125 protein-coding genes and 6 pseudogenes are annotated in these 174,678 nt (G+C 47.5%); 67 read left to right on the forward strand and 64 right to left on the reverse strand.

Features of this window, described 5'->3' with window-relative positions; genetic code table 11:
* Nucleotides 1-420 precede the first annotated feature (420 nt).
* Both QZ331_RS01825 and QZ331_RS01830 read right to left on the reverse strand, forming a co-directional pair.
* Nucleotides 421-1,922, reverse strand: a pseudogene (locus QZ331_RS01825) (DUF5723 family protein).
* A gap of 137 nt (nt 1,923-2,059) precedes the next feature.
* Nucleotides 2,060-2,662, reverse strand: a complete 603-nt coding sequence (locus QZ331_RS01830) for a ribonuclease HII (protein WP_294627522.1) — start codon at nt 2,660-2,662, stop codon at nt 2,060-2,062.
* Between the two features lie 202 nt (nt 2,663-2,864).
* Here QZ331_RS01830 and QZ331_RS01835 point away from each other — a divergent pair, with 202 nt between their 5' ends.
* Nucleotides 2,865-5,054, forward strand: coding sequence for an alpha-galactosidase (locus QZ331_RS01835; protein ID WP_294627524.1), 2,190 nt, complete (start codon nt 2,865-2,867; stop codon nt 5,052-5,054).
* A gap of 73 nt (nt 5,055-5,127) precedes the next feature.
* Here QZ331_RS01835 and QZ331_RS01840 read toward each other — a convergent pair whose 3' ends face one another.
* From QZ331_RS01840 to rimP, 9 genes are all read right to left on the reverse strand, one after another.
* Nucleotides 5,128-5,451: a heavy metal-binding domain-containing protein gene (locus QZ331_RS01840; RefSeq protein ID WP_217937870.1), complete on the reverse strand. Its 324-nt coding sequence runs from the start codon at nt 5,449-5,451 to the stop codon at nt 5,128-5,130.
* A 270-nt stretch (nt 5,452-5,721) separates the two neighbouring features.
* Nucleotides 5,722-6,933 (reverse strand): cysteine desulfurase, encoded by a 1,212-nt coding sequence (locus QZ331_RS01845; protein ID WP_294627527.1) that lies wholly within the window; start codon nt 6,931-6,933, stop codon nt 5,722-5,724.
* Between the two features lie 33 nt (nt 6,934-6,966).
* Nucleotides 6,967-8,310, reverse strand: a complete 1,344-nt coding sequence (gene sufD, locus QZ331_RS01850) for a Fe-S cluster assembly protein SufD (protein ID WP_294627529.1) — start codon at nt 8,308-8,310, stop codon at nt 6,967-6,969.
* Between the two features lie 13 nt (nt 8,311-8,323).
* A complete protein-coding gene (gene sufC / locus QZ331_RS01855) occupies nt 8,324-9,076 on the reverse strand; it encodes a Fe-S cluster assembly ATPase SufC (RefSeq protein ID WP_294627531.1) in 753 nt (250 codons plus the stop codon).
* 17 nt (nt 9,077-9,093) lie between these two features.
* Entirely contained in the window at nt 9,094-10,548 is a 1,455-nt protein-coding gene (gene sufB, locus QZ331_RS01860) for a Fe-S cluster assembly protein SufB (protein WP_294627755.1), read from the reverse strand.
* Nucleotides 10,526-11,056, reverse strand: coding sequence for a CvpA family protein (locus QZ331_RS01865; RefSeq protein WP_294627532.1), 531 nt, complete (start codon nt 11,054-11,056; stop codon nt 10,526-10,528). The genes sufB and QZ331_RS01865 overlap by 23 nt, the downstream gene beginning before the upstream one ends.
* Nucleotides 11,057-11,167: 111 nt before the next feature.
* Nucleotides 11,168-14,251: a translation initiation factor IF-2 gene (gene infB, locus QZ331_RS01870; RefSeq protein ID WP_294627534.1), complete on the reverse strand. Its 3,084-nt coding sequence runs from the start codon at nt 14,249-14,251 to the stop codon at nt 11,168-11,170.
* A 56-nt stretch (nt 14,252-14,307) separates the two neighbouring features.
* Nucleotides 14,308-15,597: a transcription termination factor NusA gene (gene nusA / locus QZ331_RS01875; RefSeq protein ID WP_294627536.1), complete on the reverse strand. Its 1,290-nt coding sequence runs from the start codon at nt 15,595-15,597 to the stop codon at nt 14,308-14,310.
* Between the two features lie 2 nt (nt 15,598-15,599).
* A complete protein-coding gene (gene rimP, locus QZ331_RS01880) occupies nt 15,600-16,067 on the reverse strand; it encodes a ribosome assembly cofactor RimP (RefSeq protein WP_294627538.1) in 468 nt (155 codons plus the stop codon).
* 172 nt (nt 16,068-16,239) lie between these two features.
* On the opposite strand from rimP, the gene QZ331_RS01885 reads away from it, so the two are divergent.
* Nucleotides 16,240-16,635 (forward strand): hypothetical protein, encoded by a 396-nt coding sequence (locus QZ331_RS01885; RefSeq protein WP_294627540.1) that lies wholly within the window; start codon nt 16,240-16,242, stop codon nt 16,633-16,635.
* Nucleotides 16,636-16,676: 41 nt separating this feature from the next.
* On the opposite strand, the gene QZ331_RS01890 is transcribed toward QZ331_RS01885, so the two are convergent.
* Entirely contained in the window at nt 16,677-17,378 is a 702-nt protein-coding gene (locus QZ331_RS01890; protein ID WP_294627542.1) for a SprT family zinc-dependent metalloprotease, read from the reverse strand.
* A gap of 445 nt (nt 17,379-17,823) precedes the next feature.
* Here QZ331_RS01890 and QZ331_RS01895 point away from each other — a divergent pair, with 445 nt between their 5' ends.
* Nucleotides 17,824-18,606, forward strand: a complete 783-nt coding sequence (locus tag QZ331_RS01895) for a head GIN domain-containing protein (RefSeq protein WP_294627544.1) — start codon at nt 17,824-17,826, stop codon at nt 18,604-18,606.
* Nucleotides 18,607-18,779: 173 nt separating this feature from the next.
* Here QZ331_RS01895 and QZ331_RS01900 read toward each other — a convergent pair whose 3' ends face one another.
* The 5 genes from QZ331_RS01900 to QZ331_RS01920 all read right to left on the reverse strand — a co-directional run bounded on the left by QZ331_RS01900 (nt 18,780) and on the right by QZ331_RS01920 (nt 23,268).
* Nucleotides 18,780-19,259, reverse strand: a complete 480-nt coding sequence (locus QZ331_RS01900; RefSeq protein WP_294627546.1) for a hypothetical protein — start codon at nt 19,257-19,259, stop codon at nt 18,780-18,782.
* The gene (locus QZ331_RS01905) at nt 19,249-19,761 is read right to left on the reverse strand and encodes an RNA polymerase sigma factor (protein ID WP_294627548.1); all 513 of its coding nucleotides are present in this window, start codon (nt 19,759-19,761) and stop codon (nt 19,249-19,251) included. Before QZ331_RS01905 ends, QZ331_RS01900 begins: the two co-directional genes overlap by 11 nt.
* Nucleotides 19,762-19,822: 61 nt before the next feature.
* Nucleotides 19,823-20,596 (reverse strand): acetylglutamate kinase, encoded by a 774-nt coding sequence (gene argB / locus QZ331_RS01910; protein ID WP_294627550.1) that lies wholly within the window; start codon nt 20,594-20,596, stop codon nt 19,823-19,825.
* Between the two features lie 105 nt (nt 20,597-20,701).
* A complete protein-coding gene (gene speA, locus QZ331_RS01915) occupies nt 20,702-22,594 on the reverse strand; it encodes a biosynthetic arginine decarboxylase (protein ID WP_294627552.1) in 1,893 nt (630 codons plus the stop codon).
* Nucleotides 22,595-22,740: 146 nt separating this feature from the next.
* Nucleotides 22,741-23,268 (reverse strand): shikimate kinase, encoded by a 528-nt coding sequence (locus QZ331_RS01920; protein WP_294627554.1) that lies wholly within the window; start codon nt 23,266-23,268, stop codon nt 22,741-22,743.
* Nucleotides 23,269-23,438: 170 nt separating this feature from the next.
* Between QZ331_RS01920 and QZ331_RS01925 the strand changes: the two genes are divergently transcribed.
* Both QZ331_RS01925 and QZ331_RS01930 read left to right on the forward strand, forming a co-directional pair.
* On the forward strand, nt 23,439-24,074 hold the full coding sequence (locus tag QZ331_RS01925; RefSeq protein ID WP_294627556.1) for a ribonuclease H family protein: 636 nt from the start codon (nt 23,439-23,441) through the stop codon (nt 24,072-24,074).
* Between the two features lie 83 nt (nt 24,075-24,157).
* On the forward strand, nt 24,158-25,858 hold the full coding sequence (locus QZ331_RS01930; RefSeq protein ID WP_294627557.1) for a glycosyltransferase family 39 protein: 1,701 nt from the start codon (nt 24,158-24,160) through the stop codon (nt 25,856-25,858).
* Between the two features lie 44 nt (nt 25,859-25,902).
* On the opposite strand, the gene QZ331_RS01935 is transcribed toward QZ331_RS01930, so the two are convergent.
* The 4 genes from QZ331_RS01935 to QZ331_RS01950 are packed head-to-tail and all read right to left on the reverse strand — an operon-like array spanning nt 25,903 to nt 31,080.
* Nucleotides 25,903-26,856, reverse strand: coding sequence for a glycosyltransferase family 2 protein (locus QZ331_RS01935; RefSeq protein WP_294627559.1), 954 nt, complete (start codon nt 26,854-26,856; stop codon nt 25,903-25,905).
* Nucleotides 26,853-27,233 (reverse strand): GtrA family protein, encoded by a 381-nt coding sequence (locus QZ331_RS01940; RefSeq protein ID WP_294627560.1) that lies wholly within the window; start codon nt 27,231-27,233, stop codon nt 26,853-26,855. Before QZ331_RS01940 ends, QZ331_RS01935 begins: the two co-directional genes overlap by 4 nt.
* A gap of 9 nt (nt 27,234-27,242) precedes the next feature.
* Nucleotides 27,243-29,228 (reverse strand): alkaline phosphatase family protein, encoded by a 1,986-nt coding sequence (locus tag QZ331_RS01945; RefSeq protein ID WP_294627562.1) that lies wholly within the window; start codon nt 29,226-29,228, stop codon nt 27,243-27,245.
* A 16-nt stretch (nt 29,229-29,244) separates the two neighbouring features.
* Nucleotides 29,245-31,080, reverse strand: coding sequence for an ABC transporter ATP-binding protein (locus QZ331_RS01950; protein WP_294627564.1), 1,836 nt, complete (start codon nt 31,078-31,080; stop codon nt 29,245-29,247).
* A 456-nt stretch (nt 31,081-31,536) separates the two neighbouring features.
* Here QZ331_RS01950 and QZ331_RS01955 point away from each other — a divergent pair, with 456 nt between their 5' ends.
* The 8 genes from QZ331_RS01955 (at nt 31,537) to QZ331_RS01990 (ending at nt 48,733) form a co-directional block, all read left to right on the forward strand.
* Nucleotides 31,537-34,671: a TonB-dependent receptor gene (locus tag QZ331_RS01955; protein WP_294627565.1), complete on the forward strand. Its 3,135-nt coding sequence runs from the start codon at nt 31,537-31,539 to the stop codon at nt 34,669-34,671.
* 18 nt (nt 34,672-34,689) lie between these two features.
* Nucleotides 34,690-36,678 (forward strand): RagB/SusD family nutrient uptake outer membrane protein, encoded by a 1,989-nt coding sequence (locus QZ331_RS01960; RefSeq protein WP_294627567.1) that lies wholly within the window; start codon nt 34,690-34,692, stop codon nt 36,676-36,678.
* A gap of 20 nt (nt 36,679-36,698) precedes the next feature.
* On the forward strand, nt 36,699-37,865 hold the full coding sequence (locus QZ331_RS01965) for a discoidin domain-containing protein (RefSeq protein WP_294627569.1): 1,167 nt from the start codon (nt 36,699-36,701) through the stop codon (nt 37,863-37,865).
* Between the two features lie 338 nt (nt 37,866-38,203).
* Nucleotides 38,204-42,271: a hybrid sensor histidine kinase/response regulator transcription factor gene (locus tag QZ331_RS01970; protein ID WP_294627571.1), complete on the forward strand. Its 4,068-nt coding sequence runs from the start codon at nt 38,204-38,206 to the stop codon at nt 42,269-42,271.
* Nucleotides 42,272-42,327: 56 nt separating this feature from the next.
* The gene (locus QZ331_RS01975; protein WP_294627573.1) at nt 42,328-43,770 is read left to right on the forward strand and encodes an alpha-L-fucosidase; all 1,443 of its coding nucleotides are present in this window, start codon (nt 42,328-42,330) and stop codon (nt 43,768-43,770) included.
* Nucleotides 43,771-43,797: 27 nt separating this feature from the next.
* The gene (locus QZ331_RS01980; RefSeq protein WP_294627575.1) at nt 43,798-44,913 is read left to right on the forward strand and encodes a glycoside hydrolase family 88 protein; all 1,116 of its coding nucleotides are present in this window, start codon (nt 43,798-43,800) and stop codon (nt 44,911-44,913) included.
* Between the two features lie 88 nt (nt 44,914-45,001).
* The gene (locus QZ331_RS01985; RefSeq protein WP_294627757.1) at nt 45,002-47,080 is read left to right on the forward strand and encodes a glycoside hydrolase family 2 TIM barrel-domain containing protein; all 2,079 of its coding nucleotides are present in this window, start codon (nt 45,002-45,004) and stop codon (nt 47,078-47,080) included.
* 522 nt (nt 47,081-47,602) lie between these two features.
* Nucleotides 47,603-48,733: a Fic family protein gene (locus QZ331_RS01990; protein ID WP_294627577.1), complete on the forward strand. Its 1,131-nt coding sequence runs from the start codon at nt 47,603-47,605 to the stop codon at nt 48,731-48,733.
* 166 nt (nt 48,734-48,899) lie between these two features.
* Here the strand turns inward: QZ331_RS01990 and QZ331_RS01995 are convergent.
* From QZ331_RS01995 to QZ331_RS02055, 13 genes and pseudogenes are all read right to left on the reverse strand, one after another.
* Nucleotides 48,900-50,453: pseudogene (locus tag QZ331_RS01995) on the reverse strand (ATP-binding protein).
* A gap of 195 nt (nt 50,454-50,648) precedes the next feature.
* A complete protein-coding gene (locus tag QZ331_RS02000) occupies nt 50,649-51,773 on the reverse strand; it encodes a glycosyltransferase family 4 protein (RefSeq protein ID WP_294627579.1) in 1,125 nt (374 codons plus the stop codon).
* 55 nt (nt 51,774-51,828) lie between these two features.
* Nucleotides 51,829-52,884: a glycosyltransferase family 2 protein gene (locus tag QZ331_RS02005; RefSeq protein WP_294627581.1), complete on the reverse strand. Its 1,056-nt coding sequence runs from the start codon at nt 52,882-52,884 to the stop codon at nt 51,829-51,831.
* Nucleotides 52,885-52,888: 4 nt separating this feature from the next.
* Nucleotides 52,889-53,776, reverse strand: coding sequence for a glycosyltransferase (locus tag QZ331_RS02010; RefSeq protein WP_294627583.1), 888 nt, complete (start codon nt 53,774-53,776; stop codon nt 52,889-52,891).
* 44 nt (nt 53,777-53,820) lie between these two features.
* A complete protein-coding gene (locus QZ331_RS02015) occupies nt 53,821-54,615 on the reverse strand; it encodes a DUF5672 family protein (RefSeq protein WP_294627585.1) in 795 nt (264 codons plus the stop codon).
* A 30-nt stretch (nt 54,616-54,645) separates the two neighbouring features.
* Nucleotides 54,646-55,887, reverse strand: coding sequence for a glycosyltransferase family 4 protein (locus tag QZ331_RS02020; RefSeq protein WP_294627587.1), 1,242 nt, complete (start codon nt 55,885-55,887; stop codon nt 54,646-54,648).
* Between the two features lie 16 nt (nt 55,888-55,903).
* Entirely contained in the window at nt 55,904-56,695 is a 792-nt protein-coding gene (locus QZ331_RS02025; protein ID WP_294627589.1) for a glycosyltransferase family 2 protein, read from the reverse strand.
* A 27-nt stretch (nt 56,696-56,722) separates the two neighbouring features.
* Entirely contained in the window at nt 56,723-57,217 is a 495-nt protein-coding gene (locus QZ331_RS02030) for an adenylyltransferase/cytidyltransferase family protein (RefSeq protein ID WP_294627591.1), read from the reverse strand.
* A 15-nt stretch (nt 57,218-57,232) separates the two neighbouring features.
* Complete coding sequence (locus QZ331_RS02035) at nt 57,233-58,270, reverse strand: aminotransferase class V-fold PLP-dependent enzyme (RefSeq protein ID WP_294627593.1); 1,038 nt, start codon at nt 58,268-58,270, stop codon at nt 57,233-57,235.
* Between the two features lie 16 nt (nt 58,271-58,286).
* Entirely contained in the window at nt 58,287-59,345 is a 1,059-nt protein-coding gene (locus QZ331_RS02040) for a CDP-glycerol glycerophosphotransferase family protein (RefSeq protein WP_294627595.1), read from the reverse strand.
* Nucleotides 59,346-59,349: 4 nt separating this feature from the next.
* Nucleotides 59,350-60,093: a lipopolysaccharide kinase InaA family protein gene (locus tag QZ331_RS02045; RefSeq protein WP_294627596.1), complete on the reverse strand. Its 744-nt coding sequence runs from the start codon at nt 60,091-60,093 to the stop codon at nt 59,350-59,352.
* A 67-nt stretch (nt 60,094-60,160) separates the two neighbouring features.
* Complete coding sequence (locus QZ331_RS02050; protein WP_294627598.1) at nt 60,161-61,192, reverse strand: glycosyltransferase family 9 protein; 1,032 nt, start codon at nt 61,190-61,192, stop codon at nt 60,161-60,163.
* 3 nt (nt 61,193-61,195) lie between these two features.
* A complete protein-coding gene (locus tag QZ331_RS02055) occupies nt 61,196-61,801 on the reverse strand; it encodes a DUF4254 domain-containing protein (protein ID WP_294627600.1) in 606 nt (201 codons plus the stop codon).
* A gap of 117 nt (nt 61,802-61,918) precedes the next feature.
* On the opposite strand from QZ331_RS02055, the gene pdxB reads away from it, so the two are divergent.
* A complete protein-coding gene (gene pdxB, locus QZ331_RS02060; RefSeq protein ID WP_294627602.1) occupies nt 61,919-62,968 on the forward strand; it encodes a 4-phosphoerythronate dehydrogenase PdxB in 1,050 nt (349 codons plus the stop codon).
* Nucleotides 62,969-62,995: 27 nt separating this feature from the next.
* On the opposite strand, the gene purN is transcribed toward pdxB, so the two are convergent.
* On the reverse strand, nt 62,996-63,568 hold the full coding sequence (gene purN, locus QZ331_RS02065) for a phosphoribosylglycinamide formyltransferase (RefSeq protein ID WP_294627604.1): 573 nt from the start codon (nt 63,566-63,568) through the stop codon (nt 62,996-62,998).
* A 149-nt stretch (nt 63,569-63,717) separates the two neighbouring features.
* Between purN and QZ331_RS02070 the strand changes: the two genes are divergently transcribed.
* From QZ331_RS02070 to rnc, 3 genes are read left to right on the forward strand one after another with little or no spacing between them, the layout of a single operon-like run.
* Complete coding sequence (locus tag QZ331_RS02070) at nt 63,718-63,954, forward strand: acyl carrier protein (RefSeq protein ID WP_004291965.1); 237 nt, start codon at nt 63,718-63,720, stop codon at nt 63,952-63,954.
* Between the two features lie 15 nt (nt 63,955-63,969).
* Complete coding sequence (fabF, locus tag QZ331_RS02075; protein WP_294627606.1) at nt 63,970-65,232, forward strand: beta-ketoacyl-ACP synthase II; 1,263 nt, start codon at nt 63,970-63,972, stop codon at nt 65,230-65,232.
* Nucleotides 65,198-66,130 carry a ribonuclease III gene (gene rnc / locus QZ331_RS02080; RefSeq protein ID WP_294627608.1) on the forward strand — a complete coding sequence of 311 codons (933 nt, stop codon included), beginning with the start codon at nt 65,198-65,200 and terminating at the stop codon, nt 66,128-66,130. Before fabF ends, rnc begins: the two co-directional genes overlap by 35 nt.
* On the opposite strand, the gene QZ331_RS02085 is transcribed toward rnc, so the two are convergent.
* Nucleotides 66,072-67,082 carry an ATP-dependent 6-phosphofructokinase gene (locus tag QZ331_RS02085; protein ID WP_294627610.1) on the reverse strand — a complete coding sequence of 337 codons (1,011 nt, stop codon included), beginning with the start codon at nt 67,080-67,082 and terminating at the stop codon, nt 66,072-66,074. The two genes, rnc and QZ331_RS02085, sit on opposite strands and share 59 nt — an antisense overlap.
* A gap of 138 nt (nt 67,083-67,220) precedes the next feature.
* Between QZ331_RS02085 and QZ331_RS02090 the strand changes: the two genes are divergently transcribed.
* On the forward strand, nt 67,221-68,729 hold the full coding sequence (locus QZ331_RS02090) for a GH3 auxin-responsive promoter family protein (RefSeq protein WP_294627612.1): 1,509 nt from the start codon (nt 67,221-67,223) through the stop codon (nt 68,727-68,729).
* A gap of 116 nt (nt 68,730-68,845) precedes the next feature.
* Here QZ331_RS02090 and mnmA read toward each other — a convergent pair whose 3' ends face one another.
* Complete coding sequence (mnmA, locus tag QZ331_RS02095; protein WP_294627614.1) at nt 68,846-69,916, reverse strand: tRNA 2-thiouridine(34) synthase MnmA; 1,071 nt, start codon at nt 69,914-69,916, stop codon at nt 68,846-68,848.
* Between the two features lie 122 nt (nt 69,917-70,038).
* On the opposite strand from mnmA, the gene QZ331_RS02100 reads away from it, so the two are divergent.
* From QZ331_RS02100 to QZ331_RS02115, 4 genes and pseudogenes are all read left to right on the forward strand, one after another.
* On the forward strand, nt 70,039-70,851 hold the full coding sequence (locus QZ331_RS02100; RefSeq protein ID WP_294627616.1) for a Cof-type HAD-IIB family hydrolase: 813 nt from the start codon (nt 70,039-70,041) through the stop codon (nt 70,849-70,851).
* A 59-nt stretch (nt 70,852-70,910) separates the two neighbouring features.
* Complete coding sequence (gene cysS / locus QZ331_RS02105) at nt 70,911-72,392, forward strand: cysteine--tRNA ligase (RefSeq protein ID WP_294627618.1); 1,482 nt, start codon at nt 70,911-70,913, stop codon at nt 72,390-72,392.
* Between the two features lie 242 nt (nt 72,393-72,634).
* Nucleotides 72,635-72,742: pseudogene (locus QZ331_RS02110) on the forward strand (replication initiation protein); the annotation flags it as partial.
* A gap of 238 nt (nt 72,743-72,980) precedes the next feature.
* On the forward strand, nt 72,981-74,030 hold the full coding sequence (locus QZ331_RS02115; protein ID WP_294627620.1) for a BF3164 family lipoprotein: 1,050 nt from the start codon (nt 72,981-72,983) through the stop codon (nt 74,028-74,030).
* Between the two features lie 244 nt (nt 74,031-74,274).
* On the opposite strand, the gene QZ331_RS02120 is transcribed toward QZ331_RS02115, so the two are convergent.
* From QZ331_RS02120 to QZ331_RS02130, 3 genes are read right to left on the reverse strand one after another with little or no spacing between them, the layout of a single operon-like run.
* Nucleotides 74,275-74,682 (reverse strand): hotdog fold thioesterase, encoded by a 408-nt coding sequence (locus QZ331_RS02120; protein ID WP_294627622.1) that lies wholly within the window; start codon nt 74,680-74,682, stop codon nt 74,275-74,277.
* Nucleotides 74,683-74,713: 31 nt separating this feature from the next.
* Nucleotides 74,714-75,586, reverse strand: coding sequence for a DUF3108 domain-containing protein (locus QZ331_RS02125; RefSeq protein WP_294627624.1), 873 nt, complete (start codon nt 75,584-75,586; stop codon nt 74,714-74,716).
* Complete coding sequence (locus tag QZ331_RS02130; protein WP_294627625.1) at nt 75,537-77,450, reverse strand: Ig-like domain-containing protein; 1,914 nt, start codon at nt 77,448-77,450, stop codon at nt 75,537-75,539. Before QZ331_RS02130 ends, QZ331_RS02125 begins: the two co-directional genes overlap by 50 nt.
* Before the next feature lie 319 nt (nt 77,451-77,769).
* On the opposite strand from QZ331_RS02130, the gene QZ331_RS02135 reads away from it, so the two are divergent.
* The 10 genes from QZ331_RS02135 (at nt 77,770) to lpxA (ending at nt 92,638) form a co-directional block, all read left to right on the forward strand.
* A complete protein-coding gene (locus tag QZ331_RS02135) occupies nt 77,770-78,402 on the forward strand; it encodes a DNA-binding protein (protein WP_294627627.1) in 633 nt (210 codons plus the stop codon).
* A 75-nt stretch (nt 78,403-78,477) separates the two neighbouring features.
* Nucleotides 78,478-79,512, forward strand: a complete 1,035-nt coding sequence (locus QZ331_RS02140; protein WP_294627629.1) for an aspartyl protease family protein — start codon at nt 78,478-78,480, stop codon at nt 79,510-79,512.
* Nucleotides 79,509-80,042: a hypothetical protein gene (locus QZ331_RS02145; RefSeq protein ID WP_294627631.1), complete on the forward strand. Its 534-nt coding sequence runs from the start codon at nt 79,509-79,511 to the stop codon at nt 80,040-80,042. Before QZ331_RS02140 ends, QZ331_RS02145 begins: the two co-directional genes overlap by 4 nt.
* 245 nt (nt 80,043-80,287) lie before the next feature.
* Nucleotides 80,288-80,767, forward strand: coding sequence for an HU family DNA-binding protein (locus tag QZ331_RS02150; protein ID WP_294627633.1), 480 nt, complete (start codon nt 80,288-80,290; stop codon nt 80,765-80,767).
* A gap of 209 nt (nt 80,768-80,976) precedes the next feature.
* Nucleotides 80,977-82,389 carry an ATP-binding protein gene (locus tag QZ331_RS02155; RefSeq protein WP_294627635.1) on the forward strand — a complete coding sequence of 471 codons (1,413 nt, stop codon included), beginning with the start codon at nt 80,977-80,979 and terminating at the stop codon, nt 82,387-82,389.
* Nucleotides 82,390-82,530: 141 nt separating this feature from the next.
* Complete coding sequence (locus tag QZ331_RS02160) at nt 82,531-85,638, forward strand: glycoside hydrolase family 2 TIM barrel-domain containing protein (protein ID WP_294627637.1); 3,108 nt, start codon at nt 82,531-82,533, stop codon at nt 85,636-85,638.
* A gap of 187 nt (nt 85,639-85,825) precedes the next feature.
* Entirely contained in the window at nt 85,826-87,001 is a 1,176-nt protein-coding gene (locus tag QZ331_RS02165; RefSeq protein WP_294627639.1) for an efflux RND transporter periplasmic adaptor subunit, read from the forward strand.
* Nucleotides 87,002-87,017: 16 nt separating this feature from the next.
* Nucleotides 87,018-90,446 (forward strand): efflux RND transporter permease subunit, encoded by a 3,429-nt coding sequence (locus tag QZ331_RS02170; RefSeq protein WP_294627640.1) that lies wholly within the window; start codon nt 87,018-87,020, stop codon nt 90,444-90,446.
* Nucleotides 90,447-90,457: 11 nt separating this feature from the next.
* The gene (locus QZ331_RS02175; RefSeq protein WP_294627642.1) at nt 90,458-91,849 is read left to right on the forward strand and encodes a TolC family protein; all 1,392 of its coding nucleotides are present in this window, start codon (nt 90,458-90,460) and stop codon (nt 91,847-91,849) included.
* A gap of 18 nt (nt 91,850-91,867) precedes the next feature.
* Nucleotides 91,868-92,638 carry an acyl-ACP--UDP-N-acetylglucosamine O-acyltransferase gene (gene lpxA, locus QZ331_RS02180; RefSeq protein WP_294627644.1) on the forward strand — a complete coding sequence of 257 codons (771 nt, stop codon included), beginning with the start codon at nt 91,868-91,870 and terminating at the stop codon, nt 92,636-92,638.
* 66 nt (nt 92,639-92,704) lie between these two features.
* On the opposite strand, the gene QZ331_RS02185 is transcribed toward lpxA, so the two are convergent.
* Nucleotides 92,705-93,346, reverse strand: coding sequence for a carbohydrate-binding family 9-like protein (locus tag QZ331_RS02185; protein WP_294627646.1), 642 nt, complete (start codon nt 93,344-93,346; stop codon nt 92,705-92,707).
* A 126-nt stretch (nt 93,347-93,472) separates the two neighbouring features.
* Here QZ331_RS02185 and QZ331_RS02190 point away from each other — a divergent pair, with 126 nt between their 5' ends.
* Together QZ331_RS02190 and QZ331_RS02195 are read left to right on the forward strand one after the other, a co-directional pair.
* On the forward strand, nt 93,473-94,423 hold the full coding sequence (locus QZ331_RS02190; RefSeq protein WP_294627648.1) for a tRNA-dihydrouridine synthase family protein: 951 nt from the start codon (nt 93,473-93,475) through the stop codon (nt 94,421-94,423).
* 49 nt (nt 94,424-94,472) lie between these two features.
* Nucleotides 94,473-95,696 carry a DcaP family trimeric outer membrane transporter gene (locus tag QZ331_RS02195; RefSeq protein ID WP_294627650.1) on the forward strand — a complete coding sequence of 408 codons (1,224 nt, stop codon included), beginning with the start codon at nt 94,473-94,475 and terminating at the stop codon, nt 95,694-95,696.
* A 211-nt stretch (nt 95,697-95,907) separates the two neighbouring features.
* Here the strand turns inward: QZ331_RS02195 and QZ331_RS02200 are convergent, their stop codons facing one another.
* From QZ331_RS02200 to QZ331_RS02245, 10 genes are all read right to left on the reverse strand, one after another.
* Complete coding sequence (locus QZ331_RS02200; protein WP_294627651.1) at nt 95,908-98,550, reverse strand: sugar-binding domain-containing protein; 2,643 nt, start codon at nt 98,548-98,550, stop codon at nt 95,908-95,910.
* A 157-nt stretch (nt 98,551-98,707) separates the two neighbouring features.
* Nucleotides 98,708-101,110 (reverse strand): glycoside hydrolase family 88 protein, encoded by a 2,403-nt coding sequence (locus QZ331_RS02205; RefSeq protein ID WP_294627652.1) that lies wholly within the window; start codon nt 101,108-101,110, stop codon nt 98,708-98,710.
* A gap of 174 nt (nt 101,111-101,284) precedes the next feature.
* On the reverse strand, nt 101,285-103,117 hold the full coding sequence (locus QZ331_RS02210) for a RagB/SusD family nutrient uptake outer membrane protein (protein ID WP_294627654.1): 1,833 nt from the start codon (nt 103,115-103,117) through the stop codon (nt 101,285-101,287).
* A 12-nt stretch (nt 103,118-103,129) separates the two neighbouring features.
* Nucleotides 103,130-106,483: a TonB-dependent receptor gene (locus QZ331_RS02215; RefSeq protein ID WP_294627656.1), complete on the reverse strand. Its 3,354-nt coding sequence runs from the start codon at nt 106,481-106,483 to the stop codon at nt 103,130-103,132.
* A gap of 214 nt (nt 106,484-106,697) precedes the next feature.
* Nucleotides 106,698-107,789, reverse strand: a complete 1,092-nt coding sequence (locus tag QZ331_RS02220) for a FecR domain-containing protein (RefSeq protein ID WP_294627658.1) — start codon at nt 107,787-107,789, stop codon at nt 106,698-106,700.
* A gap of 142 nt (nt 107,790-107,931) precedes the next feature.
* The gene (locus QZ331_RS02225; protein ID WP_294627660.1) at nt 107,932-108,516 is read right to left on the reverse strand and encodes a sigma-70 family RNA polymerase sigma factor; all 585 of its coding nucleotides are present in this window, start codon (nt 108,514-108,516) and stop codon (nt 107,932-107,934) included.
* A 433-nt stretch (nt 108,517-108,949) separates the two neighbouring features.
* Entirely contained in the window at nt 108,950-109,510 is a 561-nt protein-coding gene (locus QZ331_RS02230) for a DUF4348 domain-containing protein (RefSeq protein ID WP_294627662.1), read from the reverse strand.
* A 361-nt stretch (nt 109,511-109,871) separates the two neighbouring features.
* Nucleotides 109,872-112,844, reverse strand: a complete 2,973-nt coding sequence (locus QZ331_RS02235; RefSeq protein ID WP_294627664.1) for a hypothetical protein — start codon at nt 112,842-112,844, stop codon at nt 109,872-109,874.
* Between the two features lie 381 nt (nt 112,845-113,225).
* A complete protein-coding gene (locus tag QZ331_RS02240) occupies nt 113,226-114,155 on the reverse strand; it encodes a site-specific integrase (protein WP_294627666.1) in 930 nt (309 codons plus the stop codon).
* A 167-nt stretch (nt 114,156-114,322) separates the two neighbouring features.
* Entirely contained in the window at nt 114,323-115,612 is a 1,290-nt protein-coding gene (locus QZ331_RS02245) for a DUF2851 family protein (protein WP_294627668.1), read from the reverse strand.
* A gap of 85 nt (nt 115,613-115,697) precedes the next feature.
* Here QZ331_RS02245 and dapB point away from each other — a divergent pair, with 85 nt between their 5' ends.
* The 4 genes from dapB to QZ331_RS02265 are packed head-to-tail and all read left to right on the forward strand — an operon-like array spanning nt 115,698 to nt 119,603.
* Nucleotides 115,698-116,462, forward strand: a complete 765-nt coding sequence (gene dapB, locus QZ331_RS02250; protein WP_294627670.1) for a 4-hydroxy-tetrahydrodipicolinate reductase — start codon at nt 115,698-115,700, stop codon at nt 116,460-116,462.
* 37 nt (nt 116,463-116,499) lie between these two features.
* Complete coding sequence (locus QZ331_RS02255) at nt 116,500-117,984, forward strand: S26 family signal peptidase (RefSeq protein ID WP_294627672.1); 1,485 nt, start codon at nt 116,500-116,502, stop codon at nt 117,982-117,984.
* Nucleotides 117,985-118,009: 25 nt separating this feature from the next.
* Nucleotides 118,010-118,939 (forward strand): signal peptidase I, encoded by a 930-nt coding sequence (gene lepB, locus QZ331_RS02260; RefSeq protein WP_294627673.1) that lies wholly within the window; start codon nt 118,010-118,012, stop codon nt 118,937-118,939.
* Nucleotides 118,940-118,970: 31 nt separating this feature from the next.
* A complete protein-coding gene (locus QZ331_RS02265; RefSeq protein ID WP_294627675.1) occupies nt 118,971-119,603 on the forward strand; it encodes a WbqC family protein in 633 nt (210 codons plus the stop codon).
* Between the two features lie 15 nt (nt 119,604-119,618).
* Here the strand turns inward: QZ331_RS02265 and QZ331_RS02270 are convergent, their stop codons facing one another.
* The 7 genes from QZ331_RS02270 to QZ331_RS02300 form a co-directional block, all read right to left on the reverse strand.
* A complete protein-coding gene (locus tag QZ331_RS02270) occupies nt 119,619-121,784 on the reverse strand; it encodes a redoxin domain-containing protein (protein WP_294627677.1) in 2,166 nt (721 codons plus the stop codon).
* On the reverse strand, nt 121,781-123,160 hold the full coding sequence (locus tag QZ331_RS02275) for a RagB/SusD family nutrient uptake outer membrane protein (protein WP_294627679.1): 1,380 nt from the start codon (nt 123,158-123,160) through the stop codon (nt 121,781-121,783). The genes QZ331_RS02270 and QZ331_RS02275 overlap by 4 nt, the downstream gene beginning before the upstream one ends.
* Before the next feature lie 20 nt (nt 123,161-123,180).
* The gene (locus QZ331_RS02280) at nt 123,181-126,723 is read right to left on the reverse strand and encodes a SusC/RagA family TonB-linked outer membrane protein (RefSeq protein WP_294627681.1); all 3,543 of its coding nucleotides are present in this window, start codon (nt 126,721-126,723) and stop codon (nt 123,181-123,183) included.
* 127 nt (nt 126,724-126,850) lie between these two features.
* Nucleotides 126,851-127,933, reverse strand: coding sequence for a FecR family protein (locus QZ331_RS02285; protein ID WP_294627684.1), 1,083 nt, complete (start codon nt 127,931-127,933; stop codon nt 126,851-126,853).
* Nucleotides 127,934-128,006: 73 nt separating this feature from the next.
* The gene (locus QZ331_RS02290) at nt 128,007-128,582 is read right to left on the reverse strand and encodes an RNA polymerase sigma-70 factor (RefSeq protein ID WP_294627686.1); all 576 of its coding nucleotides are present in this window, start codon (nt 128,580-128,582) and stop codon (nt 128,007-128,009) included.
* Nucleotides 128,583-128,655: 73 nt separating this feature from the next.
* Nucleotides 128,656-129,963, reverse strand: a complete 1,308-nt coding sequence (locus QZ331_RS02295; protein ID WP_294627687.1) for an ATP-binding protein — start codon at nt 129,961-129,963, stop codon at nt 128,656-128,658.
* Nucleotides 129,964-130,365: 402 nt separating this feature from the next.
* Nucleotides 130,366-131,586: a pitrilysin family protein gene (locus QZ331_RS02300; protein ID WP_294627689.1), complete on the reverse strand. Its 1,221-nt coding sequence runs from the start codon at nt 131,584-131,586 to the stop codon at nt 130,366-130,368.
* A gap of 125 nt (nt 131,587-131,711) precedes the next feature.
* Between QZ331_RS02300 and QZ331_RS02305 the strand changes: the two genes are divergently transcribed.
* From QZ331_RS02305 to QZ331_RS02320, 4 genes are all read left to right on the forward strand, one after another.
* Nucleotides 131,712-132,317, forward strand: coding sequence for an SIS domain-containing protein (locus QZ331_RS02305; RefSeq protein ID WP_294627691.1), 606 nt, complete (start codon nt 131,712-131,714; stop codon nt 132,315-132,317).
* Complete coding sequence (locus QZ331_RS02310) at nt 132,305-133,225, forward strand: carbohydrate kinase (protein ID WP_294627693.1); 921 nt, start codon at nt 132,305-132,307, stop codon at nt 133,223-133,225. The genes QZ331_RS02305 and QZ331_RS02310 overlap by 13 nt, the downstream gene beginning before the upstream one ends.
* 12 nt (nt 133,226-133,237) lie before the next feature.
* A complete protein-coding gene (locus QZ331_RS02315) occupies nt 133,238-134,299 on the forward strand; it encodes a tyrosine-protein phosphatase (protein WP_294627695.1) in 1,062 nt (353 codons plus the stop codon).
* A gap of 74 nt (nt 134,300-134,373) precedes the next feature.
* Nucleotides 134,374-136,230, forward strand: a complete 1,857-nt coding sequence (locus tag QZ331_RS02320; protein ID WP_294627697.1) for a DEAD/DEAH box helicase — start codon at nt 134,374-134,376, stop codon at nt 136,228-136,230.
* Between the two features lie 149 nt (nt 136,231-136,379).
* Here QZ331_RS02320 and QZ331_RS02325 read toward each other — a convergent pair whose 3' ends face one another.
* Genes QZ331_RS02325 through ruvB form a run of 4 tightly spaced genes read right to left on the reverse strand, consistent with a single transcriptional unit; the run spans nt 136,380 to nt 142,483 of the window.
* A complete protein-coding gene (locus QZ331_RS02325) occupies nt 136,380-138,521 on the reverse strand; it encodes a S46 family peptidase (protein ID WP_294627699.1) in 2,142 nt (713 codons plus the stop codon).
* Nucleotides 138,522-138,540: 19 nt separating this feature from the next.
* Entirely contained in the window at nt 138,541-139,896 is a 1,356-nt protein-coding gene (locus QZ331_RS02330; RefSeq protein ID WP_294627701.1) for a TIGR00341 family protein, read from the reverse strand.
* Nucleotides 139,897-139,898: 2 nt separating this feature from the next.
* Complete coding sequence (locus tag QZ331_RS02335; protein ID WP_294627703.1) at nt 139,899-141,395, reverse strand: polysaccharide biosynthesis C-terminal domain-containing protein; 1,497 nt, start codon at nt 141,393-141,395, stop codon at nt 139,899-139,901.
* 53 nt (nt 141,396-141,448) lie between these two features.
* Nucleotides 141,449-142,483 carry a Holliday junction branch migration DNA helicase RuvB gene (gene ruvB / locus QZ331_RS02340; protein ID WP_294627705.1) on the reverse strand — a complete coding sequence of 345 codons (1,035 nt, stop codon included), beginning with the start codon at nt 142,481-142,483 and terminating at the stop codon, nt 141,449-141,451.
* Between the two features lie 175 nt (nt 142,484-142,658).
* On the opposite strand from ruvB, the gene QZ331_RS02345 reads away from it, so the two are divergent.
* A complete protein-coding gene (locus QZ331_RS02345) occupies nt 142,659-143,891 on the forward strand; it encodes a nucleoside recognition domain-containing protein (protein ID WP_294627707.1) in 1,233 nt (410 codons plus the stop codon).
* A gap of 20 nt (nt 143,892-143,911) precedes the next feature.
* The gene (gene ybeY, locus QZ331_RS02350) at nt 143,912-144,328 is read left to right on the forward strand and encodes an rRNA maturation RNase YbeY (RefSeq protein WP_294627709.1); all 417 of its coding nucleotides are present in this window, start codon (nt 143,912-143,914) and stop codon (nt 144,326-144,328) included.
* On the opposite strand, the gene QZ331_RS02355 is transcribed toward ybeY, so the two are convergent.
* Nucleotides 144,311-144,688, reverse strand: coding sequence for a DUF4372 domain-containing protein (locus QZ331_RS02355; protein ID WP_294627711.1), 378 nt, complete (start codon nt 144,686-144,688; stop codon nt 144,311-144,313). The genes ybeY and QZ331_RS02355 overlap by 18 nt on opposite strands.
* Nucleotides 144,689-145,247: 559 nt before the next feature.
* Between QZ331_RS02355 and QZ331_RS02360 the strand changes: the two genes are divergently transcribed.
* The 9 genes and pseudogenes from QZ331_RS02360 (at nt 145,248) to deoC (ending at nt 154,611) form a co-directional block, all read left to right on the forward strand.
* Complete coding sequence (locus QZ331_RS02360) at nt 145,248-146,297, forward strand: BF3164 family lipoprotein (RefSeq protein ID WP_294627713.1); 1,050 nt, start codon at nt 145,248-145,250, stop codon at nt 146,295-146,297.
* A 95-nt stretch (nt 146,298-146,392) separates the two neighbouring features.
* Complete coding sequence (locus tag QZ331_RS02365) at nt 146,393-146,845, forward strand: transposase (protein ID WP_294627715.1); 453 nt, start codon at nt 146,393-146,395, stop codon at nt 146,843-146,845.
* A gap of 91 nt (nt 146,846-146,936) precedes the next feature.
* A pseudogene (locus QZ331_RS02370) lies at nt 146,937-147,733 on the forward strand (IS3 family transposase).
* 689 nt (nt 147,734-148,422) lie between these two features.
* Nucleotides 148,423-150,309 (forward strand): tRNA uridine-5-carboxymethylaminomethyl(34) synthesis enzyme MnmG, encoded by a 1,887-nt coding sequence (gene mnmG / locus QZ331_RS02375; RefSeq protein WP_294627719.1) that lies wholly within the window; start codon nt 148,423-148,425, stop codon nt 150,307-150,309.
* 51 nt (nt 150,310-150,360) lie between these two features.
* Nucleotides 150,361-150,891, forward strand: coding sequence for an adenine phosphoribosyltransferase (locus QZ331_RS02380; RefSeq protein ID WP_294627721.1), 531 nt, complete (start codon nt 150,361-150,363; stop codon nt 150,889-150,891).
* Between the two features lie 74 nt (nt 150,892-150,965).
* On the forward strand, nt 150,966-152,828 hold the full coding sequence (gene uvrC, locus QZ331_RS02385) for an excinuclease ABC subunit UvrC (RefSeq protein ID WP_294627723.1): 1,863 nt from the start codon (nt 150,966-150,968) through the stop codon (nt 152,826-152,828).
* Nucleotides 152,829-152,909: 81 nt separating this feature from the next.
* Complete coding sequence (dtd, locus tag QZ331_RS02390) at nt 152,910-153,362, forward strand: D-aminoacyl-tRNA deacylase (RefSeq protein ID WP_294627725.1); 453 nt, start codon at nt 152,910-152,912, stop codon at nt 153,360-153,362.
* A gap of 21 nt (nt 153,363-153,383) precedes the next feature.
* A complete protein-coding gene (locus tag QZ331_RS02395) occupies nt 153,384-153,719 on the forward strand; it encodes a nucleotide pyrophosphohydrolase (RefSeq protein WP_294627727.1) in 336 nt (111 codons plus the stop codon).
* The gene (deoC, locus tag QZ331_RS02400; protein WP_294627729.1) at nt 153,709-154,611 is read left to right on the forward strand and encodes a deoxyribose-phosphate aldolase; all 903 of its coding nucleotides are present in this window, start codon (nt 153,709-153,711) and stop codon (nt 154,609-154,611) included. Before QZ331_RS02395 ends, deoC begins: the two co-directional genes overlap by 11 nt.
* Nucleotides 154,612-154,915: 304 nt before the next feature.
* Here deoC and QZ331_RS02405 read toward each other — a convergent pair whose 3' ends face one another.
* On the reverse strand, nt 154,916-155,890 hold the full coding sequence (locus QZ331_RS02405; protein ID WP_294627731.1) for a polyprenyl synthetase family protein: 975 nt from the start codon (nt 155,888-155,890) through the stop codon (nt 154,916-154,918).
* A gap of 88 nt (nt 155,891-155,978) precedes the next feature.
* Between QZ331_RS02405 and polA the strand changes: the two genes are divergently transcribed.
* The 14 genes and pseudogenes from polA to QZ331_RS02470 all read left to right on the forward strand — a co-directional run bounded on the left by polA (nt 155,979) and on the right by QZ331_RS02470 (nt 174,384).
* Complete coding sequence (gene polA, locus QZ331_RS02410; RefSeq protein WP_294627732.1) at nt 155,979-158,828, forward strand: DNA polymerase I; 2,850 nt, start codon at nt 155,979-155,981, stop codon at nt 158,826-158,828.
* A 245-nt stretch (nt 158,829-159,073) separates the two neighbouring features.
* On the forward strand, nt 159,074-159,979 hold the full coding sequence (locus QZ331_RS02415) for a serine acetyltransferase (protein WP_294627733.1): 906 nt from the start codon (nt 159,074-159,076) through the stop codon (nt 159,977-159,979).
* A 16-nt stretch (nt 159,980-159,995) separates the two neighbouring features.
* Complete coding sequence (locus QZ331_RS02420) at nt 159,996-161,318, forward strand: THUMP domain-containing protein (protein WP_294627735.1); 1,323 nt, start codon at nt 159,996-159,998, stop codon at nt 161,316-161,318.
* A gap of 106 nt (nt 161,319-161,424) precedes the next feature.
* Nucleotides 161,425-163,566, forward strand: a complete 2,142-nt coding sequence (locus QZ331_RS02425) for a DPP IV N-terminal domain-containing protein (RefSeq protein ID WP_294627737.1) — start codon at nt 161,425-161,427, stop codon at nt 163,564-163,566.
* 24 nt (nt 163,567-163,590) lie between these two features.
* Nucleotides 163,591-164,865 carry a phosphoribosylamine--glycine ligase gene (gene purD / locus QZ331_RS02430; RefSeq protein WP_294627739.1) on the forward strand — a complete coding sequence of 425 codons (1,275 nt, stop codon included), beginning with the start codon at nt 163,591-163,593 and terminating at the stop codon, nt 164,863-164,865.
* A 75-nt stretch (nt 164,866-164,940) separates the two neighbouring features.
* Nucleotides 164,941-165,933 carry a hypothetical protein gene (locus QZ331_RS02435; protein ID WP_294627742.1) on the forward strand — a complete coding sequence of 331 codons (993 nt, stop codon included), beginning with the start codon at nt 164,941-164,943 and terminating at the stop codon, nt 165,931-165,933.
* Nucleotides 165,930-166,409 carry a VTT domain-containing protein gene (locus tag QZ331_RS02440; RefSeq protein ID WP_294627744.1) on the forward strand — a complete coding sequence of 160 codons (480 nt, stop codon included), beginning with the start codon at nt 165,930-165,932 and terminating at the stop codon, nt 166,407-166,409. Before QZ331_RS02435 ends, QZ331_RS02440 begins: the two co-directional genes overlap by 4 nt.
* Nucleotides 166,410-166,476: 67 nt before the next feature.
* On the forward strand, nt 166,477-167,184 hold the full coding sequence (gene mnmD / locus QZ331_RS02445; protein ID WP_294627759.1) for a tRNA (5-methylaminomethyl-2-thiouridine)(34)-methyltransferase MnmD: 708 nt from the start codon (nt 166,477-166,479) through the stop codon (nt 167,182-167,184).
* A 54-nt stretch (nt 167,185-167,238) separates the two neighbouring features.
* Complete coding sequence (locus QZ331_RS02450) at nt 167,239-168,165, forward strand: zinc ABC transporter substrate-binding protein (protein WP_294627746.1); 927 nt, start codon at nt 167,239-167,241, stop codon at nt 168,163-168,165.
* Between the two features lie 4 nt (nt 168,166-168,169).
* Nucleotides 168,170-168,832, forward strand: coding sequence for a hypothetical protein (locus QZ331_RS02455; protein ID WP_294627748.1), 663 nt, complete (start codon nt 168,170-168,172; stop codon nt 168,830-168,832).
* Between the two features lie 386 nt (nt 168,833-169,218).
* Nucleotides 169,219-169,971, forward strand: coding sequence for a metal ABC transporter ATP-binding protein (locus QZ331_RS02460; RefSeq protein WP_294627750.1), 753 nt, complete (start codon nt 169,219-169,221; stop codon nt 169,969-169,971).
* A gap of 167 nt (nt 169,972-170,138) precedes the next feature.
* Nucleotides 170,139-172,091, forward strand: a pseudogene (locus tag QZ331_RS14435) (DUF2723 domain-containing protein); the annotation flags it as partial.
* A 192-nt stretch (nt 172,092-172,283) separates the two neighbouring features.
* Nucleotides 172,284-173,699 (forward strand): annotated as a pseudogene (locus tag QZ331_RS14440) (hypothetical protein); the annotation flags it as partial.
* A gap of 70 nt (nt 173,700-173,769) precedes the next feature.
* Nucleotides 173,770-174,384, forward strand: coding sequence for a polysaccharide deacetylase family protein (locus QZ331_RS02470; protein WP_294627753.1), 615 nt, complete (start codon nt 173,770-173,772; stop codon nt 174,382-174,384).
* Nucleotides 174,385-174,678 lie beyond the last annotated feature (294 nt).

Consider the following 174,678-nt stretch of genomic DNA (forward strand, 5'->3'; position numbering starts at 1 on the left):
CTCTTACCAAGAGAAAGACCCAATGTAAAAATACTCTCCAAATATTCTTTTCGGGCAGAATCCGGTAATTTCTGTATTTATAAGGTATTCAATAGAATTTAGATGCTCTTGCTGCGGTTTTTGGATTCGCAAACTAAGGAGATGGGATTTTCGTGCTACTGTTTTTGCGGAACACTATAGTGGAACGCAAGGACAACTATAGTGTTCCGTTCGTTCCACTATAGTGTTCCGCAAAGGAAACTGTAGTGAAACGCAATAAATATCACTACCGAATCATCTTCCGACAGGCAATGGGAAGGAAAGATATACCGGCGGACTCTTATCCTTATAAACAAAAGAGCCGCATCGTCACCCGTTGCGAGTGATGATACGGCTCTTGCCTTATCTTGCGGAGGATATTCCGCCTCCTTTTTTTTCTTGTTATCTTTTACTCAACGGAACCGAAACTCCTACGAATCCGCTCACGGCGTTGGAGTTCTTTCCCAAGAACATATAGTCGGTGCCGAGGAATACGGGGCCCAACCGCAGAGCCAGACCGAAGGACTTACCTGCCGACTGGATAACGGAGTAGCTCAACGCCACGTCGCACCAGTCCTTCGGACGGTAGTTGGCAGAGAATGTCAGTTCGGTAAGGGTATTTGGCTGTACGAAACGGGTGGTAGACAATGCGCCGACGGTCAGCTTGTTGTCGAGGAATCCGTATTCGGCGCCTACCACTACGGTAGCCGCAAGGCTCGATTTGCGGGATTTGTCTGCCTGCTCGGCGGTCATCTGCAACATCTCGAAATCGAGCACATCGCCACCGCCCGCACGGTTCAAGAAGTCTTGCGATTCCGTACCAAAGTCATTCAGTGCTTGTTGTGCTTGGTCCAAAGTGGTGGCAGCTTCGAGTCTTTTCACATAGTCGGCACCCTTCATGGCGATGTTTCTGTTGGTAGTGGCTATCTGAGTGCTGTTCTTCGACCAGGTGAGGAAGCCCAAGTCCAAAACGGAAGCCGATACCGTGAAGTTGTCCATCACTTTGTAGGACGCACCCAAGTCGATGCCGAGTCCCCAGCCTGCCACGCCGAGTTTGCCGGCGTCGAAGTCCATCTCGTCGACGTAGCCGTTTTCGTTTTCAAGCAGTTCCAAGCCTTTGAAAGAGCTTTCCAAAGTGGCGTCTACCTGCAGGTCGGCGTTGTAGCCGTTTATCTCACTTTTCAAAGCGGCAATCTGGCTCTCCCAGTTGCCCCCAACTGTGTATTAGAAATCTCGTTGATGCGTGTTTCGGAAGGGAGCATTGCATTGAGGTAACCCTGGCGAACTTTCAGGTTCATATTGCCTATGCCCAACAAGCCTTTTACTTTGGCACCTACCGACAGACGGTCGGTGAGCCGGCGGGCAAAGCCCACTCCTATTTCCGTATAGGTTTGTACATCTACTTCCTGGCCGCCAATGTTGAAGCGTTGATTCTGCCATTCGGTCATTCCGTCTACTTCGTTGAGGAACTGGAACAGGCTTTTAGAGACAGTGGCGCCGATGTCGGCACGCAGCCCCACATTCACCGACCAGAAGTTCTTGCCTTTGTACCATCCTGCCGACAGAATCTCCGTGCCGAAGTTGACATTCAGTTTATTCTTATCTTTCAAGCGGTTCATGAAATCGGGCTTGGTGTAGAAATCGTCGCCATTGTCGATGATGTCGATGATGTCCTGATAGCCCAGCGAAGTGGAACTGACGGTTGCATTGAGCGAGCCAATCACCGGAATGTTGACGTAACCGCGTTCGGGCGTCAATGCCGGATTCAACTGCTGACGATAGTGCGTGCCTTCCATGAAATAAGAAGTACGCAAAAACTGTGCATTTGCGGAAAAAGCGCAAAATAACATGAGAGAAAATACCCCAACTGATTTTAAGGAGCCTAATAGCTTGTTTGTCACCATGATTTTAAACTTTTTAATTCTTATTACCGGCGGCAAAGATACGCCATTTCGATAACAAAAAGAAAAAAACGATAACACTTTTTTGCTTTAGAGGGGCTATCAGGCTAACAAATGCGAAACAGGCGAGGGCGGCGCGGTCAGAAGTCGAGCGCGAGCTGGCCGTCGCCAAGCAGGTTGAACGTCAGACGGTGATAGGGCGTAGTGCCGTGGCAGGCAATGGCGGCACGGTGTTTTTTGGTGGGGTAGCCTTTGTTGCGGTCCCAGTCGTAAACGGGGAACTCTTGGTGCAGGCGGTTCATGTAGTCGTCTCTGTAAGTCTTTGCCAGGATGGATGCGGCGGCTATCGAGAGGTATTTTCCGTCGCCTTTCACCACGGTGGTATGTGGAGTGTCGGGATAGGGCTGGAAGCGGTTTCCGTCGATGAGCAGATGTTGCGGGCGCACGGAAAGCCGGTCGACGGCACGGTGCATCGCCAGGAAAGAGGCACGCAGGATGTTTATCTCGTCTATCTCTGCGGGCGAAACGATACCCACCGCCCAGGCGGTCGCTTCCTTTTCGATGACCTCGCGCAAGGCGTAGCGTTGTTTTTCGGTCAGTTGCTTCGAGTCGTTCAGCAGGTCGTTCCTGAAGTCTTTCGGGAGAATCACGGCGGCGGCAAATACCGCTCCTGCCAGGCAGCCGCGTCCTGCTTCGTCGCAGCCGGCTTCAATCAGGCTTTCATGGAGATAGGGTAATAACATGGGGCGTTACGATTGGCTTTTTATACGCCCGCAAAGATATGGATTCTCGCCCGAATCCCCAAGAACGGCGGCTTTTTTGGAGGTATCACCCTAAAAATTAGTGGCATTTGGGCAACGAGGCGAGAGATTTCCGGCAAATTATCCGTATCTTTGGGCTTCTTAAAAACCCGTAAATTAAACACCTTTATTTATTGAAACAATTATGAAGAAACTTTTTCTACTGTTAGCGGCTTTGTTGACACTGGTGCAGGCAAACGCCCAGGAAAAGAACGTTATCCGCATCAGCACGGACAACACTGACTTAATTCTACAAGTAGCCCCCAACGGCAGGCTCTACCAGGCCTACTTGGGCGACAGACTGCTGAACGAGCAAGACATCCGGTTCTTTTCGCCCTATGTGAAAGGGGGCAGCGACGGCAGCGTTTCCACACGCGGCTGGGAAGTGTATCCGGGCTCGGGCGCGGAGGATTATTTTGAACCGGCAGTGGCCATCACCCACAGCGACGGCAACCCGTGCACGATTCTGCGCTACGTATCGTCGGAACAGAAAGACGTGGCAGGCGGAACGGAAACGGTCATCAACCTCAAAGACGACAAGTATCCGGTAGAGGTGACGCTGCACTACATCGCTTATCCGAAAGAGAACGTCATCAAGACATGGAGCGAAATCAGGCACAACGAGAAGAAGCCCGTGGCGCTGTGGCGCTATGCTTCGACGATGCTGTATTTCTCCGCTTCCGACTATTTCCTCACCGAATTCAGCAGCGACTGGGCAAAAGAGGCGCAAATGAGCAGTCAGCAGTTGCGGTTCGGCAAGAAAGTGATTGACACGAAGTTGGGCAGCCGCGCCGCCATGCACACGCACCCGTTCTTCGAACTCGGACTGGGACAGCCAGTGCAGGAGACGCAAGGCCGGGTGATGTTGGGCACCGTCGGATGGACGGGCAACTTCCAGTTTACGTTTGAAGTGGACAACGTGGGCAACCTGCGCGTCATCCCTGCCATCAACCCCTATGCATCGACCTACGAACTGAAGGCGGACGAGGTATTCTCTACCCCCGAATTCATGTTCACCTTCAGCAACAACGGCACGGGCGAAGCCAGCCGCAACTTCCACGACTGGGCACGCAACCACCAACTGAAAGACGGACAGGGCGACCGCCTCTCTCTGCTCAACAACTGGGAAAACACGTACTTCAAATTCGACCAGCAACTCCTCGCCCAACTGATGAAGGAGGCCAAAGCCCTCGGCGTGGATATGTTCCTGCTGGACGACGGATGGTTTGGCAACAAGCACCCGCGCAACAGCGACAACGCCGGACTGGGAGACTGGGAAGCTATGAAGTCCAAACTGCCCGGCGGCATCCCTGCCCTTGTCGACGCTGCCAAAGAGGCGGGCGTGAAGTTCGGTATCTGGATTGAACCGGAAATGGTGAACCCGCGAAGCGAACTCTTCGAAAAGCATCCCGACTGGGCCATCACCCTGCCCAACCGCGAAACGTACTACTACCGCAACCAACTAGTGCTCGACCTCAGCAACCCGAAGGTGCAGGATTTCGTTTTCGGCGTGGTGGACAACATTCTGACCGAAAACCCGGAAGTGGCTTACTTCAAATGGGACTGCAACTCGCCCATCACCAATATCTATTCGCCTTACCTGAAAAACAAGCAGGGACAACTGTACATCGACCACGTGCGCGGTATATATAATGTATTGAAACGCGTCAAAGAGAAGTATCCCAACACGCCGATGATGCTCTGCTCCGGCGGCGGCGCACGCTGCGACTACGAAGCGCTGAAATACTTCACCGAATTCTGGTGCAGCGACAACACCGACCCCATCGAACGCCTGTACATCCAATGGGGATTCTCGCAAATATTCCCCGTGAAAGCGATGGCGGCCCACGTGACGAGCTGGAACAAACGGACAAGCGTGAAATTCCGTACCGACGTAGCCAGTATGTGCAAACTCGGCTTCGACCTCGGACTGAAAGAGCTGAACGCCAACGAACTGGCTTACTGCCAAAGTGCGGTTGCCAACTGGACGCGGCTGAAAAAGGTAATCCTCGACGGCGACCAGTACAGGCTGGTTTCTCCCTACGACGGCAATCACATGGCTGTGATGTACGCAGCTCCCGACAAGAACAAGGCGGTACTTTACACGTACGACATCCATCCGCGTTATGCTGAAAACCTGCTGCCGGTAACGCTACAGGGATTGGATGCAAAGAAGATGTATAAAGTAAAAGAAATCAATCTGATGCCGAACAAGAAGTCTGATTTGGACGCCAACGAGAAAACTTATTCCGGCGACTATCTGATGAAGGTAGGCATCCATGCTTTCACTGCCAACCGGACTTTCAGTCGTGTGATTGAGCTGACTGCAGAATAAAAGAAACGAAAACAGAAAAGGGGATTCACCGTTTAACGGCGTTTCCCCTTTCTTTTCACACAATAATAATCAGTTAATCCTCAATCTTTACGGCTGTACCGTTGGCAGTCACCATCAGCATACTGCCACTACCTCCTACTGTCTCGTAGTCCAAATCAACACCTATCACGGCATTAGCTCCCAGTTGGGCTGCCTGTGTCTGCATTTCTTTCAAAGCGGTATCTTTCGCCGTACGCAGCACTTCTTCATAAGAACCGGAACGTCCGCCTACAATGTCACGGATACTTGCAAACAAGTCACGGAATACGTTGGCACCTATGATTGTCTCGCCGGAAACGATTCCATAATACTTCACTATTCGTTTTCCTTCAATAATGGGAGTTGTCGTTACTAACATGGCCTTTTTCTCTTTTTTAATTTATTCGCTTATCTATTAAGACGGGGAACACCCCTAAAAAGTTGCAGCTATACCGTAACTTTTTACGATATAGCTGCCATTAATGTTAAAGAGAGAGAATTTATAATATAAGCATAGTCTCACGACTCTCCGAATATTCCTTTTTCTACTATTAGACGCTTGAAACTTCAAATCACTGCACTTGAAGGCATCTTTTTTAGTTAAAGAAAAAAAAAATCGCCATTCCTCACAGGAGCAGCGATTTATATCTTAAAACATACGGCTGACGCGTTCGATTCCCGACACTAATGCATCAACTTCCGATTTCGTATTATACATGGCAAACGAGGCTCTGACGGTTCCTTCAATGCCCAAACGCTGCATCAGAGGTTGCGCGCAATGATGTCCCGTACGTACGGCAATCCCCAAACGGTCGAGCAGAGTGCCCATGTCGAAGTGATGGATATCACCTACCAGAAAAGAGATAACCGCTCCCCTGTCGGCAGCTTCGCCGAAGATGCGCATACGGGAAATCTCTTTCAGACGTTGCAGCGCATAAGCGGTCAGTTCGTGCTCGTGCTGCGCAATCTGCTCCATACCTATACCGTTCACATAGTCGAGCGCTTTTGCCAGTCCGGTGGTACCTATGTAATCGGGCGTGCCGGCTTCAAACTTGAAGGGCAGTTCGTTGAAGGTGGTCTTCTCGAAAGAGACGTGCTGAATCATCTCTCCGCCACCCTGATAAGGCGGCAGGCGGTCCAGCCACTCTTCCTTTCCGTAAAGCACGCCGACACCGGTGGGGCCGTAGACCTTATGGGCAGAGAATACGAGGAAGTCGGCATCCAAATCCTGCACGTCCACTTTCATGTGAGGAATGGATTGGGCGGCGTCAATCAGGCAAGGAACACCGTGAGCATGGGCGGTGGCAATCATCTCCTTCACAGGATTTACCGTACCCAAGACATTGGAAACCTGTACGATGCTGACAATCTTCGTGCGTTCGGAGAAGAGCTTCTCGTATTCGTCCAGCAGCAGTTCGCCGTTATCGTTCATCGGAATCACCTTGATGGCGATTCCCTTACGGGCTGCCAACAGTTGCCAGGGGACGATGTTGCTGTGGTGCTCCATCACCGAGAGGATGACTTCGTCGCCTTCTTCCATAAACCCGTCGCCGAAACTGGAAACAAGCAGGTTGATGCTTTCCGTCGTGCCACGGGTGAAAACGACTTCATTTGCCGTGCGGGCGTTAATAAACCGACGCACCGTTTCGCGGGAAGCCTCATGCAGTTCCGTGGCCTGCTGGGAGAGGTAATGTACCCCACGGTGCACATTGGCATTGACGGAATAATACTCGTCTACCAGCGCATCGACTACCAGACGTGGTTTCTGCGTCGTCGCACCGTTGTCGAAATAAACCAAAGGCTTGCCGTAAACCGTACGCCCCAGGATGGGAAAGTCTTCACGTATCTTTTGAATATCCACGTTTATCAGTTATTAGTAGTAGTTTAATGACTATCATTTACAAATCGCACATCCCTGGCATCTGTTCAGTTCGCCACGGAAACGTTTCTCTACCAACAGGTGGAGACGGTCTTTCAGCGCATCCATACGAATGGTATCGATGACCTCATTGACAAAGGCGAACATCAGCAGCAGACGGGCTTCTTTCTCTGCGATTCCGCGTGCACGCATATAGAACAGGGCGTTCTCGTCCAACTGTCCCACGGTCGCCCCGTGCGAACATTTCACATCATCGGCATAGATTTCCAACTGGGGTTGTGTGTACATACGTGCTTCGCGTGTGGCGCAAAGATTGCGGTTGGTCTGCTGGGAAGTCGTATGCTGGGCATCGGGACGCACCAATACCAATCCGGCAAACGCACCGACCGCCTGGTCGTCGAGCACGTATTTGAAGAGCTCGTTGCTGGTACAGTTCGGCACGGCGTGGTCGATGCTTGTATGATTGTCGATGTGCTGGTTCTTGTCGGCAATGGCCATACCGCAGAGGTTTATCTCGGCACCTTCGCCCGCCAGCAAAACTTCGGTGGTGTTGCGGGTAGTACCGTTGTGCAACGTCATACCGTTCAGCAGCACGTTGCTACCTGCCGCCTGCTTCACATACAGGTTGCTGATGCGGACGGTGCTTGTATGCGTTTCCTCCAGCTCGTACATATCGAATACGGAGTTCTCTCCGGCAAAGACTTCAATCACCTGCGTGGCAAGAAAGTTTACATTGTCCATCGCATGGTCGCAAATGAGCAGACGTGCCTGCGCACCCTCTTCCAGAATGACCAGCACGCGGCGGTTGACCATAAAGTTGACGTCCGCACGCAGGACATTCACCAACTGCACAGGCTTTTCCACAACTACGTTCTTCGGCACGTAGAAGATAACGCCATCTTGTGCAAAAGCGGTGTTGAAAGCCGTCACGCCATCTTTGGACGTGTCCGCCAATTTGCCGTAATACTTCTTCACCAGTTCGGGATGCTGCACCGCCACCTCTTTCAAGCTACCGAAAATAACGCCTTCGGGCAGATGGGCTTTAGGAAGTGCCTTATTGTAGAATGCATCGTTGACCACGAAATAAAGAGCCGTGCTCATATTCGGGACGTCGCACTTAAACACTTCATAAGGATTGACCGGAATAGCGAGCCGGTTCAGGTTGAGCCCGAAATCGGGTTCGAAATACTTGCTCACATCCGTATATTTGTACTTCTCCGTCTTACGGGTCGGGAATCCGAGTCGCTCAAAATCGGCAAAGGCAGCCGCACGAGGGGCATTCAGCACCTCGGCACTATGCTTGCAAATCATGGCTTCCGTCTGCGAGAAAAGTTCGATATATTGTTGTTCAGCTATCATAGTTTCTGTTTTGTTATTCGCCTACTTCTTTCTTAATCCAATCGTATCCCTTCTCTTCCAATTCCAAAGCAAGCTCCGGACCGGCTGTTTTCACGATGCGGCCTTTATAAAGCACGTGCACGATATCGGGTTTGATATAGTCGAGCAAACGTTGGTAGTGAGTGATGACAATGGTGCTTGTATCGGGCGTTTTCAGTTTGTTCACCCCTTCCGCCACGATGCGGAGTGCGTCGATATCGAGCCCGGAGTCTGTCTCGTCAAGAATGCTCAAACGGGGTTCGAGCATCGCCATCTGAAAAATCTCGTTCCGTTTCTTCTCGCCACCGGAGAAACCTTCATTCACCGAGCGGTTAGCCAGTTTGTTATCCAGTTCGACAACGGCACGTTTCTCACGCATCAGCTTGAGGAATTCGCTGGCGGTCAGTGCGGGCAAGCCTTTGTATTTGCGTTGCTCATTGACAGCAGCACGCATAAAGTTGACCATACTCACGCCCGGAATTTCCACCGGATACTGGAAACTAAGGAAGATTCCTTCGTGACTGCGGTCTTCGGGAGTGAGTTCCAACAGATTCTTTCCATAAAAAGTGACCGAACCTTTCGTTACCTCGAAAGCCGGATTACCTACCAGGACGGAAGAAAGCGTACTCTTGCCGGAACCGTTCGGCCCCATGATTGCGTGTACTTCGCCCGGCTTCACCGTCAGGTTGATACCTTTCAATATCTCTTTGCCATTGATGCTGGCATACAGGTCTTTTATTTCTAACATAATTCTCAATTTTTAATTTATCCTACGCTTCCTTCCAACGAAATAGAGAGTAGCTTCTGCGCTTCCACCGCAAATTCCATCGGAAGTTTATTCAATACTTCTTTCGCATATCCGTTCACAATCAGTCCGATGGCATCCTCTGTGGGAATACCGCGCTGGTTGCAGTAGAATATCTGGTCTTCGCTGATTTTGCTTGTCGTCGCTTCGTGCTCCACTACGGCCGTCTCGTTGTGAATGTCCATATAGGGGAATGTATGCGCGCCACATTTATCCCCCAACAAGAGAGAGTCGCACTGGCTATAGTTGCGGGCGTTGTCCGCTTTCTCGGCCACACGCACCAAGCCGCGATAAGAGTTCTCGCTATGTCCGGCAGAGATACCCTTGCTCACAATGGTGCTGCGGGTGTTCTTGCCCAGATGAATCATCTTCGTACCGGTGTCTGCCTGCTGATAGTTGTTTGTCACAGCTACGGAATAGAACTCTGCTGTGGAATTGTCTCCCGTCAGGATGCAGGAAGGATACTTCCAAGTGATTGCCGAACCGGTTTCCACTTGCGTCCACGACAGTTTGCTGTCCACTCCCTTGCAGTTGCCGCGCTTCGTTACAAAGTTGTACACACCGCCCTTGCCCTCGGCATCTCCCGGATACCAGTTCTGAACGGTACTGTATTTCACTTCGGCACGGTCGTGCACCACGATTTCCACAATAGCGGCGTGCAATTGGTTTTCGTCACGCATCGGTGCCGTACATCCCTCGAGGTAAGAGACATAAGAGTCGTCGTCCGCTACGATGAGCGTACGCTCAAACTGTCCCGTGTTGCGGGCGTTGATACGGAAATAGGTGGAAAGTTCCATCGGGCAGCGCACGCCTTTCGGGATATATACGAAGGAGCCGTCGGAGAACACGGCGGAGTTCAGTGCGGCGAAGAAATTGTCGCGGTAACCCACTACCGAACCCATGTACTTCTTCACCAAATCGGGGTGTTCGCGCACAGCTTCGCTGAACGAACAGAAAATGATTCCCTTCTCCATCAGTGTCTCCTTGAAGGTGGTCTTTACGGAAACGGAGTCCATCACGGCATCCACCGCCATTCCGCTAAGTGCCATCTGCTCTTCCAAAGGAATTCCTAACTTATTGAAGGTTTTTATCAGTTCGGGGTCTACCTCCTCCATGCTCTTGGGTCCCTCTTTCTTCTTTGTCGGGTCGGCATAGTAGGAAATGGCCTGGTAATCAATTTCAGGAATACGGAGATGTGCCCAGGCAGGCATCTCCAGCGTCAGCCAATGGCGGTACGCTTTCAGGCGGAACTCCAACAGCCACTCGGGTTCGTTCTTTTTCGATGAAATCAAACGAATCACATCTTCATTGAGCCCGCGCTCAATGATGTCGGTATGCACCTCCGTGGTGAAGCCGTATTTGTACTTCTCCTGCGTCAGTTCCTTGACATATTTATTGGGTTCTTCTTGTTGCATCTTCATTCTCTAATATATATTGTTGCGTCATATTCTTTGCGACAGGGAAAAATATCCCCGCAAACGTTTCCATCGGATAATATAACAAAGATTCCTCCTTTTTTGTTGCACCGATTAACTTATTATCGCTATCGACAAACTCGATTGCACCAATCACCACACTTGTCAGCAGCAGGTATTTGAGTGCTCCGAGCCCGCTTCCCAGCCAACGGTTCAGCCAGTTGAGCGAGATGGCTTCCATTGCCTTTGTGAGCAGCGAAGCAGCCAGCACGAAAATCAGCGGAACGGCAATCCAAATCATCACAAAAGCCAATATCTGCGCAACGGTCATCGAATCGGTTAGTGTGGGGCAAAGTTTCGTCGCCAAAGAGGCATACAGGGTTTTCGCCGCCACCAGCCCGGCTATCAGTCCCAAGATAGAAGCCAACTGGCGAAGGAAGCCTTTGATGAAACCCGCTATCGCCCCTGCACCTATAACAATAAGGATGATGATGTCGATTGTTGCCATATGATTTTGCTTTATTATACAATTCAGGCACGGATTTCACGTACTCACGGATTTATTAAAGAACCGTGAAATCCGCGTAATCCGTGCCTGATATCGATTCAGCACTGCTTATTACAATGTCTGTTTTACTTCAATCTCTTCGAATGTCTCAATGATATCGCCTATCTTCATGTCGTTGCAGTTCACCAGACTGATACCGCACTCGAAGTTTGTACCTACTTCCTTCACATCGTCCTTGAAGCGTTTCAAAGCATTGATGTTTCCGGTGAAGATAACGATGCCATCGCGGATGAGACGAGCCTTGTCGCTGCGTTTCACCTTTCCAGTCTTCACCATCGCACCGGCGACAAGTCCCACCTTCGTGATGTTGAACACTTCGCGGATTTCGATGGTGGCAGTCACCTGCTCTTTCACTTCCGGCGCCAGCATTCCTTCCATAGCAGACTTCACCTCTTCGATTGCGTCGTAGATGACAGAGTACTTGCGGATATCGACACCTTCCTGTTCGGCCATCTTGGCAGCAGCACCCGAAGGACGTACCTGGAATCCGACGATAATCGCATCCGAAGCGGCAGCCAAAGAGACATCCGATTCGGAGATGGCTCCCACGCCCTTATGGATTACATTTACCTGGATTTGTTCGGTAGAGAGCTTAATCAGCGAGTCGCTCAACGCTTCGACAGAGCCGTCCACATCACCCTTGACGATGACGTTCAATTCCTGGAAGTTGCCCAAAGCGATACGGCGTCCCAGCTCGTCCAAAGTAAGGATTTTCTGCGTACGCAAGCCTTGCTCGCGTGCCAACTGTTCGCGTTTGTTGGTGATTTCGCGGGCTTCCTGGTCTGTTTCCACCACGTGGAATGTATCGCCGGCGGCAGGAGCGCCGTTCAGTCCGAGAATCAAGGCAGGTTCGGCAGGGCCGGCTTCCTTGATGCGCTGGTTGCGTTCGTTGAACATCGCCTTCACACGTCCGTAGCTTGTGCCTGCCAGCACGATGTCGCCCACCTTCAAAGTACCGTTGGATACCAGTACGGTAGCTACATATCCGCGGCCCTTATCCAATGAAGACTCGATGATGGAACCCGTAGCGTTGCGGTTGGGGTTTGCCTTCAGCTCAAGCATTTCGGCTTCGAGCAATACCTTTTCCAGCAAATCTTCTACGCCCATACCTTTCTTGGCCGAAATATCTTGCGACTGGTACTTGCCGCCCCATTCTTCGACGAGGTAATTCATGGCAGCCAGTTCTTCTTTTATCTTATCGGGATTTGCAGTCGGCTTATCCACCTTATTGATGGCAAAGACGATGGGTACGCCTGCCGCCACCGCATGGTTGATAGCCTCCTTCGTCTGCGGCATCACATTGTCGTCGGCAGCAACGATAATGATGGCAATATCGGTTACCTTCGCACCACGGGCACGCATGGCGGTAAACGCTTCGTGACCCGGAGTATCGAGGAACGTGATGCGACGGCCGTCTTCCAGTTTCACATTGTATGCACCGATGTGCTGTGTGATACCACCCGCTTCACCGGCAATCACGTTTGCCTTGCGGATGTAGTCGAGCAACGATGTCTTACCGTGGTCGACGTGACCCATCACCGTTACAATCGGAGCACGCGGCAGCAAGTCTTCCGGCGCGTCTTCTTCCTCAACAATGGCCTGTGCCACTTCCGCACTTACGTATTCGGTCTTGAATCCGAACTCCTCGGCTACCAGATTAATGGTTTCCGCGTCGAGACGCTGGTTGATGGACACCATGATACCGATGCTCATACAAGTGGCGATAACCTGGTTGACAGAGATGTCCATCATCGTAGCCAGCTCGTTGGCGGTTACGAATTCGGTCAGTTTCAATATCTTGCTTTCTGCCATTTCCTGATCTTCCAGTTCCTGCATACGGTTGGATACCATTTCGCGTTTTTCCTTACGGTATTTGGAGGCTTTGTTCTTGCCTTTGGTTGTGAGGCGTGCAAGTGTTTCCTTTACCTGCTTAGCTACGTCTTCCTCGCTCACCTCCTGCTTGATAACCGGCTTCTTGAAGCGGTCTTTGTTGTTGTTTCTGCGATTGTTATTGTTTCCGCCGCCGTTGTTTCCGCCGTTGCCGCCTTTGCCTTGTCCGTTGGGGCGTGCGAAACCGGAAGAGGCCACGTTGTTCACGTCCACCTTCTCCTTGTTGATGCGGTTGCGTTTCTTCTTATTGGCAGCAGCATCGGTGTTCTCTTTCGCTCCGCCTTTCTGCTGTTTGGAGTCATCCCGGCGAATCTCCTTGATGATGGCTTCTTTCATCTGTTTCTTCTGGTCCTGGCGGATTTTCTCCTTCTCCTCGCGTTCGCGGCGTTTCTCTTCCTTCGATTTCTTCTTAGGACGGGTGGACTGGTTCAACGCAGCCAAGTCTATCTGGCCGATTACATTGATTTTCGCCCCCAACTCCGGCTGGCGGATTTTGAATACTTCATCGTTTTTGGAAGCCTCTTTCTCAGCCGGTACTTCCGGTGTGGCTTTCGCAGTACTTTCTTCTCTATTATGTTCTTCCGTCTTCACAGGTGTTACTTCTACCTTCGGCTGTTCTTTCATCACTTCTTCCACTACTTTTTCCACCTCTGCCGGTTGCTTTTCGGCAGCAGGCTCCGGTTGTTTCACGTTCTCAGGCTGTTTTGCCGGCGCGGGTTGCTTGTCAGCTTCGGGCTGCGCCGCAGCCGGTTGGGGCTGAGCGGGTGTTGCCGTCTCTTGCACCTTCACTTCCGGTTCGTTCTTTATTTCGGGTTTCACAACGGGGCGTTCTGCAACCGTTTCTTTCTTCGGCTCCGGTTCGTTTTCGACCTTCTCGGTTTTCCGGCCGTTCAAATTATTTAAGTCAATTTTTCCGACAGGTTTAAACTTCGGACGTACATCCTCGGGGACGACTGTCTTAATCACATCTTCCGACTTCGGTTTTTCGGGCTGCTTCTCGAAGCCTTCGATTGAAACCGATGCCTTATTACGTTCCTTATTCTGACGTTCCTGGATGAAACGCTCCGATTCAAGTCTAAGGTTCTTGTCCGTACTAAACTCTTTTACGAGTATAGCGTACTGCTCCTCGCTAATTTTGGTATTAGGATTAGCCTCAACGGTATACCCTTTCTTTTGCAGGAACTCAACAACCGTTGCGATGCCTACATTCAAATCTCTTGTAACTTTGTTTAACCTTATCGTCATATTTAAAATTTAATGAATAAATGGAGCGAAGAAAAACTCAAGTGCAACCCGTCGGGTTACTCTTGTTCCGGTTGCGGTGCTTGTGCCGGTTCTTCTTCAAACTCCGATTTCAAAATGCGTATTACCTCGTCCACTGTCTCTTCTTCCAGGTCCGTTTTTTCAATCAGCATCTCACGAGGAGCATTCAATACGGACTTCGCCGTATCGATGCCGATGGCTTTGATTGCATCAATCACCCATCCGTCGATTTCGTCTCTGAACTCGTCGAGATAGATGTCTTCATCGCCTACGTTTTCATCCAATTCACGGAACACGTCGATAGTGTACTCAGTCAACATACTGGCGAGTTTGATGTTCAAACCGCCTTTACCGATAGCCAGCGACACTTCTTCCGGTTTGAGGAACACTTCCGCCTTCTTCTCTTCCTCGTTGAGACGGATGGAAGAGACTCTTGCCGGGCTCAGAGCGCGCTGTATAAACAATGAAATGTTCGACGTATAGTTGATTACGTCGATATTTTCATTGCGAAGTTCGCGTACGATGCCATGAATACGGCTTCCCTTCACACCTACGCAGGCTCCTACGGGGTCGATTCTGTCATCGTATGATTCCACTGCAATCTTGGCGCGTTCGCCGGGGATGCGTGCAATCTTCTTGATGGTAATGAGTCCATCGTTGATTTCGGGTACTTCCATCTCAAAGAGACGTTGGAGGAAAACGGGAGAAGTACGCGACAGGATAATCTTCGGATTATTGTTCTTGTTGTCTACGCGGGCAACTACTGCACGTGCCGTTTCGCCTTTGCGGTAGAAATCGCTCGGTATCTGTTCGGTCTTGGGCAGCAGCAGTTCGTTTCCTTCATCGTCGAGAAGCAACATTTCCTTTTTCCAGATTTGATAAACTTCCGCATTGATGATGGTACCTACCTTATCTATATATTTATTATAAATACTGTCTTTTTCAAGTTCGAGAATCTTGGAAGCCAATGTCTGGCGAAGATTCAGGATGGCGCGGCGGCCGAATTTGGCAAAGATAACTTCGTCGGTCACCTCTTCGCCCTCTTCGTAGGAAGCATCGATTTTCTGTGCTTCGCTCAGCGAAATCTGCATATTCGGATTTGTCAAATCCTCATCGGCCACAACTTCGCGGTTACGCCATATTTCGAAGTCGCCCTTGTCGGGGTTCACGATTACGTCGTAATTTTCATCGGTGCCAAACATTTTCGCGATAACGCTACGGAACGACTCTTCGAGTACGCTTACCATCGTCGTTCTATCGATATTCTTCAGTTCCTTAAATTCCGAAAATGTATCAATCAAGCTGATTGTTTCTTCTTTTTTGGCCATAACTATTTAAAGCTAATTAAGTATTTAGTATATTTTATTTGCTCATAAGTGAAGGTTTCGTCCTCTTCTACCAGTTTCGGACGCTTTTCCCCTTCCATTTTTACTTTCTTCTGCACGGACACGGTGAATTTCTCTTCGTCGGCGCTTTTCAGCGTGCCGGCGAGTTTCTGTCCGCCTTTGGTCAGCACTTCCACTTCTTGTCCGATGTGAATGTAATACTGTTGCAGCACTTTAAAGGGTTGCCCGATGCCGGCCGACCCTACTTCCAGTTCATAATCTTCCTCTTCGCGGTTGAGCCTTGATTCTATGTAGCGGCTAAGCTCCACACAATCTTCAATCCAAACCCCTTCTGCATGGTCTATTTCGACCACAATCTTGTCGTCCGGGCTTACGGTCACTTCTACCAAAAAGTAGTCTTTACCTTCGAGCCACTCTTCTACAATCTGACAAACAGTTTTCTTTTCTATCATTTATTAACTATATAAGAACAAAAAAAGGAGCTTAATCGCCCCTCCACCTTTCATCCGTTTCCGCTTGCAAAGATATAAATAATATGTTCGACAACAAAACATTAAAGAAAAAAAGTATGAATTAACAATCATATCTTCGTATCTTTACACCGTAATTAAAAAAACAGGCACTATGGCACATCGTCTCAATACCAACAAGCAGTTTATGTTAGGAAACGGAATCCTGGCTTTTGCGGTCATCTTCGTGGTGGTTATTTTCGTCTATATGAGTATGCGTCTGCAAAGGGAGAAGCAGCAGGAGCGTCACTTTATCGAGACTTATACCATCAGTCTGGTCAAGGGATTTGCCGGCGACTCCATCTCGCTGTTTGTCAACGACAGCCTTGTAGCCAGCAAGGCGATGCAGGAAGAGCCTTATACCGTAGAGGTGGCGCGCTTTGCCGAACAGAGCGCCCTGCTGATTGTAGACAACTGGACGGAACTGGTATCGACTTTCGACCTCAGCGAAAGAGGAGGAACTTACCGGTTTGAGAAAGAGGCGGACGGGATTAAGCAGTTGGCCAAATAACGGACCGAGACACGGGCAGCGGCTACCTTTATCAGATGCCTTTACAGTTCCGTCCGAAACGTCTTCAGTTCCTCGCGCAAGGCAAGCGCTTTTCCTTCCGTCAGCCGGTTGAGCAACGCCCAGAAGCGCTCGCTATGATTCATTTCGCGAGTGTGGCACAATTCGTGCAAAAGCACATAATCAATCAGATGCGCGGGAAGCAACAGGAGATAATAAGACAAATTGATGCTTTTGCGTGCCGAACAGCTTCCCCATCTTCCCTGGCTGGCGTTTATTTTCACCTCCGCATAAGCCAGTCCGCTTTGCTTTGACAAACGCTCCAGGCGGGGCGGCAGGATATGCTTTGCGTTCCACCGCAACGATTCGCCGATGACTTTACGGAGCCAATGCTGCAAATGCTCGTCGGCAAAGTCGGTAGCCGGCGGACAGACGATTTGCATAAAGCCCAGCCGGCTATTTGCCAAGAACTGCCGCTTCTCGCCGGCTATCAGCGACAGTTTGAAAAACTCCGCATCAATCCGATAATCCAAATCTATCAACGGGCGGCTCAAACGGAGGCGGGAAGCCGACAACTTGCCGCGCAACTCCTCAATAGCCTGCCTTACCGCCTTCATCGTCGTGCCGGGCGGAACGGAGACATAAATCGCATCACTCTTGGTACGAAAGACCAAGTTTTTGGCACGCACATTCACACGCACCACCAGTCGCCCCAACTCTGCATCTTCCATCATTACTTCTTTCATCCTAAATAGCTTTACAATGAGCACAAAAGTAATAAAAAAAGCCGGTTCCGTCCGAGAAATCCCGGCCCGCTTTACGACGTCCGTCTGCGGCAAGGGAAGAACTGACGGCGAATTGCCTACGGTTTCGTGCTCCGTTGCCTAAGGACTATCGGTTTTCTTGCTACAATCTATTCGTCTGACTATAGTTGAAGTTGCGTCTGACTATAGTAACCTTTTCGTCTGACTATAGTCAGACGAAAGAAACACTATAGTCAGACGAATAGATTTTAGTAAGAAAACCGGTAGAGCGTCGCATGGCAACCGACAAGCCGTCGCAAGAAAAAGATTAGATGTATAGAGCGCTATGTAGAGCTCATTTAATTGATGTTAAAATTCGCTTCGAAGATGCAACTTTGCAGGAAGCAGGCTCGTCTTATTTGTATAACACCATAGAGACTGAAACATCATGAAAACAAATTTATTCATCTTATTTGCAGCCGGACTGCTCGTGGCACTCACCGCAGGATGCCGCCTGCACAACAAACACATCGTAGGCAACAACAACTATGTTACTAAAAAAGTGGAAGTGGGTCAGTTCAATGCAATCAAACTATCAAGCAGCGCCGATATCACGTATCACCAAAGTTCGCGGAATTACATCGAGATTTACGGTTCCGACAACATCATTCCGTATCTGGAGACTGCTGTGGAAGGCCGCACGCTTGTCGTGAAATACAAAAAGGACGTCAGCGTATGGAAAGGCAAACTGGAAATGAAGGTTTTCTCGCCGGAGCTGAACAAACTGACCATCAACGGTTCGGGAAACGTGCACCTGGCCAACGGCCTGCAAACGTCCGATGATATATCGCTCACGATTAACGGATCCGGCAACATTCAAGGCAAGAAAATCAGTTGCCGGAATTTTTCCGCCGCCATCAACGGTTGTGGAGAGATGGAGCTCCAACAAATAAAAAGCAAGGAGTGTATTGTCAAGATAGCGGGGGTGGGAAACATCGGCCTGAGCGGGCAGACCTCCAATGCGCAATTCAACATTGCAGGCTCGGGAAACATCGGAGCCGACAAACTGAAATCGCAAAGTATATCGGCACGCATCAGTGGTTCGGGCAATATCCGTTGCCATGCCAACAACTCCCTGTCGGCACGTGTGACGGGAAGCGGCGACATAGCCTATCGGGGAAATCCGCAGGAAATAGACGCTCCACGGAAATACGTACGGAAACTACAGTAACCGGTTCCCGCCGGAAACATAAAAGGGCTACTGCATCACGCGGTAGCCCATTTATTTAGTTAGTTTTTATCTAAAAATTTTTTGAGAGAATTGAAAACTTCACAGTTTCGCTTTCGTTGTTGTTTTAATAAAGCACTCTAACTATATGATATATTTAAAGCAAATGAAAATGTCTATTCGTTCATAACCTGTACTTTATGGTCAATCCCTGCCAGGCTGTCGGCAAGAGCCTGGTCGGCTTTCACCTCATTGGAGATTGCCACCGACGGCACCGTCACCTGTTTGCCAATGGTATCTACCGCCAACACGCTCCGGTCGTCGGCGGAGAAAGAGTGTTGCACCACACTGCCCAGAAGAAGGACGACTGCAACAACGGCGGCTGCTTTGAAGAGAGGAACCAAACGTGCGGTCCACGTCAAGCGCTTTGCCTTCACTACCGGAGCTTCCACCTCAGCCAAAATGCGGCGGTCGAACTCCTCGCCTAACCCCACTTCCTGCTGAAGCTGTTGAAAAACAAACAAGTTCTTATAACGACGCAAATGAGCCGGTACTTCTTCCTTCAAGAAGAAGTTGCGCAAAGCGGCTTCCTCTTCAACGGAAGTCTCGCATTGCCAGTATCGCTCCAAGAGCCGTTCCACATCCTTACAATCCATATTCCTCTATTTCTAAATACCTTTGTCTTACTTTCTGCCTGGCTCTGAAAAGATTCACCTTGACCTGGTCCTCCGTCAGATTCAGCAAAGCTGCAATCCTTTTGTAGTTCTCGCCTTCGATGTCGCGCAACTGCATGATAAGCCGTTGTTTCTCGGGAAGTTCGTCGACCAGCCTGTTGATGAGCTTTATTCTTTCATCGTGAACCAACTGTTCGTACGGGCTGTCCGCATCAGGTTCTTCCTCCTCCATTTTGGGGGTGAGTTCCACGTTCTGAGCTTCCCGTTTCTGCCGCCGGTCTATCGCCAAGTTCTTCGCCACTGTGAGGCAATAGGCTTCGACCGATTCAAGCAAAGACCACTCATCGCGCTTATTCCACACTCTTATCATGGTATCTTGAACGACATCCTCAGCTTCGGCCCTGTCGAGGGTGATTCTGAGCGCCAGTCGGTAAAGTTTGTCCTTCAATGGCAAAATATCGTTTCGGAAGCTGATTTCTTGCATCTCTATTATATTGACGGGCCGGGATACGAAAAGTTACAACCACCCGCCACTTTTTTTTGATTTATTGTTTTATTCTTGTTCCCCCGTCGCCGTTGAGCTCTGAAGCTAAGGTAATTATCACTTCGGACACTCCTGCACTGATTGCTTCGAAAGAGTTCTCCAACTTGGGAATCATGCCACCTTGAATAACGCCGTCGGCTACATATTGTTCAAATTCGACACGGGTAATACGGGGAATCACACTGTCGTCGTTGTTCTCGTCGCGCAGCACTCCTTTCTTCTCAAAACAATAGACCAGTGTCACATCAAACAGGGCCGAGAGTGCCTTCGCCGTCTCTCCGGCGATGGTGTCGGCGTTGGTGTTGAGCATATTGCCTTGTCCGTCGTGGGTGAGCGGTGCCATCACGGGGACAACGCCTTTCCGTATCAAATCGGCCAATAAGGTAGCATCCACCTGTTCCACATCTCCGACGAAGCCGTAGTCTACCTCTTTCACCGGACGTTTCACCGAACGGATTACGTTCATATCCGCTCCCGTCAGTCCCAAAGCGTTGACTCCGCGGGCTTGCAGTCCGGCAACGATGTTCTTATTCACCAAACCGCCATATACCATTGTCACTACTTTCAGTGTTTCGGCATCCGTAATGCGGCGGCCATTTACCATCTTACTCTCAATACCCAATTGTGCGGCAATCTTCGTAGCCGAACGGCCGCCGCCGTGCACCAGCACTTTGCGCCCGTCGATGGCTGCAAAGTCGTTCAACAACTGACGAAGGGTGGCGTCCTCTTCTACGATTTTGCCACCCACTTTGATAACTGTTAGTTTTTCTCTCATTGCTTATATCCTTCATACAGATACGGCTTACACGAATTTCGCGGTTTCCGGACACACGAAACGTGGTCAACAAACCGCAAATTGCGTGTAAGCCGTATCTAAGTTCTATTCTAAGTATGTATATCCGTAAAGTCCCGAGCGGTAGTTGGACAGGAATTCCTTGCCTTCTTCCAATGAAATCTTACCCGACTTCACCGATTTCGTCACCCAGGTTTCGAGCGTACGCACCAGTTTCTTCGGATTATACTGCACATAGTCCAATACTTCGGCCACTGTTTCTCCGTCGATAATCTGCTCGATGCTGTATCCTTTCTCGTTCACTGAAACGTGCACGGCATTGGTGTCTCCGAAGAGGTTATGCATATCTCCCAAAATCTCCTGATAAGCTCCCACGAGGAAAACAGCGACATAATAAGGCTCTGTTTTCTTCAGGCTGTGCACGGGCAGGTAATGGGCTACATTGCGTGTGGAAATAAAGTTTGCAATCTTGCCGTCGGAGTCGCACGTAATGTCCTGCATGGTAGCCGAGCGTTCGGGCTTCTCGTCCAGGCGTTGGATAGGCATAATCGGGAAAATCTGGTCAATCGCCCAAGAGTCGGGAAGCGACTGAAAGAGCGAGAAGTTGCAGAAATACTTATCTGCCAGCAATTTGGACAGGCCACGGAACTCATCGGGTGCGTGTTTCAGTCCGTTGGCAATCTGATTGATTTCGCGCGTGATAGACCAGTACAGGCGCTCAATTTGGGCGCGGGTTTTCAAATCCACGATTCCGTGGCTGAACAAGTCCAACGCTTCTTCCCTGATTTGCTGCGCATCGTGCCATGCTTCGAGCATCTTATTCTGATTCAGCGAATCCCATATGTTGTACAATTCCTGCACCAGTTCGTGTGCATCGGCAGTTATCTCCTCTTCATCGTCCCACTCGGGCAAGGTAGCCGTTTCGAGCACTTCAAAGATAAGTACCGAATGGTGGGCTGTCAGAGCACGTCCGCTTTCGGTGATGATGTTCGGGTGCGGGATACCGTTTTTGTCGCTTACGTCTACCAACGTGGAGATGGAGTCGTTCACATACTCCTGGATGGAATAATTGACGCTTCCTTCGCTGTTGGAGGAGCGGGTTCCGTCGTAGTCGACTCCCAATCCACCACCTATATCTACAAACTCGACGTTGAATCCCATCGAATGGAGCTGTACGTAGAACTGTGACGCTTCGCGCAAGGCTGTCTTAATGCGGCGAATCTTCGTCACCTGGCTGCCGATATGGAAATGAATCAGTTTCAGGCAATCTTTCATGCCTTTGCTTTCAAGAAAATCGAGTGCTTCGAGAAGCTCGCTGGAGGTAAGGCCGAACTTGCTGGCGTCGCCGCCCGATTCCTCCCACTTGCCGCTACCGGAAGAAGCCAACTTGATACGAATGCCAATGTTGGGCTGCACGTTGAGTTGCTTCGCCATCTTGGCTATCAGTTTCAACTCATTCATCTTCTCTACCACAAGGAAGATGCGTTTGCCCATCTTTTGGGCAAGCAGGGCCAGTTCGATATAACTTTCGTCCTTATAACCGTTGCAGACAATCAATGAGTCGGAGTCGGTATTGACGGCAATAACCGCATGAAGTTCCGGTTTGGAACCGGCTTCGAGGCCGAGGTTGAACTTCTTTCCGTGGCTGATAATCTCTTCCACCACGGGGCGCATCTGGTTGACCTTAATCGGATAGATGATAAAATTCTGGGCTTTATAACCATACTCTTCCGCCGCCTGCTTGAAACAGGACGACATCTTTTCGATACGGTTGTCCAAAATATCCGGAAAACGCACCAGCATAGGAGAGGCCACATCACGCAGTTGCAGTTCGTCGACCAGCTCTTTCAAGTCGACCGCCACTCCGTTCTTACGCGGTGTAACCACCACATGACCTTTGTCATTAATACCAAAGTACGAGGTTCCCCAACCTGTAATGTTGTAAAGTTCCTCAGAATCTTCAATACGCCACTTTCTCATTTTTCTGTAATTCGGTGTTTTTAGTAATTAATCGGGCGGCAAAAATACAGATTAATTTACATATTGCCAATTAATTAGACATTATTTCTTTCAGACGGTCTGTATATCCGCCATTTGCGTTGTCCGTACCGGACGGGAGCGGTATGTCACAACTCCAGAAGTTGCTGCAAACGCCGGACGGAAGCGTCTATCTGCCGACGGTCTTCCAACTCGTCGGCATTAAAGATGTATTGCGCCCGGGTATAGAAGGGAGCGCGCTTTTCCAACGCCTGCACAATGAACGCCTTTAATTCGTCGTCCTCTTTCCCCTGAAGGATGGGACGTTGCTGCTTGGCCACACGCAAGCGCCTGAACAACACATCGGGATGCACGTCGAGGAAAACCGTTTTTCCCGCCCGGTTCATAAATTCCATGTTATCAAAAAAACAGGGCGCTCCACCTCCCGTAGAGATTACCACATTCTCAAATTCGGCTACTTCATGGAGGATATTTCTCTCCAGTTCCCTGAATCCGGTTTCGCCCCGTTCGGCGAACAGCTCTCCAACGGTCTTGTGAAAACGCTCTTCGATATACCAATCCAAATCAATAAACGCCACATTCAACTTGCGGGCAAAGGCTTTGCCTAACGTCGTTTTTCCGGCCCCCATATAGCCGGTGAGGAAGATACGAACCATAAATAACTTATTTTGTGAGCAAAATTAGTTATTTAATTCATTATTTAAAAACATTCACCCATTCTTCCAACGGCAGGAATTCTTTTATTGCCTCACTTGTCCGGTTAGAGAATATATTCGTACCTTCGCAGCGTCAATTTATCGACTCTACAAATTCATCATCAGAAAAAATGGGCAAACAGAAATTCTATGTAGTATGGGAAGGGGTCACGCCCGGAATCTACACTTCCTGGACGGAGTGTCTGCTTCAAGTGAAAGGATACGAAGCCGCCAAATACAAATCGTTCGATACCCGCGAGGAAGCCGAACGCGCCTTCACAACGTCTCCCTATGCCTATATCGGCAAAAATGCGAAAGCCAAATCGAGCGAAGCAAAAGCAGCTTCCGCCACATTGCCTGCCTGCGTCATCGACAACAGCCTGGCAGTCGATGCTGCCTGTAGCGGCAATCCGGGACCGATGGAGTATCGCGGGGTGCACGTCGCCAGCCAACAGCAGGTATTCCACTTCGGTCCGGTGAAAGGGACGAACAATATCGGTGAGTTTCTCGCCATCGTACACGGATTGGCACTGTTGAAACAGAAAGGATTCGATATGCCTATTTACAGTGACAGCGTAAACGCCATTAGTTGGGTGCACCAAAAGAAGTGTAAAACCAAACTTCCCCGCACCGAAGAGACCGAGGAACTGTTTCGGACGATAGAAAGGGCAGAGAAATGGCTTCGGGAGAATAGCTACACCACCCGCATCCTCAAATGGGAAACGAAGGAATGGGGAGAGATTCCGGCCGATTTCGGCAGAAAATAAGAGAGTCATACCAAATTCGCTCCATTATATTCCTATCTTTGGGCACTGAAAGTTTTTATATCTAAACATACATTTATGAACATATGAAAAATAGACAATTCATTTTGCTGACGATTGTTTGTGTCATCACTCTTTTCCCCTTTTTAGGGTTGACCGATTTCCACACGAAAGGAGAACCGCGCGAAGCCATTGTTTCGTACTCGATGATTGAAACGGGCAATTGGATTCTGCCTGTCAACAATGGGGGTGACATTGCCTACAAGCCGCCATTCTTTCATTGGTGCATCGCCGCCATCTCTTCCATTACGGGCAAAGTGACCGAATATACGTCCCGTATGCCTTCCGCACTGGCACTGATGGCGATGGTATTAGGCGGATTCTTATTCTATGCCAAACGTCGGGGAGCAGGACTCGCCCTGCTCACGGGACTCATCACGCTCAGCAACTTCGAGGTGCACCGCGCCGGAATGAACTGCCGCGTGGATATGGTGCTGACCGCTTTCATCGTCCTCGCGCTATACTGCCTTTACCGATGGTGCGAAAAAGACCGGAAGGGTTTCCCCTGGGCGGCTACGCTACTGATGGGCTGCGCCACACTTACCAAAGGGCCGGTGGGAATCATTCTCCCCTGCCTGGTGACCGGTGTTTATCTGCTTCTGCGGGGCGGTAACTTCTTCAAGACCTTCTTCTCAATGACCATCGTTGCCCTCGTCTCATGCATCCTGCCCGCCATCTGGTACATTGCCGCCTACCATCAAGGAGGAGACAACTTTATCTCACTGGTCATGGAAGAGAACTTCGGACGTTTCACGGGCAAAATGAGTTATGAATCGCACGAGAATCCGGCTTACTATAACATTATCACCGTCGTGTCGGGTTACGCACCTTATACGCTACTGGTACTGCTGTCTCTCTTCGCACTGACTTACGGCAAAGTGACCGCCAAGCCCCGCGAATGGTGGCACAAACTCAAGACTTATATCTGCGAAATGGACAATACGCGCCTTTTCTCTTTGCTGAGCATCGTACTTATCTTCGTTTTCTACTGCATCCCGAAGAGTAAACGCAGCGTTTATCTGTTGCCCATCTATCCGTTCATCGCTTATTTCCTGGCGGAATATATCGTGTATCTGGCAAACAAACACTCGAAAGTAATCAAAGCATATGGCGGTTTCCTCTCTATTGCCGGCCTGCTTCTTCTGACTACCTTTATTGCCATCCGGCTGGGATTAGTGCCCGACAACATCTTCCACGGAAAACATAGCGCAGAAAACATCGCCTTTCTGAATGCATTGAAGAACCTGCCGCTCAACGCCGGACGTGTCTTCATCATAGGTCTGCCTCTGCTCGGAGCCGTCTGCTTCTTCCGCACAATCGGGCAGAAGAGACCGGACATGAGGCCGGTGTACGCCACACTTTTTGTTACATTCTCTATTTTCATGGCTTTAGACGGTGCTTACCAGCCTGCCATACTGAATACCAAATCGGACAAGAGCATCGCTACGGACATACGGAAAATCACTTCCGGCAGCAAAATCTATTCTTATGTAAGCGTGGATATGTTGCGTTTCTATACCATCAACTTCTATCACAACGACCAAGTAGCCTTGTTTAAGAAGGAAATGCCGTCGGAGGGATACTTGCTGGTGGGACGACGTGACTTTGAGGACATCAAATCCGAATATGAATCGCGATACTCTTTCGAGGAAGCCTATCAAAGTGCAAAGAGAGGATGCGATGTACGCGATATAATCTATCTGTACCGCTTCAAAGAGAAAGAATAAAACCATAGTTCACCACAGAATTCTTGAAATTCTGTGGTGAAAACTCAGTTGCAATGCACCGCCTTTTCTATCAGGTAACGCGGACGCCGCTTTACTTCTTTGTATATCTTGCCGATATACTCACCGATAATGCCGATAGCCGTCAGAATAGCCCCGCCGATAAACCACACGGAGATAAGCAACGAAGTCCATCCTCTGATAACATCGCCACTGATAAACTCTACCAGCGCATAAATAATGGCAAAGAAAGAGACCAGCATAAAGACAAGACCTGAAGTTGTAATCAACCGCAACGGCTTGACTGAAAATGAAGTAATGCCATCCAACGCAAAATTCAGCATCTTCCTGAACGGATATTTGGATTCGCCGGCAAAACGCTCTTTACGGTCATAGTAGACAGAGGCAGTGGTATAGCCCAACAGACATACCATCCCACGAAGAAACAGGTTACGTTCGGGGAAAGAGACCAACGCCTCCAAAGCCCGCTTGCTCATCAAACGGAAGTCTGCATGATTGTAAACGATTTCGCCGCCTAAGGTATTCATCAGTTTATAGAACAACTGAGCGGTATGTTTCTTGAAGAAAGTGTCCGTCTTGCGTTCGCGCCGCACACCGAATACCACGTCGACGCCTTGCAGGAAACGGTCGGTCATCTCGACAATCACCTCCACATCGTCTTGCAAGTCGGCATCGATGGAAACGGCCGCATCGTAATCGCTGCCTGCTGCAAATTCCAAGCCCGCCCAAAGTGCCTGTTGGTGACCTACGTTGTGCGCCAACTTCAATCCTGCCACGTAAGGATTGAATTCGGAGAATTGTTCTATCAACGTCCAGGTGAGGTCTTTACTGCCATCGTCCACATACAATATCTTCCCTTGCGCCACTTTGCCTTCCTGTTCCATCTGGACAAGAATGTCGGACAACCGACGGGTGGTTTCTGCCAATACCTCTTGTTCATTATAACAAGGAACCACAATCAAAAGTCTTACGCCATTCATAGCTTTTTATGTTTAAATACGAACCGAACCAATAGGAAATTTACCGGAATTGCTATCGCAAACACCGGAACGGGAGCCAACTCCTCCGAAACGCCCACATACAGGAAAAGATTCAGCAACGCCATATGCAACAGGAAATTGACAAGATGCGCACCGCTCATCCCGATAAGTTTAGCCCACGAGGGAGCTGTACCGAAGGTGAAGTACGAAGTAAGGTAGAAGTTTACAATGAAACTGACGATATAGCCCGCCGCATAAGCGGCATTGATATCGACAAGCGGTTTGAGAAGATAATAAATCGCATAATGCAATGCTGTGGCTATCGCACCCACCACGCCGAAACGTACAAACTCGCTCACTATCTGTCCTGTTCTCATAACATACACCTATTTCATCGTTTTATCAACCGACCTATCGATGGTTTGATGCGCTTTGACCATAAACTCCGTACACTGCAACATAGAGAAACAGTAGTCTTTCAGCAATCCGAATCCTTCGTCATCGGCAGTTGTGTGCAATTTGCCGTTGTCCAACTTATATTTGAACTCCTGCTGGTTGTCCGGAGAGTAAATGAACAAACGGGCGGAATCTTTGGCTCCAATGAGGTCATCTGCCGTAAAGAACATACACGGGCGCTCTTCTTCGAGAAGATTCACACCGAAGTTGTTCTGCAAATAACTCATATTGAGCATTCCCAACAAGGTGGGAGCTACATCTACCTGCCCGCCGAATCCCTCGTGCACAGCCGGACGAATGTCTTTTCCGTAAATCATCAAAGGGACATGGTTATAGGATTGCGGCATCTCGCATTCGGGCGTACCCACCATCTTGCCGTGATCGCCGAGGAATACGAAAATGGTGTTGTCAAACCATGACTGTTTCTCCGCCGCATTCATAAACTGCCGGATAGACCAGTCGGCATATTCTACAATCTGCTCCTCCGGCTTTTCACTACGAGCATGAAAGAAGGGTGGAATGACATATGGCGGATGATTGCTGATGGAGAGCAATACGGTGAAAAACGGTTCGCCTGTCTTTGCCTTGTCGTTTAGTATCGGAAGTGCATATTGGTACATGAAATCATCCTGTACACCAAAACTGTTGACAACCTTCTCTGCCGGATAATTCTCCTGTGCATAGATTTCATCAAATCCGTTGGTGCGAAGGAAAGCATTCATATTATCATATTGGGACTCGTGTGTCATGAAGAACAGGTTGCAATATCCGTTCTCCTTCAATACGGTGGGCAGTCCGGAATAGAGAGGAATCACCGAGCCTTTCATCGCATTCCGCTTCATGATAACAGGAAAGGAGTAAAGCGTGGAATAAATACCGTGATTCGTATGAATACCGGACGAATAGAAATGACTGAAACTCAAGGATTGCTGATAAAGGCTATCTAAAAAAGGAGTCAGTTTCTTGTCGGAGCCGAAACTGCCCATCAAATCGGCGGACATCGATTCCATGAATATAAGAACCACATTTTTCCGGTCGGGAACTCCTTCGGATTTCACTTCCCGGGCAATCGGAGAAATATCCTCCACGCCTTTCCTTTGCAAATATTCCTGCACTCGCTTCAGAGCGTCTTGCTCAGACATGAGATGCAGCATCCGGTTTTCCTTCCGTTTGTCGTCCAATGTGCTTGTAAGCAGATTAAACACCGGGTTCACTCCCAACTGGTTCAAGAAAGGGTCTTCACAGTAATAGGCCTGGCTCACTTTAATCGGGTTGTATCCCATACGCCCGCGAATACCAAACAGGCAAAGTCCCACACAAGCTGCTCCCAACGGCAATATCGCCAACCGGCTTTTCCATGAAATCCGGGATGCGGCAGCCATGCTCCAGCGATAAAAGCAGGAAGAGAGGGAAAATATTCCCCAACCGAATAAGACGATAGACAACAACCCGAGAAAGATAGGGAAATAATAGGAGGATTCGCCAAATACCATACCGGCTGTCGTGCCACCGTATCCAAACCAGTTATAAATGGAGGAATTGATAGTCTTAAAGAAATATTCAAAGTATGGAATATTAGCCGCAGCTATGATAAAAGAAACCGAATAAAGCAAAAAGAAGTAGACGGCCACCGAACGGAACAGCCATTTTGCCGTGTAATTGCACAAGGCTGCTATCCACATCACCACTAAGGGAAGTAACAGGATATAGCAGGCTATCACATTATCAAACCATAATCCACGCACAAAGGCGACCGCTTGCAAAGCAAAATCGCCTTCTATTTCTACCGGGAATTGATAATCAATCGAGCAAAACAGTGTAAACCGGAATACAAAGAAGAACAACAAGGCTACTATATGTATCGACAACACATACCAAAGATAGTATCCAAATTGTTTTAAAGAGAATCTTTTCATCAGGTTTCGCATTTCATTAAAGCTGCTGCATATCATGCAGGCGCTTGTAGTAGCCGTTCAGTTCTATAAGTTCTTCGTGCTTGCCACGTTCTACAATCTCTCCTTCGTACAACACACAAATTTCATCTGCATTCTTAATCGTAGAAAGGCGATGGGCAATGGCAATTGTCGTACGTGTCTTCATCAATCGCTCCAACGCTTCCTGCACCAGACGTTCCGATTCGGTATCCAAAGCCGAAGTGGCCTCATCGAGAATCAAAATCGGCGGATTCTTCAAGATAGCACGGGCAATGCTGATGCGCTGGCGCTGACCGCCGGACAGTTTTCCGCCCCGGTCACCGATGTTCATGTTATAACCTTCCGGTTTCTCCATAATGAAATCGTGCGCATTGGCAATCTTTGCCGCCTCTACTACCTGTTCCATCGTAGCATTCTCCACACCAAAAGCGATATTGTTGAAGAAGGTATCATTGAACAAAATGGCTTCCTGATTTACATTACCAATCAAACTACGCAAATCGGCTATGCGTACATCACGGATACTTATTCCGTCGATAGTGATGTCGCCCTCCTGCACATCGTGGTAACGTGGCAACAAATCGACCAATGTAGATTTGCCGGAACCCGACTGACCGACCAATGCAATCGTCTTTCCTTTGGGAACAGTCAGATTGATATGTTTCAGTACTTCCCGCTTGCCATCATAGCTGAAAGAGATATCTTTAAATTCAATTCTGTCATTCAATCCTTTCAATGGTGCAGGATTCGGGTTCTCCTTAATCTTATTTTCCGCCTTCAGAATCTTATCCACACGTTCCATAGAAGCCAGACCTTTCGGAATGTTGTATCCCGCTTTAGCAAAATCTTTCAATGGATTGATTACACTATATAAAATAACCATATAGAAAATGAAGGTAGGAGCATCGATGGTTGCATTCTGTCCTAAAATCAAAGTCCCGCCAAACCACAACACTGCTACAATGAGAATGGTTCCTAAAAACTCACTCATCGGGTGTGCCAATGCTTGACGGATAGCAACTTTATTGGTAGCATCACGCAGCTCATTGCTACATTTGGTAAACCGATTAATCATTTTATCCTCCGCAATGAAAGCTTTGATAATACGCAAACCTCCTAAGGTTTCTTCCAGTTGCGACATCGTATCACTCCATTTTGACTGAGCTTCCAACGACTGGCGTTTCAGTTTCCTTCCGACCGCTCCCATCAGCCAGCCCATTCCCGGCAAAACAACAATGGTAAAGAGTGTCAATTGCCAACTGGTTACAATCAAAGTAATGAAATAGAGCAAAATCAGAATCGGGCTCTTTATCAACATATCCAACGAACTGGTAATGGAATTTTCCACTTCGCCCACATCACCACTCATACGGGCAATGATATCTCCTTTTCTTTCTTCCGAGAAGAAGGATATCGGCAGACGCATTACTTTGGCATACACCATGACACGAATATCACGTACCACTCCCGTACGCAACGGAATCATTACAGCCGAGGAAGCAAAGTAGCATCCGGTCTTGAACAACGTCATTATCATCAGGAACAATCCCAAAAAGACAAGGGCGATAGTAGGACCGTTATCTATAATCATCTGACTGACATAGTAATAAAAATTATTTTTAGCCACATCTGCCAAATCGCCACTGCCCCATTCCATGAAGTGATATACTTCATTCGCTCCTTCCGTCTTAAATAAAATACTTAGGATAGGAATCAGGAAAGTAAATGAAAAAACATTGAAGATAGCAGAAAAGATATTCAGCAAAATAGCCCAGCCGACATATTTCTTATATGGCGACACAAAACGCCGCATCAGTTGTAGAAATTCCCTCATTATTTACCATTTAAAAAGTTAAGAGTACAAAGATATAATAAAACAAATTAACTGACAGCAATTTCACTTAATTATTAACTCGTTTTATCGAGAAACAGTTTCAAGGAAATAATAAATATATACCAACCGAAAATACGGTCACATCGCCCGATTCAACATACAAATGACCAAACACTACTTATTTCCAAAGCATACAAGTAGCGCAATATTACACTGGTTTACAATCAGTTACAAATAACTATAGAAATTGAGTAAAAGAAAAAACGAAAACAGCAAGATTAGCTATTTAAATACCCACATATTTGCGCCGTTAAATTTAATGTAAACATTATGAAAGATGCAAAAATTCTAATCAGAAGATGGAATAGACATCAGTACTTGATGCTTTTTCTTTGCTTATTTTTTTATTTGTTATTTGCAGGGATGCCTCAGGCGATATATGCTTCAGAAGCAGCAATGGAGCTTGACCAAGAACTGCGGATTACGGGAGTTGTAAAAGATGTCAACGGTGAACCCATGATCGGGGTTACAGTAATGGTAAAAGGTACTGCTATCGGTAGTATCACGGACATTGACGGCAACTACAGTATATCCGTGCCCGGCGACAAGAGCATATTAGCTTACTCTTACGTAGGATATACTACTAAAGAAGTAAAGGTCGGTAATCAGAAAGTCATTAATATTACTTTGACCGAAGATTCTAAAATGATTGACGAAGTGGTAGTAATCGGTTTCCAGTCTCAAAAGAAAGGAAATCTGACTGCCTCTGTAGCTTCGGTAGGAGCAGAGACTTTGGAAGACCGTCCGGTTGCCAACATCGGGCAGGCGTTACAAGGTATCGTTCCCGGTTTGAATGTCAGCATTGCAGGTGGTGATCCTAACAAAGTGCCTTCACTGAATATCCGTGGTGCTACGACTTTCCGCCAAAGAGGAACTTCCAATGACGATAAGAATAAATTCGATGTAGTCTCCGGCGCTCCTTTGATTCTGCTGGACGGTATCGAAATTACTTCGGAAGACTTGAACCAGCTTAACCCGAACGATATTGATAATATGTCGTTTTTGAAAGATGCGTCTGCCGCTGCCATTTATGGTACAAGAGCTACCTTTGGTGTAATATTGGTCACTACCAAAGGAGGAACTTACAAACAAAAAGCGAAAATAGACTATTCTTACAATCTGGCTTTCGACCAGCCTTATGAATTGCCCGACATTTTGGACTCCTATTACATCTATAAAGCAGGAGCGGACAAGAACCTTTGGACAGGTGCCATTACCGAATATTCCCAACATGACAAAGACATGATGGAGCATATGATGGCTTATATACAAGACCCGGTAAACAACAAGCCTTACTTTATGGAAGGTAATGCCATACAATGGGTAGGCAATACGAATCCTTACGAAGAACTGGTAAAAAAATGGACACCGACACAGAAGCACAATCTCTCTATCAGTGGTGGTGGCGACAGAATCAGTTATTACATTTCTTTAGGTATGCAAGACCAAAAAGGTATGTATGAAATCAAAACCGATGAATTGAAGAGATACAATGCGATGCTGAATATTAATGCCAAAGTAACAGACTGGTTTACAGTAGCCGCCAAAGCCTCATACAATGTGTTTGATTATGATGCTCCGACTCAACAGACTGACGGTATGAATCTTTGGAGTTATGCGAAGTCATACTATCCGGAGAACTATATTTATCAACCGGTACTGACCGGTGCGGACGATCCGCTGCCTAACCATGTAACAGAAAACCCGGTAAGTTACCTGTATGCGGGCGGACGCAATGTTACTTCCAGACGCAAGACGATTCTTTCTATCAGTCCGGAGTTTACCATTTTGCCCAAAATACTGAAAATAAAGGCGGATTTATCTTTTACTCCGACTACTTATCAGCAGGAAAAGACGCATCCGAAGCAGTCGCGCGTGAATAACTCATGGACTGCACTCGAAAATCGTTGGGCTACGGAAAATACCGGTTATATTCAACGTAGTACTACAGACCGGTATGCCATCAACGTATATGCCGATTACAATCAGACTTTCAAGGAGAAACACAATGTTTCCGCGCTGTTAGGTATCAACCAAGAGCAGGAAGTATATGCGGGCTCGTCCATTTCATTATCAAAAATGCTTGACCCATACATATTGAATCCTACTTTGGTAGAGGATGTAACAGCCAATACGTCTTCCAACTCTCACTACGAAATTGCACAACGTGCGCTGTTCGGCCGTGTCATGTATAACTACATGAGCAGATATCTGATTGAGTTGGATGCCCGTTACGACGGCAGTTCCAAGTTCCCCAAAGATTCCCGTTTCCAGTTCTTCCCCACAATCTCGTTGGGCTGGAGAATTTCGGAAGAGAGATTCATGGACTGGGCTAAGCAATGGCTGGATAACTTTAAGGTCAGAGCTTCCTGGGGACGGTTGGGTAGCCAGCCCAGTTCCAAATATCCCTACCAGTCGGTATTCGGAACATCGGAAGGTTATTTCCTGTTCGACGGTACGCGTTACCCGACAGGAATCAATACTCCTTCGTTGACTAACCCGAACCTGACTTGGGAGAAGTCGACTACCAAGAATCTCGGTTTCGACTTTACTTTCCTGCAGAACCGTTTGACATTCACAGCTGACATATTCGAAAGAAAAGTAACAGATATTTTAATACCCGGCGGAAAAGACTACCCTGCATTGATTGGCGATGACGACCTGCCTTTTGAAAATGCCGGCGTTTTAAAGACTACCGGTTTCGAACTCCAGGCTAAATGGTCGGACAAACTGCCTAACGGCTTCGGCTACAGCGTAGGCGTTGCACTTTCCGATGACAAAGCCAAAGTAGTGAGCTATCCTTCCAATCCTACCAACAAGATTGGTGACGGTGTGCTGTACAAAGGTTATACGGTAGGCGATATCTGGGGATACGTAACCGGAGGTATTCTTCAGGAAGGCGACTTCGACGGCGTAAATGCCAACGGAAAACCGATATATCATGGCCCCTACTTCAAAGGCGGACAAGCCTATCCGGGTTATATCTGGTACCAAGACCTGGACCATGACGGCGTGATTACTACCGGCTTGAATACGGTGGATGACCCGGGCGACAGAAAAGTAATCGGTAATAACACTCCACGCTACCGGTACAATATCACGGCGAATTTGCAGTACAAAGGTTTCGATTTGGATTTGATGTTCCAGGGTGTAGGCAGACGGGACTACTGGCTGTCGTCCATCTCCAGCTATTGGGGCAATGGAGCAGGTTCGTGGGAAACCTACAACAATTCGTGGACTCCCGAGAGAACGGACGCCAAATTCCCGATGTACGGTTCCGGTCTTGGCAGTTATACTCAAAGCGGCTATCTGCTCGATGCTTCTTACATCAAACTGAAACAGGTGATTTTGGGATATACTTTCCCGAAAACGCTAATCAATAAAATCAAATTGCAGAAACTGAGACTGAATGTGGCAGCTTACAACTTATTCACAATTTCAGATATGCCAAAGTATTATGACACAGACTATCTGTCTGATGCATATCCTCCGAAACGGACATTCAGTGTAGGTATTCAAGTAGGTTTTTAACGTTTTAAGAAAGAGATTATGAAAAAACATTCTATTATAGCTTTACTTGTGACTTTGATTGCATCACTGTCATCCTGTAACGACGATTTCATGCAACGCGACCCGATAGATGATATGGCCGACGGCACATTCTTTACGAAAGAAGCCGACCTGCAACTCTATCTGGACGGTATTTACAGATATTACGTATATGGACACGGTATTGGCGGAACGAACAACACCTCGCACGACAAAGGTTTCTTAGCTGTAAAAGCCGGCAGCCAGATTATTTTCGGAGATGCATTCAGCGACAATGCGGTCTATGCCGGCGGTATCGACAGCAAATTGGGTGGAACGTACGACACTCCCAACTCTGCTTCCAAGAACTTCGATGCTCCCTGGCAATGGGAGAAGCTCCGCAAAGTAAACTACTTCCTCAACCATTATGCGGAAGTGGGCGACCCGGAAACCTTGAAAAAATATGCCGCACAGGCTTATTTCTTCAAAGCGTGGGATTACTACATCAAACTGGTGGCTCTGGGCGAAGTACCCTGGCTGGACAAAGAGTTGGACACAAGTTCGCCGGAGCTTTACGGTACTCGTATGCCGCGTGTGGAATTGGTAGAGAACATTCTGAAATGCTTCGATTTTGCTATCCGCAATCTCGAAGACAACGATAACTCCTGCGGGTATATCAACCAGGACATGGCTTTGTTTCTGAAAGCACGTTTCTGCCTGTTTGAAGGAACGTTCCGCAAATATCATACCGAACTGAACCTGCAATCTACCGCCAACGAATTGTTGAGTCTGAGCCGCGATGCTGCCCTGACGATTATCAAAAAGAACAGATACGAGCTTTTCAAACACGCTACTGCCAAAGACTCCTACTGGCAACTGTTTGTACAGAAAGGTTCTCCCGAGACGGAAGGTAACCGGGAAACCATCCTGGCACGTGTGTACGACGGCGTAAAGCTGGGACACGACAACCCGCGTTATTGGGGTAAAAACAACCATACGCGCTACTGCCTGGGTGCAACCGTAGCCATGCTCGAAGATTATCTGTGCGAGGACGGACGTCCGGTGTATATCGGCGGAACGGAAGGCAATTACGAGAAAAATCCCCTGTTCAAAGGCTACGACGCCATGTGGGAAGAGTTGGACAACCGCGATCCCCGTCTGACGCAGACCGTATGCAAGCCGGGAGAGTACGCTTCCATTTTCGATGCGGACGACAATACATACAGCCTCGAAGAATCCGGAATGATTTATCCGATGATTACGTACGACACTGGCGGCGGTGCTCCGATGAAGCAATACAACTCTACTGTGACCGGATATCGTTTCATCAAACACTGGATGCCCGATTACGCCGAATGGGAGGCAAACTCCAAAGGTGTGCAGACGGCCCATATGTTCCGCTACGGCGAGTTATTGCTGATTTATGCGGAAGCCAGAGCCGAATTGGGTGAAATCACGGACGATGATTTGGATATCACAGTCAATGCCTTGAGAGAGAGAGCCGGATACGACTTCGCCAAATATCCCAATGCCCGGCTGACCTTGTCCAACATCCCCAACGACCCGCGCCTGGACGCTATTTACGCGCAAAAACTCGACTACTCCGTCTCTCCCATCATCCGCGAAATCAGACGCGAGCGGCGTGTGGAAATGATGATGGAAGGTATGCGCTACGAAGACCTGATGAGATGGAAGGCGGGCAAATTGTTTACCGTACCTGCAAGGGGTATGAAAATGACGCCGGAGAAGATTGAACTGTACAGCAAGAACCGCAACGACGAACAGTACAAGGACTATCCGTACAAAGTAACAGTTCCCATCGGCGAAGTGGGCAACAAGGTGATTGTAGACGACGACGGCTTCATCATTCCGTATCCTACCTCCACCACCGTCATCAAAGGCGTATTGCCCTGGGACGACAAGCGTTATTATTACCCGATACCTTTAAATGAAATGCTGATGAACCCGCTCCTGACGCAGAATCCGGGTTGGAAAGACATTAACAGATAACCGATAAATAAGGTGAAATTATGAAAATAGACAGATATATTTTATTGGGAATGCTCTCGTTCGGAGCGTTCCTCACCGGTTGCAATGATGAAGACTTCGGCAAGGCGGTAGCCATCACCGTAGAAAATGCAACAAACCTTGAAAGCGACATTTTCGGCGTGGTTGTGACAGAAGGCCAGCCTTTGCAACTTAAACCGTTCGTCATGCCCGAGAGTGCAAGAGGCAATGCTGTCAGCTATCACTTTGCAGGCGAGCCTACCGGCGCCATCGAGTTGAGCGCCGACGGCCTGATTACTCCCCGGCTGACAACTCCTACGGAGGGCGACATCCCTTCTCCGTTGGGCACGGACACGATTATCGTGCGAGTGGACGACGGTTCGGGTACATACGTCAAATACCCGGTACGGGTGGTCAGCAACATTGTCCTTGTGTCGAGCATCACCATCCAATCGGCGGGACAGAACGTAGAAGCGGAAAATGGAAAGACGTTCAACTTGGCCCAATACGTGACCGTCAATCCCGGCAACGCTACCGACAAGAGCGTCACGTATGCTTCCAAAGACCCGTCGGTGGCAACGGTAGACCAGCATGGTCTGATTACCATAGTAGGAGAAACCGGGCAGTCGACCGAGATTACCGTAACTGCCAACGACAGAGGCAAACAGAGCGCCACGGCGCGGGTGAAAGTGGTTGCCGAAGCTCCCATGTATGCAGGTTTCCCCTTCTCGAGCCAATGGAGTTTCTCTTCAAACATCGGCACCAAAGAGGGTGACATAAAGAACTTGTTCGACGACAAGAATTCAACGTTCTGGTGTCCCGACATCAAGAAACGTCCCATCTACGACCCGGTCTGCTACCTTGACATCAATCTTGGAGAGGTCATCAAGTTCGGTCAGTTGGGTTACAGGCACCGCAACCTGAACTATTCCCATCTGCAATGCCATACTTTCAAGTTGGAAGCCAAGAAGAGCGAGAACGACGCCTGGACGGATTTGGGCGAATTTGTCACAAAGGCTTTAAAGGTAGACGACTATCAGTTGTTCCCCCTCAAACAGCCGCTGGAAGCCCAATACATCCGAATCACCTTCATCAAGGGACATCCGAGAGACGGCCATTCCGATTGGGACTATACTGAAGACGGCAACGTTTCGGTAGGCGACCTCCAGGTGTACGTCTACAACAGGTAAAAATAACCTTGATTATCAGCCACTTGCAGCGCATATATCTCCTGCGTCCAGCATCTATATGTCCTGCGTGTAGCATCTATATGTGCTGCGTGCACCATCTATATGCGCTACGTGCAGCGCATATATCTCCAACAAACAGCACCACAGAGAGTTGTAGACACCGCCTTCAGATGGCGGTCGAAGGTAACTGTTAATCAAGCAAATAATCCCATATACATAGGAAAGGGAATTCCTTTTTCTCAAGAGTTCCCTTCCATTTTCCTTTTTCCATACTGTTTTTTTTTATACTTTAGCTCCTTGTTATGACAGTTATTTTCATTTAATCCGATAAAACTCATATGAAAAACAGGTTCTTGTTGCTCTTTCTGACCCTTTTTTATACGATATCCGTCTGCGTTGCCACCGAAAAATACAAATTCCGAACCATGTCGCCCGACGGCGGCTTCTACTACGACGGCGTCAAATCAATCGAACAAGACCAAAGTGGCTTCATCTGGGTGATGATGGATTATGAACTTTATCGTTTCGATGGCTACCGTTACAAGAAATACTACCCTTACTTTGCTTCGATAGCACCGACCAAGAGATGGATATTCCACAACATGGCCTCCGACTCCTCGGGCCGCCTGTATGTGAATACGAACAACGGGCTATACCGCTACGAACAGACGTCAGACCGGTTCGAGAAAATCTTCGATACGACAACCCACGTCAAAGTAGACAACACCGGCAATGTATGGGTGAGGTATCAGAAACAATGGAGCATACTAAATACAAACACAGGCCGACTCAACACGCCGGAATATGACGGGAAAGCACCCGATTCGGGCAACACGGTATTCTGCCTCCACAACAAAGACCTCTACATACTGGCCGAGCGGAGGATTTACCGCTTCAACCAGGCCGAAAACCAGTTTGTACTCTGCCTGACACTCCCCGACACCGACGCCGGAAACATCCGTTTCGCCCAGGCACGTAGGGGGAAGTTATGGGTCTTTGCCGACAAAGACGGGCTGTACCGAATCGACTTGTCCACTTTCAAAGTGGAAGAGCATTACGAGCCTCTGCCCGAAGCTAAAAACAGTTCGCCACGTACTTTTTATGTCGACAAGAAAGAGAATCTGTGGTTTGGAACCATCGACGGGCTATACGTGCTCAGCTCCTCCGACAAGAAACTCACCCCATACAAACACTCCAACGCCGACCCCTTCAGTCTGCCCCACAACTCTATTTGGGAAATATACGAAGACAGGCAGTCGGACATCTGGATTGGAACCTATTCGGGAGCCTTATGCTATGTCAGCATCAACAGCGACAACACGTTCAAAACCTACCATACCCAAAACAGTGGCTTGAACTACGCTCCGGTCAGCGCGTTTGCCGAAGAGAAAGACTACCTTTGGATAGGCACCGAAGGCGGAGGAGTAAACCGCATGAATAAAGCCACGGGAGAATTCAGTTCCTTCACGGGCAGCAACAGCGTCACCTCCAACAACATCAAATCGCTGCTGATAGACCCTCACGACAACCTGTGGATTTCCACTTACATGGGAGGCATAGACGTCTACAACCCCGCCCGCCATAAAGTGGCGAACTACAGGCAGTGCAAAGAAGATTCCACCTCGCTGCTGGTGAACGATGTCCGGAAAACCATTCACGAAGGAGATTCGGGTATGTGGATAGCCTACCAATATCCCGTACCGAAGGTCTCTTATTTCTCCTACCGCAGCCGGTCGTTTACCCATTACAGCCTCGACAGCACACGAAACTACGCTTACCTGTTCGACATTCTGAGACAGGGCGAAAAAACACTGTGGGCCATCAGCAATGAAGCACTCTACCGCATGGATATCCACACGCAGCGCGTAGAGAAAATCGTTCCAAACGATTCCATTTACCTGGGACTATACACCTTTTGCCTCGACGACTCCGGCAACATCTGGATTGGAACCATCGGCAACGGGCTTATCAGATTCGACATCAACACGTCAAGTTTCATCCCGCAGAAAAACGAACTGCAACCCGACCTCTATTCCATCTACAGCATTTGCTATGACAACGGAAACGTATGGATGGGAACCGACAACGGACTGTATTGCTACAACACCGCCGACAATCATCTGATGAAGTTCGGCAAAGAAGAGAACACGCAAGGACAGGTTTATTATCCGCTGGCGTCCATGAAAGGACTGGACGGCTTGTTGTATTTCGGAGGAACGAACGGACTCACCGTCATCGACCCTAAGAAGATATCCCACAACAAGCATAAGCCGAAAGCCATCATCTCCGATTTCTACATCGACCATAAGGCCGTGCATCCCAACTATGTACTTGACGATTCGCTCACCACCGTCACGCTGAATTACGACCAACCCAATTTCGGTTTCCAATTCTCTTCCGACAACTACCACATTCCTGAGAAAAACCGGTTTAAATACCGCCTCAGAGGATACAACGACGACTGGATTACCACCAATGCGCAGCACCGCATGGTGCTATACTCCAAAGTGCCGGCAGGGACTTACTTCTTTGAAGTGTATGCAGCCAACAACGACGGCCTGTGGAGCGACAAGCCCACGGTGATAAAAATAATACGAAAGACCGCTCCCTGGTTCAGTTGGCCCGCCTATCTTTTTTACCTGCTCACCATCGCCGGGATTATCTACCTGATTTACCGGCACTTTGCAGAGAAGAAAAAACTGAAGATGCTGCTTTACCAAGAAAACATAGAGAGAGACAAAAAAGAGCAAATCCACCAGGCACAGTTGCGCTTCTTCACCAATATATCCCACGACTTCCGGACTCCGCTCTCGCTGATTCTTGCCGCCCTGGACAAACTGAGACGCGAAGGACTGAAAGAATACTATTACCGGATACTGAACGGCAACGCACAACGCCTGCTGAATCTGGTGAACGAACTGATGGACTTCCGCACGGTAGAAAACGGAAAGATGAACCTGAGGTTAGAGATTCTCGACATCAACCGCTTTGTGACAGAGATTGCAAACGATTTCACAGACTATGCAGGACAGAGGAACATTGACTTCCGGATAAAGTGCGACGAAACATTGCCGGCGGAGATATACGCCGACCGGTCTGTGGTCGAGAAGATTGTAATGAACCTGCTGAACAATGCTTTCAAATACACGCGAGACGGAGGAAGGATTCTCCTGGAAGTAAAGCACGGCAAGGAGTTCGCATCGCAGTATAAAGACAGCTATACCGTAGGCGAATGCATCCACGAAGCCTTCTCGATTATCGTCAGCGATACGGGAGTGGGCATATCGGCCGAATCGATAAGCAGTGTTTTCGAGCGTTTCTACAAGGTCAATACCGTCAACACCGATTTGCATTTAGGCACAGGCATCGGGCTGGCACTTGTCAAGAGCCTGGTTCTGCTGCAAAAAGGCACTATATCCATCTATAGTGAAAGAGAAAAAGGCACGGACATGATTGTCAGCCTCCCCCTCGACAAAACCATTTTTAACCAATCGGACTTCGTGAAACCGAAAGAGAAAGAGACTGCGACAGAAGCACCTCTGCCGCCTGCTGCCGAAGCGTCTGCCTCTGTTGAGATAAAAGACATGGAAGATGAATACTTGCCTTTCCTTAAAAAGAAGGTATTAATAACCGAAGACAATGAGGATTTGAGAGTACTCATAGCCGAGTCGCTCTCCGAAGAGTTCCAGGTAATGCAGGCAAGTGACGGTATCGAAGCCTTGAAACTGATAGAAGAGACCGACTTCGACTTGATTATCAGCGACATCATGATGCCTCACAAAGACGGTGTTTCATTATGCCACGACATAAAGAGCCATGTAAATACTTCGCACATCCCCGTCATCCTGCTGACGGCAAAGACCAGCCTCGAAAGTAAAATCGAAGGAGTCGATTCGGGTGCAGACCTCTACTTCGAGAAACCTGTGGACTTGGTTTATCTGAAACTCTCCATTCAGAACATATTCAGAAACCAACAGCAGTTGAAGGAGCATTACGCCAAGAACTATTATGCGGACAGTAGCGAGCTCTCCTCCAACGAGCAAGACAGCAAGTTCCTCAAGCAGCTTATAGCCATCATCGACACCAACATGGACCAGCCGGAAATGAATGTGAACCTGATAGCGGAAGAGTTGTTGATGAGCCGGAGCAAACTTTATACGAAGGTGAAGAGCCTGACGGGAAAATCAGTAGTGGAATTCGTATTGAACTGCCGCCTGCGCAAAGCCGCCAAATTGATTATCGAAGAGAACATGACCATGCGCGAAGTGATGATGCAAATCGGAATAGAAAGTCAGGCGTATTTCACCAACTCGTTCAAGAAAGTGTTCGGCGAAACCCCTACATCCTTCGCAGCCAAGCATAAAAGCAGCCCCAAAGGCGATTTGGATAAAACAAAAAACGAATAAAGCAAGAAGCTGAAACACAAATGGACTTCCTTTGCGGAAACTTTAAAACCAATAGCATGATGAAACGAACCTTACAGATTACAGTTTTGCTTTCTTTGTTGACAACGGGTCTGTTTGCCCAACAACAGCCCAAAGTTTTACCTGCCGACCAGGAGCTTTCCTTAAAATACGGTGCCGACCGCCTGGGCAAGCGCCAGGATGCTGCCATGCAGCAATTCCGCGACAACCGGTTGGGAGCTTTCATACACTGGGGGCTTTATGCCATCCCGGGAGGAGAATGGAACGGCAAAGTATATAACGGAGCTGCCGAATGGCTGAAATCGTGGGCGAAAGTTCCCGCCGACGAATGGTTGAAACTGATGGACCAATGGAATCCCGACAAGTTCAACGCCAGGGCTTGGGCAAAGATGGCCAAGAAGATGGGAGCGAAATACGTAAAAATCACCACCAAGCACCATGAAGGCTTTTGCTTGTGGCCGAGCAAATACAGCAAATATACAGTAGCACAGACACCTTATAAAAAAGATATATTGGGCGAATTGGTAAAAGCCTACAACGATGAAGGTATTGATGTCCACTTCTATTTCTCCGTGATGGACTGGAGCCATCCGGACTACCGCTACGACATCAAGTCGGAAGAAGACGCCGTTGCTTTCGCACGCTTCTTAGAGTTTACGGACAATCAATTGAAAGAACTTGCCACCCGTTATCCTACCGTAAAGGACTTCTGGTTTGACGGAACCTGGGACGCCAGCATTAAAAAGAACGGATGGTGGACAGCCCACGTGGAACGAATGCTGAAAGATATGCTGCCGGGTGTGACAATCAACAGCCGTCTGCGTGCCGACGACTACGGCAAGAGACATTTCGACAGTAACGGTCATTTGATGGGCGACTACGAATCGGGTTACGAACGCCGTCTCCCCGATCCGGTAAAAGACCTGAAAGTGACCCGCTGGGACTGGGAAGCCTGCATGACAATCCCCGAAAACCAGTGGGGATATCACAAAGACTGGTCGCTGAGTTACGTAAAAAACTCTTTGGAAGTATTGGAACGCATCGTACACGCCGTATCTATGGGCGGCAACATGGTAGTGAACTTCGGGCCGCAAGCCGACGGTGATTTCCGCCAAGAGGAGAAAGAACTGGTAGACGCCATCGGAAAATGGATGCAGAAAAACGGTGAATGCATCTATGGCTGCGGCTATGCCGGATGGGACAAACAGGCGTGGGGATATTACACACGCAAAGGAAACGATGTGTATATGGTTGTATTCAATCCTCCCTATTCCAAACACCTGGTAGTGAAGACACCGAAGGGAACCAAGATTTTAAAAGGCACGCTGACAAACGGAAAAGAAGTTTCGGTAAAAGAGACTGCCCGCAACGAATACAACGTGAATATGCCAACAAACGAACCGGGCGAGCCTTTTGTCATCAAACTGCAGATTGAGGAGAACACGAACACGGCCGACAAATACCGGGACGCACTGACATGAGATAAACTTTTTTAATTATATACCCGAATGAAGAAACTTTTCTTTTTTGCTTTTTTCTTCTTGATAACCGCCACACAGGCTGCCGCACAGCCGGACTTCGACAAAGCCGCTATAAAATCCATCATGAAGCGGGTGGCCGACTGGCAGATTGCCAATCCCAACAAAGGCGCCGAACACGACGATTTGGACTGGACTCACGCCGCCCTCTATATGGGTATGCTGGACTGGGCGGAACTTGCCGAACGGGAAGAGGGAAACGATTCGTATTACCAGTGGTTGCTGCGTATAGGAAAGCGCAATCATTTTCAAGTAGGAAAGTGGATGTATCATGCAGACTTCATTGCCGTAGGACAGCCTTTTATCGACCTTTACATTAAATATGGCAATAAAAAGATGATTGCTCCCGTCATGGCACGTGCCAACTGGGTAGTAGAGAATCCTGCAACAACTACTTTGGAATTAGACTACAAGAACCTCGAGACGCTCGATCGCTGGTCGTGGTGTGATGCATTGTTTATGGCTCCCCCAGTATATGCCAAACTCTATGCATTGACCAAAGACGAGAAATACCTGAATTTCCTGAACAGGGAGTACGAGGCTTCTTACAAGTACCTCTACGACCAGGAAGAGAACCTGTTCTACCGCGACCGCCGCTATTTCGCCAAACGCGAAGCCAACGGCCAAAAAGTATTTTGGGGACGCGGCAACGGCTGGGTATTGGGAGGATTGGCCGAAATGCTGCAAGTGCTTCCCCCTGACGAGCCTTCACGCGCCTTTTACCGCGACTTGTTTACAGCGTTGGCAACCCGTGTGGCGGGTCTGCAAAGCGAAGACGGATACTGGCACGCCAGCCTGTTGGACCCGGCGTCTTATCCGTCGCCCGAAACAAGCGCAACGGGCTTTATCGTCTATGCGCTTGCCTATGGAGTGAACGAGGGATTGCTCGACAAAACTGCTTTCAAGCCGGTTATCGAAAAAGGCTGGAAAGCCTTGACCGATGCCGTAGAGCCGAACGGCAAATTGGGTTACGTACAGCCAATCGGCGCCGACCCGCGCAAAGTGACGCGAGAGATGACCGAGGTCTATGGCGTAGGCGCCTTCCTGTTGTCCGGCTGCCAGATTTACAAGATGGCGGACAAATAACCCTCTGCCGGTACAATTACCGTAGATAAAATAAAACAATCAACCGATAATGAAACATAACCTATTGTCTTTATTAACCATCCTGTTGATGTCAGGCTTATGTGCTACGGCCGGTGCGCGCGACGTGTCGTCCTTCAACGACGGATGGGAGTTTAAAAAAGGGCCGTTCTCCAAAGAGGCCATGCAGTCCGTACGCAAATGGAACACCGACTGGCAGGAAGTAACCATTCCCCACACGTGGAACGCGGAGGATATGCAGAAGAAAGTATCTGCCTTTTACGAAGGGGTGGCCTACTACCGGAAGAAATGTACTTTTCCCGAAAGCATGAAAGGCAAGCGTATCTTCTTGCGCTTCGAAGGGGTCGGGTCGTGTGCCGAGGTGTACATCAACGGCTACCTGGCAGGCACACACAAGGGAGCCTACTCCGCTTTCGTCTGCGAGATTGGCACACAGGCGAAATTCGGCGGCGAAGAGAACGAGATTATCGTGAAGGCCGACAATACCGCCCGTCCGGATGTAATCCCCGTCAATCATGTCCTGTTTGGCGTGTATGGAGGAATTTACCGCCCCGTATGGCTGGTGGTGACGGAGCCTTGCAGCATTGTGGTCAACGACTGTGCCTCGTCCGGCGTGTACATCACGCAGAAGAATGTCTCGAAGGCGTCGGCCGAAGTGACGGTAAACGTAAAGGTGGACAACGCGACACTGGCACCCGTGCCGTTGGCATTGGAGAATGCGATATACGACATGAGCGGCAAGTTGGTGAAAAAGCACAGCCGCTCCTTCGAACTGACTCCGCAAGGGGTGCAAAGCTACTCCTCTTCGTTCAAACTGTCCAACCCGCATTTGTGGCAAGGACGCGAAGACCCTTATCTGTACAAAGTCGTATCACGCCTCGTACAGAACGGACGCATACTCGACGAGGTTGTCCAGCCGTTGGGACTCCGCAAATACGAAGCGGTGGCAGGCAAAGGCTTCTTCCTCAACGGAAAGAAGTATCCCATGTACGGCGTAACCCGCCATCAGGACTGGTGGGGACTGGGCAGTGCGCTGACCAACAAAGAGCATGACTTCGACCTGGCGCAGATTATGGATATCGGAGCTACAACGGTACGCTTTGCGCATTATCAGCAGTCCGATTATATTTACTCGCGTTGCGACACACTGGGACTGGTCATCTGGGCAGAGATTCCTTTTGTCAACCAAGTGACCGGACAGGAGTGGGACAATGCACACCAGCAGATGCGCGAACTGATTCGTCAGAGTTTCAATCACCCTTCCATCTATGTGTGGGGTATCCACAACGAAGTATATCATCCGCACGGCTACACGGCAGCCCTTACCCAATCCATCCATGAGCTTTGCAAACGTGAAGACCCCGACCGCTACACGGTGTCGGTCAACGGTTATGGCAATGCTGCCCACCCCGTCAATCAGAATGCGGACATACAAGGTATGAACCGTTATTTCGGCTGGTACGAACGGAAGATACAGGACATCGGCCCGTGGATAGAGAACATGGAGAAAGAGTATCCCTGGCAACGACTGATGTTGACCGAATACGGGGCGGATGCCAACATCGACCATCAGACGGAGATATTGGGCGACGCGCTGAACTGGACAAGTCCTTTCTATCCGGAGACTTTCCAGACCAAGACGCACGAGTATCAATGGAGCGTCATCGCGCAGCATCCCTACATCCTTGCTTCTTATCTGTGGAATATGTTCGACTTTGCCGTGCCCACCTCCAAAAGAGGCAGTGTGGACGCACGCAACATGAAAGGGATGATGACCTTCGACCGCAAGGTAAAGAAGGACTCCTATTACTGGTACAAAGCCAACTGGAGCAAGGAACCGGTTCTTTACCTCACACAGCGCCGGAACGCATTGCGCGAGCGAAGAGAGACATCGGTCACCGTCTACTCCAACATCGGCACTCCGAAGGTATATCTCAACGGGCAAGAATTGTCCGGCGTGCGCAAAGGCCATACCGACGTACATTATATCTTTGACAACGCTCTGCTGGGCAACGGCAAGAACGTGTTGAAGGCCGTCGTCTCCCACCGGGGAAAGACCTACACGGACGAAATAGAATGGACTTACAACGGCGAATGCAACCGCCAAGCCGATTTCTTCGAACATAAGAAAGAGCACGGCAGTTGGTGATGCAACAGCCTAAAGCCGGCAGTTATCCAGCAGGCGGTGTGTCGAAAAACACACCGCCTGCTTTTTTTCACACAGTCTCTATAGCCGTTTCCCGGCAATCGACCGCTTCTTCAAGGCCAGACGATGGATGATAAAGTTGTTTTTCATTATATATAAAGCTGTCCGGAAGCACTGACAAACTTGTTTTTTGCCAATTACAATCTATAAACGCAACTTTCATTTTTATAAACGAAGGCTTCATTTATAAAAACGAAAGTTGCGTTTATATAAATGAAGCCTTCGTTTATAGATTATAATTGATAAAAAAGAACCTTGTCTGGGGTACACAGGAAGTTTGCAACCAATGGAAAAGAAGTTTTCCACCAATACTTTGCAGCACAAGATACGGTCGATAAATGTACATCCACCCGAAACGCTTCGCAGAAGGTACGGACAAAATCATACTGCCATGCGGATAATAAGCCGCAAAATTTGCGGCTTATTATCCGCAAAACCGTATATTTGCAGAAAACAGTGGTATTTATGTATATACATGAACATACGAAATGGCCTTTCTTTTCGTGGAACAAGGAAGTTGTCGGTGAGAAACTGAACAAAGTGCATAAAGCTGTAGGTTATCTGATGGGGCGACTCAGTGTAATCGGCTTCAACGACAAGATGTCTGCCGTAGTCGAATCAATCTCTCACGACATTATCGCATCATCCGAAATTGAAGGAGTGGAACTGAACAACGAGCAGGTACGCTCATCGGTAGCCCGTAAACTTGGAGTACAACTGCCGACCCCAACAGAATCATCGCGTTACATAGACGGTGTGGTGGAAATGGCTCTTGACGCAACCGCCAACTATCGCAGACCGCTCACCAACGAAAGACTGTTCGGCTGGCATAACTGCCTCTTCCCTACCGGATGGAGCGGAGCTACCCAAATTGATGTGGCAAAATACTGCAACGGAGAAATGAAAATCGTATCAGGTATGTTCGGAAGAGAAAAGGTGCATTATGTAGCACCTGCCGCCAAAGAGATAGAGAAAGAGATGAACCAGTTTATAAACTGGTTCAACTCCGACACGCACGACGGTTATGTAAAATCGGCAATTGCCCATTTGTGGTTTGTCTGCATCCATCCTTTTGACGACGGAAACGGACGAATCAGCAGAGCCATAGCCGATATGGCACTTTCGCAGGCCGAAAACTCCCCAATGCGTTTCTTCAGTATATCCCACCAAATCAACAAAGACAAAAAACAATATTACGATATATTGGAAAAGACACAAAAGGGAAATTGTGAGATTACGGAATGGATTATCTGGTATCTCGACTGCCTGCTCCGTTCGGTTGAACAATCCGACGAGACTTTGTCGAGGGTTCTCAACAAAGCTATATTCTGGCAATTCCATGCCGAAGCCGCCATATCCGAGCGACAACGCGAAGTGTTGAACCTGTATCTGGACGGTTATCCGGGAAAACTGACAACCAAGAACTGGGCTAAACGTGCAAAGGTTTCAACCGATACTGCGGCACGCGATATAAAAGACCTTGTGGAGAAAAGGATTCTTATTCCTCAAAAGGGCAGAGTCCGTGATGTTTTCTATGGTATTCAATGCAACGAATCCGTTCTTTTCATCCCTCTACCTGAAGAAGAAACAACGTAATGGTTCGATTTGCCTATCGGACTATTTACTCCTCAAGAATATATTGACCGTTCTTTCTTTGCCCAAAAGATACACACTTTCTACCATCATGCAAAAAAGGATGATAACCGAAACACTCTCCTTACCTACATGGATGCGGTATCGGCGGATAATCAATGACTATACATCAATTTTCCACCAACCACGTCTCTATGTTTCTTGTTTCGGGACTGAAATTCACACCGATTTTAAGAAGTTTGCGGGTATCTTCCACAAAAGGGCGGGCGTAGTGCTTGTCATTGATTTGCCGTAGAGCTTCTTCTGCCGTGCCGTTCAGTTTAAATTCCATCACATACACGAATCTGTCTGTCTGCAACACCATGTCTATGCGTCCGGCACTGGTATGATATTCCGCCTTTACGTAAAAGCCCAGCAGCTTATATACAATGTAAAGTACATTCTGGTAATGCAGTTCCAGGTTGCGGGCAAGTTCGTAGGGAATGTCAGAAAAGAAACTTTGCAGGCGACGGAAAAAAGAATCACAATCGCCCGCTTCTACCTCGCGAACAAATCTCTGTATTTCAAAGGGAGCTTCCACCTTATCCATATTTGTATAGTAAGGAAGCAGGAAACGGACAAATCCTTCCTCCACCTCGCGGTTAGGGAAGCCCAAACGATAAATATCAAAACGTTCATCATATCCTTTGATGGTGAGATAACCGCTTTGATAAATTACCGAGATGGGATTGGTCGACTCGGAATCGATGCTATTAAGAACCTGCGTATCGGTTTCCTCATGTGCCATCCGGTATAAATTGTAATTATGCTTTTTCAGCAGTTCCACCAAATAAGTGGGAGCACCTGTCTCAAACCAGTAACTTCTGAACTCATTCCTGTCAAAAGCCAGAAGCAGGCTGAAAGGATTGTATATTCCTTTGGAATCGTGTGTGAAATGGTAACCGTCGTACATCTCTTTCAAGCGGGCACATACTCCCTCATACGTCATTCCCCGGGCGGCGGCAAACTCATGAAGTTCGGTTTCCAGATTATCGTATAGTTCCTGTTCGCTGATACCACAAATATCGACATACTTATTCCACATCGAAATGTCATTCAGATTATTCAAATCGCTGAACACGCTGACTTTACCAAATTTGGTTACTCCTGTCAGCAAGGCGAACTTAATACAACCATCCTAGCTTTTCAACGCACCATAAAAAGCTTTCAATGTATTGCGGAAACTCTTCTGTAACTCCTCGTTACCGATAGCCTGCCACATGGGTTTGTCGTATTCGTCAACAAGAACCACCACCCGTTGTCCCTCTTGCCGACAAGCACGCTTGATGATGCCGTCGAAACGCATGGCAAGAGATTTTTCCGAAGGTTCCGCCCCATACTGTTTCTCCCACTCTACCAATGCGCCGTTCAGTTTGTTCTCCAGACTTTCGGGAATATCGTATTTCTCTGTATTCAAATCAAGATGCAACACCGGATATTTTATCCAGTCTTTTTCCAATTGCTCCATTGCCAAGCCCTCGAAAAGTTCCCGCTTTCCTTGAAAATAGGCTTCGAGCGTAGAGATAAGCAAACTTTTGCCGAATCGGCGCGGACGGCTGAGGAAATAATATGCCCCACTCTTCACCAACTGATAAATCAACGCTGTCTTATCAATATAGAAATTGCCTTCCTTACGAAGTTTCTCAAAATTCTGCACACCAATAGGATAAATCTTACTGCTCATGGGTCATTGCATTTGGTTTATTCAAATACAAATATAACGAGAAATAGCAGGAATAGCTCAAGTTTATTATGCTTTATTATATATACAAACCGAAATTAAATCTCATTTTTCCCATTTCAAACATACAAAGCGGTAAAATCATCCAATGCTACAAGAAAGCATACGATATATTTTCACATACCAAGTAACATGACATTATAACTCTTTCAAAAAATGAGAAGCGAACTCCACTGTCGAATACCTGTTCAGATTCAGCAGGGTTATATTATCAACAAATAATTTTCTAATTTTGGAATCTCGCAAAGTTTCAATCTTATCCACCAAATCCGATAAGTTTCCTTTCTCATACAAGAATCCATTCACTTTATCCATAATGCGTTCCGGATTAGCTCCTACATTCGAAAGAATGACAGGTAACCCACATTTCTGCGCTTCAACAGCAACGCGTCCAAATGTCTCCAGCGTAGAACAAACCACTAAAATATCTGCCAAATAATAGAATTTCCATATATCAGCTACAAAGGGAACAATCGAGACATACCGTTCAAGCCTATGTAAAGCAACGTATTCTTTACAAGAATCCATAGTGCCCGCATCCGGACCTACCAAGTAACAAAAAATGTCTTTTCCTGCAACTACAATCTCATTTACAGCTTGCAGCAATTCCAAATGTCCTTTATTGGAATCGAATGTTCCTACCAATAAAACAGTATATCGTTGATGAAAAGACGCAGATGGTGAAACGGGTAAATCCAACTCTACCGCTTGCTCTATTACCTTCAACTTCTTTTCCGGAATACGATGCATATAATAAGATTTTGCATAATTGGAAGTAACAAAAATTTTGAAGGATAACATACGGATACACTCCTGAATCGTATTATCCGCAAAAACAAATTTATTGTTACTCCACGTATTAGATGGAATTTCATGAATAAACCAATAATGTTTAATCCTCAAAAGTTTGCAAGCAACTGCCAAATAAGGTACTACAATCGTATTCGTAATAGCATAATCGGGATTTATTTTCAAAAGATATCTCCTAACCTTTGTTATAATACTCCTTGATTCATTCAAAAATTTAATCTTTTGCTTCACTCCTATGTTTTGACTTCCCAGAAATAGCCACCAAAGCATAGGAATGATTTCATATCCGTCTATATACGGCAAACTTTCTTTTATAAAATCGCCTTCATATGGAAAAATCACATATAATTCTATCTCAGGATAAATTTGCCGGATTCCTTTCAACAAATCAAGCAAACATTTCTGAGCCCCTCCATTACAGTTCCCGTCATGAGAAAGAAATATTAACCTCATACAATTTTTAGTATATATTTAAGATTTACAAATTCAATAGAATGAATTACTGCCTCTATAAACTATGACATTTCACTTTCCAAATAGGAATGAATCCGAACAAATAATATTTCCATTTCCCATTCAAAATACTGATTTTTAAAATATCTAATAATCCAAATAGAGAGAATCTATAATTACCTTCCTCATATAACATTTCAATAATCGGTATAAAACCCAACAAATAATATGTTCTCCTCTCGGAAGGTTTTGTCGCAATTGGATTTCGTATTGCAAATTCTCTCTTGATGTAACCACTCCCAAATTCTTTCGGAACCTTATCAATCAGTTTCAATTGTTCTGCATACGGTTGTTCGATTATAAATCTCAATTCCCAAAGCTGGAAACAATCTTCTTTACTAAGATTCATTTGACAGCCTATATGACGAAAAAGAGAAGTTGAATGTTCTATCCGCACTTGCTCATCATGAAGAGAAGAATACCCTCCATATCGATAAGTAACAAAGCAATATGGAACATATACAGCCCGCCACTGTTGGGCGTACAACCGAATCATCATATCTGAATCTGCAGAAACACAATATGACAAATCAAATCCTCCCATATCTCTCAATAACTGGGTTTTAACCAACATCGTTTGGTGACAATAATGTTCTCCAGTAATCAATTTCTCCAAATCCCCTTTCCATAAAAACTTTCTGCTCGAACTCTTTAGAACACAAGCATCAGCATAAGAATAATCGGCTTCATTCTCCTCCAAATATTTAACGCTTATCTCAATACCGGATTTATCATGGAAAAAGTCATCCGAATTTAAAATATTAACATACTTTCCTTTGGCCTTCAAAATACCTTTATTCATTGCATCGTATATTCCACGATCTGGATCTGAAAATAATGTAATCCAACCTAAGTCTACATATTTTTGCAGTAAGGATACAGTACCATCGGTGGATGCTCCGTCAATAACAATATGTTCAATATAAGGATAGCTTTGGTCACGTACGCTTTCTAAACATTGAATAATAAATTTCTCCCTCTTTGCTTTTACCAAATTATAAGTTGCTGTAATAACCGTAACCCAAGGCTTGCTTTCATTATTCTGTTCCATAGCCTTAAGCATATCTTACATATTTTATAATGGCAGAAATACAATTTCTCAGATGCGTCCGAGAGAAAGGACGTCGGAAAAATATTTTAAACGCCGTTTTTTTAAGCGAAACATCACAATTTGAATAAAGTATTTGTTTCAAAAAGTTATATGCTGTCTGTTCTTCACACTTACGACTCTTTTTACCAGAAATAACAAAATCGGAGGCTTTCATTGGAAGTATATCCTTCCATTTTTCATGTAAACGCAAAGTTGTTGAAAACCAATTTATATCATTAAAATTTCCTTGAGAAAAATGCTCTATCAACATTTGTTCGGAACAACATACATAGTTTTTATAATTCGCATATGCTATCTGTAGAGAAAAATCGATATCATAACAATGAAATCCTGTTAATAACTTCTCATCAAAGGGATGTGTCTCCCAAACATCTCTCCTCACAAAAAATCCCAATCCATCTAATGATATTACTTCTTGAAAAGGCTGATCTAAATAAGCATTCTCAACCAAAAACAACGTTCTGCCCTCTTTCATTCTTTGATAGAAATAACTAACCGTACTTGCATCACAAAACTGATGCCAACCGCCACAACATGAAAAGCGTATTTTATCTCCAACAAAACCAACCACTCCACAATCCGGTTCCCTTAACTTGGGAATTATAAAGTTCCCCCACTGAGCAGATAGTAATTTCACATCTTCATGTACAAAAAACAAATACGGGTATTTTGCCTGTTGCGCTCCATAGTTATATGCTTTTGCAATAGGCCAACACTTTTCACGATTATCAATGGCAATAATTTCATATTCAACACCTATCGTTTGTGTTATATTTTGTTCCAAATCTTTTAAAAGTTGAGGAGAAACAGAACAGATTATAATTGATATCATATTTTCAATATATTATTAATTAATGTATATGTGATAAAAAGCTATTAATTCACTTCTATAAAACGGGACCAAAAAGGATAATTATCCGCATGACACCAAGCATGACAACCAAAAGGCAACTGTTGCTTGTTACAATTATAAGCCCATTCTGCCGACACTTCCATTGAAAATTGCAAGGCTTTTGTACAGTCAGGTATTTTCAAACGATATCCTCTCTTCCTTATCTCAACAAACAGCAATACATCTTCTGGATAAAACGGCATCTTATCATCAAGCAAACAATCTATCTTATGCTTATAAGCATGAGTTATCTTTATCATTTTAGATATTCTTCTCAATGAAAATCCACCATTGCCAACCCCATACTTAAAATATTTCCATCTTTTCAATTTAGGACTATCAATAAAACGATAGAACATTCGCTTTAATAAAACGCTCTTCCTATTAACCATTTTTCTTTCCGGATGTTCTGGAAGCCAGGGAGCACCTATATAATCATAATCCTGCTTTGCCCATTCCAATAATTCATCCCGAAAAACATATGCATCCAACTGATAAACAAGCATATATTCATACGAGAGAAATCGTCTATAAAAATCTTCATCCAATACTAATTTGTTATACGCTCTGAGACTATTAAAACAATTTTCCGCAAAGCACTCTTCTTTCAGCATCGGATATTCAACCAATAAACGACTAATATCAAGACTAACAGGCTTAACTACAATAAGAGAATAATCAGACAATACTTTTACACATTGTCTCAAAGACTTTTCTTCAAATGCTGTCAAAGGAAGCCTATAAATAGGAATTACCACAACTATATCTTCTTTTCTCATACTTTCACTCTATCATTTCCACTGCAAAACCTACACAGCCTTGATTGCCCGGGTTAATCTTTCCATTACAATAGTCCAATCATAATTTTCCCGCACATATTTCACTGCCTTCTTTCCCATCTCCAATCTTAAAGACTCCGACACATCCAGTTTATAAAGATTCGATATAAAATCTTCCTTTCCTTTATAATACACTGCAGCTCCACCACTCTTATGGCAATGTTCTTTTAAAACAGCACATTTCCCATTCACCAACATTGCTTTTCCCCGACCCATTCCTTCCAAAAGAATCAAAGACAGACTTTCAAATTTAGAAGGGTTTACCAAAACTTTAGCGTGTTGGATAATGGAATATTTCTCATCATCACTCACAAAACCGGTATAGATAATATCAGGATGCCGGACAGGGGAAACGAAGAAACCTCCAACAAGTACAAACTTCAGAGATGAAGAAGGATATTTTTTCCGGTAACTCAAATAATATTGAATGATATGTTGCAACTTTCCCGCATCAATTCGCCCTACATACAGAAGATACTCATCAGGCAAGTTATATTTTTTCTTCACTACGCCCCAGTCGGCATCCACCGATTCATCTATACCGACACTGATAATACCGTGAGCCGCCATTCGTTGCCGACTAAAAATACGTTCGGCCAATGTTTGTTCGGTAATCGTATTAAAACCGATATAAGATACACGAGTAAAAATATGAGTATAAATAGCTCGAAACGTCGAACTCTCATAATGCATTGTAGGAATCAGAATGGTCTTTTCCGGAACATATAACGATACATAATACGCCAAAGGATACGAAATATTGATAGGAATTATTGCCTTATAATCATGCGAATACTCCCGGACATAAGCTATCAATTTCGGAGAATAAAATACATAGCTTTGCATTACCTTCTCTTCCATTTCTTTCATACAAGTCCAAACTGGACATAGATATGACAGAAAGCGCAACATTCCTAACTGATAAAATAACTTCCTCACTCGGTGTATCCATTTGGATTTCCGAACATAGCAATCGTGCAACTCAGGATGAACAGGCTCAACTTTAAATCGCCTGACTAACACTCCATCCATCCACTCTTCGCCTGCTGAAAACTCATTATCTCCTTTGGAATAATCCTTCACACAGGTAGTCAACACCTCGACATCATAGTCATTCACCAGTCTTTCTGCCAGCATCCGGCAATGCTGCTCAGTACCGCCATTGACCTCTTTCCCATATCCAGTGACAACAAAAGCTATTTTATCCTTCATCTTACAGCCTGTCTCTCTACTTGTCTTTTACAATCCCATTCTCACACCAAACAGTTTTATTCTCAATCACCCGATGCAACACCTGTTCATGATACTCCAAGTTCTCTCTTGATGCAAACTTATGATAAAGATGGAACTGTACTCCTCCCATCTTCAGTTGTTTTTTCTGCACACCGGCATGAATCAACCGATAAGAGATTTCAACATCTTCCTGCCCCCACATTTCCAATGTCTCGTTATATCCGTTTACCCGCATCAAGTCGTTCTTCCAGAAAGCCATATTACATCCTCTTATACTCAACATACTATGTTTCGCATATCTGTTTGCCAAATAATGACGAAGGATATGGGAACGAAAGCCATTCAGCATAAATCTATAATCTTGTTTGAGCGTGGCAGGGTGACTTTCCAACCCACGCAGAAGACGAGCAGTGTACATTCTCCCCAGTAGCACGCGGCTACCACACACAAAATAACCTTTTTCCGCCAACTCCAAATGGTCGGAAATAAAATTCTTATCCAAGATGATGTCACCGTCAATCTGGATAATATAGTCTCCTTTAGCCTGTGCAATAGAACGGTTACGAATGGCGGAAAGGCGAAATCCCTTATCTTCGTGCCACACGTGAACAATAGAAATATCGGTTTTCGCCCGCATCTCCTCTATCAATTGTCTTGTATCGTCACGAGAACCATCGTCCGCAATCAGAATCTCAGCAGGCTTTACCGTTTGTGAAAATACACTATAAAGACAAAGAGACAACGCTTCTTTCCAATTATATGTAGATATCAATAACGAGACTAACATTTCATTAAGATTTAAATTCAAATTCAATTATTTCCTTTCATCTTCCGGCCAGTTGTAGTCCAACTCTGCCTCACGCTGCAATGCAGCAGCAATAATCTCATTGGTGCTTTCTATAATTTTTTTCTTGATACTTGTTGTACTAACGCCCGGAGTATAAGGAAAATAAATCACTTTCTTTCCCGGCTGCTGTTTCATCCACTCCAATCCTTCCAGATATTTGTTTTCCCAATCATCTCCTATCGTCACAATATCAATTTCTTCTCTTTCCAACTGCGCTATTTCTGTCAGTTTCACCTGCTTCACAACTTTTGTCACACATTTGATAGAAGACACAATCCGCAACCGTTGTTCGAAAGGAATAACCGGAGGCATTCCTTTATAATGCTGTATCAATTCGTCAGTACTCACTCCCACAATAAGTTCATCGCCCAATGCAGCCGATCTCTCCAGTATATTGAGATGTCCGATATGGAACAAATCAAAACTACCCGACGTAAATACCCTAACCTTTTTTTCTTTCATATCCTTATCCTTAGATTAACGGTTTTCTATCTCTTTGATGCGTTTAGCCAAATCGTCCAAATCTTCACGCGTTTGTACTCCTAAATGAGATACTCGAAAATAATTCGGAGTTCCCCCAGGCATAATAAAAATATCATTCTTTAAAAGTTCTTTGAAAAGAATTTCTCCATTTCTCCGTACAAAAAAACCTGTGATACAATTTGAAGGTACCTCTGCCGGAATCTCCCAACCATTCTTTCTGCACAAGTTACGGAAATAGATAGCTTTCTCACGAACGGAGGCTATAATATGCTGTACTCCTATTGCCATATCTGCCTGTAAACGTGCGTGAAGTTGAAGAAATAAGGTAGTAGCCGGACTGTAAGGTGTTTGTCCACGCTCCAAGTTCTTCAGGTTCTCCTTGAAATCAAAGTAATAGGATTTATTGGCAAACTGTCTTTGGAGAATTCTTGGAGAAAGGAACAGGAAAGACAATCCTGGAGCAATATTCAACCCTTTTTGGCTACTTGTGATGCAGATGTCAATTCCTAAAGACTGCATATCCAATTCGTCCGAAAGAAACGAACTGATAGCATCCACTACCAAAGAAACATTGTATTTCTTACAAATAGCGGAAATCTTTTCCATGTTATAGAGTTGTCCGGTGGAAGTCTCATGATGCTGGCACAAAAAGACATCGGGTTGGGCAGTACGCACGCTTTCCTCCAGTTGTGCATAATCAATGTCACGAGCAAACGGAACCTCAAAAACCTCATTCGGGCAATTATAATAGTCGCAAAGGTTTTTCCAACGATAACCAAAAGAACCGCCTGCTATGATAAAAGTTTTCCGACAGGTAGAAACATAATTGGTCACAACAGCATCCATCGCCGCCGTACCCGATGCCGTATAAAAGATAACACGTCCATTCGGACAGTTTATCAGTTGCAACAGCATCCGTTCCGAATCTTTAACAAGCATCGAAAACTGCTCTGTACGCATATAAGGAAAAGGTCTGCCTCCAATCTGAAGAATCGAATCTTCAATATTTCCCGGAAAAACATATGACTTCATAGACTACTTAATTAATTTATTCAATACCTTTCTTTATCCTACCAAACCTTTTAATACTGGTGTATCTTCTCCACAAGTTCAACTTTCTTTTCTTGGGCACACCATGCCGACAGATATAATCAGCAGCAGCATCCAACATTCGCCTACAAACTTGCCCATCCAAATGAGGATCGTAGTTGTCTACAATCCAACGTCTCCGCTCTATATCCTTTTCATCGTACAAGGCAGCATCAAACGCCTCAGGCAACTGGTCGCTCTCCATGATATTTGTCCAATAAATATCTTTGGCAATGGTACGATAAGTGATAACCGGACGCCCCAACAGCAAAAATTCATACACCGTAGAAGAGGTGTCACTTATCATCACATCAGACATCAACTGATATTTGGTGACATTAAAATCATCAATCCACACGATATGCTCTTCTTGTTCTGCCAACTGCCGATATTCGTCTATCCACTCCTGTTTGGTCAACGGGTGAAATTTCAATAGCAGGACAATATCCTTTATTTTTACTAAATGCAACAATGCTTCTTTTAATGCAGGAAGTGATGTTAAAGATGGTGAAAAAGTAGGTGCATACAAGACTATTTGTGTCTTACCATGCGCTTTTAACAATTGCTCGCGCTCCCTATCGAAATCATGCCAATGGGACTTAATCCAATCCTGTTTCGGCCATCCGGTTTCAACTACTTCAAAATCACCATATTTAACAGATAATTCTTTAAATTTTTTGGTAAAAAACGGTCCTTGTGTGAAATAGGTATCAAAATATCGGCGAATAACCCAATGGTCTTTTTTCTCAGCAGCGTAGCCATGAAAAACCTGTATCTTCACTCCAGGCAAGTAATAAGGCACAATATTGCCGGGAACAAATATCGCTTCAGGAGAGAAGTCATATACTGCTTGTATAGAACCGGTGTAATTTACCTCCTCCTGCAATGAGAACACAGGAATCTTCGGCAAATGAATATACCATAATATCTGGTTTTCCGCCGTCTTTATTGCTTCTTGATAAATCGGATATAATATATCAATAGCATATTTATTTTCACAAAATAATACAATACGCATATTCCTATAATTCTAAATTATATTTAACCGTATGTTTCTTTGCAAAATAAGTCCAGAACTTCTTCCGATAAGATAATACACGCTCCACGCAATAGGACTCATCGGCCTGACGAACCCGTGCATATTCTTTTGCCAGCAACTCGAAGAAAGCCTTTTGTCCCCATAAACGTGCAAAATTCGCACATCCCATCTCCACACTTATCTTTCCAAATCCCATTCTGTTAATATCAACCAACATAAAATGGTATTCACCATTAATCTTATCAAATAAAATATTACCTGGAGAATAATCGCGGTGTATGATACCAGCCTGATGTAGTTCGGCTGTATAGCGTGCAAAAGCTACAACCACATCTTTGCAACTCTCTACATCTGCATTGCCAAACTCATAAAAATTCCGCTGATAAGGAGACTGTTCACTAACAAAATAAGAATAATTTATCAGTCCGTATTTCTTTTGCTCTATATATGCAATAGGTACTGGTGTCTCAAAACCTTTTTGAAGCAACATTTGAGGATATTCAAAAGCACGTCTCCCCTTAGGTATACGAACAAACGAATAAATGACCCGATTTATAAAAGCCGGAATTCCATAACGTTTCACATTTATTTCCATTCCGTTCACTTCCATCACTTTGATAAGATTTCTTCCGGAATAAATAATCCGTCCCTCCTTGTCAAAAGAACTTGGAATATGTTCTACAAATCTACGCAAATGCTCATATGTAGGATTTACTACTATTTTCATACTTCACTTTATAAATAGTACACGCCGTGCAAATGTAACATAATTTTTCCACCGCCACAACCATATCTCAATCAATAATCCCTTCAATCTTCGCAATCACCTGCTCAGGCTTTATCTCCCTCAAACAAGCATAATCGCCCCGCCAGCAAGGTTTCTGCCCATACACCGAGCAGGGACGGCAAGACAAATCAAGTTGCACAGTATTAACCGGTAACTGTTTCCACCCCATAAACCCTGCATAGGGATGGGTAGCCCCCCATATGGATACTACCGGAATATTCACCAACGAGGCCAGATGCATATTGGCAGAATCCATCGAAAGCATCACGTCAAGGTGGCTCATCAGATTCAACTCCGTACGCATATCCAATTTTCCTATCATGGAAACGACCGAAGGATATTTGGCAGTCCATGCATCAAAGACCTCCTGCTCTTTCCGCCCGCCACCGAAAAGGAACACCTTCACCGACGGATTGGCGGCAAAATGTGCAATCACCTGTTCCTGCAAATCCAACGGGTAAATCTTTCCCTCGTGTTTGGCAAAGGGGGCAACGCCAATCCATTTGCAATCGCCCTTACGCCCAACCATCGGTTCTATCTCGGCAAAGTCACCCCTTCCCTCTCCGTAAACGGAAGAGAAGTTGAGCAGTACCGGAAAGCCAAGTTTCTCAAGCACATCAGCATAACGACGGAAAGAACTCTTCTGGTTCTCCATCACCTTGTCGTGCCGACGAACCAGTTTTTTTTTGCCCACACGCCCTTTGCAGATAGATGCTACCGGAATACCAGCAAGCCGGAAGCGCAGACACAGATACCTTAAACGGAGCACCTGATGCAAGTCCGCCACATAGTCAAAATGCATCGCCTTCAATTCCAAATAAAGACGGTTCAGTCCCCACAAGCCTTTATGTTTACCCGTCAAATCAGCCCCAATAAAGTTAACATTATCAGGAAGTTCCTGAAAGAGAGGTTGCCATACGGTACGACTCAGCACGGTTATCTCATGTTGAGGATACTGTACGGCAAGCGAATGTATGACCGGTATTGTCATAGCCACATCGCCAAGAGCCGAAAATCGGATAATTAGAATACGCGCCATTCGTTATTTCTTTGCATAAAGCACCGGATTGAGCGCCGGGTCGTTATACATCTTCATCTGTTTATACACCTTCATATATTTTCTTCCGGATTCAATATCGGCAAGCAACTGGTCGATAGCAGCGGAAAGGTCTTTTTTCTGTTCCAGCAAGACGTTCAGTTTGGCTTGACACTGCGTGCGGTGCTCTTCGGTAGTATCCGTACGCTTCACCTCCTGCTGCATATGATAAATTTTCAAAGCAAGGATAGAAAGACGGTCTACCGCCCATGCAGGGCTTTCCGTATTGATAGAAGCGTCGGCAAGCGGCGTCACATCTTTGTATTTATCGAGGAAGTAGCTGTCAATCAGTTCCACCAGGTCGGTACGGTCTTGGTTGGATTTGTCAATTCTTCTTTTCAAAGCCAATGCTTCCGCAGGATCAATCTGAGGGTCACGGATAATATCTTCAAAATGCCATTGCACAGCATCAATCCAATTCTTCAGGTACAAATAATACTCTATCGACTTCAACTCGTAAGGATTGTTCATCGATGCGTCTACACTATCTGTTATGTGGTAATCATTGGTTGATTTCCAGAAAATCTCGTTGCAAAGGTTACTAAATGTCATAATCTTAACTAACTAATAGGTATATAATAGGACAAATCTATGTAATATTTTTCAGACAAGCAACCGTTTCTTACTTTTTTATTCATTACTTTTGTAGATACTTAAGATGAATTGTATATGAAAATCATTATAGACGACAAGATTCCCTATATAAAAGAGGCAGCCCGGGAAATAGCCGATGAAGTAATCTATGTACCGGGAAAAGATTTCACGCCGCAACTGGTACGGGATGCAGACGCACTGATTGTCCGCACCCGCACGCATTGCAACCGGGAACTATTAGAGGGAAGTCAAGTGAAGTTTATAGCGACAGCAACCATCGGTTTCGACCACATCGATACAGATTATTGCAAACAGGCCGGTATAAAATGGACAAATGCTCCAGGGTGCAATTCGGCTTCTGTAGCCCAATACATACAATCATCACTTCTTGTTTGGAAGGCGGCCAGAAACAAAAAACCGGATGAGTTGACAATAGGAATCATCGGAGTGGGCAACGTAGGAAAGAAAGTGGCCAAAATCGCACAAGATTTAGGTATGCACATTTTGCTGAACGACCCGCCACGGGAAGAAAAAGAAGGAAACCATTCTTTCACCTCTTTACATAAGATAGCAGAAGAGTGCGACATCATCACCTTCCACGTTCCTTTATATAAGGAAGGAAAGTACAAGACCTTCCACTTAGCAGACGAAAACTTCTTTTATTCGCTAAAGCGGCAACCTCTCATCATCAACACCTCCCGGGGAGAAGTCATCGAGACGAATGCCCTGTCGGATGCTTTGGACAGACAAGCGGTTTCAGATGCCATCATTGATGTATGGGAACATGAACCGGAAATTGACCGCCAACTATTGGAAAAAGTTATTATCGGTACTCCACACATAGCAGGCTATTCTGCCGACGGAAAGGCAAACGCAACACGTATGTCATTGGATGCACTCTGCCAATTCTTTCAGATAACCAGAAAATATGAAATCAAAACTCCGACCCCCGCTTCTCCCGTCATCTATGCAAAAAGCCGGGAAGAGGCTATCCTCCAAATATACAACCCCACCGAAGACAGCAACCGGTTAAAAGACCGACCGGAACGATTCGAAACTTTACGCGGAGATTATCCGTTAAGAAGAGAGGAGAAAGCATATACCATTAAATATAAGGAAGAATAGCTTGGTTACTATGCTTCCTTATTTTCATTATTGCCCATTCAACAGTTTTTCTATAACCAAAGGAAAGTGTTCATACTCCAAAGCGTGCACTTTCGCGGCTACATCATCGGGAGAATCCGTCGGAAGCACAGGACAGGCAGCTTGGAAAATCGTATCTCCTTCATCGTAATGCTCATTAATATAATGTATGGTAATTCCGGTTTCTTTCTCACCGGCAGCCACTACTGCCCGATGAACACGGTCGCCATACATACCCTTCCCACCATATTTAGGCAGAAGAGCCGGATGTATATTTATAATCTTATTGGGATAAGCATACAAAAGCGCATCCGGCACACGCAAAAGAAAGCCCGCCAATACGATAAAATCAATACGGAACTCCCGCAAAACAGCCAGAATTTCATCCCCGTCTGCCCACTCTTCTTTTGTAAATACACTGCAAGCCACTCCCAAACGGGATGCACGTTCCAACACGTAAGCATCACTTTTATTGGAGAGTACCAACGAGACTCGAGCAGAATCATTTTTCAGGAAATACCGGATAATATTCTCAGTATTAGAGCCGGAACCGGAAGCGAAAACTGCGATATTTTTCTTCATAACCCTCGATTTTTATGCACAAAACAGTGAAAAATGTGCAAAACAGTGCATTTATTTAGTCAAATATTTGCGCAAAACGATAAATATTCATTCCTTTGCACCGCAAAATTAAAGAAATAAAACTAATTATTAATTAAAAACTTAAAGTTATGTCTGAAATTGCATCAAGAGTAAAAGCGATTATCGTTGATAAATTAGGCGTAGAAGAATCAGAAGTTACTAACGAAGCAAGCTTCACTAACGACCTGGGAGCAGATTCTCTTGACACTGTAGAACTTATCATGGAATTCGAAAAAGAATTCGGTATCTCTATTCCTGATGACCAAGCAGAAAAGATCGGTACTGTAGGTGATGCTGTATCTTATATCGAAGAACACGCTAAGTAATTCGATTTCATCAATATGGAATTAAAAAGAGTGGTAGTAACAGGTCTTGGCGCCATTACTCCTGTTGGCAACAGCGTTTCCGAATTTTGGGAAAATCTTGTGAACGGGGTTAGTGGAGCAGGACCTATTACTCATTTTGATGCGTCACAATTCAAGACCCAATTCGCGTGTGAAGTAAAAAACTTCGATGCAACTAAATACATCGACCGCAAAGAAGCAAGAAAGATGGACTTATACACTCAGTATGCCATCGCCGTTGCCAAAGAAGCGGTAGAAGACTCCGGTCTTGACACAGAAAAAGAAGACTTGAACAAAATCGGTGTTATTTTTGGCGCCGGTATTGGTGGTATACATACATTTGAAGAGGAAGTAGCCAACTACTATACCCGCAAGGAAATGGGTCCGAAATTCAATCCGTTCTTCATCCCCAAGATGATTTCGGATATTGCAGCCGGCCAGATTTCCATCATGTATGGTTTCCACGGTCCTAACTATGCGACTTGTTCAGCGTGTGCTACTTCGACCAATGCCATTGCAGATGCCTTCAACCTGATTCGTCTCGGTAAAGCAAATGTAATCGTATCCGGTGGTTCGGAAGCAGCTATCTTCCCGGCAGGCGTAGGCGGTTTCAACGCTATGCACGCTCTGTCTACCCGTAATGACGAGCCCTCCAAAGCTTCACGTCCATTCAGCGCAAGCCGCGACGGTTTCATCATGGGCGAAGGCGGCGGCTGTATTATTCTGGAAGAGTTGGAACACGCTAAAGCACGCGGTGCAAAAATCTATGCAGAAGTTGCCGGTGTAGGTATGTCTGCCGATGCACATCACTTGACAGCGTCTCATCCCGAAGGGCTTGGTGCTAAATTAGTGATGAGAAATGCACTGGAAGATGCAGAAATGGACTCGAAAGAAGTAGATTATATCAATGTACACGGTACATCTACTCCGGTAGGTGATATTTCAGAAGCAAAAGCAATCAAGGAAGTATTCGGTGATCATGCGTTCGAATTGAATATCAGTTCAACAAAATCAATGACAGGACATTTGTTGGGTGCTGCCGGTGCGGTAGAGTCCATTGCAAGTATCCTTGCCATCAAGAACGGCATTGTTCCCCCGACTATCAACCACGAAGAAGGTGACAACGACGAAAATATCGACTATAACCTTAATTTCACGTTCAACAAAGCACAAAAACGCGAAGTTAATGTTGCCTTGTCCAACACATTTGGATTCGGTGGTCATAATGCGTGCGTTATCTTCAAGAAATACGCTGAGTAATATCGTGTTACGTAACCAAATAAATAAGATAAGGCTCTTGTTCCGCAAGGACAGAGAGTCTTATCTTTGTTTTTACAGAATACTCGGATTCTATCCGCGCAATATCCGCCTTTACGAGCAGGCGCTTCTACACAAATCAACATCCATCCGTTCGGAAAAAGGACGTCCTTTGAATAACGAACGGCTCGAATTTTTGGGAGATGCCATCCTTGATGCCATCGTAGGAGACATTGTCTACAAGCGTTTTGAGGGGAAACGGGAAGGTTTTCTGACGAATACCCGTTCCAAAATCGTACAACGGGAAACTCTCAACAAATTGGCCGTCGAAATCGGGTTGGACAAACTCATCAAATATTCTGCCCGCTCTTCATCTCATAACAGTTATATGCACGGGAATGCTTTTGAAGCATTTATCGGAGCCATCTATCTGGACCAGGGGTACGAACGTTGCAAGCAGTTTATGGAACAACGGATTATCAACCGCTACATTGATTTGGATAAGATATCCCGTAAGGAGGTCAATTTCAAATCCAAGTTAATCGAATGGAGCCAAAAGAGTAAAATGGAAGTTTCTTTCGAATTGATAGAACAATATCTCGACCAGGACAGCAATCCTGTATTCCAGACAGAAGTACGCGTTGAAGGATTTCCTGCCGGAACCGGTACCGGATACTCCAAAAAAGAATCCCAACAGAATGCCGCACAAATAGCCATCAAGAAAGTAAAAGACCCGGTATTCATCGCAACTATTAACGAGGCCAAGACATCACAAGCAACTGCAACCGAGAAAACCGAAACCGAACCGGAGGCGACACAAATGGCAGAACCGCTCGCCGAATCTACCCAAAACAAATGCCCATACGACGGCCTTGAACCACAAGGTCATGCTCTTCAGTGACAAGTTTCAGCCTTCCGGCAACTTCCTCAAGGGGGATAGATGAAATTTCATCTCCCTTCAGAGCCACCATGCGTCCGAATTCTCCATTGGCAATCAGTTCCGTAGCATGGCCTCCCATACGGGTAGAAAGATTGCGGTCGAAAGGAGTAGGCGAACCGCCCCGTTGAATATACCCCAATACCGTTTCGCGCGTCTCAATACCGGTTTCATACTCTATTTCCTGTGCTATATATTCCGCAGCCCGTTTGCGCCCGTCAGTCTGGATACCTTCGGCAACCACTACAATGGAATAAGGTTTGCCTTTTTTCAATCTTTCCAAAATCGTATTGCCGATATTCCTGATACTATAAGGGATTTCGGGAACAAGAATAACATCTCCCCCACCCGCCATACCGGAATATAAAGCAATCCAACCCGCCTTATGCCCCATCACTTCAATCACCATCACTCTTTTGTGAGAACTGGCAGTGGAGTGCAAACGGTCGATGGCGTCGGTAGCAATACTTACAGCCGAATCAAATCCGAAAGAGATATCCGTCCCCCAAATGTCATTATCAATGGTTTTCGGTACGGACACAATATTAACTCCCATTTCGGCAAGTTTGGCGGCTGTTTTTTGTGTGCCGTTCCCCCCGATACAGACCACACAATCCAGTCCCATCTCGCGGATATTGCGGAGAATCAAGGCAGGTTTGTCAACATCCGAAACCACTCCTCCCTTTTTAAAAGGCTTCTCACGGGAAGTTCCCAACATCGTTCCACCAAGATTCAGCAGTCCTGACAGTGATTTCTCCGTAAAGGATTCAACATCTTTTGTCAGCAATCCTTGAAAACCGCTATGGATGCCTACCACTTCCATACCATAATGATTGATGGCAGTCTTGCACACGCCACGAATGGTAGCATTAATACCGGGGCAGTCACCGCCTGAGGTTAAGATTCCGATTCTCATTGTCACATTTTTTTAGTCTATAACTCGGGGATTCTGGTAAACTCGTCAATTTTAACGATTATTTCCGTCGTAAAGATAGAAAAAAAAGATAAATAAGTTACTTTTGCACGACTAAAGATTATTATGTTTAAAGCAGAAATGAATATTACAAAAATTATCAGTAAGACTTTCGACTCCCGTTTAAAACAAATAGATCTGTATGCAACTCAGGCAAGTGAGATTCAACATCGCGTATTGAATCGCTTGGTACAGCAGGCTGCCCGTACCGAATGGGGGAAAAAATATGATTACGCTTCTATCCGCAGCTACGAAGACTTCCGAACACGCGTTCCCATCCAGACTTATGAGGAAATAAAACCTTACGTAGAGCGTTTACGGGCAGGAGAACAAAATCTGCTTTGGCCGTCGGAGATACGCTGGTTTGCCAAGTCGTCCGGCACAACAAACGATAAAAGTAAATTCCTCCCCGTCAGCAAAGAAGCATTAGAGGACATTCACTACAAGGGTGGCAAGGATGCGGTGGCACTGTATTTCCGCATCAACCCCGAAAGCCGCCTCTTTTCGGGCAAGGGACTCATTTTGGGCGGCAGCCACAGCCCGAACCTTAATTCCAACCGCAGTTTGGTAGGCGATTTGTCAGCCATTTTGATTCAGAATGTAAACCCGCTTGTCAATTTCATTCGCGTGCCACGCAAGGAAATTGCTTTGATGAGCGAATGGGAAACAAAAATAGAAGCAATCGCCGACAATACAATTCCGGCAAATGTGACAAGTTTATCCGGCGTACCCTCCTGGATGCTGGTGCTTATCAAACGTATTCTTGAAAAAACCGGCAAACAGACATTGGAAGAGGTATGGCCCGACTTGGAAGTATTCTTCCACGGCGGAGTGGCTTTCACTCCTTATCGCGAGCAGTACAAGCAGATGATTCATTCACCGAAGATGCATTATGTAGAGACCTACAATGCTTCCGAAGGCTATTTCGGCACACAGAACGATTTGTCCGACCCTGCCATGTTGCTGATGATTGACTACGGAATCTTCTATGAATTTATCCCGTTGGAAGAGGTGGGCAAAGAAAATCCAAGAGCATACTGTCTGGAAGAGGTGGAGCTGAACAAAAACTATGCGATGGTGATTTCCACTTCCTGCGGATTGTGGAGGTACATGATTGGCGATACGGTGAAGTTTACGAGCAAGCATCCTTATAAGTTTGTCATTACGGGAAGAACGAAACATTTCATCAATGCTTTTGGCGAAGAACTCATTGTAGACAATGCGGAAAAGGGATTGGCGAAAGCCTGCGCAGCCACCGGAGCACAAGTCTGCGATTACTCCGCCGCACCGGTCTTTATGGATGCCAATGCGAAATGCCGTCACCAATGGCTGATAGAATTTGCCAAGATGCCGGATTCCGTAGAAAAGTTTGCAGCCATATTAGACGATACATTAAAAGAGGTAAACTCCGACTACGAGGCGAAACGGTGGAAAGACATTGCCTTGCAGCCGTTGGAGGTAATCGTTGCCCGCGAAGGGCTGTTTCATGACTGGCTGGCACAGAAAGGCAAGTTGGGAGGGCAACATAAAGTACCACGGCTGAGCAATACACGGGAGTATATCGAGGCGATGTTGCTTTTGAACCAGTAATCTATCCAACGATTATCCGTTATTCTTCAGCATTCTCCCGATACTTAGCATACAAGCCATATCCTACTCTATATGGAGTGCGATATGGCTTTTTTGTATATCCAATCTTTTTTTTACTACTCAACGATAATTCCGCCGCCTAACAGCAAACCGTCTTTATAGAATGCGGCAGCTTGTCCGGGCGCGATAGCGGTCAGGGGTTCATGCAGTTGCACATGAAGCAGGTTGTCGGGCGTAATGGTAACCGTGCAATGGTTCTCTTGTTTGCGGTATCGTATTTTCACGATTATGTCGGAACATCCCAAGAGGCGTTCGCGGTCTACGATATTCCAGTCTTTCAATCGCATTTCTGTTTTTTCCAGCGCAGAGAGAGAAGACAATACCACTTCATTCTTTTCCGTATTAATCTCTTTTACAAAAATCGGACGGTTGAGATGAATTCCCAATCCGCGTCTTTGCCCAATGGTATAAAAAGGAAATCCTTCGTGCCAGGCTATAAAATCGCCCTTTTCATCGACAAATCTTCCCCGCTTGATAATGTCGTTCCATGTCTGACCATTTCGGACCAACCAATCTTTCAGGAAACTCCGGTAGTCCATCGGGCAGAAGCAGACGCCTATGCTGTCCTTTTTGGTTGCCACTTTCCGGAATCCGCGGTCGGCAGCCCAAGCACGAGCATCGGTTTTAGTGATGTCGCCCATTGGCAAGAGCATTCGGGAAAGTATATCCTGCTTCAACCCCCACAGAAAAAAAGACTGGTCTTTATCCGAGTCAAGAGCAGGCGTAATATAATAGATATCTCCCAACTTTACTTTTCGTACATAATGACCGGTAGCGATGTAAAAAATGCCCATTTCATCGGCTATTTGAGCCAGCAAAGGCCACTTCAGACGATTATTGCACAGCGTACAAGGCACGGGAGTATGTCCCGTCAGATACTCGTGCACAAAATATCCGACAATTTGTTCATTGAAAACTTTACGCACATCGTACGTTATGTGGCGAATCCCCAAACGTTCCGCCAAGCTACGGGCGTCTTCCAGATAGTCGGTTGCTCCGTTGAGTTCATAAAAACGAAAGGTCACTCCGGTCACTTCATAACCGGCTTCTAACAATCGTATGGCTGCCACGGAACTATCTGTGCCGCCACTCATTCCTAACAATACCCGCTTACTCTCTTCCATCATACTGCAAAATTAAGGATTTTCCCACGTCTTCGCAGATAATGGAATTTAAAATGTATGAAAGACAAGAGCATTCTTGCCAAAAGACTTTTTTACCCTATCTTTGCACATAAATATAGTACTTCATGAAATACAAACTTATCGTGCTCGACCTCGACGGCACACTTACCAACTCAAAAAAAGAGATTACTCCGCGCAACAAGGAGATGCTGATACGTGCACAACAACAAGGTATCCGGCTGGTACTGGCCTCAGGCCGCCCCACCTACGGCATCGTCCCGTTGGCAAACGAGCTGCGCATGAACGAATTCGGCGGTTTTATCCTTGCCTACAACGGTGGAGAAATCATCAACTGGGAAACCAAAGAGACGATATACGAAAACGTGCTCCCCAATGATGTCATCCCTACGCTCCACGAAAGCGCACGCACCCATCATCTGAGCATACTGACTTACGACGGAGCAGAGATTGTCACCGAAAAGCGCGACGACCCGTATGTACAGAAAGAGGCTTTCCTGACCAAAATGGCAGTGCGCGAAACCAACGACTTCCTGGCAGACATCACGCTTCCGGTAGCCAAATGTCTCATTGTAGGGGATGCGGAAAAACTTATCCCTTTGGAAGCCGAGCTTTCCCGCCAACTGCAAGGACGCGTCAATGTGTTCCGCTCGGAGCCTTATTTTCTCGAATTAGTTCCGCAAGGAATCGACAAAGCCCAGTCGCTCGGCGTCTTACTGAAGGAGACGGGTATGGCGCGCGAAGAAATCATCGCGATAGGTGACGGCTACAACGACTTGTCGATGATAGAATTCGCCGGACTGGGTATCGCTATGGGCAACGCACAGGAACCGGTGAAAAAAGCGGCGGACTACATCACGCTAAGCAACGACGAAGACGGCGTTGCCGAAGCCCTCGATAAGTTTCTCTGCCGACAATAGAACGCATATCCGGATTTTATACTAACTTTGCGATTCCAATACTACAAATATAAAATGTTATGGAACATCAACTTACCATTTACAACACGTTAGACAGAAAGAAAGAGACCTTCGTGCCGCTCCACGCTCCCCACGTAGGAATGTATGTGTGCGGACCGACTGTTTACGGTGACGCCCACCTGGGGCACGCACGTCCCGCCATCACCTTCGACGTCCTCTTCCGTTATCTCACTCATTTAGGATATAAAGTACGCTATGTACGCAATATTACCGACGTAGGCCATCTGGAACACGATGCCGACGAAGGCGAAGACAAAATTGCCAAGAAGGCCCGCCTGGAAGAGTTGGAGCCGATGGAAGTTGTCCAGTACTACCTGAACCGCTACCACAAGGCAATGGAAGCGCTCAACGTGCTTTCTCCCAGCATCGAACCGCACGCTTCGGGCCATATCATCGAACAAATCGAACTGGTGCAGAAGATTTTAGACGCCGGCTACGCTTACGAGAGCGAAGGCTCCGTCTATTTCAACGTTGCCAAGTACAACAAAGACCACCACTACGGGAAACTCTCCGGACGCAACCTTGACGATGTGCTGAATACCACCCGCGAACTGGACGGACAGAGCGAAAAACACAACCCCGCCGACTTCGCCCTCTGGAAAAAGGCACAGCCGGAACACATCATGCGCTGGCCCTCGCCGTGGAGCGACGGTTTCCCCGGATGGCACGCCGAATGTACTGCTATGGGACGCAAATACTTGGGCGAGCACTTCGACATCCACGGCGGCGGAATGGACCTGATTTTCCCGCACCACGAATGCGAAATCGCGCAGTCGGTGGCTTCGCAAGGCGACGATATGGTTCACTACTGGATGCACAACAACATGATTACCATCAACGGCACGAAGATGGGCAAGTCGCTCGGCAACTTCATCACGCTGGACGAGTTCTTCAACGGCACTCATAAGTTGCTGGCACAGGCTTATACGCCGATGACAATCCGCTTCTTCATCCTGCAAGCCCACTACCGCAGCACGGTCGATTTCAGCAACGAAGCGCTACAAGCATCCGAGAAGGGGCTGCAACGACTGATGGAAGCCATCGACGCACTCGAAAAGGTGACTCCCGCAACGGCTACTTCGGAAGGAATCAACGTAAAAGAGCTGCGCTCCAAATGCTACGAAGCGATGAATGACGACCTGAATACTCCCATCGTCATCGCACAACTGTTCGAAGGCGCCCGCATCATCAACAACGTCATTGCCGGAAACGCTACCATCTCTGCCAAAGACTTGAAGGTACTGAAAGAGACGTTCCACCTGTTCAGTTTCGACATCATGGGGCTGAAAGAGGAAAAAGGCTCTTCCGACGGTCGCGAAGCGGCCTACGGCAAAGTAGTGGATATGCTGTTGGAACAACGCATGAAGGCGAAAGCCAACAAGGATTGGGCTACTTCCGACAAAATACGCAATACATTGACCGCACTCGGGTTTGAGATTAAAGATACGAAAGACGGTTTTGAATGGCGACTGAATAAATAACGCGCGATTCGGTATAAAAAACTCAAAGGTACTTTTACATCTGAAAAGAAGGTGTGTCAAAACTCAATTTTTGAAAAGATGAACTTATAATCTGAAAGTTGGGCATCCTAAAAGACAAAAGAAAGGGTCGTATCATTACTTAATGCAGTGCTTGATACGACCCTTTTAAGTGTTGAAGTTACAATCTGTAACTTTGGAAAGTAGTCATTTTAGTTTTGACACACCCTCAACAGGCACGCATGGCCAAGATAACTGCCCGGCTTCAGATAGACAACAATATCTATGATTACCTCAAATACTCATATAACTTCGACTCTCCAGAAATCAACAGGAACAAGAAAACGCTCATCTTTCTTAAAACTCTAAGAATCGGAAACATATTTCTTGTAAAATAGACCTCCCTTGATGCCATGACGGCACCGGCGAGGAACAGCAGTTCGTGCCGGACGGTCAGGGTGGCAGTCCTTCCATTGAACCGGATGCATCCGTTCCGGATAAGCGTCTGAAAAACAAAGAAAAAAATACAGGTTTTGTTTGCTGAATTTTCTTTTTTACATTTGCAAACAGAATATTTAAATCTATATAATTATGAAACAGATTATATTTATAGTGTTTTTTTCTGTCTTATTATCAAGTTGTAATTTGAATGGTAATAAGAATACCATAACATTTAAAACAATGGATGTAAAATGTGAACAATTAGATACGGAATTGTTGATTAACATCGGATGGATTGGATGTATTGATACATTTCTAATAATGACGCATATCACCCAAAAAGACTTTTGCAATGTATATTCAATACCTTCAGGAATGAAAAAAATATATACTTATGGTTCTTTGGGAAATGGTCCAGGTGAATTCCTACAACCAATGCTCACATATACTTATAAAAAAACATTTGGCTTGAATGATATCAATACGCAAACCTTAGCTGTAATGTCTTTGAATGATAATGAAAATGGTGTGGTTATTAAAGAATCATCAAGAAATAGAGTTCCTTATAAGCGTAAAAAAGGAGAACTAAACCCTGCAGATTATAATTTTGTAAAATTGGATGATAAACATTTTGTTTCGCTGTTGTGTGGCAAAGATGGTAGTTTCTTTTCATTATTAGATAGTAATTTACAACCATTACTGAGATTTGGAGAATCTCCTATTGAAGAAGAAGTGTCTGTGCAATCATCGCGATTGAATCTAAAGGGATGTTTATCTGCTTATGATGGTAATATGGTGTTTGCCACCAATAAATTACCATATCTTGCAAAATACCATTTAGAAAATAATGTTATGTTAAAAGATTGGAGTTTCTATTTTGATCAATCGTTTTATAAATGTAAAAATAAAGATCTTCTATTTAGCAAAGAAAGAAGCTTTGGGCAAGTATTGGATTTAGCAATGGATAGCAAATATATTTATGTGTTATACTTGGATCAACTTTTAAGCGAATATGATTTCAAAGACACAAACAAATCTATGGCAAACAAAATATTGATATTCAATTATGATGGAAAGCCTGTTGCTAAGATGAATTTAGATAAAAGAATATATCGAATAGCTTTATATCCAAAAATGAATAAAATAATAGGGTTGGGTAATATGCCTGAACCGACTTTAATATTATTAGATAATATTTAACTTCAAATCAGAGTGGGAATAACCACTCCATTCTCCACCTTGACACACATTTCAACCTGACCTGTCTTTGCACCGTAACTTTAGCTATTTCGGAAGGCTGTTTTATCCTTTCAATAAATAAGAATAAGTTTTGAAAGGGTCGTATCATTACTTAATGCAGTGCTCGATACGACCCTTTTAAGTGCTAAAGTTACAATCTGTAACTTTGGAGAGTAGTCATTTTAGTTTTGACACACCCTCTTTTTTATTTTACCTCGAAGGGTACTTTCTGCTCTTTCCTGAATACGCTGGATTCGAACACCGCAACCAATTCGCCGTCCTGATTGGTGACATCGACCTGATAACAGCCTGTGCTCCGCCCGATATAGCGCTCGCGTGCTTCGGCGTAAAGCGTATCGCCCGGTCCGCTGGCGCGCACAAAGGTGATGGTAGACGAGAGCGAGAAGGCAAGTGTGCCGTGCGAGTTGGCAGCCGCCGCCAGTGCGAGGTCGGCAAGCGTAAAGACGGCTCCTCCCTGTGTACGTGCTCCCGCATTCAGATGTTCAGGTGTTATCTCAAGGCGGGCTTTGCTGTAGCCTTTGCCTACTTCCATCAGCGTGATGCCCGCCTTTCGGGCAAAGGTGTCCTTTTCAAAAAACTCCTGTGCAGTCATTCGTTATCGTATCCTCCTCAAATTCGGTTATCTATTTCTTTATAATGGAAGTCAGCGGATGGCGATTTCCCCGTACATCGTTCAGGAAGGCCTTTGCCGAACCGAAGTTCAGGAACAAATCGAGGCGGACGGGAAGATGGTTCAAGTCGTCCGTCACAAAGAAGGTGATGACCTCTTTTTCCTTCCCTTTCCTGTCGTATTCGACCAACGAGAAAATCAGGCAGCGATAGGTGATTCCGTTTTCGGCCTTCACGTTTTCCTTGCCACGGTAGATAAGCGTCTGCTCTTCCACCTTGCGTCCGGTAGCCATGGGAAACTTAATCTTCTGCCCTACCTTATAGTCGGCAGGGTCGTACGAACGTGCCTGCGCCAAGATGCTGAGCATATCGTAGATGCAACGGCTGTCGTTCGCTTCGGAGTCGGCAAACGTCCCGTCGCGGTACGTGCGTTTCTGATTGACATGGCAAAGCCCGTCTTTGTACGAGAACCAGGCCTCATCGACCGTGTAGCGTTTGCCCTCTTCGGCGCCTTTGCGGAAATAGCGCGGCTCGAGCCGCTCGCCGATGACGCAGGTCAGTGTGTCGCGCATCTTGAAGAAGAAGTCGGCGCGTTTGCTGCCTATGGCGAGCAAGTTCATCCGGTAGGCAGGTTCCGACTGGTAGGTGGTCGCATGGGTCGTAAGGCTGGCAAGGCCGGCTTTCACCCACACAAACTTCCAGTTGAAGTATAAATCATACATCACGTGCTCGCCCGACTGGAACGCGTCGTTCTTCGCCTCGCACTGGGCGCCGGCGGGCAGGGCGAAAACCGCCGCCAACAGGGCGACGACTGCCATCGCCAGACGGCGCCGAATCCTATCGGCGCCCGTTCCGGCTGTTTCTATCTTTTTTTCTTTTGTCTTCATCTGGTTTTTGTTTTTTAAGCTCATCCGGTTTCTGTTCGTCCACAGGGGTCGCATGAATATCCCACGGTTGTGTCACGTCCCACAACGCTTTATATTCCAATATCTCCGGATAGTAGAACACCTCTTCGGGCTGCACGCCTTTGGCAAAGTCGCCCGTGTCCCATTCTCCGTTTCCATTCGTGTCGTTAATCAGCCGGGCGGCGTATTTTCCCGGATTCAGGAAGTAGAAATCGACCATTCCGTCCTTCTCCACCCTGCGCGTGCGCACTACCTTGTCTTGCGCGTCGAGCAGTTCGACAAAGGCGGAAGAAGCGGCGCCCGTCACGTTGAAGCGGAGTGTGAAGTATTCGTCTTCGCTGCGCACCCTGAAGGCTTGCTTTATCTTGTCGGTAAAGAGCCCGTAGATACCGTGGAAGGCGGTGGAATCTACCTCGAACTCATATTCGAGGGTCGGCTCCCAGTCGTAATAGAAATTGAACTTCTTGCGGTCTATGGAGTCTTGTTCAAACTCGAAGGGGATATCCTTCCAAAGCGTGTCCGCCTTCTGCCGCAGATGGATGGCGGCAGTGTCGAAGCGGGCTATCGGCTCCTCGAATTTCAGCGAGACGTAACCATATACATCCATCGACGAAGGTGCGCCGACACTGACCGGGAGGAATTTCGTCGGTTCCGGCTCCTCCTCTCCGTCTTTCTTTTTCTTCTTTTTCTTCTTCTTCTCGTCTTCGGGCTCGTTCTTCTTGTACTTCTGCTTCGACACGAGGTTGAGCGTGTCTGTGCGCGGAACCAAGCGGTCGAGCGTATCGGTGTAGAGATACGTGAGGCTCATGGCGAGCGTGTCTTGCATGAAGAGCAGGGAGTCTTTCAGCCAGTAGTGGATGGTGTCGTTGCGCCGGCTCTTCTCGATGATAAAGGCCTCCTCCTCGTCGAAGTTCAGCCCCTTGAGCACGGGCAGCGTGTCGGCCTTGCCCGCAAAATAGAAGCTAAACTTATGGGGCACAAGTCTTTCGGACTTAATGAGGTATTGCGAGTAGTTGAGCTCCTTGAAGGCGCGGAGGATGATGTCGTCGGGAAGATAATGCATATACTGCTTCTCCACAATGGTGTCGTACGTCAGCGAGTCGACCCAAGCGGTGTCCATGCGCGTGCGCTCTTCCATGCGGGGCACAACGAGCGAATCGTGAAAGGCAATCACCTCACTCTTCTGGTTGAAAGCGAAGTTCTGGTCGGCGTCCATCAGCCCGTAGATGCGGTACTTGCCGGGGGCGATGCCACGGATGGAGAAACGCCCGCGACTATCGGTACGTGCCACGCGGTCGAAAGGCAGCTTGCTGAAGGCCGAATCGTTGAGGTTGGAATGCAGCCCCACGAGGATGCCTTTGATGGGTTCGAGGTTAGAAGCGTCGAGCACCGTGCCCGCCACCTCCATCGTGTCGATTTGCGCGCCGGTGGAGAAGGTGAAGGCAAAATTGCCCAACGGATTGCCTTCGTTGTTGTCGACAATGGCGTCGGAGAAGTCGATGGTATAGGTAGTGTTGGGCTTCAACGAGTCGAGCAGGTTTACCCGTATTCCCTTTCCCACCGCCTTGATTTCGGGCTGCTGTATCTGAGGGGGAGAGATGACGACTTTCTCGGTGGCTTTCTCCAGTTTGATGTACTCGTCAAAGAGAAGAGATATTTTGGTTCTCTTGCTGTTCAGCGCCCCGGCAGGGGGATTGCTGCCTACGAAGCGGGGGGGCGTGGTGTCCTCCGGTCCGCCGTTGGGCCGTCCGATACTGGCGCAGGAATAGAGCATGGCTGCCAGCGTCACTACCGGAAGCAACTTACCGACTATCTGTTTTATCTTTTGATTCTCAAATTGTAACATGATGCAAAAATAAGCGTTCTTATCCAATATATACCACACTTTCCTGCTAATTTATTAAAAATAGAAAAAGGCAGCCTCTACCTATTAAACACCCGACTCGCATTTGTTATTCGTTTTTTTGCCTAAAATAACTATCTTTGTTGCCTGTTGGTTTTGCGTTCCACTATAGTGTTCCGCAAGGGAAACTACAGTGTTCCGTTCGTCCCACTATAGTGGAACGCAAAGACCACCATAGTGGAACGAAATAAAACCAGGCAGCAAAACTAATCTGTTCAGTCATATGGGCACATCCATACACTGACACAAAATAATAACGAATATGAGCATACATTACGACCTTTACGACACGCCCGACATCCGACAGACAGGCGAAGTACAACCGCTTCATCCCCGCACGGTTTTCAAGGGGACTATCAACCAGGACGAGTTTCTCGACCGTGTACACAAATTTACGGGAATCAGCCGCAGCCTGTTAGCAGGCGCCATGCACTCTTTTCAGAACGAGCTGCGGAATTTGCTTGCCAACGGCTGGATTGTGGAGATGGGCGACATCGGCCACTTCTCGGTATCACTGCAAGGGCCGCCTGTGATGAACAAGAAAGAGGTGCACGCACAGTCCATCAAACTGAAAAATGTCAACTTCCGGGCAGGCAGCCGGTTTAAGAAAGAGATAGGCTGGGAGCTCAAACCCGAACGCGGAGCCTCCCTTACCCGTCCGCAGGGCAAAGGACGCAGCGAGGAGGAGTGCCTGGCAATCATCAACGAGCATTTCAAAAGCTATCCCTGCATGACCCGCACCGACTACTCCCTACTGACGGGACACAACAAGAAGCGTGCACTTGCCGAACTGAACGCCTTTATCGGGCAAGGGGTGCTGATGCGTTACGGAGTAGGCAAACAGGTGGTGTACGTGAAAGGAAGGGAAGAAAACAAGGGGTTGATAGCGCCATAGCGTTAAAAAGCATTAAGCGATGTGGGGTTAAGGGCTTTCTTCCGTGTATTTACTATTGATTATGAAAATACACGGATGAAAGCAATACACGTAATAACACCAAAAAATATGCAACACTATTATCTAATACTCACCTCACTGATTTTACTGGTTTCCTGTTCTCCAAAACAAGAAACCACTTACTACTTCAAGGAACAGGAAGAGGAAGGATGGCTTATTCCTGTCCGTATAGGAGAAGAGAGTTACGATTTTTTATTTGATACGGGAAGCAGCAGTTCTTGTATTGAACAGAAAATTGCCTTAAAACTTAAGCTACAAACAATAGATTCATCACTGGTTTATAGAGAAAAATACAAAGAAATCACATATCATGACCTGACTGAAAAAATCACATTCAGCATTGCAGATACTCCGATGAATCTATCTTTTTATATAAGTGACCGCAATATTATTGGAATGGATATTATAAACAAATATCATTGGATGTTCGAGCGTTCTAACACGACTTTTCAATTGCAGGAGAAAAAGATTCCAATACAAAAACGTCCGTCAGACATCGTCTATAAGAAAAAGTACTATTTTAATGATGCAAAAATACGGATTCCTATTGTTGATTTATTAATCAATGACACAATTTCCATCCCTTTATTATTTGATAGTGGTGATATTCAAATAGATGATTTTTCTTATAATGATGAATCTATCGCAACAGTGCTCCCTGTCATAAAATTAAAGTTTTATGATGATATTTCCAACAATGGCTTCTTTCAATATGTATTTAAAACGTATGGTAAGGATGCGATTATATATTATGCAAATCCACGTTTCTTTTTTTGGTTAGAGCCTATAATTATTGACAAGCTGCCTCCTTCCTGTTTTTATATGTCAACAAATACAGATAGTATATATAAAACAACTCAAAATCATAAATATATAGGAGCGCTGACTTGGCATTTTATCCGTCAATTCCGTACTTTCTCTATCGATCCGGAGAAGCGGGAGTTTACATTTACAGTATCTCCCGAAGATAGCAGCATTGTAAAAAAATCCAATCCCAAAGAGATAGAAACATTAAAAAGTAAACGAAACATTAAATTTATATACTTATGAAAACAATCTTATCAATTGCACTCACAGCCTGCGTGTTGTTTGGCTGCAACAACCCGACAACGCCATTAACTCCGCAAGAGAAAACTTTTGCAGGAAAGTATTATGCCATAAAAAGCGACACCCTCGGAATAAAAAATATTTATGGTACCATAGAATCTTATACAGACTACCAAACAGACCGGAATGCTTATTCCAGCGCTACACTCAGAATAATGTTTTCTTTTGAAAAGGCAAAAAACATCATACTGGAATACGAACTGGAATACAATAGTGATTGGAAAATAAGAAATGACACACTATTCGAAAGTTTAAACCCCAATTCGTATAAAATGAGTCTTAAAAGCACCAACCGGCAGGGAGTGGTTGCCAAGAAGTTAATGGAAGAGTTAGAGCCGTTGGCTGAAATGTTTAATGCCAAATTCAAAGAAACACTGCTAAAACATGACGCAACAAAGATTGTAGAAATAACTCCCGAAAAAGCAATCATAGAAATGGACGGAGTGAATGAGACAATCAAAAAAGTAAAATAACAACTAATCTGCCATACCATAAAGTAATATAAAAAGCAGAAAAAGACCATCAATCTTTGCGAGATTAAATTCTCGCAAAGATGAACTTTGGATAGATGTTCCCCCTTTAGAAAACATAATTAATTAATTTATGAACGCACTTTGCTTTTTTCCTTTGGTCATGAATTTCGGAACCCATATCTTTGCACCGTGATCACAAAACAAGAATAAAACCAATTTTACTAACTACTAAAAAAAGAAAGATTATGGCACTGAAGTATGTTGTCAAGAAAAGAACTTTCGGCTTCGACAAAACAAAGGCAGAAAAGTATGTAGCACAAAATGTTATCACCAACACGGTAAATTTCAAAGATTTATGCAAGGAAATATCCATGTTCGGTATGATTCCCGAAGGGGCGGTAAAACACGTAATCGACGCACTGATTGATGCGCTGAACACCAACCTCAACAAAGGATTATCGGTGCAGTTGGGCGATTTCGGATATTTCCGTCCGGGAATGAACTGCAAAAGCCAGGACACGGCGAAAGACGTGGACGCCGACACCATCCAACGGGTAAAAATCATATTTACACCGGGATACAAGTTTAAGGAGATGCTCAACAAAGTCAGCATCTATAAAACCGAAGGAAACAGCAGCGATGTATCCTCGGGAAGCAACGGCGGAGACAATCCTGTCAACCCCGACGGAGGAGACGACGGCGAGACACCCGATCCCGGACTATAACATTTAAAAAGCAGAAATCCGACCGGATAATTTAACTGGATAACCCAACGTGGGATACTGTTCGCTGGAAAGGCAGAAACAGTATCCCACGTGTTGAATTATAGCCATTAAAACAGATTGTTGGTCGGTAACTCGTTTTATTTTTGAGTTACCGACCAACAATCGAAGTTTTTCACTACCTTCGCACCAAAGAATAAACATATTACAAGATGGCAGATACAATTATAGGCAGAGCAACCGAACAGGAAATACTGCGCCAACGTATAGATTCAAAATCTCCGGAACTAATAGCAATCTATGGTCGTCGTCGAATCGGAAAGACCTTTTTGGTGCGTCAGTATTTTAATGATGCGTTCAGTTTTTATTCTACAGGGATATATCAGGGAACCAAGCAGGAACAACTTAGAGCATTCAACCGACAGTTGGAATACTATTCGGGAAGCAAATGGGAAGTCGCAAAGGATTGGTTCGAAGCATTCGCCCAATTGCGTGAATATCTTGAATCGTTGGGTAACAATAAACCCATTGTAGTCTTCCTTGACGAACTCCCGTGGATGGATACGCAGAAAAGCCGTTTTGTAAAGGCATTTGAATATTTTTGGAATTCATGGGGAGCAACGAACAACCGATTAAAATTAATTGTCTGTGGCAGTGCCACAACATGGATGCGTGAAAATGTACTTTCCGACAAAGGAGGTTTGTACAATCGTACCACACGCAGTATATATCTTGCCCCGTTTACTTTGCATGAAACAGAAGAATATCTTCTTTCACGCAGCATTAATTGGAATCGTTATCAGATAGCAGAGTGTTACATGACTCTTGGCGGTACACCGCTTTATCTGCAAATGCTCGAACGTAATTTAAGTTTCACGCAGAATGTAGACAATCTTTTTTTCATACAAAATGCACCATTGGCACGGGAATATGATTTTCTGTTCCGCTCGTTGTTCAACGAGGCCACATTGCATCGGCAAATCATCGAAACATTGGCAAACAAAACGATTGGAATGACCCGGACAGAAATTATGGCTTCAACAAAAATCGAAGATGGCGGAGCCTTGACAAAAGCCTTGCGAAACTTGAGTGATTGCGATTTTATTCGACAATACACAGCATTCGGCAAGACCGAGCGCGGAACAATATATCAGTTGACCGATTTGTTTACGCTGTTTCATCTGCGTTATGTCAAAGGGTATCGCGGACAAGACGAGCATCATTGGCAAAATATGATAGATTCACCATCACGCAGAGCGTGGAGCGGATATTCCTTTGAACAATTGTGCCTGCATCATATCCGTCAAATCAAACAGAAATTGGGTATAAATGGCGTACAAAGCGATGTTTATGCATGGAAAGGCGATGGTGACCAAATTGATTTGTTGATTGATCGCCGAGACCAGACTATCAATCTTTGCGAGATGAAATTCTCGCAAGGCGAGTTTGAAATCACCAAACAATACGATGAACACCTACGCGAACGGGCAGCAAGTTTTCGATCCGCAACGAAAACCCGCAAAGCACTGCATCAAACATTTGTTACGACATACGGAATAAAAAAGAATATGTATAGCGGGAATGTGCAGAGCGAAGTTAAACTGGATGATTTATTTGTTGAATAATCTTCCAATTTTCATTGATTCAACGCCGGAAACATACTTAATTTATTAAAAACTAATCCTAATTGAATGATTTTTCGCCCGTCAATCATTGAAATAATCCGTATCTTTGACTCCCGAAATTCAAACCTAATACAAAAACCCATGAAGAAACAACTACTCTCCTGCTGCCTGGCAGCATTGGGACTGGCAACAGTTCAAGCACAAAGTTTCAATGAGTGGAAAGACCCGGAAGTGAATTCCGTAAACCGATCCGCCATGCACACCAATTACTTTGCTTATGCGTCAGCCGACGAAGCTAAGACAGGCATCAAGGAAAACTCCGCAAATTTCATGACTCTGAACGGCCTTTGGAAATTCAACTGGGTGAGACACGCCGAGGCACGTCCGACCGATTTCTTCCAGACCAACTTCAACGACAAAGGATGGGACGACCTCCAAGTGCCCGGCGTATGGGAACTGAACGGCTATGGTGACCCTATCTATGTGAATGTAGGATACGCCTGGAGAAGCCAGTTCAAGAACAACCCGCCATACGTCCCGACAGAAAACAACCATGTAGGTTCTTACCGGAAAGAAATCGTCGTTCCCGCCGACTGGAAAGGGAAAGAGATTTTTGCACACTTTGGTTCGGTCACTTCCAATATGTATCTTTGGGTGAACGGACGCTTTGTAGGATATAGCGAAGACAGCAAACTGGAAGCCGAATTCAACCTGACGAACTATCTGAAACCGGGAAAGAACGTGATTGCTTTCCAGGTATTCCGTTGGTGCGACGGCAGTTATCTGGAAGACCAGGATTTCTTCCGCTATTCCGGCGTAGGACGCGACTGCTATCTCTACGCACGCGACAAGAAATATATCCGGGACATCCGTGTAACGCCCGACCTGGACAACCAATATAAAGACGCCACACTGAACATCGCTCTGGACCTGAACGAAAGCGGCACAGTAGCGTTAGACCTGACAGATGCGCAAGGCAACCGCGTAGCCACCGCCGACCTGAAAGGCTCGGGTAAGCTGAACACCACGCTCAACATAACCAACCCCGCCAAATGGACAGCCGAAACACCGAATCTCTACACTCTGACTGCCACTTTAAAGAACGGCAACAGTACCGTGGAAGTAATTCCCGTAAAGGTGGGGTTCCGCAAGATTGAGCTGAAGGGCGGACAAATACTCGTAAACGGACAGCCGGTGCTCTTCAAGGGAGCCGACCGCCATGAGATAGACCCGGACGGCGGCTATGTGGTTTCTACCGAACGTATGCTGCAAGACATCAAAGTAATGAAGGAGCTCAACATCAACGCCGTGCGTACCTGCCACTATCCGGACGACAACCGTTGGTATGACCTCTGCGACCAATATGGTATCTATGTAGTGGCGGAAGCCAACATCGAATCGCACGGAATGGGATACGGCGACCAGTCTCTCGCCAAGAACCCCATCTACGCCAAAGCCCATATGGAACGCAACCAACGCAACGTGCAACGCAGCTACAACCACCCGTCCATCATCTTCTGGTCGTTGGGCAATGAAGCCGGCATGGGAGCGAACTTTGAAAAATGCTATACCTGGATTAAGAACGAAGACAAGACACGTGCCGTACAGTACGAACAGGCAGGCACCAGCGAATTTACAGATATCTACTGCCCGATGTACTTAGGCTACAACGGCTGCATCAAATACAGCGAAGGCAACATCCAAAAGCCTTTGATTCAATGCGAATACGCCCACGCTATGGGTAACTCGCAAGGCGGATTCAAGGAATACTGGGACATCATCCGCAAATATCCGAAATATCAGGGCGGATTTATCTGGGACTTTGTAGACCAGTCGTGCCACTGGAAGAACAAGGACGGAGTGGAAATTTACGGCTACGGCGGCGACTTCAACAAATACGACGGCTCGGACAATAACTTCAACGACAACGGCCTCATCAGCCCCGACCGCGTGCCCAATCCTCACGCTTACGAGGTAGCCTATTTCTACCAGAACATCTGGACTACCCCCTCCGACCTCGCCAAAGGTGAAATCAGCATCTACAACGAGAACTTCTTCCGCGACCTCGCCGCATACTACATGGAATGGCAATTACTGGCAAACGGAGAAGTGGTACAGACCGGACTCGTATCCGATTTGAAAGCGGCACCCCAACAAACCGTAAAAGTGCAGCTCCCGATTGACACGAAGAACATCTGTCCCGACAAAGAGCTGTTGCTCAACGTCAGCTACAAACTGAAAGCCGCCGAAACACTGCTGCCGGCAGGAACGACCATCGCCTACGACCAGTTGAGCATCCGCGACTACCAGGCACCGGAACTGAAACTGGAGAACGTACAGGCTTCCAACCTCCCCGTGGCAGTGCCTTCCATCCTCGACAACGACCAATACTACCTGATAGTGAAAGGAGAAAACTTCTCTTTGGACTTCAACAGGCACAACGGCTACCTCTGCCGCTACGACGTGAACGGAATGCAGATGATGGAAGAAGGCAGCGAACTGACGCCCAACTTCTGGCGTGCACCGACCGACAACGATTTCGGAGCAGGCTTGCAACATAAATATGCAGCATGGAAAAACCCGGGACTGAAACTGACGTCTCTGAAACACGCCATCGAGAACGATATGGCAGTGGTTCGTGCCGAATATGAGATGAAAGCGGTAGGCGGTAAGTTGTCGCTCACCTACACCATCAATAATAAGGGAGCAGTGAAGGTGACCCAAAAGATGACAGCCGACAAGAGCCGGAAAGTATCCGAAATGTTCCGTTTCGGTATGCAGTTCCGTATGCCGCTTGCTTTCAACGAAATAGAGTACTACGGACGCGGCCCGGTAGAAAACTATTCCGACCGAAACCACGGCGCCATGATTGGCAAATACCGCCAGACGGTGGAAGAGCAGTTCTATCCGTATATCCGCCCGCAGGAAACCGGAACGAAAACCGATATCCGCTGGTGGAGACTGCTGAACATCGGTGGCAACGGTCTGCAATTCGTTTCTGAAGCTCCGTTCTCCGCTTCCGCACTGAACTACACCATCGAATCGCTGGACGACGGCGACGCCAAAGAGCAGCGCCACTCACCGGAAGTAGAAAAAGCAAACTTTACAAACTTCTGCATCGACAAAGTGCAAACGGGACTGGCGTGTGTCAACAGTTGGGGAGCCATACCGTTGGAAAAATATCGCCTGCCTTACCAGGATTATGAATTCAGTTTCATCATGTCGCCCGTGTCGCATAAACTGAAGTAAAAAACATCGTTAAAAAACAAGGTATCAGGATACAGGAATAACGAAAAATAGCGTACTTTTGCAGCCGGAAACTGATTGAGCAGAATTAGTTTCCGGCTTTTTTCCCCTTAAATTTTCCCACTATACAAGAAAACAACACACGTGCTACTAAAAACGCATAATTAAAAAAAACAGATAAATGAGAAGTATGAAAAGTAGAATTGTTTTATTTACATTTTGCTTGGCCCTTCTGTCCAGTTGCGGCAATAAGGTAAAGGAGACGGGCAAAGTCCCGGAGTATGCAGTACAGGAGTTACAAAAGTCGGCAGCCAATCTGACGACAGCTTATCCTGCCACCATCAAAGGTAAACAAGACGTGGAAATCCGTCCGCAAGTATCGGGCTTCATCACCAAACTGTGTGTAGACGAAGGAGCAAGCGTACGCAAAGGACAAGTACTGTTTGTCATCGACCCCACACAATACGAAGCGGCAGTACGCACAGCCCAGGCAGCAGTTGCCACGGCAGAAGCGGCAGTACGCACCCAGCAAATCACGGTAGACAACAAACGTGAACTGAACAAGAAGAACATCATCAGCAACTACGACCTGTCAATGGCTGAAAATACATTGGCACAGTCGCAGGCACAACTGGCACAGGCAAAAGCACAGTTGACTACTGCCCGCCAGAATCTCTCTTTCACACAGGTGAAAAGTCCCTCCGACGGTGTCATCAACAATATCCCCTATCGTTTGGGAGCATTGGTAAGCCCTTCTATCGCCACCCCGATGACTACCGTTTCCGAAATAGAAGAGGTATATGTATATTTCTCAATGACAGAAAAGGAACTGCTGGCCATGACCAAGTCGGGAAGCACCATCAAAGAGGAAATCGGCAAAATACCTGCCATCAAATTACAGTTGATTGACGGCACGGAATACGATGCGGAAGGCAAAGTGGACGCCATCACGGGAGTCATCGACCAAAACACCGGCTCCGTAAGTATGCGCGCCATCTTCCCGAACAAAGAACACATCCTGCGCAGTGGCGGTACGGCAAACATTCTGATTCCTTATACAATGGACAATATTATCAGCATACCGCAGTCGGCAACAGTCGAAATCCAGGATAAGAAGTTTGTCTACGTCCTCCAGCCGGACAATACGGTGAAATATACCGAAATCGGCATCTTCAACCTCGATAACGGAAAAGAATATCTCGTCACTTCGGGCTTGAACGCAGGAGACAAAATCGTAATCGAAGGTGTACAGAGTTTGAAAGACGGCCAGGCTATACAGCCCATCACACCGGCTCAGAAAGAGGCAAACTATCAACAGCACTTGAAAGACCAACGCGAAGGAAATTTAGCTACTGCTTTCAACTAATAACTTAGACAATCGTATGAAATTAGATAATTTTATCAACCGTCCGGTACTATCAACGGTTATCTCCATCCTGATAGTCATCTTGGGTGCTATCGGACTGGCTACGCTGCCTATCACCCAGTATCCGGACATCGCGCCCCCCACCGTATCGGTAAGGGCTACCTATACGGGAGCCAGTGCGTCGACCGTATTGAACTCCGTGATTGCCCCGCTCGAGGAACAAATCAACGGTGTGGAAAACATGATGTACATGACCTCTACCGCTTCCAACACAGGTTCCGGCGAAATCTCCATCTACTTTAAACAAGGGACAGACCCGGATATGGCTGCCGTCAATGTGCAGAACCGTGTTTCGATGGCTCAGGGATTGCTCCCCGCCGAAGTGACCAGAGTCGGTGTGACAACACAGAAACGCCAAACCTCCATGTTGGTGGTATTCTCCCTCTACGACGAAACCGACACGTATGCGGAATCGTTCATCGAGAACTATGCGAAAATCAACCTGATTCCGCAGGTTCAGCGTGTGCCGGGTGTGGGTGATGCCTCCGTGATGGGACAGGATTACTCCATGCGCATCTGGCTGCGTCCGGATGTAATGGCGCAATACAAGCTGATTCCGAGCGACGTATCCGCCGCTTTGGCAGAACAGAACGTGGAAGCGGCTCCGGGACAATTTGGCGAACGCAGCAACCAGACTTTCCAATACACCATCCGCTACAAAGGCCGTCTGCAACAGCCGGAGGAGTTTGAGAACATCGTCATCAAGTCTCTGCCCAACGGCGAAGTGCTTCGTCTGAACGACATCGCCGAAGTACAGTTAGACCGCTTGGGATACAACTTTACCAACCGCGTAAACGGACATAAGGCTGTAACCTGTATCGTTTATCAGATGGCAGGAACTAACGCCACACAAACCATCAGCGATATCCAGGCGCTATTGGACGAAGCATCGAAAACCTTGCCGTCGGGCTTGAAGATAAACGTTTCGATGAATGCCAACGACTTCCTGTTCGCCTCTATCCATGAGGTATTGAAAACTTTAATTGAAGCCTTTATCCTGGTGTTTATCGTGGTATATATCTTCTTGCAGGATTTGCGTTCTACATTGATTCCGACCATTGCCATTCCGGTAGCCCTTATCGGTACGTTCTTCATCCTGTCTCTGGTAGGATTCAGTCTGAATTTGCTGACGCTATGTGCCCTCGTGCTCGCCATTGCGATTGTGGTCGATGATGCCATTGTGGTGGTCGAAGGTGTACACGCCAAGTTGGACCAGGGCTACACCTCTGCCCGTCTGGCTTCCATCGACGCGATGAATGAGTTGGGCGGCGCCATCGTATCCATTACGCTGGTCATGATGGCCGTATTCGTTCCGGTAAGTTTCATGGGTGGAACGGCAGGAACCTTCTACCGCCAGTTCGGTATGACAATGGCCATCTCCATCGGACTGTCTGCCCTGAACGCCTTGACATTAAGCCCCGCCTTGTGTGCCATTCTTCTGAAACCGCACAAGCAGGAAGGCTCCGAAGAGATTCCGCCATTGAAGGAACGTATGAAAACCGCCTATAAGGCAGCTCATACGACGATGATAAAAAGATATACCGAAGCCATCGGAAAGATATTGCATCCGGGAATCACGCTTGCATTTACGCTTATTGCCATTCTCGGTATGATTTTCGGTCTTTTCAGCATCAACCCGGTAATTAGCGCCATCTTTATCCTTCTCAGTGTTTTAGCACTCATCGGAATGAGTACGGATAAATTCAAGAACAGTTTCAATGATACTTACGAATCTATCCTGAAACGGTATAAGAAACGCGTATTGTTCTTCATTCAGAAGAAATGGCTGTCGATGGGACTGGTGGCTGCCTCCATCGCATTGCTTATGTTCTTCATGAATACCACTCCGACAGGTATGGTTCCCAACGAAGATACCGGTACGCTGATGGGAGCGGTAACTCTGCCGCCGGGCACATCACAAGACCGTTCGGAAGCTATTTTAGCACGCGTGGACAGCCTGATTGCCGCCGACCCTGCCGTAGCGTCGCGCACGTTGATTTCAGGTTTCAGTTTCATCGGCGGACAAGGCCCGTCTTACGGTTCTTTCATCATCAAGCTGAAAGATTGGAAAGACCGTTCGATGATACAGAATTCGGATGTCATCGTTGGTTCTTTATATATGCGCGCACAGAAAGTAATTAAGGAAGCACAGGTATTGTTCTTTGCTCCGCCGATGATTCCGGGTTACTCGGCCTCTACCGATATCGAGGTGAATATGCAGGATAAGACAGGTGGTGAGCTGAACAAGTTCTTCGACGTGGTGAAGGAGTACATGGCTGCACTCGAAGCCCGTCCCGAAATCAACTCGGCAAAAACAACGTTCAACCCGAACTTCCCGCAATACATGATTGACATTGACGCGGCAGCCTGTAAGAAAGCAGGGCTCAGCCCGACGGACATTCTGACCACCATGCAGGGATACTACGGCGGTCTGTATGCATCCAACTTCAACCGTTTCGGTAAGATGTATCGTGTAATGATTCAGTCGGACCCTCTGTCACGCAAGAACCTGGAATCGCTGAAGAATATCAAAGTCCGCAACCGTTCGGGCGAAATGGCTCCTATCGCGCAGTTCATTTCCATCAACAAGGTATATGGCCCGGATATCATCAGCCGCTTCAACCTCTACACTTCGATGAAAGTGATGGTGGCTCCTGCCAACGGTTATACATCAGGCCAGGCACTAACTGCGCTGGCGGAAGTAGCCAAACAGAATCTTCCTGCAGGTTATACCTACGAATTGGGCGGTATGGCACGCGAAGAGGCACAGAGCAGTGGAAGCGCTACCGGATTGATTTTCATCCTTTGCTTCGTATTCGTTTATCTGTTGCTGAGCGCGCAGTACGAAAGTTACATACTTCCGTTGGCGGTGTTGCTGTCTGTGCCGTTCGGTCTGTTGGGCAGCTTCCTGTTTGTAAACGGGGTGAGTGCCATCGGAAACATCTCGATGTTGAAGATAATTCTCGGCACGATGTCCAACAACATTTATATGCAGATTGCGTTAATCATGCTGATGGGTCTGTTGGCAAAGAACGCCATCCTAATTGTAGAGTTCGCCCTCGACCGCCGTAAGATGGGTATGAGCATCACATGGGCAGCCGTATTGGGTGCAGGTGCGCGTCTCCGTCCTATTCTGATGACGTCGTTGGCAATGGTAGTCGGACTGCTTCCGTTGATGTTTGCCTTCGGAGTAGGTGCTCACGGTAACCGCACGTTGGGTACGGCTTCCATCGGCGGTATGTTAATCGGTATGATTTGCCAGATTTTCATCGTTCCCGTGCTGTTCGTCGTGTTCCAATACTTGCAGGAGAAGGTGAAACCGATGGAATGGGAGGATATCGACAACACGGATGCCGCAACTGAGATTGAACAATACGCTAAATAATGAAATTGGATATGAAGAAACAGATTCTATATATGTTGTGTGCAACTGCTCTGCTGAGCAGTTGCCACATCTATAAGTCGTATGACAGACCCGAAGACATCAACACTTCCGGCCTGTATCGTGACCCTATGGCGGAGAACGATACTTTGGCTTCGGACACAACCAACTTCGGCAACCTGCCGTGGAGAAAAGTCTTCACCGACCCGCAACTACAGTCGCTCATCGAAACGGGACTGAGACAAAACACCAACCTCCTGTCTGCCGTGCAGAACGTAAAAGCGGCAGAAGCATCACTGATGTCCGCACGTCTCGCCTATGCGCCGATGTTGGGACTGTCGCCACAAGGAACCATCAGCAGTTTTGACAAGAACGCGGCAACAAAAACCTACTCGTTGCCTGTGACAGCCAGTTGGCAAGTCGATCTGTTCGGCCAGTTATTGAACTCCAAACGTAACGCACAAGTTACACTGGAACAGGCAAAGGCTTACCGCCAGGCAGTGCAGACGCAAGTCATCTCCAACATTGCCAATATGTACTATACATTGATGATGCTCGACCGCCAGTTGGAGATAACCAAAGCCACAGCCGAAATCCTGCTGCAGAACACCGAAACGATGGAAGCCATGAAAGAGGCGGCAATGTACAACATCAACTCGGCAGGGGTCGAACAAAGCATGGCTGCCTATGTACAGGTACTTACCAGTCTCCCGGACATTAAACAGAGCATCCGCGAAACGGAAAACGCCCTGTCTGCTTTCTTGGGAGAAGCACCCCACGCCATCAAGCGCAGCGTGCTGGAAGCACAAGTACTCCCGGCGGAGCTTTCCGCAGGCGTGCCCATCCAGTTGCTATCCAACCGTCCGGACGTGAAAGCCGCCGAGATGGCTTTGGCAAGCTGTTACTATAATACAAACTCGGCACGTGCCGCCTTCTATCCGCAAATTACGCTCAGTGGTTCGGCAGGATGGACAAACAGTGCCGGAGGTGCGATTTTCAATCCGGGCAAACTGTTGGCTTCCGCCATCGGCTCACTGACACAGCCGCTCTTCTACCGCGGACAGAACATCGCCCGCCTGAAAGCCGCCAAAGCTCAGGAAGAGAGTGCGAAGCTCGCCTTCCAGCAGACGTTGCTTAATGCCGGAAGCGAAGTCAGCAACGCACTGAGTTTATACCAAAAGACCAGCGAAAAGGTAGAATCGCGCCAAATACAGGTGATGTTTGCCCGAAAAGCGGCGGAAGATACCAAAGAATTGTTCAACTTAGGAACTTCAACCTACCTGGAAGTGTTATCTGCACAGCAGTCTTACCTGAGCGCACAGATTTCTCAGGTTGCCGATTGCTTTGACCGGTTACAGGCAGTAGTAAGCCTGTATCAAGCCTTAGGTGGTGGAAGAGAAGAATAACTTTAAAGATATACGATTATGATTAGTCCGTTAGCTTATGTAGACCCTGAAGCAAAGTTAGGCAAGAATGTAACCGTCCAGCCGTTTGCCTACATCGAAAAGAATGTGGAAATCGGAGACGACTGTGTCATCATGTCTTATGCCAGTATCCTGCAAGGTACTAAAATGGGAAAAGGGAACAAGGTACATCAAAACGCTGTCTTAGGAGCGGAACCGCAAGATTTCCACTACACGGGAGAAGAGAGCAGCCTGATTATCGGAGACAACAATGATATTCGTGAAAACGTAGTCATCAGCCGTGCCACCCACGCCGGGAAGGCTACCCGAATAGGAAACGGCAACTACCTGATGGATAAAGTGCACCTCTGCCACGACGTGCAAATCAACGACAATTGTGTGGTAGGTATCGGCACCACCATCGCAGGCGAATGTAAGTTGGACGATTGCGCCATCCTAAGCGGCAACGTCACGCTGCACCAGTACTGCCACATCGGTAGCTGGACGCTTATACAAAGCGGATGCCGCATCTCGAAAGATGTACCGCCTTATGTCATCATGTCGGGCAATCCGGTAGCTTACCACGGAGTAAACGCCGTAGTCCTTTCGCAACACCGTAACACGACGGAAAGAGTCCTCCGCCACATCGCCAATGCTTACCGCCTGATTTATCAAGGCAATTTCAGCATTCAGGATGCAGTGCAGAAGATTATCGACCAAGTGCCGACGAGCGAAGAAATCGAAGCAATCGTAAACTTTGTGAAAGGCTCGGAAAGAGGGATTGTGAAGTAGACAAAGAACTTTATACAGTGAAGAGAAAGGGTGATGCCAAAGAAAAGCGTCACCCTTCTTTTTTGATTATTCAAACTCCAACGTACCGAAGAAGTCGGGACGGTGGAAGTCGGGCTTCTCTATCTCTATCGGATTCCATGAAAGGAAATGAGGTGTCTGCAATTCATCGCCGCATTTGTAGAAGTTGGCTTTCAGCTCCTTGCCGTCGAGCGACTTAAGCTGATGTTTAAAGAATGCAGCATAAGGGATAATCAGAGCTACCTCCCAGTTTGTCTCTTCAACGCGTTCTTCAAAAGGCGCATTGCCCAAGCTCGACCAGCGTTGTACGAGAGCCGTCATCTCTTTCGGAGCGTGCTCACGACCGTTGCGGGCAGGCCCGGCGCCAATCAGAATCGTCCCGATGCAGTTGCACTCTATGTTATAATAGACCCCGTCGCCGGCAGGTACGGAAAAGAACTCCACGCAGGAATCCGTCCACACAGAACCGTTGTCTTCGCCATAACGGGCACGCACGCTCTCTTCTTTCACCTTGAAATGCAATAAAATAGAGTCCTGCGTGTGAGCTATGCGAAAGTTTACTTTAGGTTTGTAAGGATATTCAGCCCAGTTGACACACCCGATAGGTTGAAAATCTATTTTTTCTTCATCGAATAATTTAGGAAGCGAGCAGGCTTCCACGTTAGCCGCACTAATTTTCTTTACTTTCATATATCTTTCGTTTGAATGTCACAAATATAGTTACTTTCTTCCAATAAGGTTCACAGAAATGAAATAAAAAACGATATATTTGCCCAACAATGTCCGCCACGGCGGGCAGTAGTACGTGAACAGACCATGCAAAAAGTGCTTCCTATCCATTTCGCTCCGCTACAAGGTTATACCGAAGCGGCCTATCGCAACGCCCACGCTGCCAGTTTCGGCGGTGTAGAGAGCTATTACACCCCGTTTGTACGGGTCGAGAAAGAGAGCTTCCGGCACAAAGACGTGCGCGACATCGAGCCGCAACGCAACCATGTCGCCCACCTCGTTCCGCAGTTGATAGCCCCGACTGCGGAGAAGGCAGAAGCGATTTTAGCCCTTTTCATCGAGAAAGGTTACCGGGAAGCGGATATCAATTTAGGCTGTCCGTTTCCTCTCCTGGCAAGGCGGCACAACGGTTCGGGCATCCTGCCTTATCCCGAAGAGGTGAAAGCACTGCTTGGCCTCGTCGAAAAGTATCCGCAAATCAGTTTCTCCATCAAGATGCGGTTGGGATGGGAGAATGCGGAAGAGTGTCTGCGGCTTGCCCCTGCGATTAATTCCGTGCCTCTCCGGCAAGTGACGGTGCACCCCCGTTTGGGAAAGCAGCAATACAAGGGGAAAGCAGACCTCAAAGGGTTTGCGGCTTTTCTGGAAGTCTGCAAGCATCCTATTATCTATAATGGAGATATCAATACGCCGGAAGATATCCGGCAGATACAGGAAAGGTTTTCTTCGCTGGCAGGCGTCATGATAGGACGCGGGCTGCTTGCCAATCCGGCGTTAGCGGTGGAATACACACACGGCCGTGCACTAAGTCCCGATGAAATGGCGCAAAAAGCAGCGTCGATGCACACATACGTGTACACTGCCTACGCCAAACAGCTTGAGGGCGGCGAGGGGCAACTGCTGAACAAGATGAAAACCTTCTGGGAATATTTATTGCCTAACGCAGAGAAGAAACTGCTGAAAGCCATCCATAAAAGTACCAGCCTGAACAAATATAATGAAGCAGTCGAGTCCTTTTTTAAGGCAATGGTGAGCTGATTGCCAGTATTTTTCATTAATTTTGCGCCCGTTTATAAACAAACGCATTATGAAAAGATACATTCTATTATTCCTTTGCCTGACAACGATTTCGGGCAGCTTTGCACAAAAGCAGGACTTCAAGTTTAAATTCTACGGACAAATCCGTACAGACCTGTATTATAACAGCCGCGCCAACCAGGAGACGGTAGACGGATTGTTCTATATGTATCCGAAGGACGAGAGTCTCGACGCGGAAGGAAACGACTTGAATGCCACACCAAACAGTAACTTCTATACCCTGTATTCGCGTCTGGGAGTGGATGTTGCCGGTCCGAAATTGGGTACGGCCAAGACTTCCGCCAAGATAGAAGCCGACTTCCGGGGTACGGGCACCTCTTACTCTGTAGTCCGTCTGCGTCATGCTTACCTCAATTTGGACTGGGGAAAATCGGCCTTACTGCTCGGACAGACGTGGCATCCGCTATACGGCGAGGTAGCCCCGCAGATTCTCAACCTCTCTATGGGCGCACCCTTCCAGCCGTTCAGCCGTGCGCCGCAGATTCGTTACCGCTACAACAACCGCCACTTCCAACTGACGGGAGCTGCCCTGTGGCAATCGCAATATCTGTCGCAAGGCCCTGCGGGCAAGAGCCAGGAGTACATCAAGAAAAGTTGTGTCCCCGAAGTTTACATCGGAGCGGATTACAAGAACAACGGTTTCTTAGCGGGCGTAGGTATCGAGATGCTTTCGATGAAGCCTCGCACGGAGTCTGTCGGCGAGAACAACAAAAAATACAAAGTAGACGAACGCATCACGACCCTCTCCTACGAAGCTCACGTGAAATACACAAACAAGAACTGGTACGTCGGAGCCAAAAGTGTATTAGGTTCCAACTTGACGCAGGCTTCGGGCCTCGGCGGCTTCGGTATCAAATCCATCAACGAGCAAACAGGCGAACAGAAATACACCCCGATACGCATCTCCTCTTCCTGGCTGAATGTCGTTTACGGCCGGAAATGGAAACCGGGAATCTTTGTCGGCTACGCCAAGAACTTGGGAACAAGCGATGATTTGGCTTCCCCGCAACTCTATGGCACAGGAACAAACCTCGACAAGTTGGCAATGGCAGGAGCCGAACTAACGTACAACGTACCTCACTGGAAATTCGGCTTGGAATATACATTAAGCTCGGCCTGGTATGGCTCGGTCCAACTGATTGATGGAAAAATCACAGATACACATTCCGTCCGCAATAACCGCATCGTAGCCGTTGCGATGTTTATGTTCTAATCCGTTCAACAAGAGCTCTGATTATCAACTATTTCCAATTGCCATATAAACTGGATGCAGCACATATATATCCTACTTCCAGCGCATATATATCTTACTTCCAGCATCTATATATCCTATTTGTACGGTATATATGTCCTGCAACCGGTATCATATAAGGCTGCAACCACTTTATCTGGCAAAGGAAAATAGCAGACAATGATTTTGACTATCAGTCATTGATTCCCCCGCCAAACTGTGTCTGCTGTTTCTCTACCTCTTTCACTTTCAATTCGTGCAGTTCCTTGCGTAACCGTGCATTCTCTTTCTCTAATTCAGACGAAGACCACCGTCCATTTTTCCTGTCTGAAACAAAACCGGCTTTTGTCCATTCACTATCCTGATATAGCAGTGGATGTACAGCAGAGACGGTTTCAAATTCCAATGTTCCCTCAAGCGGACGGCATTCACCCGGCATCGACATGGAGGCGGTCACTTTTATTTTTCCCGTTCGCGTGGTGGACTGGATAAGTGCGGGAGCTGTCCCCCAAATGACAGGTGCGGGATTCACTCCGGTCACTTCTTCCCCCAACAGACGACCTTCACCCTCTACCGTGAAATTCAGGTAAGAGTTATTGAGCCGTTTTACATTGCCGTATTTATCCACCATTTCCGCTACCACAACCACAACGTCCGAACCGTCAGCTTGCAAAGGTACTTGTTCGTCGTCCAGCCTCAAGCGAATGTGATGCGGTTGCCCAGCCGGATAACGCTTATGCGTCGCCACCACCTTTCCGTCCATCAATCCCTCAGCCAATACATACGCCTCGTCATGTTTACGCGCCCGTGCTTTGCCTTTCCACTCCATAAAATGGAAAGCATCCTTGAAACAGATGATAGGTGAAGGCATCCCCTTCCGATTCTTGTCCTTACGGTAAGTATAAGTCTTGCCACCTTGAAACACGGTAAGCCTTACCTCATCGCAATTGGAATAAACCGTGACGTCGCGGGGTGAAAAAGGAGTCAGTTCGTGTGCGATGTAAATCATCGGACCATTATCGGCCGGCAAATCGCTACACACGGGCTCACGTTGCGACATAAACATATAATACGAAGTTTTGGGCTGGCGGAATGCATCCATCATTCCTCCATAGAAAGGGTCGGCATGATAACCTCTCTGATGGTCGAACGAGTGCCAAAAGCAAGCTCCTACAATCTGATCGGGTTTCTGACAGATAGACTCGTAGCACAGGGCGGAATAGTCAGGACAAGCGTAATGTTCCGCTTGAATCAGCATCGGTACTTCCCCCCATCCGCGTGCCACACGGCTGTCGGAGTTTTGAGCATTCCAATCGTCTACATTGTCGCCCCATTCGCGAATGAAGTATGTTTTGTCATCTTGCATTTTCGAATCTACCGGTCTGAGCAGCAATTCATAATAATGGTCGCCCGCCGCACCATAATCGCAGGCTGCCACACTATAAGGATACGGATACTCCTCTTCACAAATATCGAGCACCTTCTTGGCAAAAGCCTCCGGGTAGTGCGTTTCGTTCAAAATCGGTTCCCAAAAGAAGAGAGACGCATGGTTTCTGTGCAAACGTACCATCTGACGTACATCTTCGTAAACTCTTTCACCGAAAATGGGTTCATCACTCCAAAATTGCCATCCTGGAGTTTCCACCAAAGCAAAAAGCCCCAGTTCATCGCACGCATCCATAAAAGCCGGATCAATGACGTAGTGCGTACGGATGACTTTCATACCGGCATCACGTAGTTTCTTGGCATCTCTCCATTGCAAGGAATTGGGCAACGCATTGCCAAGCACTGCAAAATCCTGATGGCGGTTGGTTCCCATGATTTTTCCTTGATAATGCTTACCATTAATCCACAGACCACCGGTTTTCTTGAATTCAATGCTACGCACACCAACACGCTGACGATAACCATCGAGCACAGTACCGCAAGCATCCTTCACGCGAAGTTCCAGATTATAAAGATATGGATGTTCAGGCGCCCACAAATGAGGGGATTCCACATTCATTTCGGCCACTGCGTGCGCTGCCTTTCCTTTCTTCAGGGAAAGAACCTTCTGACGCTTCGCCACCACTCTGTCTTCTTTATCCTTGAGTACAAATTCCACAGTTACGCGTTTGGAGGAAGTCGACTCGTTGCGTATATGTGCCTGCAACCTGACCGTAGCCTCCGCCTCGCTCACCCGGTCGAAAGACACAAACAGCCCGCCACCGGCCACCTCATTCTCATAATTGGCATGAGTCACAAAAATCTCCCGGTGCGATACCAGCCAGCAATCACGATAGATACCGCCAAAATAGGTGAAGTCCAGCATATTCTGTGCTTTTCCTACAGGATATGTCGGGTCATCGCTATTGTCAGTCTTTACGGCAATCACGTTGTCTTCTCCAAATTTCAGATGAGTACTCACGTCTACAATGACAGGCAGGTATCCGCCATAATGTCTCCTCAGCAAGACACCGTTCAGGTACACTTCGCTCTTGCCCATAATACCTTCAAAATGAATGAAGAGTTTCTTGCCTTTCAGGCTATCGGCGGGTATGAAGTGCTTTCTGTACCAAGCCACTCCTTGATAGTTCATACATCCGCTGGCTTCTACCGGCAAATGCTCCAACCCGTGAGGCAGTGATACCACGTCCCAAGTACCGTCTTCATACACGTTGGAAGAAGGGTCGCCCAAAGGTTCACCTTTATGAAAACGCCAAGCCGGGTTTAGCGAATAGACCTGACGCCCTGTACCTGGAAGCGGATAAAACCCTGCGGTCGAGAACTCCACGCCCGCCCCAAACAGATACAGGCTTTCCAAACAAAAGAACAAACAAAATAAGAATCTTATCATAATAAAGTTGTTATAAGATTTACGTAAATAAATAGCATTCCCTATCCCCCCAAAAAAGAACATCTTAATGTGGCAGTACCGCACAAAAGTACGCAAGCCAAGCAAGTTAAAACAATTCCCCCTTGATTTCATTTTCTTCTCTTTTGAGGTTTTCTTTCTATTTGTTTTTCTCCAAATAACGGTTGATTTCCGAAGCAATCATTAAGATTTCACCCACAGCATATTCACGATTATCTTTTTTCTCTACAGGTCCCGGTTTAGAAGCAACCAGTTGTGTCCAGCCCACTTTACCTTCCGTATCTACTGCTTTCACCATCGCTTCCCAACCTTTCCTTACAACCGGAAGATATACATCGGCATTCAAAATACCTGCATTGATACCATACAATATGGCGTATGTAAATAATCCGGTGCCACTTGTCTCCGGCATCGGATAAATGGATGGGCTTAACAAATCAGTACGCCAATAGCCATCATCTCCTTGCAAAGAGGTAACCCTTTCACTCATTTCACAGAACAACTGCTCATAGAACGGACGAAACTTATTATCATTCAAAGGCAATGTTTTCAAGATTTCCACCAGTCCACCCAATACCCATCCGTTGCCCCGGCTCCAGAATATCTTCTTTCCTTCTGCATTTCTTTTGTCAAAATAACCGGCATCACGGAAGAACAGATGTTCATCCCTGTCATACAAATGTTCATAACAAGCCAGAAATTCCTTATGGGCAAATTTCAGGTACTTTTTCTCACCGGTCAAACGATACAAACGAGTATATACAGCAGGAGCCATATACAAGGCATCACACCACCACCAACGCTCACTCCGCCCTTTAGTTATGTCAATATTCCCCGATGGCGGATTGGTTATAATCCAGTCGATACGAGCCTTGACAGGCATCAGCATTTCTTTCTTTTTGTACTTCGCATACATATCTAAATAGACCTGTCCTACACAATAGTCATCCGCATTATACATTCTATTACCCAATTGCCAAGAAAACCTGGAACATATTTTCCGGAGAAAATCCATATAAGCATCCGAACCACTCGTATCTGCCCAGTCGTATAATCCGTTATAAAGGACTCCGCACCTCCATCCCTGGTTAAAGTTTACCCTACCACGCCGGGAGGCTTTCATCACCCAACGATAAACCGTATCGGCTACCATAGAGACATCCTCCTTATTCCATTCCGCACTGAAACCTTTGGCTTTCTGATTTATACGGATAGCACAATCATATCTCTTAAAATGTGGATAGTTATAGTTGTACATCCACAGGACGGAAGGTTGTCCGGCTTTATAATTCCGCGCTACATAAGGACGTACATTGTCAAGTTCGGACTGTGCCGTAATAGGTTTAGTACGCCATTTGGCATCACCACCGACAAACGTCCACTTCTCTATCTCGAACACATTATTGATAGGACGGGAGGTATAGACCACAGACGGATTTTCATGGTCCAGATAAACACCGCCCGAATAATTTTCCTCTGTTTCAAGATAATTTTTATTGTTATAATCGTTACGCATAAAGCACTGGACGGCATCCGTTATCTTATGATTTTCCCACCCTTTTCCATTCCATCGGGCATACCAGTAGGAATGAGCACCATTACCGTGCGAAAAACGGGCATAAACCAGTACGGGATTTTCCTCCTGGTCAAAAGCAACGTCCCAAATCCAAGCCTTGTCAAATGTCTTGACCGCATCATACACTTTATCAACCCGGGAAGGTGTAATACCACCCAACGTATCGGACACCACCGTTCCGTCTGCCTTGCACAATTTGCCATCTTTGTACATCATAAAATAAATGGAATTGGTAGCACGGTCGCGGGGATGGGCATCGGTAAACGCAAAGAAAATCTTATTCTTATGATTGGTTGCAATTTTGGTATAGGGACGCCCCGCATTACCGACCCCCGGGTCATTGCGTACAATATTAATGGGATTACTCCATGTCTTCAAATCATCCGTATAGACACAGGTCGGTTTGAAATCGCGGCCTCTGAAAAACAGATAGACACGGTTATCCTCACCAGACAACTGCACCGGATTACTGTAACAGATACCCAAGTTGCCTTCCATTTTCGGATGGATGGACTGCACTTCCTCCCAAGCCGAAATATCGGCCGGTCGCTTACTCACCCGGTAATACATCGGCGAATCCTTCGTACCGCCATGTGCCGAAAAGAAAAGAACCAGACGACTGTCGGACAAAGCCATGATAGAAGGATTGGCATGATCGTCATAATTCAGTCTCTCATATAGTTTATACTGCTGTCTTTCTTGTGTAGACGGGTCATAACTGAAAGCCCAGATACTTCCCTGTTTATCCACAAAACCTCCGAACATCTTGTCTCCTACATAAATGGCACGCGGGTCGGAAAACCAGCACCAAACTCCATCGTTGGTCACTACCTGATAGTCTTCCGAATAGGGAGGAACTATCGTTTCCTGGGCCGCCACCGGTCGGGAGAATCCGAGTATTGCCAAACAGGACAATACTACCAAAGTTATTTGATATTGTTTTTTATAAAGAATATACCGTATCATGCAATGTATTACGTAATTAATATAGCTCTTACTTCTGATTATGAATGTTCGTAGGCATTCGTCCGAAAGCAGACAATGGCCTATCTGTTTTTTAATGGGAAAATGGTATGCAGTCACTACTTCTACACCCACTGTTTGCATAATAGCCACCACATACCATTTCCCCCGGAGCAATTACCACAATGGGTTTTGTATCATTTGATTGCTGATTTGTACCTGACTTAAAGGTATGGGATACAAATAGTTTTTCTTCTCAAATATGCGATTCTCAATCAATACTTTCTTATAAAAAGCACTTCTGTTACCACTGGGACCAAACATATTCATACCATAAAAATCGCCCCCTTGCTTATAACCATCTTTTTCCGCGACCATCCAACGGCGTACGTCAAAGAAACGTTGTCCTTCCGTACACAATTCTACCCTTCGTTCACGGCGTACCGCTTCGCGCAATAGTTCTTTGTTACCCAAAATTTCAGGGCGGATATCTTGCAATAGAGGGATACCGGCGCGTTTACGTACTTTATCAATATACTCCAGAATTTTAGGATTAGTAGGGTCGGTTTCTGTCAATACCTCTGCATAAAGCAGATAAAAATCGGCTAAGCGGAAAATGATTGACGGGCGATATTGCACTTTAGGACTGGAACCTTGATTGTAGAGTTTGCGGCAAGTACGTTTGAACAGCAAATATCCGGTTGCCGGAAAGTTCGACGTTTTATCCGCACCATTTTTAGAGCCGTAATAGAATTCGATGACATTGTTTTTCACCTGCCACTTCTTGCCTTGATAGAATACAGTCTGATAAAAACGTGGTTCCCTATTTATCCATTCGTTATAAATGTCCTGCCCGTCAACTTTGGTAAATCCGAGCTCTTTCGGATACAAAGGAGATTCTTCAATGCTAAGTCCGTCTTTCATGAAGAAATCATCCACCAATTCTTGCATTACGGCAGCGGTCTGATTTCCTTTCTGCTCAGAGAATGGAGTACATACCCAATCATATCCCCAATCAGGCAATTTATTGAAAAATGTTTTGGACGAAGCCCAAATAATCTCTTCATTATACTTCATAAAGAGATTGTAAAGTGACTGGTTCGGATCTTCTTCTTGATAAAGTGCATATTTACCATTGGCAAAATCCAGGAAATTCTCTATGGCAGTTTGGGCTAAAGTCCATTTCTGAGGGTCTTTGTCCGGAAACAGTCTTTTTCCATCGTGGTTGGTCAGCAACAATGCTTCCTCATACCCACCGTTAAACAACGGACTGGCAGCTAAAATACGGATTTTGGCAATGACAGCTAAAGCCGCTCCTTTGGTGGGTAAAGCCAAACGATTCTCATCTGTCTCTATCTCCTTGAGCCCGCCTTCTTCATTTATCAGGCTTTTCATCTCATCACATACATAGTTCACCACTTCGTCTACACTGTTTCTGGGAAGATCCAATTCATCTTTATATGGGTCCAATATATTGTCATACAATAAAGGTATGGGACCATATAATTCAAAAAGCAGGTAATAATAGTACGCCCGGAGGAAACGTGCCTGTGCTTTTAATTCTTGCAATTCTTCGTCACCCAAGAAGTCAAGCTGCTCACCAGACTGTGGAATAGTATGACTGTAGGTTAAAAAGATATTAGCTTGTCTAATCAATTTATATAGAGTAGCCCAACGATGGAACTTTCCGTTGCCTGAATGAAATCCGCCTTGAACTTCATAACCTGCTTCTGTCATATCTCCGAAATTCAATTCATCGGACAAGGAAGTCCAGGGATTGCCCAAACCTAATTCTCCACTGACATCTTTTACCCGAATATTTGAATAGTCCGGTATGCCTGTGAAGATGTTGCGGTGCCAACGGCGAGTATATACCGGATCGTTGAAAACCTCTTCTTTGTTTAAATTACCTGCCAACTCATCAGACACATCAAGAAAGTTGCATCCTGTGAACAAAAAAAGTATACAGATGATATAGATATTTTTTATGATTAAATTCAATGCTTTCATTTCTGTCATAGTTTAAAAAGTGAATTCTACTCCTAAAGTGAATGTACGCGGTAGCGGATAAGCCATACCATCGTTCTTGTTCCCCATTTCCGGGTCCCACAGGCCAATGTGGTCCCATACAGCGATGTTGTATCCCATCAGATAAATCCGAGCTGCCTGCATACCTATTTTCATTGCGGTTGCGGTTGGCACGTTATACCCCACTTCCAGGTTCTTCAAACGCAAGAAACTGGCATTGCGCAACCACCATGTATTGGCGGAACGATTGTTGAAATTGGACGAAGAATGCAAACGTGGGAAAAGCACATTTTGATTCGGATTGTCTTCAGTCCAACGGTCTAATGACTGTACACGTGTTCCCGAAGTACGGTCTCCCCATGCAAATGGATGGAAACCCGGTCCATTGGCTTGTCCTAAAACTGTAGAGGTCTTGCCTGCACCTTGAAAAAACACACTGGCATAAAAACCTTTGTAGTCCACATTCAATCCGAAGCCATATACCAATTCCGGATTCTTTGGGTCGGCGGCATAGCGAGTCTGGTCATTGGGATTAATAATTCCATCGCCGTTCAAGTCTTTCAGCTTAATATCTCCGGGTGCGGTAGAGCCCAAAGAGGATACTGGCAAGCCTGGTTTTAATTTATAATTTTTTTTTCCATCTTCATCTGTCGTAATATCGAAATCATCGAAGGTATAAAGACCTTCAGCTATATACAGATTCCAAGAACCCAGGCGACTTCCAGTCATATTCATCCAGGGATGATTTTGCGGGACTTCATCATACTCTAATATTTTGTTACGGGCAAAAGTCAGATTACTTCGAAATGTTACTCGAACATCTCCGAATTTTTCCGTCATTATCAAACTGGCATCCACACCCTGATTACGTACTTTGCCATAATTCTCCCACGGATTAGCTCTGAAACCGGTTAATGAAGGCAAGGTTTTTCTCTGCAATAAGATGTCTGTCCTAAGATTATTGAAGTAATCCAACGTTAAGTCAATTTTATTGCCAAACAAGCCGATGTCAATACCTACGTTCCGTTTGTTTTCTATTTCCCATCCCAAAAGAGGAGCGGCAAAACGTGCTTCCACAATACCATTGCCAACTCCGTTTAATCCCCCATTTGCTCCGATACCGATATTATATCCTCCTGCATCGGTTTTCAGTGTTTCGCGATAGAGAAAACGAGCGCCTCCGGTATTGTCATTGCCGGTCCGTCCGATAGAAGCTCTCAGTTTCAATTTATTTACCACATTGGTAAAGCCTATGGGCATGAACGGTTCGTTGCTCAACAGATAGGCCACACCTACTGCCGGGAAAAAGCCGAAACGATTGCCGGAAGCGAAAGTCTCACTACCCGTATAGCCAAAACTTCCCTCTATGAAGTAGCGTTCATCGAAAGAATAAGATGCGCGTCCTACAAAGCTCTGTTTACGGGTAGCCAAAGCTTCATTATGATATTGTTGCTCTTTCTGCATATAGAGCAACATAGCATTCACTTGGTGCTTATCCGCAAACAGACGGTTGTAGTTCAATTGAGTCTCTATGTATATTTTTTTGTCGCCGCTATTGCTCTCTGCCGGGTCTGTCAAGGAGTTGTCGCCTTTTACTATTTGTTTGTAGAGCAGATGTCCCTCTTCATCGCGTCCCGTAGCATGATAAGCCGAAGTAGTTTTGCTACGTTTCATGGCATATTGCGAATAGGAGTCGAAACTCAAACGTCCCATCCATTTGAGACCTTTGGTAATAAAATCGAGTTTTTGTTCGAGTTTTACCGTAGATTGTATGCTGGTTGTCCATTTCTTCTGATAGCCGGTATGTGTCAACAGGTTATACGGATTGGTTATGTTGGAATTTGCTCCGTCGGGAGCGGCAACCGTACCGTCCGAATAGTACATCGGCGTCAAATGGGGAGCCGAATAGGATAATTTGGTAAAAATATCATTGGTGCTTGTGCCCGGCTGGTTGAGTTGAGAATATTGCCCGCTCAAATCAATGCTGAGTAAAGTGGTTTTACTCACATCAATATCAATATTGCTACGCAGGTTATAGCGGGTCAATCCTATGTTGGAGTCATACTCCTCTATGCTGTTGCCCTCGAATATACCACTTTCGTGGAAATAAGCACCAGATACAAAGTAGCGGGCTTTTCCGGAGCCACCCCGCACATTTAAAGTGATGCGCTGATTGAATGTATGGTCCTTTAGCATATCAAACCAGTCCGTATCCGGATATAGTTCAGGATCTTCTCCCGAAGCATATTTGGCTATAAGGTCGCTTTCATACATCTCGGGCAAGCCGTCATTGCGGCGTGCTTCGTTAAACAATGTCATGTGGTCTACCGCCCCCAACATTTCCGGCAGGCGTGTCGGAGTAGCCATACCGAACTCGCCACGGAAAGAAATCCTGGGCTTTTCGGCTTTACCACGTTTAGATGTTATCAGGATAACGCCGTTGGCACCTTCGGCACCATAGACTGCTGTGGCAGCAGCATCCTTCAGTACTGTGAAGGTCTCGATTTCGTCCGGCTCGATATCCTGCATATTACGGGGAGCGCCGTCCACCAATACCAACGGATTGGTTCCTCCGGCAAACGAACTGGTGCCTCGAATCCAAAACTCCGCATTATCATTGCCGGGCTCACCGTTGCGCTGAATGGCAATAAGGCCGGCAATCTGTCCGGCAAGATTATTCGTCAGATTTCGAGTCGGAGCTTTGATTTCACTGGCCGAGACTGTATTGACGGAACTGACCACCCCGCTCTTCTTCTGTTGCCCGTAGCCGACGACGACTACATCTTCCAGCATTTTGCTATCTTCTTTCAGGGTGACGGTTATCGTAGAACGCCCATTTACCTTTATCTCTTGGGCGACATACCCGACATAAGATACGCGCAGTATCGTCTCGTCGGAAGGAACCATGATGCTATATAAACCGTCTACGTCAGTCACCACTCCGGTTGTAGAACCTTTAATCATGACTGTGGCACCGATAACCGGGACTCCCACTTCGTCTTTGACAATACCTCTTACCTCTTTTCTTTTGTCGGATTGCCGGATCGTCTCTGCCGAAGCTGCTTTGGTTAGGATTATTTGTCTGTTGTTGACAGTATAGCCTATGCCATATTTCGGCAATACTTTGTCTAAAATCTGACAGACAGTCTCATTCTCAGCCTTGATAGAGACTTTTTCTTTAGGATTCAGTACTTTGTCGGAATAGAAGAATACGAATTCGCTTTCTTCTTCAATGCGGGCAAATACGGATTGGATACGGACGTTCTCCAATGAAAACGTGAAATAAGTTTGCTGTGCATAGCTCTTTTCATTGGCAAAAAGAACTGCTGATATACATACAAAGCTCAAAAAGAGCAGAAGTCTTGTTTTTTTAACACTCCTGCCTAATACTTTTCTTTTGTTTTTCATAAATTTGTAACGTTTATAAAACAACTCGGTTAATAAATGTAGGTTTTGTAAGTTCTCATCCGGATCATACTGGTACTATGGTTCGGATGTTTTTTTTCTGTGTGTATTATGTTTTCATGGTTTCAGAATTAAAGGGTTAATACTATATCTTTTCTTAGGGGATTCTCACAAAATGATATCCATCTCCTTTTTTCTCACAATGTAAGCCTGCCGCGCTACTGATTCCGGCCAGTACATCTTCCAATGGTTCGTTGATGTCCAACTTCCCGAACAACCGGATATCCTGGACTTCGGGAGCACAATAGAAAGACCGGCCATAGAAGCGATGCAATCTTTGGATAGCCATACCTACCGTTTCGCCTTCAAACAGAAGTATTCCCTCACGCCAGATGATGTATTTATCTACGTCTACCGTATGTTTGTCCTTATAGTGTCCGGAGAGCAGCAAGGTCCGTTCGTCGGGTTTCATGCGAATCACTTGTTTGGCCTTGTCGGTCACCTCTACCAGTCCCCGTTGCAATACGACCTCCGACTGCAACTCCGAATCATAGTTTCGCACATTGAAGGCTGTGCCAAGCACGCGGACATCGCAACGGGAAGTATGCACAATAAAAGGAGCTTTCTCTTCCGTGCTTTTCACGTCAATGAATATTTCTCCATCCACAAATATCTCCCGTTTCTCTTTGGAGAAGGTGACCGGATATACGACTTTACTGCCCGAGTTTACATCCAATACGGAGCCGTCCGAAAGAGTCAGACGTATATGTTTGCCCAAAGGGACCAGCAAGCGGTTATATTTCAGGGCTTCCGCATCCTCATCTGCGGCCTTCACGGCGGTGTTTGTTATTCCTTCCGCGTTTAGTTGTTCGGAGTCTATATATACCAATCCCTTATGGTCGTAAGTCAGGTTTTTCGACTCTTTATTCAATGAGATGGCAGTTCCCGATGAGGTGATTAGCTGTACACGGTCGGATACATTTGCTTCTTCCTGCTGCAAACTGACTACATAGTCCATTATTCCGGTATCGGATTCCTTTAGGACGGGAAGTAAGAACAATATTCCCGACAATATGGCTGCAACCGAACTCCAAATGCTTATCCGGCGTATCTTAGCTTGCCTGCGGCGGCGGATAATACGCTGCCACACCTCTTCTTTGGGAAGGATATGTTGCTCCTTCTCTTTCTTTTGAAGAAAGACGAGTAATTGTTCTGGTATAAAATCGTTTTGCTTATCGGTCTGCTTCATATTTTTTTTAGGGTTGTTACATAGATATAGAGTGGAAAGTACTGTTTTACTCCTCACTTTTCTTTAAAAATTTTATCAACCCGTCAAATTTTACCTTGCAGAATAGGTAGCAAGCGGTTTGGACCGGAATTTATACCGGCTTTTATGTGTCTTTCATCAAACGACGTAATTTCACGATGGCACGTCCCACCAAGTTCATACACGAGTGTGTGGAAATTCCCATAATCTCTTCCATTTCTTGCCAATTCATCTCTTTGATGAATCGCAGGTAGATGGCATGGCGCTGGTTGGAGTTGAGTTTATCGTAACTTTGGCGCAACTTGTGTATCCTGTTCATTTCTCCGTCGTCGTGGCCGAAAAGATGGAACAGTTCTTCTTCTGAAATCGATAATTCAAAATTCAACTCTTCCACTCCCGTGTTCCGTTCTTCATCGTGTAGAGCTGCGATGATATTATTGCGAAGAGACATCAGTAAATAGGAGGTGACGTTTCGAACGGGAGCGTACTTACGCAAATTATAGAGAGCTAAAAACAAATTCTGGATGCAATCTTTTACCAACTCTTCATTTGAACACAAATGTATACCATAATTATAAAGGGAGTCAAAATGCTTGCGATACAAAATGGATAATGCAGATTCATCTTTGCACGACATCATCTTCCAAAGAACTTCGTCGCTCAAAGTTTCTTCATCTTGTTTCTTATTGCCTTCCTTCAATGTTTTCATACATATGTACTGAATAATTGCCAAGATACGCTGTGCCCGACAAAGATACGACAAAAGGGCGGAATAATCAATCGAAACCGGGACAATAGTTGTTTCTGAGTTGATTATAAATTCATTAGACTGGGAATATCGTGAATACGGATGATAGCAATGAGGAGTTTAAGACATCCTGCGCGCAAAGAACGAGTGTCCACAATCGTTTCGCCTTAGGAAACGGCCGTTCCCATTGCATGATACGCTCGTTTCCATTGCTTGAAACTGTCGTTCCCATGCGGTGGAAACGCTCGTATCTTACGGTGGAAACGAGCGTTTCCTATGGAAGAAACTGTCGTTTCCACCGCAGGACACAACTCGATACACCGCACAAAATACCCCCTCTTTCCGCAAAAAGAAGGGGTGTTTTGTATAGGATATCTTAAATGGGAGGGGTATCTCAAGGACGAATCTCCTTGAAAGCCGCATTCTCTTCCTTGACAAGCTCGACGGTCTGCTTCAACTCTTCTACAGGCAGGTCGTAGCTATACCATCCGGTGTAGCAGTCTACGACATACCACTTGCCGTCGGGCAGGAGTTCGAATTCGACACGCAAGTCAATCTCCGACTCTTCGTATCCCGCTTCGAATACCTTTTGCCGAGCTTCGTCGACCGTGAATCTGGAGACGTATATACCGCCTTCTTCCTGGGAGATGCGTTCTTCTTTCATGGTCTCACTATCGAGCAACGGCCATTTTTCTTGGGTGAAAGGGAAGGTTTTCTCCGTTTCGCCGTCGTCTGAGAGCAACATAATCGGGGTTTTCAACGGGAACTTGATGCGGGCGTACTGGAACGCCGCACTGGAAGTAAATTTTTCCAGAAAGGATTTGAAATCTTCACCGTCTTGCGTAGTCAGTTCATTATCGGCTTTTGCTTTGGAACTATTACCGCAGGAGATAAACGACACACCAACGAGCAGCAGCATAGCCAGCAAGCAGCATACAAACTTTTTAGCTCTCATAGCACTATACAAATTAATAGTTTAATTGACGCTGCAAAGATAGTAACAAGTTTGGTTTTGCCATACTTTTATACATCAAATTTGGTCTTTTATTCGATGACATAGATACTACGGTTCAGTCTAAAATATTCATTATCAATATTAAGAACCAGCCTCCTTATGACTGATAAATTACCGTGGCCTGTGAAAGTGCAAACTGTGAAGATTGTGAAGGAATGAAGGGGTTTTAGACTGACCCGATACGGTCGGCTTATACCAAAATCCACATGATATAAATAGAGGCTGTCTCTATACAAAAAGACAGCCTCTACCCCTTTTACAAATCTGAGGTTATTATTGAAAACAATTCGTCAACAGATGCTTAGAGTTCTGTTCTAGGAATTGTCACAGTAATAATATTGCCCTCTGCATAGTTATTGATTGCACCCCATTGAGACTTAGCCACTACTTTCACCTTGATTTCGTAGTCTTTCACGAATACGAAGCTCTTACCGGTTTCAGTCAATGTCAATGCACCTGTTGCAGGATTAAGGTTCACATACCCTTTAGCTTCAGCAACGTTATCACCTGTCAATTCGAATGTAGGAGCCGTGAAGCCATACATTGCAAGAGGTTCAACACCTGCTGCAAAATTCTGAGTATCGCCAGTTACAGCCGCACCGTCGTTCCACATAGCTACACCGCGCAAGTCGTTCCATGCAAAGCCTTTAGCCAACTCGTAAGTTGCAGCTTTGTTTTCAATTCTATACGCAGTAGTGCCGGCTACCCAAGTACCACTGATGTTTACAATGGCAACCGTAGCATTAGCTTCCTGATATACGTTGTCACCCAATTTAACAACTGCTTTTACTGTAGGCAATGTTTCACCGGTATACGTATCTTTATCAAATGTCAATGTCGTAGTAGCGTCATCGAATGACAAACCAGCGATGTTGTCTACATTAGGAACTGTAATTTCCAGTGTAGCACCAGGGATAGCATCAATAGCAGCCTTCACGTCACCATAATTAGAGAACAATTTAGACAAATCATAAGACAATTGGATTTCCTTTGGTTGTGTACTGTTATCCAACAATGTCGGGGAGAATCCTACTTTGCCGTCTGCTATTTCACCGAACCAGAACAAATCATTTGTTGCCAATTCGATGCCTTTCGGATATACCACCTTGATGGTAGCTTTCACTTTGATTTCTCTTGTTTCGTCAGCAGAAGCAAGTTTCAATTCAATAGGATATTCACCTGCTTTAGTCTGTGCTTCTACAGTAGCTGTCAATTCGTTGTCTGTACCAGTTACAAAGTCTGCCTTCTCTGTATCTTCCACAGTAGCCACAAGAGCCTGATATTCAGCAAGAGTAATCTTCACACGAGGATCATCGTAGATTTTCTTCACATCGAACTTAGTTGCGTCAACAGTCTGAACACTATTGCTCCATTCTACTTCGATTGTACCATAGTCGATCTCAACGATTGCAGTTTTGATAGTAACAGTACCGAGGTTTGTAGATGCGCTTGGAGTATAGAATCCGGTAAGAGCGACGTTAGCCGATACCGTACCTACTTTACCAATGTATGTAGCATCATTGTATTTGCTCAATGAAACTACGCCCTCTTCTACCTTGAAGTATGTTTTGTTGGCTTCGTCAACGGCAATTGTCGTTTCGAACAGTTCTTCCGAAATACCAGGATAAGCACTCAGTTCTTTCTGCACTGGTGTTCCTGTTTTTGAATCAGCGATAAACAACGCTACACGACCGAGGTTAAAATCTACAGATTCGTCTTCCTCGTTGATGGAGAGTGTTTCATCCAACGCTACCTTGCCATCATTGAATACATATTGAACATCCATCAGGTATTCTTCGCCTGAGCTTGTAGCAAAGTAATCGGAAGTGATGTCAGTTTTGCCCAATGTAGCAACTTTGTCAGCTTTTGTAGTGACGTGCATACATACGGCATAGCTATCTGGTGTGTTTGCCTTCACTGTATATGTGATGATACCACCTTCTACTTTCGGTGCGCCTACTACTTCAAACAGAGATTCGCCGGCTCTTGTTTGCAGTTTTTGGTCTGCACTGAATTCCACATCGTAGTTTGTTGCAAAATCTGCGGCAGCAGTAGCCGGAGAAATACGGAACTTGATTTCCTGCAAACCACCTTGCAAAAGTCCTGTAAAGTCGTCTGTTTGGTTCTTCTTGGCTTTCAGTATCGTGAAATCTACCACTCCGTCGGCATAGGTCGGGACGTATGAAACACTCTGAATCATGTTCTTCATAGCACCCAATTCTTTTTCCAACTCAGTCACTTTACCAGCCAGAGCTGTTAATTGGTCTTCTACCTCTTGCACACCTGCTTGCCAAGCATCGTTAAGATCGGAGATGTTGCTTGCTAATTCAGTGCATTTGTCACGTAAATCATTTACTTCTGTAACCAATGCTGCAAAATCATCAAATCTACCATCCTCCAAAGCCAATTTGATAGCATCTTTAAATGAGTTCAAAGTAGTCAATTTATCATAGATGTCTTGGAATTTAACATCTGTAGTTTTTACATAATTATCCCAAGCGGCAATGTGATCTGTTAATTGTTTGTTGTAATCCGCTAAATCTTTGTTAATATTGGCAAGATCTGCTTCAATCGCTGCTTGTTTGATAGCAAATTGCTCGTCAGCTTCTTGAAGATCTGTAATATCTTTCTCAATATCTGTCAATTTAGCGATTTGTTTCATCAATTCTGCTATCTGAGCACCTTGTGATTTTACAGTATTGCTCAACTCAGCCAACTCAGTTTTTGTATCTGCCAAGTCTTTTGTCAGTTTTTCAATATCTTCCTTAACAGAAGCGATTTCTCCTGCATTGGCATCCACATCCTTCTTCAAGTCTTCAAGCTGTTTCTTTTTAGCATCCAAGTCTTGTTGCAAACCGGCAATTTTCTGGTTAAGTTCCTCTTTAAACGCATCCAAGTCACCTGCCATACCGTTTACTTGTGCTGTCAAGTCACCGATTTCTTTCGTCAACTGCTCAACCTTAGCAGCATCAGCTTTTCCTTTCAAGGCGTCGTTCAGTTCTTTTACCTTGTCTTGTAGCTGCTTAAGAGCGTCTTTGTCTGCTGCTTCCAATTTAGCAACAGCTTCGTCCAATTTTGCTTGTAAATCAGCGATTGCACTGGATACAGCCTTTTGCATATCCTCCTTGCTCACAGGATTGTTCGATGTGATCTTATCAATTTGCTCCTGCAAATTATTAACATCGTCATCGTAGTCTTTACAGCTAGTAACCGTAGTCCCAACTGCAAGAGACAATGCTCCGAAGAACATCACCTTAACAAACTTTTTTCTCATAACTACTTAAAAATTACATTAATAATATATTATTAAAACACTAAGTTACAATAACATCGATCCGTTACTTCGTAGGTAACGGCAACACCTTTGTAATGCCACTTACCGACTTCCGGCAAGGCTTTCTAAACGAGAAAATCATTCCATACAGGCAATAGTAGTTTCCTCTCTGCCATCCCCAAATAGCAGAGAGAAAAAACTCTTTTTCTCTAATCGAACCCATATACATCCCATTAAAGAATCCTCGTCAGCAACTTGTTTTATTTCTCTTTTTTAGTAGTTTATAAAAAAAATATCTATTAAGATTTGTATCTTTTCTAAAATATCATCATCTTTGCAACACTATTTAGTGCCGTTACCTACGAAGTAACGGTCTCATTCTCAATAATAATCCAAAGCTAACGAGTTTTTCACAAAATCTACCACCTGACGGTTGGCTTCATCAATTTTCTTATTGTGAAAAGGTTTAAGATAGGTTTCCGTCACTGTGATGGATGAATGTCCCATTGCTTCCGATATAATACCCGGATGAATCTCACAATGATAGGCCATTGTTGCCCAAGTATGACGCGCGGTATAAGAGCTTAGCCCCTCATCAGTACGCAATATTTCGCCCAGCGACATCAACTGCCGGTTAAAACGGCGAAGTGCCGACTGATACTCCCGATAGGCAGTCTCCGTACCTTCATCACTTTTCAATAAGGAGAATAAATAAGGAGAAGACTGGCCTCTGTTTCTATATTTTTCGACAAGCGCTTTCGCTTCGGGAGTCAAGGTGACTGATAAAGCACGCCCCGTCTTACGTCTGCGATAGGTAATCACATCGCCACACAAGTCACTCTTCCGCAAATAGGCTAAATCAACAAACGGTAATCCGCGAAGTAGAAACATCAACAACAGCCACTCACGCGTCTGATACATGGCAGGAGTGACTTTGGACACAAACTTGAATATTTTCCTCACATCTTTCATCTCTAACGACCGCTTGCAATCGGTGCGTGTACCTGTATAAACAGAACGAAACAGATTCGGAACATAAGGCGCCATACCCTTGTCTACCGCCCGGTTATAAACCGCACGAAACGTACGCAAATAGGTAGAGACCGTATTCCAACTACAACCGCGAGCACGAAGATGTATCTCAAAACCTTTTAGCCACTGTGGTGACACCTCCCGAAAAACAAAATCCACCTCTCCATGATAAGCAATAATAGCATTCAGACTGCTACGATAAACGTGCGCAGTACCGTAACTTCCCCCTGTATATAGCTCCCTGGCTACCTGTCTCATAAAAGCAATGACTTTCAACATTTGATGTTAGTTATTAAAATTGATATAATTAAACGACAGAGATTCTACTCCCGACAGCAACGTCTACACGCTGTATTCGCACTTAGGCGTAGATATTGCTGAGTCCGAAATCAGAAACTAGACCTCGGACTGGATTATATAGGCAAACAATTCTAATAAAATTTACCCTATAGAGAATTATTTTTCAAATACTCATAACCGAAACGGCAGTACAAACATTTCCGTTTATCGCAGTACTCTTTTTGCAACTGTATCAATGCCTGACTATCCGCCGCACTGACAACCGGAAGCCCAGCATCACTCCACGAACGAATAATATGATTGCTCTCCGCCTTCAATTCTTCCAAAAAGCGTCCAGCACGTTCACACATTCGTTCATCTGCCTTATGCAAGCCGTATGTATAAAGAAAAGGAACCACTGTATTAATGATAATCAAATCCTTGGAACGCTCTCCCAGCGTTTTCTCCTTTTGCGAAGAAAGTCGCCCGAACAAATAATGATTCTCCCAATAGGAAGACGTACGTGTATCCAGCAAAGCTCTCACATCCGCCAGCGTTTCCGCTTCCAGCAAACGTGAAAACAACTTATCCCCTTTCTGATAGAGATAAGCCAACTGTGCCAGACGAATATGCGGAAAGTTGTCCGGACGAAGCCGTAGAAAACGCCATAACGTAGCGTCCATCCCCTGCCCGATTTCAAACTTCCGCTGCAGATAACGGAACTCCTTACAAAGACGGAGACTATACTCGTCTTCCTGTTCCCTTTTCAGAAACGTCTCTTCCAACAATCCCGCCAAACCATAGAAAAAAGCCTCTATCTGAAACAAATCATTCCGGTGCTTGTCCATCGCCCGAAACGGCAGTAATCCCGCCCACGTTTCAAAAGCATCTCCATTCAAGCCAAAACCGAAATTACGGGCAAGGGTGATAAAGAAAGCATCTTCCCAATTACGGTTACAAAGGGCGAGACGCTGTGTGATTAATTGCGCTTTCTGCTCCAAACGTTCCGTTTGCAAAGCGGTCAGCCAGGAATGAATGGTAAGTTTGGGAAGAGAGGCAAGGACGGGATAGCAAGCCGGATATTGGTCCGCCACACAAAGTTCGCGATAATGCAACCGCACATTTTCCGGACAAGTCAGTAACAATTGCGGAATCTGTTCACCGTTGGAACAAGTTATTTCCGTATCTGCTTCGCTCACCACATGAAGAACTACAGAGTCGTATGCTTTGTCAGAATGATGCCCGTGGGCGTACCAGTCGGAAGCACGGGTATGTATTTCGACGTTTCCCACCCATAAGGTATCGTCTATTTTCAGTTTCGCATTGAAAAAGTCGGGGCCAGAGTCGGTATTGTGCAGACCCGGGTCAATGACTTCTACCGGTAGGCCTGCAGTGGTTTGCAGTGCTTTGAGCGGAAATAATTTGTGCTTCCATACGTAGTGGAGAAGGTGTTCCATGTTAACAAGACGTTAATGTGAGCTACAAATGTAATAAAAATACTATCTTTGCGGTTATTATTTTGAATATTAAGTCCAGAAAACAATGAAAATAGCACTTATCGGTTACGGAAAGATGGGCAAGGAAATAGAGAAGGTTGCCCTTAGTCGCGGACATGAAATCGTCTGCATCATTGATATCAACAATCAGGACGACTTTGAGTCGGAAGCGTTCAAATCGGCCGATGTAGCCATTGAGTTTACCAATCCGATGGTGGCTTACAACAATTATATAAAGACGTTCAACGCCGGTGTGAAACTGGTATCGGGTAGCACCGGATGGATGGACGAGCATGGCGAAGAGATTAAGAGACTCTGCACGGAAGGCGGGAAGACGCTCTTCTGGTCATCCAATTTCAGCCTGGGAGTTGCCATCTTCTCCGCACTGAACAAGTATCTGGCGAAAATCATGAACCAATTCCCCGGTTACGACGTCGCAATGAACGAGACACACCATATCCATAAGTTGGACGCTCCGAGCGGAACGGCCATCACACTGGCAGAAGATATCCTCCAGCACTTAGACCGCAAGGAGAAATGGGTGAAAGGAACGTTTGCCGCACCGGACGGCACTGTCAACGGCACGAACGAGTGTGCCGCCAACGAACTTCCCATCGGCTCCGTCCGCGAAGGGGAAGTATGCGGACTTCACTCCATACGCTACGAGTCCGAAGTGGACAGCATCACCATCACCCACGATGCCAAAAACCGTGGCGGATTCGTATTGGGAGCCGTATTGGCTGCCGAATACACCGTTCAGCACAAAGGCTTCTTAGGTATGGGCGATTTATTCCCGTTCCTGAACGACTAACAATCAGCACACTTAGTTTCCAAACAAATAAATCATTATGAGACAAGCCACACGCGCACAATGGCTCAAATGTGCCATTGTTATCCTACTTTACCTCGTTTTCCTGCTTTGGGTACGGAGTTGGTGGGGATTAATCGTTGTTCCTTTTATTTTCGATATCTACATCACCAAGAAAATCCCCTGGTCTTTCTGGAAGAATTCCAAGAATGCGATGGTGCGCAGCGTCATGAGTTGGGTGGACGCCATCGTTTTCGCATTGGTTGCCGTTTACTTCGTCAATATCTATATCTTTCAGAACTATCAGATTCCCTCCTCTTCTTTGGAGAAGTCCCTGTTGGTGGGCGACTTCCTGTATGTGAGCAAGATGAGTTACGGACCCCGTGTGCCCAACACTCCCCTTTCCATGCCGTTGGCACAGCACACATTGCCGATAGTCGGCAGCAAGTCGTATATCGAGTGGCCGCAATGGAAATACAAACGGGTACCGGGATTCGGCAAGGTGAAACTGAATGATATCGTTGTGTTCAACTTCCCGGCAGGCGATACGGTGGCGGTCAATTTCCAGCAGTCGACAGACTTCTATACATTGGCTTACAACGAAGGACAGCGCATCTACCCCAAACAAGTGGAGATGGACAGCCTCAACCGCGCACAGCAACGTGCCATATACGATTTATACTACGCTGCCGGACGGAAACAGATTCTAAACAACCCACGCACCTACGGAGAGGTTCTCTGGCGTCCGGTAGACCGTCGCGAGAACTACGTAAAACGCTGCGTAGGCCTGCCCGGCGATACGCTCCGGATTGTAGACGGACAGGTGATGATTGACGGCAAGGCCATCGAGAACCCCGAAAACCTGCAATTCAACTATTTCGTACAGACTACAGGACCGTACATCCCCGAAGATATGCTCCGCGAACTGGGTATCAGCAAGGACGACACCATGCTGATGGAGGACGCCGGCTGGGAAGGCGGACTGCTGGAAATGGGGCTCGACAGCCGGAACGCGCAAGGCAGACTGAACCCTGTATATCACCTGCCTCTCACCAAAAAGATGTACGATACGCTCGCGGGCAATAAGAAACTTATCAGCAAAATCATCATGGAACCGGAGGATTATGCCGGACAAATGTATCCGTTGAACCTTTATACGAAATGGGACCGCAACAACTACGGCCCAGTCTGGATTCCCGCCAAAGGAGCTACCGTCACACTGACCGAAGACAATCTTCCCATCTATGAGCGTTGTATCGTGGCTTACGAAAGCAACAAACTGGAAATGAAGCCGGACGGTATTTATATCAATGGCGAAAAGACCGACCGGTACACCTTCAGGATGGACTACTACTGGATGATGGGCGACAACCGACACAACTCTGCCGACTCCCGTTACTGGGGCTTTGTTCCCGAAGACCACGTGGTGGGCAAACCGCTTGTCGTCTGGTTGTCGCTCGACAAAGACCGTGGATGGTTCGACGGCAAGATTCGTTGGAATCGACTGTTCAAATGGGTAGGATGATTTCTTCAGTTATCGCTTATAACTTATGAGATTCAGATGGATATGGGCATTCGTGGGGGCAGCAGCCGTTGTGCTTTTGCTTCGTGGCTTCGCTTTTACGTCTTGCCTCATACCTTCTACCGGCATGGAGAACTCCATTTTCCAGGGTGAACGTATCCTGGTCAACAAATGGAGTTACGGGCTGCGCGTTCCTCTGATGTCGATATTCTCCTACCACCGTTGGGGCGAACGTCCCGTACGGCAGCAGGACATTGTCGTGTTCAACAATCCTGCCGGCATCGGGCAGCCGGTCATCGACCGGCGCGAAGTCTACATCAGCCGTTGCATCGGTGTTCCGGGCGATACCTTGCTGGTAGACTCTCTATTCTCCGCCAGCTCTCCCCAAACGAAATTCAATCCGGACAAAAAGAGGCTTTATGCGTATCCCGCTTCCAAAGAGTCGCAGATTACCTTACTGATGGACACACTCTCCATCATCGACGACGGACTGATGGGAAGCAACGACAGTACCCACGTGCGCAGTTTCAGCCGCTACGAATATTACCTGTTGGCACAAGCCACATACGGACAGGAGTGGCTCCGGCCTTTATCGCCGAAAACGGACAGGGAACTGAAACCGCTGATAGTGCCCGGCAAGAAGAAATACATCCGCGTGCATCCCTGGAACATCACCTTGCTCCGCAACACGCTCGTCATGCACGAGGGCAAGCAGGCGGAAATAAAAAACGACACGTTGTATGTGGACGGAAAGCCTACCCTGCATTGTTATTTCACCAAAGATTACTATTGGATGGGGGCAAACAACACCATCAACTTGTCCGACTCACGCCTGTTCGGCTTCGTCCCGCAAGACCATATCATCGGGAAAGCGTCTGTCATCTGGTTCTCTAAGGAGAAAGAGACAGGCTTGTTCGACGGATACCGGTGGGAACGTTTCTTCCGTACGGTAAAATAAAAGAGTTCCAAACGTAGCATAAACGTAGCATATGAATGAAATGAAAACAGCTTATCTATCTTCCGCCTACCTCGCTCCCGTGGAGTACTACACCAAGCTATCTACTTACGACAAGATATTTGTAGAGCAACACGACCACTACATCAAACAGACGTACCGCAACCGTTGCACGATTGCCGGCCCCGGCGGCGAGTTGGCGCTATCCATCCCGACTGTAAAGCCTGATACGTCGAAATGTGCGATGAAGGATATCCGCATCTCCGACCACGGGAACTGGAGGCATCTGCACTGGAACGCGATTGAGTCTGCCTACAACAGTACTCCTTTCTTTGAATACTACAAAGACGATTTTCGCCCTTTCTACGAGAAGAAGTATGAGTTTTTAATCGATTTCAACGAGGAACTCTGCCGGTTGGTGTGCGCACTGATAGATATTCAGCCCGACATGGAGCGTACCTCCGAATATAAGATGGAATTCACCCCCGCAGAAGTTGACTTCCGCGAGGTGATTCATCCCAAGAAGGATTTCCGAACAACGGATACGGAGTTTATTCCGCAGCCCTATTATCAGGTTTTCGAGTCTAAACTGGGCTTTCTTCCCAATTTGAGCATCATAGATTTGCTGTTCAATATGGGGCCGGAAAGCGTGCTGGTATTAAAATAAGCTGAGTTTGATTCGTTATTTGAGCTCTAACTGCAAAATCTCCTCCACACTCGGATTCTGACTGATAATAATCCCCTGCGGGTCGATAACGAACAGAGTCGGCACACTCGTCACCTTATAAGCGAGGGCAATCTCATTCGTACGGAACGGCTTCAAGTCGCAGGTATTCGCCCAGACAATCCCGTCTTCACGAGTAGCTTTCTCCCATTGTTCGCGCTTCTCGTCCAGACTGATGCTGCATACCACAATCCCTTTCTGCCGTAGCCGGGGATATACTTCTTTCAGCTCCTTCATCTTCGCACGGCAAGGACGACACCAGGAAGCCCAAAAGTCAAGCAGCAGGTATTTCCCTTTGAAATCACTCAGCCTCACCGTGTTGCCATCCATGTCCTTCGTGACGAAATCGGGAGCTTTCTTATTCTGAATCCATTTGTCTACCGCTTCCCGGTATTTTTTCCTGAAAGACCTCCACGAATAGGAATAAGCATATTTCACCGTATCCACCAATTCGTAGACCTCCCTCAAGGTAGTATAGTCATTTGTCAGCAGTTCGCCTGCCGTCAACATAGCCACAAAACTCTCCGGATGCTCTTTTATAAAGGAAAGTTTGGCTTCCTGGCTCTTGTCCCAGTTGATGCTCATCTGTTTTTGCAATTGTTCCGCCTCCGCATCCTTTCTTTGTTCTTTGAGTTTCGAATAGCGGTTGGCAAGCATTTCCGTCTGTTTCTCGATGGGGGTGGTCACGGACAGAAGCTCATTCATCAACAACTGCTCCTTGCCGCCCGACGCCGTAACAGTAAACTTACGACCTTCCTCTATATCCACCCGATAACGACCGCCGGGCTCTACACAGACATACGCATCAAAACCGAACGGACGTGCCATCAACCGGTACTGGTCGGCGTGAGCGATGTTTCCCTTGAAAGAAAACGAAGTGCCGTCCACCTGTAAAGAATCCAGCTTGGTAAAGCGCTCTTTCACACAGGTGAGAAAAACTTTTCCTTTGTAGGGCTTGGAAAGGTTGACGGAAATCTCGAAAGGTTTGCTATCAATATGCTCACTAACCTTGCGGCGCAGTTCTTCACCGCGCAACTGCCGCGCAAGGATTTTCCCGTCAGGCCCAATCAAGACAATAAAAGGAATTCCACTGTAATTGTAGAGTCTGCCTGTTGTCATGGACGGGTCCCACAACTGCAAATATTCCAGTTGCTCCTCCCCAACAGCTTTCCGCCATTTGCTCTCGTCCTTGTCGATGGAGACGCCGAGCACCTGCAACCCTTTATCCTTATAGTCTGCCCATATCTTCTTCACATTCGGAAGTTCCTTCCGGCAAGGGCCGCACCAGGACGCCCAGAAGTCAATCAGCACATACTGTCCCCGCAAGGAGGAGAGCTTCACAGGATTCCCCTGAGCATCTTTCAGTTCAAAGTCGGGGGCGAAGGAACCGACTTCACTTCCTTTCATCAAGCGTAGTCTCTCCTGCAACTCCTTTGCATAATAATTGCGTTGTACGAAATCCGCATCAAACTGCTGCAAAATAGCTTCAATGGCGGGCGCCGTCTCCATCGGGACGGAAGAGTAAACTATCAGAAACAGGGCATCGCTCTCTTTATTGGACGATATCCTGTCCAGAAACGCTTGAGACTGCTTTCCGTACAATGTCTGCAAAGAATCCGACAAGGTTTTCAATTTAGCTAAGTTCTCTTCGGTTTGCGCAACGGCGTTGTATGTATGGAAGGCTTCATTGTAAAGCGCTCCGACCTCCGACACCTTATCCTGATAAGGATTGTTACGGTACAAAGCATCGTATTCATCCATAGCCGCCGAATGCTTCACCGCAACCCGCTTCAGATTCTTGTCTTTGATTTCCGCCTTTACTTCCAAAGCGTCATTGTCGATGAAGAAATAAAAGTAAGGTACATTCATGGCAGGCCCCAGTTTCCCCAGCGAAGGAACATAGAGATAGTAGACGCGGCCGTCTCCCTGCACGACATCCGCCCGCATCGAGAACTTATCCCCTTTTCCCTTTACACGCGTCACCTCGCTCCGGTCGGCGTCCAACAAGACTACTTCGGCTCCGTTCAGCCCTTCAATCTCTCCGGAAAGTTTCACCGGAGTTGTCTGGGCACACAAGGCCCAGACAGACAAATACATCAATGCAACTGCTATGAATCTTTTCATTGTTTACGGTCGTTAGGAATGATATTTGAATTTAACGAAAGCACCTGCGGCGGGATAGGAAACAGATAAAGTTTCGAATCAGGTTCCAATTTATAATCCACCCCGTTGAGCGTGCGAATCAAGGTCTGGGTATAGCGTCCGTCCTTCGCCAGACGTTTCATGTCCAGCCAGCGCAGCCCGCTCAAAGCCAGTTCCCGACGGCGTTCTGCCAGGACGATAGCGAGCAAATCGTCTCCGTCGGCTTCTGTAAGCGGTACATAATCTTCGGTTTGGAAACGCGTCATACGCAACTCATTCAGTATATCCAATGCTTTCGCATCGTTCTTACGAGCCAGCGCCTCCGCTTCAATGAGCATCATCTCAGGAACCGTAAAACTATAATCCAATTCCTGGAGATAACGGTAGCGCCCGTCTTCCCAGATGTCTCCGCCACGCGTACGATTGGTAAACCAGAATTTAAAACGTAAATCCGACGCAGCGTACATGGCCTGCAAATCGTCGCTGATGCAATAGCTTGTAATCATGCTGCTGAATCCTGTCGACTGATACCATATTCTCTCCGGCGACTCGCGGGGATTGAGGGGTTTGTTGTTTATTCCCGCAAACGGTTTTTCCTCATTTTTGAAGCTCCACGTGCGCATATCATTCAGTGCGCTGTTCTCGGCCAACGCCAGTTTCGCCTGTTCGGCTGCCTTGTCATATTCGCACATATAAAAGTAAATGCGCGCCTTCAGGGCATATACTGCCGCTTTATTGGGCCGGTAGTCGTTGGCGGCATTCTCCGGCAAGAGGGTTTCGGCATTCTGCAAATCGGCCCAAATGGCACTTGTCACCTCCTCCACCGTAGCACGGCTATGCTTGGCTTCGAGGTCGGCAATCAAGACCAAAGGCACACTCAAATCCGTGGCTGCCGTACTTGCCTGGTAGGCGGGAGCGTACAGGCTTTGCAGATACCAGTTGTAGTAAGCCCGCCAGCATTTCGCTTCTGCGAGGATGGCTTCCTTCTCTTCCAGTGTTCCCTCCGTGGCTCCCATTATGTTTTCGACCACTACATTCATTTTGTACATCTGCTCATAAGGAGCGTTCCAGGCGGGGTCTTTTTCATTTTCCTTATAAAAATCCTCCATCCAATAATAGGCCCTTCCGTTGGAAGTGTTTCCATCCAGGTTGTTGTTAAAAACATCGTCCGAGCAGACATTGGCAGTGGGATAGGCTACGCTGGAAGCTGTCACGTCGATAATCATGCTCTTGAAGTCGTCCGTAGTGGTAGGAATCACCTTCCCTTTGGGCACGGTATCCATAAATTTATCGCATGAAGCGAAAGAGGCCGTCAGAGCGGCAACAGCGATTATAAGTTGTATCTTCTTCATATTCATATTACAAGTTCTGTTTTTCGTTAAAAATCGACTTTAAGACCGGCTGTAAAGGAGAATGGCATACTGAACGACATTTTCCCGTTTCGGGGGTCTACCGCTTCGGGGTCGAACCCTTCCTTGTTTTTACTCCATAACCATACGTTGTTGAACTGCGCCGTCAACGACAAGCGGCGAAGCGGAGTCTGTTTCAGCCAGCTCTGCGGAAAATCATAATTCAGCAGAATCTCGCGCAGGCGAATCATGTTTCCGTTGCGGATGCTGTTGGAAGAGTACATCACGGCGTAAGAACGGTAATTGGTGTTCGCCCAATTGGCTTCCATTGTGGGCAGGCAGGCGATGTCGGTCTTATGCTCGTCGCCTGGTTCCCGCCATCGGTCGGCTATTTTGTCGGTAAGCGAAGGAGAAGTGGCATAGGCATCCATACTCGGATATTCGGCACGGAATATATGACCGAAGTTGTAAGTGAACAGAAAACTGGCCTGGAGGTTCTTGTAGCGGAGTGCGGTAGAGAGACTTCCGTTGAACTTCGGCTGGTAAGTGCCGCTATACTCCAGGTCGTCGGCATCGAGGGTAGCGACGTCGTATGTCTTATTGCCGTCCTTATCATATACCATCGGCTCCCCGTTTTCGTCGAGTCCCGCCCAACGGTAGCTCCACAGAGCTTCGCGCGCGTATCCTTCGACAAACTCCGTCATACCGGTGACGCGGTTCAGATAAGGGGTGCTTTCGTTGATTTTGTTGTTGGTAATCTTGTTGGAGTTACGGGCAAAAATCCAGTTGACGTTCCAGGTGAAGTTGCGCTGCCTGATGACATCTGCGCCCAACTGAAGCTCAATTCCTTTATTGGTCATGTCGGCAGCATTGATGCGTGCGCTGGCATAACCTACCGTCGGGTCAAGCATGGTGCTTCCCAACAAATCGGAAGAGGCATTGTGATAGTAAGTGAACGTTGCGTTGATGCGGTCGAACAATCCCAAATCGACCGACAGGTTGGTAGAATGGTTGCGCTCCCAACGCAGTTTGGGGTTGGGCGGCGTAGACAAACGCACCACATAGTCTTTGATAGCCGGCAGATAGGTTTTCTTGCCCACCATTACAGGCGTCGTGCTTCCCGAACGGTCAAAGTTGCCAGTCATACCCAAAGAGGCACGCAGCATCAAAGCGGATATAAAGTCGGCATGAAAGAATTTCTCATTCTTCACATTCCAGTTGGCTCCCACCGACCAGATAGGATTCCGGCGGTATTTATCGCTCGCACCAAAGAGGTTGGACTCATCAATACGCATACTGCCGCTTATCGTGTATCGGTTGTCGTAAGTGTATATGGCAGAGAGGAACATTGAGACCTCCCGGTTCAGCACATCGCCGAAACCGTCGTAGCTGGTCGCGTAATACCTGTTTGTATCTCCGTTCCACCAGTTAACCCCATTTTGCAGGGCAACAGCGTCGATGGGCTGCCAGGAAAGCACCTGGTCGTCGTATCCGAGTTTGCGGTATTTCTCCGTATAATAATGTCTGCTACGCATTTCAAAGCCGCCCACGGCATTGACGTAGTGTTGTTTGTCGGCCCCAAAGCTACGGTTGAGCGTGGCCCCCAACTTTACAATCCAGGCATCCGTGACCGATTGCTGATGGTCGAGTATGTCGGCATTGGGGATGTTGTAATCCAATGCACCGGTGCTGTTGGGCACTGCCATCGAATTAATCAGCGTACGCCCCTCATAGCTGTTTTTGGAAATAACCTTTTTGTTCGTACCGGACGATTTCTCGTACTGATAATCGGCCGAAAGGCTTAATCCGTCGATGATTTTGAAATCCGCCCCGACGCGCACCTTGTAGTTTACGCCATTTGTCTTGTTGTTCGCCAGGTCGACTTCATCGAGCAGATTCTTGCCCTGGTCGTAATAGCCGTAATCGGAAACCATCGTTTTGGAAAACCCGTGGTTGAAGCCACTGTAGTCGGCTATGCGGTTCTTGTCTCCGTCGAGCAACATCTGGAAAGGATAGAGATTGTAAATATCACTCGACAAAGAGGAATATCCATAGTCTCTCTTCGTAAAGTTGGCTATGATGTCAGACCGCAAGGTAAGGAAAGGCAATAGTTTGTAGGAGGTGCGCGAGTTGATATTGACCGCCTGGTTGCTGTCGCCCACATAGGATGAATGGCCTCCTATGAAACTACCTGAAAGGAAGTAGTTCACCTTCTCCGTACCGCCGGAGATGGAGAGCATATGGTGCTGCTCCAAAGCACTGCGCAGCAGGTTGTCTTCTATCTGCTTACGGTTGTAATTGGCTGCCAGCGCAGACAGGCGTCCGTCCAACGCCGCCAGTTGCTCCGCCGTCAAATCGTTCATGTCGTCCAGCGTATAGTCGTTGATAATCTCCTGAGAAAGAGAATAGCCGTTTGTGCTGTAATCGAAATAGCCGGGGAAATAATAGCCGCCTAAAAATGCAGCCCGGTCGAAGTCAATCAACTGTTCCGAATTGACACGGTGCAAATCATCGAAATCGGGCCTTGAACTTACCTTCACATTGCCCGAATAAGAAATACGGAAATCATTGGCACGCCCTTTCTTGGTGGTAATCACCACTACGCCATTGGCGGCACGCGAACCCCAGACGGCTGCCGCAGCCGCATCTTTCAGCACGGTGATGCTCTCTACCATATCCATGTTTTCAGGGAGTTCTTCCACCTCGAAGTCGTCAACGATAAAAAGCGGCTTGTTGCCCGCTTCCAAAGAACCTCCGCCACGGATGCGATACTCATTGTTATACACCGTCAGTCCGGGAACGGCTCCTTCGAGCACGCCTTGCAGGGAGTTGCTGCTGCGCAAATCGATGCTTTTGCTGTCGATGGTATTGACGGCGCCGGTCATATTGAACTTCTTCACCACCTGGTAGCCGGTCACCACCACGTCGTCCAGCGAAACGCTGCTGTTTGAAAGCGCAATATCCATTCTCGAACCGGAGCCGGGCATTTTCTGCCTGGTCTCATACCCGATATAGGAGAAAACAAGCACGTCGTTGTCGCCTGCCTTTATCGAATAGTTTCCGTCCATGTCCGTAATGGCGACCATATCTTTGTCTTTCACCCGTATGTTGCATCCTATCAAGGGCTGTCCATCATTCGCATCGGTCACCCTGCCCGTGACCGTATGCTGCTTGTCGTCTTTCCGAGTTGCATCGGTCTGACGGCGAATCTGTATCATCTTGCCGTTGATTTCATACGTCAGCGGTTGCCCCTTCAATATCTCATTCAGGAGTTCGGCCACCGTGCGGTTCTGAAACCTGACAACGACTCTCTTTGTCAGGTCTACATCCTGCACGTTGAACCAGATTGAGTATCCCATACGAACTTTGACCTGCTCCAAAGCCTCTTTGACACTCAGAGTTTCTGTTTTCCCGGCCGTTTCCGAAGCAGTCTGTGCGGAAACGGTGCTCATCTCCGCCGGGAAAAGCATGAAAAACAGTAGCAATATCCCATACACATACCTGCACGGGAAATAAATGTTATTTAGACAAAAATAGCTGCTTCTTAATACCTTGTTTACTTTATATTCCATATTTTTGTAGTCTTCTTAATGTATTAATATCCGTTTTACATTCTGAATCCGAACCGGCAGTGTTGGCGCATTGCCGGTTCATCCGTTTTTGCTGATTACTCCCTGTTTCATTTCTCCATAGGCTGTCTCATTTATTCTTGTTGATTATGATTTGGTTCTCTTTCACTTCATAATTTATCTCTCCCGAAGAGGTTATCACATCCAAGATTTGGAACAGGTTCTCTTCGTTGCGGAAATCCCCGTAATAGATGTCGGACGCTATTTCCTCGCAGCCCAAGCGAATGGTCACGTTGTACGCCCTGCTCAAATCTTTCACAATCTGCGCCAACGGCTCCTCGTCGAAGAAGAGCGTGTTGCGGAAAGTACGGTTGGGAGTATGCATTTGCGGCAGCAGCGCATCGGCCTGGGGCTTGGCCGTTGCCAGTGTTTCCTTCTGAGGGGCTGCCCACAACGCGTAATTCCCGGCCTTCACCCGGCGGACTTCAATGTCGGAACTCCCCTTGCGGATAACCGCCTGCTCATCGGGCACGAGAATCGTTTCCCGGCGGTGTGCATCGCCATCGGTCGCGACACTTAGGCTGCCGCTCAACAAAGTGACCCGTTTCCGCTCGTCGGCCGCATAAGCCTTCATGTTGAACCGTGTGCCCAGCACCCGTATGTGCGTCTCGCCGGCATATACCTCAAACGCCATCCGCTTGTTTTTGGTAACGTCGAAAAAGCCCTCTCCATCGAGGTAGACAGTGCGGTTTGCTTTTCCGAAGTCGTCGGTATAGCTCAACCGGGAGCCGGAGTTCAACCATACGGACGTTCCGTCGGGCAGCACGATTTGCGATTTGGAACCCGCAGGAACCGTGACTTGCATCCCCCCCACAGGCGTCCCTCCCGTATCAAAGAGCTGGCGCACTCCTACCCCGACCAACAGCGCAACGGCAGCCACCGCAGCGTATCTCACCACAGGCAGTCGGAAGCGGCTTGGCTTCCGTTGCCGTATCCGCCTTTTCAGACGTGTCCAGGAGCGCATACGGTCTTGCTCAAACAGGAGCCTGCCTGATGCAACGGATTGTGCTTTAAGCAATACGCAATAGTCGCGATACAGTTTCCTGTTGTCTTCGGAGGCGTTGTACCAGTTGAGGAGTTCCTCAGCTTCCTGCGTTGTCAGATTGTCACTTAATTGCCGGACAATCATTTCTTCGAGATTATCAATGGGCATAAATCATATCTTTTTATCTAATGACGATAAAAGACTCAACACAGGGTAGTCGGAAAACGAACTTTTTTATAAATTATTTTGAGAAAAGTGAAAGACAGGCGCTTACGACGAGCAGGAGATACGGCTCCAGCTCTTTGCGCAGAATAGACAAAGCGTTCTTTATGTGGTATTTGACCGTATTTACGGAGATGTACAGTTCTTCGGCTATTTCGGCATAACTTTTATTCTCATAGCGGCTAAGACAGAATACCTTCCGGCATTCTTCGGGAAGCAAGGCTATTTTTTCGCTTATCATCGCCTGCAATTCCTCCATCACATATCGCTCGAAAATATCTTCTTCGTGCACGAAACAACGGGACGCAGCGGCTTCCAAACCGAGGAACTGCTCATCTTTCCGCGTACGGAGATAATCGATGCTATGGTTCCGGACTGCCTTCAGCAGATAGGCTTTCAGCGAGATGACGGGCAAAACTTCGCCGCGCTTCTCCCACAGCGTGAAGAATACATCCTCTGCCACTGCCTCACTAATCTGTACGTCTTGCACATATTGATAGGCAACAGCACACAAAAAGCTATAATATTCATTGAAAATGATATTGAAAGCCTTTTCGTTTCCATTTTTCAGTTCTTCCTGCCATTTCTGCATCATCTTGCAAAGAAAGTGATTTTTTTCGTATCAGTTGATGCGAATTGCCATTCTTTTCTTTATCATTTGTCAGAAATCACATATCCTTTAATGAAAACCCGCGATATTCAATCCGGTAACCGGGGTGCTGTTGGGCTATCGTTGCCGCTTTGTTCTCCAGAACGTGCAGATTGATGCGTGCTTCATTCCTTTTCACCTCACCTATCAGCATCCGTTTCTCAAAATCATTCACTGCTACAATATCAATCTCATTCTCACCTTTTCTATCCCAATATCCCTGTACATCGGAGTACTCCTTCGATTCAGCCAAAGAGACGCGGAAATATTTTTCCAATACGTTTCCACTGAATGTTTCATAATCCCGCTCCACAATTTCACGTACGTAATCCAAATTGCCTATTTCTACGGCACTCCGATATTTATAGACAAACCTGAACCAGAACTGAAGAAAATTGTCTTCTATCCTGTATTTGTTATTCCGGCTTCCCTCCTTCGACATAAAAGGACGAACGCGCCTAATCAGGTTATACTCATGTTCCAGTTTATCGAGATAGCCGCCTACGGGCATATTCAATGTACTTTCGATATCTCCCCTGGAAGTTTTGGACGAAGCTATCAATGACAGAACAGAAAAATAATTAGTATAATCACGCCCGAATTCTTCAATTAATACGTCTCTTCCTTCTTCCAGAAAATAGGAACCTTCGGAGAAAACCGTCTTTAATATCTTGTCCTTCGTAAAGGCCTTACGCACAACCAGTTGTTCTATGTACTTCGCCACTCCACCCGTTACCATATAAAAGGTCAGCAAATCTTCCGATACATATCGAGGATGATAGTCATGCAATATCTCCTTCAAAGTAGACATATCAAAAGGTTTCAAATGAATGCGGGAGGTGACCCGTCCGTAAAGCGGTTCTTTGGCATTCTCAAATATCTGTTTCATCATGGAATAAATGGAGCCGCAAAGCACCAGGTTGATTTTGCTCTCTTCTTTCGTGGAGTCCCAAATGTTCTGCATATCGCTGAATACGGACGGATTCAGGTTTTTGAATTCTTGAAATTCGTCGATAATGAGCGTGAAGTTCAACCGTTTGGAAAGTTGCATGACGGCTTTGAATAATTGGGAAAAACTGGCAAACCGCCCCAAAGTCTCATGCAGTTTCATTTCAACCTCATCAACAAACTCTTCGCAAAGCAACACTTCGTTTTTCCGCCCGACAAAGAAATACAGCACGGGGGTTTTATCAAACGCATTTTTCAGAAGCGTGGTCTTTCCGATACGGCGCCGGCCTACCATCATGGTCATCTGTGCATACTCAGCAGAGAGTTCTTCAATCTCCTGCAACAGTGCTATCTCCCGTTTTCTATCGTAAAATTTCATAAGTTTTATATCAATTAATGCAACAGCGGTTACTGTAACCGCGGTTGCGTTACTGCAAATAACGCAATTATCCTGCTCAATTCCAAGCAAAAGGACTGTTTTCTGAGCATGATTTAGTAAAGTTTCAAAGAAAAGCATACCGCTGCTTAAGGAATCTTATCGGGCACGGCTCCCGCCAGGACTTTCTCCACAGCCTGCCGGAAGCCGGTTTTCCTTCTACTCTTTTTGCGGAACACTATAGTGGAACGAACGGAACAGTATAGTTGTCCTTGCGTTCCACTATAGTGTTCCGCAAAGACCACCGTAGTGGAACGAAATAAACAGTACTGACGAATCGTCTCCCGACAGGCAGCCGAGAGAAAAGAAATACGTACGGGAGGGATTCCGATGCGGAAAGGGGCGTTACTTGTATATGAGCGTAGAGAGATACGCTTCGGCAAACATCTCATTGGCCACTTCGAGCAGTTGTTCTGCCGTCAGCGCCTCTATGCGCTTGAATACCAGTTCGGACGATTCGTACTTGTGATAGTGCAGGTAGCTCTTTGCCATTCCCAGCGCATTGTTCTCGAAATTGTCCGAGGCCACTCCTATCTGCCCGATAAGCTGCTTCTTGGCGGCGGCAAGCTGGGAGGAGGTCATCTTGGTGTCGCGCATCCGCTTCAATTCTTTATAGGTGAGCCGCAGGCAAGTGTCGAGGTCGTCGACATCCGTACCGAAATAGATGCAGAAGGCTCCCGTGTCGGTGTAAGAAGTCAGGTTGGATTCGACATTGTAGACCAGCCCGCTGCGCTCGCGAAGCGCCACATTGAGCCGGCTGTTCATGCCGGGGCCGCCGAGGATGTTGTTCAGCAGGTAGAGCGCCGTACGCTTGTCGTCATAGGCGTTATAGCCACGGCTGCCAATCATGACGTGTGCCTGATGCGTATCTTTGGCCACCGTGAGATGTTCGGGGAGGTAAAGGGGCGGGGCGGCACGGCGGTTATTGACTGCCGCCGCAGGAACATCTGACAGGTATTTCCCAGCCAGGCGGACGATTTTCCTGAAGTCGTATTGCCCCTGGACGAAGAACACCATATTCCCCGGCCGATAGAAGCGGCGGGTAAACGAAAGGACATCTTCGGTGCGGAAACTCCGCAACAACTCCGGCTTGCCCAGGATATTCCTTCCCAACGGATGGTTGCGGAATATCATGTCCTCGAAATCGTCGAATATAAGCTCCGAGGGGGTGTCTTCGTACGACTGGATTTCGTCGATGATGACCTCCGTCTCTTTCTCAATCTCGTGCTGCGGAAAGGTAGAGTGAAATACAATGTCGCCCAACAATTCGAGAGCCCGCTCCAGGTGTTCGGTCAGGAAAGCGGAATAGACCACCGTCTCCTCCTTGTTGGTGTAAGCATTGAGGTCGCCGCCCACATTCTCCATACGATTGAGGATGTGCCAGGCTCGCCGCTTCTGCGTCCCTTTGAAAATGAGGTGCTCCACAAAATGGGCCATCCCCTGCTCGTGCTCCGCCTCGTCGCGCGTTCCGGCGTCGACGGCAAAACCGCAATAAGCTACTTTGGAGAGAACCGGTTGATGGATAATACGCAAACCATTGGGGAGTGTATATTCGTTAGATTGCATTGTTTTCTACTTCCTTATTGAATTCGGCAACAAAAATACAACAAAACTTATTGCCGTTTATAGAAAATTGCAGATATTTGTGGACTATAACATACGAAAGAGCAAAGAAAAAACAAACTGATTATATGATAGACTCCATCAAACAACTCTTGCAACAGGAAGCAGAGGCCGTACTCAACATCCCGGTAACAGACGCTTACGAGAAAGCCGTAAAACTGATTGTGGAACAAATACATCGGAAAAAGGGCAAACTGGTAACTTCCGGCATGGGAAAAGCCGGACAGATAGCCATGAACATCGCTACCACCTTCTGCTCCACCGGCATCCCGTCTGTCTTCCTGCATCCCAGCGAAGCGCAACACGGCGACCTGGGCATCTTGCAGAAAAATGATTTGCTACTGCTCATCTCCAACTCGGGCAAAACGCGCGAAATCGTGGAACTGACACGCCTTGCACACAACCTCGACCCGGACTTGAAGTTTATCGTTATCACAGGCAACCCCGACAGCCCGCTGGCACAGGAGGCAGACGTGTGCCTTGCCACGGGCAAACCGGCCGAAGTATGCGTCTTGGGCATGACACCGACCACCTCAACCACCGCCATGACCGTCATCGGCGATATCTTAGTGGTGCAAACCATGAAGGAAACGCAATTCACCATCGAAGAGTATTCAAAACGCCATCACGGCGGTTATCTGGGCGAAAAATCAAGGTCATTATGCGAAAAGTAATCGGAATCGGAGAAACCATCCTCGACATCATCTTTCGGGGTGAACAGCCATCGGCAGCCGTGCCCGGCGGTTCGGTGTTCAACGGCATTGTCTCTTTGGGACGGATGGGCGTAAACGTCGGTTTCATCAGCGAAACCGGCAACGACCGCGTAGGAGACATCATCCTGCAATTCATGCGGGAGAACAACATACCGACCGACCACGTGAATGTATTCCCTGACGGGAAATCGCCCGTCTCGCTGGCATTCCTCAACGAACAAAGCGACGCCGAATACATCTTCTACAAGGATTATCCCAAACAACGCCTCGACGTCGTGTTCCCCCGTCTGGAAGAGGACGACATCGTGATGATAGGCTCCTACTACGCCCTGAATCCGGTACTGCGCGAGAAGATTCTCGAACTGCTCGACCAGGCACGCCAGAAGAGGGCCATCGTCTACTACGACCCCAACTTCCGTTCTTCGCACAAGAACGAAGCGATAAAACTGGCGCCTACCATCATCGAAAATCTGGAGTATGCCGACATCGTGCGCGGTTCGGCGGAAGATTTCCTCTATATGTACGGCGTGCAGGACGCGGACAAGATATACAAAGACAAAATCAAGTTCTACTGTCCCCGGTTCATCTGCACCGCAGGGGGCGAGAAAGTATCGCTACGCACCAAACAGGTCAGCAAAGACTATCCGGTGGAACCGGTGGAAGCCGTCAGCACCGTCGGAGCCGGCGACAACTTCAACGCAGGACTGATATACGGCCTGTTGAAGTACGACGTCCGCTACCGCGACCTGGACAGCCTCAACGAAGAGGTATGGGACAAAATCATCCGGTGCGGAAAAGACTTCGCCGCCGAGGTGTGCCGCAGTTTCAGCAATTCGGTTTCGGCGGAGTTTGCCGAGAGATACAAATAAGAAAAGAAAGCTATGTACAAGAACCTGTTAAACTGGCTCACCGCCTTGTTGGTGCTCCCCTCCTGTTCGAGCACCCCGCCTACCATATCGGTGGTGTGCGAAGAAAACAACATAGGCAACAGCGTGATTAAATGGGAGACGGCTCCTCTTATGAAAGGACAGGTAAAGGTATATGCATCCACTTCGCCCGAGGTGATTCCCGAGGACTCTCCCGTAGCGATGAGCGAAATATCCGCCGGCAAGATGACCATCGTCACCAACGACCCGTCGCGGCGTTATTATTATCGGATGGTGTTCGACAACAGATACCGGATTAAAGTAGCCACGCGCAACGTCAACATTCCTGGTATTCAGAATTTCCGCGACTTAGGCGGATACAGGTCTGCCGACACGGATAAATCCGTCGGCTGGGGAATGATTTACCGCTCAGGGCAGATAGACAGCATCCCCCCCTGCTCGCGCCAAGAACTGAAGAACATAGGCATACGCACCATCATAGACCTCCGCTCCGAAGAAGAACGCCACAACTACCCGCAGCTACGCGATGACGCGTTCAACATCGTGCACATTCCCATCCCTACGGGCAACATGGACAAAACCCTGCAAGGAATACGGGAAGAGAAGATAAAGAGCGATACCATTTACCGCCTGGTGGAACAGATGAACCGCGAAGTGGTGGCAAACTACCGAAAAGAGTTCAAAGCATTGTTCACCGTCCTGCTCAACCGCGACGCTTATCCGGCTGTGATTCACTGCACATCGGGCAAAGGACGCACCGGAATCGTTTCCGCCCTGCTACTCACGGCGTTAGGCGTCAATGAAGACATCATCATGTCCGACTACCGGCTGAGCAACGACTATTTCAACATTCCCAAAGCCTCCAAATATGCTTACGAGCTACCGGCAAACTCGCAAGAAGCCATCACCACCATCTACTCCGCCAAAGAGGATTTTCTCAATGCGGCAAGGCAACAGATTGAGTCTGAGTACGGAAACGTACAAGCCTACCTGAAGGAAGGAATCGGACTCTCGGCCGAAGAAATAGAGCAGTTGCGCAGCATCCTGTTAGAATAAATTGCCAATCGTAACCCGTTATTCGTAATTATTCTCTATCTTTGCATCCGAAATAAAAGATATACAGAGATTTAATGAAGACATTTGAAGAGCTTGGCGTTTCTCCTGAGATACGTAGAGCAATTGAAGAAATGGGATACGAGAATCCCATGCCGGTACAAGAGGAAGTGATTCCGTACCTTTTAGGAGAAAATAATGATGTAGTAGCTCTTGCACAGACGGGAACGGGTAAAACAGCCGCATTCGGCCTGCCCCTGCTCCAACAGATTGACGTAAAGAACAGAATTCCACAATCGCTTATCCTCTGCCCTACCCGCGAGCTTTGCCTCCAGATAGCGGGAGATTTGAACGACTATTCCAAATACATTGACGGACTGAAAGTGCTGCCCGTGTATGGCGGCTCTTCCATCGACAGCCAGATACGCAGCCTGAAACGGGGCGTGCACATCATCGTCGCCACTCCCGGACGCCTGCTCGACCTGATGGAACGCAAGACCGTCTCCCTCTCCACCATCCGCAACGTCGTGATGGACGAAGCGGACGAGATGCTTAACATGGGCTTTACGGACAGCATCAACGCTATTCTGGCCGACGTGCCGCAGGAGCGCAACACGTTGCTTTTCTCGGCTACCATGAGCCCGGAGATTTCACGCATCTCCAAGAAATACCTGCACAATGCCAAAGAAATCACCATCGGACGCAAAAACGAGGGTACAAGCAACGTCAAACACGTAGTCTACACGGTACACGCCAAAGACAAATACGAAGCCTTGAAGCGCATCGTCGACTATTACCCGCAAATATACGGTATCATCTTCTGCCGCACACGCAAAGAGACGCAGGAGATTGCCGACAAACTGATGCAGGAGGGCTACAACGCCGACTCGCTGCACGGCGAACTGTCGCAACAGCAACGCGACGCGGTGATGCAGAAATTCCGTATCCGCAACCTGCAACTGCTGGTAGCCACCGACGTGGCCGCACGCGGGCTGGATGTGGACGATTTGACTCACGTCATCAACTACGGTCTGCCGGACGACACGGAAAGCTATACACACCGTAGCGGACGTACGGGACGTGCCGGAAAAACGGGTACTTCCATCGCCATCATCAACCTGCGCGAAAAAGGCAAACTGCGGGAAATAGAACGAATCATCGGCAAGAAATTCATTTCCGGAGAGATGCCGACTGCAACGGGTATCTGCCAAAAGCAGTTGATTAAGGTTATTGACGACCTCGAGAAAGTGAAAGTAAACGAAGAAGAAATCGCGGACTTCATGCCCGAAATCTATCGCAAACTGGAGTGGTTGAGCAAAGAGGACCTGATAAAACGGGTGGTTTCGCACGAGTTTAACCGTTTTGCCGAGTACTACCGCAACCGGCCGGAAATAGAGCAACCGACCGTTGAAAGTCGTGGCGAACGCTCCGGAAAAGGCAACCGCAAAGAGAACGGCTCCGAAAAGAGAGCCCGCAAAGCCGCTCCGGGTTTCAACCGCCTGTTTATCAATTTAGGTAAGACAGACAACTTCTTCCCTACCGACCTTATCGGCTTGCTGAACAGCAATACACGCGGACGCATCGAATTGGGACGCATCGACATCATGCAGAACTTCTCTTTCTTTGAAGTTCCCGAAAAAGAGACGGGCAATGTCATCAAAGCCCTCAACCGCAACAAGTGGAACAGCCGCAAAGTGGTAGTGGAAGTCTCCGAAGAGGAGGGTGCAAAAGGACGCGACAACGGTTCGGGCGAACGCAAAGGCAACAAACAATCCGGAAAATCGGGCAAGAAGGAAAAGCCAAGCCGAGCCGAACGGGGATATACCGATGCACGCGGACCGAAAAAGAAAGATGACTGGCAGGCGTTCTTCAAGGGCAATGAACCCGACTTCAGCGAAGAAGGATGGGCTCGTAGAAAGAAGAAGAAAAAATAAATTCACCACAGAGGACATAGAGTCTCACAGAGTTTTTCTTTAAAAGTAACGTGGGTCGATAAGCAGGATTATTCTGCATATCGACCCACGCCGCTATTGAAAAAACTCTGTGAGACTCTGTGTCCTCTGTGGTACCCCTCCCTGCCCGATTAGCGTGCTATCTTCAGTTCCTCAATCAGTCTCCCCGCCTTTCCATACTTCTCCATGATAAAGAGCATATATCTCACATCCACTCCGATACAGCGTTGCAAGTCGGGTTCAAAAACAATATCGCTGCTCATGGCTTCCCAGTTGCCGTCAAAAGCCAGGCCGAGCAATTCTCCTTTGTTGTTGAACATGGCACTACCGGAGTTTCCGCCCGTAATATCATTGTTGGAGATAAAGCAAACACTCATATCGCCTTGTTCGTTGGCATATCTGCCGAAGTCGCCGGAAGAGAACAAGTCCAACAGTTCCGGTTGAACGGCAAAGTCGATATCCCCCGTATGCTCTTTCACCTTTTCAAAGATACCTTTCACGGTCGTGTAATAGTCGTAGACAGCCCCGTCGAAAGGCGAATAACCGCCCACCGTGCCAAAACTCAGACGCATGGTGGAATTGGCGTCGGGATAGAAATTGCGGTCGGCATACATACGGCGCATCGCTGCATTGAACAGCCGTTCTCCCTGTTCTATCTGCTCGGAGGCTTCGGAAATACTCTGGCTCATCTCGTAATATTTCACAATCAGGTCGAGACTTAAGGATACGGCAGGGTCTTCAAAGAAGTTATACGTCGTATCCCGCTCCAGGAAACGTTTCAAACCCTTCGGAGAAGTAATCTGAGACGTGGCGTACAACGAATCGACATACGCCTGTATGTTTCCGTCGTAAAGCGTATCTATCTCCTGATACATGGCAGGAAGATACACATCGTCCACTTTCGCCCGGAATTCCTTCAGCATGGCGGCAAACACCTCCTTATCAATGGCCGTATCCAAGTCATTGTATTTCTCCAACAGCTTCTTCAGGCGGCTTACCATTTGCTTCTCTTCCGCTTCAAAGTCAAAATTCAGTATCTCAAGTGCAAGCTGAACCAGCTCGGGACCATTGATAAACGCTTCGCCGAAATAGGCTAAGGCACGGTTGGCTTCGCGGCGGTTACCATAACTCAGTTCCAAAGTAGAGAACAGCCGGAGCAGGTTTTCGCGTTCGTCGGGGTGCGATTGAATCCATTCGCGGAGCGTAGCCTCGGCAGCCCGCTTCTTTTCCAACACTTTCAGGTGCCTGATGGCTTTGTTTGTACCAATGCTGTTCTTCCAGTAATTAGAACTTTCATCGTATTTGGAAGCATATTTGATACGGATGTCCGGACGACGGTCCATCTCCCGCTTCCAAACAGCCTGTTTCACCCCACGCACATCAATCATAGCCTGGTTGAGTCCATTCATCATCTCTTCGATGCCATAGGAGGAAAGATAACGCTCCGTGCTTCCCGGATAGCCGAGCGTCATGCAGAACGAGCCTTCCTTATAGCCCTCCAACGAGACAGGAGCCACATATTGGGGACGATACGGAACGTTTTCAGGAGCATAATCGGCCGGACGGTTCTTCTTGTCGGCATAGATGCGGAAAACACTGAAATCGCCGGTATGGCGCGGCCACATCCAGTTGTCCGTATCCCATCCGAACTTCCCGACAGAGGAAGGAGGGGCAAATACGAGGCGGACATCGGTATAATCGCGGTAGACGGAAAGCCAGAACTCGTTTCCCGCATAGTAAGCATCGACTACTCCGGTCAACGTGGAGTCCTTTTCCGAAATCTCCATACCGATTGCAGTCATGATTGAATCGACAGCCATGCGGCGTTCGGATTCCGTCTTGGCCTCCCGGGCGGCAGACAATACCCGCCTGGTCACATTCTCCGTGCGAACGAGGAAGCGGACGTACAGCTCCGGATTGGGTAGTTCCTCCTCGAAGCTATGTGCCACGAAACCATCTTTCAGATAATCGTGCTCTACCGAGGAGTGCTGCTGGATGCTGCTGAATCCGCAATGATGGTTGGTAAACACCAGGCCGTCTTCGGAAACAACCACGCCCGAACAAAAGCCGCCGAAACTCACCACTGCATCGGCAAGAGCGGGCCTTTGGGGGTTATATATCTTCTTTAACGGCATCTGCAAGCCGAGTTGTTTCATTACCTGTTCTGCCTGTTTGTTCTTGTTGAGATTTCCCAACAACCACATTCCCTCATCGGCAAAAGCCTTCGGGAGACAAATAAAAAGAAGTACAATGACGGTCAGTTTGTGTTTCATGCTATTATTTTTAGAATCATTATTCGGTAATCAGTCGCAACTGCTTCGCTCCCACACGGGCTTTCAGCCATTCGCCAATCTTTGCTTTCTCGGTAGCGGACGGATGATGTTTAAACTTCATCACTGCCAGGGTCACGGTATCGGTTTTCATCGAATCGACCCGCACTTCGAGCGACTGGGCGATGGAAAGCGTAGTGACCGAAGGATAGAGCACCTTCAGTTCGGGCACCAACGTACGGCTCATCGCATCGTACGTTCTATACCGTTCGAGCGTCGTTTCCAGTTGGGATATTTTCACTTTCTGTTCCTGGAGGCGTTGCTCGCTGTTCTTGTAGAAGTCTTCCATCACCATAGCGCGAATGGAAGAGACATCTACCGCTTCGTTGTTCATGCCTTGCAACACAGTGAGTTTCGTATCTTCGAGTTTGTACTCTTTCAGTTTGCTGCGGGCAATGGAAATGGAGGCGTCGGGCACTTCCGACCCGATGAGCACGACACGCACTTCCTTGTGTTCGTAGCTGATTTTCTTGTCGAGCACCTGTGTGTCTTCAAAGGCCAACTGTTCGGTGATGAACCGGTTGGCAGCCGCTTCGTAGAAAGTTCCCTTAATGATACCAAACGTCAGGTAGATGGCCGGGCACATCGTCAAGACCACAATCAGAACGATGTATTTACGCACCTTCTTTTCGCGGGTTTTATCCATAAACTCTTTCCGTTGGAAATGCATCACACGCACGCCGATGAAAGTGGCCAGGCTGATAAATACCGAGTTGATGAAGTAGAGATAGAAAGCTCCCAGGAAATAAATCAGGTTGCCCGACGCCAATCCGTATCCTGCCGTACAGAGCGGCGGCATCAATGCAGTGGCGATGGCAACACCGGGAATCACGTTTCCTTTTTCCCTCGTGGAAAGCGCCACCACGCCTGCCAAACCGCCGAAAAGCGCGATGAATACGTCGTAGATAGTGGGCGACGTGCGTGCCAACAGTTCGGATTGCGAACCGGCAATCGGTGCGAGAAGGAAGAAAACAGTGGCCGTCGTCACACTGAAAGCGGTGGTGATAAGGAAACTCTTCAAAGAGCGTTTCATCAGTTCAAAATCGTTCAGCCCGACAGACAGGCCTACGCCCATGATAGGCCCCATCAACGGAGAAATCAGCATGGCTCCGATGATGACGGCAGTAGAGTTCACATTCAGTCCGAGCGAAGCCATAAAGATGGCAAAGATAAGAATCCACAGGTTGGCTCCTTTGAATTCGACTCCTTTACGGATGGAGTCGACCGTGGCAAGTTCGTTGTCTTTATCCTTTTTCAAGTCCAGGTATTCGTACAGAAAGGACTTGATGGCAAATTTATTACGCTCATCTGTCTTCATGGTTATTTCTTCTTTATAAATCGGTTAATAATGGGAAGCTGGCTCAGCGGCAAGTCCCGTTTGATGATATAGCTTACAAACAATAACAAAAGCAGGGTACGAAAAGCAAGGCGGAGGGGAAGATTGGCTACGGGAACGTATTGCCCAATCAGATAGAGCGCCGTGGCGAGCAACACGTAGCTTCCGAGGCTTTTCAAGTCGTAATGAATCGGGTATTTCTTCTGGCCCATCCAGTAGGACAGCAACATGATGGTTGCATAGCCGACTACGGAAGCCCAAGCAGAAGCGACATAGCCGTAGGCAGGGACAAACAGGATATTCATTATTACGATAATGGCGCAGCCTATCAGGGAGAAATAGGCTCCCCAGCGTGTCTCGTCGGTCAGCTTGTACCAGAAAGAGAGGTTGAAGTAGATGCCTTTGCAGATTTCAGCAAGCATCACAATGGCCACTACGCCCAGCCCTTCCCAATAGCCGCGCGCCACGAGATAGCGCAGCAAGTCGAGATAGAACATCACGGCCAAAAAGGCCAGAAGGGAGAAGATAAGGAAATATTTCATGGCAGCCGCATACATTCTACGGTTGTCTCCTTCGCGCGACTTGCCGAACACAAACGGTTCGTAAGCATAGCGGAAGGCTTGTGTAAACATTGCCATCACCATCGCAATCTTGCTGGTAGCCGCGTAAATGCCCAATTGCACGAGTCCTTCGTGACGGTCTTCGAAAAGGAAGGGGTAAATCATCTTGTCCACCGTTTGGTTGAGAATGCCCACCAGCCCGAGAATCAATACCGGGAAAGAGTAGACAATCATGCGTTTCAGGAGTGCCTTATCCAACTTATAGGCAAAACCTCTCAGCTCGGGGATGAAGAAGAACATCTGGGCAACGGAGACTATCAGATTGCTGACAAAGATGTAGCCTATCAGATAGTCGGGGTCATAGAACCAGGAGACTGCCGCCGGACAATGTACATTCAGCCAGGGGCACAGGAGAAGAAAGAAGAGGTTCAGCCCGATACCACCGATGATGGAAAGCAACTTGATAGCGGCAAACTTTACCGCCCGTTTCTTATAGCGCAGATAGGCAAAGGGGATGCATTGGAAAGAATCCAAAGCTACCACTACGGCCATCATCGCTATAAATTCGGGATGGTTGCCGTAGTCCAGCAAATTGGAGATGGGCTGTAGGAACAGCAGGCAGAGAAAAACAAAAAACAGCGACAGCCCGCCTACCGAAAGCAAGGAGGTAGCGTACACTTTCATCGGGTCTTCGTCCGATTTGTTGGCGAAGCGAAAGAAGCCTGTCTCCATACCGAACGTAAGCAGCACAAGCATCAGGGCCGTGAACGCATAGACGTTCGATACGACCCCATATCCACCCGTAGACGCCGGCAGAACAGCCGTGTACAACGGAACCAACATATAATTAAGAAAGCGCCCGACAATGCTGCTCAGCCCGTAAATCGCCGTATCTTTTGCCAATGATTTCAATCCTGCCATATAGTTAGTGATTTAATATTCGATGCTTTAATACTTTAATGGATACAACCGGCTCAGGGAGCGTCAAATAATGTCTGCTGACTGCTGTAAAGGCTTCGTCCGAGATGTTTATAAGCGAGTTCCGTCACCTCACGCCCGCGAGGGGTGCGTTTCATGAATCCTTCCTTTATCAAGAAAGGTTCGTAAACTTCCTCAATCGTTCCCGCATCTTCTCCCAATGCCGTAGCAATGGTGCTGATGCCCACGGGACCGCCTTTGAACTTGTCTATGATGGTGCAGAGTATCTTGTTGTCTATCTCGTCCAAGCCATATTTGTCGATATTCAACGCTTCCAATGCAAACCGGGCAATTTCCGTATCAATCGAACCCGAGCCCTTCACCTGGGCAAAATCGCGCACGCGACGCAGCAAGGCGTTGGCTATACGCGGCGTCCCACGGCTGCGCGAAGCTATCTCCGACGCCGCACGTACCGAACAGGGCACATCCAGAATGGAAGAAGAACGGCGAATGATGCTGCTCAGGATGTCGTCGTCGTAATATTCGAGATGCAGGTTGATACCGAAACGCGCACGAAGCGGAGCCGTAAGCAGACCGCTACGCGTGGTTGCCCCCACCAGCGTGAAAGGATTCAAATCAATCTGTATGCTACGTGCCGAAGGACCCTTGTCAATCATGATGTCGATGCGGTAGTCCTCCATCGCAGAGTAAAGATACTCTTCCACCACGGGCGACAGACGGTGGATTTCGTCGATAAAGAGTACATCGTTTGGCTCAAGGCCGGTGAGCACCCCTGCCAAATCACCCGGTTTGTCAAGCACCGGACCGGAGGTGACCTTAAAACCGACGCCCAACTCGTTGGCGATGATGTTTGAAAGTGTTGTCTTTCCCAAGCCCGGAGGGCCGTGAAGCAGAACGTGGTCAAGCGCCTCGCCACGCAAGCGTGCCGCCTTCACAAAAATGCGAAGGTTTTCCACCACTTTGTCCTGTCCGCTAAAATCCTCAAAACTCAACGGGCGGAGCGCATTCTCGAAATCCCGTTCCCTTGAGGTAAGCTGATGTTCGCGTATGTTAAAATCTTCCTGTTCCATTTATATCTTCAAAGTAGGAGGCAAAGATAGAGATTTACATTCATTTTCAGTACAAGAAAAACGAATAAAACTCCACGCACGCCCCGAGAGGTAACCTTTTCGCCCGTTATTAGTTTATTTGAAACGTAATAATTACTTTTGCACGACGTATCGTATATAACACACGCTGTCAACTATGGTTTTAAATTACATCTGGATAGGATTCTTCATCGTTGCCTTTGTCATCGCCCTCGCAAAAGTGGTTTTCGCGGGTGACACGGAGATATTCACCGCCATCATGAACTCGACATTCGACTCCTCCAAAACGGCTTTCGAAATCTCCTTAGGGCTTACCGGAGTATTGGCTCTTTGGCTGGGCGTCATGAAAATCGGCGAAAACAGCGGGCTGATTAACGCACTGGCACGTTTTCTGAGTCCGGTGCTCTGCCGCCTGTTTCCCGACATACCCAAAGGACATCCCGTATTAGGCTCCATCTTCATGAATATGTCCGCCAATATGCTTGGGCTCGACAACGCCGCCACCCCGATGGGACTGAAGGCGATGAAAGAGCTACAGGAGTTAAATCCGAAGAAGGACACGGCTTCCAACCCGATGATTATGTTCTTAGTCATCAACACCTCGGGACTCGTGCTTATCCCCATCAGCATCATGGTATATCGCGCGCAAATGGGGGCTGCACAGCCGACCGATGTGTTTATCCCGATTCTGCTCAGCACGTTCCTCTCTACGTTGGTGGGTGTCATTGCTGTCAGTATCGCGCAGAAGATAAATCTGATTAACAAACCGATTCTGATATTGGCAGGTGTCGTCTGTCTCTTCTTCTCCGGACTAATTTACCTCTTTACCCACGTCTCGCGTGAGGAAATGGGAACTTATTCCACATTGGCTGCCAATATCATTCTGTTCGGAGTGATTGTGCTGTTCATTCTGACAGGCGTGAGGAAAAGAATCAATGTCTACGACTCCTTTGTTGAGGGGGCCAAAGAGGGGTTTGCCACCGCCGTACGCATCATTCCTTACCTGGTTGCTTTTCTTGTCGGCATCGCAGTGTTCCGCACCTCGGGGGCGATGGATTATGTGGTAAGCGGTATCGGTTATGTAGTCGGACTGTACGGCGTCGACACGAACTTCGTCGGGGCACTCCCCACCGCTCTGATGAAATCGTTGAGCGGAAGCGGTGCCAACGGGTTGATGATTGACACGATGAAAGAACTTGGACCCGACTCCTTTGTAGGACGCATGAGCTGCGTGGTGCGCGGCGCTTCGGACACCACGTTCTATATCCTTGCCGTCTATTTCGGCAGTGTAGGTATCAGTAAAACCCGCAACGCCATCACCTGCGGTCTGATAGCTGATTTCTCAGGTATCATAGCCGCCATCTTCATCAGTTATTTATTTTTCTTCTAAAAACTCATAAACATTCAATTATGGCTGTAACTTATCAAACGGAAGGGGTCAAAATGCCCGAAATAAAGAAACGTGAGACTACGGAATGGATAAAAGCCGTAGCCGCCTCCTACGGGAAAAGAGTTGGTGAAATCGCTTATATCTTTTGTTCCGACGAGAAGATTCTCGAAGTGAACCGCCAATATCTGCAACACGACTATTACACAGATATCATCACATTCGACTACTGCGAGGGCGACCGCCTAGCAGGCGACCTGTTTATCAGCCTCGACACGATACGTACCAACGCCGAACAGTTCGGCACGTCTTATGACGATGAACTGCACCGTGTCATCGTCCACGGGATACTCCATCTGTGCGGAATCGACGACAAAGGACCGGGCGAACGAGAGGTGATGGAAGCGGCGGAGAACAAGGCGCTAGCGATGAGGGGATGAGAAAAAAGGAGACAGTTGCATATTTGAGTACATCGGTCTGACCGTGGCAATCAAATAAAGGCCCAGCCCTTCAAAAATGCGATAATCCCTACTTTCGTTTGCACGAGGCAATGAGGTATGGTTCACGGCCTTACGAAAACCGAGATGATAAAGCATCGTGTTATGGGCTTCGAGGCATAGACAAATATCCCTCAGAGAATCACATCCTGTCAACTGTCCGAAAAACAGATGAAGGAGGTGATTGTAACTGCTGAGATTTTTGGTATGCCAATCTCCTTTATATTGCTTTACGAGTTTATCAAACTGATAACGCGGTATATACTCGACTACTTGGGAAAATACAAACTTGCCTTGATTCATAATCCTGATATGTTGAAACTACAGGACTAATAAATCATTTTCAAATCAAAAAATCAATGAATGCTTATATTTGATTAAAAATTAATCGTTTAACTACAGTAATGTGGTTTTTATCGCACCACTAATAACGTAATAGTAAGAATATAAATTTGAATTCAGGGGTGAATACAAAATTAAATATTAATTTTGTATTCAAAAGATAGAAGCATATGAAAAAGATGTGTTTATGAACAATATTAACTTAAAAATGAATAGTTATGAATAAAAACATATTAGCAATTTTGGCATTTATACTTGTTGTTGTAAGTGTAAGTATTTGTGTTTTTCAGCAGAAAGAAGAACATATGTCGGATATAATGTGGTAATATAGAAGCATTAGCACAAGGAGAAGGAAGTGGAAACTATGATTGTGTAGCACCTTATACTATAAAGTGTTCTCAAGAGGGAAGTGTAAGAGTTCCCGGTTACAGAATGGATAAATAATTTACTTTATTTTACATTTTTCTCTATGACTTCTATCTTACTTATTGTAGTTGTTTGATTTTTAAAGATTTTACCAATGAAACATTATATGTCGTTTTTTTATGCATTGTTGCTGAGTTTTCTTTTAGCGGCGTGCACCGGGCGTAAGCAGGATATGCTTTCGTTGTTTGCTTCTATAGATAAAGCTGAAATTTTCAAGTTGGACATAGAGACCGACAGTATTCGCAATCCATATCTGATGGAATGTGCGGAAGGGAAATTATTTTTTGCCAACATGAATTATTCGTCATTGATTTCAGTATTCGACTTGTCATCGGGCAAACATACCGGAGACTTCTTGACCCGAGGAGAAGGGCCTGAAGAAACCTTGTTTGTTTCAAACCTGGCAGGATGTGGCGGAAAACTCTCTGTATTTGATTCTGACAAGCAAAAGGTGGTTTTCTATCACATTACGAAAGATAGTTTGGCCAAGTCTTCGTGTATAGAATTGCAGAATGACACCAGTTTCCTTTTTTCCACGTTTAATTGTTTGCCTTTGGATGCCGGCCGAATAGCCGCTACCGGCCTTACGAAGGAGCATAGGATTGTTTTGTTGGATGGTCATGGTGTGCCTTATCAGGCTTTTGGGGATTATCCCGGTGCGCGTGCAAAGGCATCTGGTGTGGAGAATGGATTTGCATACCAAGGCTTTATGGTTTATCAACCGGACAAGGAAGTCCTGGCTATCGGTTCCAGTTTCGGAGAGTCTGTTCTTTTTTATGATTTGCGCAAGGTGGAAACTCCGGCCTTGTTGAAGGAGCACACTTGTGCTGTTCCTCAGTATAGGAATACATCTGACAAACAAAGCCAAAGTGTAGCTTTCGGGCAAGATAATATTATGGGTTTTCTTTCTCTGAAGGCTTCAGAGCAATATTGCATCGGTCTGTATAACGGTCACAAGCGTGTCGGCATGGAATATGGTGGAGATAAATTGTTGTTGTTTGATTGGAACGGAAGCCCTGTGAAATGCCTGCAACTGGACCAGACGTACGAACAGATGGCCTATGATGAACAAGGCAATCGGGTTATCCTGTTGGGTCTGGACAAGGTGACAGGTGAATATAAAGTAACGGCGGTGCAGATTTAGGTTTCTTCTCCTGCATACGGGCATAAAAAAAGAGGGTGTGTCAAAATGAAGTGCACCCCAAAAGTTAGACAAAAAACTTTTGGGGTGCATTCTTTATGAAATACACTTTTGAAAAAAAGCTCAATATAGTGAGCAGGGTAAAAGCCGGTTGTCCAATTAGACAGTTGGCAAAAGAAAACAACCTACACGAGAATAAAATTCTCGATTGGGTACGTTTATATGATAGATACGGGGTTGATATCCTAAGAAAACGTCCCAAGATAAAGCCTACAAGTGATTTTAAGGAACAAGTTGTACGCGAGATATTGGAAAAAGGATTACCTTTGTCCCATGCATTGATAAAGTACCGTATAAGCCGTATAGCACTTGAAGGCTGGGTTCGTACGGTTCGTAAACATGGATATGCGGAATTCATATATTTAAACGTAGAGGCAGACCTTCCCAAACTATGGCAAGACCTAAGAAAAAAAGAACCTCAGACTGAATTGGAAAAGCTTCAGGCGGAAAACTTGCGTCTGAGGGCAGAGAATGCGTTGCTAAAAAAGTGAAGGCCTTAGTCGAGGAACAGGAAGCCCGGGCACGTCTCAATGGGCAGAAGCCATCGACGAACTAAGGTCCGAATATCCTCTTGACTTATTATTGGAGTTAAGAAAGATGGCTCGTTCCGTATTCTATTATCATCTGAAACGGCTTGAGGAACAAGATAAATACGCAGTGGAGAAAGAAGAAATCAAATCCATTTTCCATGAGCACAAAGGACGTTATGGTTATAGACGGATCACTTGGGAGATGCGGAACCGTGGTTATGTCATCAACCACAAGACCGTGCAGCGCCTCATGACAGAAATGCATATCAAATGCAAGATGCGCAAGGTGCGTTATCGTTCTTATAAAGGAGAAGTTGGCAGTCTCGCCCCCAACATAATAGGACGTGACTTTGTTGCTACTAAGCCCAACCGTAAATGGGCGACTGATGTAACACAGATAAATATAGGGGCTACGAAACTATATCTGTCGCCTATTCTTGATATGTTCAATGGTGAGATTATTTCCCATAACATATCTAACAGCCCTAATCTTGAACAAGTATATGATATGCTCGATAAAGCATTTGATAAGTGTGATAACCTTGACGGACTCGTACTTCATTCTGATCAAGGTTGGCAATACCAACACTTCGGATATCGGAAAAGGCTTGAAGAGTATCATATAATTCAAAGTATGTCGAGAAAGGGAAACTGTCTGGACAACTCTATGATGGAGAATTTTTTCGGAATTATGAAATCTGAACTTCTATACGCTGAAAAGTTCGAGTCTCCGGAAGACTTCATAAAGGCTTTGGAAGAATATATAGATTATATAATAATAAAAGAATTAAGTCCAGATTAAAAGGAAAGAGTCCAGTACAATACCGAACTCTTTCTATAACTGGATAATGTTTAATCTGTCTAAATTTTTGAGGTCACTTCACCTCACACTTCTCTCTAAGCAACAAATATCTTGCTAACATTGACAGAATGGAAAGTAAAAGAGAGCAGAGAATAAGGCACAAAAAAAGAGCGAATAACTCCGCCCCCTTAAAAGAATCCCCCTAATGGGATTCTTCTTTTTCATCTACTAATTACCTAAAAACAAATCTTAAAATCTAATACCTCAATTTTATAAACTAATACTTTTCCTTTTTTCACCTTATTCTAATATCTAAAACTTCAGTGGTTTCACAACCACACTGCAAAGGTATAGCTGTTTCGGAAAATGACAAGAGCTATCACACAAAAAATGAGAATTACGCCTGTTTTCTTGATTTATATCAATTCGAAGGGCTAAAATTAGTACTCCGCGCTCCAGTTTACCCTACATTACGGAGCACTTCAAACTAACAAAAAGTAAGCACAAAGCAGCATACGAAAACAGAATACAGACATTTTGAAAGGACATAGGGATAAATAAGAGCGAAACAACCCATCTCCTACAAACAATCTGTATTTCCCTAACCCGAAATCCTTGCGTTTTTTACAACGAAGCCGCACTCCCGCCCGATTTTTCGGAAGCAAAAGGAGGAGGAAGATATATTTCTCACAACTTTTCTGTAACTTTGCAGCGTTTGATAATAAATAAGATACGAATGGATTTTAAGTACGACGTAATTGTAATTGGTGCCGGACACGCCGGTTGCGAAGCAGCCGCCGCTGCTGCCAATTTAGGCTCCAAGACCTGTCTCATCACTATGGACATGAACAAGATTGGACAGATGAGTTGCAACCCTGCCGTCGGCGGTATTGCCAAAGGACAAATAGTACGTGAGATAGATGCACTGGGCGGACAGATGGGACTGGTGACAGACGAAACTGCCATCCAATTCCGCATACTGAACCGCTCGAAAGGCCCCGCCATGTGGAGCCCCCGCGCCCAATGCGACCGCGCCAAGTTTATCTGGTCATGGCGGGAACGGTTAGAGAATACACCCAATCTCCACATCTGGCAAGATACCGTATGCGAACTTCTCGTCGAAAACGGCGAAGTGACCGGACTCGTCACCGCATGGGGCGTCACCTTTAAGGCAAAATGCATCGTAATCACCGCAGGAACTTTCCTCAACGGACTGATGCACATCGGACGCCACCGCCTGCCGGGCGGAAGAATGGCAGAACCCGCTTCCTACCAACTGACCGAATCCATCGCCCGCCACGGCATCACCTACGGACGGATGAAAACCGGAACTCCCGTACGTATCGACGCACGCAGCGTACATTTCGACCTGATGGAGACACAGGACGGAGAGTGCGACTTCCACAAGTTCTCTTTCATGAATACCGGCGCCCGCCCCTTGAAACAACTCCAATGCTGGACGTGCTATACCAACGAAGAGGTACACCGGATTCTGCGCGACGGATTACCGGATTCTCCCCTATTCAACGGGCAAATTCAAAGCATCGGCCCGCGCTACTGTCCCAGCATCGAGACGAAGATTGTCACTTTCCCCGATAAGACCCAACATCAACTGTTTCTCGAACCGGAAGGCGAAACCACACAAGAGTTATATCTCAACGGCTTCTCTTCCTCACTTCCGATGGATATCCAAATCGCAGCCTTAAAGAAAATCCCGGCTTTCAAAGACATGGTTATTTACCGTCCGGGGTATGCGATAGAGTACGATTACTTCGATCCGACACAACTGAAACATACGTTGGAATCGAAAATCATCGGCAACTTGTTCTTCGCCGGACAAGTAAACGGCACTACCGGATATGAAGAAGCAGGCGGACAAGGGTTGATAGCGGGAATCAACGCCCACATCAACTGCCACGGCGGAGAAGCCTTCACGTTAGCACGCGATGAAGCATACATCGGCGTGTTAATCGACGATTTGGTTACGAAAGGCGTTGACGAACCTTACCGTATGTTTACCTCACGTGCCGAATATCGCATCCTGCTCCGCATGGACGACGCCGATATGCGCCTTACCGAACGGGCTTATAACCTCGGATTGGCAAAAGAAGACCGTTACCAGCTAATGAAAAGCAAAAAAGAAGCGGTAGAGCACATCGTATCATTCGCACACAGCTATTCGATGAAACCGGCTTTAATCAATGAAGCACTCGAAAAGATAGGAACAACTCCCCTACGTCAAGGCTGCAAACTGATAGAAATCCTGAACCGCCCGCAAGTGACGATTGAGAATATCTCGGAATATGTTCCCGCCTTTCAACGGGCAATAGAGAAAGCGACAAGCACCAATCAAGACCGCAAGGAAGAGATAATCGAAGCTGCCGAAATCTTAATCAAGTATCAAGGATATATCGACAGAGAACGGATGATAGCAGAGAAATTGGCAAGACTTGAAAGCATAAAGATAAAAGGTAAATTTGACTACGCCTCCATCCAATCGTTATCTACGGAAGCCCGCCAGAAGCTGATAAAGATAGACCCGGAAACAATAGCCCAGGCAAGCCGTATCCCCGGCGTATCGCCAAGCGACATCAACGTACTATTGGTGCTTTCGAGACGATAGCCGGCCAACGTTTCACGTGAAACAAAACATTTAAAGAAACGATATAATTCAATGATTATGAGCAAACAAACGCTAATCAAAAGTATTCGAGAGATACCTGACTTCCCAATCCCGGGCATTCTGTTCTATGACGTCACTACGCTATTCAAAGACCCGTGGTGCTTGCAGGAGCTATCCAACATGATGTACGAGAAGTACAAGGACAAAGGCATCACGAAAGTAGTAGGAATAGAATCCAGAGGTTTCATCATGGGGCCTATCCTTGCCACTCGTCTCAACGCCGGATTCGTTCCCATCCGCAAACCCGGCAAGCTCCCGGCAGAGACATTGGAAGAGAGCTACGACAAGGAGTACGGTAAAGACACCGTTCAAATCCACAAAGACGCATTGGATGAGAATGATGTTATTCTTCTACACGATGACCTGTTGGCAACTGGCGGCACAATGAAAGCCGCCTGCGACTTAGTGAAGAAACTGAAGCCGAAGAAGGTGTACGTCAACTTCATCATTGAGCTGAAAGAACTGAACGGAAAATCGGTATTCGGAGACGATGTAGAAGTAGAATCCATATTGTCTTTATAAAGGATTTGATTATATTTGCAGGGCGTAGTCAGACTACGCCCTTTTTATTTTACCCATCTCTCAGCCTAACGATTATGAACGCAGAAACGGAGAAGAAAACCAGCGAATACTTGAAAGGGATTGTAGCTAACCTTCCCGACAAGCCCGGCATCTACCAATATCTCAACGCCGAAGGAACGATTATATACGTTGGAAAGGCGAAAAACCTGAAGAAAAGGGTCTACTCTTATTTCAGCAAGGAGCACGAGCCGGGCAAGACACGGGTACTGGTGAGCAAGATTGCCGATATCCGCTACATCGTAGTCAACACGGAGGAAGACGCGTTGCTGTTGGAGAATAATCTGATAAAGAAGTATAAGCCGCGCTACAATGTATTATTGAAAGACGACAAGACCTACCCTTCCATCTGCGTACAGAATGAGTATTTTCCCCGCATTTTCAGAACAAGGAAGATTATCAGGAACGGCTCTTCCTACTACGGGCCGTACAGCCATATCCCGTCGATGAATGCAGTATTGGATTTGATAAAGCACCTGTATCCTTTACGCACCTGCCATCTGAATCTGACGCCAGAGAACATACGGGCGGGCAAGTTCAATGTATGTCTGGAGTATCACATCAAGAATTGTGCAGGGCCGTGCATCGGACTTCAATCGCAGGAAGAATACCTCAAAAACATCGATGAAATCAAAGAAATTCTGAAAGGGAACACGCAAGACATCAGCCGGATGTTGTTGGAGAAGATGCAGGTATTGGCAAGTGAGATGAAATTTGAAGAAGCGCAGAAGATAAAAGAGAAATACCTGTTGATAGAGAATTACCGTTCGAAGTCAGAAGTGGTAAGTTCGGTGCTGCACAATATTGATGTGTTTGCTATCGAAGAAGACGAATCAAACTCCGCTTTCATCAATTACCTGCACATTACAAACGGAGCCGTCAACCAAGCATTCACTTTCGAATACAAAAAGAAGCTGAACGAATCGAAAGAGGAGCTTCTGACATTAGGCATTATCGAGATGCGCGAACGTTACAAAAGCCAGTCGAAAGAGATTATCGTTCCTTTTGAACTCGATTTGGAATTGAATAATGTCGTTTTCACCGTACCCCAACGGGGAGACAAAAAGAAATTGTTAGAGCTTTCCATCTTAAACGTGAAGCAATACAAGGCCGACCGTTTGAAGCAGGCGGAAAAGCTGAACCCCGAACAGAGAAGTATGCGCCTGATGAAAGAGATTCAGCAGGAGTTGCATTTGGAGAGACCGCCTTTGCAGATTGAGTGTTTCGACAACTCGAACATACAGGGTGCCGACGCGGTGGCGGCTTGCGTCGTATTCAAAAAGGCGAAGCCATCGAAGAAAGACTACAGAAAATACAATATAAAGACCGTTGTAGGTCCGGATGATTACGCCTCGATGAAGGAGGTGGTAAGAAGACGTTACCAACGCGCCATCGAAGAGAACGCCCCCCTGCCCGATTTGATTATTACCGACGGTGGAAAGGGACAGATGGAAGTAGTGAGAGAAGTTGTCGAAGAGGAACTGAACCTGCACATTCCCATTGCCGGACTGGCAAAAGACAACCGCCACCGCACCTCGGAATTGCTTTTCGGATTTCCGCCACAGACCATCGGCATCAAGCAGCACAGCCCGCTGTTCCGCCTGCTGACGCAGATTCAAGACGAAGTACACCGTTTTGCCATCAGTTTCCACCGCGACAAGCGCAGCAAACGGCAGGTAGCCTCTGCGTTAGACAACATCAAGGGAATTGGAGAAAAGACGAAAACCGCCCTCCTGAAAGAGTTCAAGAGCGTGAAGCGGATAAAGGAGGCTTCGCTGGAAGAGATTAGCACCGTCGTAGGAGAAGCGAAAGCGAAAGCCGTAAAGGCGGAATTGAACAACGAAGAAACCGGAAACAGGCAAGAAATGGCTACTTCGTAATATTTCCCCCCCCGACGCATCGTTTTTCTCTTCCGAATTTCGTAATTTTGCTCTCTGTAATGACGAAATAGACAAACCATCATGCGAATAGTTATACAACGGGTAAGCCGCGCATCGGTAACGATTGAAGGAAACTGCAAATCGTCCATCGGAAAAGGGATGCTGATACTGGTTGGCATAGAGGAAGCCGACGGGCAGGAAGACATTGACTGGCTCTGCAAAAAGATAGTCAACCTGCGCATTTTTGACGATGAAAACGGAGTAATGAACAAATCCATTCTGGAAGACGGAGGCGACCTGTTGGTCATCAGCCAGTTCACCCTGCACGCCTCCACGAAAAAAGGCAACCGCCCCTCCTACATCAAGGCTGCCAAGCCCGACATTTCCGTTCCGCTCTACGAACGGTTCTGCAAGGACTTGAGCGATGCATTGGGAAAGGAAATAGGCACAGGCCGCTTCGGAGCAGACATGAAGGTCGAACTTTTGAACGACGGCCCTGTCACGATATGCATGGACACCAAAAACAAAGAATAACCACCAACTCCACCAACGATTATGACTTTGGAAGAAGCCCAGAAACAAGTAGACCAATGGATTAAGACCTACGGCGTACGCTACTTCAGCGAATTGACAAATATGGCGGTTCTAACGGAAGAAGTAGGCGAACTGGCACGCGTAATGGCGCGCAAATATGGCGACCAATCCTTCAAGGAAGGCGAGAAAGAGAACCTTGACGAAGAGATGGCAGACGTCCTTTGGGTGCTTCTCTGCCTCGCCAACCAAACGGGCGTAGACCTCACCTCCGCCTTGCAGAAAAGCATCGAAAAGAAGACGAAACGAGATAATCAAAGACATATCAATAATCCAAAACTGAAAGAACATGGAAAATAATAACTCACAACTCAACAAGTACGACGCCACACTGGCCAAGTACAACACCCATCTGAGCGATGCCGACATCCAGGCTCGTGTAGCCGAACTAATCGAGAAAAAAGTACCGGAAAACAATACGGAAGAAGTGAAGAAATTCCTGTTCAACTGCATCGACCTGACTACGCTGAACAGCACCGACAGCGACGAAAGCGTGATGCATTTCACGGAGAAGGTCAACAAGTTCGACGACGAATACCCCGATTTGAAGAACGTTGCCGCCATCTGCGTTTATCCCAATTTTGCCGCCATCGTGAAAAACACGCTCGAAGTGGACGGCGTCAACATCGCCTGCGTATCGGGCGGATTCCCCTCTTCGCAGACCTTTATCGAAGTGAAAGTGGCAGAGACCGCATTGGCCATTGCAGACGGGGCAGACGAGATAGACATCGTCATCTCCGTAGGCAAATTCCTGAGCGGCGACTACGAAGGAATGTGCGAAGAGATTGAAGAGCTGAAGGAAGTGTGCAAGGAGCGCCACCTCAAAGTCATCCTCGAAACAGGAGCTTTAAAGAGCGCTTCCAACATCAAAAAAGCCTCTATCCTCTCCATGTACTCGGGTGCGGACTTCATCAAGACCTCCACAGGCAAGCAGCAGCCCGCCGCCACTCCAGAAGCCGCTTATGTGATGTGCGAAGCCATCAGAGAATATCACCAGAAGACAGGAAACAAAGTCGGTTTCAAGCCCGCAGGCGGAATCAACACGGTAAACGACGCACTCGTTTATTACACCATCGTCAAAGAGGTGCTGGGCGAAGAGTGGCTCAACAACCAACTGTTCCGTTTGGGAACAAGCCGCCTTGCCAATCTGCTGCTTTCGGATATCGAAGGCGAAGAAATCAAGTTCTTCTGACAGAAAGGCTACAAAAGCAATCAAATATGCCTTGCCGCGCCGGCTCTTTACGGAAGCCGACGCGGTATTTTTTTTGAGGACTCCCCCGTCCGCTTCCCCACCTGCCATACGAAGCAATTGCAGCTTCATATTCAGGCAGTTACAGCTCATATATATGCTGCGTGCAGGAGATATAGATGCTGAACATTGGACATATAGATGCTGGGATCAGGAGATATATGCGGTGGAAACAGGAGATATATGCGCTGCAACCCCCTCATACTGAGCGGGGAAAGAGCGGACAATTCTTTTAGCTGAAGGAGGGCTATTTCGCACGGTTTACCACATAATCCAAATAAGCACGGAGCGCCGTGCAGATATCCGAATCGGGCAAAGCGGCCAACAAGTCGAAGGCTTTCTGCTTATACGCGTTCATCGTCGCCACCGCATACTCGATACCGCCGTTATCTTTGACAAACCCAACCAGGCGGCTTATTTCATCGAGCGTAGCCGTGCCCTCTTTTACTTTAATGGCAATCGCTTGCGCATCCTTATCTCCCGTTTTGTTGAGCACGTACAAAGTGGGCAGTGTCAGTTTGCCTTCAAGCATATCGTTGCCGGTGGGCTTGCCGATTTCCTTGCTATCAAAATAATCGAAGATATCGTCTTTAATCTGGAAACAGATTCCGATATATTCGCCCAGCAAGCGGGCAAACTCGGCGTGCTCCTCTCCCACCCCGACGGAATAAGCGGCAGCTTTGGTGCAGGCGGCAAAAAGAGCAGCGGTTTTCTTACGGATTACATCGAAATAGACAGATTCGGAGAAGTCATGGTTACTTACATTGGAAAGCTGGAGCAATTCACCGTCGGCAAGTTCCTGCCCCAACGAAGCCACCAGGCGGATGATGGAGTGATTGTGCGTCTGTTCGGCATGAACCAGACTCGTGGCCAGCATATAATCACCCGTCAGGACAGCCACCTTGTTATTGAAGATGGCATTCACCGAAAGCTGCCCGCGACGCTTGGTACTTTCGTCCACCACATCATCGTGTATCAGACTGGCCGTATGAAGCAGTTCCAAAGAGACTGCCGCGTGAAGCGTGGAAGCGCAGACTACACCGTAAAGGCGCGCTACCAACAAGACGAGGACCGGACGCATCATCTTGCCATTCTTTTGCCGTATATGGGATATGACGCTGTCGAGCAATGTATTCGAACTGGAGAGCGAACTATCAAAAAGTTTCTTAAAGTTCGCCAAATCCGCTTCAATCGGAGTTGTGATGAGTAAAATACTGTCCATTTAAAACACAATTTGAGTACAAAAGTAATAATAAAACGTTTAATACCGTATTTTTTTGTACTTTTACCATGAAAAATTAATTAAATCTATGGATTCAGCTAATAAATTATTTCTCTTAGACGCCTATGCACTGATATACCGGGCGTATTATGCCTTTATCAAAAGCCCGAGAATCAATTCGAAAGGGTTCAACACTTCGGCCGTGTTAGGCTTTGTCAACACGCTCGAAGAGGTGCTGAAAAAAGAGAATCCCACACATATAGGAGTGGCTTTCGACCCGTCGGGCCCCACCTTCCGCCACGAAGTCTACGAACAATACAAAGCGCAGCGCGAAGAGACACCCGAAGCCATCCGTCTTTCCGTACCTATTATAAAGGAGATTATACGCGCCTACCGGATTCCCATCCTCGAAGTGGCGGGCTACGAAGCCGACGACGTGATAGGAACCCTCGCCACCGAAGCCGGCAGGCAGGGCATCACGACCTATATGATGACGCCCGACAAGGACTACGGGCAGTTGGTGAGTGACAACGTATTCATGTATCGCCCCAAGCACACGGGAGGATTTGAAGTCATGGGCGTCGAAGAGGTGAAGGCGAAGTTCGACATCCAGTCGCCTGCGCAAGTGATTGATATGCTCGGACTGATGGGCGACTCTTCAGACAACATCCCCGGCTGCCCCGGCGTGGGAGAAAAGACCGCGCAAAAACTGATAGCCGAATTCGGCAGCATCGAGAACCTGTTAGAGCACACCGACCAACTGAAAGGGGCGCTCAAAACGAAAGTAGAAACGAACCGCGAACTGATTACGTTCTCGAAATTTTTAGCCACCATCAAGGTGGATGTCCCCATCCGGCTCGATATGGACACCCTCGTCCGCGAAGAAGCCGACGAGCATTCGCTCCGCAGCATTTTTGAAGAGCTGGAGTTCAGAACCCTCATCGACCGCGTGCTCAAAAAAGAGCCGGCCGGCAACGGAGCGACGGCAGCCACCGGCGGCAAACCCGCACCGGCAAAAGGCGCCCCCGCCCCTCTCCCGCTTTTTCCCGAAGAAGGGGAAGCCGTGCAAGGCAATTTATTTGCAAATTTCACGGGCAACGAGCCGGACGATGAAAAAAAATCAAATCTACAGACGTTAGAATCGCTCAACTTCAACTACCAACTTATTGATACAGAAGAAAAAAGAAAGGAAATTCTTCAAAAGTTGCTTACATCCGAAATTCTCGCGTTAGACACGGAGACCACGGGAACCGAGCCGATGGACGCCGAATTGGTAGGAATGAGCTTTTCCATCGCCGAAAACGAAGCCTTCTATGTCCCCGTCCCTGCCGAACGGGAGGAGGCGCTGAAAATAGTCGATGAGTTCCGTCCGGTTCTCGAAAACGAAACTTCGCTGAAGGTGGGGCAAAACATCAAGTACGACATGATTGTCCTTCAGAACTACGGCGCGGAAGTGAAAGGTCCCCTATTCGATACCATGATTGCCCACTACGTTCTCCAGCCCGAACTTCGCCACGGGATGGATTATCTCGCCGAGATTTACCTCCACTACCAGACCATTCACATCGACGAACTGATTGGGCCAAAAGGAAAGAATCAGAAGAATATGCGCGACCTCGCCCCGGCGGAGATATACCGCTACGCCTGCGAAGACGCCGACGTGACGTTGAAGTTGAAAAACGTGCTCGAAAGAGAACTGAAAGAGAACGACGCCGAACGGCTGTTCTATGACATCGAGATGCCCCTCGTCCCGGTACTGGTCAACATCGAGCGGAACGGCGTGCTGCTCGATACGGAAGCCTTGAAGCAGTCGTCCGCCCACTTCACCGCGCAGATGGAGTGCATCGAGAAGGAAATTTACGAACTGGCAGGCACCACGTTCAACATCGCTTCGCCCAAGCAGGTGGGCGAAGTGCTGTTCGACAGACTGAAGATTGTAGAGAAGGCGAAAAAGACCAAGACGGGACAGTACGTTACTTCGGAAGAAGTACTCGAAAGTCTCCGCCACAAGCATCCGGTAGTAGCGAAGATTCTGGAACACCGCAGCTTGAAGAAACTGTTGGGAACGTACATCGACGCCCTGCCCCAACTCATCAATCCGCGCACGGGTCGGGTGCACACCTCTTTCAACCAGACGGTCACCGCCACAGGACGCCTCAGTTCGAGCAACCCGAATTTGCAGAACATCCCCATCCGCGACGAAAACGGAAAAGAGATACGCAAAGCCTTTATTCCCGACGAAGGCTGCCTGTTCTTCTCGGCCGACTACTCGCAGATTGAACTCCGCATCATGGCACACCTCAGCGAAGACAAGAACATGATAGACGCCTTCCTCAGCAACCACGACATCCACGCCGCCACTGCCGCCAAAATCTACAAGCTCGACCTCGGCGATGTAGATTCCGATAAGCGCCGCAAAGCCAAGACTGCCAACTTCGGCATCATATACGGCATCTCCGTCTTCGGACTTGCCGAACGGATGAACGTGGAGCGGAAGGAAGCCAAAGAGCTTATCGACGGATACTTCGAGACCTATCCGGGCGTGAAGGCGTATATGGACAAAAGCATCCAAGTAGCCCAGGAAAAGGGATATGTAGAGACCATCTTCCACCGCAAGCGCTTCTTGCCCGACATCAACTCGCGCAACGCCGTCGTACGCGGATACGCCGAGCGCAACGCCATCAACGCCCCCATCCAGGGCAGCGCGGCCGACATCATTAAGGTAGCTATGGCACGCATATACCAGCGGTTCCGCACCGAAGGCCTGCAAGCGAAGATGATTCTGCAAGTGCACGACGAACTGAACTTCAGCGTCCCCATCGGCGAGAAAGAACGTGTCGAAGCCATCGTCATCGAAGAAATGGAAAAAGCCTACCGTATGCACGTCCCCCTGAAAGCCGATTGCGGCTGGGGGAAAAACTGGCTCGAGGCACACTGAAAACACGGCCGGGACACCCTCCGGCAAGCATCCATACCGACTGCGTACAGGACATATATATCCTGTCTCTTGCATCTATATCTGCTGCGTGCAGCATCTATATGTCCTGCACGCAGCAGATATATGCGCTGCAAAGAGTAAAAAAATGACCTGTCTGCCGCTCATTTCTACTGAAACTCAACAGGGTTTATTATTTTTTTACGTACCTTTGTTCCGTAAAACAAGAAAGAGCAACTGACGACCGAATGAGTCCACTGAATTTCACCCACATTCTGACACAGGCAGTCGATGAGCTATCGGAAAGCGAATCATACAAAGGACTGTTCCACCAGCACAAAGATGGCGAACCACTGCCCTCTGCTAAGGTCCTATATGAAATAATCGAACTTGCGCGCTCCATTCTCTTCCCCGGATATTACGGCAACTCCACCGTCAACAGCCGCACTGTCAATTATCATATCGGCGTGAATATCGAAAAACTGTTCGGCTTGCTCTCCGAGCAAATCCTCGCCGGATTGTGCTTCGGCCTCCGCACCGAAGAGGAATGCAGCGTCTGCTCCGACTCCAAACGGGAAGAAGCCGCACGACTTGCCGCCCGGTTTATCAGCGCGCTGCCCGCCCTGCGAAAGATATTGGCTACCGACGTCGAAGCCGCCTACAACGGCGACCCCGCCGCCGAAAGCTACGGCGAAGTCATCTTCTGCTACCCCGCCATCAAGGCCATCAGCAACTACCGCATTGCCCACCAACTGCTGGAGTTGGGCGTACCCCTGATTCCCCGCATCATCACCGAGATGGCGCACAGCGAAACGGGTATCGACATCCATCCGGCAGCGAAAATCGGCAGCCATTTCACCATCGACCACGGCACGGGTGTCGTTATCGGCGCAACAAGCATCATCGGCAACAACGTCAAACTCTATCAAGGCGTCACCTTAGGCGCCAAGAGTTTCCCGCTGGACGCCGACGGAAAACCCATCAAGGGTATCCCCCGCCACCCCATCCTGGAAGACAACGTGATTGTCTATTCAAACGCCACCATCCTGGGCCGAATCACCATCGGACACGACGCAATCGTGGGCGGCAACATATGGGTGACCGAAAACGTCGCCGCAGGAGCGAAAATCGTACAGACCAAAGCGAGAAAATAAAACAAAATAACTATATATGAACGAACAATTCGAGATGATTGCCAAGACCTTCCAGGGACTGGAAGAGATTCTTGCAGAAGAACTTACAACATTAGGAGCCAACGACATTCAAATAGGACGCCGCATGGTTTCATTCACCGGAGACAAACGCATGATGTACAAGGCGAATTTCTGCCTGCGCACCGCCATCCGCATTCTGAAACCTATCAAACACTTCACGGCCAAAAACGCCGACGAGGTTTACAACCAGATACAATCCATCCGATGGGAAGACTACCTCGATGTGAACAAGACATTCGCCATCGACGCAGTGGTGTTCAGCGATGAGTTCCGCCATTCGAAATTCGTTTCGTACAAAGTGAAAGATGCGATTGTAGACTACTTCCGCGAAAAGACCGGCAAACGCCCGTCCGTGCGCCTCAGCAACCCGGATGTATTACTGAACATCCACATCGCGCAAACCACCTGCACACTCTCGCTGGACTCTTCGGGAGAATCGCTGCACCGTCGCGGCTACCGCCAGGAAGCAGTGGAAGCACCGCTCAACGAAGTGCTGGCAGCCGGCATGATTCTGATGACAGGATGGCGTGGAGAGTGCGACCTGATTGACCCCATGTGCGGCTCGGGAACCATCCCCATCGAAGCTGCACTGATTGCAAAGAACATCGCTCCGGGCGTGTTCCGCAAAGGGTTCGCCTTCGAGAAGTGGGTAGACTTCGATGCAGATATGTTCGACGAGATTTACAACGACGACAGTCAGGAACGTGAGTTCGAGCATAAGATTTACGGATACGACAACAACCCGAAAGCCAACGAAATTGCCATACACAACGTAAAAGCCGCCGGCGTATCGAAAGACGTAGTGCTGAAGCTGCAACCGTTCCAGCAGTTCGAGCAGCCGAAAGAGAAATCCATCATCATCACCAATCCCCCGTATGGCGAACGTATCTCTACAAGCGATTTGTTGGGGCTGTACCAAATGATTGGCGAACGTCTGAAACACGCGTTTGTAGACAACGAAGCGTGGGTGCTTTCTTACCGCGAGGAGTGTTTCGACCAAATCGGACTGAAAGCAAGCCAGAAAATTCCTTTGTTCAACGGCCCGTTGGAGTGCGAGTTCCGCAAATACGAGATTTTCGATGGAAAGTACAAGGAGTTCAAGAGCCAGGAAGGAGATTTCAGACCTCGCAGAGAAGGAGACTTCAAGCCGCGTAGGGAAGGGGGCGACTTTAAAGACAGAAAACCGCGGGGCGACTTCCGCGGAGGAAGGGATTCAAGAGCACCGAGAGAATTTAAAGGAAACCGGGAACCGAGAATTCCGAAGCAGGAAGCGGAGTAAACAAGCATCAATAGTTAATTACACATTGACGCCAAACGGAGTGCTACCCACTCCGTCGGACAGAGTAAAATAGAAGGATTTAAAACAACTGATAAAGAAAAAAGCAATGAGTAAAATTGGAAGAAAAGCCATACTGCTGCTAATGGCATTACCAATCGGATTCAACGTTATGGCACAAGAAATCAAAAAGCCGACACTGGAAGAACTGATTCCGGGCGGCGACAACTACCTGTATGCAGAAAACCGCTACGGACTGCAATGGTGGGGTGATGAATGTATCAAACCGGGCGTGGACACTCTCTATGCGATTCAGCCCAAAACGGGAAAAGAGACAGTGCTCTTCACCCGCGAACAAGTGAACAAAGTACTGACAGAGGCAGGATATCCCAAGCTGTCGCACCTCTACGACCTCCAGTTCCTTTGGGATGACAAAACGGAAGTACTGCTGCCGCGCAACGTCCGCTACACCGTCTATAACTGGAAAAGCGGCGAAGTGACCGGCAGAGACGACCTTCCCAAAGAACCGGCTGCCAACTACGACTACGCCATCAACAAAAACCTCGCCTACACCGTCAAAAACAACCTCTATGTTAACGGACGACGCATCACCGACGAGCCCGAAGGCATCGTCTGCGGACAGACTGTTCACCGCAACGAGTTTGGCATCAACAAAGGTACTTTCTGGAGTCCGGAAGGCAACCTCCTCGCCTTCTACCGCATGGACGAAAGCATGGTGACGCAATACCCGCTCGTAGATATCACCGCACGCGTGGGAGAAGTCAACAACATCCGCTACCCGATGGCAGGAATGACCAGCCACCAGGTGCAAGTGGGCATCTACAACCCCGCTACGGACAAAACCCTCTATCTGAACACAGGCGACCCCACCGACCGCTACTTCACCAACATCAGTTGGGCACCGGACGAGAAAAGCCTCTACCTCATCGAACTGAACCGCGACCAGAACCACGCCAAACTCTGCCAATACAACGCAGAAACGGGCGAACTGATGCAAACTCTCTTCGAAGAGACTCACCCGAAATACGTAGAACCGCAAAACCCCATCGTATTCCTGCCGTGGGACGCCAACAAATTTATCTACCAAAGCCAACGCGACGGATATAACCATCTTTATCTGTACAACACCGAAGGCAAACTGCTGAAACAGTTGACCAAAGGCAACTGGCTCGTAAAAGAAATCTTAGGCTTCAACGCCAAACGTAAAGACATCATCTTCACCGCCATCGAAGGCTTGAAGAGCGGACACTTTGCCGTAAACACCACCAACGGCAAGATGAGCCAACCCTTCGACAACTGCCGCGAAAGCGAGCATAGCGGCGTACTCAACGCATCCGGCACGTATCTCATCGACCGCTATTCGACCACAGACCAGCCGCGCATCATCAACCTCGTAGACACCAAGAACTTCAAAGAGACAGTCAACCTGCTCACTGCCAAGAGCCCCTACGAAGGCTATCAGATGCCGAGCATCGAAACCGGCACCATCAAAGCAGCCGACGGAACCACCGACCTGCACTACCGCCTGATGAAACCGGCCGACTTCGACCCTGCCAAGAAATATCCGGTCATTGTCTACGTTTACGGCGGTCCTCACGCACAATGCGTCACCGGCGGATGGCAGAACGGCGCACGCGGATGGGACACTTATATGGCAAACAAAGGCTATCTCATGTTCACCATCGACAACCGTGGCAGCAGCAACCGAGGACTGGAATTTGAAAACGCCACCTTCCGCCGTCTCGGCATCGAAGAGGGCAAAGACCAGGTGAAAGGCGTCGAATTCTTGAAATCGCTCCCCTACGTAGACGGCGAACGCATCGGCGTGCACGGCTGGAGTTTCGGCGGACACATGACCACTGCCCTGCTGCTCCGCTATCCGGAAATATTCAAGGTGGGCGTTGCCGGAGGTCCGGTTATCGACTGGGGATACTACGAAGTAATGTACGGTGAACGCTACATGGACACTCCGCAGACGAACCCCGAGGGCTACAAGGAATGCAACCTGAAAAACCTCGCCGGGCAACTGAAAGGACACCTGCTCATGATTCACGACGACCACGACGACACCTGCGTGCCGCAACACGCCCTGTCGTTCATGAAAGCCTGTGTAGACGCACGCACCTACCCCGACCTGTTCATATACCCGTGCCACAAGCACAACGTATTAGGCCGCGACCGTGTACACCTGCACGAGAAAATCACCCGTTACTTCCTACAAAACCTATAACATAACCTATTACAGAGCACTACAATGAAGATATTATTACTTGGCTCGGGCGGCCGCGAACACGCACTTGCATGGAAAATTGCCCAAAGTCCGAAAGTTGAAAAACTATACATTGCTCCGGGAAACGCCGGAACAGCAGCCGTAGGCGAGAATGTCAACATCAAAGCGACCGATTTTGAAGCCATCAGCGCTTTTGCCTTGAAAGAAAACGTGGAGATGGTAGTAGTAGGCCCCGAAGACCCGTTAGTGGGAGGTATCTACGACTACTTCCAGGAGCGTCCCGAGCTGGCACACATTGCCGTAATCGGCCCTTCGGCAAAGGGAGCGCAACTCGAAGGAAGCAAGGAGTTCGCCAAAGGCTTTATGATGCGTCACAACATCCCGACAGCCCGCTACAAGAGCATCACTGCCGAGAACCTCGACGAAGGCCTCGCCTTCCTCGAAACCCTGGAAGCCCCCTACGTGCTGAAAGCCGACGGTCTTTGTGCCGGAAAGGGTGTACTTATCCTTCCCACACTGGAAGAGGCCAAGAAAGAGCTGAAAGAAATGCTGGGCGGTATGTTCGGTTCGGCTTCCGCCACCGTTGTCATTGAGGAGTTCCTGAGCGGCATCGAATGTTCCGTATTCGTCCTTACAGACGGCGAGAACTACAAAGTACTTCCCGTAGCCAAAGATTACAAACGTATCGGCGAAGGCGACAAAGGACTCAACACGGGCGGTATGGGCAGTGTGACTCCCGTGCCGTTTGCCGATGATGTATTCATGGAAAAGGTGCGCACACGCATCATCGAACCGACCATCAACGGACTGAAAGAGGAAAACATCACGTACAAGGGATTCATCTTCCTCGGACTTATCAAGGTGAAAGGCGAGCCGATGGTCATCGAATACAACGTCCGCATGGGCGACCCCGAGACAGAGAGCGTGATGCTCCGCATACAGAGCGACCTTGTCGAACTGCTCGAAGCCACAGCCGCAGGCAATCTGAACGAGAAGACGCTTACGACAGACCCGCGTTCGGCAGGTTGCGTCATCCTCGTCAGCGGCGGTTATCCCGAAACCTACGAGAAAGGATTCCCCATCAAAGGACTGGAACAGGCTGCCGCAACGGAGAGCATCATCTTCCACGCCGGAACGGCTCTGAAAGAGGGCGAGATAGTGACCAACGGCGGACGTGTCATTGCGGTGTGCTCCTACGGCGCAACGAAAGAGGAGGCACTCGCACAGAGCTACAAAGTGGCGGATATGATAGATTTCGAAAAGAAGTACTTCCGCCGCGACATCGGGTTCGACTTGTAAGAAGCAACATCACCGGGCGGTGTGTCAATACTCACCACAGGCAAGACGCACCGCCTTGAATACATTCGTAACTTCATGAGAAATAAAAAATTACAGAATCAAGTAACAACGGGACGGCTCACCCTGCCTGTCGTGACGCTTATCTGCACCCTCTGCTGGGTGGCGGCCTATTTTTTATTTCCCGACCTTACAGCCACCACTACCGGAAGCGCCTCTTCGCTGTGGCAAGCCGCCCGCGAACTGCTTCCCGGTTGGGCGGAACGCATCATCAGCTTTCTCGTCTACGCCGTTGTGGGCTATTTTCTGATAGAGCTGAACAACCAGTTCGGTATCATCCGCATGAGGGCTTCCATGCAGACGGCAATTTACTTCCTGTTGGTGGCGGCCTGTCCGGAGATGCACCTGCTGTATGCAGGAGACGTCGCCTCACTGGCTTTCCTCATTTCCATCTACTTCCTGTTTAGGAGCTACCAGCAACAGCAGGCGGCAGATTGCCTGTTCTATTCGTTCCTCTTCATCGGGGCGGGAAGCATTGTTTTCCCCCAGCTCACTGTTCTTTCGGTGCTTTGGCTGCTCGGCGCCTACCGGTTTCAGGCACTTACGCCGCGTAGTTTCTGCGGTGCGTTGGTAGGTTGGGCACTCCCCTACTGGATGCTGTTCGGACACGCCTTCTTCTACGATGAGATGGAACTGTTTTACCGTCCTTTCGTCGAACTGGCTACTTTCGGCGCAGCCTTCGACCTGAGCAGCCTTCAGGCTTGGGAACTGGCGGTACTCGGCTATCTGTTCGTGCTGTTCACCGTGAGCACGGTCCATTGCATCGCCGCCAGCTTTGAAGACAAGATACGCACACGGGCCTATCTGCAATTTCTGATAGACCTGAGTGTCTTGCTCTTTGTGCTGATAGCCGTCCAGCCAAACCATTGCAGCGATTGGCTACCGTTGCTCATGATAAGTTGCAGCATCCTTATCGGGCACTTTTTCGTACTGACCAACAGCAGAAGTTCCAATGTGTTCTTCATTGTCTCGCTGGTCGGGCTTATCCTCTTATTCGCATTTAATATATGAACGCTTTTACTGATTCAATCGTACAACTCCTCATTGAGTGGGGGCTTCCGGGAATGTTTGTCGCAGCCCTGCTGGCGGGGAGTGTGGTTCCTTTCAGTTCCGAAGTGGTGTTAGTGGCGCTGGTACAGCTCGGACTGCCGCCCGTTGCCTGCCTCGTATCCGCCACCTTAGGCAACACGGCAGGCGGAATGACCTGTTACTACATGGGGCGGCTGGGCAAGATATACTGGATTGAAAAGTACCTCAAGGTAAAGAAAGAAAAAGTAGACCGGATGGTGAGCTTCCTGCAAGGCAAAGGGGCCATGATGGCGTTTTTCGCCTTCCTGCCCGCCATCGGGAGTCTGATAGGCATTTCGCTGGGCTTCCTGCGCAGCAACATATGGCTCACAGCCGGCGCCATGCTGACAGGCAAACTGCTGCGCTATGTGCTGCTGCTCTACGTTTTTGAAACCGCCTGGCGGGCAATAGCCGGATAGACGGGTCTGCAAGCAGCCATCGTCAACCACCGGCAACATAGGTATTACGTATTTATAAGATTGTATGATGAAAAAAATTATCGAGAAAACCGAAGACGGAAGCGCCACGCTGTTCGTGCCCGAACTGAACGAACACTACCATTCGACGAAAGGGGCACGCACCGAATCCCGGCATATCTTTATCGACATGGGACTGAAAGCCTCTGCCGCCCCCTCTCCGCGCGTTCTTGAGATAGGCTTCGGCACCGGACTGAATGCCTGGCTCACACTCGCCGAAGCCGAAAGGAGTGGACGCGACGTACACTACACGGGACTGGAACTCTATCCCCTCGAATGGCAGACGGTGGCGCAACTGAACTACGTTGCGAACGACGAGCAAGTGACGGTGAACGGTAAGCAACAGTCTGCCGCCCACCTGTTCGAGCAACTCCACACTGCCGCCTGGGAAGAGGAAGTGCGGCTCACCCCCCGCTTCACCCTGCAAAAGATACAAGCCGACGCCAACCGCTACGTCGCGGACGGAGGAGGGCGTTTGGACGGAACGGCAGACGTCATTTACTTCGACGCCTTCGCCCCCGAGAAGCAACCGGAGATGTGGTCGCAAGAACTATTCGACCGTCTTTATGTTTTATTAGCCAATGAGGGCATTCTGACCACATACTGCGCCAAAGGCGTCGTGCGCCGGATGCTACAGGCGGCGGGATTCATCGTCGAACGCCTGCCGGGTCCCCCGGGCGGCAAACGGGAGATATTGCGCGCCCGCAAACAAGCGTAAAAACAAGAACAAGAATAAAAGAAACCCAATAACCCCCGAAATAAAAGAAAACCCATGAGAAAGCAACTGAGAAATATAAGCACGTTCCTTCTACTCGGCTCCTGCCTGCTGACGGCAGCCTGCGCCGGACGCGCGTCCAAAACCGACAACAGCGAAGCGGAAAAGCCGGTGATTACCGTCACCCTCGAACCGCAGCGTTACTTCACCGAAGCCATCGCGGGCGACAAGTTCGAGGTAGTGAGCATGGTTCCCAAAGGTTCCAGTCCGGAGACCTACGACCCCGTGCCCCAGCAGCTCGTCTCTCTCGGCGACAGCAAAGCGTACTTCCGCATCGGATACATCGGCTTTGAACAGACCTGGATGGAGCGTCTGATGGATAACACGCCCCACATACAAGTGTTCGACACTTCGAAAGGCATCGACCTTATCCTCAACAACGGCAACCACGAGCACGAACACGACCACAATCACGACTCGCACGACGGACACGTGCACGCCGTAGAGCCGCACATCTGGAATTCGGCTGCCAACGCGCTCACCATCGCCGGCAACACCTACAAAGCCCTCCGCCAACTGGACAAAGCCAACGAGGCTTATTATATGGCGCGTTACGACTCTCTCTGCCGCCGCATCCAGCAGACCGACAGCGTGATTCGCCAACAGCTCTCCGCCCCCGAAGCGGCCAAAGCCTTCATGATTTACCATCCTGCCCTCTCCTACTTCGCCCGCGACTACGGACTGCATCAGATTTCCATCGAGGAAGGTGGCAAAGAGCCTTCGCCCGCTCATCTGAAAGCCTTGATAGACCTCTGCAAAGAGGAAGGTGTAGGCGTCATCTTCGTCCAGCCGGAGTTTGACAGGCGCAACGCGGAAACCATCGCGCAGCAGACCGGAACGAAGGTTGTACCCATCAATCCGCTCAGCTACGACTGGGAGGAAGAGATGCTGAAGGTGGCGAAGGCGCTGAATGGAAAGGAATAAGGCCATGAAAGCATTCATCTTCGCTCTTTCAGTTGCTCTTTCCCTGTCGGGAAGTGCACAAAACAAGCATCAAATCTACAGCATCGACGGCAACCGGCGCATCATACCCGTGGAAAGTATGATAAATCCCATAGGGTATGAAAGGATTGAATTTAACGGCTATCACCCGTCGCAATTTGTAACGGTAGGAAGCACCCGATACGCAATCAAAATAGCGACAGACGAACTCGAAGACAAAGGCTCCGGCTTTAACGTTATCGAAATACACAAAGGAACAGAAAAATTAATGGAATTGAGAGACATTGATATGTGGACTTATATGTATGCCGGAAAATCTGCTACAAACTATCGCAAATACACAGACAACCGTTACTTCATTCCTTTAGAACTAAAGCCGGACATTAAGGCACTCTGCTTTGTAGGCTGGCCGTACGGAGGTGATTTGTCCCTGCTGACAATAGTCGTACTGACCGAAAACGAAGCAAAACTTGTATTCAATAAGCGCGTCTCTATTGTTACAATGGCAAAGGAAGAAGGAGAATACACACTGAAAGTCCAAACAAACCTGGAAGAATTCGACTCTTCCGGCGTGCAAGTCATTTTCCAAGAATACACAACGATGAATTCCAAAGACGGAATCCTCTATATAGGAGACTTCGAGGAATAAGAACAAGACTGTCCGCCATCTTCCCATCACTCCCAAAACGAGGGAAATACACACTCATATTCAATTAGTTACAGCACATATATCTCCTGCGTGTAGGACATATAGATGCTGGACATTGGATATATAGATGCTGGAGACAGGAGATATATGCGGTAGAAACAGGACATATATATGCTGCAAATCGGTCATACAGCAAGGGAAAACAGCGGATAAAGAACCACCCTCTGAAAGCCCCGCACCGCACTCCCGCCCCCAAGCCATCGCCTGAAAAAACAAAGCCTACACAGCCCATTGGGAATAATTCGCCTCCCCTGCGCCCGGAAATCCCGAAAATCTACGTACATTTGCAACATGATTCAAGTCGTCCAGCAAACATTTTACGCAAAATGGCAAACCCTATCATCGAAATAAAGAACCTCTCTGCCGGATACGACGGCCGCAACGCCCTCCACGACATTAACCTTTCTGTCTACGAACGCGACTTCTTAGGCATCATCGGCCCCAACGGCGGCGGCAAGACCACGCTTGTAAAGTGCATCTTAGGTTTGCTCTCCCCCAGCGGCGGAGAAATCATCTTCCACTGTAAGCCCTCGCTGGGCTACCTGCCCCAATACAGCACCATCGACCGCAAATTCCCCATCTCCGTAGAAGAAGTAATCCTCTCCGGACTGAGCATACAGAAGCCGCTCACCTCCCGCTTCACCCCCGAACAGCGCGAGAAAGGCCGGCAAACCGTCGCCCGCATGGGACTGGAAGGACTCGAACACCGCGCCATCGGGCAACTGAGCGGCGGGCAACTCCAACGTGCCCTCTTAGGACGCGCCATCATTTCCGACCCTTCAGTGCTTATCCTCGACGAACCCAGCACGTACATCGACAAGCGTTTCGAAGCCCGCCTCTACGAACTGCTGGCAGAAATCAACAAAGAGTGCGCCATCATCCTCGTCAGCCACGACATCGGCACGGTATTGCAACAGGTGAAGTCCATCGCCTGCGTCAACGAGACGCTGGATTATCACCCCGACACCGGCGTCACCACCGAATGGCTGGAAAAGAACTTCAACTGCCCCATCGAACTGTTGGGACACGGCACATTGCCACACCGCGTCTTGGGAGAGCATCATCATCACCACCACTAAACGCGGCGGCAGCATTCCAGCAAGGCACACCACCAATCTACGCCCCCACCCGCCTCCCAAAAGAAAAATAACACTAATAATCGCCACACCCTAACGCATTATTCTCACAAATCACTATCTTTGCGACCGCATAATTTGTTTTTAACGAATAAACTACCATCGTGCTAATGAAACAGTACAGAACCGTAAACAACCTTATGGGTTGGCTTGCATTCATCATTGCGGCAACCGTCTATTGCCTCACGATAGAACCAACCGCAAGTTTCTGGGATTGCCCTGAGTTTATAACCACCGGCTACAAACTGGAAGTCGGACACCCGCCCGGCGCACCGTTCTTCATGCTGATGGCGAATTTCTTCACACAATTCGCATCCGACACCACCACAGTAGCGAAAATGGTGAACTACATGAGCGCCCTGATGAGCGGCGCCTGTATCCTGTTCCTCTTCTGGAGCATCACCCACCTGGTTCGCAAACTGATTGTCAGCGACGAAAACAACATTACCAAAGGACAACTCATCACCGTGATGGGTAGCGGACTGGTCGGCGCAATGGCTTATACCTTCAGCGACACCTTCTGGTTCTCCGCCGTAGAGGGCGAAGTATATGCATTCTCCTCCCTGTTCACCGCAGTCGTTTTCTGGCTGATTCTCAAGTGGGAAGACGTTGCCGACCAACCGCACAGCGACCGTTGGATTATCCTCATCGCCTACCTCACCGGATTGAGTATCGGCGTGCACCTGCTCAACCTCCTCTGCCTGCCCGCCATCGTATTGGTTTACTACTATAAGAAAACCCCGAACGCCACTGCCAAAGGTTCGCTCCTCGCACTTGCCGGCTCCGGACTGCTGGTGGCTGCCGTCCTCTACGGTATCGTACCCGGTATTGTGAAAGTAGGCGGATGGTTCGAACTGCTGTTTGTCAACGGACTCGGTATGCCGTTCAACTCCGGCGTAGTGGTCTATATCCTACTGCTTGCCGCCGCACTCATCTGGGGCGTGTACGAAAGCTATACGGAGAAGAACAAGATGCGCATGGCAGTCTCCTTCATCGTCACCATCGCCATGCTCGGTATCCCGTTCTACGGACACGGCGCAAGCAGCATCGTCATCGGCCTTGCAGTCATCGCTGCATTAGGGCTTTATCTCGCCCCCAATATGCAGGCTAAGATAAAAGAGAAATGGCGCATTTCAGCCCGCACCATGAACACGGCATTGCTGTGCACGATGCTCATCGTAGTGGGATACTCCTCGTATGCGGTTATCGTCATCCGTTCCACCGCCAACACGCCGATGGACCAGAACTCGCCCGAAGATATCTTCACATTGGGCGAATACCTCGGGCGCGAACAATACGGAACCCGCCCACTCTTCTACGGCCCCGCCTTCTCCTCCAAAGTGGCGCTCGACGTAAAAGACGGCTACTGCATTCCCCGCCAGTCGGAAACGGGCAGCAAGTACATCCGCAAGGAAAAGACCTCGCCCGACGAGAAAGACTCATACATCAAACTCCCCGGACGCATCGAATACGAATACGCACAGAATATGCTATTCCCGCGTATGTACAGCCCGTCGCACGCCCCGCTCTACAAGCAATGGGTCGACATCAAAGGCTACGACGTGCCCTACGACCAATGTGGGGAAATGGTCATGGTGAATATGCCCACCCAATGGGAGAACATCAAGTTCTTCTTCTCCTACCAGTTGAACTTCATGTACTGGCGCTACTTCATGTGGAACTTCGCCGGACGGCAGAATGACATACAAAGCACCGGAGAAATCGAACACGGCAACTGGATTACCGGTATCCCGTTCATCGACAACCTCTTGGTGGGCAATCAGGAGTTGCTCCCGCAAGACCTCAAGAACAACAAAGGACGCAACGTATTCTACTGCCTGCCTCTGATACTCGGTCTGATAGGACTGTTCTGGCAGGCCTATTACAGCCAGAAAGGCATCCAGCAATTCTGGGTAGTGTTCTTCCTCTTCTTCATGACCGGTATCGCCATCGTGCTCTACCTCAACCAGATGCCCGCACAGCCGCGTGAGCGAGACTATGCATACGCCGGCTCGTTCTACGCCTTCGCCATTTGGATAGGTATGGGTGTGGCAGGTCTGATACAGTGGTGCTCGCGCATAAAGCCCCAGTTGCGTCTTGTCGAAGGAGCCACAGAAGAAGAAGCCGACAGAATACGCAAGATACTCACCGAGAAGCAAGGCAAATTCATCAGCCCGCAGGAAGAAGCCGACTTGCAGCAACAACTTGCCGACCTCTACGAGCCGTATATCGACTACAAACCCACAGTCGTCGTAGCAAGCATCCTGACGCTGCTCTGCCTGTTTGTACCCATCCAGATGGCAAGCCAGACATGGGACGACCACGACCGTAGCGGCCGCTTCGTAGCCCGCGACTTCGGACAGAACTACCTGATGACCCTACAGGAAGAGGGTAACCCGATTATCTTCACCAACGGCGACAACGATACCTTCCCCCTGTGGTACAACCAGGAAACGGAAGGCTTCCGCACCGACGCCCGTACCTGCAACCTCAGTTACCTGCAAACCGACTGGTACATCGACCAGATGAAGCGTCCCGCCTACGACTCTCCCTCGCTGCCCATCACCTGGGACCGCGTGCAGTACGTAGAAGGACAAAACGAGTATATCCCCGTACGCCCCGAGATAAAAGTCCTTATCGACAGCTACTTCAAGCAGGCAAACGAACTCGCCGCACAGGGAGACACCACCATCCTGTCGCTCGTACACTCCATCTTCGGCGAAAACCCCTACGAACTGAAGGAAATCATCAACCGGTGGATGCTCGGCAAGAACGACCAACTGAAAGAACTGCTCAAAAAGACCGGCAAGGAGATAGAGCTGCCGCTCATCCCCACCGACAGCATCGTGATGACGATAGACAAGGACGCCGTACGCCGCTCCGGCATGAAGATACCCGAAGCCTTAGGCGACTCCATCCCCGAATACATGACCATCACCCTCAGAGACGCCAACGGCCGCCCGAAACGCGCCCTCTACAAGAGCGAACTGATGATGCTCGAAATGCTTGCCAACGCCAACTGGGAACGCCCCATCTACATGGCAATCACCGTAGGCAGCGACAGCCACCTCGGCATGGACAACCACTTCACGCAGGAGGGTCTCGCCTACCGCTTCACACCGTTCGATACGGACAAGCTCAACAGCAAGATAGACAGCGAGAAGATGTACGACAACCTGATGAACAAGTTCAAGTTCGGCGGCATCGACCAACCGGGCATTTACATTGACGAGAACACGATGCGTATGTGCTACACCCACCGCCGCATCTTCACGCAGCTTGCAGGCCAGCTCATCAAGGAGGGCAAAAAGGAGAAGGCAATCTCCGCCCTCGACTACGCCGAAAAGATGATTCCGGCCGGCAACGTGCCCTACGACTGGGCAAACGGCGCCTTCCAGATGTCAGAAGCCTATTATCAGTTGGGCGAGAAAGAGAAAGCCGACAAGATTATCGACGAACTTGCCAACAAGTCGCTCGAATATATGCTTTGGTATCTCAGCCTAAGCGACAACCAGCTTGCCATCGCGGGCGAGAATTTCGTCTACAACGCCAGCCTGCTTGATGCCGAAATCCGTCTGATGGAGAAGTACAAATCGGAAGAACTCCTCAAGCACTACTCCGACCAGCTCGACCAGCTATACAACGAGTATGTGACAAGAATGAAAAAATAAACTTTATAAAAAAGGGAAGTGTGTCGGAAAACGCACATACGTTTCGACACACTTCCTTACAACCGACTCTATGTTTATAGAACAGCCACCCTGGTTTTTTCGTGCCTTGTATCCGCAGGCCATCTTCCGGATGAACCCGAACGAACGGACAGTCTACCTGACGTTCGACGACGGTCCCATCCCCGAAGTAACCCCCTGGGTACTGGATGTACTGGACAAGTACGCCGTCAAAGCCACCTTCTTCATGGTAGGCGACAACATCCGCAAGCACCCGGACGAATTCCGTATGGTGGTAGAACGCGGACACCGCACCGGAAACCATACCTTCAACCACATCCGGGGATTCGAATACTCCAACTCCGACTACCTGGCAAACGCCAAGAAGGTAGACGAAATGATTCACTCCAACCTCTTCCGCCCTCCCCACGGCCATATGGGACTCCGCCAGTACTATACGCTGCGCCATCACTACCGCATCATCATGTGGGACCTCGTCACCCGTGACTACAGCAAGCGGATGCGCCCCGAAGAGGTGCTCAACAACGTAAAGCGGTATGCACGCAACGGCTCCATCATCACTTTCCACGACTCTCTGAAGTCCTGGAACAATGGCAACCTGCAATATGCCCTCCCCCGCTCCATCGAGTTCCTGCAAGCGAAAGAATATCAGTTTAAGGTATTATAATAATAGGATTATCGCTATCTTCCCCTAACTGCAAAACAAAAAAGTTACAGCCTAACAATCAGCTTGTTACAGTATATATATCTGCTGGCCACAGGAGATATAGATGCTGGAAGTTGGAAATATAGATGCTGGAGACAAGACATATATGCGGTGGAAGTAGGATATATATGCACTGCAAATCGCTCATACAGAGCGGGAAAATAGCGGATAATCATCTATAATAAAAACAACCTCTTAAAGCTATATACCCAATTTAGCCAATGTACCGAGTTCTAGCAGAACTTGGTACATTTT

Origin of the sequence: uncultured Bacteroides sp., assembly GCF_910586915.1 — a bacterium.
Taxonomy (GTDB): Bacteria; Bacteroidota; Bacteroidia; order Bacteroidales; family Bacteroidaceae; genus Bacteroides.

Coding starts and splice junctions, on each gene's coding strand:
- QZ331_RS01830 (WP_294627522.1), bottom strand. CDS start 2,662: ATGTTATTACCCTATCTCCATGAAAGCCTGATTGAAGCCGGCTGCGAC.
- QZ331_RS01835 (WP_294627524.1), top strand. CDS start 2,865: ATGAAGAAACTTTTTCTACTGTTAGCGGCTTTGTTGACACTGGTGCAG.
- QZ331_RS01840 (WP_217937870.1), bottom strand. CDS start 5,451: ATGTTAGTAACGACAACTCCCATTATTGAAGGAAAACGAATAGTGAAG.
- sufD (WP_294627529.1), bottom strand. CDS start 8,310: ATGATAGCTGAACAACAATATATCGAACTTTTCTCGCAGACGGAAGCC.
- sufC (WP_294627531.1), bottom strand. CDS start 9,076: ATGTTAGAAATAAAAGACCTGTATGCCAGCATCAATGGCAAAGAGATA.
- sufB (WP_294627755.1), bottom strand. CDS start 10,548: ATGCAACAAGAAGAACCCAATAAATATGTCAAGGAACTGACGCAGGAG.
- QZ331_RS01865 (WP_294627532.1), bottom strand. CDS start 11,056: ATGGCAACAATCGACATCATCATCCTTATTGTTATAGGTGCAGGGGCG.
- infB (WP_294627534.1), bottom strand. CDS start 14,251: ATGACGATAAGGTTAAACAAAGTTACAAGAGATTTGAATGTAGGCATC.
- nusA (WP_294627536.1), bottom strand. CDS start 15,597: ATGGCCAAAAAAGAAGAAACAATCAGCTTGATTGATACATTTTCGGAA.
- rimP (WP_294627538.1), bottom strand. CDS start 16,067: ATGATAGAAAAGAAAACTGTTTGTCAGATTGTAGAAGAGTGGCTCGAA.
- QZ331_RS01885 (WP_294627540.1), top strand. CDS start 16,240: ATGGCACATCGTCTCAATACCAACAAGCAGTTTATGTTAGGAAACGGA.
- QZ331_RS01890 (WP_294627542.1), bottom strand. CDS start 17,378: ATGAAAGAAGTAATGATGGAAGATGCAGAGTTGGGGCGACTGGTGGTG.
- QZ331_RS01895 (WP_294627544.1), top strand. CDS start 17,824: ATGAAAACAAATTTATTCATCTTATTTGCAGCCGGACTGCTCGTGGCA.
- QZ331_RS01900 (WP_294627546.1), bottom strand. CDS start 19,259: ATGGATTGTAAGGATGTGGAACGGCTCTTGGAGCGATACTGGCAATGC.
- QZ331_RS01905 (WP_294627548.1), bottom strand. CDS start 19,761: ATGCAAGAAATCAGCTTCCGAAACGATATTTTGCCATTGAAGGACAAA.
- argB (WP_294627550.1), bottom strand. CDS start 20,596: ATGAGAGAAAAACTAACAGTTATCAAAGTGGGTGGCAAAATCGTAGAA.
- speA (WP_294627552.1), bottom strand. CDS start 22,594: ATGAGAAAGTGGCGTATTGAAGATTCTGAGGAACTTTACAACATTACA.
- QZ331_RS01920 (WP_294627554.1), bottom strand. CDS start 23,268: ATGGTTCGTATCTTCCTCACCGGCTATATGGGGGCCGGAAAAACGACG.
- QZ331_RS01925 (WP_294627556.1), top strand. CDS start 23,439: ATGGGCAAACAGAAATTCTATGTAGTATGGGAAGGGGTCACGCCCGGA.
- QZ331_RS01930 (WP_294627557.1), top strand. CDS start 24,158: ATGAAAAATAGACAATTCATTTTGCTGACGATTGTTTGTGTCATCACT.
- QZ331_RS01935 (WP_294627559.1), bottom strand. CDS start 26,856: ATGAATGGCGTAAGACTTTTGATTGTGGTTCCTTGTTATAATGAACAA.
- QZ331_RS01940 (WP_294627560.1), bottom strand. CDS start 27,233: ATGAGAACAGGACAGATAGTGAGCGAGTTTGTACGTTTCGGCGTGGTG.
- QZ331_RS01945 (WP_294627562.1), bottom strand. CDS start 29,228: ATGAAAAGATTCTCTTTAAAACAATTTGGATACTATCTTTGGTATGTG.
- QZ331_RS01950 (WP_294627564.1), bottom strand. CDS start 31,080: ATGAGGGAATTTCTACAACTGATGCGGCGTTTTGTGTCGCCATATAAG.
- QZ331_RS01955 (WP_294627565.1), top strand. CDS start 31,537: ATGGAGCTTGACCAAGAACTGCGGATTACGGGAGTTGTAAAAGATGTC.
- QZ331_RS01960 (WP_294627567.1), top strand. CDS start 34,690: ATGAAAAAACATTCTATTATAGCTTTACTTGTGACTTTGATTGCATCA.
- QZ331_RS01965 (WP_294627569.1), top strand. CDS start 36,699: ATGAAAATAGACAGATATATTTTATTGGGAATGCTCTCGTTCGGAGCG.
- QZ331_RS01970 (WP_294627571.1), top strand. CDS start 38,204: ATGAAAAACAGGTTCTTGTTGCTCTTTCTGACCCTTTTTTATACGATA.
- QZ331_RS01975 (WP_294627573.1), top strand. CDS start 42,328: ATGATGAAACGAACCTTACAGATTACAGTTTTGCTTTCTTTGTTGACA.
- QZ331_RS01980 (WP_294627575.1), top strand. CDS start 43,798: ATGAAGAAACTTTTCTTTTTTGCTTTTTTCTTCTTGATAACCGCCACA.
- QZ331_RS01985 (WP_294627757.1), top strand. CDS start 45,002: ATGTCAGGCTTATGTGCTACGGCCGGTGCGCGCGACGTGTCGTCCTTC.
- QZ331_RS01990 (WP_294627577.1), top strand. CDS start 47,603: ATGTATATACATGAACATACGAAATGGCCTTTCTTTTCGTGGAACAAG.
- QZ331_RS02000 (WP_294627579.1), bottom strand. CDS start 51,773: ATGAGGTTAATATTTCTTTCTCATGACGGGAACTGTAATGGAGGGGCT.
- QZ331_RS02005 (WP_294627581.1), bottom strand. CDS start 52,884: ATGGAACAGAATAATGAAAGCAAGCCTTGGGTTACGGTTATTACAGCA.
- QZ331_RS02010 (WP_294627583.1), bottom strand. CDS start 53,776: ATGATATCAATTATAATCTGTTCTGTTTCTCCTCAACTTTTAAAAGAT.
- QZ331_RS02015 (WP_294627585.1), bottom strand. CDS start 54,615: ATGAGAAAAGAAGATATAGTTGTGGTAATTCCTATTTATAGGCTTCCT.
- QZ331_RS02020 (WP_294627587.1), bottom strand. CDS start 55,887: ATGAAGGATAAAATAGCTTTTGTTGTCACTGGATATGGGAAAGAGGTC.
- QZ331_RS02025 (WP_294627589.1), bottom strand. CDS start 56,695: ATGTTAGTCTCGTTATTGATATCTACATATAATTGGAAAGAAGCGTTG.
- QZ331_RS02030 (WP_294627591.1), bottom strand. CDS start 57,217: ATGAAAGAAAAAAAGGTTAGGGTATTTACGTCGGGTAGTTTTGATTTG.
- QZ331_RS02035 (WP_294627593.1), bottom strand. CDS start 58,270: ATGAAGTCATATGTTTTTCCGGGAAATATTGAAGATTCGATTCTTCAG.
- QZ331_RS02040 (WP_294627595.1), bottom strand. CDS start 59,345: ATGCGTATTGTATTATTTTGTGAAAATAAATATGCTATTGATATATTA.
- QZ331_RS02045 (WP_294627596.1), bottom strand. CDS start 60,093: ATGAAAATAGTAGTAAATCCTACATATGAGCATTTGCGTAGATTTGTA.
- QZ331_RS02050 (WP_294627598.1), bottom strand. CDS start 61,192: ATGGCGCGTATTCTAATTATCCGATTTTCGGCTCTTGGCGATGTGGCT.
- QZ331_RS02055 (WP_294627600.1), bottom strand. CDS start 61,801: ATGACATTTAGTAACCTTTGCAACGAGATTTTCTGGAAATCAACCAAT.
- pdxB (WP_294627602.1), top strand. CDS start 61,919: ATGAAAATCATTATAGACGACAAGATTCCCTATATAAAAGAGGCAGCC.
- purN (WP_294627604.1), bottom strand. CDS start 63,568: ATGAAGAAAAATATCGCAGTTTTCGCTTCCGGTTCCGGCTCTAATACT.
- QZ331_RS02070 (WP_004291965.1), top strand. CDS start 63,718: ATGTCTGAAATTGCATCAAGAGTAAAAGCGATTATCGTTGATAAATTA.
- fabF (WP_294627606.1), top strand. CDS start 63,970: ATGGAATTAAAAAGAGTGGTAGTAACAGGTCTTGGCGCCATTACTCCT.
- rnc (WP_294627608.1), top strand. CDS start 65,198: ATGCGTGCGTTATCTTCAAGAAATACGCTGAGTAATATCGTGTTACGT.
- QZ331_RS02085 (WP_294627610.1), bottom strand. CDS start 67,082: ATGAGAATCGGAATCTTAACCTCAGGCGGTGACTGCCCCGGTATTAAT.
- QZ331_RS02090 (WP_294627612.1), top strand. CDS start 67,221: ATGAATATTACAAAAATTATCAGTAAGACTTTCGACTCCCGTTTAAAA.
- mnmA (WP_294627614.1), bottom strand. CDS start 69,916: ATGATGGAAGAGAGTAAGCGGGTATTGTTAGGAATGAGTGGCGGCACA.
- QZ331_RS02100 (WP_294627616.1), top strand. CDS start 70,039: ATGAAATACAAACTTATCGTGCTCGACCTCGACGGCACACTTACCAAC.
- cysS (WP_294627618.1), top strand. CDS start 70,911: ATGGAACATCAACTTACCATTTACAACACGTTAGACAGAAAGAAAGAG.
- QZ331_RS02115 (WP_294627620.1), top strand. CDS start 72,981: ATGAAACAGATTATATTTATAGTGTTTTTTTCTGTCTTATTATCAAGT.
- QZ331_RS02120 (WP_294627622.1), bottom strand. CDS start 74,682: ATGACTGCACAGGAGTTTTTTGAAAAGGACACCTTTGCCCGAAAGGCG.
- QZ331_RS02125 (WP_294627624.1), bottom strand. CDS start 75,586: ATGAAGACAAAAGAAAAAAAGATAGAAACAGCCGGAACGGGCGCCGAT.
- QZ331_RS02130 (WP_294627625.1), bottom strand. CDS start 77,450: ATGTTACAATTTGAGAATCAAAAGATAAAACAGATAGTCGGTAAGTTG.
- QZ331_RS02135 (WP_294627627.1), top strand. CDS start 77,770: ATGAGCATACATTACGACCTTTACGACACGCCCGACATCCGACAGACA.
- QZ331_RS02140 (WP_294627629.1), top strand. CDS start 78,478: ATGAAAGCAATACACGTAATAACACCAAAAAATATGCAACACTATTAT.
- QZ331_RS02145 (WP_294627631.1), top strand. CDS start 79,509: ATGAAAACAATCTTATCAATTGCACTCACAGCCTGCGTGTTGTTTGGC.
- QZ331_RS02150 (WP_294627633.1), top strand. CDS start 80,288: ATGGCACTGAAGTATGTTGTCAAGAAAAGAACTTTCGGCTTCGACAAA.
- QZ331_RS02155 (WP_294627635.1), top strand. CDS start 80,977: ATGGCAGATACAATTATAGGCAGAGCAACCGAACAGGAAATACTGCGC.
- QZ331_RS02160 (WP_294627637.1), top strand. CDS start 82,531: ATGAAGAAACAACTACTCTCCTGCTGCCTGGCAGCATTGGGACTGGCA.
- QZ331_RS02165 (WP_294627639.1), top strand. CDS start 85,826: ATGAAAAGTAGAATTGTTTTATTTACATTTTGCTTGGCCCTTCTGTCC.
- QZ331_RS02170 (WP_294627640.1), top strand. CDS start 87,018: ATGAAATTAGATAATTTTATCAACCGTCCGGTACTATCAACGGTTATC.
- QZ331_RS02175 (WP_294627642.1), top strand. CDS start 90,458: ATGAAGAAACAGATTCTATATATGTTGTGTGCAACTGCTCTGCTGAGC.
- lpxA (WP_294627644.1), top strand. CDS start 91,868: ATGATTAGTCCGTTAGCTTATGTAGACCCTGAAGCAAAGTTAGGCAAG.
- QZ331_RS02185 (WP_294627646.1), bottom strand. CDS start 93,346: ATGAAAGTAAAGAAAATTAGTGCGGCTAACGTGGAAGCCTGCTCGCTT.
- QZ331_RS02190 (WP_294627648.1), top strand. CDS start 93,473: ATGCAAAAAGTGCTTCCTATCCATTTCGCTCCGCTACAAGGTTATACC.
- QZ331_RS02195 (WP_294627650.1), top strand. CDS start 94,473: ATGAAAAGATACATTCTATTATTCCTTTGCCTGACAACGATTTCGGGC.
- QZ331_RS02200 (WP_294627651.1), bottom strand. CDS start 98,550: ATGATAAGATTCTTATTTTGTTTGTTCTTTTGTTTGGAAAGCCTGTAT.
- QZ331_RS02205 (WP_294627652.1), bottom strand. CDS start 101,110: ATGATACGGTATATTCTTTATAAAAAACAATATCAAATAACTTTGGTA.
- QZ331_RS02210 (WP_294627654.1), bottom strand. CDS start 103,117: ATGAAAGCATTGAATTTAATCATAAAAAATATCTATATCATCTGTATA.
- QZ331_RS02220 (WP_294627658.1), bottom strand. CDS start 107,789: ATGAAGCAGACCGATAAGCAAAACGATTTTATACCAGAACAATTACTC.
- QZ331_RS02225 (WP_294627660.1), bottom strand. CDS start 108,516: ATGAAAACATTGAAGGAAGGCAATAAGAAACAAGATGAAGAAACTTTG.
- QZ331_RS02230 (WP_294627662.1), bottom strand. CDS start 109,510: ATGAGAGCTAAAAAGTTTGTATGCTGCTTGCTGGCTATGCTGCTGCTC.
- QZ331_RS02235 (WP_294627664.1), bottom strand. CDS start 112,844: ATGAGAAAAAAGTTTGTTAAGGTGATGTTCTTCGGAGCATTGTCTCTT.
- QZ331_RS02240 (WP_294627666.1), bottom strand. CDS start 114,155: ATGTTGAAAGTCATTGCTTTTATGAGACAGGTAGCCAGGGAGCTATAT.
- QZ331_RS02245 (WP_294627668.1), bottom strand. CDS start 115,612: ATGGAACACCTTCTCCACTACGTATGGAAGCACAAATTATTTCCGCTC.
- dapB (WP_294627670.1), top strand. CDS start 115,698: ATGAAAATAGCACTTATCGGTTACGGAAAGATGGGCAAGGAAATAGAG.
- QZ331_RS02255 (WP_294627672.1), top strand. CDS start 116,500: ATGAGACAAGCCACACGCGCACAATGGCTCAAATGTGCCATTGTTATC.
- lepB (WP_294627673.1), top strand. CDS start 118,010: ATGAGATTCAGATGGATATGGGCATTCGTGGGGGCAGCAGCCGTTGTG.
- QZ331_RS02265 (WP_294627675.1), top strand. CDS start 118,971: ATGAATGAAATGAAAACAGCTTATCTATCTTCCGCCTACCTCGCTCCC.
- QZ331_RS02270 (WP_294627677.1), bottom strand. CDS start 121,784: ATGAAAAGATTCATAGCAGTTGCATTGATGTATTTGTCTGTCTGGGCC.
- QZ331_RS02275 (WP_294627679.1), bottom strand. CDS start 123,160: ATGAATATGAAGAAGATACAACTTATAATCGCTGTTGCCGCTCTGACG.
- QZ331_RS02280 (WP_294627681.1), bottom strand. CDS start 126,723: ATGGAATATAAAGTAAACAAGGTATTAAGAAGCAGCTATTTTTGTCTA.
- QZ331_RS02285 (WP_294627684.1), bottom strand. CDS start 127,933: ATGCCCATTGATAATCTCGAAGAAATGATTGTCCGGCAATTAAGTGAC.
- QZ331_RS02290 (WP_294627686.1), bottom strand. CDS start 128,582: ATGATGCAGAAATGGCAGGAAGAACTGAAAAATGGAAACGAAAAGGCT.
- QZ331_RS02295 (WP_294627687.1), bottom strand. CDS start 129,963: ATGAAATTTTACGATAGAAAACGGGAGATAGCACTGTTGCAGGAGATT.
- QZ331_RS02300 (WP_294627689.1), bottom strand. CDS start 131,586: ATGCAATCTAACGAATATACACTCCCCAATGGTTTGCGTATTATCCAT.
- QZ331_RS02305 (WP_294627691.1), top strand. CDS start 131,712: ATGATAGACTCCATCAAACAACTCTTGCAACAGGAAGCAGAGGCCGTA.
- QZ331_RS02310 (WP_294627693.1), top strand. CDS start 132,305: ATGCGAAAAGTAATCGGAATCGGAGAAACCATCCTCGACATCATCTTT.
- QZ331_RS02315 (WP_294627695.1), top strand. CDS start 133,238: ATGTACAAGAACCTGTTAAACTGGCTCACCGCCTTGTTGGTGCTCCCC.
- QZ331_RS02320 (WP_294627697.1), top strand. CDS start 134,374: ATGAAGACATTTGAAGAGCTTGGCGTTTCTCCTGAGATACGTAGAGCA.
- QZ331_RS02325 (WP_294627699.1), bottom strand. CDS start 138,521: ATGAAACACAAACTGACCGTCATTGTACTTCTTTTTATTTGTCTCCCG.
- QZ331_RS02330 (WP_294627701.1), bottom strand. CDS start 139,896: ATGAAGACAGATGAGCGTAATAAATTTGCCATCAAGTCCTTTCTGTAC.
- QZ331_RS02335 (WP_294627703.1), bottom strand. CDS start 141,395: ATGGCAGGATTGAAATCATTGGCAAAAGATACGGCGATTTACGGGCTG.
- ruvB (WP_294627705.1), bottom strand. CDS start 142,483: ATGGAACAGGAAGATTTTAACATACGCGAACATCAGCTTACCTCAAGG.
- QZ331_RS02345 (WP_294627707.1), top strand. CDS start 142,659: ATGGTTTTAAATTACATCTGGATAGGATTCTTCATCGTTGCCTTTGTC.
- ybeY (WP_294627709.1), top strand. CDS start 143,912: ATGGCTGTAACTTATCAAACGGAAGGGGTCAAAATGCCCGAAATAAAG.
- QZ331_RS02355 (WP_294627711.1), bottom strand. CDS start 144,688: ATGAATCAAGGCAAGTTTGTATTTTCCCAAGTAGTCGAGTATATACCG.
- QZ331_RS02360 (WP_294627713.1), top strand. CDS start 145,248: ATGAAACATTATATGTCGTTTTTTTATGCATTGTTGCTGAGTTTTCTT.
- QZ331_RS02365 (WP_294627715.1), top strand. CDS start 146,393: ATGAAATACACTTTTGAAAAAAAGCTCAATATAGTGAGCAGGGTAAAA.
- mnmG (WP_294627719.1), top strand. CDS start 148,423: ATGGATTTTAAGTACGACGTAATTGTAATTGGTGCCGGACACGCCGGT.
- QZ331_RS02380 (WP_294627721.1), top strand. CDS start 150,361: ATGATTATGAGCAAACAAACGCTAATCAAAAGTATTCGAGAGATACCT.
- uvrC (WP_294627723.1), top strand. CDS start 150,966: ATGAACGCAGAAACGGAGAAGAAAACCAGCGAATACTTGAAAGGGATT.
- dtd (WP_294627725.1), top strand. CDS start 152,910: ATGCGAATAGTTATACAACGGGTAAGCCGCGCATCGGTAACGATTGAA.
- QZ331_RS02395 (WP_294627727.1), top strand. CDS start 153,384: ATGACTTTGGAAGAAGCCCAGAAACAAGTAGACCAATGGATTAAGACC.
- deoC (WP_294627729.1), top strand. CDS start 153,709: ATGGAAAATAATAACTCACAACTCAACAAGTACGACGCCACACTGGCC.
- QZ331_RS02405 (WP_294627731.1), bottom strand. CDS start 155,890: ATGGACAGTATTTTACTCATCACAACTCCGATTGAAGCGGATTTGGCG.
- polA (WP_294627732.1), top strand. CDS start 155,979: ATGGATTCAGCTAATAAATTATTTCTCTTAGACGCCTATGCACTGATA.
- QZ331_RS02415 (WP_294627733.1), top strand. CDS start 159,074: ATGAGTCCACTGAATTTCACCCACATTCTGACACAGGCAGTCGATGAG.
- QZ331_RS02420 (WP_294627735.1), top strand. CDS start 159,996: ATGAACGAACAATTCGAGATGATTGCCAAGACCTTCCAGGGACTGGAA.
- QZ331_RS02425 (WP_294627737.1), top strand. CDS start 161,425: ATGAGTAAAATTGGAAGAAAAGCCATACTGCTGCTAATGGCATTACCA.
- purD (WP_294627739.1), top strand. CDS start 163,591: ATGAAGATATTATTACTTGGCTCGGGCGGCCGCGAACACGCACTTGCA.
- QZ331_RS02435 (WP_294627742.1), top strand. CDS start 164,941: ATGAGAAATAAAAAATTACAGAATCAAGTAACAACGGGACGGCTCACC.
- QZ331_RS02440 (WP_294627744.1), top strand. CDS start 165,930: ATGAACGCTTTTACTGATTCAATCGTACAACTCCTCATTGAGTGGGGG.
- mnmD (WP_294627759.1), top strand. CDS start 166,477: ATGAAAAAAATTATCGAGAAAACCGAAGACGGAAGCGCCACGCTGTTC.
- QZ331_RS02450 (WP_294627746.1), top strand. CDS start 167,239: ATGAGAAAGCAACTGAGAAATATAAGCACGTTCCTTCTACTCGGCTCC.
- QZ331_RS02455 (WP_294627748.1), top strand. CDS start 168,170: ATGAAAGCATTCATCTTCGCTCTTTCAGTTGCTCTTTCCCTGTCGGGA.
- QZ331_RS02460 (WP_294627750.1), top strand. CDS start 169,219: ATGGCAAACCCTATCATCGAAATAAAGAACCTCTCTGCCGGATACGAC.
- QZ331_RS02470 (WP_294627753.1), top strand. CDS start 173,770: ATGTTTATAGAACAGCCACCCTGGTTTTTTCGTGCCTTGTATCCGCAG.